Source organism: Nocardia sp. NPDC056952 (assembly GCF_042674185.1).
GTDB lineage: Bacteria > Actinomycetota > Actinomycetes > Mycobacteriales > Mycobacteriaceae > Nocardia.
This window is the reverse complement of sequence record NZ_JBHURA010000006.1, coordinates 111,514-335,298: the sequence shown is the minus strand read 5'-3', so window position 1 is coordinate 335,298 and position 223,785 is coordinate 111,514. Positions and strand designations below refer to the sequence as shown.

Annotated in this window: 232 protein-coding genes, 1 tRNA gene, 1 pseudogene and 1 riboswitch (1 of these 235 only partly in view); of the genes and pseudogenes, 95 read left to right on the top strand and 139 right to left on the bottom strand. The window is 67.9% G+C overall.

The annotated features are described in order from the left end of the window. Window positions 1-109: 109 nt before the first annotated feature. Window positions 110-192, bottom strand: a tRNA-Tyr gene (locus ACFTS5_RS22780). A gap of 176 nt (window positions 193-368) precedes the next feature. Between ACFTS5_RS22780 and ACFTS5_RS22775 the strand changes: the two genes are divergently transcribed. After that, complete coding sequence (locus tag ACFTS5_RS22775; protein ID WP_378634254.1) at window positions 369-860, top strand: YajQ family cyclic di-GMP-binding protein; 492 nt, start codon at window positions 369-371, stop codon at window positions 858-860. Between the two features lie 18 nt (window positions 861-878). On the opposite strand, the gene htpX is transcribed toward ACFTS5_RS22775, so the two are convergent. Together htpX and ACFTS5_RS22765 are read right to left on the bottom strand one after the other, a co-directional pair. Next, on the bottom strand, window positions 879-1,742 hold the full coding sequence (htpX, locus tag ACFTS5_RS22770; RefSeq protein WP_378634252.1) for a zinc metalloprotease HtpX: 864 nt from the start codon (window positions 1,740-1,742) through the stop codon (window positions 879-881). A gap of 173 nt (window positions 1,743-1,915) precedes the next feature. Continuing rightward, window positions 1,916-2,938 (bottom strand): polyprenyl synthetase family protein, encoded by a 1,023-nt coding sequence (locus ACFTS5_RS22765; RefSeq protein WP_378634250.1) that lies wholly within the window; start codon window positions 2,936-2,938, stop codon window positions 1,916-1,918. A gap of 145 nt (window positions 2,939-3,083) precedes the next feature. Between ACFTS5_RS22765 and ACFTS5_RS22760 the strand changes: the two genes are divergently transcribed. Beyond that, window positions 3,084-4,349 carry a geranylgeranyl reductase family protein gene (locus ACFTS5_RS22760; protein WP_378634248.1) on the top strand — a complete coding sequence of 422 codons (1,266 nt, stop codon included), beginning with the start codon at window positions 3,084-3,086 and terminating at the stop codon, window positions 4,347-4,349. Window positions 4,350-4,507: 158 nt separating this feature from the next. Continuing rightward, a pseudogene (locus tag ACFTS5_RS22755) lies at window positions 4,508-4,816 on the top strand (VOC family protein); the annotation flags it as partial. A 43-nt stretch (window positions 4,817-4,859) separates the two neighbouring features. On the opposite strand, the gene ACFTS5_RS22750 reads toward ACFTS5_RS22755, so the two are convergent. Continuing rightward, window positions 4,860-5,357: a DUF2505 domain-containing protein gene (locus tag ACFTS5_RS22750; protein WP_378634245.1), complete on the bottom strand. Its 498-nt coding sequence runs from the start codon at window positions 5,355-5,357 to the stop codon at window positions 4,860-4,862. A gap of 85 nt (window positions 5,358-5,442) precedes the next feature. Here ACFTS5_RS22750 and ACFTS5_RS22745 point away from each other — a divergent pair, with 85 nt between their 5' ends. The 4 genes from ACFTS5_RS22745 (at window position 5,443) to ACFTS5_RS22730 (ending at window position 12,315) form a co-directional block, all read left to right on the top strand. Next, window positions 5,443-5,883: a DUF3592 domain-containing protein gene (locus ACFTS5_RS22745; protein ID WP_378634244.1), complete on the top strand. Its 441-nt coding sequence runs from the start codon at window positions 5,443-5,445 to the stop codon at window positions 5,881-5,883. A 72-nt stretch (window positions 5,884-5,955) separates the two neighbouring features. After that, window positions 5,956-7,098, top strand: coding sequence for a glycosyltransferase family 4 protein (locus ACFTS5_RS22740; protein ID WP_378634241.1), 1,143 nt, complete (start codon window positions 5,956-5,958; stop codon window positions 7,096-7,098). A gap of 51 nt (window positions 7,099-7,149) precedes the next feature. Next, complete coding sequence (locus ACFTS5_RS22735; protein ID WP_378634239.1) at window positions 7,150-7,863, top strand: demethylmenaquinone methyltransferase; 714 nt, start codon at window positions 7,150-7,152, stop codon at window positions 7,861-7,863. Window positions 7,864-8,061: 198 nt separating this feature from the next. Continuing rightward, window positions 8,062-12,315, top strand: coding sequence for a molybdopterin-dependent oxidoreductase (locus ACFTS5_RS22730; protein WP_378634237.1), 4,254 nt, complete (start codon window positions 8,062-8,064; stop codon window positions 12,313-12,315). Between the two features lie 5 nt (window positions 12,316-12,320). Here ACFTS5_RS22730 and ACFTS5_RS22725 read toward each other — a convergent pair whose 3' ends face one another. Then, window positions 12,321-13,367, bottom strand: coding sequence for an aldo/keto reductase (locus tag ACFTS5_RS22725; protein WP_378634234.1), 1,047 nt, complete (start codon window positions 13,365-13,367; stop codon window positions 12,321-12,323). An 82-nt stretch (window positions 13,368-13,449) separates the two neighbouring features. On the opposite strand from ACFTS5_RS22725, the gene ACFTS5_RS22720 reads away from it, so the two are divergent. Beyond that, complete coding sequence (locus ACFTS5_RS22720; protein WP_378634232.1) at window positions 13,450-14,079, top strand: TetR/AcrR family transcriptional regulator C-terminal ligand-binding domain-containing protein; 630 nt, start codon at window positions 13,450-13,452, stop codon at window positions 14,077-14,079. 25 nt (window positions 14,080-14,104) lie between these two features. Here ACFTS5_RS22720 and ACFTS5_RS22715 read toward each other — a convergent pair whose 3' ends face one another. After that, entirely contained in the window at window positions 14,105-14,695 is a 591-nt protein-coding gene (locus tag ACFTS5_RS22715) for a TIGR03086 family metal-binding protein (protein ID WP_378634229.1), read from the bottom strand. Window positions 14,696-14,874: 179 nt separating this feature from the next. Here ACFTS5_RS22715 and ACFTS5_RS22710 point away from each other — a divergent pair, with 179 nt between their 5' ends. Further along, on the top strand, window positions 14,875-15,129 hold the full coding sequence (locus ACFTS5_RS22710) for a hypothetical protein (protein WP_378634227.1): 255 nt from the start codon (window positions 14,875-14,877) through the stop codon (window positions 15,127-15,129). Window positions 15,130-15,188: 59 nt separating this feature from the next. Here ACFTS5_RS22710 and menD read toward each other — a convergent pair whose 3' ends face one another. From menD to ACFTS5_RS22695, 3 genes are all read right to left on the bottom strand, one after another. Then, window positions 15,189-16,820, bottom strand: a complete 1,632-nt coding sequence (gene menD / locus ACFTS5_RS22705; protein ID WP_378634225.1) for a 2-succinyl-5-enolpyruvyl-6-hydroxy-3-cyclohexene-1-carboxylic-acid synthase — start codon at window positions 16,818-16,820, stop codon at window positions 15,189-15,191. A gap of 257 nt (window positions 16,821-17,077) precedes the next feature. Then, window positions 17,078-17,335: a hypothetical protein gene (locus ACFTS5_RS22700; RefSeq protein WP_378634224.1), complete on the bottom strand. Its 258-nt coding sequence runs from the start codon at window positions 17,333-17,335 to the stop codon at window positions 17,078-17,080. 364 nt (window positions 17,336-17,699) lie between these two features. Further along, complete coding sequence (locus ACFTS5_RS22695) at window positions 17,700-18,146, bottom strand: DUF6918 family protein (protein WP_056814402.1); 447 nt, start codon at window positions 18,144-18,146, stop codon at window positions 17,700-17,702. Between the two features lie 141 nt (window positions 18,147-18,287). On the opposite strand from ACFTS5_RS22695, the gene ACFTS5_RS22690 reads away from it, so the two are divergent. The 5 genes from ACFTS5_RS22690 to ACFTS5_RS22670 all read left to right on the top strand — a co-directional run bounded on the left by ACFTS5_RS22690 (window position 18,288) and on the right by ACFTS5_RS22670 (window position 22,935). After that, window positions 18,288-19,181 (top strand): 1,4-dihydroxy-2-naphthoyl-CoA synthase, encoded by an 894-nt coding sequence (locus tag ACFTS5_RS22690; protein WP_194826848.1) that lies wholly within the window; start codon window positions 18,288-18,290, stop codon window positions 19,179-19,181. A gap of 14 nt (window positions 19,182-19,195) precedes the next feature. After that, window positions 19,196-19,588, top strand: coding sequence for a VOC family protein (locus ACFTS5_RS22685; protein ID WP_378634221.1), 393 nt, complete (start codon window positions 19,196-19,198; stop codon window positions 19,586-19,588). Between the two features lie 355 nt (window positions 19,589-19,943). Next, a complete protein-coding gene (gene menE / locus ACFTS5_RS22680; protein ID WP_378634500.1) occupies window positions 19,944-21,068 on the top strand; it encodes an o-succinylbenzoate--CoA ligase in 1,125 nt (374 codons plus the stop codon). Window positions 21,069-21,127: 59 nt separating this feature from the next. After that, complete coding sequence (locus tag ACFTS5_RS22675) at window positions 21,128-22,114, top strand: ATP-binding cassette domain-containing protein (protein ID WP_378634218.1); 987 nt, start codon at window positions 21,128-21,130, stop codon at window positions 22,112-22,114. After that, window positions 22,111-22,935 (top strand): ABC transporter permease, encoded by an 825-nt coding sequence (locus ACFTS5_RS22670; protein ID WP_378634216.1) that lies wholly within the window; start codon window positions 22,111-22,113, stop codon window positions 22,933-22,935. Before ACFTS5_RS22675 ends, ACFTS5_RS22670 begins: the two co-directional genes overlap by 4 nt. A 54-nt stretch (window positions 22,936-22,989) precedes the next feature. On the opposite strand, the gene ACFTS5_RS22665 is transcribed toward ACFTS5_RS22670, so the two are convergent. Then, entirely contained in the window at window positions 22,990-26,577 is a 3,588-nt protein-coding gene (locus ACFTS5_RS22665) for a BTAD domain-containing putative transcriptional regulator (RefSeq protein ID WP_378634213.1), read from the bottom strand. 114 nt (window positions 26,578-26,691) lie between these two features. On the opposite strand from ACFTS5_RS22665, the gene ACFTS5_RS22660 reads away from it, so the two are divergent. Next, window positions 26,692-27,156, top strand: a complete 465-nt coding sequence (locus ACFTS5_RS22660) for an SRPBCC family protein (RefSeq protein WP_378634211.1) — start codon at window positions 26,692-26,694, stop codon at window positions 27,154-27,156. A gap of 78 nt (window positions 27,157-27,234) precedes the next feature. Beyond that, window positions 27,235-28,107, top strand: coding sequence for a 1,4-dihydroxy-2-naphthoate polyprenyltransferase (locus ACFTS5_RS22655; protein WP_378634208.1), 873 nt, complete (start codon window positions 27,235-27,237; stop codon window positions 28,105-28,107). Here the strand turns inward: ACFTS5_RS22655 and ACFTS5_RS22650 are convergent. The 5 genes from ACFTS5_RS22650 to ACFTS5_RS22630 form a co-directional block, all read right to left on the bottom strand. Beyond that, complete coding sequence (locus ACFTS5_RS22650; protein ID WP_378634206.1) at window positions 28,104-28,499, bottom strand: phage holin family protein; 396 nt, start codon at window positions 28,497-28,499, stop codon at window positions 28,104-28,106. The genes ACFTS5_RS22655 and ACFTS5_RS22650 overlap by 4 nt on opposite strands. Before the next feature lie 63 nt (window positions 28,500-28,562). Further along, entirely contained in the window at window positions 28,563-29,138 is a 576-nt protein-coding gene (locus ACFTS5_RS22645; RefSeq protein ID WP_378634204.1) for a Clp protease N-terminal domain-containing protein, read from the bottom strand. Beyond that, on the bottom strand, window positions 29,138-29,359 hold the full coding sequence (locus ACFTS5_RS22640) for a hypothetical protein (RefSeq protein ID WP_019049431.1): 222 nt from the start codon (window positions 29,357-29,359) through the stop codon (window positions 29,138-29,140). The genes ACFTS5_RS22645 and ACFTS5_RS22640 overlap by 1 nt, the downstream gene beginning before the upstream one ends. 92 nt (window positions 29,360-29,451) lie before the next feature. Then, entirely contained in the window at window positions 29,452-30,537 is a 1,086-nt protein-coding gene (locus ACFTS5_RS22635) for a PLP-dependent cysteine synthase family protein (RefSeq protein WP_378634202.1), read from the bottom strand. Further along, window positions 30,534-30,860 (bottom strand): DUF4229 domain-containing protein, encoded by a 327-nt coding sequence (locus tag ACFTS5_RS22630; protein ID WP_358061030.1) that lies wholly within the window; start codon window positions 30,858-30,860, stop codon window positions 30,534-30,536. The genes ACFTS5_RS22635 and ACFTS5_RS22630 overlap by 4 nt, the downstream gene beginning before the upstream one ends. Before the next feature lie 163 nt (window positions 30,861-31,023). Between ACFTS5_RS22630 and ACFTS5_RS22625 the strand changes: the two genes are divergently transcribed. The 3 genes from ACFTS5_RS22625 (at window position 31,024) to ACFTS5_RS22615 (ending at window position 32,270) form a co-directional block, all read left to right on the top strand. Further along, window positions 31,024-31,233 (top strand): BldC family transcriptional regulator, encoded by a 210-nt coding sequence (locus tag ACFTS5_RS22625; protein ID WP_056814442.1) that lies wholly within the window; start codon window positions 31,024-31,026, stop codon window positions 31,231-31,233. Between the two features lie 114 nt (window positions 31,234-31,347). Continuing rightward, the gene (locus ACFTS5_RS22620; protein ID WP_378634199.1) at window positions 31,348-31,539 is read left to right on the top strand and encodes a hypothetical protein; all 192 of its coding nucleotides are present in this window, start codon (window positions 31,348-31,350) and stop codon (window positions 31,537-31,539) included. Between the two features lie 80 nt (window positions 31,540-31,619). Next, window positions 31,620-32,270 (top strand): hypothetical protein, encoded by a 651-nt coding sequence (locus ACFTS5_RS22615; protein ID WP_378634197.1) that lies wholly within the window; start codon window positions 31,620-31,622, stop codon window positions 32,268-32,270. 9 nt (window positions 32,271-32,279) lie between these two features. Here the strand turns inward: ACFTS5_RS22615 and ACFTS5_RS22610 are convergent, their stop codons facing one another. From ACFTS5_RS22610 to hemL, 8 genes are all read right to left on the bottom strand, one after another. After that, on the bottom strand, window positions 32,280-33,083 hold the full coding sequence (locus tag ACFTS5_RS22610; protein WP_378634195.1) for a tetratricopeptide repeat protein: 804 nt from the start codon (window positions 33,081-33,083) through the stop codon (window positions 32,280-32,282). Window positions 33,084-33,142: 59 nt separating this feature from the next. After that, on the bottom strand, window positions 33,143-34,099 hold the full coding sequence (gene ccsB, locus ACFTS5_RS22605; protein WP_378634193.1) for a c-type cytochrome biogenesis protein CcsB: 957 nt from the start codon (window positions 34,097-34,099) through the stop codon (window positions 33,143-33,145). Window positions 34,100-34,130: 31 nt separating this feature from the next. Beyond that, complete coding sequence (locus tag ACFTS5_RS22600; protein WP_378634191.1) at window positions 34,131-35,759, bottom strand: cytochrome c biogenesis protein ResB; 1,629 nt, start codon at window positions 35,757-35,759, stop codon at window positions 34,131-34,133. Beyond that, entirely contained in the window at window positions 35,759-36,574 is an 816-nt protein-coding gene (locus ACFTS5_RS22595) for a cytochrome c biogenesis CcdA family protein (RefSeq protein ID WP_378634189.1), read from the bottom strand. Before ACFTS5_RS22595 ends, ACFTS5_RS22600 begins: the two co-directional genes overlap by 1 nt. Beyond that, window positions 36,571-36,807 carry a hypothetical protein gene (locus tag ACFTS5_RS22590; RefSeq protein WP_378634186.1) on the bottom strand — a complete coding sequence of 79 codons (237 nt, stop codon included), beginning with the start codon at window positions 36,805-36,807 and terminating at the stop codon, window positions 36,571-36,573. The genes ACFTS5_RS22595 and ACFTS5_RS22590 overlap by 4 nt, the downstream gene beginning before the upstream one ends. After that, window positions 36,804-37,445 carry a TlpA disulfide reductase family protein gene (locus tag ACFTS5_RS22585; RefSeq protein ID WP_378634185.1) on the bottom strand — a complete coding sequence of 214 codons (642 nt, stop codon included), beginning with the start codon at window positions 37,443-37,445 and terminating at the stop codon, window positions 36,804-36,806. Before ACFTS5_RS22585 ends, ACFTS5_RS22590 begins: the two co-directional genes overlap by 4 nt. Next, the gene (locus ACFTS5_RS22580; protein ID WP_378634497.1) at window positions 37,442-38,059 is read right to left on the bottom strand and encodes a histidine phosphatase family protein; all 618 of its coding nucleotides are present in this window, start codon (window positions 38,057-38,059) and stop codon (window positions 37,442-37,444) included. The genes ACFTS5_RS22585 and ACFTS5_RS22580 overlap by 4 nt, the downstream gene beginning before the upstream one ends. A gap of 119 nt (window positions 38,060-38,178) precedes the next feature. Further along, on the bottom strand, window positions 38,179-39,498 hold the full coding sequence (hemL, locus tag ACFTS5_RS22575) for a glutamate-1-semialdehyde 2,1-aminomutase (RefSeq protein ID WP_378634182.1): 1,320 nt from the start codon (window positions 39,496-39,498) through the stop codon (window positions 38,179-38,181). Between the two features lie 207 nt (window positions 39,499-39,705). Between hemL and ACFTS5_RS22570 the strand changes: the two genes are divergently transcribed. Continuing rightward, window positions 39,706-40,092 (top strand): hypothetical protein, encoded by a 387-nt coding sequence (locus ACFTS5_RS22570; RefSeq protein WP_378634181.1) that lies wholly within the window; start codon window positions 39,706-39,708, stop codon window positions 40,090-40,092. Here ACFTS5_RS22570 and ACFTS5_RS22565 read toward each other — a convergent pair whose 3' ends face one another. The 6 genes from ACFTS5_RS22565 to ACFTS5_RS22540 form a co-directional block, all read right to left on the bottom strand. Beyond that, window positions 40,093-40,317, bottom strand: a complete 225-nt coding sequence (locus ACFTS5_RS22565) for a hypothetical protein (protein WP_378634178.1) — start codon at window positions 40,315-40,317, stop codon at window positions 40,093-40,095. It lies immediately after the preceding gene. A 76-nt stretch (window positions 40,318-40,393) separates the two neighbouring features. Further along, window positions 40,394-40,657, bottom strand: coding sequence for a hypothetical protein (locus ACFTS5_RS22560; RefSeq protein WP_378634175.1), 264 nt, complete (start codon window positions 40,655-40,657; stop codon window positions 40,394-40,396). 30 nt (window positions 40,658-40,687) lie between these two features. Next, window positions 40,688-40,810 carry a hypothetical protein gene (locus ACFTS5_RS22555; protein ID WP_378634173.1) on the bottom strand — a complete coding sequence of 41 codons (123 nt, stop codon included), beginning with the start codon at window positions 40,808-40,810 and terminating at the stop codon, window positions 40,688-40,690. Between the two features lie 58 nt (window positions 40,811-40,868). Beyond that, entirely contained in the window at window positions 40,869-41,381 is a 513-nt protein-coding gene (locus ACFTS5_RS22550) for a hypothetical protein (protein ID WP_378634171.1), read from the bottom strand. Continuing rightward, window positions 41,378-42,355 (bottom strand): porphobilinogen synthase, encoded by a 978-nt coding sequence (hemB, locus tag ACFTS5_RS22545; RefSeq protein ID WP_378634168.1) that lies wholly within the window; start codon window positions 42,353-42,355, stop codon window positions 41,378-41,380. Before hemB ends, ACFTS5_RS22550 begins: the two co-directional genes overlap by 4 nt. Window positions 42,356-42,397: 42 nt before the next feature. Beyond that, entirely contained in the window at window positions 42,398-43,576 is a 1,179-nt protein-coding gene (locus ACFTS5_RS22540) for a serine hydrolase domain-containing protein (RefSeq protein ID WP_378634166.1), read from the bottom strand. Window positions 43,577-43,829: 253 nt separating this feature from the next. On the opposite strand from ACFTS5_RS22540, the gene ACFTS5_RS22535 reads away from it, so the two are divergent. Then, window positions 43,830-44,108, top strand: coding sequence for a hypothetical protein (locus tag ACFTS5_RS22535; protein WP_364403472.1), 279 nt, complete (start codon window positions 43,830-43,832; stop codon window positions 44,106-44,108). Between the two features lie 56 nt (window positions 44,109-44,164). Here the strand turns inward: ACFTS5_RS22535 and ACFTS5_RS22530 are convergent, their stop codons facing one another. The 5 genes from ACFTS5_RS22530 to ACFTS5_RS22510 form a co-directional block, all read right to left on the bottom strand. Then, entirely contained in the window at window positions 44,165-45,739 is a 1,575-nt protein-coding gene (locus ACFTS5_RS22530; RefSeq protein WP_378634163.1) for a uroporphyrinogen-III synthase, read from the bottom strand. Continuing rightward, complete coding sequence (hemC, locus tag ACFTS5_RS22525) at window positions 45,736-46,767, bottom strand: hydroxymethylbilane synthase (RefSeq protein WP_378634160.1); 1,032 nt, start codon at window positions 46,765-46,767, stop codon at window positions 45,736-45,738. Before hemC ends, ACFTS5_RS22530 begins: the two co-directional genes overlap by 4 nt. Further along, window positions 46,764-48,236, bottom strand: coding sequence for a glutamyl-tRNA reductase (locus ACFTS5_RS22520; RefSeq protein WP_378634157.1), 1,473 nt, complete (start codon window positions 48,234-48,236; stop codon window positions 46,764-46,766). Before ACFTS5_RS22520 ends, hemC begins: the two co-directional genes overlap by 4 nt. Before the next feature lie 76 nt (window positions 48,237-48,312). Next, window positions 48,313-49,176, bottom strand: a complete 864-nt coding sequence (locus ACFTS5_RS22515) for a redox-sensing transcriptional repressor Rex (protein WP_378634153.1) — start codon at window positions 49,174-49,176, stop codon at window positions 48,313-48,315. Window positions 49,177-49,382: 206 nt separating this feature from the next. After that, window positions 49,383-49,664, bottom strand: a complete 282-nt coding sequence (locus ACFTS5_RS22510; protein WP_378634150.1) for a glutaredoxin family protein — start codon at window positions 49,662-49,664, stop codon at window positions 49,383-49,385. An 88-nt stretch (window positions 49,665-49,752) separates the two neighbouring features. On the opposite strand from ACFTS5_RS22510, the gene ACFTS5_RS22505 reads away from it, so the two are divergent. After that, window positions 49,753-50,778, top strand: a complete 1,026-nt coding sequence (locus ACFTS5_RS22505) for an HAD family hydrolase (RefSeq protein WP_378634148.1) — start codon at window positions 49,753-49,755, stop codon at window positions 50,776-50,778. On the opposite strand, the gene ACFTS5_RS22500 is transcribed toward ACFTS5_RS22505, so the two are convergent. The 9 genes from ACFTS5_RS22500 to ACFTS5_RS22460 all read right to left on the bottom strand — a co-directional run bounded on the left by ACFTS5_RS22500 (window position 50,775) and on the right by ACFTS5_RS22460 (window position 59,659). Continuing rightward, window positions 50,775-51,791, bottom strand: a complete 1,017-nt coding sequence (locus ACFTS5_RS22500; RefSeq protein WP_378634145.1) for a lysophospholipid acyltransferase family protein — start codon at window positions 51,789-51,791, stop codon at window positions 50,775-50,777. The genes ACFTS5_RS22505 and ACFTS5_RS22500 overlap by 4 nt on opposite strands. Then, entirely contained in the window at window positions 51,788-52,822 is a 1,035-nt protein-coding gene (locus tag ACFTS5_RS22495) for an NAD-dependent epimerase/dehydratase family protein (RefSeq protein WP_378634143.1), read from the bottom strand. The genes ACFTS5_RS22500 and ACFTS5_RS22495 overlap by 4 nt, the downstream gene beginning before the upstream one ends. A gap of 234 nt (window positions 52,823-53,056) precedes the next feature. Further along, entirely contained in the window at window positions 53,057-53,158 is a 102-nt protein-coding gene (locus ACFTS5_RS22490) for a 30S ribosomal protein bS22 (RefSeq protein ID WP_003402602.1), read from the bottom strand. 188 nt (window positions 53,159-53,346) lie between these two features. Further along, on the bottom strand, window positions 53,347-53,628 hold the full coding sequence (locus ACFTS5_RS22485) for a helix-turn-helix domain-containing protein (protein WP_228537168.1): 282 nt from the start codon (window positions 53,626-53,628) through the stop codon (window positions 53,347-53,349). Between the two features lie 144 nt (window positions 53,629-53,772). Then, window positions 53,773-54,591 carry a pyrroline-5-carboxylate reductase gene (proC, locus tag ACFTS5_RS22480; protein WP_378634139.1) on the bottom strand — a complete coding sequence of 273 codons (819 nt, stop codon included), beginning with the start codon at window positions 54,589-54,591 and terminating at the stop codon, window positions 53,773-53,775. A 28-nt stretch (window positions 54,592-54,619) separates the two neighbouring features. Beyond that, window positions 54,620-55,486 carry a thioesterase family protein gene (locus tag ACFTS5_RS22475; protein WP_378634136.1) on the bottom strand — a complete coding sequence of 289 codons (867 nt, stop codon included), beginning with the start codon at window positions 55,484-55,486 and terminating at the stop codon, window positions 54,620-54,622. Window positions 55,487-55,678: 192 nt separating this feature from the next. Continuing rightward, the gene (locus tag ACFTS5_RS22470) at window positions 55,679-56,563 is read right to left on the bottom strand and encodes a sugar phosphate isomerase/epimerase family protein (RefSeq protein WP_378634133.1); all 885 of its coding nucleotides are present in this window, start codon (window positions 56,561-56,563) and stop codon (window positions 55,679-55,681) included. A gap of 16 nt (window positions 56,564-56,579) precedes the next feature. Beyond that, window positions 56,580-58,646: a hypothetical protein gene (locus ACFTS5_RS22465; RefSeq protein ID WP_378634130.1), complete on the bottom strand. Its 2,067-nt coding sequence runs from the start codon at window positions 58,644-58,646 to the stop codon at window positions 56,580-56,582. 26 nt (window positions 58,647-58,672) lie between these two features. Then, on the bottom strand, window positions 58,673-59,659 hold the full coding sequence (locus ACFTS5_RS22460; protein WP_378634128.1) for a hypothetical protein: 987 nt from the start codon (window positions 59,657-59,659) through the stop codon (window positions 58,673-58,675). A gap of 65 nt (window positions 59,660-59,724) precedes the next feature. On the opposite strand from ACFTS5_RS22460, the gene ACFTS5_RS22455 reads away from it, so the two are divergent. Continuing rightward, window positions 59,725-60,603: a hypothetical protein gene (locus ACFTS5_RS22455; protein WP_378634125.1), complete on the top strand. Its 879-nt coding sequence runs from the start codon at window positions 59,725-59,727 to the stop codon at window positions 60,601-60,603. 70 nt (window positions 60,604-60,673) lie between these two features. Further along, the gene (locus tag ACFTS5_RS22450; RefSeq protein WP_378634123.1) at window positions 60,674-61,003 is read left to right on the top strand and encodes a hypothetical protein; all 330 of its coding nucleotides are present in this window, start codon (window positions 60,674-60,676) and stop codon (window positions 61,001-61,003) included. 187 nt (window positions 61,004-61,190) lie between these two features. Here the strand turns inward: ACFTS5_RS22450 and ACFTS5_RS22445 are convergent, their stop codons facing one another. The 3 genes from ACFTS5_RS22445 to ACFTS5_RS22435 form a co-directional block, all read right to left on the bottom strand. After that, window positions 61,191-61,880 carry a response regulator transcription factor gene (locus ACFTS5_RS22445; protein ID WP_056814516.1) on the bottom strand — a complete coding sequence of 230 codons (690 nt, stop codon included), beginning with the start codon at window positions 61,878-61,880 and terminating at the stop codon, window positions 61,191-61,193. Continuing rightward, window positions 61,877-63,115, bottom strand: a complete 1,239-nt coding sequence (locus ACFTS5_RS22440) for a cell wall metabolism sensor histidine kinase WalK (RefSeq protein WP_056816211.1) — start codon at window positions 63,113-63,115, stop codon at window positions 61,877-61,879. Before ACFTS5_RS22440 ends, ACFTS5_RS22445 begins: the two co-directional genes overlap by 4 nt. A gap of 130 nt (window positions 63,116-63,245) precedes the next feature. Next, entirely contained in the window at window positions 63,246-63,626 is a 381-nt protein-coding gene (locus tag ACFTS5_RS22435) for a winged helix-turn-helix transcriptional regulator (RefSeq protein WP_378634119.1), read from the bottom strand. 110 nt (window positions 63,627-63,736) lie between these two features. Here ACFTS5_RS22435 and ACFTS5_RS22430 point away from each other — a divergent pair, with 110 nt between their 5' ends. Next, entirely contained in the window at window positions 63,737-64,453 is a 717-nt protein-coding gene (locus ACFTS5_RS22430; protein WP_378634116.1) for an NADPH-dependent F420 reductase, read from the top strand. 18 nt (window positions 64,454-64,471) lie between these two features. Here the strand turns inward: ACFTS5_RS22430 and ACFTS5_RS22425 are convergent, their stop codons facing one another. From ACFTS5_RS22425 to ACFTS5_RS22410, 4 genes are all read right to left on the bottom strand, one after another. Next, window positions 64,472-64,819 (bottom strand): DoxX family protein, encoded by a 348-nt coding sequence (locus ACFTS5_RS22425; RefSeq protein WP_378634114.1) that lies wholly within the window; start codon window positions 64,817-64,819, stop codon window positions 64,472-64,474. A gap of 136 nt (window positions 64,820-64,955) precedes the next feature. Continuing rightward, a complete protein-coding gene (locus tag ACFTS5_RS22420) occupies window positions 64,956-65,693 on the bottom strand; it encodes a phosphoglyceromutase (protein WP_378634111.1) in 738 nt (245 codons plus the stop codon). A gap of 27 nt (window positions 65,694-65,720) precedes the next feature. Further along, on the bottom strand, window positions 65,721-65,897 hold the full coding sequence (locus ACFTS5_RS22415; RefSeq protein WP_170112119.1) for a hypothetical protein: 177 nt from the start codon (window positions 65,895-65,897) through the stop codon (window positions 65,721-65,723). Window positions 65,898-65,973: 76 nt separating this feature from the next. Next, window positions 65,974-66,876 carry an ROK family protein gene (locus ACFTS5_RS22410; RefSeq protein WP_378634109.1) on the bottom strand — a complete coding sequence of 301 codons (903 nt, stop codon included), beginning with the start codon at window positions 66,874-66,876 and terminating at the stop codon, window positions 65,974-65,976. 187 nt (window positions 66,877-67,063) lie between these two features. Between ACFTS5_RS22410 and ACFTS5_RS22405 the strand changes: the two genes are divergently transcribed. Beyond that, entirely contained in the window at window positions 67,064-68,239 is a 1,176-nt protein-coding gene (locus ACFTS5_RS22405; RefSeq protein ID WP_378634106.1) for a lipase family protein, read from the top strand. A gap of 51 nt (window positions 68,240-68,290) precedes the next feature. Here ACFTS5_RS22405 and ACFTS5_RS22400 read toward each other — a convergent pair whose 3' ends face one another. The 5 genes from ACFTS5_RS22400 to ACFTS5_RS22380 form a co-directional block, all read right to left on the bottom strand. Then, window positions 68,291-68,785 (bottom strand): YbjN domain-containing protein, encoded by a 495-nt coding sequence (locus ACFTS5_RS22400; protein WP_378634103.1) that lies wholly within the window; start codon window positions 68,783-68,785, stop codon window positions 68,291-68,293. Continuing rightward, window positions 68,782-70,140, bottom strand: coding sequence for a D-inositol-3-phosphate glycosyltransferase (gene mshA, locus ACFTS5_RS22395; protein ID WP_378634495.1), 1,359 nt, complete (start codon window positions 70,138-70,140; stop codon window positions 68,782-68,784). The genes ACFTS5_RS22400 and mshA overlap by 4 nt, the downstream gene beginning before the upstream one ends. Before the next feature lie 152 nt (window positions 70,141-70,292). After that, a complete protein-coding gene (locus ACFTS5_RS22390; protein ID WP_378634100.1) occupies window positions 70,293-71,288 on the bottom strand; it encodes an alpha/beta hydrolase in 996 nt (331 codons plus the stop codon). A gap of 431 nt (window positions 71,289-71,719) precedes the next feature. Next, window positions 71,720-72,733: an alpha/beta hydrolase gene (locus tag ACFTS5_RS22385; RefSeq protein ID WP_378634097.1), complete on the bottom strand. Its 1,014-nt coding sequence runs from the start codon at window positions 72,731-72,733 to the stop codon at window positions 71,720-71,722. Window positions 72,734-72,852: 119 nt separating this feature from the next. Beyond that, window positions 72,853-73,671, bottom strand: a complete 819-nt coding sequence (locus tag ACFTS5_RS22380; protein WP_378634094.1) for an alpha/beta fold hydrolase — start codon at window positions 73,669-73,671, stop codon at window positions 72,853-72,855. Window positions 73,672-73,796: 125 nt separating this feature from the next. On the opposite strand from ACFTS5_RS22380, the gene ACFTS5_RS22375 reads away from it, so the two are divergent. Beyond that, on the top strand, window positions 73,797-74,531 hold the full coding sequence (locus tag ACFTS5_RS22375) for an SDR family NAD(P)-dependent oxidoreductase (RefSeq protein ID WP_378634091.1): 735 nt from the start codon (window positions 73,797-73,799) through the stop codon (window positions 74,529-74,531). 295 nt (window positions 74,532-74,826) lie between these two features. Further along, window positions 74,827-75,279, top strand: coding sequence for a large conductance mechanosensitive channel protein MscL (gene mscL, locus ACFTS5_RS22370; RefSeq protein ID WP_378634088.1), 453 nt, complete (start codon window positions 74,827-74,829; stop codon window positions 75,277-75,279). An 85-nt stretch (window positions 75,280-75,364) separates the two neighbouring features. On the opposite strand, the gene ACFTS5_RS22365 is transcribed toward mscL, so the two are convergent. Further along, on the bottom strand, window positions 75,365-76,723 hold the full coding sequence (locus tag ACFTS5_RS22365; RefSeq protein WP_378634085.1) for an MFS transporter: 1,359 nt from the start codon (window positions 76,721-76,723) through the stop codon (window positions 75,365-75,367). Between the two features lie 172 nt (window positions 76,724-76,895). On the opposite strand from ACFTS5_RS22365, the gene ACFTS5_RS22360 reads away from it, so the two are divergent. Then, window positions 76,896-77,498 carry an NADPH-dependent FMN reductase gene (locus ACFTS5_RS22360; protein WP_378634082.1) on the top strand — a complete coding sequence of 201 codons (603 nt, stop codon included), beginning with the start codon at window positions 76,896-76,898 and terminating at the stop codon, window positions 77,496-77,498. Further along, window positions 77,495-78,937, top strand: coding sequence for a DHA2 family efflux MFS transporter permease subunit (locus ACFTS5_RS22355; RefSeq protein ID WP_378634080.1), 1,443 nt, complete (start codon window positions 77,495-77,497; stop codon window positions 78,935-78,937). Before ACFTS5_RS22360 ends, ACFTS5_RS22355 begins: the two co-directional genes overlap by 4 nt. Window positions 78,938-78,957: 20 nt before the next feature. Here the strand turns inward: ACFTS5_RS22355 and ACFTS5_RS22350 are convergent, their stop codons facing one another. Together ACFTS5_RS22350 and ACFTS5_RS22345 are read right to left on the bottom strand one after the other, a co-directional pair. Next, complete coding sequence (locus ACFTS5_RS22350) at window positions 78,958-80,100, bottom strand: Ig-like domain-containing protein (RefSeq protein ID WP_378634492.1); 1,143 nt, start codon at window positions 80,098-80,100, stop codon at window positions 78,958-78,960. Between the two features lie 165 nt (window positions 80,101-80,265). Beyond that, window positions 80,266-80,751 carry a DUF2505 domain-containing protein gene (locus ACFTS5_RS22345; protein ID WP_378634077.1) on the bottom strand — a complete coding sequence of 162 codons (486 nt, stop codon included), beginning with the start codon at window positions 80,749-80,751 and terminating at the stop codon, window positions 80,266-80,268. Between ACFTS5_RS22345 and ACFTS5_RS22340 the strand changes: the two genes are divergently transcribed. The 3 genes from ACFTS5_RS22340 (at window position 80,750) to ACFTS5_RS22330 (ending at window position 83,299) form a co-directional block, all read left to right on the top strand. Continuing rightward, on the top strand, window positions 80,750-81,886 hold the full coding sequence (locus ACFTS5_RS22340; RefSeq protein WP_378634074.1) for a UDP-N-acetylmuramate dehydrogenase: 1,137 nt from the start codon (window positions 80,750-80,752) through the stop codon (window positions 81,884-81,886). The genes ACFTS5_RS22345 and ACFTS5_RS22340 overlap by 2 nt on opposite strands. 64 nt (window positions 81,887-81,950) lie before the next feature. Further along, a complete protein-coding gene (locus tag ACFTS5_RS22335) occupies window positions 81,951-82,478 on the top strand; it encodes a DUF2505 domain-containing protein (protein WP_378634071.1) in 528 nt (175 codons plus the stop codon). A gap of 23 nt (window positions 82,479-82,501) precedes the next feature. Further along, entirely contained in the window at window positions 82,502-83,299 is a 798-nt protein-coding gene (locus ACFTS5_RS22330) for a class I SAM-dependent methyltransferase (protein ID WP_378634068.1), read from the top strand. Here the strand turns inward: ACFTS5_RS22330 and ACFTS5_RS22325 are convergent. Further along, window positions 83,285-83,893: a hypothetical protein gene (locus ACFTS5_RS22325; RefSeq protein WP_358186434.1), complete on the bottom strand. Its 609-nt coding sequence runs from the start codon at window positions 83,891-83,893 to the stop codon at window positions 83,285-83,287. The genes ACFTS5_RS22330 and ACFTS5_RS22325 overlap by 15 nt on opposite strands. Before the next feature lie 105 nt (window positions 83,894-83,998). Between ACFTS5_RS22325 and ACFTS5_RS22320 the strand changes: the two genes are divergently transcribed. Then, on the top strand, window positions 83,999-84,733 hold the full coding sequence (locus ACFTS5_RS22320; RefSeq protein WP_378634064.1) for a DUF2993 domain-containing protein: 735 nt from the start codon (window positions 83,999-84,001) through the stop codon (window positions 84,731-84,733). A 35-nt stretch (window positions 84,734-84,768) separates the two neighbouring features. Here ACFTS5_RS22320 and deoC read toward each other — a convergent pair whose 3' ends face one another. Beyond that, window positions 84,769-85,434, bottom strand: coding sequence for a deoxyribose-phosphate aldolase (deoC, locus tag ACFTS5_RS22315; protein ID WP_378634061.1), 666 nt, complete (start codon window positions 85,432-85,434; stop codon window positions 84,769-84,771). A 92-nt stretch (window positions 85,435-85,526) separates the two neighbouring features. On the opposite strand from deoC, the gene ACFTS5_RS22310 reads away from it, so the two are divergent. Beyond that, window positions 85,527-86,054 carry a GNAT family N-acetyltransferase gene (locus ACFTS5_RS22310; RefSeq protein ID WP_378634058.1) on the top strand — a complete coding sequence of 176 codons (528 nt, stop codon included), beginning with the start codon at window positions 85,527-85,529 and terminating at the stop codon, window positions 86,052-86,054. Window position 86,055: 1 nt separating this feature from the next. Here the strand turns inward: ACFTS5_RS22310 and purU are convergent, their stop codons facing one another. The 6 genes from purU to ACFTS5_RS22280 form a co-directional block, all read right to left on the bottom strand. Next, entirely contained in the window at window positions 86,056-86,946 is an 891-nt protein-coding gene (gene purU, locus ACFTS5_RS22305; RefSeq protein ID WP_378634055.1) for a formyltetrahydrofolate deformylase, read from the bottom strand. 20 nt (window positions 86,947-86,966) lie between these two features. Further along, a complete protein-coding gene (locus ACFTS5_RS22300; protein ID WP_378634052.1) occupies window positions 86,967-88,019 on the bottom strand; it encodes an alpha/beta fold hydrolase in 1,053 nt (350 codons plus the stop codon). A 76-nt stretch (window positions 88,020-88,095) separates the two neighbouring features. Next, window positions 88,096-88,386, bottom strand: coding sequence for a DUF2516 family protein (locus ACFTS5_RS22295; protein WP_056814570.1), 291 nt, complete (start codon window positions 88,384-88,386; stop codon window positions 88,096-88,098). A 79-nt stretch (window positions 88,387-88,465) separates the two neighbouring features. Then, window positions 88,466-89,113 (bottom strand): heparin-binding hemagglutinin, encoded by a 648-nt coding sequence (locus tag ACFTS5_RS22290; protein WP_378634049.1) that lies wholly within the window; start codon window positions 89,111-89,113, stop codon window positions 88,466-88,468. Further along, entirely contained in the window at window positions 89,113-89,559 is a 447-nt protein-coding gene (locus ACFTS5_RS22285) for a helix-turn-helix domain-containing protein (protein ID WP_101465494.1), read from the bottom strand. The genes ACFTS5_RS22290 and ACFTS5_RS22285 overlap by 1 nt, the downstream gene beginning before the upstream one ends. A 113-nt stretch (window positions 89,560-89,672) precedes the next feature. Beyond that, window positions 89,673-91,004: a DUF445 domain-containing protein gene (locus ACFTS5_RS22280; RefSeq protein ID WP_358061769.1), complete on the bottom strand. Its 1,332-nt coding sequence runs from the start codon at window positions 91,002-91,004 to the stop codon at window positions 89,673-89,675. Window positions 91,005-91,266: 262 nt separating this feature from the next. Between ACFTS5_RS22280 and ACFTS5_RS22275 the strand changes: the two genes are divergently transcribed. From ACFTS5_RS22275 to ACFTS5_RS22260, 4 genes are all read left to right on the top strand, one after another. Further along, a complete protein-coding gene (locus ACFTS5_RS22275) occupies window positions 91,267-91,953 on the top strand; it encodes a TetR/AcrR family transcriptional regulator (protein WP_378634489.1) in 687 nt (228 codons plus the stop codon). A 126-nt stretch (window positions 91,954-92,079) separates the two neighbouring features. Then, complete coding sequence (locus ACFTS5_RS22270) at window positions 92,080-93,513, top strand: ABC1 kinase family protein (protein ID WP_378634044.1); 1,434 nt, start codon at window positions 92,080-92,082, stop codon at window positions 93,511-93,513. 22 nt (window positions 93,514-93,535) lie between these two features. After that, window positions 93,536-94,780, top strand: a complete 1,245-nt coding sequence (locus ACFTS5_RS22265) for a saccharopine dehydrogenase family protein (RefSeq protein ID WP_378634041.1) — start codon at window positions 93,536-93,538, stop codon at window positions 94,778-94,780. Between the two features lie 17 nt (window positions 94,781-94,797). Next, window positions 94,798-95,421: a class I SAM-dependent methyltransferase gene (locus ACFTS5_RS22260; protein WP_378634038.1), complete on the top strand. Its 624-nt coding sequence runs from the start codon at window positions 94,798-94,800 to the stop codon at window positions 95,419-95,421. On the opposite strand, the gene ACFTS5_RS22255 is transcribed toward ACFTS5_RS22260, so the two are convergent. The 7 genes from ACFTS5_RS22255 to ACFTS5_RS22225 all read right to left on the bottom strand — a co-directional run bounded on the left by ACFTS5_RS22255 (window position 95,407) and on the right by ACFTS5_RS22225 (window position 102,233). After that, entirely contained in the window at window positions 95,407-95,970 is a 564-nt protein-coding gene (locus ACFTS5_RS22255; RefSeq protein WP_378634487.1) for a vitamin K epoxide reductase family protein, read from the bottom strand. The genes ACFTS5_RS22260 and ACFTS5_RS22255 overlap by 15 nt on opposite strands. Beyond that, a complete protein-coding gene (locus ACFTS5_RS22250; RefSeq protein WP_378634035.1) occupies window positions 95,970-96,731 on the bottom strand; it encodes a DsbA family protein in 762 nt (253 codons plus the stop codon). The genes ACFTS5_RS22255 and ACFTS5_RS22250 overlap by 1 nt, the downstream gene beginning before the upstream one ends. A 92-nt stretch (window positions 96,732-96,823) precedes the next feature. Then, window positions 96,824-97,669 (bottom strand): polyphosphate kinase 2 family protein, encoded by an 846-nt coding sequence (locus ACFTS5_RS22245; RefSeq protein ID WP_378634032.1) that lies wholly within the window; start codon window positions 97,667-97,669, stop codon window positions 96,824-96,826. A gap of 15 nt (window positions 97,670-97,684) precedes the next feature. Then, entirely contained in the window at window positions 97,685-99,142 is a 1,458-nt protein-coding gene (locus ACFTS5_RS22240; RefSeq protein ID WP_378634029.1) for an alanine/glycine:cation symporter family protein, read from the bottom strand. Window positions 99,143-99,199: 57 nt separating this feature from the next. Next, complete coding sequence (locus tag ACFTS5_RS22235) at window positions 99,200-99,931, bottom strand: ZIP family metal transporter (protein ID WP_378634026.1); 732 nt, start codon at window positions 99,929-99,931, stop codon at window positions 99,200-99,202. Between the two features lie 7 nt (window positions 99,932-99,938). Then, window positions 99,939-101,129: an AI-2E family transporter gene (locus tag ACFTS5_RS22230; protein ID WP_378634022.1), complete on the bottom strand. Its 1,191-nt coding sequence runs from the start codon at window positions 101,127-101,129 to the stop codon at window positions 99,939-99,941. A 51-nt stretch (window positions 101,130-101,180) separates the two neighbouring features. Next, entirely contained in the window at window positions 101,181-102,233 is a 1,053-nt protein-coding gene (locus ACFTS5_RS22225) for an NAD(P)-dependent alcohol dehydrogenase (RefSeq protein ID WP_378634019.1), read from the bottom strand. A 118-nt stretch (window positions 102,234-102,351) separates the two neighbouring features. Between ACFTS5_RS22225 and ACFTS5_RS22220 the strand changes: the two genes are divergently transcribed. Next, window positions 102,352-103,422 carry a S1C family serine protease gene (locus tag ACFTS5_RS22220; protein WP_378634016.1) on the top strand — a complete coding sequence of 357 codons (1,071 nt, stop codon included), beginning with the start codon at window positions 102,352-102,354 and terminating at the stop codon, window positions 103,420-103,422. A gap of 22 nt (window positions 103,423-103,444) precedes the next feature. On the opposite strand, the gene ACFTS5_RS22215 is transcribed toward ACFTS5_RS22220, so the two are convergent. Continuing rightward, window positions 103,445-104,728 carry a hypothetical protein gene (locus tag ACFTS5_RS22215; RefSeq protein WP_378634013.1) on the bottom strand — a complete coding sequence of 428 codons (1,284 nt, stop codon included), beginning with the start codon at window positions 104,726-104,728 and terminating at the stop codon, window positions 103,445-103,447. Window positions 104,729-104,824: 96 nt separating this feature from the next. Here ACFTS5_RS22215 and ACFTS5_RS22210 point away from each other — a divergent pair, with 96 nt between their 5' ends. Beyond that, on the top strand, window positions 104,825-105,364 hold the full coding sequence (locus tag ACFTS5_RS22210; protein ID WP_378634010.1) for a TetR/AcrR family transcriptional regulator: 540 nt from the start codon (window positions 104,825-104,827) through the stop codon (window positions 105,362-105,364). 136 nt (window positions 105,365-105,500) lie between these two features. Then, window positions 105,501-106,835 (top strand): DUF1254 domain-containing protein, encoded by a 1,335-nt coding sequence (locus tag ACFTS5_RS22205; protein ID WP_378634007.1) that lies wholly within the window; start codon window positions 105,501-105,503, stop codon window positions 106,833-106,835. Between the two features lie 67 nt (window positions 106,836-106,902). Here the strand turns inward: ACFTS5_RS22205 and ACFTS5_RS22200 are convergent, their stop codons facing one another. The 5 genes from ACFTS5_RS22200 to aceA all read right to left on the bottom strand — a co-directional run bounded on the left by ACFTS5_RS22200 (window position 106,903) and on the right by aceA (window position 112,846). After that, the gene (locus ACFTS5_RS22200; protein ID WP_378634004.1) at window positions 106,903-107,478 is read right to left on the bottom strand and encodes a TetR/AcrR family transcriptional regulator; all 576 of its coding nucleotides are present in this window, start codon (window positions 107,476-107,478) and stop codon (window positions 106,903-106,905) included. Further along, window positions 107,478-107,897: a VOC family protein gene (locus ACFTS5_RS22195; RefSeq protein WP_378634001.1), complete on the bottom strand. Its 420-nt coding sequence runs from the start codon at window positions 107,895-107,897 to the stop codon at window positions 107,478-107,480. Before ACFTS5_RS22195 ends, ACFTS5_RS22200 begins: the two co-directional genes overlap by 1 nt. 109 nt (window positions 107,898-108,006) lie before the next feature. Continuing rightward, entirely contained in the window at window positions 108,007-110,331 is a 2,325-nt protein-coding gene (gene metE, locus ACFTS5_RS22190) for a 5-methyltetrahydropteroyltriglutamate--homocysteine S-methyltransferase (protein ID WP_378633998.1), read from the bottom strand. Between the two features lie 190 nt (window positions 110,332-110,521). Beyond that, a complete protein-coding gene (locus ACFTS5_RS22185; RefSeq protein ID WP_266293923.1) occupies window positions 110,522-111,394 on the bottom strand; it encodes a 3-hydroxybutyryl-CoA dehydrogenase in 873 nt (290 codons plus the stop codon). A 162-nt stretch (window positions 111,395-111,556) separates the two neighbouring features. Continuing rightward, a complete protein-coding gene (aceA, locus tag ACFTS5_RS22180; protein ID WP_067450000.1) occupies window positions 111,557-112,846 on the bottom strand; it encodes an isocitrate lyase in 1,290 nt (429 codons plus the stop codon). A 496-nt stretch (window positions 112,847-113,342) separates the two neighbouring features. Between aceA and ACFTS5_RS22175 the strand changes: the two genes are divergently transcribed. Both ACFTS5_RS22175 and ACFTS5_RS22170 read left to right on the top strand, forming a co-directional pair. Then, complete coding sequence (locus tag ACFTS5_RS22175) at window positions 113,343-114,485, top strand: alpha/beta hydrolase family protein (RefSeq protein WP_378633994.1); 1,143 nt, start codon at window positions 113,343-113,345, stop codon at window positions 114,483-114,485. Window positions 114,486-114,562: 77 nt separating this feature from the next. Beyond that, window positions 114,563-114,853, top strand: coding sequence for a hypothetical protein (locus ACFTS5_RS22170; protein ID WP_378633992.1), 291 nt, complete (start codon window positions 114,563-114,565; stop codon window positions 114,851-114,853). A gap of 43 nt (window positions 114,854-114,896) precedes the next feature. On the opposite strand, the gene puuE is transcribed toward ACFTS5_RS22170, so the two are convergent. The 5 genes from puuE to ACFTS5_RS22145 are packed head-to-tail and all read right to left on the bottom strand — an operon-like array spanning window position 114,897 to window position 122,200. Continuing rightward, window positions 114,897-115,811 carry an allantoinase PuuE gene (gene puuE / locus ACFTS5_RS22165; protein WP_378633989.1) on the bottom strand — a complete coding sequence of 305 codons (915 nt, stop codon included), beginning with the start codon at window positions 115,809-115,811 and terminating at the stop codon, window positions 114,897-114,899. Continuing rightward, window positions 115,808-116,785, bottom strand: a complete 978-nt coding sequence (alc, locus tag ACFTS5_RS22160) for an allantoicase (protein ID WP_378633986.1) — start codon at window positions 116,783-116,785, stop codon at window positions 115,808-115,810. Before alc ends, puuE begins: the two co-directional genes overlap by 4 nt. A 59-nt stretch (window positions 116,786-116,844) precedes the next feature. After that, window positions 116,845-118,068, bottom strand: coding sequence for a DUF6986 family protein (locus ACFTS5_RS22155; protein WP_378633983.1), 1,224 nt, complete (start codon window positions 118,066-118,068; stop codon window positions 116,845-116,847). Beyond that, complete coding sequence (locus ACFTS5_RS22150; protein WP_378633980.1) at window positions 118,065-121,256, bottom strand: molybdopterin-dependent oxidoreductase; 3,192 nt, start codon at window positions 121,254-121,256, stop codon at window positions 118,065-118,067. The genes ACFTS5_RS22155 and ACFTS5_RS22150 overlap by 4 nt, the downstream gene beginning before the upstream one ends. Beyond that, window positions 121,253-122,200, bottom strand: coding sequence for an NADP-dependent oxidoreductase (locus tag ACFTS5_RS22145; RefSeq protein WP_378633977.1), 948 nt, complete (start codon window positions 122,198-122,200; stop codon window positions 121,253-121,255). The genes ACFTS5_RS22150 and ACFTS5_RS22145 overlap by 4 nt, the downstream gene beginning before the upstream one ends. A gap of 101 nt (window positions 122,201-122,301) precedes the next feature. Here ACFTS5_RS22145 and ACFTS5_RS22140 point away from each other — a divergent pair, with 101 nt between their 5' ends. Then, window positions 122,302-122,700 (top strand): winged helix-turn-helix transcriptional regulator, encoded by a 399-nt coding sequence (locus ACFTS5_RS22140; protein ID WP_378633974.1) that lies wholly within the window; start codon window positions 122,302-122,304, stop codon window positions 122,698-122,700. A gap of 2 nt (window positions 122,701-122,702) precedes the next feature. On the opposite strand, the gene ACFTS5_RS22135 is transcribed toward ACFTS5_RS22140, so the two are convergent. From ACFTS5_RS22135 to uraD, 5 genes are all read right to left on the bottom strand, one after another. After that, window positions 122,703-123,548: an FAD binding domain-containing protein gene (locus ACFTS5_RS22135; RefSeq protein WP_378634484.1), complete on the bottom strand. Its 846-nt coding sequence runs from the start codon at window positions 123,546-123,548 to the stop codon at window positions 122,703-122,705. A 187-nt stretch (window positions 123,549-123,735) separates the two neighbouring features. Next, the gene (locus tag ACFTS5_RS22130) at window positions 123,736-125,106 is read right to left on the bottom strand and encodes an 8-oxoguanine deaminase (RefSeq protein ID WP_378633971.1); all 1,371 of its coding nucleotides are present in this window, start codon (window positions 125,104-125,106) and stop codon (window positions 123,736-123,738) included. Beyond that, entirely contained in the window at window positions 125,094-125,999 is a 906-nt protein-coding gene (gene pucL / locus ACFTS5_RS22125; protein ID WP_378633968.1) for a factor-independent urate hydroxylase, read from the bottom strand. Before pucL ends, ACFTS5_RS22130 begins: the two co-directional genes overlap by 13 nt. Before the next feature lies 1 nt (window position 126,000). Next, the gene (uraH, locus tag ACFTS5_RS22120; protein WP_378633965.1) at window positions 126,001-126,318 is read right to left on the bottom strand and encodes a hydroxyisourate hydrolase; all 318 of its coding nucleotides are present in this window, start codon (window positions 126,316-126,318) and stop codon (window positions 126,001-126,003) included. After that, window positions 126,315-126,932, bottom strand: coding sequence for a 2-oxo-4-hydroxy-4-carboxy-5-ureidoimidazoline decarboxylase (uraD, locus tag ACFTS5_RS22115; RefSeq protein WP_378633962.1), 618 nt, complete (start codon window positions 126,930-126,932; stop codon window positions 126,315-126,317). The genes uraH and uraD overlap by 4 nt, the downstream gene beginning before the upstream one ends. On the opposite strand from uraD, the gene ACFTS5_RS22110 reads away from it, so the two are divergent. Continuing rightward, complete coding sequence (locus tag ACFTS5_RS22110) at window positions 126,933-127,529, top strand: NTP transferase domain-containing protein (RefSeq protein WP_378633959.1); 597 nt, start codon at window positions 126,933-126,935, stop codon at window positions 127,527-127,529. A gap of 15 nt (window positions 127,530-127,544) precedes the next feature. Further along, entirely contained in the window at window positions 127,545-128,564 is a 1,020-nt protein-coding gene (locus tag ACFTS5_RS22105) for an XdhC family protein (RefSeq protein ID WP_378633956.1), read from the top strand. A gap of 42 nt (window positions 128,565-128,606) precedes the next feature. On the opposite strand, the gene ACFTS5_RS22100 is transcribed toward ACFTS5_RS22105, so the two are convergent. From ACFTS5_RS22100 to ACFTS5_RS22085, 4 genes are read right to left on the bottom strand one after another with little or no spacing between them, the layout of a single operon-like run. Next, window positions 128,607-129,671 (bottom strand): ABC transporter substrate-binding protein, encoded by a 1,065-nt coding sequence (locus ACFTS5_RS22100; RefSeq protein ID WP_378633953.1) that lies wholly within the window; start codon window positions 129,669-129,671, stop codon window positions 128,607-128,609. A 60-nt stretch (window positions 129,672-129,731) separates the two neighbouring features. Next, window positions 129,732-130,532: an ABC transporter permease gene (locus tag ACFTS5_RS22095; RefSeq protein ID WP_378633951.1), complete on the bottom strand. Its 801-nt coding sequence runs from the start codon at window positions 130,530-130,532 to the stop codon at window positions 129,732-129,734. Then, on the bottom strand, window positions 130,529-131,314 hold the full coding sequence (locus tag ACFTS5_RS22090) for an ABC transporter permease (protein ID WP_378633948.1): 786 nt from the start codon (window positions 131,312-131,314) through the stop codon (window positions 130,529-130,531). The genes ACFTS5_RS22095 and ACFTS5_RS22090 overlap by 4 nt, the downstream gene beginning before the upstream one ends. Beyond that, window positions 131,311-132,105: an ABC transporter ATP-binding protein gene (locus ACFTS5_RS22085; protein WP_378633946.1), complete on the bottom strand. Its 795-nt coding sequence runs from the start codon at window positions 132,103-132,105 to the stop codon at window positions 131,311-131,313. The genes ACFTS5_RS22090 and ACFTS5_RS22085 overlap by 4 nt, the downstream gene beginning before the upstream one ends. A 245-nt stretch (window positions 132,106-132,350) precedes the next feature. On the opposite strand from ACFTS5_RS22085, the gene ACFTS5_RS22080 reads away from it, so the two are divergent. After that, window positions 132,351-133,367, top strand: coding sequence for an alpha/beta hydrolase (locus ACFTS5_RS22080; RefSeq protein ID WP_378633943.1), 1,017 nt, complete (start codon window positions 132,351-132,353; stop codon window positions 133,365-133,367). A gap of 62 nt (window positions 133,368-133,429) precedes the next feature. On the opposite strand, the gene ACFTS5_RS22075 is transcribed toward ACFTS5_RS22080, so the two are convergent. The 5 genes from ACFTS5_RS22075 to ACFTS5_RS22055 all read right to left on the bottom strand — a co-directional run bounded on the left by ACFTS5_RS22075 (window position 133,430) and on the right by ACFTS5_RS22055 (window position 137,646). Continuing rightward, window positions 133,430-134,056, bottom strand: coding sequence for a TetR/AcrR family transcriptional regulator (locus tag ACFTS5_RS22075; RefSeq protein WP_358186529.1), 627 nt, complete (start codon window positions 134,054-134,056; stop codon window positions 133,430-133,432). 146 nt (window positions 134,057-134,202) lie between these two features. Beyond that, on the bottom strand, window positions 134,203-134,568 hold the full coding sequence (locus ACFTS5_RS22070; RefSeq protein WP_378633940.1) for a DUF3349 domain-containing protein: 366 nt from the start codon (window positions 134,566-134,568) through the stop codon (window positions 134,203-134,205). 11 nt (window positions 134,569-134,579) lie between these two features. After that, window positions 134,580-134,861, bottom strand: coding sequence for a hypothetical protein (locus ACFTS5_RS22065; RefSeq protein ID WP_378633938.1), 282 nt, complete (start codon window positions 134,859-134,861; stop codon window positions 134,580-134,582). Between the two features lie 12 nt (window positions 134,862-134,873). Next, on the bottom strand, window positions 134,874-136,058 hold the full coding sequence (locus tag ACFTS5_RS22060) for an anion permease (RefSeq protein ID WP_378633936.1): 1,185 nt from the start codon (window positions 136,056-136,058) through the stop codon (window positions 134,874-134,876). 73 nt (window positions 136,059-136,131) lie between these two features. Beyond that, window positions 136,132-137,646, bottom strand: coding sequence for an ATP-dependent DNA ligase (locus ACFTS5_RS22055; protein WP_378633934.1), 1,515 nt, complete (start codon window positions 137,644-137,646; stop codon window positions 136,132-136,134). Window positions 137,647-137,740: 94 nt separating this feature from the next. On the opposite strand from ACFTS5_RS22055, the gene ramB reads away from it, so the two are divergent. After that, window positions 137,741-139,147, top strand: a complete 1,407-nt coding sequence (ramB, locus tag ACFTS5_RS22050; protein ID WP_358108625.1) for an acetate metabolism transcriptional regulator RamB — start codon at window positions 137,741-137,743, stop codon at window positions 139,145-139,147. A gap of 4 nt (window positions 139,148-139,151) precedes the next feature. Here ramB and ACFTS5_RS22045 read toward each other — a convergent pair whose 3' ends face one another. After that, the gene (locus ACFTS5_RS22045; RefSeq protein WP_378633931.1) at window positions 139,152-140,981 is read right to left on the bottom strand and encodes an acyl-CoA dehydrogenase; all 1,830 of its coding nucleotides are present in this window, start codon (window positions 140,979-140,981) and stop codon (window positions 139,152-139,154) included. A 341-nt stretch (window positions 140,982-141,322) separates the two neighbouring features. Here ACFTS5_RS22045 and urtA point away from each other — a divergent pair, with 341 nt between their 5' ends. The 6 genes from urtA to ACFTS5_RS22015 all read left to right on the top strand — a co-directional run bounded on the left by urtA (window position 141,323) and on the right by ACFTS5_RS22015 (window position 146,910). After that, entirely contained in the window at window positions 141,323-142,573 is a 1,251-nt protein-coding gene (gene urtA / locus ACFTS5_RS22040) for an urea ABC transporter substrate-binding protein (RefSeq protein WP_056814694.1), read from the top strand. 76 nt (window positions 142,574-142,649) lie between these two features. Further along, window positions 142,650-143,534, top strand: coding sequence for an urea ABC transporter permease subunit UrtB (gene urtB / locus ACFTS5_RS22035; RefSeq protein WP_266293973.1), 885 nt, complete (start codon window positions 142,650-142,652; stop codon window positions 143,532-143,534). Then, the gene (urtC, locus tag ACFTS5_RS22030) at window positions 143,531-144,661 is read left to right on the top strand and encodes an urea ABC transporter permease subunit UrtC (RefSeq protein ID WP_378633927.1); all 1,131 of its coding nucleotides are present in this window, start codon (window positions 143,531-143,533) and stop codon (window positions 144,659-144,661) included. The genes urtB and urtC overlap by 4 nt, the downstream gene beginning before the upstream one ends. Continuing rightward, a complete protein-coding gene (gene urtD, locus ACFTS5_RS22025; protein WP_378633925.1) occupies window positions 144,658-145,461 on the top strand; it encodes an urea ABC transporter ATP-binding protein UrtD in 804 nt (267 codons plus the stop codon). The genes urtC and urtD overlap by 4 nt, the downstream gene beginning before the upstream one ends. Further along, window positions 145,454-146,146, top strand: coding sequence for an urea ABC transporter ATP-binding subunit UrtE (gene urtE, locus ACFTS5_RS22020; RefSeq protein WP_056814706.1), 693 nt, complete (start codon window positions 145,454-145,456; stop codon window positions 146,144-146,146). Before urtD ends, urtE begins: the two co-directional genes overlap by 8 nt. Before the next feature lie 14 nt (window positions 146,147-146,160). Further along, a complete protein-coding gene (locus tag ACFTS5_RS22015; RefSeq protein WP_378633921.1) occupies window positions 146,161-146,910 on the top strand; it encodes a GntR family transcriptional regulator in 750 nt (249 codons plus the stop codon). On the opposite strand, the gene ACFTS5_RS22010 is transcribed toward ACFTS5_RS22015, so the two are convergent. After that, window positions 146,911-147,792, bottom strand: coding sequence for an NERD domain-containing protein (locus tag ACFTS5_RS22010; RefSeq protein ID WP_378633918.1), 882 nt, complete (start codon window positions 147,790-147,792; stop codon window positions 146,911-146,913). A 202-nt stretch (window positions 147,793-147,994) separates the two neighbouring features. On the opposite strand from ACFTS5_RS22010, the gene ACFTS5_RS22005 reads away from it, so the two are divergent. Both ACFTS5_RS22005 and ACFTS5_RS22000 read left to right on the top strand, forming a co-directional pair. Further along, window positions 147,995-148,540, top strand: a complete 546-nt coding sequence (locus tag ACFTS5_RS22005; RefSeq protein ID WP_378633916.1) for a carboxymuconolactone decarboxylase family protein — start codon at window positions 147,995-147,997, stop codon at window positions 148,538-148,540. Between the two features lie 91 nt (window positions 148,541-148,631). Further along, window positions 148,632-149,009 (top strand): VOC family protein, encoded by a 378-nt coding sequence (locus ACFTS5_RS22000; protein WP_378633914.1) that lies wholly within the window; start codon window positions 148,632-148,634, stop codon window positions 149,007-149,009. Here the strand turns inward: ACFTS5_RS22000 and ACFTS5_RS21995 are convergent, their stop codons facing one another. Both ACFTS5_RS21995 and ACFTS5_RS21990 read right to left on the bottom strand, forming a co-directional pair. Then, on the bottom strand, window positions 149,010-149,333 hold the full coding sequence (locus ACFTS5_RS21995) for a hypothetical protein (protein WP_378634482.1): 324 nt from the start codon (window positions 149,331-149,333) through the stop codon (window positions 149,010-149,012). Between the two features lie 169 nt (window positions 149,334-149,502). Next, window positions 149,503-150,342, bottom strand: coding sequence for an NmrA family NAD(P)-binding protein (locus ACFTS5_RS21990; RefSeq protein ID WP_378633912.1), 840 nt, complete (start codon window positions 150,340-150,342; stop codon window positions 149,503-149,505). Between the two features lie 85 nt (window positions 150,343-150,427). Here ACFTS5_RS21990 and ACFTS5_RS21985 point away from each other — a divergent pair, with 85 nt between their 5' ends. Then, the gene (locus ACFTS5_RS21985; RefSeq protein WP_378633908.1) at window positions 150,428-150,832 is read left to right on the top strand and encodes a winged helix-turn-helix transcriptional regulator; all 405 of its coding nucleotides are present in this window, start codon (window positions 150,428-150,430) and stop codon (window positions 150,830-150,832) included. A 5-nt stretch (window positions 150,833-150,837) separates the two neighbouring features. Here ACFTS5_RS21985 and ACFTS5_RS21980 read toward each other — a convergent pair whose 3' ends face one another. The 4 genes from ACFTS5_RS21980 to ACFTS5_RS21965 all read right to left on the bottom strand — a co-directional run bounded on the left by ACFTS5_RS21980 (window position 150,838) and on the right by ACFTS5_RS21965 (window position 154,325). Next, window positions 150,838-151,533, bottom strand: coding sequence for a polysaccharide deacetylase family protein (locus tag ACFTS5_RS21980; RefSeq protein ID WP_378633906.1), 696 nt, complete (start codon window positions 151,531-151,533; stop codon window positions 150,838-150,840). A gap of 52 nt (window positions 151,534-151,585) precedes the next feature. After that, window positions 151,586-152,080, bottom strand: a complete 495-nt coding sequence (locus ACFTS5_RS21975) for a L,D-transpeptidase (RefSeq protein ID WP_378633903.1) — start codon at window positions 152,078-152,080, stop codon at window positions 151,586-151,588. 287 nt (window positions 152,081-152,367) lie between these two features. Next, a complete protein-coding gene (gene lpdA / locus ACFTS5_RS21970) occupies window positions 152,368-153,771 on the bottom strand; it encodes a dihydrolipoyl dehydrogenase (protein ID WP_378633901.1) in 1,404 nt (467 codons plus the stop codon). Window positions 153,772-153,851: 80 nt separating this feature from the next. Beyond that, window positions 153,852-154,325: a MarR family winged helix-turn-helix transcriptional regulator gene (locus ACFTS5_RS21965; protein WP_378633899.1), complete on the bottom strand. Its 474-nt coding sequence runs from the start codon at window positions 154,323-154,325 to the stop codon at window positions 153,852-153,854. Between the two features lie 90 nt (window positions 154,326-154,415). On the opposite strand from ACFTS5_RS21965, the gene ACFTS5_RS21960 reads away from it, so the two are divergent. Beyond that, a complete protein-coding gene (locus tag ACFTS5_RS21960) occupies window positions 154,416-154,745 on the top strand; it encodes a rhodanese-like domain-containing protein (RefSeq protein ID WP_378633897.1) in 330 nt (109 codons plus the stop codon). Window positions 154,746-154,797: 52 nt separating this feature from the next. Beyond that, entirely contained in the window at window positions 154,798-155,829 is a 1,032-nt protein-coding gene (locus tag ACFTS5_RS21955; RefSeq protein WP_378633895.1) for an AraC family transcriptional regulator ligand-binding domain-containing protein, read from the top strand. Here ACFTS5_RS21955 and ACFTS5_RS21950 read toward each other — a convergent pair. Next, on the bottom strand, window positions 155,826-156,728 hold the full coding sequence (locus ACFTS5_RS21950; RefSeq protein ID WP_378633893.1) for a LysR family transcriptional regulator: 903 nt from the start codon (window positions 156,726-156,728) through the stop codon (window positions 155,826-155,828). The genes ACFTS5_RS21955 and ACFTS5_RS21950 overlap by 4 nt on opposite strands. A gap of 121 nt (window positions 156,729-156,849) precedes the next feature. Here ACFTS5_RS21950 and ACFTS5_RS21945 point away from each other — a divergent pair, with 121 nt between their 5' ends. The 3 genes from ACFTS5_RS21945 (at window position 156,850) to ACFTS5_RS21935 (ending at window position 160,517) form a co-directional block, all read left to right on the top strand. Then, a complete protein-coding gene (locus ACFTS5_RS21945; protein WP_378633891.1) occupies window positions 156,850-158,616 on the top strand; it encodes an adenine deaminase C-terminal domain-containing protein in 1,767 nt (588 codons plus the stop codon). 31 nt (window positions 158,617-158,647) lie between these two features. Then, the gene (locus ACFTS5_RS21940) at window positions 158,648-159,352 is read left to right on the top strand and encodes a YitT family protein (protein WP_378633889.1); all 705 of its coding nucleotides are present in this window, start codon (window positions 158,648-158,650) and stop codon (window positions 159,350-159,352) included. 136 nt (window positions 159,353-159,488) lie between these two features. Next, window positions 159,489-160,517 (top strand): NADP-dependent oxidoreductase, encoded by a 1,029-nt coding sequence (locus ACFTS5_RS21935; protein ID WP_378633888.1) that lies wholly within the window; start codon window positions 159,489-159,491, stop codon window positions 160,515-160,517. Window positions 160,518-160,597: 80 nt separating this feature from the next. Here the strand turns inward: ACFTS5_RS21935 and ACFTS5_RS21930 are convergent, their stop codons facing one another. After that, complete coding sequence (locus ACFTS5_RS21930) at window positions 160,598-161,572, bottom strand: dipeptidase (protein ID WP_378633885.1); 975 nt, start codon at window positions 161,570-161,572, stop codon at window positions 160,598-160,600. 139 nt (window positions 161,573-161,711) lie between these two features. Here ACFTS5_RS21930 and ACFTS5_RS21925 point away from each other — a divergent pair, with 139 nt between their 5' ends. Beyond that, complete coding sequence (locus tag ACFTS5_RS21925) at window positions 161,712-162,242, top strand: hypothetical protein (protein ID WP_378633883.1); 531 nt, start codon at window positions 161,712-161,714, stop codon at window positions 162,240-162,242. Between the two features lie 74 nt (window positions 162,243-162,316). Then, a complete protein-coding gene (locus ACFTS5_RS21920) occupies window positions 162,317-164,377 on the top strand; it encodes a prolyl oligopeptidase family protein (protein WP_378633880.1) in 2,061 nt (686 codons plus the stop codon). Window positions 164,378-164,379: 2 nt separating this feature from the next. Here the strand turns inward: ACFTS5_RS21920 and ACFTS5_RS21915 are convergent, their stop codons facing one another. Beyond that, complete coding sequence (locus ACFTS5_RS21915) at window positions 164,380-165,249, bottom strand: alpha/beta fold hydrolase (protein WP_378633878.1); 870 nt, start codon at window positions 165,247-165,249, stop codon at window positions 164,380-164,382. Beyond that, on the bottom strand, window positions 165,249-165,881 hold the full coding sequence (locus tag ACFTS5_RS21910) for a TetR/AcrR family transcriptional regulator (RefSeq protein WP_378633875.1): 633 nt from the start codon (window positions 165,879-165,881) through the stop codon (window positions 165,249-165,251). Before ACFTS5_RS21910 ends, ACFTS5_RS21915 begins: the two co-directional genes overlap by 1 nt. A 1,177-nt stretch (window positions 165,882-167,058) precedes the next feature. Here ACFTS5_RS21910 and ACFTS5_RS21905 point away from each other — a divergent pair. After that, on the top strand, window positions 167,059-167,511 hold the full coding sequence (locus ACFTS5_RS21905) for an SRPBCC family protein (protein WP_378633872.1): 453 nt from the start codon (window positions 167,059-167,061) through the stop codon (window positions 167,509-167,511). A 49-nt stretch (window positions 167,512-167,560) separates the two neighbouring features. Here ACFTS5_RS21905 and ACFTS5_RS21900 read toward each other — a convergent pair whose 3' ends face one another. After that, window positions 167,561-168,010: a MarR family winged helix-turn-helix transcriptional regulator gene (locus ACFTS5_RS21900; protein WP_378633870.1), complete on the bottom strand. Its 450-nt coding sequence runs from the start codon at window positions 168,008-168,010 to the stop codon at window positions 167,561-167,563. A 114-nt stretch (window positions 168,011-168,124) separates the two neighbouring features. Between ACFTS5_RS21900 and ACFTS5_RS21895 the strand changes: the two genes are divergently transcribed. Beyond that, window positions 168,125-169,072, top strand: coding sequence for an SMP-30/gluconolactonase/LRE family protein (locus tag ACFTS5_RS21895; protein WP_378633867.1), 948 nt, complete (start codon window positions 168,125-168,127; stop codon window positions 169,070-169,072). On the opposite strand, the gene ACFTS5_RS21890 is transcribed toward ACFTS5_RS21895, so the two are convergent. Continuing rightward, window positions 169,059-169,835, bottom strand: coding sequence for an alpha/beta fold hydrolase (locus ACFTS5_RS21890; RefSeq protein ID WP_378633865.1), 777 nt, complete (start codon window positions 169,833-169,835; stop codon window positions 169,059-169,061). The genes ACFTS5_RS21895 and ACFTS5_RS21890 overlap by 14 nt on opposite strands. A gap of 42 nt (window positions 169,836-169,877) precedes the next feature. Between ACFTS5_RS21890 and ACFTS5_RS21885 the strand changes: the two genes are divergently transcribed. Both ACFTS5_RS21885 and ACFTS5_RS21880 read left to right on the top strand, forming a co-directional pair. Then, window positions 169,878-170,564, top strand: a complete 687-nt coding sequence (locus ACFTS5_RS21885) for a ZIP family metal transporter (protein ID WP_378633862.1) — start codon at window positions 169,878-169,880, stop codon at window positions 170,562-170,564. A gap of 106 nt (window positions 170,565-170,670) precedes the next feature. Further along, entirely contained in the window at window positions 170,671-171,471 is an 801-nt protein-coding gene (locus ACFTS5_RS21880) for a DUF6585 family protein (RefSeq protein ID WP_378633860.1), read from the top strand. 357 nt (window positions 171,472-171,828) lie between these two features. On the opposite strand, the gene ACFTS5_RS21875 is transcribed toward ACFTS5_RS21880, so the two are convergent. The 4 genes from ACFTS5_RS21875 to ACFTS5_RS21860 all read right to left on the bottom strand — a co-directional run bounded on the left by ACFTS5_RS21875 (window position 171,829) and on the right by ACFTS5_RS21860 (window position 175,254). Next, window positions 171,829-172,170, bottom strand: a complete 342-nt coding sequence (locus ACFTS5_RS21875; RefSeq protein WP_378633857.1) for a type II toxin-antitoxin system PemK/MazF family toxin — start codon at window positions 172,168-172,170, stop codon at window positions 171,829-171,831. Further along, a complete protein-coding gene (locus tag ACFTS5_RS21870; protein WP_378633855.1) occupies window positions 172,164-172,514 on the bottom strand; it encodes a hypothetical protein in 351 nt (116 codons plus the stop codon). The genes ACFTS5_RS21875 and ACFTS5_RS21870 overlap by 7 nt, the downstream gene beginning before the upstream one ends. A gap of 138 nt (window positions 172,515-172,652) precedes the next feature. Beyond that, on the bottom strand, window positions 172,653-174,281 hold the full coding sequence (gene groL, locus ACFTS5_RS21865) for a chaperonin GroEL (RefSeq protein WP_056816261.1): 1,629 nt from the start codon (window positions 174,279-174,281) through the stop codon (window positions 172,653-172,655). A gap of 241 nt (window positions 174,282-174,522) precedes the next feature. Then, window positions 174,523-175,254, bottom strand: coding sequence for a Clp protease N-terminal domain-containing protein (locus ACFTS5_RS21860; RefSeq protein ID WP_378633852.1), 732 nt, complete (start codon window positions 175,252-175,254; stop codon window positions 174,523-174,525). A 72-nt stretch (window positions 175,255-175,326) separates the two neighbouring features. Here ACFTS5_RS21860 and ACFTS5_RS21855 point away from each other — a divergent pair, with 72 nt between their 5' ends. Continuing rightward, window positions 175,327-176,586 carry a hypothetical protein gene (locus ACFTS5_RS21855; protein WP_378633849.1) on the top strand — a complete coding sequence of 420 codons (1,260 nt, stop codon included), beginning with the start codon at window positions 175,327-175,329 and terminating at the stop codon, window positions 176,584-176,586. Here ACFTS5_RS21855 and ACFTS5_RS21850 read toward each other — a convergent pair. From ACFTS5_RS21850 to ACFTS5_RS21830, 5 genes are all read right to left on the bottom strand, one after another. After that, window positions 176,567-177,649, bottom strand: a complete 1,083-nt coding sequence (locus ACFTS5_RS21850) for an NAD(P)/FAD-dependent oxidoreductase (protein WP_378633846.1) — start codon at window positions 177,647-177,649, stop codon at window positions 176,567-176,569. The two genes, ACFTS5_RS21855 and ACFTS5_RS21850, sit on opposite strands and share 20 nt — an antisense overlap. A gap of 84 nt (window positions 177,650-177,733) precedes the next feature. Further along, window positions 177,734-178,651 carry an RNA polymerase sigma-70 factor gene (locus ACFTS5_RS21845; RefSeq protein ID WP_378633844.1) on the bottom strand — a complete coding sequence of 306 codons (918 nt, stop codon included), beginning with the start codon at window positions 178,649-178,651 and terminating at the stop codon, window positions 177,734-177,736. Between the two features lie 35 nt (window positions 178,652-178,686). Continuing rightward, entirely contained in the window at window positions 178,687-179,568 is an 882-nt protein-coding gene (locus ACFTS5_RS21840; protein ID WP_378633841.1) for a CDP-alcohol phosphatidyltransferase family protein, read from the bottom strand. Continuing rightward, on the bottom strand, window positions 179,565-180,278 hold the full coding sequence (locus ACFTS5_RS21835; RefSeq protein ID WP_378633839.1) for a phosphatidylserine decarboxylase: 714 nt from the start codon (window positions 180,276-180,278) through the stop codon (window positions 179,565-179,567). Before ACFTS5_RS21835 ends, ACFTS5_RS21840 begins: the two co-directional genes overlap by 4 nt. A 70-nt stretch (window positions 180,279-180,348) precedes the next feature. Further along, window positions 180,349-180,621: a GlsB/YeaQ/YmgE family stress response membrane protein gene (locus ACFTS5_RS21830; protein WP_101465422.1), complete on the bottom strand. Its 273-nt coding sequence runs from the start codon at window positions 180,619-180,621 to the stop codon at window positions 180,349-180,351. 233 nt (window positions 180,622-180,854) lie between these two features. Between ACFTS5_RS21830 and ACFTS5_RS21825 the strand changes: the two genes are divergently transcribed. From ACFTS5_RS21825 to ACFTS5_RS21805, 5 genes are all read left to right on the top strand, one after another. Then, complete coding sequence (locus ACFTS5_RS21825) at window positions 180,855-181,880, top strand: beta-ketoacyl-ACP synthase III (protein WP_378633836.1); 1,026 nt, start codon at window positions 180,855-180,857, stop codon at window positions 181,878-181,880. Between the two features lie 189 nt (window positions 181,881-182,069). Continuing rightward, complete coding sequence (locus tag ACFTS5_RS21820; protein ID WP_378633833.1) at window positions 182,070-182,261, top strand: hypothetical protein; 192 nt, start codon at window positions 182,070-182,072, stop codon at window positions 182,259-182,261. A gap of 33 nt (window positions 182,262-182,294) precedes the next feature. Further along, window positions 182,295-183,962, top strand: coding sequence for an FAD-dependent oxidoreductase (locus ACFTS5_RS21815; RefSeq protein ID WP_378633831.1), 1,668 nt, complete (start codon window positions 182,295-182,297; stop codon window positions 183,960-183,962). Window positions 183,963-184,032: 70 nt separating this feature from the next. Beyond that, window positions 184,033-185,505 carry an ATP-binding protein gene (locus ACFTS5_RS21810; RefSeq protein WP_378633828.1) on the top strand — a complete coding sequence of 491 codons (1,473 nt, stop codon included), beginning with the start codon at window positions 184,033-184,035 and terminating at the stop codon, window positions 185,503-185,505. Beyond that, window positions 185,498-185,845, top strand: a complete 348-nt coding sequence (locus tag ACFTS5_RS21805; protein ID WP_378633825.1) for a UBP-type zinc finger domain-containing protein — start codon at window positions 185,498-185,500, stop codon at window positions 185,843-185,845. The genes ACFTS5_RS21810 and ACFTS5_RS21805 overlap by 8 nt, the downstream gene beginning before the upstream one ends. A gap of 7 nt (window positions 185,846-185,852) precedes the next feature. On the opposite strand, the gene ACFTS5_RS21800 is transcribed toward ACFTS5_RS21805, so the two are convergent. Next, entirely contained in the window at window positions 185,853-186,317 is a 465-nt protein-coding gene (locus ACFTS5_RS21800; RefSeq protein ID WP_378633823.1) for a hypothetical protein, read from the bottom strand. Window positions 186,318-186,393: 76 nt separating this feature from the next. Between ACFTS5_RS21800 and ACFTS5_RS21795 the strand changes: the two genes are divergently transcribed. The 8 genes from ACFTS5_RS21795 (at window position 186,394) to mnhG (ending at window position 195,973) form a co-directional block, all read left to right on the top strand. Continuing rightward, window positions 186,394-188,640, top strand: coding sequence for an AAA family ATPase (locus ACFTS5_RS21795; RefSeq protein ID WP_378633820.1), 2,247 nt, complete (start codon window positions 186,394-186,396; stop codon window positions 188,638-188,640). A gap of 72 nt (window positions 188,641-188,712) precedes the next feature. Next, window positions 188,713-189,990: a hypothetical protein gene (locus tag ACFTS5_RS21790; RefSeq protein WP_378633818.1), complete on the top strand. Its 1,278-nt coding sequence runs from the start codon at window positions 188,713-188,715 to the stop codon at window positions 189,988-189,990. Window positions 189,991-190,104: 114 nt separating this feature from the next. Further along, window positions 190,105-192,894, top strand: coding sequence for a Na+/H+ antiporter subunit A (locus ACFTS5_RS21785; RefSeq protein ID WP_378633815.1), 2,790 nt, complete (start codon window positions 190,105-190,107; stop codon window positions 192,892-192,894). Next, entirely contained in the window at window positions 192,891-193,274 is a 384-nt protein-coding gene (locus tag ACFTS5_RS21780; protein WP_378633812.1) for a Na(+)/H(+) antiporter subunit C, read from the top strand. Before ACFTS5_RS21785 ends, ACFTS5_RS21780 begins: the two co-directional genes overlap by 4 nt. Continuing rightward, complete coding sequence (locus tag ACFTS5_RS21775) at window positions 193,271-194,866, top strand: Na+/H+ antiporter subunit D (protein ID WP_378633810.1); 1,596 nt, start codon at window positions 193,271-193,273, stop codon at window positions 194,864-194,866. Before ACFTS5_RS21780 ends, ACFTS5_RS21775 begins: the two co-directional genes overlap by 4 nt. Window positions 194,867-194,874: 8 nt before the next feature. After that, window positions 194,875-195,417, top strand: coding sequence for a Na+/H+ antiporter subunit E (locus tag ACFTS5_RS21770; RefSeq protein ID WP_378633808.1), 543 nt, complete (start codon window positions 194,875-194,877; stop codon window positions 195,415-195,417). Beyond that, window positions 195,414-195,674 carry a monovalent cation/H+ antiporter complex subunit F gene (locus ACFTS5_RS21765; protein WP_101465412.1) on the top strand — a complete coding sequence of 87 codons (261 nt, stop codon included), beginning with the start codon at window positions 195,414-195,416 and terminating at the stop codon, window positions 195,672-195,674. Before ACFTS5_RS21770 ends, ACFTS5_RS21765 begins: the two co-directional genes overlap by 4 nt. Beyond that, entirely contained in the window at window positions 195,671-195,973 is a 303-nt protein-coding gene (gene mnhG / locus ACFTS5_RS21760) for a monovalent cation/H(+) antiporter subunit G (protein WP_378633804.1), read from the top strand. Before ACFTS5_RS21765 ends, mnhG begins: the two co-directional genes overlap by 4 nt. Here the strand turns inward: mnhG and ACFTS5_RS21755 are convergent. The 5 genes from ACFTS5_RS21755 to ACFTS5_RS21735 all read right to left on the bottom strand — a co-directional run bounded on the left by ACFTS5_RS21755 (window position 195,970) and on the right by ACFTS5_RS21735 (window position 200,242). Next, window positions 195,970-197,322, bottom strand: a complete 1,353-nt coding sequence (locus tag ACFTS5_RS21755; RefSeq protein WP_378633801.1) for a DUF5933 domain-containing protein — start codon at window positions 197,320-197,322, stop codon at window positions 195,970-195,972. The genes mnhG and ACFTS5_RS21755 overlap by 4 nt on opposite strands. Before the next feature lie 50 nt (window positions 197,323-197,372). Then, window positions 197,373-198,515, bottom strand: coding sequence for a glutamate--cysteine ligase (locus tag ACFTS5_RS21750; protein ID WP_378633799.1), 1,143 nt, complete (start codon window positions 198,513-198,515; stop codon window positions 197,373-197,375). Between the two features lie 12 nt (window positions 198,516-198,527). Next, entirely contained in the window at window positions 198,528-199,223 is a 696-nt protein-coding gene (locus tag ACFTS5_RS21745; protein WP_378633796.1) for a superoxide dismutase family protein, read from the bottom strand. A gap of 89 nt (window positions 199,224-199,312) precedes the next feature. Continuing rightward, window positions 199,313-199,873 carry a LytR C-terminal domain-containing protein gene (locus ACFTS5_RS21740; protein ID WP_378633793.1) on the bottom strand — a complete coding sequence of 187 codons (561 nt, stop codon included), beginning with the start codon at window positions 199,871-199,873 and terminating at the stop codon, window positions 199,313-199,315. Between the two features lie 42 nt (window positions 199,874-199,915). Beyond that, on the bottom strand, window positions 199,916-200,242 hold the full coding sequence (locus ACFTS5_RS21735) for a DUF3263 domain-containing protein (protein WP_378633791.1): 327 nt from the start codon (window positions 200,240-200,242) through the stop codon (window positions 199,916-199,918). 172 nt (window positions 200,243-200,414) lie between these two features. Here ACFTS5_RS21735 and ACFTS5_RS21730 point away from each other — a divergent pair, with 172 nt between their 5' ends. The 9 genes from ACFTS5_RS21730 (at window position 200,415) to ACFTS5_RS21690 (ending at window position 210,783) form a co-directional block, all read left to right on the top strand. Beyond that, window positions 200,415-201,005 (top strand): peptide deformylase, encoded by a 591-nt coding sequence (locus ACFTS5_RS21730; protein WP_378633788.1) that lies wholly within the window; start codon window positions 200,415-200,417, stop codon window positions 201,003-201,005. Then, window positions 200,995-201,954 (top strand): GNAT family N-acetyltransferase, encoded by a 960-nt coding sequence (locus ACFTS5_RS21725; RefSeq protein ID WP_378633786.1) that lies wholly within the window; start codon window positions 200,995-200,997, stop codon window positions 201,952-201,954. The genes ACFTS5_RS21730 and ACFTS5_RS21725 overlap by 11 nt, the downstream gene beginning before the upstream one ends. Window positions 201,955-201,976: 22 nt before the next feature. Further along, window positions 201,977-202,813, top strand: coding sequence for an exodeoxyribonuclease III (locus ACFTS5_RS21720; RefSeq protein ID WP_378633783.1), 837 nt, complete (start codon window positions 201,977-201,979; stop codon window positions 202,811-202,813). 122 nt (window positions 202,814-202,935) lie between these two features. Continuing rightward, window positions 202,936-204,138, top strand: coding sequence for a homogentisate 1,2-dioxygenase (locus ACFTS5_RS21715; RefSeq protein ID WP_378633780.1), 1,203 nt, complete (start codon window positions 202,936-202,938; stop codon window positions 204,136-204,138). 46 nt (window positions 204,139-204,184) lie between these two features. Then, a complete protein-coding gene (gene fahA / locus ACFTS5_RS21710) occupies window positions 204,185-205,360 on the top strand; it encodes a fumarylacetoacetase (protein ID WP_378634480.1) in 1,176 nt (391 codons plus the stop codon). Between the two features lie 149 nt (window positions 205,361-205,509). Further along, a complete protein-coding gene (locus ACFTS5_RS21705) occupies window positions 205,510-207,768 on the top strand; it encodes an MMPL family transporter (RefSeq protein ID WP_378633778.1) in 2,259 nt (752 codons plus the stop codon). A 74-nt stretch (window positions 207,769-207,842) separates the two neighbouring features. Further along, window positions 207,843-207,969, top strand: a riboswitch (TPP riboswitch). Beyond that, the gene (gene thiC / locus ACFTS5_RS21700) at window positions 207,962-209,605 is read left to right on the top strand and encodes a phosphomethylpyrimidine synthase ThiC (RefSeq protein ID WP_378633775.1); all 1,644 of its coding nucleotides are present in this window, start codon (window positions 207,962-207,964) and stop codon (window positions 209,603-209,605) included. It overlaps the preceding riboswitch by 8 nt. Window positions 209,606-209,761: 156 nt before the next feature. Then, a complete protein-coding gene (locus tag ACFTS5_RS21695) occupies window positions 209,762-209,956 on the top strand; it encodes a hypothetical protein (protein ID WP_378633773.1) in 195 nt (64 codons plus the stop codon). A gap of 32 nt (window positions 209,957-209,988) precedes the next feature. Continuing rightward, window positions 209,989-210,783 (top strand): thioesterase family protein, encoded by a 795-nt coding sequence (locus ACFTS5_RS21690; protein WP_378633771.1) that lies wholly within the window; start codon window positions 209,989-209,991, stop codon window positions 210,781-210,783. Here ACFTS5_RS21690 and ACFTS5_RS21685 read toward each other — a convergent pair whose 3' ends face one another. The 5 genes from ACFTS5_RS21685 to ACFTS5_RS21665 all read right to left on the bottom strand — a co-directional run bounded on the left by ACFTS5_RS21685 (window position 210,784) and on the right by ACFTS5_RS21665 (window position 214,364). Next, window positions 210,784-211,290, bottom strand: coding sequence for an SRPBCC domain-containing protein (locus ACFTS5_RS21685; RefSeq protein WP_378633768.1), 507 nt, complete (start codon window positions 211,288-211,290; stop codon window positions 210,784-210,786). It abuts the gene before it with no gap. A gap of 16 nt (window positions 211,291-211,306) precedes the next feature. Beyond that, the gene (locus tag ACFTS5_RS21680; RefSeq protein WP_378633765.1) at window positions 211,307-211,636 is read right to left on the bottom strand and encodes an ArsR/SmtB family transcription factor; all 330 of its coding nucleotides are present in this window, start codon (window positions 211,634-211,636) and stop codon (window positions 211,307-211,309) included. Further along, a complete protein-coding gene (locus ACFTS5_RS21675; protein WP_378633763.1) occupies window positions 211,626-212,057 on the bottom strand; it encodes an SRPBCC domain-containing protein in 432 nt (143 codons plus the stop codon). The genes ACFTS5_RS21680 and ACFTS5_RS21675 overlap by 11 nt, the downstream gene beginning before the upstream one ends. Before the next feature lie 78 nt (window positions 212,058-212,135). After that, on the bottom strand, window positions 212,136-213,656 hold the full coding sequence (locus ACFTS5_RS21670; RefSeq protein ID WP_378633760.1) for an MFS transporter: 1,521 nt from the start codon (window positions 213,654-213,656) through the stop codon (window positions 212,136-212,138). A gap of 147 nt (window positions 213,657-213,803) precedes the next feature. Next, on the bottom strand, window positions 213,804-214,364 hold the full coding sequence (locus tag ACFTS5_RS21665) for a TetR/AcrR family transcriptional regulator (protein WP_378633757.1): 561 nt from the start codon (window positions 214,362-214,364) through the stop codon (window positions 213,804-213,806). Between the two features lie 39 nt (window positions 214,365-214,403). Between ACFTS5_RS21665 and ACFTS5_RS21660 the strand changes: the two genes are divergently transcribed. Further along, window positions 214,404-215,648: a KasA/KasB family beta-ketoacyl-ACP synthase gene (locus ACFTS5_RS21660; RefSeq protein ID WP_378633755.1), complete on the top strand. Its 1,245-nt coding sequence runs from the start codon at window positions 214,404-214,406 to the stop codon at window positions 215,646-215,648. Between the two features lie 17 nt (window positions 215,649-215,665). Here ACFTS5_RS21660 and ACFTS5_RS21655 read toward each other — a convergent pair whose 3' ends face one another. The 5 genes from ACFTS5_RS21655 to ACFTS5_RS21635 form a co-directional block, all read right to left on the bottom strand. Further along, the gene (locus ACFTS5_RS21655; protein ID WP_378633752.1) at window positions 215,666-216,661 is read right to left on the bottom strand and encodes an aliphatic sulfonate ABC transporter substrate-binding protein; all 996 of its coding nucleotides are present in this window, start codon (window positions 216,659-216,661) and stop codon (window positions 215,666-215,668) included. A 32-nt stretch (window positions 216,662-216,693) separates the two neighbouring features. Then, window positions 216,694-217,449 (bottom strand): ABC transporter ATP-binding protein, encoded by a 756-nt coding sequence (locus ACFTS5_RS21650; protein ID WP_378633749.1) that lies wholly within the window; start codon window positions 217,447-217,449, stop codon window positions 216,694-216,696. Window positions 217,450-217,540: 91 nt separating this feature from the next. Beyond that, a complete protein-coding gene (locus tag ACFTS5_RS21645) occupies window positions 217,541-218,347 on the bottom strand; it encodes an ABC transporter permease (protein ID WP_378633747.1) in 807 nt (268 codons plus the stop codon). Between the two features lie 45 nt (window positions 218,348-218,392). Continuing rightward, on the bottom strand, window positions 218,393-218,815 hold the full coding sequence (locus ACFTS5_RS21640) for a VOC family protein (RefSeq protein WP_378633744.1): 423 nt from the start codon (window positions 218,813-218,815) through the stop codon (window positions 218,393-218,395). Between the two features lie 89 nt (window positions 218,816-218,904). Beyond that, window positions 218,905-219,552, bottom strand: coding sequence for a TetR/AcrR family transcriptional regulator (locus ACFTS5_RS21635; RefSeq protein WP_378633741.1), 648 nt, complete (start codon window positions 219,550-219,552; stop codon window positions 218,905-218,907). Window positions 219,553-219,641: 89 nt separating this feature from the next. On the opposite strand from ACFTS5_RS21635, the gene ACFTS5_RS21630 reads away from it, so the two are divergent. Further along, window positions 219,642-220,778 (top strand): epoxide hydrolase family protein, encoded by a 1,137-nt coding sequence (locus tag ACFTS5_RS21630; protein WP_378633739.1) that lies wholly within the window; start codon window positions 219,642-219,644, stop codon window positions 220,776-220,778. A 103-nt stretch (window positions 220,779-220,881) separates the two neighbouring features. Here the strand turns inward: ACFTS5_RS21630 and ACFTS5_RS21625 are convergent, their stop codons facing one another. Further along, window positions 220,882-222,012 (bottom strand): GTP-binding protein, encoded by a 1,131-nt coding sequence (locus ACFTS5_RS21625; RefSeq protein WP_378634478.1) that lies wholly within the window; start codon window positions 222,010-222,012, stop codon window positions 220,882-220,884. Between the two features lie 89 nt (window positions 222,013-222,101). Between ACFTS5_RS21625 and thiD the strand changes: the two genes are divergently transcribed. After that, entirely contained in the window at window positions 222,102-222,950 is an 849-nt protein-coding gene (gene thiD / locus ACFTS5_RS21620; protein WP_378633736.1) for a bifunctional hydroxymethylpyrimidine kinase/phosphomethylpyrimidine kinase, read from the top strand. Window positions 222,951-223,062: 112 nt separating this feature from the next. Here thiD and ACFTS5_RS21615 read toward each other — a convergent pair whose 3' ends face one another. Continuing rightward, a protein-coding gene (locus tag ACFTS5_RS21615; protein ID WP_378633734.1) for a TetR/AcrR family transcriptional regulator crosses the window boundary here: on the bottom strand, window positions 223,063-223,785 show its 3' portion. Its footprint extends 3 nt past the window's final position; only the last 723 of its 726 coding nucleotides appear in the window; its start codon lies off the right edge, out of view — the gene reads right to left on this strand; the stop codon is at window positions 223,063-223,065.

Sequence of the window (223,785 nt, the reverse complement as noted above, 5' to 3'; positions counted from 1 at the left end):
AGACCGCTGGTTCCGACCCGCTCACATCGAGGCTACCCGGATCCGCGCGGGAACGACCCGCAGAACCAAGGAACCCCCGCCGATCTTCATGATCGACGGGGGTTCGATGTGGCAGATGTAGGATTCGAACCTACGTAGGCATAAGCCGACGGATTTACAGTCCGCTCCCATTGGCCGCTCGGGCAATCTGCCGTGTGCGCCGTTTCCGGTGCGCTGAGCAGCTTACAACGTACCCACCCGGACTATCAAAACGCCTGCACAGACCCCCTGCGAGCACCGGTCGTCCCCCGATGCGGGTACAACTGTCTCGGTGGCCGGCACATCCCGGCCCCGGAGTTCGCCGGACCTTCACAGGACAGGAGCGCAGTGTGGCTGATTCGTCATTCGACGTCGTGAGCAAGGTCGATCGACAGGAGGTCGACAACGCTCTGCATCAGGCGGAGAAGGAACTGAACTCGCGCTACGACTTCAAGGGCACCGATGCGTCGATCGCATGGTCGGGCGAGGAGGCCATCGTGCTGACCGCCAATGCCGAGGAGCGGGTGCAGGCGGCGCTCGACGTCTTCAAGGAGAAGCTGATCCGTCGCGACATCTCGCTGAAGGCCTTCGACGCCGGCGAGGCGCAGCCGTCGGGCAAGATCTTCAAGATCACCGGCACGCTGGTGCAGGGTATCGACACCGAGAAGGCGAAGAAGATCTCGAAGAAGATCCGCGACGAGGGCCCCAAGGGCGTCAAGGCGCAGATCCAGGGTGAGGAGCTGCGGGTCAGCAGCAAGAAGCGTGATGACCTGCAGGAAGTGATCTCGCTGCTCAAGGGCGAGGACTTCGGAATCGCCCTGCAGTTCGTCAACTACCGATAGGTCCGGTGTGGGCGGCACTCAATGGTGATGGGTGCCGCCGGCCATCTCCTCCAGACGCTTGATGCGCTCGTCCATCGGGGGGTGGGTGGAGTACCAGCGGGCGACGCGGTCGCCCGCGCGGAACGGGTTGGCGATCATCAGATGCGATTCGCTCGTGATCTTGGGGTCCGGCGGAAGCGGGGCCGCCTGGACGCCGCGTTCGATCTTGCGCAGGGCCGAGGCAAGGGCCAGCGGGTCGCCGGTGAGCTCGGCGCCGGACTGATCGGCCTGGTACTCCCGCGATCGCGAGACCGCCATCTTGATCAAGCCCGCCGCGATCGGCCCGAGCAGTGAGACCAGCAGCACACCGATGATGTTCGGTCCGTTGCCGTCTCTGCTGCCGAACGAACTCGCGAAGAACGCCATGTTCGCCAGACCGGTGATGACCGAGGCCATCGCGCCCGCCACCGACGAGATCAGGATGTCGCGGTTGTAGACGTGGGACAGCTCGTGGCCGAGCACCGCGCGCAACTCGCGCTCATCGAGCAATTGCAGGATGCCGCTGGTACAGCAGACCGCGGCGTGGCGGGGATTGCGGCCGGTCGCGAACGCGTTGGGGGCGCTGGTGGGACTGATGTAGAGGCGCGGCATCGGCTGGCGCGCCGTGGTCGCGAGCTCGCGCACGATCCGGTACATGACCGGCGCCTCCAGTTCGCTCACCGGTTGCGCGTGCATCGCCTTCAAGGCCAGCTTGTCGCTGTTGAAGTAGGCGTAGGCGTTCATGCCGACGGCCAGCACGATCGAGATGATCAGGATCGTCGGGCTGCGGAACATCGCCCCGATGGCGACGATCAACGCCGACATGCCCACCATCAAACCGAACGTTTTGATCCCATTGGGCATTTCCGCCTCCCCGCGCCTTGTGCCGGTCGTCAGGCGCTGCGTTCGTCAGGCATCGGGCCTGCGGTGGACAACGGGAACGGTTCTGGGCGTACCCGGCGAGTTACCCATGTGCTGTCGAAATCTGTTGTTTCGTCGCGACAAGACAACGTGCGCCGGGTGGTGTTGGTTCCTGGTCAGCCGACGCGTTCGATCGTGTAGCGGACGAGGCGGGTGAGGGCGTCGTTGGCGGGGCCAGGGGGAAGCGCGGCGAGTTCGGTATCGGCGAGGTCGGCGTATTCGGCCAGCTTTTCCTTGGCCAGCGCCATGCCGGGCGAGCGGCGCAGCAGTTCCAGTGCCTCGTCGACCTCGGCGTCGGTTTCCAGCGGGCGCGCCAGCAGAGTACGCAGTCGGTCCCCGTCGGCGCCGGTCTCGCGCAGGGCGTAGAGCACCGGCAGGGTGTGCACGCCTTCGCGCAGGTCGGTGCCCGGCGTCTTGCCCGACTGCTCGGCCGAGGACGAGATGTCGATGATGTCGTCGGAGATCTGGAACGCCGTGCCGACCGCGTCGCCGAGGCGCGCCAGGCGTTCCACATGCTCGAGGCCCGCGCCGGAGAAGGTGCCGCCGAAACGGCCCGCGGCGGCGATGAGCGAGCCGGTCTTCTCCCACACCACGCGCAGGTAGTGCTCGACGGGGTCCTGGGTCTGCTTGGCGCCCATGGTTTCCCGCATCTGGCCCGTGACCAGCTCGGCGAAGGTCTCAGCGATGATGCGGACCGCGTCGGGGCCGAGGGTGGAGGTCAGGCGCGAGGCGTGGGCGAACAGGTAATCGCCCGCCAGGATCGCTATGTTGTTACCCCACCGCGAGTTGACACTCTCCGCGCCACGACGCTGCGTCGCCTCGTCCATGACGTCGTCGTGGTAGAGCGTCGCGAGGTGCACCAGTTCCACGACCGTGCCCGCGGTGATCAGCGCCGGGTCGGTCGGATTGGGTCCGAGCTGGCCGGTGAGCACGGTGAACAACGGCCGGAACCGCTTGCCGCCCGCCCTGGCCAGGTGCAGCGCCGCCTCCTGGAGGAATTCCTCACCGTCGGAGAGTTCGTCGACGAGCAGTTTCTCGACCGCGGCCAGTCCGTCGCGCACGGTGACGGCGAGTTCGGGATCGACGAGATCTACCCCGGCAACCACGGTGCTTTCGTCGCTCACAGCCGATGTGCTCATTATCTTCTCCCAGCGATGCGTCCGACCCCGACGGGTAGCAACCTAGCGTGTCCCGGCACTATGGCCGATGAACCCCGTCACACAGTGACAATTCCCGGTGTACCCGACACTCTCGCACAGCGGCCGACAGTGCCAGTATTGAGCCATGGGTTCACCGGATCTCACCCCTGCCGACCGTGCTCCGCTGCCTGCCACCGTCGAGGTGCTGGTCGTCGGGGCAGGGCCCGCCGGTTCCGCGTCGGCGGCGTGGGCCGCGCGCGCCGGACGCGATGTGCTCCTGCTCGATTCGGCGGTTTTCCCGCGCGACAAGACGTGTGGTGACGGGCTGACGCCCCGCGCCACCGCCGAGCTGGAACATCTGGGTCTCGGCGAATGGTTGCGCGCGCACACCGTGAACCACGGCCTGCGGATGGCGGGTTTCGGCAAGGAGGCGCTGCTGCCGTGGCCGGGTGGGTCGTTCCCGACGTACGGAAGTGCGGTTCCACGAACCGAACTCGACGACAAACTGCGCGAGACCGCGATCAAGTCCGGTGCGCGGATGGTCGACGGCGCGAAGGTCACCGAGGTGCTGCGCGAGGGCGAGCGGGTCACCGGGGTGACGGTGCGGATCGGCGCGTCCACCCACACGGTGCGCTGCCGGGTACTGGTGGTGGCCGACGGCGTGCGCTCCCCCGTCGGAAAACAGCTGGGTCGCACCTGGCATCGCCGCTACGCCTACGGAACCGCGGCCCGCGCCTACATCAAGTCCGGTCGCAGCGACGATCAGTGGATCTCCTCCCATCTGGAACTGCGCAATGCCGCCGACGAGCTGGTCCCCGGCTACGGCTGGATCTTCCCGCTCGGCAACGGCGAGGTGAACATCGGCGTCGGCTCGCTGGCCACCGAGGCGCGGCCCTCGCACGTCGCCCTCAAGCCGCTGCTCGAGCACTACACCCAGCTGCGTCGCGAGGAATGGGAACTCGAGGGCGAACTGCGCGCGGTGGCCTCGGCGCTGTTGCCGATGGGCGGCGCGGTCTCGAACGTGGCGGGCCCGAACTGGGTGCTGGTCGGTGACGCCGCGGGCTGCGTGAACCCGCTCAACGGCGAAGGCATCGACTACGGCCTGGAAGGCGGGCACATGCTCGCGGACCTGCTCGACGAACCCGATCTGAGCCGAGCGTGGCCGCAGTTGCTGCGTGACCACTACGGACGCACGTTCTCCGTGGCGCGCAGGCTGGCCGGCCTGGCCACCCAGCCGAGGATGGTCCCACTCGGGGGGCCGCCGGTGATGCGCTCGAAGTATCTGCAGCGCACGGCGGTTCGCGTGATGGGCAATCTGGTGACCGACGAGGACCTCGACCTCACGGCCCGCGCCTGGCGGGCCGCCGGGCGGGCCTCTCTGCGCGCCGACGAACTGCAGCCCTTCAGCTGATGACCGAACGCGGGCGGGCGGAACGGTCGCGAGCGAGGCGGCGCGTCGTCCGGTGCCGGCGCTGCTGCCGCAGCCAACTCAGCCGCCCTGGTTCCGCCGGCCGCCAACGGGAGCGAACCCGCACCTGAGTCCGGCCAAAATTCACGGGGAGGCGGGACAGCATGGGCGACAACGGCTTCCGCTGGGTGAGCATCGCCCACCCCGATCATCGCGAGCTCGAGGTGACCCTGATGATCCCGGGGCCGCCGCTCACCGACGACCTCGCCGACGCGATCCGGCGGGCACTGGCCGACGGCACCCACGGCGCCCTCGGGCTGCGCACCGCCGACTGCCAGAAGACCTACGAGGAACTCGCCGCGAAGGGAGTCGAGTTCATTCAGCCGCCGTCCGAACGTCCGTACGGCACCGAGGCGATCATTCGCGACAACTCGGGCAACTGGCTGGTGCTGGTCGAGAACCGCGGCTGACGCGCGGGTGCCGCTCGGTGGAGCGGCACCCCTCGCTGTCGGCTCAGAGCTTGGCGAACCAGTTCTCGATGAATTTGCGTTCGCTGTTCAGGACGCGCTGGTGCAACTGTTCGGCCAGCGGCTCGATCGCGCCGCCGACCAGCGGAACCTTCACCTTGACCGTGCCGACGACCTCGATCTCGCTGCCCTCGGCGGTGGGCCGCAGTTCATAGGTGCCCGACATCTCGGTGGTGATGCCGCTGGTGTTGCCGGTGAAACTGCCCTTGGCGACCTCGCCTGCCAGTGGCTGCCAGTTGTCGGTGCGGACCAGGACGAGATCGCTCTTGAGCACCTTGCGCACCAGAGCGGGAACCTTGTCCTTACCTGGGGTTTCGGTCATATGGATGGTGATCGAATCGGGGCCGTCGGGATGGGAGAGTTCGATGGTCGCGGTCTCGGCGCCGGCGAAACGCGCCTGCCAGACGGCGTCGTCGACAAGTGCCCGGTGAAGCTCTTCGACCGGGACGGTGTAGGGCGCGGTGAAGCTGAATTTGCGGGACATAGCGGGAATGTTAGGGGAGGGGCTCGTGGGGCGTCGGCGCGTGCAGGAACTTCCGGTCCCCGAGGTGACCGGTACTGTGTGGCGGGTGTCGGAAACCAGCCTGTCGGAGCGGCGGAACAAGCGCCTGCGCCGGGTTCGGGTGTGGGTGGTCGGGGCGGCGACCGTGGTCAGCGTGCTCATGGTGTTGCTGGTACTCGCGGCCTGGCGCAACGACTTCGAAATCGAGCGGCATCGTGGCGTGACCTCCGGCGAGGTGCTGTCCGCGGGCCGGTTGCGTTCGGCGGTGATCTATGTGACGCCCGACAGCGTGACCCACAATCCGAAGGTCGGCATCCTGTATCCGACGAATCTGACCGCTGGTCAGCGGATCAACGTCGAATACAGCACGCGCGACCCCGACCTGGTCCGGGTGGCCGGGCGCGACGCACGGGTGGCGATCATCCCGGCAGCGTCGGTGATCTTCGTGGCGTGGGCGCTCGCCCTGCCGGTGCTGTGGATCGTGCGCCGAAAGCAGCGCGAGGCGTAACTTCGTTTGCTGTTCGTCCCGGCTTCACGTCGGTGTGGGGGTGTCGCGCGGTGGGACGGTCACCCTGGAAGAGTGCGCGTAGCCATCGTCTCGGAGTCTTTCCTGCCGAACATGAACGGCGTCGTCAACTCCGTGCTGCGGGTGTTGGATCACCTGGACCAGCACGGTCACGACGCGATGATCGTGGCGCCCGATTCCCTGCGCGGCGCCCCACCCGCACCTCGTTTCCACGGCCGATTCCCGGTGCACCGCGTGCCCGCGATGATGGTGCCGAAGGTGAGTTCGCTGCCGGTGGGCCTGCCACAACCGGGCATCACCGCCGCCATCGCCGCATTCGATCCCGATGTGGTGCACCTGGCCTCGCCGTTCCTGCTCGGCGCGGGCGGGCTCGCCGCGGCGACGCGCTTGGACCTGCCGACCGTCGCGGTGTACCAGACCGATGTGGCCGGGTTCGCCAAGAGTTACGGGCTCGGGCTGGCCGCACGGGCCGCGTGGGCGTGGACTCGCCGGATCCACGAGGGTGCCACCCGCACGCTGGCACCGTCGTCGGCGGCCGCGCACGATCTCGCCGAGCACGGGATTCCCCGAGTGCACCGCTGGGGCCGTGGCGTGGACATCGCCCGGTTCAACCCGGCCGCGCGCAGTGCCGAGCTGCGGGCGAGCTGGCTCGGTTCCAATGACCGGCTCGTTGTCGGGTTCGTGGGCAGGCTCGCACCGGAGAAGCACGTGGAACGGCTGGCCGCACTGGCCGGTGACCCGTCGATCCAGCTCGTCGTGGTGGGCGACGGACCGGAACGGGCCCGGCTGCGCAGGTTGATGCCGGACGCGGTGTTCACCGGCGAACTGGGTGGCAGCGAGCTGGCCACGCACTACGCCAGCCTGGACGTGATGGTGCATCCCGGCGAACACGAGACGTTCTGTCAGGGCGTACAGGAAGCGCTGTCCTCGGGTGTGCCGGTGATCGGGCCCGATGCCGGTGGGCCACGGGATCTGATCTCGCACTGCCGCAACGGGTATCTGCTGCCGGTCGACCGGTTCGCGGAATTGCTGCCGAGCGCGGTGTCGGCCCTGCGTGACGCGGGCCAGCGCGGCCGGTTCGCGGCGGCGGCGCGCAAGTCGGTGCTGCACCGCACCTGGCCCGCGGTCTGCACCGAGCTGATGGGTCACTACGCCGACGTCACCGGGATGCGCGAGCGATTGCCGCGCACGGCCTGAGTGGCGCAACCCACCCGCGCTATCGCGGCGAAAAAACTCTAAGCTCGGTGCGTGGCGACAACAGAGCAGCGAGAACCGATTCGGGCTTCGCTGGACAAGCAACCCCACGAGGTCGCGTCGATGTTCGACGGTGTGGCGAAGCGCTACGACCTCACCAATACGGTCATCTCCGGTGGCCAGGATCGGTACTGGCGGTGGGCGACGCGACGTGCTCTCACGCTGCGTCCCGGCGAGCGGGTCCTGGATCTGGCCGCGGGTACCGGCGTCTCGACCGTGGAGCTCGGCAAGTCCGGCGCCTGGTGCGTGGCCGCCGACTTCTCCCAGGGGATGCTCGCGGCGGGCCGGTTCCGGCAGGTGCCGATGGTGGCCGGCGATGCGATGGCGCTGCCGTTCGCCGATGATTCGTTCGACGCGGTGACCATCTCGTTCGGGCTGCGCAATGTCGCCGACATCGATCTGGCACTGCGCGAGATGCTGCGGGTGACCAAACCGGGCGGCCGGGTCGTGGTCTGCGAGTTCTCCACACCGGTGTTCGGACCGTTCCGCACCGTGTACATGGAGTACCTGATGAAGGCGCTGCCCCGGGTGGCGCGCGCCGTGAGCTCCAACCCTGACGCGTACGTGTACCTGGCCGAGTCGATCCGTGCCTGGCCGAACCAGCGCAGGCTGGCCCGCCGGATCGCGGACGCCGGCTGGGACTCGGTGCAGTGGCGTGACCTCACCGGTGGTGTGGTGGCACTGCACCGCGGCTACAAACTGGGCTGAAACACCCTCGGCGGCGGGGGTGAGTCCGGTCACCCCGACTCGTCCGTGGTCGCGCGCCGACAGCCCGGAATGCGCCCTGATCAGGGGTGATATTCGGGCCGCATCCTCACCGTCGAGATTTCGTCTTGTGAGGTCGATTGTCACCTGGACATAACGTTCGGTAAATCGAGCGCAACGACCAATGCGGATGATCGAGTCATGACAGGGGAAGCGGGCAGCCGCGGCACGGACACTGTGCGTACACAGTGCTCGTACTGTGGCGTCGGCTGCGGCATAAACGTCCAGACAAAGACTGATCAGTCTGGTGCGCGAGTGATCGCGAAGGTCAGCGGCGACAAGCTGCATCCGGCGAACGCGGGCAGACTGTGCACCAAGGGCGCCACCCACGCGGAGATGATGGCCGCGCCCGGCCGGATGGACACCGCCTACCGGCGCCCCGAACGCGGGCAGGTCCCCGTTCCACTGCCGGTCGACGAGGCCGTTCACGAAACCGCCACCCGCCTGCGCGCGATCCTCGACGAGCACGGCCCCGACGCGATCGCCCTCTACGTCTCGGGGCAGATGTCGCTGGAAGCCCAGTACCTGGCCACCAAACTGGCCAAGGGCTACCTGCGGACCAAACACATCGAGGCCAACTCGCGCCTGTGCATGGCCAGCGCGGGCACCGGCTACAAGCAGTCGCTCGGCGCGGACGGGCCGCCCGGTTCCTACGACGACTTCGAACACGCCGACCTGTTCCTGGTCAGCGGCGCGAACATGGCCGACTGCCACCCGATCCTGTATCTGCGCATGGCCGACCGGCTCAAGGCGGGCGCCAAGCTGATCGTGGTCGATCCACGCCGCACCGATACCGCCGCGCGCGCCGACCTGTTCCTGCAGATCGCACCGGGTACCGACCTCGCCCTGCTCAACGGGCTGCTGCACCTGCTGGTCGCCGACGGTGCGATCGACACCGACTTCATCGCCGAGCACACCGAGGGCTGGGACGCGATGCCCGAGTTCCTCGCCGACTATCCCCCGGACCGTGTCGCGGAACTGACCGGCCTCGCCGAGGCCGATATCCGCACCGCGGCCAGGATGATCGCCGAAGCCGGCGAGTGGATGTCGCTGTGGACGATGGGGCTCAATCAGTCCACGCACGGCACCTGGAACACCAACGCCCTGGTGAACCTGCACCTGGCCACCGGCACCATCTGCCGGCCGGGCAGTGGGCCCTTCTCTCTCACCGGCCAGCCCAACGCCATGGGTGGCCGCGAGATGGGTTACATGGGCCCCGGCCTGCCCGGGCAACGCAGCCTGCTCTCCCCCGCCGACCGCACCTTCGTCGAGACCGCATGGGATCTGCCCGACGGCACCCTGCGCACCGAGTCGGGCCCCGGCACGATCGACATGTTCCGCGGGCTGGCCGACGGTGAGATCAAGGCCGCGTGGATCATCTGCACCAATCCCGTGGCCACCGTGGCCAATCGCAAAACGGTGATCGCGGGCCTCGAGGCGGCCGAGTTGGTCGTGGTGCAGGATGCCTACGCCGAGACCGCGACCAACGCCTACGCCGACCTGCTGCTGCCCGCCGCACTGTGGGCCGAAGCCGATGCGGTGATGGTGAATTCGGAGCGCAACGTCACCCTGCTGCAGCAGTCGGTCGACCCGATCGGCGACGCGCGACCGGACTGGCTGCTGATCGCCCAGGTCGCCACGGCGATGGGTTTCCCGGGCTTCGATTTCGCCTCCAGCGCGGAGGTGTTCGCCGAGCTGCGGCAATTCACCAACCCGGCCACCGGCTACGACCTCAGCGGCATGAGCTACGAGCGCCTGGCACAGGGGCCGATGCAGTGGCCGTGCAGTGACGCGGACACCCCGCGCAACCCGATCCGCTATATCAACGACGGCGCCCATCAGCCGCTGCACACGGCGGCCGACGGCACCACCCCGCGGCTCGCTTTCGCTACAGCGAGCAGGCGCGCGGTGTTCTTCCCCCGCCCGCATATGCCCGCCGCCGAACTGCCCGATGACGACTACCCTTTCCTGCTCAATACCGGTCGGCTGCAACATCAGTGGCACACGATGACCAAGACGGGCAAGGTCGCCAAGCTGACAAAGCTGAACGGCGAGCCGTTCGTCGAAGTTCATCCCACCGACGCCGAGAAGCTCGATCTGAAGCCGGGCGATCAGCTCGAGATCGCGTCGCGCCGGGGCCGTGCTGTGCTGCCGGTGCGGATCAGCGACCGGGTGCGACCTGGTGATTGTTTTGCTCCTTTCCACTGGAATGACGAACAGGGCGAATATCTGACGATCAACGCGGTCACCAACGACGCAGTGGATCCGGCCTCGTTGCAGCCGGAGTTCAAGGCGTGCGCGGTGGCGCTGCGCCGGGTCGGCCCGGCCGCCACACCCGAGCAAGCACCCCCGCACCCCGCGCAGCTGCCCGCACAACCGGCCGCGCATCCACTGGCCGGGATCCTCGGCCTCGACGCCGGCGTCTCCCCCACGCTCAGCGAGACCGAGCGCATCTATCTCGGCGGTTACCTCGCCGCTCTGCAGTCGCTACCGGTGACCGGGCAGCCGGTGCTTCCGGTGAGCGCACCGTTGTCGACACAGTCACGCCTGTGGGTCGACGGACTGCTGGCCGGCATGTACTCCCGCAACGCCGGCGCCGCCACCGACGCCGCCGACAGCCCCGACTCCCACCCGGTCACCGTCCTGTGGGCCTCCCAGACCGGCAACGCCGAAGAACTGGCCGCCACTGTCGCGGCTCGTCTCTCGGAGGCGGGCCTCACGCCGTCGTTGCTCGACATGGATTCGTGCGAGCTGACCTCGATCACCGGTGACGTCCTCATCGTCACCAGCACCTTCGGTGACGGTGGCCCGCCGGACAACGGTGCCGACTTCTGGACCAGGCTCGAAGACAGCATCATTCGCCTCAACGGTGTTCGGTACGCGGTGTTCGCGCTCGGCGATTCCTCCTACGACGACTTCTGTGGCCATGGCCGCAAGCTCGACACCCTGTTCGCCGAACGTGGTGCGAAGCGACTGCTGGCGCGGGTGGACAGCGAGCCCGATTTCGCCGACACCGCCGATCAGTGGCTCGACGATGTCCTGATCGCGATCACGAGCGGATCGCCCGACGACGGCGGTCCGACCGGTGGCGCTCCGCGCGGCCGCGATGCCTCGCTCGTCGGCGCGTCGAACGGCCGCGATTCGATCGGCACCAGCAACGTTGCCCGGCACGCCGATTCGGGCCGTACGATGCCGTCACCGGCCGGTCGCGGTGGAACGACCGTGCTCGACCGGCAACTCGCGCCCGCCCGAGCGAAGCGCGCCACCGCCGCTCCGTTCACCCGCCAGTCCCCGGTCCGCGCCACCCTGATGCGCAACGAGATCCTCAGTGCACCCGGCTCACCGAAAGAGGTGCGGCGCTTCGGTTTCGACCTGCACGACCTCGACGCCGGGTACGAAGTGGGCGATTCGCTGGGCGTACTGCCCGCCAACTGTCCGGATCTGGTCGACGAATGGCTCACCTGCACCGGACTCGACGGTCGGCGCGTGATCGAGGTCGACGACCGCGAACTCACGCTCACCGATGCCCTGCGCACCCACTACGACATCACCAAGGTGAGCCAGGACCTGCTCGGCTTCATCGGCGAGCGCAACCCACACCCACAGCTGGCCAAGCTGCTGCGCCGCGACAATCGCAATGAGCTCGCCTCCTACCTGTGGGACCGCCAGGCGGTCGACGTGCTGCGCGACTTCCCGGTACGCACCGATCTCGTCGACTGGCTGAGCGCACTGAAAAAGCTGCAACCACGCCAGTATTCGATCTCCTCGAGCCCGTTGACCACGCCCGACGAGGTGCAGCTGACGGTCGGTGTCGTCCGCTACGGCGACCCGGTGGGCACCTCGGCGCGTCGGGGTGGGGTGTGCTCGACGTTCCTGGCCGACCGGGGTACGACCGCAGTGCCGATCTTTCTGCAGCGGGCACCGCATTTCCGTCCGCCGTTGGACCCGAACGCCCCGATGATCATGGTGGGGCCGGGTACCGGTATCGCTCCCTTCCGCGGTTTCCTGCACGAGCGCCGGGCCATCGGCGCGACCGGTCGCAACTGGCTGTTCTTCGGCGACCAGCACGCCGCCCAGAACTTCTACTACCGCGCCGAACTCGAAGACATGTTCCGTTCCGGTTTCCTCACCCGGCTCGACCTTGCCTTCTCCCGCGATCAGCGCGAGCGGGTCTATGTCCAGCACCGAATGATCGAGCACGGCGCCGAGCTGTGGTCGTGGCTGCGCGACGGCGGCCACTTCTACGTCTGCGGTGATGCCGCCCGGATGGCCAAGGATGTCGACGACACCCTGCTGCGGATCGCCCAGATCCACGGAAAGCTGGACGAGGCCGGCGCGCTGGCCTTCAAGAAGCAGCTCGTCGCCGAGAAGCGGTACGTGCGCGACGTGTACTGATCCGATCAGGCCGCCGTGGGGATCGTCGGCGGGTTGAGCCGGGCGAAGTCGGGCAGCCGGTGGTACGGGTAGTAGGGGTACGGGGGTGTCGTCGCACTCGCCGCATCGAGCGCGGCCAGGTGTTCGGGGTCGAGCTGCCAACCGACCGCACCGAGGTTCTGGCGTAACTGCTCCTCGTTGCGGGCGCCGATCAACACCGTGGCGACCGTGGGCCGGGTGAGCAGCCAGTTCAGCGAGATCTGCGGGACGCTGCGGCCGGTTTCGGCGGCGATACGATCGAGCACCTCGACAACGTCGTAGAGCCGTTCATCGTCGACGGGCGGACCCGCCTGAGCCGTCTCGTGCAGCCTGCTTCCCGCCGGAAGCGGTTGTCCACGACGGATTTTGCCGGTGAGCCTGCCCCAGCCGAGCGGACTCCAGATGATAGAGCCGACGCCCTGGTCGGCACCGAGCGGCATCAGTTCCCATTCGTAGTCGCGACCGACCAGCGAGTAGTAGACCTGGTGCGCCACCGGCCTTTCCAGGCCGAGAGCCTCGGCGGTAGCGAGTGTTTTCATCAGTTCCCAGCCGGCGAAGTTGGAAACGCCGAGGTAGCGGATCTTGCCTGCCCGCACCAGATCGTCCAGGGCCGTGAGTGTTTCCGCCAGCGGTGTGCCCGCGTCGAAGGCGTGCAGCTGGAACAGGTCGAGGTAGTCGGTGCCGAGGCGGCGCAGCGAGGCATCGACGGCGCGGATCAGCCTGGCGCGGCTCGAGCCCGCCTCGTGAGGGCCGGGACCGGTGGGCAGCGCCGATTTGGTCGACAGCAGCACCTGCTCGCGCCTGCCCTTGATCGCCGCGCCGAGTACCTCCTCCGACGCGCCGTCGGAATAGACGTCGGCCGTGTCGAACAGGGTGACGCCGGCCTCCACGCTGATGTCGATCAAGCGCCTGGCCTGCGCGGCATCGGTATCACCCCATGCGCTGAACAGCGCACCACGACCACCGAAAGTACCCGCGCCGAAGCCGAGTGCCGGAACGAGAAGACCGGATGCGCCGAGCCGTCGGTACTCCATGAGAGCTCCTAAAGGGTCTATAGTTTCGTTAACACGATCGACCGTACACCCGATCCGCGCTAAATGAAACAGGAGTTCCGTTATGGACCACGACATCGCTTGGCCGGGCTCCGTCCGGCCTGGTGGACGCACCGCCCGGGTGCGCGAGTCCGTCCTGGAAGTGGCCGGTGATCTGCTGGCGGACCGCGGATTCGCGCACCTCGACCTGACCGAGGTCGCCACCGGCGCCGGGGTCGGCAAGACGACTGTCTACCGCCGCTGGCGCACCCCCGCGGGGTTGGTCGCCGATCTGCTCGTCGACATGGCCGAGCAGTCACTGCCCCGCGCCGACACCGGCTCGCTGCTCGACGATCTCACCGCGAACGCCCGCCTGGTGGCGAAGACTCTCGCCGACGGTCGCCAGAGCAACCTCTTTCGCGCGGTCATCGCCGCCGCCACCTGTGACGATGCCACCGCCGCCGCGCTGCACACGTTCTACGACACCCGGCTCAACGAATGGGCGCCGTGTGTCGAGGCCGCCGTCATCCGTGGCGAGGCGCCCGTCGGCACCGACCCGCGCGCCGTGCTGTCCGCCGTTTCCGCGCCGCTCTACTACCGATTACTGGCCAGCGGCGATCCCATCGACGACGACATCGCCGACCGATCGGCCCGGGCCGCCGCCATCGCCGCCGCCGCGGGAACATTCGTCATCGCCGAGAAGCTCGACGACTGAACGCAGTGGACGACTGAGCGCGGTGCTAGGCGACCGCCGGGGAACGCCAGGCCGGGTCGCGACCGGTGAGACCGAGCAGTCGGTCGAAGGCGGGAGCGTCGGCCGAGACCTCGACAACCGGGCCGAACAGGCCGGGAGTGCCGGCAGGATCGGTCTCGCGCAGGAACTCGTGCAGAATCGCGAGATCGGCAGGGGCGACGGTCACATGCTGTCCGGTGGCGACCGCGAGATCCCACGCGTGGATGGTGATCTCGTCGAGCGCGACGATCGCCATGACCGCGGCGGGCAGCTCCACTCCACCGGCCTCGGTGTCACCCTCCCATGCCTCGGGCACGCGCCACACCGACGTCAGCGTCTCGAGCTGCGCGGCGATGCGGGTGCGCCAGTCATCGGGCAGCGGGCTGTCGGAACCGGCGGGCGGTGGCACGGACCGGCCGATCGACTCCTTGGTCGCGGCCTGGCGGAACGCCTCGGTCAGCCCGACCACGTGGGCGAGCAGATCGCGCACCGTGGACTCGGCGCACGGCGTCGGGTCGGCGAGCTGGTCGTCGGTGATGCCGTCGACGACCAGGGCCAGCGATCGGGCGGCTGGTTCGAAATCGAACTGTGGTTCCATGAGCGCTCCTCAGCGATGGCAATGGCTGCACTGATGCAGACGACACCGTCGCCGGAAAGTCATCGGTGCGGGTTGCCGCGGGCACCGGATCGGCGCACCCTGGACAGCGCAGGACCCGATCGACGTCAATCACGTCCGAGGCTCAACCGATCGAGCAGGCCGACGAACGAGGAGCACCGATGATCGACTACGAAAGCTCTCGCCCACTGGACGAGGTCCCCGAGGCCGATCGCGTCGAACAGGAACAGTCCGCCTTCCGCGATGACGACCCCGACGATCCCGCCTACTCCGACGCCGCCGACTACACCGACGAGATGGCAGCCACCATCGCCCGTGAGGCCGAGACCGCGAATCCGGCGGACGTGATCGAACAGATCATCCCCGTCCCCTTCGACGACGGCGGCGAGGAGTTCACCGTCGCCGAGGAAGGCTGACGGGCGCGCCAGCGTTCGATCGCCGTTCGCGCACGGCCACGGCGAGGGCGGAGGTTCGCCTAACCGGCGATCTTCGTCCGCAGACCCGCGTGCAGTTCACGCAGGCTGGACCGCTCGGTCGCCACCTCGAGCACGCGCAGACCGTGCGCGTCGGCGGCCAGTTCCACGGCCAATTCGGCGGGATCGAGCTGACGGTGCGGGATACGGTAGGCGGCACACAGCGCGGCCAGATCCATGCCGTGCGGAGTGCCGAACACCCGCTCGAACACGCCCGCGTACTGCGGATCGCCCTGTTCGAGCAGCTCGAAGATGCCACCGCCGTCATCGTTGGCGACGACGATCGTGAGGTTGTCCGGACGTGGTTCGCCACGACCGATCAGCAGGCCGGACGCATCGTGCAGAAAGGTGAGGTCACCCATCAGCGCAACGGTGCGGCCCGGATGCGCCAGCGCGGCACCGACGGCACCGGAGACCGTGCCGTCGATCCCGGCGACGCCGCGATTGGACAGCACCCGGATACCCGGCCGTGGATGCGAGACCAGGGCGGCGTCGCGCACCGGGTTGGACGCACCGAGCAGCAGCTGATCGCCTTCTCGTAATCCGTCCATGACCACGGCCGCCACATGCAGGCCGGTCGCCTTGGGATGCGCGGCCAGCTCGGCCCGCACCACCGATTCGGCCTGCTGGTTCAGTTCGGCGCAGCGCGCCAGCCACGCGGGCGCGGGCACACCGGTGGTCACCGCGCGAGTGCCGGTGCCCACGACATTGCCGGAGACATCGGGCCAGCGCGGACCGGTGGTGAGCGCGAACACGGTGACATCCGGATCGGCCAGCACGCGCGAAACCTGCCGGTGCAGGGTCGGGCGACCGGTGATGATCGCCTGGGTGGGCTTCAGCAGCGACAGCGCGAGCGGATGCAGGGCGGGGCCGTGCATCGGCGCGGTCGGCTCGGCCACCGTCGGCAGTGCGGCGAGTTCGGGCAGCAGCCGGGCGCCGTGGCCGGAGATGACGACGGTGTCGGGCGTCAGATCGATATCGAGCGGCACGTCGAGCGTGGCGTACTGGGTTGCCGTCCACGGCCGGTCGCCCTCGCGGCCGACGGGCAGCGGGTCGTCGGACAGCTCCGGGACCAGCGGTTCCCGCAGCGGGATGTCGAACTGGACCGGGCCCGCGTTGCCGGAACGGGTTCCGCGCGCGGCGGCGAGTACACGGCACACCGACGAGCGCCACACACTGTTCTGTCGCGGGTAGGCCGACTCCCCCGCTTCGGCTTCGGCCAGCCCGAGGCTGATCGTGGCGCGCACCTGAGAGCCGAACAGCCCGAGCTGTTCCACCGTCTGATTGGCGCCGGTACCGAGCATCTCGTAGGGCCGGTTGGCACTGACGACGATCAGCGGCACCCGCGCGTAGTTGGCCTCCAGGACCGCCGGGCCCAGGTTCGCCACCGCGGTGCCGGAGGTCATCACGACCGGAACCGGCCGCCCGGACGACACCGCGAGACCGATCGCGAGAAATCCCGCGGTGCGCTCGTCGACGCGCATGTGCAGCCGCAGCTCGCCCGCCGCGTCCGCCGCCTGCAGCGCGAAGGCCAGTGGCGCGTTGCGCGATCCGGGGCACAGCACCACTTCGCGGACGCCGCCGCGGACGAGCTCGTCGACGACCACTCGAGCCTGCGCAGTAGACGGATTCACAATCACAGCCTGTCAGACGGGCGCGCACTCGTCTGCCCCCGGCCCGCGTTGCGTGCGTCACCGAGCCGGACGGCGTACCGATATACGAACGCCCCAACCAATTACCGAAGAGCCGGACAGCTATTCACATCCAGCGGCAACCGATATTCATGAAATCGCAAAGAGAACAACAAAAGAAAGAAATCCGGCGACGAGCAGGACGCCCGCCGCCGGATTTCCGCCAACCCGGTAAAAGGCCGGCCGAACGAAGAGTCAGCTCACTCCGCGGGGGCGGTGAGATCCTGGATGCCCGTGACGGACTCGATGATGTTGAGGACTGCGGAGGTGGCGCTGTCCACAGCGGCGCTGCCCGACTCGAGCACACCCGAACCCGCGGACGAGCCGGTCAGCACGTCAGCCGAGCCCGTGGAGGCCTCGGCGGAGCCGGTGTCGGCGCTCGCGACGGCGGGACCGAAGAACATGACAGCGGCGGCAGCGGCAGCACCGGTGGCGGCGAGGGTCTTGCGAGAGATCATGTGAGCAAATTTCCTTTCGACCTGTGCAATGCAGTCACTTGAAGCAATTCATATTCCGAATCGCTTGATTGGCAACGTAACCGATAAGGCAGGGTAGTTGTCAATCGCGAAGACGATGCACGCGCATATGACGAATTCGTGGCAACCCGCAATTATCCTGGCGTTCACCGGAGCGGTTACATTCCTCACACAGACAGACCCGGAATTTACCGCCGACCGGGAATCGATGTGTCCGCCACCACCGCGCACCCCTGTTGCGTGAGGGTGGTCACCCCCGAACGCGAAAAGGCCGGTGCGATTCGGTTACCCGAACTCGCACCGGCCCAATCGGACGATCGTGGCGAGGGCTACCTCGCCGTACCGCTCAGCCCGCGTGCTTCTGCACCAGGTCGCCTACGCGCGGCAGTGCCTCGATGACGTGCTTCTTGGCCGAACCACGCATCGACGAGTACACCTTCTTCAGCGCAGGCCGGGTGGACGACTCGGCGCGGGCGTCGGTGACGGCCAGCAGCGACTCGGCTACCTCATCGGACTTCGCGGCCAGCAGATCGGCGAAGGTGCCGGTGCCGGAGGTGGTGAATTCAGCCCAGTACGGCTGGAGCTGATCGAGCAGTTTCGGCGCCAGCGACGCGAGGCCGTCGGGAACGATGGTCGGGCTGATCTTCTTGACCGCCGCGTAGCCACCCTTCACGGCCAGGCCGGACGCACCACCTTTGTCCGAGACCTCGGCGTCGAGCACCTCGACGGCGTCAGCAAGGAAAGCCGGACGCTTGGCGTCGTCGAGCAGGGATTCAGACAGTGCTGCAACCACTTTCAGGTTCCTCCGGATCGGTTCGATGTACGAGCAGGCGCAACTATACGCACCGGGTGCTCAGAGTATGCGGCGACCGCTCGAGCTGCGGTGTTACGACCTCGTACCGCGGCGCCGGAAGGTAGGGCAATAATCGTGTTCGTGACTTTCGATCCGAAGCTGTGGCAGCCCGTCCCCGGGTTCGAGGACCTGACCGACATCACCTATCACCGCCATATCGAGCAGGGCACGGTGCGGGTCGCGTTCGACCGGCCCGAGGTCCGCAACGCGTTCCGTCCGCACACCGTCGACGAGCTGTACCGCGCGCTCGATCACGCGCGGATGAGCCCCGATGTGGGCGCGGTGCTGCTCACCGGCAACGGTCCGAGCGAGAAGGACGGTGGCTGGGCGTTCTGTTCCGGCGGTGACCAGCGCATCCGCGGCCGCAACGGCTACCGGTACGCCGACGGCGAGACCGCCGACACGGTCGACGCGGCGCGCGCGGGCCGGCTGCACATCCTCGAGGTGCAGCGGCTGATCCGTTTCATGCCCAAGGTGGTGATCGCGCTGGTCAACGGCTGGGCCGCGGGTGGCGGGCACAGCCTGCACGTGGTGTGCGATCTGACGCTCGCCTCGCGCGAGCACGCGCGGTTCAAGCAGACCGACGCCGACGTGGGTTCGTTCGACGGTGGTTACGGCAGCGCGTATCTGGCGAAGATGGTGGGCCAGAAGTTCGCCCGCGAGATCTTCTTCCTCGGCAGGCCGTACACGGCCGAGGAGATGCACCAGATGGGTGCGGTGAACAAGGTCGTCGATCACGACGAGCTGGAGAACGTCGCGCTCGAGTGGACCGCCGACATCAACGGCAAATCGCCGCAGGCGCAGCGCATGCTGAAGTACGCGTTCAACCTGCTCGATGATGGTCTGGTCGGTCAGCAGCTGTTCGCGGGCGAGGCGACCCGCCTGGCGTACATGACCGACGAAGCGGTCGAGGGCCGAGACTCGTTCCTGGAGAAGCGCAAGCCCGATTGGACGCCCTACCCCTGGTACTTCTGAGAACGGACACCCCCATGGAGATTCTCAACAGCCGGATCATCGTGCGTCCCAGCGATTACGGTCGCACGCTGGCGTTCTACCGCGACAGCCTCGGCTTGGCGATCGCACGGGAGTACCCGGGCGGCACGGTGTTCTTCGCCGGGCAGTCGCTGCTCGAGGTCGCCGCACACGGTGGCAGCGGGCAGGCAGGCAGCTTCGACGGCGCGATCTGGTTGCAGGTGCGCGATGTCGAGGACGCGGCAGCGGAGTTGGCGCTGAAGGGAATTCAGATCGAGCGCGCACCGGTGCTCGAGCCGTGGGGTCTGTGGGAGATGTGGGTGCGCGATCCGGACGGGGTCGCGATCGTGCTGGTCCAGGTGCCCGCCGAACATCCGATCCGGCGGGATCCGCGCTGGTCAGCGGAGTGAGTGAGCTGTGCACGCGGCCGAGCCGAGTTGCCGATGACGGCTCGGCCGCGCACGATAGCTGCGAGCAAGCGCCCGACCGACGCCGTCCGGACCGCCGTGCGAGTGGTGTCCATCTACTGAATCGCAGTCGCTATGCCTGGCTTTTCCGACCCGTTTCCCGACAAACCGACCCGTTGGCCGGGTCTTGTCGGTCGCATGACACGATCGAAGCCGTGAGGGCGCGCGGCAAGCTGTTTCCGGAGGTGGTGGGCATGAGGGAGCGCAGCGAGCGAATCAAGTGCCAGCGCGCAATGCGCACGGTGCGGCCGAGCGCCAGCGAGGCCGCGGCGTGAGCAGAACCCTGCGGACGCTGCAGATGCCGACCGGTGCAGGGGTCAGCGAAGTGATGCCCCACCTGCGCCAAGCCCTCGACGGCAGCGGCCCGGCGTGGCTACCGATCCCGACCACCGACCGCCGGGAGGCGCGCAGACTCTCCGACGCGCTCAAACCCGGCGATCCGATCGATGACGATGTCGCGCTGGTCGTGACGACCTCGGGCACCACCGGTATCCCCAAGGGCGCGTTGCTCGGCGCCGAGGCACTGCGTGCCAGTGGCAACGCCACCCACGACCGCCTCGGCGGTCCGGGTAGCTGGCTGCTGGCGCTGCCCACCCATCACATCGCCGGTATCCAGGTGCTGCTGCGCAGCATTCTCGCCGGCACCGAACCGACCGTGCTCGACGTGTCGGGTGGATTCCTGCCCGAGGCGCTGGCCGGCGCTGTCGGCGCGATGCGCGGACCGCGTCGCTACACCGCGCTGGTACCCACACAGCTGATCAAGTCGCTGGATTCGCCGATCGCGGCCAAGGCGCTGGCCGAACTCGACGGAGTCCTGGTCGGCGGTGCGGCCACGCCCGCGCCGGTGCTGGACCGGGCGCGCAACCTCGGTATCACGGTGGTTCGCACCTACGGGATGAGCGAGACCTGTGGCGGGTGCGTCTACGAGGGCGTGCCGCTCGACGGCACCGAGGTACGGATCGAGGACGGTCGCGTCATTCTGGGCGGTGCGATGATCGCGCGCGGTTACCGCAATCTGCCCGATCACCCGGCCTTCGCCGAGCCCGGCTGGTTCCGGACCGAGGACGCGGGCTCCTTCGACAACGGTGTGCTCTCGATTTCGGGCCGCCTCGACGAGGCGATCATGACCGGCGGGCTGCTGGTGATTCCGCAGGTGGTGGAGGCTGTGCTGGCCAACCACCCCGGTATCCGCGAATGCATCGTGCTCGGCCTGCCCGACGAACGGCTGGGTCAGCGGGTCGCGGTCGCGATCGTGCCGACACCCGGTGCCGCGCCGACGCTGGACGAGCTGCGCGCCCACGTGGTGGCCGAACTCGACTCGATCGCCGCACCGCGGGAACTGGCCGTCCTGTCCGAAATCCCGCTCCGCGGCCCCGGCAAGCCCGACCGCGCGGCCCTGCGCAAGCTCCTGCTGGCCGAGTAGCCGCCCGACGACAGCGCTGTGCAAGGGGCGTGCAAGTCGGGGTGGGCACGGTAGTGCTCATGACTTACACACCCACTTCATCCCTCGCCGTCGAGGCGGACGGGCTGGTCAAGGTGTTCGGGAAGCAGCGGGCGGTCGACGGGGTCAGCCTGACGGTGCCGCGCGGCGCCGTATACGGCGTGCTCGGACCGAACGGCGCGGGCAAGACCACGACCATCAAGATGCTGGCGACCCTGCTCCGCCCCGACGGCGGTAGCGCCCGGATCTTCGGCCGCGACGTCGTGGCCGAACCGAACGCGGTGCGCTCGCTGATCGGTGTCACCGGTCAGTACGCCTCGGTCGACGAGGAACTCACCGCCACCGAGAACCTGATCATCTTCGCCCGCCTGCTCGGCCTGAGCAGGGGCGATGCCCGGCGCAAAGCCGTCGAGCTGCTCGAGGAATTCGACCTCGTCGAGGCCGCGTCCAAGCCGTTGAAGAACTTCTCCGGCGGGATGCGCAGGCGCCTCGACCTCGCTGCCAGCCTCATCTCCACCCCGCCGCTACTGTTCCTCGACGAGCCGACCACCGGCCTCGATCCCCGCACCCGCGCGCAGATGTGGGACACCATCCGCAGGCTGGTCCGCGAGGGCGCGACGGTGCTGCTCACCACCCAGTACCTCGACGAGGCCGACCAGCTGGCCGACCGGATCGCGGTGATCGACCGCGGCAAGGTGATCGCCGACGGCACCGCCGACGAGCTCAAGGCCTCCATCGGCGGCGCATCGGTCCACCTGACCCTGGTCGATCCCGAGCAGCTCGACGAGGCCCGCCGCATCGTCGGCGACTTCCTCGGCGTGAGCGCGCAGATCAGCCCCGAAGCGGGCAGGCTCACCGCACCGCTGCCCGACCCGAATCTCACCGCCGACCTGCTGATCCGGTTGCGCGACTGGGAGGTCGGGGTCGAGGAGATCACCGTCAGCAAGCCGACGCTGGACGAAGTCTTCCTCACCATCACCGGCCACCCGGCCGACGAATCCGACGACACCGAACGGAGCGCGGCATGACCGCAGTTCTCACCGCTCCCCCGACCATCGACGACATTCCCCAGGCCAGCGACCGAATCAGCCTGCGCGACACGATCTCCACCTCGTTCACGATGGCCTATCGCGGCCTGCTCAAGATCAAACACAATCCCGAACAGCTCTTCGACGTGACGGTGCAGCCGATCCTGTTCACGGCACTGTTCACCTACATCTTCGGCGGCGCGATCTCGGGCAGCGTGTCCGGCTATCTGCCGGTGCTCATCCCGGGCATCCTCGTGCAAACCGTGGTGCTGACCTCGGTGGTCACCGGCACGCAGTTGCGCGAGGACATGGACAAGGGCGTGTTCGACCGCTTCAAATCCCTGCCCATCGCCCGGGTCTCGGCGCTGTCCGGTGCGCTACTGGCCGACATGGTGCGCTACGCCATCGCCTCGACGCTGACCGTGCTGGTCGGGCTGGCGCTCGGCTACCGGCCCGGCGGTGGTCTGGTCGGCGTGGTCGCGGCCTGCCTGGTGGTCGTGGTGTGCTCGTTCGCGGTCAGCTGGATCTGGGCGCTGGTCGGTGTCACCGGCAAGAGCGCCGCGTCGGTGCAGGGCATCTCGATGATGGTGATGTTCCCGCTGACGTTCATGTCCGGCGCCTTCGCCCCGGTGAGCACCATGCCGGGCTGGATGCAGGGGCTCAACCACGCCAACCCGGTGTACTACATGGTCAACACCTGCCGAGAACTGATGAACACCAACAGTTACGGCACCGACCTCGTCTGGTCGCTGGTCGGGTCGCTCGTGGTGATCGCGATCTTCGCGCCACTGGCGGTGCGGGCCTACATGCGCCGCGCCTGAACACCGCTCTTCCGCAACGGCATCCGATCCACCGGGTCGGGTGCCGTTGTCGTGTCAGCGCAGTCCGGAGATGATCTCGATGATGCGCGTCGCGGCGTCGAGACGACGCGTACCCGCCGCGCGATGCAGGGCCGCGTCCATCGCGGCGTCGCCGACGGCACCTCGGTGCAGAGCGATGTGGGCGGTCAGTTCCATCGACGGGCCGTCCTGCCTGGCCACCGATGTCCGCGCGAGGGTGAGCAGTTCGAGCCCCTCGGCGCTCATGGGGTCGGTGGCGAGCAGATAGGAACCGAGTCCACACGCGACCGCGCCGATCTGCGGCAGGTCGACGTACTGCGCCAGGCGTTGATCGGCGGTCTCGATCAGCTGCGCCACCAGGCCGGCGGCAGCGGATGCCCGGCCGTGCAGCACATGGGCACTGATGGTGGCCGCCGCCACCATCAGCGAACCGGGGCCCGGCGTCGGTTCGAAATCGGGCCAGCCGAGCAGTTCCAGCCCGCGACGGTAGTGGCCGAGCCCGGCGTCGATATCGCCCTCGGCGAGTTCGAGTTCGGCGATGGCCGTCGCGGCGTTGGCCAGGCGGTGGTTGCGGCGGACCGCGGGGTCGTCGACCGGGCTGACGCCCGAATCATTCGGTCGCACCGCGACGTCGAGTTCGGCACGCGCCTGCTCGAGTTGACCACCGCCCACCAGGGCCGCGGCCAGGTAGCAGCGGCTCTCCATGATCTCCTCGTGCACCCGGAGCCGGCCCATCAGCTCCAGTGCGCTGCGGTAGTACGTCACGGCCTCGTCATAGCGCGCGGACTGGCCGCACAGCTGAGCCAGGTGCTGGCACACCGTCGCCCGGCCCCAGACTTCCGCCGCGTCCATGTCGTCGAGTGCGCGCAAGGAGTCGAGGGTCGAGCCCGCGACGTTGCCGCCGTTCTCCCAGAAGTTGGATCGGGCCACCCACGCGGCGAGCCGGACTTGTCGATGACGTGATCGCGCGCCCCGCGCGAACAGCCTGCCCAACCGGAATCGCTTGGGCTGCACGGTGATCACCGTACCGAGGAAGGACAGGCCGGGATCGAGATCGGGGTTCGCCAGCAACCGCCTCGCGCGCATGCGCACGATCCCCGTCGCCCGGACGCCACCGTCCTTGAGGAACAGCATGTGCAGGCAGGTCAGCAGGTGCGTGATCATCTGGAGGTCGGCGGCCTCCCCCGAGCCCGGCGTCGGCGGCGCGACAACGACCAATCGCATGGCCCACCCGGTGAATTCCAGGTGCGCGCCACGCATCACCCACACCATCGCGACCACCGGAAAGACCGAGTACGCGGTGTGCGCGTCGGCGCGGTCGACGGCAGTGCGCAGCACCGCGACCAGGTTGTCCAGATCGGCGCTCACCGCCAGCACCGACGCCACTTGATCGCCGTCGCGGTAGCCGCGAAACGCGTCCAGCGCGAATTCCCTGGCCCAGCAGAACATCCGGTCGAGGACGAGCGCGGATTCGGCACCGGCGGTCACCGCGTCGACGGCGGCGATCTGTTCGGCGCCGAACTCACGGACCGTTTCGAGCATGCGGTAGCGGATGCCGGCGCCGTCGGGGTCGTCCAGGACGGTGAGCAGGGACTGCCCGACCAGCCCGTCGACCGCGGCGGCGACATCCGCTCCGGCGGCCACGATCTCGGCCGCGGACAGGGTGAATCCGGCCGCGAAACGACTCAGCCTGCGCAGGGTCACCTGCTGATCGGGGTCGAGGAGGTTCCAGCTCCAGGCGATCACCGCGTGCAGCGTGCGATGCCGATGCGGCGCGGACCGATCACCGCTGCGCAACAGGGCGAAACGATGTTCGAGCCTGGTCTCGATCTCGGCGACGCTCATCGTGCGCACCCGCGCGGCGGCGAGCTCGATCGCCAGCGGGAGGCCGTCCAGAGTGCGACACAGCCGGGCCACGGTGTCGGGATCGAGCCGCACGTCGGGACGTACCGCCCTGGCGCGTGCCGAGAACAGTTCCGTGGCAGGCGAACCGGCGGCGTCGATCGCCAAAGGAGCGAGGGGATACACGGATTCGGCGGTGATCGCCAGCGGCGAGCGGCTCGTGGTGAGCACCGTCAGCTGGGCGCAACTACCGACCAGATCGGCGACCACCTCCGCCGCGGCATCGATCACGTGCTCGCAATTGTCCAGAATCAGCACCATCGGCCGCGCCGCGAGCGCCTCACGCAGGCGGGTGCGCGCATCGATCTGCCTGCCCTGCCGGATGGCTCCCGGGTCACGGATCACCTCACCCAGGCCCATCACCTGCCCGATCACGACTTCGATGCCGGTGCGCGATTCGCCGTCCGTCTCCGATTCGGGCTGCACCGAAGCCAGTTCGACGAGCACCACCGGCACCGAACGAGCCAGCCGTTCGCCCACCGCGTTGGCGATTCTGGTCTTGCCGGTGCCACCGGGACCGAGGACGGTGGTCACTCTGGAGCGGTGCGCCAGATCGGTGATCGCGTCGAGATCTGCCGAGCGGCCGAGCAATTCATTGGGCGCCGCACGCAGCCCGACTGCCGTGCGGGTCATCGAGGTGCGGTTTGCCGTCCGTCGGTCAGGGGTGCTGCCGTTCGCCGCTTCGACCGACAGCGTGTTCGCTCGTTGTTCGCCCGACCCCAGGGTGGTCGACGCGCCGGTGCGGTGGGGGCCACCGTCGCTCGACGTCGTCGATGGGCCGACCGTTTCTGCCTCGGCTCCGCTGCCGTGTGTCCAGGTGCCAACAGGCGAGTGGTGCCCGTCGGTTTGCGCGGGTCCGTCGCCATCCCCAGTGTCGAAGCCTGCCCTACCAGCGGCGACCGGGGCGGCCTTGCTGTTACGGGTTCCGGGGAGCTCGATCGGTTCGCCGCGCAAAATGGCGGTGTTGAGGGCGAGCAGAGTGGGCCCTGGGTCGGCGCCGAGTTCTTCGATCAGGCGCAGCCGGTACGTGGCGAAGACTTCGAGGGCTTCGTTGGTTCGGTCCGCGGCAGCGAGAAGACGGATCAGGGTCGTGTGAGCGGATTCGTCCAAGGGGCTGGTCGCCGCGGCCGCGCGAGCCAGCGGGATGGCGGCGGTGAAGTCGCGCAAGCTGGTGCGAGCGGTGAGTTCGGTCTGATCGAGGTGGCGGCGGAGCTCGGTGGCGGCCGCGCGCAGGTCGTCGGCGGGGGCGGAATCAGGAAGATCGGCGCCCGGTTCGCCGCGCCACAGGGTGCGGGCCAGCGCGATCGTGGCGAGGCCGTCGGTGGTGTTTCCCGCGGTCAGATCGTCGTCGGCTCGACGGGCCAGCGCGGTGACCGCGGTGAGGTCGACGCTGTCGGCGGGCAATCTCAGCCGGTAACCGGCCGGGCCGATCTCCAGTGCGCCGTCGGGCAGCATCGCTCGCAGGCGCGAGACCTGCGTGTGCAGCGCGTTCATCGGTGCGCGTGGTGGTTGTTCGCCCCACACCTCGTCGATCAGCGTTTGCGCGCTGCGAGCCCGGCCCGGATGCACCGCGAGCGCGGCCAGCAGCAACCTGGCGCGGGCGCCGGGTAGCGCGATCATGGCGTCGTCGCGGCGGATCGCGATCACGCCGAGCACCCCCACGACAACGCGGGAGAGTGCCTCGGAGGGCGACCCCTCGGGGCCGCGATGCTGTACAGACATGCCGGATGTCATCGTAGGCGAGGGCGGTGACGGGTTCCCGGTTCGCGCCCCGGCGCGACACCGCCGACGTTGTGTCCCGCGATTTTGTCCCCACCTCGCTTTAGGCTCACGCACATGGGCAACTTCGAGGTGTCGCGGCGCACCGTCATCGCCGCTGAACCGGCACGGATCCACGCACTGATCGACAACTTCCGCCAGTGGCGGCTGTGGTCGCCGTGGGAAGACGCCGACCCGCAGCTCGCCCGTACCTACACCGGCCCGGAAGCCGGCGTCGGCGCCCGCTACGCCTGGCGGGGCAACCGCAAAGCCGGTGCGGGCGTGATGGAGATCAAGGCCGACGCCGAACGCGAGATCGGCGTGGAGCTCACCTTCGAGAAACCGTTCAAAGCCACCAATTTCGTCACCTTCACGCTCGCTCCGGTTGCCGGTGGCACCGAGGTGACCTGGCAGATGACCGGCACCCACTCCGGGCTGATGGGCGTGCTCGGCAAGGTGTTCCCGATCGACAACCTCATCGGCAAGGACTTCGACAAGGGACTGGCCCGGCTCAAGACGGTCGCCGAGTCCACCCCGGCCTGACCGCGATCAGGCGCCCTCCGGCCGAGCGCGAGGGGCTCCAGGAGCGGGGAGCGCCCGTGTCGGATTAGGCTTCGATCCATGGCTACAGCAGCGGAATGGATCGAGGGCGCCCGACCACGGACGCTGCCCAACGCGATCGCGCCGGTACTCGCGGGCACCGGCGCCGCCGCGTCGGTAGACGGGGCCGTCTGGTGGAAAGCGATTCTGGCGCTGCTGGTTTCACTGGCGCTGATCGTCGGGGTGAACTACGCCAACGACTACTCCGACGGCATTCGCGGCACCGACGACGTGCGGGTCGGCCCACTGCGCCTGGTCGGCTCGAAGCTGGCCTCCCCCGAAGCTGTTCGCACCGCCGCGGTGCTCAGTCTCGCGATCGGCGCGGTCGCCGGCCTCGTGCTGGCGGTGACCACCGCGTGGTGGCTGGTGCTGATCGGCGCGCTGTGCCTGGCGGGCGCATGGTTCTACACCGGCGGCAGCAAGCCGTACGGCTACAGCGGTTTCGGCGAGATCGCCGTGTTCGTGTTCTTCGGGCTGATCGCGGTGCTCGGCACCCAGTACGTGCAGGCGCTGCGGGTCGACTGGGTCGGCTTGCTGCTCGCGATCGGCGTCGGCGCGTTCTCCAGCGCGGTGCTGGTGGCCAACAACCTGCGTGACATCCCGACCGACACCGAGTCGGGCAAGGTCACGCTCGCGGTGAAACTCGGCGACGCGCGCACCCGCACCCTGCACCTGGTGTTGCTCGCGGCGCCGTTCGTGATCAGCCTCGCGCTGATCGCGCGCACGCCATGGGCGCTGGCCGGACTGCTCGCGTTGCCGCTGGCGATCCGGGCCAACGCCCCTGTGCGCACCGGTAAGGGCGGGCTGGAACTGATTCCCGCCCTCCGCGATTCGGGGCTCGCCCTGCTGGCTTGGTCGGCGCTGAGCGCGCTGGCCGTCGGGCTCGCGGGCTAGTCGCCGTCGGGCACCAGAATGCCGAGCACCCAGTTGACCAGCGTGATGATCAAGCCACCCCACAGCGCCGCCCAGAAGCCGTCGACGCGAAGGCCGTAGTCGGTGAGCTCGGTGATCTTGGCGGTGAGCCACAGCATCCCCGCGTTCACCACCAGCAGGAACAGGCCGAGGGTGAGGATCACGAACGGCAGCGACAGGAGTTTCACGATCGGCTTGATCACGGCATTGACCGCCGTGAACACGAGCGCGACGATGAGCAGGACCAGGGCCTTGCCCCAGTTTCCCCACTCCGCTGACCACTCGGGCGGCACGTAGATATCGATCTTGTCGATCCACGCGGCCGCAGCCCAGATGGCTATGGCGTTGATGACCAACCGGATTGCTAGTTGCATGCACGCAATGCTAGGCCGGGAAACGGACATTGCGGCGGGTCTGACACACACCCGATGTGGAATTCACGCGGCGCGGTCGAGCATCGCGTAGAGATCGGCGCGTAGGCCCGATACCGCGTCGCGGCCGCCGAGCAGGTCCGTGGTGGCCGGGTCGGCCCCGCGCAGGATGCCGAGCAGCAGGTAGGTCGAGGAGATCTCGCGATCCTTGCGGTGGATCGCCTCGCGCAGCGCGAGTTCGAGTGACTTCTTGGCCGTGCTCGTGAACGGGATGTGCCCGGAGCCGAGCAGTCGGCCGAACATGCCGCGTTTGGCCTCCGGTTCGGCCTGGTCCCAGGCCCGCGGGCCGAAGTTGTCGGCGATGCTGGCCTGCACGGCATCCAAATCGATGCCGATCGAGCGCAGGGCCTGCGCGTCGTCGGCGCCCAGCGGCGGCTCGCTCGTACGGGCGGCGAGGGCGGCGCGCACACCGCCGGCGGTGATGCCGCGCGCGTCTAGCACCGCACGCAGCTCCGGTTCGGCGTTCGACACGGTGCCGAGCAGCACATGCTCCGGCCCGATCCGCTTCGCGCCCAGCTCCTTGGCGTCGTCCTGGGCACCGACCACCGCGGTTCTGGCCTCGCGGCTGAATTTTTCGAACATCAGCGGGTTCCACCTTTCCGGTTGTGTTTCTGATGGACCGCTTGCTTACTCACCTCGAGCGCCTCGGCGATGGCCTGCCACGACCAGCCGTTGGCTCTGGCATTGGCGACCTGGATGGTTTCGAGTCGGTCGGCCAGCCTGCGCAGGGCGAGCACCGCGCGCAGCCCGACCGCGGGGTCGGGGTTGCCTGCCGCTGAGGCGAGGGTTGTTGCATCGGTCATGCCGTCAATTTTGATTGACGTCGGCCATGTTTGTCAACAAAAATTGACATCGCTGAGCGCGAACAGGCCCGGAAAGGGTGTGGCGGAGGTTGTCAGCCGTTCCAGCGGCCGGTGGTGGCGAATTCGGTGAGGATCTCGGTCGGGCCGGTCAGATCCATGTTCTGGGCGGCCACCCAGTCGTCGTCGAAATAGGTGCCCGCGTACCGGTCGCCGCCGTCGCACAGCAGCGTGACCACGCTTCCACTGCGCCCCGCCGCGACCAGCTCGGCTACCAGATGGAAAGCGCCCCACAGGTTCGTGCCGGTCGAACCGCCGACGCGGCGGCCCAGCGCGGCGCTCGCATGACGGGCGGTGGCGATCGAGGCCGCGTCGGGAACCACGATCATCCGATCGACCACCTGGCCCACGAACGACGGCTCCACCCGAGGACGGCCGATCCCCTCGATGCGCGACGGCATTCCGGTCTCGTAGCCCGCGTCGCCCGTCTCGTAGCCGCCGTAGAACGCCGAATGCTCCGGGTCCACCACGGCCAGACGCGTCGCGTGCCTGCGATACCGGATGTAGCGACCGATCGTCGCGCTGGTGCCGCCGGTGCCCGCACCGACCACGATCCACTCCGGCACCGGGTGCTTCTCCAGCGCCAGCTGTTCGAAGATGGACTCGGCGATGTTGTTGTTGCCACGCCAGTCGGTGGCTCGCTCGGCATGGGTGAACTGATCCATGAAATGTCCGCCGGATTCGGCGGCGAGACGCTTGGCCTCGGTGTACATGTCCGGTGGTCGATCGACGAAATGACATCGGCCGCCCTGCGCTTCGATGAGCGCGACCTTCTGCGGCGACGTACTCGCGGGCATCACCGCGACGAAGTCCAGACCGAGCAGCTTCGCGAAGTACGCCTCGCTCACCGCCGTCGAACCCGACGACGCCTCGACCACCGTCGTACCCTCGGTCACCCAGCCGTTGCAGATCGCGTACAGGAACAGCGACCGCGCCAGCCGGTGCTTGAGACTGCCGGTGATGTGGGTCGACTCGTCCTTGAGGTAGAGCTGCACCGGCCAGTCGGCGGGCAGCGGATACCGCAGCAGGTGGGTGTCGGCGGAGCGCTGCGTATCGGCGTCGATCAGCCGGACGGCATTGTCGACCCAGTCACGCGGGGCGCTGCGGTCGAGGTATTTCACGCCGACGCGCCGTCGTCGTCACCCCGCAAGCGGGCCCGCAGCTGCGCCTTGTCCTGGCGGCGGCGCGCGTCGACCACGGCGATGTCCTCGTTCACCTTCACCCGCAGTTTCTTGAACAACGTCAGCGACAGCGGCATCGCGACGATCAGCGCGAACAGTGCCGCGACGATGATCGGCACGTCGACACCGATCAGCTTGGCCACGCCTACGATCAACGCGGCGATCACCACGACCAGCCCGAGACGAGCCAGCGTGTAGAGCGCGAGATTGCGGACCAGCCGCTTCCCTGCGCCAGGACCCTGCTGACCTGTTGCTTCACTCACGACTACAGCGTAGCCCCGGCTGAATCGTCTCCGATGCGGCCCCGTTCGCGGCTTTTGTCTATTACTTCCCCTTTACCAACAGTAGGTGGTTCGACTACATGGGGGTCGCAGTGCGACGATGACGCCACTGATGAGGGAACTGTCGAGAACGGAGAGGTTAGCTATGACTGCGATCACCGTCGGCCTTCAGGACACTCTGCTGACACCAGGCCAAGTGGCCGCCATGTTCCACGTAGATCCCAAGACCGTCACCCGGTGGGCCCATGCGGGCAGACTCGGCTCACTGCGTACACCGGGCGGACATCGCCGTTTCCGCGAGTCCGAGGTCCTGCAGTTGCTCAGATCACTGACCACCGAGGCAGCACCCCGCTGACTCACCGGCCGACGCGAGCCCACCGCGGGCTCGCGTTCGCCAAAAATTTCCCTCCCGTTGCGGATGTGCACACGGCGCGGACACGGCTACCCTCGATAGCAGGAGGTGAGCGACGTGACGTACCTATTGGCACTCATCGCGATCGTGGCCATCGCGGTGTTGTGCTGGAAGGCGTTCGGCCCCGAAATGCAACGCCCGAATCCCGGCCCGCCCTCGCGCAGACCGGTTCTCGGCCCCGACGACGATCCGGAATTCCTCTGGCGCCTCGGCAAACAACCACGTGACGACTCCGGCCCCGCCGAGTAACCCTCACGAAGTGCGTCGCCGTGAGCTGACGCACATACCCCCGTTGCGCGTCGAAAGAGCTGGGTAGATAACGTATTCCGGTGATTGATGTGCAGCAGGGTTCTGTCCCGACCACCTGGCGCGCGGCCGACGGCAGCGCCGTGACGTTCACCGAGGCACGGTCGGAGTGGACTCGCGCCGCACACGAGGTGCTGGCCGACACCGCTACCCGGTTCAACAACTTCATCGTCAACACGGAGCTGGCCGAGCTGGTCCAGGAAGAATCCGGGATCCGCACCGCGGTGAAGTGGCAGCACTGGCTTCCGGTCGTGCTGGACAAGGTCGCCGAGCACTGTCACAAGAACAACGAGCCGCCGCTGAGCGCGCTGTGCGTGCGCAAGAACCAGACCGTCGGCACCGGCTACCGCTACATCCTCGAACTCGCGGGCCTGCCCATCCCCGACGATCTCGAAATGCACGCGGCCGCGGCCCGCTGGCAGTGCTATCAGCACTACGCCACCGACCTCCCCGCCGACGGCGGCCTGCCCACCCTCCCCCCGAAGGTCGCGGCCATCCGCCAGTCCACCTCCGCGGACCTGGCCACCGCCGAAGCAGCCGAGGCAGCCGTCAAACGCCCCTCCGCCGCCCGCCGGACCGTAGCCGCCATCCCCAAGCCCGAACCGGTCCGCAAGCCGGTCTGCCTCAACTGCCACGTAGAGCTTCCCGCCAACAAGATCTGCTACTACTGCTGATCAGGCGCCTCAGGGCTGCCACCGCGGGTTGTGCAAGATGGCCAGGTTCTGGCGTGCGGTGACCGCGAGGCTGTGCACATCACTGTCGGGATACATCCGATCGAGGATGCTCCAGTACGAGGCCGCAGCCCGTTGCCGAAACCCGGCCAGCGCCTGGGTCGCCGCCAAGTTGTTGCGACGCCCGAGAGTTTCGAGACTGTCGTCGCCGAGTTTCCGTTCGCTGTAATCGACGTTCAGGTCGAGTAGGTCGAGGGCCTGAAGATGCTCACCGGCAGCGGAATATCCCAATGCCAGATTGTTGCGGAGGGTGAGCGTCATTTCGTCGTCGACGCCGAGAACATGCTCGGCGATCGACACGATATCGTCGAGCACCTCCAGTCCTTCGGAGACGTAGCCCGCATCGCAGTACGACCGGCCGAGGGCATTGCGCACCTGCAACGTGATGCGCTGGTCGCCACCGAACTTCTCCGCGCACTGTTGAGCGAGCGGCTCCAACACCGCGATAGCTTCCTGATAGCGCCCGCTGTCGCGGTGGTTCTCCGCGACCGCCACCCGATTAGCCCCCGCCACATCCAGGCGAATCACCGAGCCGTCGGCCCACCCGACTCCGGCACCGATCACTTCGAGAAGATCCGGCGTGCGCACATCCACGCCCGTCACCTCACGCCAGCCGACCACGAACGCCGAGCGCACCGATCGTCGCCACCGGATTCCCGCACGCGAGAAACTCAACTTCCCCGCACGCCCAGCCGATCCCCCGGAGCGATCCCCCGCGCTGTAGGTCACACCGGACAGCCGAAGATCTTGCGCCACAAGACCTATGGTCTCATCTCGAAGCTATGCAGACACGCTATATCGGATGTAGCAGCCGCTCAGTTCAGACCCGCGTAGCTGTGCAGACCACTGATCACCATGTTGATGATGAAGAGGTTGAACAGCATCGCGACGAAGCCGGCGATGTTGATCCAGGCCGCCTTGGTGTCTCGCCAGCCCGAGGTGGCTCGGGCGTGCAGGTAGGCCGCGTAGAGGACCCAGGCGATGAAGGAGCAGGTTTCCTTGGGGTCCCAGCCCCAGAAGCGGCCCCAGGCGGCTTCGGCCCAGATGGCGCCGAGGATGACGCCCGCGCCGAAGAGTGGGAAGCCGATGATGGTGGTCTTGTAGGCGAGCTGGTCGAGGGTGCGGGCGTCGGGGAGGCGGCGGGCGATGGTGCCGAGGATGTTGGTGGATTCCTCGCCCGCGGGCTGACGCATGCGGAACAGGTAGAGCAGGCTGGCCACGCCCGAGACCAGGAAGACGCCGCTGCCGATGCTGACGATGGTGACGTGGATCGGCAGCCAGAACGAGCGAAGGGCGGGGACCACGGGGGCCGCGTCGGCGTAGAGGACCGTGCCTGCGAGGAACATCAAGATCAGCACGGGGACCAGCAGGAACGCCCACATGGCCCGGTAGCGCTGGTCGCGCAGGAAGATCAGGCCGATCACCACGGCGGCCGCGGTGGCCATGGTCGTGAACTCGTACATATTGCCCAGCGGGAAGCGGTGGGTGGCGAAGCCCCGCAGCACGATCGAGCCGATGTGCAGGGCCGCGCCGACCAGCAGCACCGAGAAGGCCATGTTGCCCAGCCGTTCGGCGAGCGGTTTGGCCTCCGGGGTCTCGATGCGGCCGGGCAACCCCGGATCGCCCGCGGGGACGAGTTCGCGCGCGGCGACCTGCTTGGCGCGCGCCGAGGCGTACTGCACGATCAGCAGGACCGTGGCCAGGGCGTAAATGGCCATGGCCGACATGAACGCGAAGTCGCTGTACCGTGCCAGCGTTTCGTCGATCTGCATCAGGATTCCGTCTCCATGTCGAGTGCGCGCATCACTTCTCCGCTCCCAGCAGCCGGGTCCGCAGTCGATCGAACTCGGCGCCCCAGCCCGCTTGGTCGCTCCTGGCCAGGCCGCCCATTTCTACTACGGTGCGTCGTTGACCCACGGTACCTGCCGCGGCCTCGACCGGGTACGTCCGGATCCAGATCCGCCGCCGTTTCAGCAACAGCGACACCAGCAGACCGGCCATCATCGTCAGCGCACTCACCAGCACCCACTGCTGGGCGGGGTCGTGCGAGACCTGCAGGTTCACGAATTCCTCGGCGCCGTCGAAGGTGACCTTCGCCCCGCTGGGCAACGTGGTCGACTCGCCGGGACGCAGGTTGACCCGCGCTTCCTTGGTCAACCGACCCTGCTTGATCATCTCCGGGTCCAGCGAGAACAGCGACTGCGAGCGGCCGGTGTCGAGGCCGGTATTGCCGCGATAGACGTCGACCGCGACCGCTGGGTCGTCCATCCGGGGGAACGACGAGGTGAGCAGGCTGCCGTGGAACAGCGCGGTCGGCGCGAACAGACCCTCGATGGCGATCTGGTTCTGCCGACGTTCCTCGTCGGTGGCGTACATGCCGCCGGGCGGGTCGATGCGCAGCACACCGCTGGACAGGAAGGTCTGCGCGTCGTCGGGCCGCCACTGGATGGTCTCGGTGCGGGTCTGCCCGTTGGGGAAGGTGACGGTGAACGTCGGCGCGAAGCCGTGCCCCTGCAGGTAGACGCGGTCACCAGCGACCCGCAGCGGATGGTTCACCTGGAGTTCGGTGCTGCGCCACGTGTCGGTACTCAGGTCCGCGCCCGCCTGGTACTCGATGTTCGAATGGAACATCTCGGCCTGGCCGGTGGGCAGGTAGTCGGCCTTGAAGTCCTTCACCTTGACGCACAGTGGCGTCATGCCGGTGCCGTCGTTGGTGTTGCCTGCGCGGAACGAGTCGAACACCGCGGGCGAGGTGGTGCAGAAGCCGGGCCCGTCGTTGGCGATCACGATGACATTGCCCTCGTATCCGAGCAGCTTGCCCAGCGCGATCGCGACCAGCAGCCCCACCAGCGACAGGTGGAACACCAAGTTGCCGAACTCGCGCAGATAGCCCTTCTCCGCGGACAGCGTCACCTCGCCCTCGCGCTGACCGGGACGAATCTCGGTCCGCCACCCGCGCAGGGATGCCTTGGCGGCCTCGATCACCTCATCGGGAGTGCGGTCGTCGGGCTCGCTGAAGTGGTGCGGCAACCGGCTGAGGTTGCGCGGCGCGGGCACCGGCGGGGTACGCAGTGCCCGGTAGTGATCCCAGCAGCGCGGCAGGATGCACCCGACCAGCGAGATGAACAGCAGCACGTAGATGGCGGTGAACCAGAAGCTGCCGAACACGTCGAACAGTTCGAACCGGTCCATCCACGGGCCGAGCGTCGGACGGTCGGCGATGTACTGGTCGACCTTCTGCGCGTTGAGGCTGCGTTGCGGCAGCAGGGCGCCGGGGATGGCGGCGAGGGCTAGCAGGAACAGCAGCACCAGTGCGGTGCGCATGCTCGTGAGGCCGCGCCAGGAATTACGGACCAGGGCCCAGGCCCGGCCCGGCAGCGACTGCCGGACGGGCGGGGTGGGGGTGGTCGGTGTGGTCAGCGTGTCAGTCATCAGATCGGAAGAGTCACCTCGGAGACGAACCCGTCACGCACCCAGCCGACGAACTGATCCCATGCCCCCGTGACCAGCGCGACGCCGACGGCGACGAGCAGAACACCCCCGATTACCTGAATGGTGCGCGAATTGCGCCGCAGCCAGCCCACGCCGCGCAACGCACCGGCCGACCCGAAGGCCAGCACGATGAACGGCAGCCCGAGACCGAGGCAGTAGGCGACGATCAACGTCACCCCGCGCACGGCGGTGGTGCCCTCGGTACCCGCGGACACCGCCATCACACCCGACAGCGTGGGCCCCAGACACGGCGTCCAGCCGAGCGCGAACACCCCGCCGAGCAGCGGCGCGCCGAGGATGCTGGTGAGCCTGCGCGGCTCCATCCGCGTGTCGCGCTGCAGGGCGGGGACCAGGCCGATGAACACCAGACCCATCAGGATCGTCACCACACCGCCGATGCGCTGCAGCAGTTCCCGATTCACATTGAGGGTCTGGATCACGCCGAAAACAGTGGCCGTGGCCAGCACGAACACCACCGTGAACCCGGCGACGAACAACCCGGCGGCACCGGCCACCCGCATCTTCGCGCTACGGCGCTGCGCGGTGAGCGTGCTCGCCTGCGCGTTGGTGGCAGGCGGCGCCTCGGCACCGACCAGCCCGGCCAGGTACGACAGATAGCCGGGGACGAGCGGCACGACACACGGTGAAGCGAACGACACCAGGCCCGCGAGCAGGCAGGCTCCCAGCGCCAGCAGAAGCGGACCCGATGCCGCCGTCTGCTGGAAGGAATCCCCGACTGCGGCGAGCGGAATCACTCGTCGGTGTCCGTATCCATGTCATGCTGCTCGTCGCGCGGCAACGCCAGGGTTCGCTCGGTCTCGGCCGGTTCAGCGGGGCCGAAATCGAACAGACCGGCGCCGGCGACACTGCGCGGCACGGTCGCGATGCCGGCCCAACGGTCATCGACCGTCCAGCCCGCACCCATTCGGCGGGCGCCCTGACGGGGACGACACGCGGTCAGATTTCCTGGACGACGACGGCTGCTCACTGCTTCTCCTCGGCGGCGATGCGCTCGACCACGGGCTGAAGGTCTTCGGCCAATAGCGAGCGAAGGAAGACCGCGGCGACCCGGTGCTGACGATCCAGGATCAACGTGGTCGGAATAACACTGGTGGGAAAGTTTCCGCCGAGAGCGAGCAAGGTCCGCATCGACGGGTCGTAGATGGACGGGTATTCGATCTTGTTGTCCACTACGAAGTCCTGGGCTTTGTCGCGCTGATGGTCACGGACATTGATTCCCAGGAACGCGACGCCTTGATCTCTGGTCGCCGCGAAGACTTTTTCGAGAGCGGGCGACTCGGCGCGGCACGGGCCACACCACTGTCCCCACAGGTTCACGACCACGATCTGGTTCGGGAAATCGTCGACCGAAACGGTCTTTCCCTCGTTCATCAGATCGGGCCCCGAGAGCGTGCCGATCGTCCCGCGCGTCGCGGGCGGATCGTAATAGATATCCGTTCTACCACCGGGTGAGACGAATTCGAAGGTCCCACCACCGGTGGCGACCGCATCGGTACCCGCCGAACAGCCCGCCGCGGCGATGATCACCAGCAGGGCGGACAGGACGGCGGTCAGCGCCCGCGGCCGACGGCCACGGGCGGTTCCCGACGAGGTGCAGCGTGTCATGCGCCGTGAACCGACGGATCCGACGCCCCGGCGGGCTCGGAATAGACGATGTCGACGAGCGTGTCGCCGTGGTAGACCAGCGAGGTCAGCGACGCCAGCGAGCACTGCCGGTTGCGCGGGTCGTGCCACAACCGCTGACCCTGCAGGAATCGGCGCAGCGTCCACACGGGCAGCTGATGCGAGACCAGCACCACCTCGTGACCGGCAGCCTCGACGCGGGCCTTGTTCACCGCGGCGAGCATGCGATGGGCGATCTGCAGGTACGGCTCGCCCCAGGACGGGGTGAACGGGTCGCGCAGCTTCCACCAGTGCCGCGGCTTGCGCAGCGCACCGTCACCGACGGAGACGCGCAGGCCCTCGAAGGTGTTGCCCGCTTCGATCAGGTTCTCGTCGGTGCGCACGATCACGTCGTGGGCGGCCGCGATCGGCGCCGCGGTCTCCTGGGCGCGCTGCAGCGGGGAGGCGATCACCATCGCGATGTCGTGATCGGCCAGCGAGCGCGCGACCGCACCGGCCTGCGAGCGACCGGCCACCGAGAGGCTGAAGCCGGGCAGGCGACCGTAGAGGATGCCGTTCGGGTTGTGTACCTCACCGTGGCGCAGGACGTGCACGATGGTTTCGACGCTCGACGGGTCGTCGTCGAGGGCGGGCGGTGCGGCGGCGGGGGCAGGATGGGGCGCCTCGTCGCTATCCGCCGGGACTGGGGCGAATTCTGCGTCGGGCTGGTCGGAGCTCACGCTGGGGATCCTTCGGGGGTTGCGGCCGCGGCCGCGAGGGCGGCGGCGGGCAGAGCGGCGGCGATACGGTCGAACGCGTCCTCGTCGAGTGCCGCGGAGACGAACCATGCCTCGAACGCGCTCGGCGGCGCGTACACGCCCGCGTCGAGCAGGGCGTGGAAGAAGGCAGGGTAACGCCAGGTCTGGCTCGCTTTGGCGGCGGCGTAATCGGTCACCGGACGCTCGGCGAAGAACACGCTCACCATATTGCCTGCGAACTGGACTTGATGCTCGACACCGGCCTCTGTCAGGGCTTTCGCGAACAACGCGCCCAGACGATCGGCATTGCGGTCCAGCGCCGCGTACACCTCGTCGTCGGCCGCACGCAGGGTCGCCAGGCCCGCGGCGACGGCGACGGGGTTACCGGACAGCGTGCCCGCCTGATACACCGGGCCGAGCGGGGCGAGGTTGTTCATGATCTCGGCGCGACCGCCGAACGCGGCGGCGGGCAGGCCACCGCTCATCACCTTGCCGAAGGTGTAGAGGTCACCGGCGACGCCTTCGCGGCCGTACCAACCCGACGCGCTGACCCGGAATCCGGTCATCACCTCGTCCATGATCAGCAGCGCGCCGTTGTCGTGGGCGAGGGTGCGCAGGCCTTCGTTGAAGCCGGGCAGCGGCGCGACCGCGCCCATGTTGCCCGCGGCGGCCTCGGTGATGACGCACGCGATCCGGCCGGGGTGCGCGTCGAAGGCGGCGGCGACGGCGGCGAGGTCGTTGTAGGGCAGCACGATGGTGTCGGCGGCCTGCGCTCCGGTGACGCCGGGCGAGGTCGGCAGGCCGAGGGTCGCGACACCGGAGCCCGCGTCGGCCAGCAACGCGTCGACGTGACCGTGGTAGCAGCCGGAGAATTTGATGATCTTGGATCGGCCGGTGAAACCGCGGGCCAAGCGGACCGCGCTCATCGTGGCCTCGGTACCGGAGTTCACCAGGCGGACCCGCTCGACGGGATCGACGCGGGCGGCGATGGCCTCGGCCAGCTCGATCTCGGCCTCGGTCGGCGCACCGAACGACAGTCCGCTCGTCGCGGCCTTCTGCACGGCCTCGACGACGGCGGGGTGGGCGTGACCGAGGATCATCGGCCCCCATGAGCACACCAGGTCGACGTAGTCGTTGCCGTCGGCGTCGATGAGCGTGTAGCCGCTCGCGGAGGTGATGAACCGCGGCGTGCCGCCGACCGAGTTGAACGCACGAACCGGGGAATTGACGCCACCCGGAATCACGGCGGCCGCCCGCTCGAAGAGCTGGGCCGAAACCGGTACCTGCGTAAGACTCACGGATTCCAGTGTCTCAGTTCGCCTCGGCACGCCGGACGACAGGGTGGAGCACAGTGACCCAGACCGCAGCGACCCACCGACGACACGCCCGACACGCCGCCCCGATCCCGGAAAGAATTCGATCTAGGCCCATTGGCCTGCGACTACGCTCCGGGCGGCTCAGCACCTGAGCCATAGGGAAATCAGGTATCAGCGAGAGGGTATTTCATGCGTTTCGGCGTCACCAGCACTGCCCTTGGCACAGGGTTCGTCGCGGCGGGAGTGCTATTGGGCGCGGGTTCTGCCACCGCGTTCGCACCGCAGGCCCAGCCCGATCGGATCGGTGCCCAACTCAGCCACGAGGAGACCGCGGCCCTCGGGTCGGGGCCCATTCCGGCGATCACCGCGATGCTCGTACCCGCCAATCGGATCGGCGCGGGTCTGCACACCGACAGCGATCTGTACCGCGACGCCGACGGCGGCATCCGCGCCACCCTGCGTCAGGTGGTGACGGAAGCGGCGGCCCATCCCGACGGCACCGTCTCCATCTTCCTGAACGCGCCCGGCACGCGCGGCGGCCGCATCGTCGACGTCTACCAGCAGTGGACCAGCTGATCAGGTGTACATGCAGGGCACTTCGGCCGAGATCGTGTGCAGCTGGCACATGATGCCGTTGTAGATGCCGCTCGAGCCGGTCTCCGGGGCGAAACCGTCGGCGGCCGGCTCGGCGGTCATCGGGGTGAGCGGCAGCCCGGGGGCCGCCTGGGCGGGCGCCGCGGCCAGCGCGATGGTCGCCACAGCGGCGGCGACGGTACAGATTCCTGCGGTCAGTCTGGTCATCGATTCCTCCTCGAGGGAGCCCGCGGTGCGAGCTCGCGTCCCGAACCCCCACGCACACATCGGAATTCGGCTTCCTCTAGATCATCGGTTCGACGCCGCGCGGTGCTACAGATCCGCGGTAGATCCTGGTGACGACATCGATCACCAGCACCCCGCTCACGATCACCAGCGCACAGGCGAGCAACAACAACGGCGGCACGTAGCGCACCGCCACGAACCCGGGGTGCTCATCGGTGCCGACGAATTCGGTCGTGCGCCGTGCGGCACGCCAGCTGACGACCGCGCAGGCAAGGAAGAGCACGGCGAAGCCGAGTTCGAACAGCGCGATCCAGCGTCTCATTCCTGCGATCCTGCCAGGGGCGGGATCGAATCAGCCGACCAGGCTCGGTACCAGAATCAGCGCGATGACGGCGAGGGTGAGCACAACCATCAGCCCGATCACCAACAGGTCGCGTCGCAGGCTGTGTGGTTGCTCGATCACCACGCGCATCATTGCCTCCGCTCCCCGGCGCTCAGCCGGTGTGATAATCCTCACCATACACTGCGCAGTGTCACTTGCGGCGGGACTGGAAGTACTTCGTCGACTCCGGCCGGTAGCTGAGGAACGCGGCCCCCGCGGCGAGCACGCCCTGCACGATCGCCGAGCCACCGGCCACGATCGTCGCGGGATTGGCGACCGCGGAGAAGCTGAACATGGTGGCGACGGCGCCGAGTCCGAGCCAGATCGCGACAACCGTGAGCACCGTGCGCGCCCAGCTCTTGCCACGGCCGAGCTGATGCGCGATGGCCACGGTGACACCGGCCAGCAGCACCCCGACCAGCGCGGTCAGCGCGAAAGCCACCAGCACCATCACGTCGACAGTCGATGCCGGGAAGTTCGGATCCGACTTGTGCATCTCGTCGAGGAACTGCTTGCTGAGCTTGTCGCGCTCCCCGGCCATCGTGATGACGCTGGCGAAGGTGTAGACGACACCGAGGCCTGCGATTCCCCACCACAGTTGACGGGCGGTGCCGACGTCCTCCGGCATGGGAAGGGTTTCGGGTTTGTTCGGCGGAACGATCACGACAGCCAGTGTGCTGCCTCGGTCGCCCAGTAGGTGAGCACGATGTCCGCGCCTGCCCGCCGGATGCCGATCAGCGACTCCAGGATCGAGGCCCGGCGATCGATCCAGCCACGCTCGGCGGCGGCGGTGATCATCGCGTACTCGCCGGAGATCTGATAGGCCGCGACGGGGACGGTCGACCGGTCGGCGACGTCGCGCAGGATGTCGAGGTAGGACATCGCGGGCTTCACCATCACGATGTCGGCGCCCTCGGCGAGGTCGAGGTCGAGTTCGCGCAGCGATTCGCGGCGGTTGGCCGGATCCTGCTGGTAGGTGCGGCGATCGCCTTCCAGCGACGAGCCGACGGCCTCACGGAAGGGGCCGTAGAAGGCCGAGGCGTACTTGGCCGCGTAGGCGAGGATGGCGGTGTCGGTGCGCCCGACGGCGTCGAGCCCACGCCGGATCGCGCCGACCTGTCCGTCCATCATGCCGCTGGTTCCGAGCAGATCGGCACCGGCCTCGGCCTGCGACAGCGCCATCTCCACGTAGCGGTGCAGGGTGGCGTCGTTGTCGACCGCGCCATCGGTGCCGATGACCCCGCAGTGGCCGTGATCGGTGAATTCGTCGAGGCAGGTGTCGGCCATGATGACTGTCGCGTCCCCGACCTCTTCGGCCAGCGCGCGCAGACCGCGGTTCAGGATCCCGTTCGGATCACTGGCCTGGCTGCCGGTGGCGTCCTTGTCCTCGGGCAGCGGCACCCCGAACAGCATCAGCCCGCCCACCCCGGCGGCCACCGATTCCACGGCGGCCTTGCGCAGCGAGTCCAGCGTGTGCTGATAGACCCCCGGCATCGAGCTGATCTCCCGCGGCTCGTCGAGTCCGTCGGCCACGAACATCGGCAGCACCAGCTGACGCGGCTGCAGCGTGGTCTCGGCGACAAGTCGACGCAATGCGGGTGTCCTGCGCAACCGCCGCGGGCGGTCGAAAGCGGTCATAGCCCGCAGAATACGCCTGACCCCCGATGGTCGCCGCAGCGCCTACGACGGGTCGCGACGGCGGGCGGTTTCGCCCAGAATCTGCTCGAAAGTTGCGAAGACCGGGGACGGGCCCGCCGAACTCCAGGTTTCGTTGGTGAGCAGGATCGCCGTCACCGCGCCGTCGTTGGACCAGGTCGAGCCGAGACCGCCTGCCCAGCCGTAGGCACCTGCACGTGGGCCGTCGGGTTGATCGCGTAGCTGGACGCCGACGCCGTAACCCCACCCCGCGCTGTCGCCGGGGCCGGGTCCGCCGCGGGCCAGTTGCTCGGCGGTGAGGTGGTTGGTGGTCATGGCCGCGACGGCTTGTTCGGACAGCACGCGGGTGCCGTCGAGTTCGCCGCCGGCGCGCAGCATGCGGGCGAAGCGGTAGTAGTCGGCGAGGGTGGAGACCAAGCCGTCACCACCCCCTTCGAAGGCCGGTGGAGTGCTCCATTGGCCGTCGGCGGGGTCGAAGACGGTGCGGGCGCCCTCTGTTTCCGAATAATGCGGGCCGAATCGGGCCAGCTTGCCGGGCGGGACGGAGAAACCGGTGTCGGTCATGCCGAGCGGGCGCAGGACGCGCTCGGCCAGGAATTCCGAGAGCGGTTTGTTCGCTGCCCTGGCGACCAGGAAGCCGAGGATCGGCGCGCCGACGTGGTAGAGCCAGCGTTCGCCGGGCTGGTACTGCAGCGGCAGGGTGCCGAGTCGTCGCAGCCAGGTGTCCGGAGGCAACATCCGGGCGGGCGTCGGCGGGCCCCAGCCGAGGTCGAGGGCACTCCAGGCGGCGTCGAACGGCTTGGGCGAGAAGTCGGCGAAATCCATGCCCCAGCCGAGGCGGAAGGTGAGCAGGTCGTCGACGGTGATCGGGCGGTTCGCCGCGACAGTGTCGGTGACTTCGGCGGTGGGGTGCGCGAGCACACGTAAGCCGGCGAGTTCCGGGAGCAGCCGGTCGACCGGTTCGGCCGGATCGAGCAGGCCGTCGTCGATCAGAATCGAGGCCGCCGCCGCGGTGAGCGGTTTGGTCATCGAGGAGATCCGGAAGATCGTGTCGGTGCGCATCGGGGTGGCGCGGGTGGCGTCGAGATGGCCGATCGCGCCGGTGGTGATGTCGTCTCCGGTCGCCACGAGCCATGCCAGGCCGAGCAGTTCGTCCGCGGCGACGTGCGCGCCGAGCCGCTTGTCGATCTCGTCCACCGTCATCGCCTCTCCCGGGTTGCCTTGCGCTACTAGACCACAGCGGTCCGACAGCTACCCGCGAATCACCACGCGCGGCGCTTCGCCGAGGTCGGCGACCGGTCGCGGCGAACCTGTGGATAACATCGAAACCCACTGGAGCTCAATGGCTTCCGCGAGAGATCGCCGAAACCTGTCGGTGCCCCTCGGTATAATCGAAAGCGTGTTCGAGGGTTCCGACGATCGGGGGCGGGACCCTAACGCAACGGGAGGACGCCGAATGAATGCCATTGCCGCTCAGACCACTTTCATCACCGCGCCGTACGTGCCGCTCGAGAAGAAGCGACTGCCCGCGGGCCGTCCGCGCCGTTGGTACGTGGCGCACAACCGTCGGCTCAAGGCCATGCGGTTGACGATCGCGCTGCTGGATTCCGGTGTGTACCTACCCAATCAGGCCACCAACGACACGATCCGGCGCACCGCCGAGAAGATCGACATCCGCCCGCCGTCCGATGCCACCTGCCGGCTCGTGCGCACACTGCTGCGCTACAGCCGGTGACCCTGATACGCCGAAAGCCCGCCGTCGCGGGCGGGCTTTCGGGGTATCTGCTGAGATCAGCGGCTGCTGCTGCGGCGGCTCTTCTTGCGCGGCGGCGGCAGCAGGCCCTCGGCGCGCAGGCGCGACGCGTGCTCGGCCAGTGCCTCCACCAGTGGGCCCACCTGAGCGGTCTCGGGCTGCACGTCCACACGCAGACCGAACTCGATCGCGGTCTCCGCGGTCTTCGGGCCGATGCAGGCCACGATGGTGCGAGCGTGCGGCTTGCCCGCGATACCGACCAGGTTGCGCACCGTGGAGGACGAGGTGAACAGGACCGCGTCGAAACCGCCGGTCTTGATCATCTCGCGGGTCTCCGCGGGCGGCGGCGAGGCGCGCACCGTGCGGTAGGCGGTGACGTCGTCGATCTCCCAGCCGCGCTCACGCAGGCCCTCGGCCAGGGTCTCGGTGGCGATGTCGGCGCGGGGCAGCAGCACCCGGTTCACCGGATCGAACACGTCGTCGTAGGGCGGGAAGTCGGCGAGCAGGCCCTCGGAGGACTGTTCGCCGCTGGGCACCAGTTCGGGGTTGATACCGAAGGAGCGCACCCGCTCCGCGGTGGCCTCACCGACACAGGCGATCTTCACACCGGAGAACGCGCGAGCGTCCAGACCGAACTCGGCGAACTTCTCCCACACCGCGCGCACCGCGTTGGTGGAGGTGAACACCACCCACTGGTAGCGCCCGTCGACCAGACCCTTCACGGCCCGTTCCATCTGGGCGGGGCTGCGCGGCGGCTCCACCGCGATGGTCGGCACCTCGATCGGGATCGCGCCGTGAGTGACGAGCCGCTCGCTCATCTCCCCCGCCTGATCCTTGGTGCGCGGGACGAGCACGGTCCAGCCGTAGAGGGCACGCGACTCCCACCACGACATCTTGGCGCGCTTGTCGACTTCCTTGCCGACCGTCACGACCAGCGGGCCGACGAGCTCGGACGCGGCGTTGTTCAGCGAGGCCAGCGTGGCCTCGATGGTGCGCTGCTGCCGAGTGGTGCCACGCACGGTGACCGCGACCGGCGTCTGCGGCGCCATACCGTGTTCCACCAGCGCGCTGGCGGTCTCGGCCAGGTGACCGGAGGTGGCGTGCAGCACCAGCGGGCCGGGGGCGGCGGCCAGCGCCGACCAGTCGACCTCGCCGCGCACATCGGCCTCGGTGTGCCCGGAGCCCAGCGCGATGCCCGCGTAGCTGGGCACGGCCGAGCCGTTGGGCAGGCCCGGCAGCACCTCGAACACCATGTGCGAGCGGGTGACGGCGTTGACCTCGTTGATCACCGAATCGGTGGTCAACGGGTCGCCGGTGACGATGCGGACCACGTCGTGACCGTTGCGCGCCTCGGCGATCAGCGTCTTGGCCACCTCGGCGGGTTCGCCGAGGGCGGGGCGCACGTCGACCGGGCTCTCGCCGTCCTCGCCCACCTCGACCGCGCTACCGATCAGGGCGAGCACGCCCTTGTCGACATCGGGGTCGGTGAACGCCAGCATCGCCCGCTCGAGCACCTCACGGGCACGTACGGTCAGCAGGGCCGGGTCGCCGGGGCCGGATCCGACGAAAAGGATCCGCCCTGGTTGCTTCTTGGTAGCTCGGCTGCTGCTCATCGGTTGTTCTCCATCGGGCTGGAATTAGTGAAGTCGGTGGGCGCCGGTTCGTCTGTGACGCTCAGCAATGCGCGAGCACCCAGGTCCAGCAGTTCGCGCGCCAGCGTGCGACCGAGTTCGGCCGCGTCTTTCGGCGCGCCGACGATCGAGGCGCGTAGGACATCGGAGCCGTCGATCGCGGCGGCACAGGCGCGCAGCGAGAGTTCGTCGAAGATCCGGCCGTCCTCGTCGATCGACTCGACGATCTCGGCGAGCGCTCCGATCGGTGCGGTGCAGCCTGCCTCGAGCTCACCGAGCAGCGAACGCTCGGCGAGCACCGCGGCTCTGGTCGCGGCATCGTCCAGACCGGCGAGTACCTCGATCAATTGCGGGTCGTCACTGCGGCATTCGACCGCGAGCGCGCCCTGCGAGGGGGCGGGCAGCATCTGCACCGGTTCGAGCGATTCGGTGATCTCGTCGGTGCGCCCGATCCGGCACAGGCCGGCGCGGGCGATGACGATCGCGTCGAGTTCGCCCTCGCTCACCTTGCGCAGGCGGGAGTCGATATTGCCGCGCAGCGGAAGGATGTCGAGGCCGAGGCCGAGTGCGCGCAGCTGCGCTGCGCGGCGCGGGGCCGAGGTCCCGACGCGAGCGCCGGCGGGCAGTTCGCCGAGCACCATGCCGTCACGAGCCACCAGCGCGTCGCGCGGGTCCTCGCGCGGCGGGATCGCGGCGATGGTGAAGCGCGGGTCCTGCGCGGTGGGGAGGTCCTTATAGGAATGCACCGCGATGTCGATGCCGCCCGCGGCGAGCTCGTCGCGCAGCGCGGAGGTGAACACCCCGACACCGATCTTCTGCACCGGATCCGAGGACAGATCGCCCGGTGTCTTGATGACCACCAGTTCGGCGGGCTGCCCCGCCGCGATCAGCGCATCACGGATGGTGCCCGCCTGTGTCAGCGCGAGCAGACTGCCGCGCGTGCCGATCCGCCACGGCGCACTGGGGCTGCCTGCGGTCACGGTGTCCTCTTCCTGCACTGTCGTGGTCATGCGGTTTCCTCCTGCGCATGCCCGAGCGGCGCTGCGTGGTTTCGCATGCTGCCTGTGTCGGGTCTTGACTCGGTCAAGCGTGACGGCCCATCGCCGAGGTGGCCTGCGGTGAAGTCGTCGGCCAGCGCGGACTCCGCCGCGGCGACCTCCATCGGCGCGGCAACCGCTTGTACCGCACCAGGTTTCAGTTCGAACAGCTCACGCAACGCTTCGGCGTAGCTGTCGCCGCCCGGAGTCGATGCCAGCTGCTTCACCCGCACGGTCGGCGCGTGCAGCAACTTGTCGACGACGCGGCGCACCGTGCGCGCCACCTCGTCGCGGGCCGGGTCGGCCAGGTCGGGCAGCCGTGAATCGAGGCGGAGCAGTTCGGCCTCCACCACATCGGCGGCACGCTGACGCAGCGCGGCCACCGTAGGGGTGACCTCCGCCATGCGCTGCCCGGCAAGGTATTTGGCGAGTTCGTCGGCGACGATGACGCGCGCGGCGGCGGTGTCGTCGGCCGCGGCTCCCGCGGCCGGATCGCGCTGCAGCGATTCGATGTCGATGACGGCGACGCCGGGCAGGCCTGCCACGGCGTGCTCCACATCGCGGGGCAGGCCCAGATCGCAGAAGACCAGGGGACGCTCGGCGGCGTCGGTGCGCGCCCGGCCCGCGAGCGCGCGATGGGTATCGGCCAGAGTCACCACGGACCCGACCGCGCCCGTACAGGTGATCACGACATCGGTACCCGCCATGGCCTCGGTGAGCCGCGACATCTCGACCGCCTCGGCCTCGACACCGTGCATGGTGCGCCCGGTTTCGGCGAGACGCTGTGCGCGTTCGAGGGTCCGGTTGACGACGATGATGCGCCCGATCCCGGCCCGCGACAGATGCGCGACGGCCAGCCCGCCCATCGCGCCCGCACCGACCACCACGGCGGTCCGTCCGGCGAGATCGCCCACGACGCCGCGCGCCCGATCCAGCGCCACCGACACCACCGAGGCACCGGCCCGGTCGATCCCGGTCTCCGAGTGCACCCGCTTGCCGACCCGCAACCCGTGCTGAGCCAGCTCGTGCAGGGTGCGCCCGACCGCCTGCTGACCGTCGGCGCTGGCGTAGGCGCTGCGAATCTGGCTGAGCACCTGCTGCTCGCCGACGACCATCGAGTCCAAGCCGCTGGCGACCGCGAACAGATGCTCGGCCGCGGCCTCGCTGTAGCGCACGTAGGCGTGCTTGGTGAGATCGCCCAGCGGCAGTCCGGAATGCTTGGTGAGCAGTTCGCTCACCTCGCCGAGTCCGCCGTGGAAGGCGTCGACGACCGCGTAGACCTCGACCCGGTTGCAGGTGGAGACGATCATCGCCTCCGACACGTGGCTGGAGGCGAGCAGCCGATCCACCAGCTTCGGCCGATCGGCCTCACTGATGGCCACCTTCTCCAGCACCGACACGGGGGCGCTCCGGTGCGAAATCCCGACCAGCAGAACACTCATGACCGCACCTCGCCGGCGCTCTGTCCCGCCATGCGTGTCCGCACGCCGTGTCGCAGTTTAGCTCGCTGGCGCTCGCTCATGGCGTGATCACCGATCCCTTGGTGCTTGGCTCCGTTGCCGAGTGGGGCGTGGCCGAATGCGGCGCGGTACGCCGCGTCGGCCTGCCGCGGGCCGGTTCGACCGGTGCGGCATGGGTGAGGTGGTTCGGCGGCGGTACCCGGCGCGCGACGCGGCCGGAGCCGACCTCGGCGATCTCGGGCAGCGCGGGCGCGTCGTTGCGCGCGGCATCGAAGGACAGCATCTGCAGTTCCATCGCCAGGTCGACGCGGCGGACCTGGACATGGGCGGGCGCGCGCAGTTCCAGCGGCGCGAAACTCAGAATCGACGGCAGTCCGGCGTCGACGAGCCGGTCACACACGTCCTGGGCGGCTTCGTCGGGCACGGCCACCACCGCGATCGTCGGCGTCAGCGCCGGGATCTGCGCGGTCAGCTGCTCGACATCGCGCACGACGAGACCGGCGTACGACTGGCCGATCACCGACGGGTCGTTGTCGAAGATCCCGACCACGGTGAAGCCTCGTACCCCGAATCCGCCGTAACCGACCAGCGCGCGGCCCAGATTGCCCGCGCCGATCAGCACTACCCGATGTCCCTGCGACAGTCCGAGCACATCTTCGATCCTGGTGCGCAACTTGGCTACGTCATAGCCGACACCCCGCACACCGTTGGGTCCGAGGAAGGAAAGATCCTTGCGCAGCTTCGCCGAATTGACACCCGCCGCGACAGCGAGTTCCTCACTCGATACGATGACTACACCCTCGTCGGCCAACCCGGCGAGAACCCGGAGATAGGTAGCAAGACGAGTCACCGTGGCCTGCGGAATGTCCCGCACAAGAGCCTTGCCGGAGACGCCACTCGGCGTCTCGTGCTGCTCTGTCACGTCGTCGGCTCCTCGTTCCGGGCCTGATCGCGGTCCGGTTCCTCTGTTTCGTTCACCGGTGTGGGTCGCTGCAATTACGAGAGCGCGACCGGTGCCATAGGGGCGGTACAAACCCGGCCACCGCCGCCGCGTGGAGCGGCGGTGCGGATTGCGTGTCACCACCGTAACCGCTTGTGCAGGCGTTCACAAAGTCGGTGAATTCGGCCTCATTTTCCGTCGCGACCAGCGATCCGGCTCAGGTCCGCCCGCAAACGGGGCTCATCGACGTCGAAATAGCTGTGTTCACGGCCGTTCAACAGGACCACCGGCAGGCGATCACCGTATTCGGCACGCAGTTCCGGCTCGCTGACCGCGGCTTCGTCGACGTCTACAGTGGCGACCGGGAGACCGAAATCACCACAGATCATCCGCAATTGCTCCAGTGCCGCGCTGCACATGCCGCAACCAGCGCGGGTCAACAGGGTCACCGTCGGTGTGGGATTAGTCATGAGCCCTATTTAATCCCCGAGCCCGCAGCGGGTTGTCGGTGCAGCCGGTTACTGTGGACATGGTTCGCGCGACTAGCGGAGGGTACTGGTGCCGGAACGTTCGAAGGTGACTAGGGCCGGATTCGTCGCAGGACGATTCGGGGAGTTCCCTGCGCGGTGGCAGCCCAGCCGCCTCGGTCAGGAACTGCAGGAACAGTTCGCACGGCTGCCACGCAGCCCGTTCGGACCGAGCGAAGAAGAGCTACGCGCCAACCTGGCCGGCGAGGCCAGTGCCGACGCCGCGCTCGAGCTGCACGATGCCGAGCTCGCCGAGCAGGGCGGCGACGCGGGCCCCGAGGTCCCGCGCGACCTCACCGCCGCGGCGTTCTTCGACGTCGACAACACCCTCGTGCAGGGTGCCTCGATCGTCCACTTCGCCCGTGGGTTGGCCGCGCGCAAGTACTTCAAGACCTCCGACCTGGTCGACGTCGCCTGGAAGCAGGTGAAGTTCCGGGTCACCGGCAAGGAGAATTCCTCCGACATGGTCTCGGGCCGGGAGAAGGCGCTCAGCTTCATCGCGGGCCGCCCCACGGCCGAACTCGCGGCACTCGGCGAGGAGATCTACGACGAGATCATCGCCGACAAGATCTGGCCCGGCACCCGCGCACTGGCCCAGATGCACCTCGATGCCGGTCAGCAGGTCTGGCTGGTGACGGCCACCCCGGTCGAGCTGGCCAATGTGATCGCCAAACGCCTCGGCCTGACCGGCGCCCTCGGCACGGTCGCCGAGAGTGTCGACGGCAAGTTCACCGGGCGCCTGGTCGGCGACATCCTGCACGGCCTCGGCAAGGCGCACGCGGTGCGCACCCTCGCCATCCGCGAAGGGCTCAACCTCAAGCGCTGCACCGCCTACTCCGACAGCCACAACGATGTCCCCATGCTGTCGCTGGTCGGCACCGCTGTCGCGATCAACCCCGACTCCGATCTGCGCGAGGTCGCGAAGAACCGCGGCTGGGAAATCCGCGATTTTCGCACCGGCCGCAAGGCAGCCAAGATCGGCGTCCCCACCGCACTGGCACTCGGCGCGGCGGGTGGAGCGGTAGCGGCTGTCGTAGCCCGCCACCGCGACAACTAGCCCAGAACCACGTTCCGGCGCTTGGCCAGCAGCTTGTAGAGGGTTTGCTGGATGGTCTCGCGGACCTGGTCGGTGACCTCGAACATCGTCATCGGGTCATCGGCCTCTTCCGGCTCGAACGCCGTGGTCGCGATCGGCTCACCGAATTCGATGTACCACTTGGACGGCATCGGCACCGCGCCCAACAGCCCCAGATGCGGGAACAACGGCGTCACCGGGAAGTACGGCAGCCCGAGCAGTCGGGCCAGCGGCTTGATATCGGCGAGTTTGGGGTAGATCTCCTCGGAACCGACGATCGAGACCGGAATGATCGGCACCCCGGCCCGCACCGCCGCCGACACGAATCCGCCGCGCCCGAACCGCTGCAGCTTGTACCGGTCGGCGTAGTTCTTTCCGACGCCCTTGAACCCTTCCGGGAACACGCCGGCGATGTGCCCGGCGCGCAGCAGCCGCTCGGCATCGGGATGGCAGGCCAGCGTGTGCCCGGCCTTGCGTGCCAGCGCGCCGAGCAGCGGCATCTCGAAGATGAGGTCGGCGGCCAGCAGCCGCAGCGCCCGCTGATGCGGATGCTTGTCGTGCACGGCCAGTTGCAGCATCAGCCCGTCGATCGGCACGGTGCCCGCGTGATTGGCGACCAGCAGCGCGCCACCCACGGCGGGGATGTTCTCGATCCCCGCGACCTCGACTCGGAACCAGTAGTCCGACAGCGGCCGGAGCGCGGGCAGGATCACCGATTCGAGCAGGTGCCGGTCGTAGCCGAACTCGTCGACCTGATAGTCGCCGGTGAGCCTGCGGCGCGCGAACTCGGCGGTCCGTTCGATCTGCTCGCCGACGGCATCGCGCACGATGTCGGTCAGCGACTTCGGCGGGCGGGCGGGCATTCCCGGTCGACGCTCGCTGAGGGAGGTGACCGGCATCGCCTGCGTCGGCTGGTCCGGCCATCGCCGGGTCTGCGGTCGCTGCCGGGTCTCGACATTCACGTCGAGACGAATGACTTTCGCTCCCTCGTTCATGTACGCGCTCCTGTACCGGCCCCGATGAGGCCGAGCAGTTTGTGTTCCGCGGCGTCGATCCAAGCCGGATCGAAGACGGGCCGCAACGCTGCGCCCGCGATGAAGTCATCGAACGCCTGGACCGTGGTCCAGCGTGGGGTGAAGCCGAGTTCGGTTCGCATACGGGTGGTGTCGAGCCCGCAGCCGAAGTAGAAATAGTCGGGTTGTTCGCCACTGAATCCGCGCATGATCGGGCCCATCAGCGAGCGACCGACCGTGCGGAAGACGAAAAACGGAACCGGCGCGACGATGCGCCCGGCACGGCGGATCGCCTGCGACATGGCCAGCGCGCCGTCACCGGCGATATTGACCGTGCCACCGTGTGCACGCTGCGCCGCGTGCACCAGCACCGCGACCGCGTCTTCCTCGTGCAGCAATTGCAGTCGGGCTTCGCGACCGAGAACGGTCGGGGTGATCGGCGAACGCAGATATTGCACGCCCCGGTCGGCCAGGCGCGGACCGACAATCGGCGCGAAACGCAGAATCGACGCGGAAATATCGGGCCTGCGCCGCGCCATTCCCCGCACCAGCGCCTCGATATCGATCATGTCGCGCGCGAACCACCCAGCGGGCGGAGTGCGCGCGCCCATTTCCTCGGTGAATTTCGCCGGATCCTTGGCACTGCAGCCGTACACCGCCGACGACGATCGCACGACGACACGGCGCACCGACGGCGCTTTCTGACAGACGGCGAGCAATTGCATCGCACCGAGGACATTGAGATCCTTCATCACCGCGCGACCGCCACCGGCGGGCGGACGGGTGAGCACAGCCGCGTGCACGACGGTGTCGACGTCGTTGCCCTCGACGACTTTGCGAATCAGTGGGTTCCGGATATCAGCGCGCACGAACTCGGCACTACCCATTTTTCGCCGGAGCTCACGGCTGGGCGTCACGGTATCCACCGCGATGACACGTTCGACGCCGGGTTCGGCAGCCAGACGTGCCGCGACATTGCCACCGAAGAAGCGGCTGGCACCCGTGACCAGCACAACTCTCGGTGCGTGTCGTTCCCGTGTATCGGAACTCGAACCTGACCCCACTCAAAGCCCCCTGCTCATCGTGTTTCGCGTACCAGAGTAGCCGCATTCGCGCCACTCGCCGTCACGATCTACAAGCTTTTAACACCGCCGACCCGTCCTCGACCAGTGAGCTTCACAAACCCGGGTATTTCACAGCGCGAGCCCGCCACCTCGAAGGTGACGGGCTCGTCGCGGTACGCAGGCTTACTTGCCGAGTTTGCGCCGCTGAACACGCGTGCGGCGAAGCAGCTTACGGTGCTTCTTCTTCGACATACGCTTGCGGCGCTTCTTGATCACAGAACCCATAGGGTTTCCTCGCGTTCTCTCTACTCGGCATACACACGCGGTGTTCACGTGCGTCGTTTGGCGTCCGCGCCGCCGGGGCAACCGGACACCACGAACGGTGCCACCGGCAGGCGGACACGAACCAGTTGTCCATGCTACCGGGGCACCCGAGCAGCAACGAAACCGCCCTTGTACCTGGCCGGACTACCTCATCCGGCGTCGAAGTACGACGTCTCCAGGTAGTCGTGCACCGCCTTCGCGTGCACTCGGAACGAGCGTCCGACACGCACCGCGGGCAGTTCACCCGAGTGCACGAGCCGGTACACCGTCATTTTCGACACCCGCATGAGATCGGCGACTTCGGCGACGGTGAGAAACTGCGTGCCACCGCCGATCACCGTTTGCGGGGTGGCGCCGACCCGCGGCGCGGGCGAACCCGAACCACCGCCCGACGCCGATGGATTACTTGACATTCTGTTCGCAGACATCATGGCACCATTGACCTCCGGCACGCCCGCGCCGCCGGCTTCCCCACCAGCGGAACAGACACGCACGTGCTTCTACGAGCTTAGCGGGACCAGTGGGATTACTGCGACGGGTGTGAGAAATCGGTTTTCAAACCGGGTACCCGTTTGTCACTCGTTCGTTGCGCCCTGTTCGGCGGACCGCTGCTTGGCCGCGTGCAGGGCCTCGGTGAACGTCGAGCGCAGCGCGCCACGTTCGAGTTCGCGCAGTGCCGCGGCGGTGGTACCACCGGGCGAGGTGACCGCGGCGCGGAGCTCGGCCGCGCTCTGCCCGGTTTCGTCCAGCAGCGCCGCCGAACCGATCATGGTCTGCACGACCAGTTCGCTGGCCACCTCGCGGGTGAGGCCGAGACCGACGCCCGCATCGATCATCGCCTCGACGACCAGGAAGAAATACGCCGGTCCCGAACCGGATACCGCGGTGACCGCGTCCATCTGCGCCTCGGGCACCGTCACCACTTTGCCGACGGCTTCGAGCATCTCACCGACCTGCTCGAGCTGCTCCGGCTTGGCGTAGCGACCGGGCGATTGCACACTCATACCCTGTCCGACCAGCATCGGCGTGTTCGGCATCACCCGCACCACCGGGAAACCGGCGGGCAGTTTCGACTCCAGCCGGGCGGTGGAGACACCGGCGGCCAACGAGACGAGCACCTGATCGCGACCGTTGTCGAGGTCCGCCTTGGACAGATCGGTGAGCACCGAGTCGACCACCCCGGGCTTCACCGCGATCACCACGATGTCGGCGCCCTCGACGGCGTCGGCGACCGAACCGCTCACCCGCACCTTGAAGCGCTCGGCCAGCTGCGCGGCGCGCGCGGCGATCGGCTCGACCACGACCAGATCTTTGGTCGCCCGACCGGATTCGAGCAATCCGGCCACCAGCGCCTCACCGATCCGACCGCCACCGACCACCGCAATTCTCGTCATGAGGACAAGGTTAGTTGGCCCGGTGGCTTCAGCGTGCCGCCGGGATCAGGGCCAGCTGGCGACTCTGGGCGACGACTGCACCGGTCGAGTCGATGACCAGGTGGTCCTCGTCGAACATCCGCTCACCGACCTCACGGGCGGTCGCGATGACGCGCAGCCAGCCGGGCGCGGGGACGCGGCGCAGATACGTGGTCATCTGCACGGTCGGCGACCACCCGAAGTGGCCGAGGTTCATCGGCACCGGCGGGCTGATGTCGGCGGCCATCATCGCGAAGGCGGCGCGCGCCCGCGGATCGGCTTCGTCGCCGTCGAACGGGCGGATCCACAGCCGCAGCCGGGGCGGGCCGGTCTCGCCGCGCAGGAATTCACCCCAGGTCGGGTCGATCACCATGTGGGCGCCCTGGCTGACGTGCACGATCTTGCCCATCGGCGAATCGGCGGAGTAGCGGAACGCCTCGTCGACCGGCTCGGCGGGCATGTCGGTGTCGGGGCCGCTCCAGCGCGTCTCGGTGGAGTCGAGATGGCCGAAGGTGAACGCGGTCCGGACGAGGGTGCGGCCGTTCTGGATCAGGTCCACGTCGGCCAGGCAGATCTGGCGGCCCTTCTTGCGGATGTGCACCGCGTATTCGACCTCACCGGGGTCGGGGGCGCCGAGGAAGTCGGTGCTGGCCGCGATGGGCGCCATCCGGGCGAGCGATTCGTCGGCCTCGGTGAGCCAGCGGGTCGCCGCGGCGGCGGTGGCCGCGACCATGGTGCCGCCGTGGACTTTGGGGCCGATGGTCCAGGTGGGCGCGATGACGCCGGCGTAGCGGCCGGTCTCGGCATCGGTGGTGGTGAGCTCGGTCAGGTCGAGGACCTGGCTGAACGGCGCGTCGGTCGCGACTTCTCGCGTCATCGTCACTCCTGGTCGAGGGGCACACAGCAATTCGTACAGCGTACAAGCATGGCGGGGTTCGAAGTATTCCGCGCTGGGCCGGGGGCGGGATGCGAGCGGTGGTGACGCATCAGGGTGACCGAGTCCGGATAGCTGAGAGCTGTGCGTGTGGGGAGCGCCGGCGCGCTCGAGCGGGGCCCCGGGCGCCTTCCGTTACGGCAGATCGGCGTGGCGAGGTTGGGGGTCAGGGGTCGCGCCGGTGAGGTGGCGGCGGGCGAAATCGAGGGTGCGCGCCAGCTGGGTGGAACGTTCGGCGGTGGTTCGCGCGTTCTGGGTATTGATCTCGGCGACCGCGTGGCCACGAAAACCGGTGTGTATCAGGTGTTCACACAGTTGCGCACAGGGCTGGGTGCCGTCGCCGGGCACCAGGTGCTCGTCGTGCGCGGCGCCGCGACCGTCGGCCAGGTGCAGGTGGACCAGGCCCTCGCCCATCCGGCGCGCCAGCTCGAGCGCGTCGGCGCCCGCGGTCGCGGTGTGCGAGAGGTCGAGGGTGTAGTGGTCGAAGCCGGTGTCGGTCGGATCGAAGGAAGGGCTGAACGCGCTCACCGCGCGGCCGGGACCCGCGCGCCGTTCCAGCCTGCGCACCGCGCCGTCGCGGAACAGGGTGTCGGCCCGCATCGGGAACATGTTCTCCACGGCCACCTTGACCGGGTGATGCGCCTCGAGCTCACCGACCTGATCGGCGAAACCCCGCGCGTAGCGGCGCTGCCAGCGAAACGGCGGGTGCACCACCACGGTGTCGGCGCCGAGCGCCTCCGCGGTCCGCACGCTGCGTTCCAGCTTGGCCACCGGGTCGGCGCCCCAGACCCGTTGGGAGATCAGCAGACACGGCGCGTGCACAGCCAGCACCGGGACGCCGTAGCGCTTCGCGTAGGACTGCACCGTCGCGATGTCCTGGCTGGCCGGCTCGGCCCAGACCATCAATTCCACACCGTCGTAACCCAATTCGGCGGCATAACGGAACGCCGCCTGCGTGTTCTCCGGATACACCGAGGCCGTCGACAGCCCGATCGCGATGTCCGCCCGTGCGTTCCCCACAGCCCACTCCCTGTATTCAGCTGGTACTGAGGAGAAAGGCTAGCGGTCCCAGCGTCACGAAGACGCCTACGACGACGGCGATCACGGTGCTGAAGATGTCGTCGGTGCGGCGCAGGATGCGAACCAGCGCCACCAGACCGAGGATCACGACCGTCGCCAGCGCCAGCGCCACCAACGCCATCGACTCCCACAAGGTCTCGAAACCCTTGAACAGCAACATTCCGGCGACCGCCGCGCCCGCGCTCTGCGCGCCCAGGATCATCCACTGGCGGCGGTTGGCGTTGTCGCCGTCGCCGCGCGCCATGCTCGATACGCGCGCGGCACGGCTGGCCACCGACCCGCCCGCCCGGTTACCCGACAACCTGCTCGCGGCCCGCGACTCGGCGACGCTGCCGGTCCTCGACTTGGCCCGGCTCGCCACCTTCGCCCTCGCCCGGTCGGCCAGGGTCACGGCGGCCGCCTTGGTCGCGGCGCGCCTGCTCGCCCTGGTCGGCTTGGGTTCGTAGTCGTCGTCGTAGTCGTCATCGTCGAAGGCCGCGTCGTCGTACTCGGATTCGGCGTAGTCGGCGTCGGAGTAGTCGTTGTCGACGTAATCGCGGTCGACGTAATCGGACTCGGCGTAGTCGTCGGTGTCCTCGTCGTCGACCTGATCGGCGCCGACCCGGTAGACCTCGGTGTGCGCGTCGGCGTCGGGACCCCGATCGGCGCGCTGGCGCAGCAGGTCCCCGGCCACCGACTGCCCGGACACCAGCGGCTGCTCCTGGCTGACCGGCGACCACGCGGCCGTCGGGAAACCACCGCTCTCCGGCGCGGGCGCGTTCTTGTCCGGACGATGCCTGCGCGCCGACCACGACGGCAACCCGCCGGACTTCGGCTCGCCCCGTCGGCGATCCAGCGAGGGGCGCTGATCCGCGCCACGGGCCGGCGGGGCGTCGGTGCCCGGCGCGAGGTTGTAGGCCTGGGTGGCATCGGCGCCCGGCGGCGGATATCCGTTGAAGGCTTGCGCCGCGTCGACACGACCCGGCGCGGGCTGCCCGTTCAGCCCGGGGGCGCCGTTACGCCCCGCCCCGTTGAAACCTCGCGCGGGCTCGGCGCCCGGCCGCCCGTTGACCGGCTGACCGTCGAAAGACTCGCCCGGCCGCCCGTTGAAGCCCGACGCGGGCCTGCCGTCGAAAGACTCGCCCGGTCGGCCGTTGAAGCCCGGCCCTGGCCGGCTGTCGAAGGACCCGGTGCCCCGATGCTCGTCGAAGCCCGATCCGGCCTGATTGTCGAAACCGGGCCCGATGTCGGGGAGCGCGTCCAATCCACGCGACTGCCCCGGCCTGCCCATGAATGCCTGTGGCGCGTCGATGCCCGCCTCGTAGAGCGGCGCGTCGAACGACGGGCGGCCGGGCGCGGGGCTCGCCTCGATGGCCTCTTCCGCGGCTTCGGCGGCTCGCCTGCGCGCGGCCCGGCCACCGGTGACCGGCGGCGGTTTCGGCGGCTCGGCGTACGGGGCGGCCTCGGGCTCATCCGGTCGATGCCGTCTGCCCCCGCCGACCGCGGGCAGCGCACCGGAACCGAACATCTCGGCGATACCGGGATCGACCGGCTGCGTGGGACCGCCGGGAACACCGAGGCGACCCGGACCGCGGCCTCCCCCACGAGAACCGGCATCGCGCGCTTCTGCACGGAACGGCCCGAACGGGTCGGACGACGGTCGCGGTTCGGCGAGTCCGAGTGGATCGCGCGGATCGGGCGCGGAGTACCCCGCATCGGGGTCGAATCGGGTGATCGGGCCCGACATCGGCGAGAAGGCCGGTTCGGCCGGACCGGGCGGCGGGTAGGGCGCGGGCTGGTAACTCGCGGGCGGTTCGTAGCTCGGCGCGGGCTCGGGGGCGTAGGTCGGCGCCGGGACATAAGCGGGCGGGGGTTCCGGCGCGGGCGGCGCGGGCGCGGCGTGCGAGTTCGGCTTGACCGCCGCGTTCTCGCCGGTCAGATCGTTGACCGAGAGTCCGCGCCCGCTGCGCCGTCGTCGTCCACCGCCACCGGAGGAAGCGGGCGCGGCCCCCTGCGCGGCGTTGCGCGCCAGCAGCTCAGCCACCGATAGCTGTTTAGAATCCTCGCTACTCATGCCGACTCCACTTCCGCGACCGGCGTGACCGGCGGCACCGCGGCCGGTCCACCTCCGTTGGGCTCGGAGTCCAGTTTGCGCAAGATGAGGCCTTCGCGCAGCGCCCATGGGCAGATTTCGATGCTGTCGAGCGATAACGCCCGCATACTCGCCTCCGCGACCAATGCGCCGGCCACCAATTGCTGGGACCGATCCGAACTCACGCCTTCCAGTTCCGCGCGGTCCGACGCGGTCATCCGGGAGATGAACGCGATCAGCTGGCGCAGACCGGAGCTGGTCAGTGTACGTCGCACCCGCGGACCGGCCGCCGAGGGTGCCGCGCCGGTCAGCCGAGCCAGCGAACGGAATGTCTTCGAGGTGCCCACGGCCAGGTCGGGCCTGCCCGCGTCGATCATCGTCTTGGACGGGACGACCAGTTCGGCGTCGAGCCAGTCGCGCAGGACCGCGATCTTGCGCTTGCCCGGCGGGTCGTCGCGCAGCCACTCCCTGGTGAGCCTGCCCGCGCCGAGTTGCAGCGACAGCGCCACATCCGGTTCCTCGTCGCCGCCGTTGGACAGCTCCAGCGAACCGCCGCCGATATCGAGATTGATGATCCGGCCCGCGCTCCAGCCGAACCAGCGGCGCACCGCGAGGAACGTCAGCCTGGCCTCGTCGTCGCCGGAGAGCACCTGCAGATCGACACCGGTCATCGCCCGGACGCGGGCGAGCACTTCCTCGGAATTGGTCGCCTCGCGCAGGGCCGAGGTGGCGAACGGCATCAGCTCCACGCACTTGGAATTGCGTGCCAGATCAGCGAATTCGAGGATGGTCGCGATCAGCCGCGCCTCGCCCTCCTCGGTGATCCGGCCCACCGAATCCATGCTCTCGGACAGGCGCAACGCCGACTTCGTCGAGCTCATCGGCATCGGGTGGCCACCACGATGGGCGTCCACCACGAGCAGGTGGACGGTATTGCTTCCGACATCGAGAACACCAAGCCGCACACGAATACGGTACTTGGTGATCCGGTACAGCAGGCCAGGCGACTGAACTGTTAGCGTCACGAGTTGTGACCGAAGGCGCATCTGGCACCGCGGAGACCGGGCTCCGACCTGGGCGAAAGATCGACCCGACCCCGGAAGTCGAGCTCGATTTCCCACGGGAGTGGATCGAGTTCACCGATCCAGCAAACGACGAGCACCAGATCGTCGCCGATCTGACGTGGCTGCTGTCGCGCTGGACGTGCGTGTTCGGCACGCCTGCCTGCCAGGGCATCATCGCCGAACGCCCCGACGACGGCTGCTGCTCCCACGGCGCTTTCCTGGCCGACAAGGACGACCGCAAGCGCCTCAACGGTGCTGTGAAGATGCTCACACCCGACGACTGGCAGCTGATGGGCGAGGCCACCGAGAACGGCAAGGTCGTCAAGAAGGGTTACCTCGAACTCGACGAACTCGAGGACGAACCGGCCCTGCGCACCCGTCGCTTCGACGGCGCCTGCATCTTCCTCAACCGTCCCGGATTCGCGGCGGGTCCCGGCTGCGCGCTGCACATCATGGCCGTGCGCAAGGGCATCGAACCCCTGGAAGTGAAGCCGGACGTGTGCTGGCAGCTGCCGATCCGGCGCACCCAGGACTGGGTGGAACGCCCGGACGGCGAGCAGATCCTGCGCACCGTGGTCACCGAATACGACCGGCGCGGCTGGGGACCCGGCGGCCTGGATCTGGATTGGTACTGCAGCGGCTCCCCCGACGCCCACGTCGGCGCGAAGCCGGTCTGGCAGTCCTATGGCCCGGAACTGCGTGAGCTGCTCGGTGCGCCCGCCTACGACGAACTCGCCAAGCACTGCCGTCGGCGCGAGGGCCTCGGCCTGGTCGCGGTGCATCCGGCGACGGTCGAAGCCGAGCGGATGAACCCCGAACCTCACAGATCGAATCACGCGGAGTGAAAGCCTCGTAACCATTCGGTTCATCTGTAGGTCGTGCATCCGTCACCGAACTCGGGTTGGATAGCTGTTCATGTCCAAGAAAGCGATCTACGCAGCGACCCTCGCGATCGGCGCGACCCTCTCCATGACCGGCCTGGCCAATGCCGAACCGAACGGTGATCCGGCCGCGTACGCGGACTTCACGGCCGACTTCGTGAACTACAACGACCCGGCCGCGATCGACGCCGCCAAGAACGGCAAATACATCATCATCAGCACGAAGGGCACCTCCTCGCCCATCGGCTGCCGCGGCAACGGCGCCGACGTGCCGATCTACGACTGCAAGCAGTTCGACGGCGTGGAAGTGGTCGCCCTGAAGAAGATCGACACCCCCCTCGGCACCGCATGGAGCGTGCTGTAAAAGTCCTCCCGCTCGTCAACGAACGAAAGGTCCCGTCGGAAATCCGACGGGACCTTTTCATGGAGCCCTGGTCTGGCGAGTACATGGGTAACTCACCGGGTACGAGCGAACGCGGCGAGCACCCTTACCGCAGCCGCACACACGTGTCTCCCCGCGCCTGGATCTGGCTAGAGTCGCGGGGAGGCGGTCAAGCTTCGAGCTTGTAGCCGAGTCCTCGCACAGTCACCAGGTGTTCCGGCTTGGCCGGGTCTGCCTCGATCTTCGAGCGCAGTCGCTTGACGTGCACGTCGAGGGTCTTGGTGTCGCCCACATAGTCGGCGCCCCAAACCCGGTCGATCAGCTGGCCGCGGGTCAGTACGCGGCCGGAGTTGCGGAGCAGGTACTCGAGGAGGTCGAACTCCTTGAGCGGCAGGGTGACCTGGCCACCGTTGACGTGCACGGTGTGGCGGTCCACGTCCATCCGCACCGGTCCGGCCTCGAGGACGCCGTTCTCGCTACCGGAGTCGAGCTCGTCACCCGCGCCGCGGCGCAGCACGGCCCGGATCCGGGCGATCAGCTCGCGCGCCGAGTACGGCTTGGTGACGTAGTCGTCGGCGCCGAGTTCCAGCCCGACGACCTTGTCGATCTCGCTGTCGCGGGCGGTCACCATGATCACCGGCACGCCGCTGCGCGTGCGCAGCTGCTTGCACACGTCGGTGCCGCTCATGCCGGGCAGCATCAGGTCCAGTAGCACGATATCGGCGCCGGAGCGGTCGAATTCGGCCAGCGCGGACGGGCCGTCGCCGACGACGGTGACGTCGAAGCCTTCCTTGCGAAGCAGGAACGCCAGCGGCTCGGCCAGCGAATCCTCGTCTTCGACGATCAACACACTCGTCATCTGCGTGCCTCCACACCGTTCGTTCGTCCCGCGAGAGTGCGCGGGACGGTGGTTTCTCTCGTGGTGGACTCCGGCGTCTGTTCCGCGTCCTCGTCCCCATCGGTTTCCAGATGGGCGGGGATGCGCAGCGTGAACGTCGAGCCGGTGCCCAGTTTGCTCCACAGGGTGATTTCGCCGTTGTGGTTGGCCGCCACGTGTTTCACGATGGCCAAGCCGAGCCCGGTGCCGCCGGTCGAGCGGGAGCGGGCCTTGTCGGAGCGGAAGAACCGCTCGAACACCCGTTCCTGGTCTTCCTTGGCGATCCCGATGCCTCGATCGGTGACCGCCATCGCGACATGATCGCCGCGCAGCGACCGGCTCACCGACACATGCGAACCCTGTGGCGAATACGCGATCGCATTCTCCACCAGATTCGACAGCGCGGTCACCAGCAACGTTTCGTCGCCGAGCACTTCCAGCCCGCTGGGCCGGTCGGTGCTGACGGTGATGCCCGCGGCCTCGGCGGCGGTGCGCGAGCGGTCGACCGCCTGCTGCACCACCGTGTCGACGTCGACCACGGCCAGATCGGGCAGTTTCTCGGCGCCCTGCAATCGCGACAGCGCGATCAGCTCGGTCACCATCTTGCCCAGGCGCCGGGATTCGCCCAGTACGCGGGAGCCGAAGTGCCGCACGGCCTCGGGATCGTCGGCCGATTCCAGCATGGCCTCGGCCAGCAAGCTCATCGCACCGACGGGGGTCTTGAGTTCATGGCTGACGTTGGCGACGAAATCGCGCCGCGTCGCCTCCATGCGGGCCTGCTCGGAATCGTCGTCGGCGAACAGCACGACGAAGCTGGTTTCCTCGCGGGAGAGTTTGCGGGCCACACCACGCACGGCGATCCGGCCGCGGCCGGGTAGCGGGTTCTTGGCGGTGAGGTCGTATTCGGCGGATTCGCCGGTCGCGAGGACCTTCTCCACCGCGGCCCACGCGCGTTCGTCGAGCAACCGGTTGCGGACCAGCCCGAGTTCCTCGGCGCGCGGATTCACCAGCACCACATCGCGGTATTCGTCCACCACGGCGATGCCGGACTCGGAGGCGAGCACGATCAGGTCGAGCACCTGCGACATCGTCAGCCCGGTGTCTTCCTGGGTACGGGCGGCCTGCCTGGCATTGACGAACGGGATCAGCAGGCCACCGACTGCCAGCCCGACGACAGCCGCGAGGACTGCCAACAGCACGGCCTGCGGAACACTCACAAGATTGATCGTACGAGTGCGGACCGACATAACGTCGGCGGGTCGACGAAGTTTCGCGCAGGTCACAGGCACTTGGCATGGCGTTCTTTTGCCGTTCACCCAGCAGGCACCTGGACCTTCGCCGGGCGTGTCAGCCGGGCGGTTCGCCGTACATCGCGGTGGTCACCGTGGGCCCGTGCCGGTCGACCCATGCGCCGAGCGCATAAATCGGAACGAGCAGATCGTGGCCCGCTTCGGTGAGTTCGTACTCCACTCGCGGTGGCGCTTCGGCATACCGCCGCCTGCGTACGAGCGTCATCCGCTCCATCCGCCGCAACGTCTGAGTCAACATCTTCTGGCTGATCCCGCCGGCCCCCGTCAGAAGTTCGCTGTGACGTTGCGGACCATCGCGCAACAGGTACACCACCACCGGCAGCCACGAGTTCGCGAACAGGTCCACCGCCATTCGCGCGGGACAGTCGGCCTCGTAGTCACCGTAGGGCGGGTATTGCACCGGTTCGGCGGCGGTCATGGGTACCAGCGTGCCACCGCCGATAGGCACCCGCAGGTGCCTATCGCCCTTTCTAGCGTCGGTGTGGTCGATGCCACCGGGCTCGACACCGGCGAATCACGGGAGTTCTCATGCGTATTGGAATCATCGGCGCGGGCGCGATAGCGTCCGCGTTGGGCGGCGGCTGGGCCACGGCGGGCCACGAGGTGCGGATCGGGGCGCGCTCGGCCGACTCGGCGCGGGCACTCGCGTCCGAGCTCGACGCGATCGGTGGCGCGGGATCGGATGCCGACCGGGCGAGCAAGCCTGTGGTCGACGTGCGACCGGCGACGATCAGCGCGGCGATCGCCTTCGCCGAGGTAGTGCTGTTCGCGGTACCCGTGAGCGCGCTCACCGAACTGCTCACCACACACGGCGCCGAGCTGGCCGGAAAGATCGTCATCGACTGCACCAACGCGTTCCTGCCCGACGAATCGGCGCCCGACGGCGTCACCGCGTTTGTCCTGAGCGAGGACGCGGTAGCCGAACGCATCGCCGCGGCAGCGCCGAAAGCCCACGTGGTCAAGGCCTTCAACCTCCTCGCCGCCGAGGTGTGGGCGGGCGCCGACCGAGTCTTCGACGGTGTGCGGTTGGCCGTCCCGATCTGCGGCGACGACGCGGCGGCGGTACAGACAGTGGCCCGGCTCGCCGAAGACCTTGCTCTGCGACCGTTCACCGCGGGCGGCCTGCACCGCGCCAGGTATCTGGAGGCGACCTCGGTCTTCACCGTCGGCCTCTGGTTCGCCGGCCTCGATGCCCGCGCGATGTTGCCTCCACTGTCGGCGGCCTTCGCGGTCGCCGACGCCTGACACGGGTCGCCGGGACGTTCAGGCGGCGATCCCCAGCCCCAGCGCAACGGCGACCGGCGCCAGGTACAGCACCGGGAACGCGACCGTCTTGTACGACCGCGCCCGCAGCACCGTCACCACCGCACCCGCGAAGTACAGGATCAGCCCGATCGCGGCGAGAACCCCGATCACCGGAACGAACAGGCCGATCAGCAGCCCGATCGATCCGAGGGCCTTGGCGATGCCCAGCGGTGTCCACCAGGTCTGCGGCACGCCGTATTCCACCAGCGGCTCCACCACGAAGGGGGCCCGGCGCAGCAGTGAGAACGCCGAGAACCCCACCCACAGTGCGGCGACGACAGTAACGATGACGTAGGCGGTGAACATGGGCGCAACTCCTTCGGCAACCGCGTGTTTCGCGGTATCTACCGAGGTGACGACACAGCCAGGTACGAGTGTGACATCACCAGAAAGAACCGGCCCCACACCTTTCGAAGGTGCGGGGCCGGTTTCCGGCAAGGAGTTACTTACCGCCCTGATTGGCGACGGCGGCGGCGCCGGCAGCGGCGGCGGCCGGGTCGAGGTACTCGGCGGCCTTCACCGGACGCATGTTCTCGTCCAGTTCGTAGACCAGCGGAATGCCGGTGGGGATGTTCAAGCCGGAGATGTCCTCATCGGAGATGCCGTCGAGGTGCTTGACCAGCGCGCGCAGCGAGTTGCCGTGTGCGGCGACCAGCACGGTCTTGCCGGTCAGCAGCTCCTTGGAGATGGTGTCCTCCCAGTACGGGACCATCCGCTTGACGACATCGAGCAGGCACTCGGTCTCGGGGACCTCGATGCCCGCGTAGCGCGGGTCGCCTTCCTGGCTGTACTCGTTGTCGGGCTGGATCGGCGGCGGCGGGGTGTCGTAGCTGCGGCGCCACAGCATGAACTGCTCCTGGCCGTACTGCTCGCGGACCTGTTCCTTGTTCTTGCCCTGCAGATCGCCGTAGTGGCGCTCGTTGAGGCGCCAGTCGCGCACGACCGGGATCCACAGCCGGTCGGCGGTGCCGAGCGCGTTGTCAGCGGTGCTGATCGCGCGGCGCAGCAGCGAGGTGTAGACGACATCGGGCAGGATGCCTGCTTCTTTGAGCAGCTCCCCGGCCCGCTTGCCCTCGGCGATGCCCTTGTCGGTGAGTTGGACGTCCACCCAACCGGTGAAGAGGTTGAGGGCATTCCATTCGCTCTCGCCGTGGCGCAGCAGCACGAGGGTGTAGGTCATAGGGGTCATTCTGACATTGCGGTGATGTCAGGCCCACTCCACCTCGTCGAAGCCGATGACGATCTCGTACGGCCCGCCCTTGACCAGCGCGTCGACCTGTAATCGTGACGCCACCGAGTCGACTTCGCGCACTACGGCGCACACTCCTTGGAACGGACCCTCCGGAATATGGACGACATCGCCCGGCACGTAGTCGGCAGCCACCTCATGGAGGCTACGCCCGCCGGTGACCAGGCCGAACGAACGCGCCGAGCGCACTGCCGGCCGGACCGAAGAGTCCTCACATCGCCTCAATCCGCGCGGCCTCGACCGCTAGCACCCCCGCACCGACCAGCGTGGCTCCTTCGCTCAACGTCGACAGTTCCACCGACAGTTCCTCGACGAACTCGAGCCGCGCGTGCCGGGCGACGGCAGCGCGCAACGGTCCCCACAGCGGCTCCCCCGAATGCGCGAAACCGCCGCTGATCACCACCCGATCCACATCCAGTAGCGCGGCAGCCGACGAGATCGCCTGACCGAGGGCGGTTCCCGCACGCGCCATGGCGGTGAGCGCGATCGGGTCACCGCGATGCGCGGCCTCGGCGAGCTCCATCCCGCTCTCCCCTGCCCAGCCACGCTCCCGCGCCCAGCGCACCGACGACGGCCCGCTCGCCACCGCCTCGACGCACCCGAATCCCCCACAGGGACAGGCGGTGTCATCCCCGGCCACCACGATGTGCCCGATGTGACCCGCGTTTCCCGTGCGCCCCACCACAACCCGGCCGTCGGCGATGATCCCCCCACCGACACCCGAGGACACCGTCATGGCCAGGCCGTTGTCCACCCCGCGCAACCCGCCCACCCGATGCTCGGCCAGCACCAGACAGGCGCCGTCGATGGCCAACCGCACCACCGCGTTCGGGAACAGCGCGCGCACGTGGTCGACGATCGCGAACCCGCCGCGCCACGCCGCAAGGTTCAACGGCCTGATCATTCCCGCGGGCACATCGACCGGCCCCGCCGCTCCGATCCCGACCGCGCTCACCTCGTTGTCACCTGCCACAGCGACCAGAAGGTCTCGACACGCCGCCCACGGATCGTCGGAGGCAGCGGGGGCCTGACGCACCCCGTGTAGCCGGTAGTGCGGGTCCACAACTCCCGCAGCGAATTTCGTCGCCCCGATATCGAGCGCAAGCACCGCCATCACCACTCCTACCTCCCGGGCCGGGCCGCGTCGCCGCACACCTCGCCCGCACCTGATGTGAGTCATCACAACATGTGGCACGCGACACTTTGACTACTGGTCGGTACAAATCACAGGTTTTCGTTAGATACTTCGACACGGGTCGGGTCGTCTCGTTGGGCAGCACTACTGTTGATGAAGGAAAGCTGTGTCGAAAATCGCTGTATTGGTGTTGAGTCTGCTATCGGTAGGCTTGTTCGCCGCACCCGCGGGGGCGAACCCGCTGTATCCGACGCCTGATCCGGATCCGTTCTTCACCGCACCTGCCGACATCGCCGCGCTGGCACCCGGCGACGTCGTGCGCACGCGCCACATCGACACCTGGATGTACCCCGGCACCGAGGGCCACCAGGTCGCGTTCCGCTCCACCAATTCGGCGGGCAACGCGATCATGGGCATCACCACCGTGCTCATGCCGGTCGGCGTGAAGAACCCGCCGCTGGTGTCGTACCAGGCGCTGATCAACTCGATCGGCACCCGCTGCAACCCGTCGCAGTCGCTGTTCAACGGCGAGCTGCAGGACGCGCCCGGCGCCATGCTGCCGTTGGCGCGTGGCTGGGCGATCTCGGTGCCCGACTACCTCGGCCCGACGGTGGCCTACGGTGCGGCCAAGCTCAGCGGCATGGTCACCCTCGACAGTGTGCGCGCGGTGCAGAAGGTCGCCGAGCTGGGCGTCGGTAACTCGCCGGTCGCGATCGCCGGCTACTCGGGCGGCGGCATGGCCACCGCGTGGGCGGGCGCGTTGCAGCCCACGTACGCACCGGAGCTGAAGCTCGCGGCCGTGGTGTCCGGCGGTATCCCCGCCGATCTCGAACTGATGGCCGACGCACTGGGTTTCCAGCCGCACCCCGGCTTCGGTCTCGCCTTCGCCGCCGCGATGGGCATCGAGCGCGAGTACCCCGAGCAGGTGCCGGTGTCGGACCAGCTCAACGAAAACGGCCTGTGGTTCCGTGAATTCACCAAGGACGCGTGCCGTCGCTTCCTGCTGTTCCACGGCGCCCTGCGCAACGCCGAGCAGATGGCGGCGTCCAAGGAGCTGATGGGCAGCCAGGTGGCCCGTGGGGTGCTGCGCGAGAACAGCCTCGTGCACTTCCAGGGCGCGCCGACCGCACCCACCTACATCTGGCAGGGCAAGTACGACATCCTCACCCCGTACGCCCCGGTCGCCGAGACCATCGCCCGCTGGTGTGGTCAGGGTGCCCCGGTCCAGCTGAACACGGTCGAGATCTCCGAGCACATGACCGCCGCCGTGGCGGGTTTCCCCGACGCGTGGAACTACGTCGAGGCCCGCTTCCGCAACGAACCGGTCCCGACGAACTGCTGAGCTGAAACACGATGCCGGACAGGAACTTTCCTGTCCGGCATCGCTGTGTTCTCAGACCTTGTCGGCGTCGTCGATGATGTGCTCGAAGGCGCGCAGGTTCTTCAGCGACTCACCGCGCGAGACCCGCCACTTCCATTCCTTGCGAATGGATTCGGCGAACCCGAGCTCGAGCAGGATGTTGAAGTCGTTGTCGACCGCTTCGAGGATCTGACCGAAGATCCGGTCGAGTTCGTCGGCGGTGACCGACTCGGCGGACATGCGGCCCACCAGGTAGATGTCGCCGACATTGTCGAGGGTGTAGGCCACGCCGTAGAGGCGGCGGTTGCGGCGCAGCAGGTATTTGTAGACGCCTTCGAAGTTCTCGTCGGGTTTGCGGCACACGAACGATTCGATGCGGACACCGTGCTTGCCGACGGTCAGCATCACCGTGGTCTTCAGCTTGCGCTCGCCGGGCAGCACCACGATGAAGGTGTCGTCACCGTGGCGGGTGTACTCGATCTCGCGATCGCGCAGCGTGTCGTCGATAACCTGCGAAACGGCGCTCACCTGCGCACTCCCGTCCGGCGCCGCAACAGCGCCCGCGATCTAGCCTGCCTGGTCTCGCCCGCGTGCAGGGCGATGGGACCGCGTTCGGTGCGGAATCCGGCCATCGCGGCAGCGTAGCTGTCGAGCAGGCCATCGGCGGTGTGCGCCCAGGAGAACCTGCCGGCGTGCTCCACGGCGGTGGCGCCCATGCGGGTGAGCCGGTCGGGATCGTCGAGCAGGGCGGCCAGCGCGTCGGCCCAGTCGGGGGTGCGATGCCCCGGCACGAGCAAGCCGGATTCGTGGTTGCGGACCGCGGTGCCGAGGCCGCCGACGTCGGCGGCGAGGACGGGGGTACCGCTGGCCTGCGCCTCGATGGCGACCAAGCCGAAGGATTCGTTGTAGCTGGGCACGGCCACCACATCGGCCGCGCGATACACCTGCACGAGCTTGTCGGCGGGCTGCGGCGGCAGGAACGTGACCCGTTCGGCGATGCCGAGGTCGGCGGCCAGTTCGATCAGCGCGTCGGGCCTGGCCAGTCCGGTGCCGGACGGTCCGCCCACGATCAGCACGCGCAACTTGCGGCTCGGATCTCGGCTCAGGAGTTCGGCGGCCGCGCGCACGAGGACATCGGGGGCCTTGAGCGGCTGGATCCGGCCGATGAACGCGACGATCTGCTCGTCGGCGCGCAACCCGAGCTCGGTGCGCGCGGCGAGCTTGTCACCGGGCCGGTAGCGGGTCAGGTCGGCGCCGGGCGGCACCACGTCGATGCGGTCGGGCGAGGCGCCGTAGAGCTCGACGAGCTGCCGGGCTTCGTCACCGGTGTTGGCCACCAGCCGGTCGGACTCGGCGATCACCTGCTTCTCACCGATCACCCTGGTCTCGGGTTCGGGAGTATCGCCCTCGGCCAGCGCGGCGTTCTTCACCGCGGCCAGGGTGTGCGCGGTGTGCACCAGCGGCACCCGCCAGCGGTCGCGCGCCAGCCACCCCACCTGGCCGGACAGCCAGTAGTGCGAATGCACCAGGTCGTAGTGGCCCGGCAGATGCCGCGCTTCCTGGCGCAGTACCTCGGCGGTGAACGGACACAGCTGGGTGGGCAGCTCGTGTTTGTCGAGTCCCTCGAACGGGCCCGCGACCACGTGGCGCACGATCACGCCGGGTGCGGCTTCGGCCACCGGCGGCAGCTCCGAGGAGGTCGCCCGGGTGAAGATCTCCACCTCGGTGCCCCGTTTGGCCAGCTCGAGCGCGGTTTGCAGCACGTAGACATTCATCCCGCCCGCGTCCCCCGTACCGGGCTGCGCCAGCGGCGAGGTATGCACCGACAGCACCGCGATGCGATGGGGCAAAAGATCGGGACGACGCTGGCTCACACCCTCCAGTGTGCACGCCGCGACGCCGCCACCGTTGCCCCTACCGGGTTCGGTGACGGCTGTCACAGCGTGTTCGTGAGTGAGTTCACGTCCTCGTCGTGGTCGAGCCTGCCCGATCCGCGGTCCGCGCGCGAGCGGATTTCGGCCCTCGCGTTCGGCCGTCACGCGCGGTGCAGCGCCGCCTCGAACACGGGCCACGATTTGTGCATGTCCTGCTCCCAGTAGCCCCACGAGTGAGTGCCGTTGGGGCGCATGTCCACCGTCGCGGGGATGCCGAGTGTCTGCAGTCGATCGCGCAGCTGCTGGGTGCACAGATTCGTGACGGCTTCGAGCCCGGCGCCGAACAGCAACTGCATGGTCAGCTGCGCCGGGTCGCCCTGGGCGGCGGTGATGGTGTCGTACGGCCCGGGAATGCCGGTGCCGGAGGAGATGTAGACGTCGGTGCCGCGCAACGCTTCCGCGTGCAGGTAGGGGTCGTTTGCCGACCACGCGGGATCGGTGGGTGGGCCCCACATATTCGCCGCGTTGCCGAGCCTGCTGCCCACCACCGTCCGCACGATCGCCTGTCCGCGTGGATCACTCGTGCGCACGCACCCGCTGTAGGACCCGATCGCCCGGTACAGGCCGGGTTCGGCGAGCGCGAGCTGGAACACCGAGGTGCCCGCCATCGACAGTCCCGCGATGGCGTTGGCGCCGGTGCCGCCGAACTCCGCGTCGATCACGGGCGGTAGTTCCCTGGTGAGGAAGGTGGTCCAGCGCTGCTTGCCGAGCACCGGGTCGTCGGTTCGCCAGTCGGCGAAATAGCTTCCGGCCCCGCCGAACGGGATCACCACATTGACCTGTTTGTCCTTGAAGAACTCGACGACATCGGTGCGATCGAGCCAGTTGCCGTCGGCACCTCCGCCGACCCCGTTGAGTAGATACAGCGTCGGCGCGGGCGCTTTCGGATCCGCGGCCCGCAACACCCGCACCCGGGTGACGATGTCCATCGCCGGTGAGTACACGCCCACATCGATGGTGCGATCGGGTTCGACCCGCTGATCCTCGATACGTGCCGCCCCCGGTTCGGCGCCCGCGGGCACCCCGGCCACGACACCGGCCAACAAGCCCAGCACGGCCACTGCGACCCGTACGCCCACTGCCCGACCAAACATCATCGAACTCCGATCTCGACGCCGAATCCTCTTCTCCACATACGATCCAACGACATTCCAGAACGCTACACACGAATTCAGCGGAAGTCTGTGACGATTCCCAGAAGATTTTCCTGAATTCTGGACGTTCGATCCGATTGGTTAGCGAGAACAATCACAGGCCGATCACATCAGCGCGGCAGACCAATCACGCCGATCACTCTACCTGCGCAGGAGCCCGACTCGCCCGGCACGACCGGCGCTCCCGCCGACAGATATCGCCTGCGCGAATAGACCGACCGGACCTTTTCATTCGAGGCCGCGAATTGCGAAACATGACGCAACATGTCTGCAAACTTATTCGCATCACCGGAATCGGCGGTGAAGTCCGCACCGAAAACCGCAGGCAGGTCACGTCGGTACCGGCCGCCGCCGCGACCGGCGCGCGGGAACGTTCAGCCGACGCGCAGGGCCGCGGCGAACAGCGGCCAGGAGTGACGAAGATCCTCGCGCCAGTAGCCCCAGGAGTGAGTTCCGTTGGGGCGCAGGTCGACTGTGGCGGGGATGGCCAGGTCGTGGAAGCGGGTGGCGAGCTGCTGGGTGCACAGCGCGGTGACCGCGTCGAGCGCGCCGCCGATGATCAGCTGGTCGACGAGCTTCATCGAATCACCGTGTAGCCCCGGCCCGTCGACAGTGTCGAGCACACCGGGAAGACCGGTACCGGAGGAGACGTAGATCGCCAGGCCGCGCAGGCGCTCGGCGTGCAGGAAGGGGTCGTTGGCGGCCCAGAGCGGGTCGCCGGGTTGTCCCCACATGTTCACAGGGTCACCGTTCTGGCCGGAGACGACGGTGTTGACGATGGCATGACCCTGCGGACCGCTGGTGGAGACGCAGCCGCTGTAGGAACCGACCGCCTTGTACAGCGCGGGCGCGGCGAGCGCCAGCTGGAAGGCGGCGGTGCCCGCCATCGACACGCCCGCAACGGCATTGGCCCCGGTGCCGTGGAACTCACGGTCGATGACGCGGGGCAGCTCGCGAGTGAGGAAGGTGGTCCAGCGCTGACGGCCGAGGACGGGGTCGTCGGCCTGCCAGTCGGCGTAGTAGCTGCCCGCGCCGCCGATCGGCATCACGATGGTGACCTGCTTGCCGGCGAAGAAGGTGTCGGCGTCGGTGCGGGTGAGCCAGTTGCCGCCGTCGCGCCAGTCACCGGACGGGCCGACGCCGCCGTCGACGCCGTTGAGCAGATACAGGACGGGCGCGGTCGCCGAACGGTCGGCCGCGGGCAGCACCGCGACGGTCACCGGTTTCGCCATGGCGGCGGAGTGCACCACCAGCTCGACGACGCGGCCGGGACCGGGCTCGACGGAAATCAGCCGCGCGGCGTCGGTGGCCGGACTCGCTCCGGCGACCGGGGCGGCGCACACCATGACTGCCACGAGAGCCGGCACACATCGCGTCAAGACGCTCATGCGCCACCTCCATGCCCGGCCGTGGGACATGGCCGTCGAGCTCAGAGTAGGTCGCCCTCACCTGCCCCGGACATGTTTCTGAAACATTGTCGATTCAGAGCAGGCGTGGCCCGCCGAGCTCACTCCAGCGCGTCGACAAACGCGCTGACCTCGGCGAGGAAGCGTGGCCGGTCCTCGATGAACAGCCCGTGCAGAGCGCCTTCCCAGAAGGAACCGCGAGCGTCAGGGGCATTGTCGAGGATGTACTGACCATTGGCCGCCGGGACCACCGGGTCATCGGTGCCGTGCAGCACCAGAACCGGAACATCCAGGGCGCGCAGGGTTTCGGTGTTGTCGATCGTGCGGTAGAACAGCGCCTTGCGCACCGAGGGCGGGGTCGCCAGACTGCCGCCGAACAACCGCTGCGCGTCGACGCCCTTGTCCGCGCCGGGCCCGGTATTGGCATTGCCGAACACCGAGAACGCCCGCACCGCCCGCCCGGCGGCCTCGTCGAACACGCCCGGAATCGCCTTCTCCATCGACGGCCCCGGTGCCGCACCGGGCACATCGCGCCCGATATGGGCGGGCGCGCCGCAGTAGACGACACCGGCGACAGCCGAGGTGCCGTAGGTAGCGAGGTAGTCGGTGGCGACGATCCCGCCATAGGACCAGCCCAGCAGCACCGCACCGGCGTCGACACCCTCGGCGGCCAGCACCGCGGCCACATCGCCCGCCCACGCCTTGGGGTCGTCGTAACCGGCGCCGGGGTCGTCGGAGTACCCGTGTCCGCGCAGATCGACCGCGATCACCCGATAGCGCTCGGCCAGCTCGTCCGCGGCCGCCCCCCAGCACCGCAGATTCCCGGCCCACCCGTGCAGCAGCACCAGCGGCCTACCGGTACCGATCACCCGGTAGACGATCCTCGTTCCATCGGCACTGACAGCATCGCGAATAGCCATACCGACAGGTTAATCGGCGCGGTCACGAACGATTCCCCAGCCGCGCACGGCCGCGGCGAACGCCTGACATCACCGTGATCGGAGCCATGGCGGCCGGGAATCCTGGGCGAATAAGATCGGCAAACATGAGCATTCGCACCGCTGTCGTCACCGGGGCCAGCTCGGGAATCGGTGAAGCCACCGCCCGGGAACTGGCGAAGCAGGGTTATCACGTCTACGTCGGTGCCCGCCGGTTCGACCGCGTGCAGCGCCTCGCCGAGGAGATCGGCGGCACCGCCATCGAACTCGACGTCACCTCCGAGGAATCGGTGCGCGCGTTCACCGACGCCATCGACCACGTCGACGTGCTGGTCAACAACGCCGGCGGCGCGAAGGGCATGGCCGCGGTCATCGACGCCGACCTCGACGACTGGCGCTGGATGTGGGAGACCAACGTCGTGGGCACCCTGCGCGTCACCAAGGCGCTGCTCCCCAAGCTCATCGCGTCCGGCGACGGCCTGATCGTCACCATCACCTCCATCGCCGCCCTGCACACCTACGACAACGGCTCCGGTTACACCTCCGCCAAGCACGCCCAGGCTGTCGCCCACCGCACCCTGCGCGGTGAGCTGCTCGGCAAGCCGGTCCGTCTCACCGAGATCGCCCCCGGCGCCGTGGAAACCGAGTTCTCCCTGGTCCGCTTCGACGGCGACGCCGACCGCGCCGCCAAGGTCTACGAGGGCATCGATCCCCTGCACGCCCAGGACATCGCCGAAATCGTCGGCTTCGTGGCCACCCGCCCTCCCCACGTCAACCTCGACACCATCGTCGTCAAACCCCGAGACCAAGCGGGCCCCGGCTCCTTCGCCCGCCGCTCCTGAGTACGTTTCCCCAGTTCGGCACCACCTACTCCCCTCAAACGTGAGACTCGACACCTGCACTCGCCGGGTTCGCCGCCCAGCCCGTCGCACGACGCGACGAGCCGGGCGGTCAATCCGCGCGCGGGACAGGCGAATCCGGCGCGACAGCCGTTCGAGTGGCGAGAGTGGGCGTGGGAATTGATACTGGGAGCGGGCGGTTCGATCGTTGCTGCGAATTCGCCGCGATACTCGAACTGGCATTAACATCGCCGTTTGCCGTTAGCCAGCCCCTAGGAGTAGAAGTTCGATGCTCGGTATGAAGTCTGTTTTCAGTGGGTTCAAAGATTTCCTGATGCGCGGGAACGTCATCGACCTCGCGGTCGCGGTCGTGATGGGTACCGCGTTCACCGCGGTGGTCACCTCGTTCAGCAAGGGACTCATCAATCCGCTGCTCGCGGTGTTCGGCTCGACCAACGAACTGGGCCTCGGCGTCCAGCTGATCGCCGACAAGCCGGCAACGTTCATCGCGCTCGGCCCGATCATCACCGCGTTCATCGACTTCTTCATGGTCGCCGCGGTGCTGTACTTCGTGCTGATGCTCCCGATGAAGTCGCTGAAGAACAAGTTCGGCACCACCAAGGACGCCGAGCCCACCGAGACCGAACTGCTCATCGAGATCCGCGACCTGCTGGCCAAGCAGCAGGGTCTGAGCACCGACCAGGCCGTCGCGCTGAGCAAGGAACGCGCCAGCGAGTCCGTCGAGGCCTAGTCGCCTCCGATTCCCCCGTCCGGCCCACCGGACGCGAACGACCCCCCGACCGTCGAGTCGGGGGGTCGTTCGTTTCCGGTCGCGTTCAGGCGTAAGCCAGGGTCTTGGCAGGCCAGCGCGGGTGGTCGGGGTCGATCACGTAGGGGTGGGTGTGCTGGAAGTGCCGGGGGCCGACCTGAATCGCGTCGGCCAGGATCGCCGGGTCGACCGAGCCGAGTTCGTGGATATGGGTGATCTCGGCCGGGTCGCGGCGGGGCCACAGCCGGATCGCCGCGACGGTGCCGACGCCGGCGATGACGGCCAGGGTCGCCCAGGTAGCCGTGAAGCCGGCGGTGGTGGCCAGCCAGCCGGTGATCGGGTAGGTGATCAGCCAGGCGAGGTGGGACAGGGAGAACTGGCCGGCGAAGAGGGCCGGACGGTCTTCCGGTCGGGCGGAGCGGCGCAGGACGCGGCCCGTGGGGGTGAGGATCAGGGCGGTGCCGGCGCCGATGGTGGCCCAGGTGGTGAGGGCGGCGGGCCAGTGCCACTCACCCGTCGGCAGGGTCGAGAGAACGAGCGCAGCGGTCAGGCCGGTGAGCAGCACCGCCGCCCCGGTGAGCATGACCGGGCGTTCACCGCGGCGGTCCAGGATCTTGGGCAGGGTGAGCGCGATGAACATCGTGCCGAGACCGTTCGCCGCGAGCAGCAGCGCGACGCCGGACTGGTCGCCGCCCAGCACATCCCGCGCGTAGTTCACGGTGTTGACCATCACCACGGAGCCCGCCGCGGCGACCACCAGGTTCAATCCGAGCAGTCCACGCAGTCGCGGCGTCGCCGCGAACAGCCGCAGCCCGGCGGCGAGCCGCTCGGCGATCGCGCCGTCACCGACCGCCGCGTTCGGGATGCGCGCGGCCGTTACCAGGGCGACCGACACCGCGAAGCCGAGGCCGGTGCCGACGAACAGCCAGTGGAAGCTGATCAGGCTCAGGGCCAGCGCCGCCAGCATCGGGCTGAGCAGCGTTTCCATCGTCGCCGCGAGCTGGGCGGCCGACAGCGCCTTCGTGTAGTCGCGTTCGTCGGGCAGGATGTCGGGCAGAACCGCCTGGTAGGTGGGGGTGTAGGCGGCCGAGGCGATCTGCAGCAGCGTGATGAGCACGTAGATCTGCCAGATCTGGTCGACGAAGGGCAGGGCGAGCACGATCGCGCCGCGCACACCGTTGAGCGCCATCAGGAATTGCCTGCGCGGCAGCCGGCCGGCGTAGGCGCCCGCGATCGGCGCGACGGTGACGTAGGCGACCATCTTCAGCGTCAGCGCGGTGCTGAGCACGATGGCCGCGTTGCCGCCTGCCAGTTCGTAGGCGAGCAGGCCGAGGGCGACGGTGGTGAGTCCGGTGCCGAACAGGGCCGCGACCTGGGCGGTGAACAGCAATCGGTAGTCGCGGTGCGCGAACAGTGAGGTGCTCATGATGCCTGCCCTTTCAAGGCTGCTTATCTGCGTATGAACGCAATAAGCAGCATAAGCCGAAAAGTATTCCCGGACCACCGAAATCTTTTCCGGCTTGACCTCAACGACCGTTGAGGTAGGACGGTAGAGCGCAGCGGCGGCCGAGGGGCCGTCACCGACGAAGAGGAACGTCATGAGCGCCACGGTTGACCACGCCCGAACCGCAATCAGCCCGCTGCGGCTCGCGGTCGTCATCGGCAGTACCAGGGAGGGGCGCTTCGGTCCGACGATCGCGAGCTGGTTCGTCCGGCAAGCGGCCCTGCGCGACGCCGTCACCGTCGACATCGTCGACACCGCCGGCATCGAACTGCCACACGCGTTCGGCGCCGCCACCGACCACCCTTCCGTCGCCGAAGCCACCGAGAAGCTCTCGCGCGCCGACGCGTTCGTCGTGGTGACACCCGAGTACAACCACAGCTACCCCGGCACGCTGAAGAACCTGATCGACATCCACCACGCCGAATGGCAGGCCAAGCCGGTCGGCTTCGTCTCCTACGGCGGCATTTCCGGCGGACTACGCGCCGTGGAACACCTGCGCCCGGTCTTCGCCGAACTCCACGCCGTCACCGTGCGCGACTCGGTCTGCTTCCCGAATCCGTGGGGCCGATTCGACGACGCGGGCGAGCTGTCCGCGCCGAACGATGCCGACGCCGCCGCGGCGACCATGCTCGACCAGCTCACCTGGTGGGGCGAAGCCCTGCGCACCGCCCGCCTCGCCCAGCCGTACGGGAAGTGAGCGCCGTGATCACCACCGCCGAACCGGCCACCAGCCGGGCTCCGATGCGGATCGCCCTGGTCCTGGTGGTCGGCATGATCATGGCCACGCTCGATCAGACCATCGTGAACGTCGCCATCAACAAGTTGTCGATGGAGTTCCACGCGGGCCTGAGCACGATCCAGTGGGTCGCCACGGGCTACTCGCTCGCCCTCGGCGCCGTGGTGCCGACCTCGGCGTGGCTGGTCGGCCGATTCGGCGCCAAGCGGCTGTATCTGACGGCGATCAGCGCGTTCGTGGTCGGCTCGGTGCTGGCCGGGCTGTCGTGGAACATCGAGTCGCTCATCGCTTTCCGATTGATTCAGGGCGCCAGCGGCGGGCTGTTGATGCCGGTGGCCATGACGATCCTGCTGCGCGCGGCCGGGCCCGACCGCCTCGGGCAGTTGATGAGCACGCTCGGTCTGGCCATTCTGGTCGGCCCCCTGCTGGGCCCGGTGATCGGCGGATATCTGATCGACGAGGTGTCGTGGCGGTGGATGTTCTTCATCAATCTGCCGCTGGGCGCGCTGGTGTTACTGCTGGCGGTGCGGGTGGTGCCCGACGACGCCCCGGAACCGCCGCGGGCGCTCGACATCCGTGGGCTGCTGCTGATGTCGCCCGGGTTGGCGCTGGTCATCTATGGCGTCACCGCCGCGGGCGAGAGTGCCGGATTCGCCACGCCCGCGGTGCTGGTGCCGCTGCTGGTGGGGGTCGGCCTGATCGCCGCGTTCGTGCGCCGTTCGCTGACCACCTCGGTGCCACTGCTGGATCTGCGCGTGCTCGGCAACCGGATCACCGGCACCTCCGCGGTGCTGCTGGCGGTGTTCGCCGGCGGCTACTTCGGTTCGATGCTGCTGCTGCCGTTGTACTTCCAGGTGGTGCGCGGTGAGTCAGCACTGGTGGCAGGCGCTTTGGGGATTCCGTTCGCCCTGGCATCGGGTGCGACCATGCAGGTGGCGGGCAGGCTGATCGACCGGATTCCGCCCGGCCGGTACCTGCCCGCGTCGATCACGGTGGCGCTCACCGGTTTCGTGCTGTTCGTGATCCAGCTCGACGCGGACGCGCCGTACTGGGCGCTGTGCCTGACGATGGTGCTGATGGGCGCGGGCGGCGGCGGGACCCTGATGCCGGTGATGACCACGGCGACCCGGCCGCTGAGCCGCGAGCAGCAGCCCGCCGGTTCGACGGTGCTGAACATGATCAGCACCACGTCGATGGCGATCGGGACCGCGGTGGCCTCGGTGACGTTGGGCGCGCTGCTCCCGGTGACGGGTGGCCTCCAGGCGCTCCACGCCATGACGGCGGACCAGCGGGCCGAACTCGCTCCCGCCCTGGCCGACGCGTTCCAGCACACCTATCTGATCGCGCCCGTCATGATCGCGCTGGCGCTCGTCCCAGCGCTGCTCCTGCCCCGACGCTAGGGGACGGCGCAGGTGCGGGATTATTCGGCGGGCAAGGCGGACATGGACTTCCATGTCGGCCAATCGAGGGCCCAGTCGTAGACGTCGCCGTCGGCCTGGGACAGCTCGATCGAGGTGCCGGTCACCTCCACCGGGTCGCCGTAGAGGGCGGTCGGGAAGTAGGCCTGGGCGTCACCGGGTGAGAGGTTGATGCAGCCGTTGGTGACGTTCGAGGAACCCTGCGCCGAGAGGGATTCGGGGTTGGCGTGGATGAATTCGCCGTTGTTGGAGATACGGACGGCCCAGCGTTCACGAACGTTGGTGTAGTACGGCGGATTCGACATCATGAAGTCCTCGTACTTCTCGGTGACGATGTGCACGCCCGAGCGGGTCACGTTGCGCGGCTCGTTGCCTTCGCCGTAGGACACCGCGAAGTCGAAGATCGTGGCGCCGTCGCGCACCACCTGCATGCGGTGACTCGGCGCGTTCGCGATGACGATCTGACTGCGGCCGATGGTGAAGTCGGAGGTGACATCGGAGTCGCCGTAGGCGCCGCCGCCGAGGTCGACGCCGTAGAGCTTCGCGGCGACGTGCACGGTGGTACCGGGGGTCCAGTAGTCCTTCGGACGCCAGTGCACCCGCGAGCCGCCGTCGTCGGGTAGCCAGGCCCATGATCCTTCGGTGCCCTGGTCGGTGGTGACGGTGAGGGCCTTCTCCACGGCCGCCTTGTTCGTGACCGGCCCCGCGAACTTCAGGATGATCGGCGCCGCGATCCCGACCTCCTGGCCGTCGCCGATGTTGATCGTGGCCGGGATGGTCGACTGGGGGCTGATCGTGGTGAAGGTGGCGTCGATCGGGATCGGTTTCGCGTCGGCGCCGATGGCCGTACCGGCCCACGTGTAGGTGGCGCCGTAGCCGAGCGGTTCGGAGACCTTGTAGGTGGTGCGGTCGGGGCTGAGCTGACCGGTGATCTGCTTGCCGCCGGCATTGGTGAGGGCGATCTGGTCGATCGTGCCGTGCGCGACCGTCACCGACACGGGCGCGACCGGATCCACATCGGTGGCTCCGGGGGTGGGCGCGATGGTGACCTGCGCCACCGGAGCCGCCTCGGCGGCCTCGCCCTGCCGGTCGACGGTGCACCCGGTGAGCACGACGAGCACCGCCAGCACGATCACCGCAACCACGGATCGCCCGCCCCGAACGCCCACTTCACGCCTGTGCGCCGACGAATTACGCCGCGCGGTGACCCGCGCGCGCAACAGATCGGTTACCGAATGTTTGCTCACGCATCGAATGTACGCCGAGCTACCGACCCACACCCCGTGAGCGCGGTCTCACCGAGACCGCTACTACCGGTTGAGCCATTCCTCGGTGAAGGTGGCCTCGTTGCCGAGGAGTTCGATCAGGCGCTCGGAGATGGCCGCCTCGATCTTGCCGCCGAACAGCGGGATCTTCACCTCGATGGTGCCGTTGATGGCGGTGGTGGAGCCGGTGCCGCCGTCGGGTGCCATGGTCACCGTGCCGCGGACCACGGCGGGGGCGCCGTCGACGTGGGCCTCGAAGATGCCGCCGGTGCCGGTGTAGGTCTCGGTGCGCGGAATGATCAGGTCGCCGGGGCGCACAGCGGTGATGGCGGGCGGGAGCTGGTCGGCGGGGATGGACTGCACCATCTGGACGCGGACCTGGTCGCCGTCCACGGCGAAGGCGTCGAGCCGGGCACCGGGCCCGCCGACCTCGGCGATCCGGGCCTTCCAGTACTGCTCGTCGGAGTACGCGGCGCGCACCGCATCGACGGAATGCGTGTAGCCGGCAGTGAACGCCAGAGGTGTAGCCATGCTCGACACGGTACCGTCTGCGGACGTGCGTACAACACGGGTGGTGTCCTCCGATCAGCTGCGTGACCTGCTTGCCGATACCGGCGCGAAGGTCCGCGATTCGGTGCGTTTGTCCGAATTGACGACCTTGCGGGTCGGCGGGCCCGCGCTGCTCGCCGAATGCGCGAGCACCGAGGCCCTGGTGGCCACGGTGAAGGCCCTGGACGCGGCCGGTATCGCGGTGCTGCTGGTGGCGGGCGGGTCGAACCTGCTCATCGACGACGCGGGCTTCGACGGCGTGGTCGTGCTGGTCGGCACGACCGGCGTCGAGCTGGGAACCGACAATGTGGTGGCGGAGGCGGGCGCGAACTGGGACGAGGTCGTCGCGGCGACCGTCGCGGCCGGGCTGGGCGGGCTGGAGTGCCTGTCCGGGATTCCGGGTTCGGCCGGTGCGACACCGGTGCAGAACGTCGGCGCGTACGGCGTCGAGGTGGCGTCGCTGCTGCGCCGGGTGCGCCTGCTCGATCGCACGACAGGGGACGTGCGCTGGGCCGAACCCGCCGAACTGGGCTTCGGCTACCGGACCAGCGTGCTCAAGCACAGCGACGACGCGGTGGTGCTCGCGGTGGAATTCGCCCTGGATCCGAGCGGGATGAGCGCGCCGCTGCGCTACGGCGAGCTGGCGAAGGTGCTCGGCGCGGGCGACGGCGAGACCCGCCCGGTCGAGCAGGTGCGCGCCGAAGTGCTGCGCCTGCGGGCGGGCAAGGGCATGGTCCTCGACCCGGCCGACCACGACACCTGGAGCGCCGGTTCGTTCTTCACCAACCCGGTCGTCACCGAGGAGCAGCTGCCGCGGGTACTGGCCGCGATCGCCGCGCACGTCGGCGACGACGTCAAGGTGCCCACCTATCCCGCACCCGACGGCACCAAGCTCTCGGCGGGCTGGCTCATCGAACGCGCCGGTTTCGCGAAGGGCTTCCCCGGCGACAGCGCCGCCGCGCGCCTGTCGACCAAGCACACCCTGGCCCTGACCAACCGTGGCACCGCGACCGCGTCCGACATCGTCGCCCTGGCCCGCACCGTGCGCGCGGGCGTCCAGGAAAGGTTCGGCGTGACGCTGGAGCCGGAACCGGTAACCGTCGGCATCGATTTATAGGACCGAGCACAGACAACCCACCTCTTCCCTCCGCCCGCACCCCAACCACGTAACGTGTTCTGCCATGGCACGCAGACTGGACTACTCGGCTCGCTACCCCCTGCACACCACCGAAGAGCTGTACGCAGCCCTCCAGAGCAGGGACTACTGGGAAGCCCGCGTCGCCGAAATGCGCAAGTACGCGCCCAACAACGAAGTGGTGAGCCTCGACGTCACCGACGACGGCATCGACGTGGTCCTGCACCACACCCTGCCCCGCGAGATGCTTCCCGAGATCGCCCAGACCGTGATGCGCAAGGACATGGTGATCACCCGCAAGGAGAGCTGGGGCCCGTTCGCCCACGACGAGACCGAGGGCAAGTTCTCCGCCTCGATTCCGGCCGGCCCCGGCAGCCTGACCGGCACCATCCGCCTGTTCCCCACCGACACCGGCGCCACCATGCGCTTCTCCCCCACCGCCAAGGTCTTCATCCCCATGGTCGGCCCGCGCCTGGAGCAGTTGATGCTGGTGAACCTGGTGGACCTGTTCCGCGCCGAGCAGGAAGAGACCCTGCGCTACCTGGACAATCAGACCGCCGACAAGTCGGTCTGACGCACCGGAGAGCCTCGACGCCCGTGGCCCCCAGCCGCAAGGCCCTCCCGCCGGTCGGCACCATCACCCGCGGCACCACCGGCGTCAACCGTTTGCGCCGCAGTGACCGCTGGCTCGTCAACGACGAACTCGTCAGCACGACACTGCGTGAATCCTCCAACCCCTTGGTCGTCGACCTCGGCTACGGCGCCGCACCGTGGACCACCTTCGAACTGGCCGCCCGGCTGCGCACCGTCCGCCCCGACCTCGAGGTGGTCGGCCTGGAGATCGACCCGGCCCGCGTCGTGGCACCCCGCGACGGCGTCCGGTTCGCCCGAGGCGGCTTCGAACTGGCGGGCCTGCGACCGACCCTGGTCCGCGCGTTCAACGTCCTGCGCCAATATCCCGAGGACGCCGTGCCCGACGCGTGGTCGCGCATCCAGTCCAACCTGGCACCCGACGGCCTGCTCGTCGACGGCACCTGCGACGAACTCGGCCGCCGCTGCGCCTGGGTCCTGCTCGACCGACACCGCCCCCTCTCCCTGACGCTGGCCTGGGATCCGTTCACCGTGGACCAGCCCTCCGACATCGCCGAGCGCCTGCCGAAAGCGTTGATCCACCGCAACATTCCCGGCGAACGCGTGCACACGCTCCTCACCGCCGCCGACCGGGCCTGGGAGCGTGCCGCGGCCATGGCGCCGTACGGCCCTCGCATCCGCTGGCGTGCAGCGGCGGAGATGCTGCGCGCCAACGGTTTCCCGGTCCACACCTACAAACGGCGAATGCGCGATTGCGTGCTGTCGGTGCCCTGGGACGTGGTCGCCCCGTCAGACCCGGCTTAACGCCCGTCGCACCCGCGCCGACGCCCGCGGCGCCAATTGCTGCCCACCCCACCAGATCTCGTCGGTATCGCACCGGTGGATCGCCACCGCGTCGGCCACCACCTCGTCCAGCGCCGACTGCGAGATCTCGGTCTCGGCCAGATCCAGGACCGTGCGCACCGGCGTGGTCACCAGAAACGGCCCCGCCGACTCGACGTCCGCCGCGCAGAGCTTGCGCCGGGTCAGCACCAACCGTGGGGTCACCGGCGGGCGACCCGCCGACACCGACAGGTGCAGAAACCGGGGCTGTAACCTGCCGATCCCGTGCAGTTCCGCCGCACTCTGGTACGACACCGCCGCCGCGCCGTCGAACCACGCCGCCCACATCGCGTACTCGTCGAGCGGCCCCACCCGCCACTGGCCCAGCCGCATCATCCCGACCCCGGCCCTGGTCACCGACCCGTCCCCCAGGGCCGCCCTGACCTGCGATTCGCAGCCGGTACGCAACACCTGACGCGTGGTGAAGAAGCCCGCGTGCCGCCCGGCGAGGCGCCGCAGCACCCGCCATCGATGATCCGCTGTCCCCGCCACCCGGCGCGCGCCCTCGCCAGTCATGCAACCCAGATTACGCCCGGTTGCGTGCGCCAGGTCACATTTTGTGTGAAGGCTTTCACTACGTCCTCAGAGCGGACACAGAAAGATCGGGAAGAATCCGATGCCATGACCACACAAAAGCCCCCTCGCCCCAGGATCGGTCGGCGCTCGCTGGTGATCGCGTTGGCCGTGGTCGCCGTTCTGCTCGTCGCGGCCATCGGCGGAACCGAAGCCTATGCCCGGCACAAGATCTCGAGCTGTATCAGCGGCGCGTTCGAGCAACAGATGGGCTCGAGCATCGACGTGGGCTTCGGCCCGCGCCCGATCCTGCTGTCGTACGTGGACGGCAAGGTCGGCACGATCACCGTCGACAGCGAGGACAACCAGTTCGGCCCCGCTGTCGGGATGGTGGTACACGCGAAATTCAACGACATCGAGCTCGTCGACCGCGGCCGAGGCGGCGGCACCATCGACAGCTCGACCGCCGACGTGACCTGGAACAACGACGGCATCCGCGAGACCCTCGGCACCATGGTCAGCGGCGTGAGCTCCTCGGCGAGCACCGGAGTGCTCACTCTCGATGTGCTCGGCGGCCTCGCCCAGCTGGAAGTGCAGCCGATGGTCCGCGACGGCAACGTCACGGTGGAGACGAAGTCGGCGCAGATACTCGGCATCGGCCTGCCCACCGACCTCGTGCAGGACATCGTCGAGACCTTCACCCAGAGCTTGCAGAGCTACCCGCTCGGCCTGCGCGCGCAGGAGGTCAAGGTCACCGACGACGGTGTGAGCGTGCACCTTTCGGGCGGCAAGACCGCACTCGAGAGTGACCCGTCCGCTCAGCAGTCCGGGTTCACCTGCTGATCGTGCGCGGCGGTGACGACTCGGGACAGCCTCGTCTAGTCGGGAAAACCGTCGAGGACCGCGGCCGATTTCGACAACCCGAGACGCGTAGCACCGGCCTCGATCATCGCGGCGGCGTCCGCGGCGGTGCGGATTCCGCCGCTGGCCTTCACCCCGAGTCGTCCGCCGACGGTCTCGGCCATCAACCGCACCGCGTGCACGCTGGCACCGCCCGCGGGATGAAAACCGGTGGAGGTCTTCACGAAATCGGCGCCCGCCTGCTCGGCCGCCCGGCACGCGCCCACGATCGCCGCATCGGTGAGCGCCGCCGACTCGATGATCACCTTGAGCACGGCCCGATCCCTGGTCGCCTCGCGCACGGTGATGATGTCGGCGAGCACGGCGTTGAAGTCACCGGCCAGCGCGGCGCCCACGTCGATCACCATGTCCACCTCGGCGGCGCCCTGATCCACCGCCAGCCGCGCCTCGGCACCCTTCACCAGCGAATGGTGTTTGCCGGACGGGAAACCCGCCACTGTGGCCACCACCAGCCCCGGCGCACGCACCGGCAGCATCGAGGGCGACAGGCAGATCGCGTACACCCCCAGCTTGCGCGCCTCGACGACCAGCGAGTCGACCTCGGCCGGAGTGGCTTCCGGCGCGAGCAGGGTGTGGTCGATCATGTCGGCCACGGCGGCCCGGGTCAGCGGCGCGGAAGTCATTTCCCGAGCATCGCACACGCGCGGCCGAGTCCGGAACATCGGGCACGGCACATCATTGCGCTCCCGTACCCAAATCCTGGAGACTTAAGCCTGTGCTGATCCGTCGCGAGACCCCAGCGGACGCCCCGGCGATCGCCGCGATCCACCGCGCCGCGTTCGCCCCGCATTACGCGGGCGATCCGGCCGTCACCGAACCACCCGAACCCGCCCTCGTCGAGACGCTACGCACCGACGAGTCGTGGATGCCCACGCTGTCGCTGGTCGCCCTCGAATACGACACCGTCGTAGGGCACATCTGTCTCACCAGAGCCGGAATCGGCCCGTTCCCGGTGCTCGCGCTGGGTCCGCTCGGCGTCGATCCGGAGCATCAGAAGTCCGGCATCGGCTCGGCATTGGTCCACGCCGCCCTCGGCGCCGCCGACGCCCTCGACGAATCGGTCGTCGGCCTGGTCGGCGATCCCGACTACTACGCCCGCTTCGGCTTCGTCCCCGGCGCGCGGCTCGGCGTCGTGCCCGACGAAGCCGAGTGGGCGCCGTACTTCCAGGTCCGCCCGCTCACGGCCTACGATTCCGCCGTGACCGGTGAATTCCGTTATCCGGCACCGTTTTACGACCTATAGGTCATTCGAAGACGACCGTGCGACGACCGTGCACGAGCACCCGGCCCTCCAGGTGCCAGCGCAGTCCACGCGCGAGCACGACCCGCTCGATGTCACGTCCCTGTCTGACCATGTCGCGTACGTCGTCGGCGTGATCGACGCGGATCACGTCCTGCTCGATGATGGGCCCCGCGTCCAGCTCGGCGGTGACGTAGTGGCAGGTCGCCCCGATCAGCTTCACCCCGCGCGCATACGCCTGGTGATAGGGCCGGGCGCCGACGAACGAGGGCAGGAAGCTGTGGTGGATGTTGAGGGCGCGCCCGGCCCAGTGCTCGCACAGTTCGGCGGGTAGCACCTGCATGAAACGGGCGAGCACCACGGCGTGCGGGTCGTGGGAGTCGACGAGGTCGCGCACCTGCTCGAAGGCCGGACCGCGCTCGGCCGGGTCCTTCGGGAACGGCACGTAATGGAACTTCACCCCGTGCGCCTCGGTCATGCCCGCGAGGTCGGGGTGGTTGCCGATCACGGCCTCGATGGTCGCGGGCAGCTCACCGGCCTGTGCGCGGCCGAGCAGGTCGTGCAGGCAGTGCCCGTCCTTGCTGACCAGCAGCACCGCGCGCCGCGGGGCACCGGAATCGTGCAGCTGCCATTCGGTCTCGGGACCGAACTCGGCGGCCACCTCGGCGAAGCGCACCCGCAGCTCGTCGATGGAGAACGGCACCGTCGAGGCCTTCACAGCCTGGCGGGTGAAGAACCAGCCGATGTCACCGTCGGAGTGATACCCGGCCTCCACGATCGAGCCGCCGAAGCCGGCGATGAACGAGGAGATCCGGGCGATGACGCCCGGCCGGTCCGGGCACCCGAGGGTCAGCACGAACCGACGGTCGTCCGAGGTCACAGCGGTAGAACTCATCCGCCGATTCTCGCAGGCGGTCAGGCCAGGGCGCGCACGGGCTCGTTGACGGCGGCCAGCACTCGGGCCACCTCGGCGTTGAACAGGTCGAAGCGTTCGACATTGCCGAGGTGTCCGGTCGGCAGCACCTTGAACCCGGCGAGCGTGCCTGCTTCCTGGAGCAGCGCGGCCAGGCGCTCGGCGTGGATCGCCGGGGTCATGTCGTCGCGATCGCCCGCGAGCACGGTGGTCGGGACCGAGAAATTCTTCGCGTCATCGCCGAGGTGCAGCTCGGTGAGCAGGAACCCGTAGCGCGAACGCGTCATCATCGGACAGCCGCGCACCACCGACAGCGCGTAATTCAGCTTCTCGCGCGAGGTATCGAGGGTCATCACCTGCCGGGCGAAGATCCAGCGCACCGGCTTGATCGGCGGGAACACGACCGGGGTGCCGAGAATGAGCTTGCCGAGCCAGTCCGGCGTCGGCATCGAACGGCCACCGAGAATCCGCAGCGGGATGTTCAGACCGGGAACCATGGTCGATACCTCGACCAGCGAGTGCGCGCCGGTGTTGGTGAGGATCACCGCGGCGGCCTGTTCGGCGACCCGCTCCGGGTAACGGCCCGCCCAGGCGATGAGCGTCATCCCGCCCATGCTGTGCCCGGCCAGTACCGCGCGCTGACCCGGCAGCAGCACGGCGTCGAGCACGTCGCACAGGTCGTCGGCGAGCAGATTCGTGCTCGGGCGGGCGTAGCCGTTGGTGCTCTCGCCGTGGCCGCGCTGGTCGTAGGCGACCACGCGGTACTCGCCGGCGAAGGCGTTGATCTGGGCGTTCCAGTACTCGATCGAACACGTCCAGCCGTGGGCGAACACGATGACGGGCGCGTCGACCGGGCCGTAGGCGTGCACCCGCAGGCGGGCGCCGTCGGCGGTGACCACGGGGATCACGTCGTGCGGTACCCGCGGCGGATCGAAGGCCGCGATCCCGTGCGTCCGCGTCCGCAGATCCGCCCGGTGGGCCGCGAGGGTGGTCTCGACCACGGTGGACACCCGGTCGACCAGGTTCACCAGAGCCGTCGGCATCTTTGCGCGCATCGGCACACTCCTTTGTGTTACTGATAGATACAGTAACACCGCGTACCACTCACCCGCGAGCCCTTCTGAGGGCTATTTACCAGCGCGGGCCGCGCTGCACCTCGTCCACCTTCGGGCGCACATCGGCCAGATACACCCCGGTCGCGATGATCGCGATGAACGACAGCATCCCCAGCCCGCCGATGCCGATCAGCAGAAACACCAGCGCACCACCGAGAATGGCCAGCCAGATCGGTTTGGTCATCTTGTCGACGGCGGTGAAGGCATCCGAACGCTGGCGCACAGCGTGAATGAGCGCGAACACCGTCGCGCCGAAGGCGCCGATCCACAGGATCAGCAGAATCAGCGAGGTCATCCCATTCACCATGTTCACACCCCCATCATACGAACAGCGGCCCCGCACACACCTGGTGTACGGGGCCGCTGTCAGCGGTACTGCGCGAAGGTTAGACCTTCTTGGGCGCGGCAGCCTTCTTGGCCGGAGCGGCCTTCTTGGCCGGAGCCTTCTTGGCGGCGGGAGCCTTGGCCGGAGCCGGCTCGGTGGTGACGGCGACGACCTCGGCCTCGACCACGGCGTCGACCTTGTCGGCCACCGCTTCGGCCTCAGCCTTGGTGCGGCCCAGCAGGTCGTTGACCTTGGTCAGGGCATCCTCGGCGCGAGCGGAGGCATCCTTGTAGAGGTTCTCGACGCGGCCGATCTGCTCGTCGACGGCCTGGTTGGCACGCAGCCGGTCGACGGTCTCCTCGCCGCGAACGGCGAGATCGGCGTAGATGTCGAGCGCCTGGCGGTAGTACTGCTCGGCCAGCTTGCGCAGCTCTTCGGGGGTGAACTTCTCGCGCAGCTCGGCGAGGTCCTCCGGCAGCTCCGACGGCAGGCCGGAGATGCGGTCACGCAGGGTGTCGAACTGGGCCTGCACGTCGGCGGGCACGTTCGCGATGCGCTCGCGGGCCTCTTCGACGCGGGCCTTCGGGTCGGCGGTGGCAACGCGGCCACGCACGTCGGCGACGACGTCGTTCACGGCGGCGTAGATGGCGTCACCGGCGCCGACGGTGGCGAACAGCGGCTTGGTCACAGTGGCGGTCTTCTCGGTCATCAGTCTTCAGTCTCCTGGTGTGGCGGAGTGTCAGTTGTCGTGAACGAAACGTCAGTGTCTCGTTCGTTCCCCCCTGAGCCGGCTTCTTCCCCGTTTTCCCGGCGAAACGACTCATAGATTTCCAGCAACACCTGTTTCTGCCGCTCGGACACCGAAGTGTCGGCGAGCAGGGCGTCACGGACCGGGCTGTGCGGACGCTGCTCCAGAAATCCTGCCCGCACATACAACACCTCCGAGGAAACCCGCAGTGCCTTGGCGATCTGCGCGAGTACTTCGGCGGAGGGATTACGTAATCCGCGTTCGATTTGGCTCAGGTACGGATTACTTACCCCCGCCAGAGCGGCGAGCTGACGCAGGGACACCTGCGCACCTTCGCGCTGTGCCCTGATGAAACCTCCGATATCTTGAGCCGCGTGCGCTACACGACTCTCGGGTTGGTCTGTCATCGCTCACCTTCTGGCGTTGTAAGGCCAATAGTAGAACAGGGTGCTAGCTATTGCAAGCACTACAGTTAGCACCCGGTCGGCTAACGCGTACGCAGCCCCGGTTACCAGGTCGTTCAGTGGAACAGCAGCTGCGAGATCGTGTAGATGGCCAGGCCGGCGAGCGAGCCGACGACCGTGCCGTTGATCCTGATGAATTGCAGATCCCGACCGACCTGCAATTCGATCTTCCTGCTCGCCTCGTCGGCATCCCAGCGCGCGACCGTGTCGGTCACCAATGTCGTGATCTCCGCGGAGTAGTTACCGACCAGATAGCGAGCACCGCGATCGATCCACCCGTCCACTTTGCCACGCATCTCCGGGTCGTCGCGGAGGCGCTCGCCGAGCTGCTGCACATTCTCGGCCACCTTGCGCCGAAGGGTGGAATCGGGATCTTCGGCCGATTCCAAGATCAACCGCTTCGCCGCCCGCCAGGTGGCCTCGGCCATTCCGGTGATCTGCTCGCGGCCCATGATCTCGGCTTTGACCTTCTCCGCCTTCGCGATCATCGCGTCGTCGTGTTGCAGGTCCTCGGCGAAATCCTGGAGAAAGCGATCGGCGGCCCGGCGCAATTCGTGATCAGGATCGGAGCGCACCTTCCAGGTGAACTCGACGAGTTCCCGATAAATTCGCTCCGACAGCAATGTATTGACAAATTTCGGTGCCCATTGCGGCGCATCGCGCACCACGATCCGGTCGATCGTGTCCTGGGAACCCAGCGCCCACTGATGGGCGCGCTCGGCCAGCAGGTCGATCAGCGGCCGCTGCCGGTTGTCGGCGATCATCTCCGAGAGCACCCGGCCCAGCGGCGGCCCCCACAGCGGTTCGGCGATCCGCTTGACGATGGTGTTGTCGATGATCTGCTCGACGTCCTCGTCGCGCAGGGTGTTGACCACCGCGGTCAGGATCGTCGCGCTCTCCTGCGCCACCCGGGCCGCGTGCGCCGGATCGGCCATCCACCGGCCCACGCGCAGCGAGATCTGCGCCGAGTCCAAGCGCGCCGAGACCACGTCGGGGGCGAGGAAGTTGGTGCCCACGAAGGCGCCCAGGCTCTCGCCGAGCTGGTCCTTCTTCTTACGGATGATCGCGGTGTGCGGGATCGGCAGACCCAGCGGGTGCTTGAACAGCGCGGTGACCGCGAACCAGTCGGCCAGTGCGCCGACCATGCCCGCCTCCGAGGCCGCGCGGACATAGCCCACCCACTCGCCACCGCCGCCGCGCGATTCGAGCCAGCGGCACAGCAGGTAGATCACACTGGCCACCAGCAGGAAACTGGTCGCCAGCGCCTTCATCTTGAACAGGTCACGTTTTTTGCCCGCCTCGTCGGTCATCACCGCGAAGCCGGCGGGCTGTGCGGCGGGCTCGGTGCGCGGCGTGAGAACCGCCGTGTTGCCGGGAGATTTCTCCATAGCCCCCATTCTGCTGTGCGCACGGCGAGTGCGCCGCCGCCAACCCCGCGTGGCGTCGCCCACGACACGGCGAACCGCGCGGTTTGTCGTACGCGCGCGTAAGCACTCGAGTGTGGTAAATGCCGCAACGTGGGCCAAAGGAGCGCCACCCCACACCGGCGCGCCTAAGCTGTTGACTAAAGACGCCAACATCGATCACGAGGGGGCTGTTCTGTCCACCGAAGACCTTGTCGAGATCGGCGAGCAGTCGAGCCGAGCCAGTGTGCGCGGCGGCGGCCAGGCCGACGGCCGCAAACGTCGGTGGCGACAGCACAAGATCGACCGCCGCGAGGAGCTGGTCGACGGCACGCTCAACGCCATCCGCGCGCGGGGCAGCCAGGCGGGCATGGACGAGATCGCCACCGAGATCGGCGTGTCCAAGACCGTGCTGTACCGCTACTTCGCGGACAAGAACGACCTGGTCCACGCCACCATGCAGCGGTTCATCGAAACCACGCTGCTGCCCCGGGTGTACGGCGCGATCAGTCTCGACGCCGACGAATACCAACTCGTGCGCGCCGCGATGACCGAATACGTCGGCACCGTCGACGACGACCCCGAGGTCTACCGGTTCATCATGAGCAATGCCGCGGGCGACAAGTCCTCGCTCGCGGAGTTCGAGCGCCTCTTCGCCGAGGTGGTCACCACGGTGCTGGTCGACCGGGCCGGCGCCAAGGGCATCCGCACCGAGGGCGCGATGCTGTGGTCGTACGTGCTGGTCGGCGGCATTCAGCTGGCCACCCACTGGTGGACCACCACCGACAAGGCCATGCCGCGTCAGGACGTCATCGACTACCTCACGATGATGGCCTGGAGTGCGATCGAGGGCATGGCCCGCGCGGGCGGTTCACCCGAGATCTTCACCGCGCAGCCGCATCCGCTCCCCGAAATGCCGCAACAGTCGCCCTGACCCGGGATTTCCCGCGTTCGAGGGAGCCGGGCTCGACAACGGCGCGCGGTTGGCTACGCTGAACCCGGGCGGGACGCTGTGGCTTGTGTCACCGCCGTGCGCGTCGGCACCAACGGAGGTATCTCGATGGCGAAGAACGTGCCGACTTCCCGGCTTGCCCGCGGGACGAAGCTGGGGGCAGTCGCGGCGGGGTCGGTCATCCGCTCGAAGAAGACCAGATTATCGATGCGCGGCCGCTCGGAGGCCGTGCGCGCGCGGATGGCCGAGGAGTCGATGATCCGCACCACCGAACAGGTGGTCATGGTGCTGGGCACCATGAAGGGCGTCGCGATGAAGCTGGGCCAGATGATGTCGGTGCTCGACCTGGATCTGGTGCCGGAGAACCATCGCGAGCGGTTCCAGCAGCGCCTGGCCGTGCTGCGCAACGCGGCGCCGACGGTGTCGTTCGAGTCCATGCGCACGGTGATCGAGCAGGATTTCGGTGCCCCGCTGGCGGAGATCTTCGCCGAATTCGATCCGGAGCCGATCGCCGCCGCCTCGATCGGCCAGGTGTACCGGGCCACGCTGAACGACGGCCGTGCTGTCGCGGTGAAGGTCCAGTACCCCGGGGTCGACGCGGCCGTGCGCGCGGATCTGAAGAACCTCACCATGTTCCGCCGGGTGCTGGCCTCGGCGATGCCGTGGATCACCCCCGCGGTACTCGACGAGCTGAAACTGAACATGGAGAGCGAGCTCGACTACCAGGCCGAAGCCGCCACCCAGGCCGAGATCGCGCACCTGTACCGCGACCACCCGTTCATCGTGGTGCCGTCCTCGGTACCCGAGCTGTCGACCACCCGCGTGCTGGTCAGCGAGTTCATCGACGGCGACGGCTTCGACGAGGTGCGGAAAATGCCCGCCGCGGTGCGTGACCGGGTCGGCGAGATCATCTACCGCTTCTACGTCGGCTCGCTGTTCAGCTTCAACGAGTTCTGTGGCGACCCGCACCCGGGCAATGTGCTGCTCGCCCGTGACGGCCGGGTCGCCTTCCTCGATTTCGGGCTGTTCAACCGGATGGATCCCAAGCTGGTCGGATTCGAGATCCAGTGCCTGCGCGCGGCCGCCGAGGATCGCGCGGAAGACCTGCGGCAGCTGATGATCGATCGCGGCGTGATCGATTCGCCCGAGGAGATCGGCGCCGAGGAATGCCTCGAATACGTGCTCGCCGCCTCGGAATGGTGTCTGGTGGACGAGGAACTCACCATCACCCCGGAACTGGCCAGCGGCGCGTTCCTGCTCGCCGTCGACCCGAGGGCCAGCGAGTTCACCGGCATGAAGCAGCAGAATCTGCCGCCCGAACACCTGTTCTCGCGCCGCGCCGACTTCCTCACCTTCGGCATGCTCGGCCAGCTCGACAGCACCAACAACTGGCATGTGATCGCCAGGGAATGGCTCTACGGCGATCCGCCGGTCACCGAACTCGGTCTGGCCCACCGTGATTGGCTCGCCACTCATCCACCGAAACCGGTGAAGAAGACTCGCGCCCCCCGCAAGGCCGGCGCACCGGCCACCAAGCCCTGAATCATCTTTCGAAAGGCGCGTCATGCCGCAGCACCGTGAGTTCGACCTGATCCTGTTCGGCGCAACAGGTTTCGTCGGCAAACTCACCGCCGAATACCTGCTCACCGCGGCCCCGGCCGACGCCAGGATCGCCCTGGCGGGCCGTTCGGCGAGCAAGCTCGCCGCCACCCGCGACGAGCTCGGGCCCGCCGCCGCGACATGGGAACTCGTCGTCGCCGATTCCAGCGACCCCGCGTCGCTGGCCTCGATGGCCGAGCGCACCAAGGTCGTGGTCACCACTGTCGGGCCGTACCTGCGCTACGGCATGCCGCTGCTGGGCGCGTGCGCCGCGGCGGGCACCCACTACGCCGACCTCACCGGTGAGCCGCTGTTCATCCACGACGCCATCGAGAAGTACGAGCAGACCGCGGTCGACTCGGGCGCCAAGATCGTGAATTCCTGTGGCTACGACTCGATTCCGTCGGATCTGAGTGTGTACGAGATCTATCGCGCCACGATTGCCGACAACACCGGCGAGCTCGAGGACACCACCCTGGTCGCCTATCTCAAGGGCGGCGTGAGCGGCGGCACCATCGATTCCGGGCGCGCCATGATGGAGGACGTCGCGGCCGATTCCGCGCGCGGCAAGATCCTGGCCCACCCGTACTCGCTGAGCCCGGATCGCAGCATGGAACCCGATGTCGGCCGTCAGTCCGATCAGGCGCTGGCCCGCGCCGACAGCATCGACCCCAGCCTGAACGGCTGGGTCACCACGTTCGTGATGGCCTCGCACAACACCAAGGTCGTGCGCCGCACCAACGGCCTGCTCGGCTGGGTCTACGGCAAGCAGTTCCGCTATCGCGAGGTGATGAACGCGGGTACCTCGGCCGCCGCGCCGCTGGTCGCCGCGGGTATCGCGGGCGGCATGGTGGCCGCGATGGCGTCGCAGGCGGCACTGTCGCGGGTGTCGCTCGGCCGCAAGCTGCTCGACCGGATTCTGCCCAAGCCCGGCACCGGCCCCAGCGAAAAGGCCCGCCGCAGTGGGTGGTTCACCATGAAGACCTTCGCCCGCACCAGCTCCGGCGCCAGATACCAGGCCACCTTCTCCGGCACGGGCGATCCCGGCTACCAGGCCACCGCCGTCCTGCTCGGCCAGAGCGGCCTGAGCCTGGCCTTCGACACCCTGCCCGAGCGCGCGGGCGTGCTCACCCCCGCATCGGCGATGGGCGAGGCGCTCACCGCGCGGCTGCGCGAGGCCGGGATGACCATCGAGGTCGCGCGCCAGTGAATCTCGCCCGCAGGACGATGAACGCCCCGGCGCTGGCCGCGGTGTACGAGCACGCGTGGCGACCCACGTTGTTCTACCTCGCCAGCGGCCGGACCACCGGCACCGACCGCCGCGACGCGGTCGGCGCCCTGCGTCTGAGCGGCCCCATGAAGGTGCTCGATGTGGCGTGCGGCCCAGGCAATTTCACCGGCTACCTCAGCGAGTACCTGACCAAGGGCGGTTTCGTCACCGGCCTGGACTACTCGGCGCCGATGCTGGCCAAGGCCGCCACCGACAACGCGAGCCCGCGCGTCGGTTATGTCCGCGGCGACGCGCGCATGCTGCCGTTCGCCGACGGAACCTTCGACGCCGTCTGCTGTTTCGGCGCCCTCTACCTGATCCCCGATCCGCTGGTCGCCACCCGCGAGATGATCCGTGTCCTCGCCCCGGGCGGGCGCATCGCGATCAGCACCAGCTATGCCGAGGACAACCTCTTCGGCTCGGCGAGCAGCCTGGCCGCGAGCCTGAGTGGCCTGCGCCTGTTCGACCGCGATACCTTCCCGAAGCTGTTCGCCCGCGCGGGCCTGACCGAAATCGACCAGCGCGTCCACCGTTTCATGCAATACGTGGACGCCACCAAGCCCGTGTCAGACCAGGCTTAGCCAGTAGTCCTGGAACTTCAGGAACACCAGCAGCAGCACCACCGCGTAGAACACCACGACCAGGGTCCAGCGCCATTCGGCGAGGATTCCCATAGCCCCACGCGACCGGCTCCACAGTTCCTGTGTGGTCACCGCGAACAGGACCGGCACCGCCACCCACACCACCATGCAGTACGGGCACAGCGCGTTGATCCGGTACAGGCTCTGGAAGATCAGCCAGCACAGTCCGGCGATGCCGAGCACGGTGCCGAGCCACAGCCCGCCCCAGATCCAGCGCGGGAAGCCCACACCGACCACCGACAGCACGGCGAGGGTCACCACCACCGAGAATCCGACGACGCCGATGAGCGGGTTGGGGAAACCGAAGACCGCGGCCTGGTCGGTCTTCATGATCGACCCGCACGACAGCACCGAGTTGATGCTGCACGAGGTCACGTAGTTCGGGTCGACGAACAGCTTGAACCGTTCGACGGTGAGCGTGAACGACGCCAGCCAGCCCGCCAGCCCGGCGATCAGCAGCAGCCAGGCCGAGCGGGCGGGGGCGGTGATCACTTCGCCGCGTCAGCGATCACGGGGGCCAGGCCGTTCTCGGTGAAGATCGCGTCGGTCTGGTTCAGCTGGCCGTTGATGTACACCGACGGCGTCGACTTCACGCCACTCTGCAGCGTGGTCTGGGTGACCTGCTGGATGTAGTCGTTGTACGGCTTGTCGTTGATGCAGGTCGCCACGGCCGGATCGGTGTACCCCGCGTCGGTGGCGATCTCGATGAGCTCGTCGTTGCTCAGACCCGCACCGCCCTCGGCGGGCTGCTTCTCGAACATGGTCTGCAACCAGGACTGGTACTTGGTGGTATCGGACTTCGCCACGCAGAACGAGGCGTTGGCCGCGCGCGAGGAGTACTGGTTGGTCGAGGCCTTGTCGAGGAACGAGATGATCTGGTACTCGACGGAAGCAGTGCCGTCGGCGGCGGCCTTGGCGAGCGTCGCACCGTTGGCTGCCTCGAACTGCTTGCAGGCCGGGCACTGGAGGTCGGCGACCACGCGCACCTTGACCTTGGCATCAGGATTGCCGATCACGACCGTGCCGGTCTCGGTGACCGCCCCGCCCGTCGCGGGCAGCTGCGCCGCCGAGGTCGTCGACGATTCCTTGTCGGAATCGGACTTGTTCACCGCGATGCCGATGCCGATGGCCGCGACCAGCGCGACCAGGACGGCGGCGACGCCGACCTGGATCGCGATCTTGCGCTTCTTGTCGGCCGCCTCGGCCGCCGCCAGCGGATTCCTGCCCGAGGGGCTCTTGCCCGTGCTCACCGTCGTCACACGCCTTTCGCTCGTTGGCTCCCCACCGGGAACATCATGCGGGCCGAACCTGAGAGTTTCCGCAATGCTCGTCCTGCCCGTATTCAGGACTCGTCGAGTCGACGCAACTGCTCGGCGATATCGAAGTCGGCGGGCGGCCAGTCGAGTTCCATCTGCGCCAGCGCGGCGATCAGCAATTCGGTGACCGCGAGGCGCGCGTACCACTTGTGGTCCGACGGCAGCACGTACCAGGGCGCGTAATCGGTGTTGGTGCGGTCGAGAACGGCCTGGTACGCCTTCTGATATTCGGGCCAGTAAGCGCGTTCGGTGATGTCGGAGGGGTTGAACTTCCAGTACTTGTCCGGGCGTTCCAGCCGTTCGCGCAGCCTGCTCTTCTGCTCGTCGAGGGAGACGAACATGGCGACCTTCACGATGGTGGTGCCCGCGTCGGCGATCTCCTTCTCGAACGCGTTGATCTGGTCGTAGCGCTGCTCCCACTCCGCCTGCGGCACGAGGTCGTGCACCCGCACCACCAGCACGTCCTCGTACTGGGAGCGGTCGAAGACGCCGATCTGACCGTGGGCGGGCAGCTTGTTGCGGATGCGCCACAGGAAATCGTGCTGCTTCTCCAGCTCGGTGGGCACGCCGAACGACGCGTGATCGACGCCCTGCGGGTCGACCGACCCGATGACGTGGCGCACGATGCCGCCCTTGCCCGCGGTGTCCATGCCCTGCAAGATCAGCAGCACGCTGCGCTGTCCACCGGTGCGGCCGTGCGCGAACAGCTTCTCCTGCAAGACCGAGAGCACCGTCGCCCGTTCGGCGAGCAGTTCCTTGCCCAGGCGCTTGCCGCCGCTGAAGCCCGGCGTGCTCGAGGTGTCCAGATCAGCGACGCGCTGACCGTCGGCGCGCAGCGCGATATCGGCCGTTTCGGTCCACTGTTTCGCCATTTCCCATGCCTACCACTAATGGGCGGGTTTACCGGGCAAGCTCGACGCAATCGTTGCCTGCCAGCACTGCACGCCCGCCGGGTCGGCGATGTCGGCACTGTGCACATATACCGGGTCTTCACCCGCACTGCGTTGAGCGCGGTAGTCGGCGAGCAGGCGGAACGCGACGACGCCGAGCGGGATGATCGCGGCCAGGTTGACCAGCGCCATCACGCCCATGAACACGTCGGCCAGGTTCCAGATCAGGCTCACCGAGCCCAACGCGCCGCCGAAGACGGCCACCAGCACCAGGATTCGGAACGCGGTGAGCACCTGGGGACGGGTGGTGATGAATTCGATATTGGCGCGACCGTAGTAGAAATTGCCGATCATCGAGCTGAACGCGAGCAGGAACACCACCGCGGTGAGCACGTGGCCCGCCCCGCTGCCCAGCGACGCCTGGAGTGCGCTCTGGGTCAGGTCGGCGCTGCGCCGCTCGGACAGATCAGGGTCGGTGGTCAGGATGATGAACGCGGTGATCGAGCAGATCAGCAGGGTGTCGAAGTAGACGCCGAGCGACTGGACCAGGCCCTGCTTCACCGGATGCGAGACATCCGCCGCCGCAGCGGCATTGGGTGAGGACCCGAGCCCCGCCTCATTGGAGAACATGCCGCGCCGGATGCCTTGCGCGAGCGCGGTCCCGATTCCGCCGCCGACCACCTCGCGCAGCCCGAACGCCCCGCCGACGATATCGGCGAGCACCCGCGGCAGGTCGGTGATGTTCAGCGCCACCACCGCGATGCCGAGCAGCAGGTACACCACCGCCATCACCGGAACCAGCACCTCGGTGATGTGGCTGATCCGGCGCACCCCGCCGAAGATCACCACCCCGAGCAACGTGATCAGGCAGAGCCCGACCAGCGGCGCGAACCAGTCACCGTCCAGCGCCGACAGCGACGCCCGCCCGGTGGCCACGATGGTGTTGGACTGCACCGCGTTGAACACGAATCCGAAGGTCACGGTGATGATCACCGCGAAGGCCAGTCCCTGCCACCGACGGCGCAGCCCATACTCCATGTAGTACGCCGGACCGCCGCGGAAGGTGCCCGGTTCGCTCTCCCGCCGCTTGTAGAGCTGGGCGAGCGTCGATTCCACGAACGCCGACGCGGCCCCGACCGTAGCCATCGCCCACATCCAGAACACCGCCCCCGGCCCACCGACACTGATCGCGGTCGCGACCCCCGCGATATTGCCCGTGCCCACCCGAGCCGCCGCCGAGATACTGAACGCCCCGAAGGCCGACACCGCCTTCTTCCCGTCCGCCGCCGTCGGCCCCTTCTCGGCCACCACCTTGAACATCTCCGGCAACATCCGCACCTGCACCACCCCACTGCGCACGGTGAAGTACAGCCCCGCCGCTATGACCAGCGGAATCAGCAGCCAGTTCCAGAACACATCATTGACATCGACGATCACCGAGTTCAGCGTGTCCATCCGCCGAACGCTACCGCCGCCACACCGCACGACCGGTCAGGCTGTGTCTGATGTTGCTCAATGGCTGACGGCGGCGAGGGCGAACATGGCGGCTACGCCGAACAGGGTGCACAGGAGGGTCAGGCGGGAGGGGTGGCCCGCGTGGGCCTCGGGGAGGATGTCGGCGGTGGCGAGGTAGAGCAGGAAGCCGGCGAAGTAGCCCATGTAGAGGCCGATCCAGTTCTCGGGGACGTGGATCAGGGTGCCGAGGATGGCGCCTATCACGGGCGCGATGGCGTCGAGGGCCAGCAGGGTGAGGGCGCGTTTGCGGGCGTTGCCGTAGACGGTGGGGATGGTGAAAGTGTTGAAACCGTCGGCGAAGTCGTGGCAGATGACAGCGATCGCCACGGACAGGCCGACCGCCGCGCCCGCCTGGTAGCCGAGGCCGATGCCGAAACCGTCCAGGGTGCTGTGGAAGATCAGGCCGCCCGCCGCGAGCAGGCCGACCGACTCGAGACCGTGCTTGTGCGTACCGAATTCCTGCTCGTGGCCGCGGTGGACGGCGACCGCGCGCTCGATCACGTGCAGGCTGAGGAAGCCGAGCACCGCGGCGATCAACACGTACGGGATGCCCCGGAACATGCCGTCGGACTGTTCCAGCGCCTCGGGGATCAGGTCGAACGCGACCACACCGAACATCACCCCGGCGGCCAGCCCGAGAACCAGGTGCTTGCGGTCGCCGATCCGCATCGCTACGAAACCGCCGAACAGCGTCGACAACATCGACACCAGGGACAACAGGATCGCCATGAGCTGCCTATTCGTCGGTGGATGCGGCTTCGGGCTCGGTCTTCTTGCGCTTCTTCTTCTTGGCCGGTGGCGCCTCGGCCTCTTCGGTGACTTCGTAGCGCCGCACGTAGGCACCCGCGAATCCTTGCAGCGTGGCGGTGACGGGGATAGCGAGCAGGGCGCCGGTCGGACCGAGTAGCGCGGCGCCCGCGATCACCGCCCCGAAGGCCACCGCCGGATGCATGTCCAGGGTGGTCGCGGTGATGCGCGGCTGCAGAACATAGTTCTCGAACTGCTGATAGGCGATGATGAACAACAGAATCCACAGCGCCGAGATCGGGTCGTGCACCAGCGCCACGAGTACCGGAAGCGCGCCGGCCATATAGGTGCCGACAGTCGGGATGAACTGGGAGACAACGCCGACCCACAACGCCAGGGCGAACGCCGACGGCACATCGAGCACCCGCAACGCGACGTAGTGCGCGATCGCCGAGCACAGGGCCAGCAGTGCGCGCGAATAGATGTAGCCGCCGGTCTTCTCGACCGCGATGTCCCAGGCCCGCAACACATGCTTCTGCTGTTTCGGCGGCAGCAGCGAACACACCCAGGTGCGGAAACGCGGTCCGTCGGCCGCGAAGTAGAACGTGAACAGCAGCACCCCGAGCAGCTGGAACAGCGCGCCGATCGCGACAGTGCCGATGCCCCAGACGTTTCCGGCCAGACCGACCAGATACTTCTCGATCGTGGAACTCCACTCCGAGGCGTACTTGGTCAGGTCGTCACCCGAAATATCCTGATGGAAGGTCGAATTGACCCAGTCGACCAGATCCTGGACGTAGTCCGGGGCGTTCGTCACCAGCATGGTCACCTGGTTCACCAGCAGCGCGCCCAGCGTCCACACGAACGCGACGATCACCACCAGCACCACCAGGAACACCGCGCCGGTGCCCGCGCCGCGCCGAACACCGCGCGCGGCAAGCCAATTCACCGCGGGTTCGATCGCGAACGCCAGGAAGATCGACACCAGCAGCACCGTCAGCAGACCCTGCATCTTGCCGAGCACCCAGAACGCCGCGATCAACGCGGCAACCGCGAGCACCGCGTACAGCAGTGCCCGCGGCAGCCAGCGCGGCGGTGTACGCACCGACCAGAAGGCGGGCAGGGCGCTCATGTCGACGGACTGTGCGGCGGGTTCAGCGGATTCGTCCTGGGCAACCACGGATGTCACGCTACCCAGGACGTGCGCCGACAGCCTGTCGGCGCGCGCGCCTTACACGGTGGCCGTGTCGATCACGAACCGGTATTGCACATCGCTGGCGACCACGCGGTCGTACGCGGAGTCGATCTCGTCGGCGGAGATCAGTTCGATCTCCGCGCCGATGCCGTGCGAGGCACAGAAGTTCAGCATCTCCTGGGTCTGCGCGACGCCACCGATCATCGAACCGGCCAGCGACCGGCGGAAACCGGCGAGGTTGCGCCCGGTGACACTCATCGGGTGCTCCGGCAGGCCGAGGATCACGAGCGTGCCGTCGAGGGCGAGCAGGCGCAGGTAGCTGTCGATGGGCAGGTCGGCCGACACCGTGTTGATGATCAGGTCGAACTGGCCGCGCAGCTGACGGAAGGTTTCCTTGTCGCTGGTGGCGTAGTAGTGGTGCGCGCCCATGCGCAGGCCGTCGTCACGCTTGCGCAGCGACTGGCTGAGCACCGTCACCTCCGCGCCCAGCGCCGCGGCGATCTTCACGCCGACGTGCCCGAGCCCGCCCATCCCGATGATCGCGACCTTCTTACCCGGTCCCGCGTTCCAGTGCTTCAGCGGTGAGAACAGCGTGATGCCCGCGCACAGCAGCGGCGCGGCGACATCGAGTCCGATGCCCTCGGGAATCGAGACGACGAAGCTCTCGTCGACCACGATCTGCGTGGAGTAGCCGCCCATCGTGTAGCCGCCGGGCTGCGCGGACTCGGGCACCCTCGAGTTGTAGGTCCAGGTGGGGCCGTTGGTGCAGTACTGCTCCTCACCCGCCAGACACGGCACGCACTTGCCACACGAGTTCACCAGGCAGCCGACGCCGACCCGGTCACCCACCTGGTACTTGTGCACCGACGAGCCGACGGCGGCGACGATGCCCGCGATCTCGTGACCGGGCACGCACGGATACTGCGCGCCACCCCACTCGTCACGCGCGGTGTGGATATCGGAATGGCAGATACCGGCGTATTTGATATCGATCAGCACATCGTCGGGACCGACTTCGCGGCGTTCGATCGTGACCTTCTCGAAGGCCCCGTCGGGAGAGGGCTTGGCGTAGGCGGCAGCGGTGCTCATGGCTACATGCCTACAGCCGCATGCGTGTCTTTGCCAACCACCGCGTCCGTATCGAGACCGGCGGACGCCGAAAACGGGTCACAATGGATTGGTCGGCTCGCGAGAGAGGACATGTGCTGTGAAGCGTGTCGGACGAGTGCTGGTGACGATGATGGCGGCGCTGCTCGGGGTGTGCGCGTTCCTCGGGTATCGCGGGGAGATCGCCGTGGTCGAGCCGGAGTTCGTGGCGCAGGCACAGGCGCCCGTGCTGGTGCCGCTGGATCCCGCGCTGGTCGCCGGGCAGGTGGGAGCGGCGCTGGTCAATATCGATGTCGACGCGGCCGGTTTCGGGATCGGCGCGGCCGGGTCGGGGATCGTGCTCACCCCCGACGGGCAGATCCTCACCAGCCATCACGTGATCAAGGGCGCCGAGGCGCTGACCGTCACCGATATCGCCAACGGTCTCGTCTACGAGGCCACCGTCCTGGGCTACGACTCCGGCGCCGATATCGCGCTGCTGTCGCTGGGCGGGGCCACGGACCTGCCGACCGCGCGCCTGGGCACCTCGGCTGATCTGCGGATCAGCCAGGACGTGCTCGCGATCGGTGACGCGGGTGGCGACGGCGGCGAGCCGACCTCGGTCGCCGGTCCGATCACCGATCTGGACGCCACGATCGTCGCCATGAACTCCGCCGACCTCACCCGCAAGGCGTTGAACGGGATGGTGGAGATCGCCGCACCGGTGATGGGCGGGCAGTCCGGCGGCGCGCTGGCCGACGCGTCCGGTGCGGTGGTCGGGGTGATCACGGCGGCGTCGGGCGAGGATTCCCGAGCCCAGGGAAAACCGCCCAACGGCTACGCGGTCCCCATCGACACCGCCATGCGGATCGTGGCGCAGATCCGCTCGGGGACGCCCACCGACACCGTCCACATCGGCCCGACCGCCACCCTCGGCGTGCAGGTCATCGATGCCAGACCGGCAGGTGCCCAGGTGAGCTGGGCCTTCTACGGCCAGCCCGCTCGCGAAGCCGGGATCAACATCGGCGACGTGATCACCGCGGTCGACGGCACCTCGATCACCACCGCCAAGGCGCTGAGCGCGGCCATCAACACCCGCAAGCCCGCTGATCCCATCCGGCTCGAGGTGACCTCCCCCAACGGCACCACCCGAATCGTCGACGTAGTACTGGCCTACGGAACACCCAACTGACCCGTGGCCGCTGAGAACGACGTCACTCGAGAGCGTGCAGAAGTTCGATGAGGGTGAGGCGGAGCTTTTCCATCTGGGGGCGGCCGTAGAGGGTGGTGTCGTATTCGAGTTGGAGGGTGAGTCGGCCCGCGATGGTGAAGGCGGTGAGTTTCGGGGGCATGGCGGGGCCCATGGCGTAGATGTCGTCGCGGACGAACGCGATGTGGTCGGGGATCGAATGGGGTCGGACGCGGCCGATGTTGGAGAGCGCGAAGGTCGGCGGCGCGGTGAGCAGGGCGGCGGTGACGTCGTCGTTCACGAGCTGGGTGGCGAGGGGGAAGAGCGCGGGTTCGCGACGGTCCAGGCCGGCGCGCAGGCCGGTGTCGACCGAACGAGCGAGTTCGAGCTGAGTGGTCTGGCCGGTCGCCAGGACCAGCGTGCCCCCGCCCGAGGCGTAGTTGACGATCGTGTCGACGGGCACCGGCGGGTCGAATTCCGCGCGGACGTCGGCCGCGTAGCCGCAGAACAGCGGCACGCTGCCCGATTCGGGGAACCGGGTTCGGACGGCCGCCAGCACCGTACCGGTGAGCACGCTGTTCACCGAGAGACCGTGGGAGCGCGCCGCCGCCACCAGTTCGGCGGTCTCCTCGGCGGTCAGTTCGATGCGCTGCATCGCGAATCGGCCGAGCCGATCGGTGTCGGTACCGTCGCGGGGCAGTGTTCGAGGCGCGTCCTCGGGGCTCATCATCGCCGCGCCCGCCCTGACCTCGGCCAGCCACGCTTGTGCCGCCTCGACCGAAACCACCTCGGCCAACCGGGTATCCATGGCCTCGGGCATCGACTGATCCGATTCCGCTTCCGGCACAGCCTTATCCGTCACGTGCGCCGTGTAGTGCCGCCACAGCTGGCCGAGCAACGCGAATCCTGATCTGCCATCGGAGATTCCGTGATGGATGACCAACACGATCTGCTGACGCAGGCCCGCCCGCAGCAGGTACGCGCGAAACAGTCCGTCGCTCCAGTCCCGCGGCCCGTTGACCAGCGCCAGATATTCGGCCTCCCCACCTTCGACGAGGTCCAGCCGAGGCCGGAACGCGTCGTCGCGGACGAAATAGCCCGCACCGTCCTCGGTCACCACCCGGCTGCGCAGCAGCGGATGCGCCGCGGCGAGCTCGTCGAGCACCGTCCGCAGGATCGCGGGGTCGAGCTCGCCGTGCACGGTGGTGCCGAGGAACAGCGGCATCCCTCCGGTCGGGACGCTGCCGATGGTCGTGCCGATGCCGAAGTAGCTGGATTCGAACGGGGAGATACGTCGCCGAGAGGTCATAGTCGAAACATACATCTGTTTCATACACTTGTCACTGACGCTTGTTTGAAACCGATGTCACAAACAGATGTATGCGCGACTTGCTATCGTGCGCGAGTGGGAACGCGAGAAGATCTCCTGGAAGCCGCCAAGCAATGCCTGGCCGAACGCGGCTACGCCCGCACCACCGTGCGCGACATCGTCGCCGCCTCCGGCACGAACCTCGCGGCCATCAACTACCACTTCGGCACCCGCGACAAGCTGCTCCAACAGGCGATGCTGGAATCCAGCGCGAGCGCGGTGACGCAGATCCTCGACGCACTGCCCGCCGACGACCCGACCGATCCCACCGCCCGCCTCGAAGCGTTCTGGCACAGCCTGATCACCTCGTTCGTCGAGAACGCGCCGCTGTGGCACGCCAACGCCGAATGCCTGAACCAGGCACTGCACTCGCCCGAGCTGCGCGCCGAACTCGCCGACGCGCAGGGACGTGCCCGCCGCGGCCTGACCGAGGCCTTCGGCGACGGCGACAGCAATGTCGGCGCGATCCTGCAGACGATGATCGGCGGCCTGCTCCTGCAATGGCTGATCGACCCGGACAACGCCCCCTCCGCGGCCGAGCTCACCGCGGGCGCCCGGGCAATGATCCGCGCCTGACACGCTCCACCACCGAACCGGCACGCGGCGATCTCACCCGGTCCGGGCGATGTGCGCCGGTCGCGCATCGGCGGATGCTGGTGTCGCGCGGTCCGACGACGGTCGCGCGACGTGGACGCCAGGACGAGGAGCGCACATGCCGGATCAGAACGTCCCCGACTTGACCGCACAGGCCTATCTGTACGGATTCCCCCTGGTCTTCAACCTCGATTCGATCGAGCGATTGCTCCACGAGGGCATCGGCGATATCCCCGCGACACCGTTCAACGACTTCTCCCATGCCCGCACCCTCGCCGGCGCCACAGCGACCTTCGTGTCGGTCAACAACGACACCGTGTACTCGATCGCCCTGATCGACCTCTCAGTCGGTCCGATTACCTTCCACGTGCCTGATGCCGGCCATCGGTACTACGTCATGCAGTTCATCGACGCCTGGACCGACAACTTCGCCTACGTCGGCACCCGGGCCACCGGAAACCGCGCGGGCGACTACCTCCTCGTACCGCCGGGATGGACCGGCACCGCCCCCGACGACACGACGGTCATCCATTTCCCCACCGTTGTCGGCGTGATCGCCGGTCGATGGGCCTGCGCAGGCACGGACGACCTCCCCGCCGTGCACGCCTTGCAGGACGCGCTGACCTTGACACCCGCCGACCGAGGCGCACAGCCGACGGGACTTCCGTCACCGGATCCGGCGGTCGCCCCCGACCTGATGTTCCTCGAGAAGGTCCGCGTCTGGTCGCAAGCTTTTCCTCCCGCGAAGCGCGATCTCGCGCTCCAGGAATCGTTCGCGCCGATCGGCCTGACGACAGCGGGCACCTCGCCCTACCCGTCCCTCGACCCTGATCGAGCATCCGCGCTGCGCGCCGGATTGGGTGAGGGCCAGGAAGAACTGAGCAACGCGACGAAGAGCGGGGCGGGCGCCGCGGAGAACGGCTGGCAGCTGACGCTGCACCTCTTCGACTACAACATCGACTTCTTCGAGGTCGGCACGCTCGACGACGAGAACTTCAAGATCACCGACCCCGACCAGCGCATCATCGCGCGCGCCGTAGCCGCCAAGGCCGGACTCTGGGGCAACCACGCCTACGAGGCCGCCTACGCGATGATCTACACCGACAGCACCGGCCAGCAGTTGACCGGCACGAACACCTACACCCTGCGCCTTGACCCCACCCCGCCGGTGAGCGCCTTCTGGTCGGTCACCATGTACTCGACCCCCGACTTCTACCTCTGCGCCAACCCGATCGACCGCTACTCGATCGGCGACCGCACCCCCGGCCTCGTCTACGACGACAACGGCGCCCTCACCATCACCATCAGCCACGCCGAACCCACCGACCCCAAAGCCCGCGCCAACTGGCTCCCCGCCCCCGAAGGCGACTTCCGCCCCTGCATGCGCATGTACGAGCCCCAACCATCAGTCCTCGACCAGACCTACATCCTTCCCCCGATCACCAGAACCTGACCCCAGGCACCAGCCCGCAGCCCGACCTCATCGAACGGTTCGAGTATCAGTCAAGGTGCTGGCGCCCTCAGCTATCGAGCGGGCGCACCAGTCGCAGGACGGCGTTCACCGAGGCATCGACAAGTGCGTCGTCCAACGGCAGATGACCGAAGAGTGCGCGGAAGTAGATCGTCGCCGCGACTGTGTCGAGGACGAAGTCGAGATCTATGCCCGGATCGACCTCGCCGCGCCTCATCGCCGAGCGTAGGGCGTTCGCGGTGGTTTTCCTGCGCGGCTCGAAGACCGTGGACAGGAAGTGCGCGCGCAGTTCCGGGTCGTTCGTCAGATCTGCCACCAGCGCGGGCAGCACCCGATCGAGCGGGGTGTCGCGCAGTGCGGCGACGAGCCCGCGCAGGGCCGCGGTGAGATCCGCGCGCAGATTGCCGGTGTCGTCCGTCGGCCGGACACCGAGCAGATCGGCGACCACCGCGACGACTAGATGCCGCTTGGAGGGCCAGCGCCGGTAGATCGCCGGGCGATGGATGCCCGACCTGGTCGCCACCGCACCGATCGACAGTTCGGCGTAGCCGTTGTCGTCGAGCAGCTGCCGGGTGGCGGCCAGCACGGCGACATCGATCCGGTCCTCGCGCGCGCGTCCAGGCATCAGAAGACCGGCCGTGGCACGAGCATGACGATCCACCCATCCGGATCGGGAAATGCCATACCGCCGTTGGCCGCCCAGTACGGATTCTCCGCGGGCACCGGTTCGACCCCGAATTCACCGAGCCGCTCCACCACGTCGAACATCGGCGCCGCACCGTCGAAATAGAGCACCAGCAGGTTCTCCGCGCTGGGCGCCGCACCCGGGCTGCCGTCGACATGACTGGTGAACTCGAGGTGGTAATCGGCGCCGGGCAAACCGACCATTACCCCGTCGTATCCGGCATGGTTCTCGAACCGGTACAGCTCGCGCAGCCCGAGCCCGTCGACATAGAAGCGCACTACCTCGTCGAGCCGATCCGTCGGGCGCGCGATCCGAACCTGCGCGACACGTAGGGAATCCGGCCAGGCCATCACTGTCATACCAAAACAGTACAGTACGTACTGTAATGTAACCCCGTGCTGGGCGTAGGGACCATCCGGCAACAAAAAGGGCGCACCGGAATCCGGTGCGCCCTTTTGGTTTGTTCGCTTACTCCTCGGTCGCGGCGGCCGCCTGCGCGGCCAATGCGCGGCGGCGGACCCGGCGGGCCGCGGCCACCATGTTGCGCAACGACGGCTCCAGCTGCCAGTAGTGGCGGGTCTTGAGGCCGCCGTCGGGGTTGGCCCACAACCGTTGCGGGGTCACGGCATTCGCGGCCTGGGTGAGCAGTTCGTCGAACTCGTCGATATCGGGGATGCGGGCCGAGCGGCTCTCGTACACGCCGGGGCCGACACCGTGGGTGAGGCCGTGGCCGGAGGAGAGATCCTCGGTGAGCGCCTCGATGACCCATTCGATCGAGCGGGTCGCCACGATCGCGGTGACGTCGGCGTCGAGCTGGTCGATCGCGTCGACCACCTCGGTGCGGCCGGAATAGCCGATGTGCGTGTGGATCTGGGTGTCGGGGCGCACGCCGGAGGTGGCCAGCTTGAACGCGCCGACCGCCCAGCGCAGGTACTCCTCACGGCCGTGCGGGCGGGCGGGGAGCAGCTCACGGATGGCGGGTTCGTCGACCTGGATGATCGCGATCCCGGCCTTCTCCAGGTCGACCACTTCGTCGCGGATGGCGAGCGCCACCTGGTCGGCCGTCTCGTAGAGCGGCTGATCCTGGCGGACGAACGAACGTGCCAGCATCGTGACCGGCCCGGTCACCATGCCCTTCACCGGCTTGTCGGTCAGCGACTGCGCGTAGGTGGTCCACTCCACCGACATCGGTGCGGGCCGTGCCACATCGCCGTAGACGATCGGCGGTCGCACACAGCGCGAGCCGTACACCTGCACCCAGCCGAAGCGGGTGGTGGCGAAACCGTCGAGCTGCTCGGCGAAGAACTGGATCATGTCGTTGCGTTCGTGCTCACCGTGCACGAACACGTCGAGGCCGATGTCTTCCTGGAGCCGGATCGTGGCCTCGATCTCGGCCTCGACCTGCTTGCGGTAGTCGTCGTCGGACAGCCGGCCCGAGGCCACCTCGTGGCGGGCCTGGCGCAGCTTGCCGCTCTGCGGGAACGAACCGAGCGTGGTGGCGGGCACCAGCGGCAGGTTCAGCCGCTCCTGCTGCGCGGCCGCGCGCACGTCGTAGGGCGCGCGTTCGCGCATCTCGGGCGTCACCGCGTACACCCGCTGGCGCACCGCGTGCTTCTGCTTGAAGTGCACCTCGGTGGGCCGCTTGCGCCAGTTCTCCGACGGGCCCTCGGTGAGCGCCTTGGCGAGCGAGACGACCTCGCCCACCTTCTGTTTCGCGAAGGCGAGCCGGTCGGCGACGTTGCCTTCGATGTCGTACTCGGCGAGCACGTCGTAGGGCACGTGCAGCAGCGTGGTGCCGGTCGACACCACCAGGTCCGGGCACACCTCGGCGATCGCGTTGAGGTAGCTCAGCGTGACGAAACGGTCGGCCCGCCACACGTTCTGGCCACTGATGACACCCGCGTAGATCCGCTTGCGCCTGATCCCCGGGATCGCCGCCAGTTCCTCCGGCTGCATCCGGTAGGAGGCCAGGTCCAGTCCGATGGCCTCGACATTGCTCGCGGCCAGAATCCGCAGCGCCTCACCGAAGTCGCCGTACTGCCCGGTGACCAGGATGCGCGGACGCAGCGGCGCCTTCGCCAGCTGGTTGTAGGCCTTCTCGAACACGGCGAGCTCGGCGGGAGTGCGCTCGCCGGTGAAGCAGGGCTCGTCGAGCTGCACGCAGGTCGACCCGCGCTTGGCGAGGATCTCGAACAGCTCTTCGTAGAACGGCAGCAGCTGATCGAGCAGACTCAACGTGTCGAACTCGGCCTCGCCCGGCACATGCCCGGCCTTCGACAGCAGCAGCAACGACACCGGTCCGAGGACCACCGGGCGCAGCTCGATCCCGCGTTCGGCCGCCCGGTCCCACTCGTCGAGCAGGGCCTCGGGATGCAGCGAGAACGTGGTGTCGGCGTCGAGTTCGGGCTGACGGTAGTGGTAGTTGGTGCCGAAGAAACGCACCAGCTCGAGCGGCGGGGTGTCCGGGTTGCCGCGCGCCATCAGGAAGTAGAAGTCGAGCGGGTCGAGCCCGTCGGCGAACTCCTTGAAGCGCGAGGGCACCGCACCGAACAGCAGCGCGTTGTCGAGGATGTGATCGTAGAAGGAGAAGGTGTTGCCCGGCACCTGCGTGAGTCCGGTCGCGGCCAGTTCGTTGAACTGACGCTCCTGGATATCGCGACCTACCTGGCGCAGTTCCTCGCGCTCCATCGATCCGCGCCAGTACGACTCGAGCGCACGCTTGAGCTCTCGGTGCGGACCGATCCTCGGGTATCCGAGAACGCTCGACCCGAATCCATCGGTGACGTTGACCATGACCGCCGATACTCCCTTTCGATCACACGCTGCGCTCGACATAGCTCCGGATGCGCGAGCGCGTCCGGCAACAGCAGCTTAGGCCGCGAGAGCGACCCTTCGCCGTTCCCCCTGCAAACACCCCGGAAAAGGCCGAAGGCCACCGGCATCGCGTCTCAGCTGATGTCGGTGGCCTCCGGCGAGCAAACTTCTACTTGCCGTACTGGTAGAACCCGGCTCCGGTCTTCTTACCGAGCAGCCCGGCTTCGACCATGCGCATCAGCAGCGGCGGGGCGGAGTACAGCGGCTCCTTGAACTCGGAGTACATCGAGTCCGCGATGGACTTCACGGTGTCGAGGCCGACGAGGTCGGTCAGCGCCAGCGGGCCCATCGGGTGGGCACAGCCGAGCACCATCGCCTTGTCGACGTCGTCCTTGGTGGCGAAGCCCGACTCGACCATCCGGATGGCCGAGAGCAGGTACGGCACCAGCAGCGCGTTGACGACGAAACCGGAGCGGTCCGCCGAGCGCACGATCTGCTTGCCCAGGATCTCGGCGGCGAACTGCTCGGCGCGCTTGGCGACCGGCTCGCTGGTCTTGAGCGTGGTGACCAGCTCGACCAGCGGCAGCACCGGCACCGGGTTGAAGAAGTGCAGACCGACCACGCGCTCGGGGTTCGCGGTGGCGACGGCGATCTTCATGATCGGGATCGAGGAGGTGTTGGAGGCGAGCACGGCGTTGGGGTCGGTGACGACCTTGTCCAGCTCGCTGAAGATGGCCGTCTTGACCTCTTCGTTCTCGACAACGGCCTCGACCACCAGCTGACGGTCGGCGAAGTCGCTGAGATCGGAGGTGAAGCGCAGCCGCCAGGCCGCCTGCTCCCGCTCGCGCTCGGTGATCTTGCCGCTGCTCACGCCACGGTCCAGCGAACGCAGGATCCGGGCGCGGCCCGCGGCGGCGAGTTCACGGGTCGTCTCGTAGACGAGGACGTCGACGTGCGCGCGTGCGCACACCTCCGCGATGCCGGCGCCCATCTGTCCGGCGCCGATGATGCCAACGCGCTGAATCTTCTCGCTGCTGCTCACGTCCCGCTCCTGCTGTGTGTCTGGCTGTGGGGTGGCTGGGGAGGTCATAGCGACCAAAGTATAGGGATGCCCTCCCACGCCAGGGCTGTATGGCGTGGGAGGGCGTACACCCCTACCGGAGTAGAGGAAAGGTGTTGCCGGTCAAAGCAACCCCGAGGGGGATCAGTGGAACTGACCCTCTTCGGTGGAGCCCTTCAGGGCGGCGGTCGACGTGTTGGGGTCGACGGTGGTGGCGATGGTGTCGAAGTAGCCGGCACCGACCTCACGCTGGTGCTTGATGGCGGTGAAGCCACGCTCGGCAGCGGCCTTGAACTCGCGCTCCTGCAGGTCGACGAACGCGGTCATGCCCTCGCGAGCGTAGCCGTGCGCCAGGTCGAACATGCCGTAGTTGAGCGAGTGGAAGCCCGCCAGGGTGATGAACTGGAACTTGAAGCCCATCGCGCCGAGCTCACGCTGGAACTTCGCGATGGTCGCGTCGTCCAGGTGCGCCTTCCAGTTGAACGAAGGCGAGCAGTTGTAGGCCAGCAGCTGGTCCGGGAACTCGCTGCGAACCGACTCGGCGAACTTGCGCGCGACCTCGAGATCCGGGATACCGGTCTCCATCCAGATGAGGTCGGCGAAGGGGGCGTAGGCCTTGGCACGCGCGATGCAGGGCTCGATGCCGTTCTTCACACCGAAGAAGCCCTCGGCGGTACGGGTGCCGTCCAGGAACTCACGGTCGCGCTCGTCCACATCGGAGGTGATGAGGGTGGCGGCCTCGGCGTCGGTGCGGGCGATGATCACCGAAGGCACGTCGGCGACATCAGCAGCGAGCCGGGCAGACGTCAGAGTGCGGATGTGCTGCTGGGTGGGGATCAGCACCTTGCCACCGAGGTGGCCGCACTTCTTCTCCGAAGCCAGCTGGTCTTCCCAGTGCACACCGGCGGCGCCGGCCACGATCATGGCCTTCTGCAGCTCGTAGGCGTTCAGGGCGCCACCGAAGCCGGCCTCGGCGTCGGCCACGATCGGGGCCAGCCAGTTCTTGACCGACTCGTCACCCTCGACCTTGGAGATCTCGTCGGCGCGCGACAGGGCGTTGTTGATGCGACGCACGACCGCGGGAACCGAGTTCGCCGGGTACAGCGACTGGTCCGGGTAGGTGTGGCCGGACAGGTTGGCGTCACCGGCGACCTGCCAACCGGACAGGTAGATGGCCTTCAGGCCGGCGCGAACCTGCTGCACGGCCTGGTTGCCGGTGAGGGCGCCCAGCGAGTTGATGTAGTCCTCGTTGTTCACGAGGTCCCACAGGATCTCCGAACCGCGACGGGCGAGGGTGTGCTCCTCGACGACGTTGCCCTGCAGCTTGGAAACCTGCTCGGCGGAGTAGGTGCGGGTCAGGCCCTTCCAACGCGGGTTGGTGTCCCAATCCTGCTGGATTTCCGCTGCGGTCTTCGGGGTGCCGGGGAGAGACATCTCTTGACTCCACTTCCTCGTGTGGTCGGTGCTCCACGCAGTCGGCGTGCGAATCAACCGGTGGCTGAACGCTTTCGGTTGCACATCTCGTACTGCTGGAGCAATTTGCAGGCTTGCTAGGACTTACTAGGGCCCAAGGGGTGTACTTCCAAACAATGGCACACCCAGAAATGGCCGTCTACCTGTTGGTTGTGTGAATCTCAGCTAGTTTTGCCGACGCGTTTGCTAACTTTGCGAAATTAGCGGGCTGATTGCAAGGACTCCGCCTACCAGCGAGTAGCGCTGACCTGGAGTTTTAGCATAACGCTTGTACTGTTAGCGATCATCAGGTGGGCGCACGCCGACACTCCCGAGCCTGGCAGTCTGTGAGTCGTTTCACACACCACGCCGGACACGAATGATGTGCGTGTCGTCACTCGATTCGGTCACGACGCGGGTATCGATCCGCATCGCCCCGGAAGTGGACACTCATCCACCGAGGCGAAAGAGTGGGCCCATGAGGATTCCGAGGATCACGGCGGCAACGCTGACCGTGTTGGCGGCGGCGCTGAGCCTGGCGCCGGTGGCGAGCGCGCAACCGACCGAGGCGGCAGGCACCGTCGTCGGCGTCGAGTCACTGTCCCCCGCGGCCACCCTGCCCGGATCGGCCCGCGCCGAACGCCTGCTCTACCGCTCGACCACCGCGGGCGACCAGCCGACCACCACCAGCGCGGCCGTGTACTTCCCCGCGGGCGAAGCGCCGCAGGGCGGCTGGCCGGTGATCGCGTGGGCACACGGCACCGTCGGACTCGGCGACGACTGCGCCTACAGCGTGGCCGGGCCCGCCGCGGTCGAGCGGGACTGGGCCTACCTCGGCACCTGGTTGCAGCAGGGCTACGCGATCGTGGCCGCCGACTACGCGGGCCTCGGCGGACCCGGCGAACATCCCTATCTGAACGGCATCGCCGAAGCGCACAACGTGGTCGACGGTGTCAAGGCCGCGACCGAGCAGTACGCGTCGTTGTCGAACAAGTGGGCCGTGGTCGGCCAGTCCCAGGGCGGCGGCGCCGCGGTGTTCACCGCTCGCTACGCCACCGAATTCGGCGGCCCCGACCTGGACTACCGCGGCGCGGTGGGCACCGGCGTGCCCGCTTACATCGAGGACGTCATCGGGCTCATCGGCCCCGGCGTGCCCCCGATCGCCCTCAGCTCGCACCTCACCGCGTACGTCCTGTACATCCTCAGCGGCCTGCGCACCACCTACCCCGACCTGAACATCGACGGCCTGCTCACCGACACCGGCCGTTCCTGGCTCGCCCGCGCCCAAACCGGCTGCATCGGCCCACTGGGCGACGAGCTGGCCGCCGCGAAGCCCTCGGTCGGCAGCATGTTCGCCCGCCCACTGTCGTCGATCCCCGACGTCCACGGCCTGCTCGCGCGCTATATGGGCCTGCCCGAATCCGGCTTCGACCGCCCGCTCTTCCTGGGCCAGGGCCTGCGGGACACCGACGTGGTCACCCCCGAAACCCTCCGCTACGCCGCGGTCCTCCAGGCCAACGGCCAGCCCGTCACCTTCCACACCTATCCCACCGACCACGACGGCACCGTCAACGCCTCCCTGGTCGATTCCCTCCCCTTCGTCAGCGCGATGTTCGCCTGACCCCGAGCACGACAACGGCCCCGCGCTACGCCGAGTAGCTTGGGGCCGTTGCGGTTTCGATACGTAGAGTCGCCGGAGTGAGAATTATTCGATCCGCCGCCCTGGCCGCTTTCGTGCTGCTGCTCGCACCGGCTTTCGCGCACGCCGACCCGCCGCCGCCGATCTTCACCCCGGAAGAGCAGTGCGAGACCACGCGCACCCTGGTCGACAACGTCCGCGCCGCGAAACCGGATGCGACACCGGAGGAGATCGCGGACACGTTCGTCGACTACATGGACTCCATGGGCGCCTACAACCGCGTTCCGCAGGCCAAGGAATCCGATCGCCAGATCACGCTGAGCAATATCGAACGCTGCGGTCTGGCCTAGCCACCGAGCCGACGTCGGCCCCGTACGGGGTCGACGTCTCGCGTCAGTCGCCCAGCAGGCGGACGCCCGCCGGATGCACCTTGCGCCAGTGTTCGGCGATGTCGATGCGGCGGGTTATCCACACCCGATCGTGGGATTGAACGTGGTCGAGGAACCGTTCCAGTGCCGCGGTGCGGGCGGGACGGCCCGCGATCCGGCAGTGCAGGCCCACGGAAAGCATTTTCGGGGTGTCCTCGGCCCCTTCGCGGTAGAGGACGTCGAAGGCGTCGCGCAGGTGGGCGTAGAACTCCTCGCCGTTGGCGAAGCCCGCCGCGGAGGCGAAGCGCATGTCGTTGGTGTCGAGGGTGTAGGGAACCACCAGGTGGTTCTGGCCGCGCACCTCGGTCCAGTAGGGCAAATCGTCGGCGTAGGAGTCGGAGTCGTAGACGAAACCGCCGTGTTCGACGACCAATTCGCGGGTGTTCGGGGAGTCGCGGCCGGTGTACCAGCCGAGTGGAGCGGAGCCGGTGAGCTCGGTGAGGATGCGGATCGCCTCGGCCATATCGGCACGTTCGATATCGCGATCGATCAGCTGGTAGGACTTCCATTGCAAGCCGTGGCAGGCGATTTCGTGGCCCAGTTCGGAAAAGGCCGCCACCGCTTCGGGATTGCGCTGCATGGCGCGCGCCACCGCGAAGACGGTGAGCGGCAGGTCACGCCGCTCGAAGGCGCGCAGCACCCGCCACAACCCGGCGCGCGAACCGTATTCGTAGAGCGATTCCATGCTCATGTGCCGGTTCGGGAAGGCATCGGCGGGCGTCATCTCGGACAGGAAGGTCTCCGAATGCGGCGAACCGTCGAGGACGTTGTTCTCGCCGCCCTCTTCATAATTCAGCACGAACTGCACGGCGATCTGCGCGTCGTCGGGCCATTGCGGGTCTGGCGGATTCGGCCCGTACCCGACGAAATCACGACTCATGCGGAGAGCTCCCCGTAGAGGCGCAGCCGCGCGAGCCCGCCGTCGGGATAGATGTCGAGGCGCACCTCCACGACGGAGGCGGCCGCGGGCTGTAGCACGAACCGGTGGCGGGTATCGGGCAGCAGGTCGGTGCGCGGCAGGAGCTCGACTTCGGTTCCGTCACTGGTGAATCCGGTGAGCGATGCCGCGCCGGGGCTGTTGCCGAGGAAGCAGGAGGTGTCGATCTCGGCCAGCCGGATCGCCCCTGGTCCGGCGAGTTGGATTCGTACCCAGTCGTTTCCGTCGTCGCGGCGGCGCGCCGTCTCCCAACCGTCGCCCATTTCCCTGGCCAGGCCGGGGTAGAGCAGCTGGTTGGGCGAGCTGTAGAACCGGTTGGAGCAGTCGAGCACGAGGGCGCCGTTCTCCAGCGCGGCGAGATCGAGTGGGCCGAGGCCGAGCAGCGCGGGATCGGGGCGGCCTTCGCCGTGCACGCGCAGGCGGGCGACGCCGCCGTCCGGATGCATGGTGAGTTTCACATGGGTCCAGCGGTTCTCGTCGTCGATGGCGAACGGATTGCGGCTGTCACCACCGACCTTCACGCGGTCGAGCAGGGTCACCCAGTCGGTGCGGGCGGCGATCTCCTCGGCAGGCGGGTAGCCCTCGATCGCCAGCGCCGACAGCGATACCTCGGGCGGGAAGTTGCCCTTGAACCAGGCCGTGTCGACCACGACGCCACGGATCACGCCGGGCACGCCGAGGCGCACGACGGCCGAATCGTCGCCGGGCTTGCCGCGGTGCCTGCGGGTCTCCCAGCCGTCGTAGACCTGGCCCTTGTGGCCGAATGTCGCCGGCTGGTACTCCGACGGAGCCGGGCTGACCAGGTTCTCCTTCTCCGCGAAGAATTCGTCGTTCGCCCAGATCACGGAACCGCCGAGGGTGCGGACGGCCAGATCAGGGAGCAGGGTGAAATCGTCGCTGCCGGTGAATCGGCTCACGGGTGCCTCCTGGGGTCGGGTGCCATATTACTGGTATACCGCTATTCGTGGGGGTTTCGTCACGTCGAGCGCACCCGTCGAGCGGCGAGATCGAGCAGAACCTCGCCGGTCAGGCCCGGCGCGTCGGCGAGCAGTTCGGCCTCGGTGAACGCACCGGCACGCAGGCCGCGCAGCACCGTGCTCGCCAGGGCTTCGGCGGTCGCGGGCTCGTCCATGACACCCCCGCCACGCCGGTCCAGGTAGGCGATCAGGCGCGGCACCGCCACCTCGCACGCGGCGCGGAAGAAGTCGTAGGTGGCGAGCCAGCGGGTGACCAGGTGACCGGGGTGCATGTCCCAGCCCTGGTAGTAGCCGCGGCGCAGGGCCCGATCGACCAGGCGGTGGTGGTTGGCCAAGGCGGCTTCGGGATCGGCGTCGGGGACGATCTGGGTGGAGCCGTCGCAGATCCACACCCCCGTCTGCGCGGCGGCGACCTGCATCACCGATTTGGCGTAGTCGGCGGCGGGATGGTCGAGGGCCTGATCGGTGGCCGCGATGCCGCAGGCGGCGGTGTAGTCGTAGGTACCGAAATGCAGTGCGCTACAGCGTCCGTCGGCCAGGTGGATCATTTTGACGATGGGCGCGGTGCCATCGGGCGCGATGATCGCCTGCGGGCTCTCGATCTGGAGCTCGAAACGCAGCGACCGTTCGGGCAGGCCGTGGCCGCGCTCGAGTCCGGTGCACAGGTCGACGATCGCCGACACCTGTTCCGCGGCGCGGATCTTGGGCACCGTGAACACGAATCCGGGCAGTGCGCCACCCGCCCCGTCGAGGACGAGTTCGAGAGTGCGCAATGCGCGCCGGCGTTCGTTCGCGGCCAGACCTTTCGTCCGCACACCGAACGAGACCGGTGCGCCGGGCTTGTCGGCCCACGCCGCCAGCGCCTCGCCCGCCGCCTTCGCCGCCGCGTCCTCTTCGTCATCGGCCCGGAACCCGTAACCGTCCTCGAAGTCGATGCGCATGTCCTGCACCGGCCGGTCCGTGAGTTGACGGCGCACGGCCGGGAGCGAACCGGTGACATCGAGACCGACGAGGAAGTCGGCGTGGCGATGCAGCAGCTCCAAGGCGGTGGCGCCCCACTCGGCCGGCGTCTGCGCGGTGGCGCGGTCGGCCGGCACGTAGGCGGTGTGCACGGGCTGGACCCGGTCACCGGCTCCTGGGTAGCGCACGCGCAGTTCGGCGTCGACGGAGTCGAGCACCGAGTCGATGCGGGCTCGAATATGTTCGGGCAGGCGAGTATTCACCCGGCGGTTCCTTCCTTGACGGCCCGCCACACACGATCGGCGGTCATCGGTAGTCGGTAAGGGCGGACACCGACGGCGTCGCGGATCGCGTTCGCCAGGGCGGGGGCCACCGGGTTGTAGGGGGACTCACTCATCGATTTGGCACCCAGCGGGCCCAGTTCGTCACTGGTTTCGGCGAAATACACCTCGGTGCGGGGCAGATCGGCGAACTGCGGAATGTGATAGTGGCGCAGCGTCCGGGTGGTCACCACGCCGGCCTCGGATCGCATGTCCTCGTAGAGCGCGGTCCCGATCGCCTGGGCGACGCCGCCTTCCACCTGTCCACGCAGCTGCACGGGGTTCACCACCGTGCCCGCGTCGGCGACCTGGACCGACTGCAATATCCGTACCGCACCGGTCGAGGGCCGGACCGCCACCCGGAACGCGTGGACATTGAAGCTCACCGAGCGCGGGGTGCCCGCGTGGGTGCCGTGGGCGACGAGCTCGCCGTCGGCGAGCAGTCGCGCCGCGGTGATCAGTTCGTCGCCGCAGCGCACGCCGCCCGCTTCGAGCAGACAGTCGCGTTCGGGGTGACCGCTCACCTTCGCCGCCCTGGCCAGCAGCATCGCGTGCAGTTCGAGCGCCGCCGCGTAGGAGGCTTTGCCCGCGACCATGGTGCCGGTGGAGCCGAACGCGCCGGTGTCGTGGCCGACCACGTCGGTGTCGGACTGGCGGATCACGATTCGCTCGGCGGCGGTGGCCAGTGCCGTCGCCGCGAGCTGGGCATGAACGGTTGTGGTGCCGTTGCCGAATTCCGCGGTGCCGACACCGATTTCGTAGCGGCCGTCGGGCAGCAGGGTCGCCGTGGCATCGGCATGATGTCCGCGCGGGGGCACGGTCGCGATCATCGCCACCGCCATGCCCTCCCCCACCTGCCAATCCGGTCCGGGCGCGGCGACACCGTTGCCGCGAAGGAGCGCCCGCTGGGCGGTGTCGAGGCACTCGTCGAGGCCGTAACTGCCGAAAGTCAGGTCGGACTCGTCGATTTCGGCGGCGGTGAACCGGTCGCCCGGGATCACCACATTGCGGCGGCGGAATTCGAAGGGGTCGACGCCGAGCGCGCGGGCCAGTTCGTCGATCGCCGATTCGACGCCGAAGATCACCTGGCCGAGTCCGTAGCCCCGGAACGCGCCGGAGGGAACGTTGTTGGTGTACACCGCTTGTGCGTCGACCCGCTTGTTCGGGCAGCGGTAGACGGCTACCGATTCGCCGACGGAATGGAACATCACGCCCGCGCTGTGGTTGCCGTAGGCGCCCGCGTCGGCGAGGACGTCCACCGAGAGCGCGGTCAGGATGCCCGCCGCGTCGGCGGCCGCGGTGACCGCGACCCGCATCGGATGACGGCACGTGGCCGAGGTGAATTCGTCGGTGCGGGTGAACTCGTACTGCACGGCATGCCCGGTGCGGAGCACGGCCAGGGCGATCAGGTCCTCGGCCAGCATTTCCTGCTTCGCCCCGAAGCCGCCACCGACGCGAGTCGCGAACACCCGCACACGGTCTCGATCCAGCCCGAACAGGTGGCACAGTTCGTCGCGTACCAGGAACGGCACCTGGGTGCTCGAGCGAACGACGAGCCTGCCCGCGTCGTCGAGCCAGCCGATCCCACCATGGGTCTCCAGGTGCACGTGCTGCACGCGCGGCGAATTCCACACGCCGCTGACCACTTTCGCGGCCTGCTCGATACCGGCCTCGACATCACCGACACCACCGTGGATCTCGGCGATCAGATTGCGTCGCGCATCGGCGATCCGTGCCGAGTCCGGCTTGTCGGCATGCAGTAACGGCGCGCCATCGGCCATCGCTGCCTCGGGCTCGAATACCGCGGGCAGCACCTCGTATTCCACGTGCAGCGCTCGCACCCCCGCACGTGCGGCGTCCAGGGTCTCCCCCACCACCGCGGCTACCCGCTGCCCCGCGAACCGGACCGTGCTGTCGAGCACGAAGGTGTCGTCCGGATCGTCCTCGCGCAGCTCGTGACGAGCCGTGGAGAACGCGGTCCGCGGTCCATCCACATGTGTCAACACCGTGTGCACACCCGGCACCGCCCGCGCCGCGGCCACGTCGATGGAGACGATCCGCGCATGCGCGTGTGGACTGGCCAGCACAGCCAGATGCCACGGAGCCACCGGCGGCATCTGCTCCCCGGCCCCCGGCACCACGTCCATCGTGAACGCCTCCCCACCCTGGACGATCCGCGCTCCCGCCGGCGCCCCCACCCCGTCCCCGATCTGCCCCGGCCGATACTTTCGCCGCATCACCCCACCGACCCGCGCCGCCACGACCGATACGGCAGACGCCCCGACGTCCGGCCCCTGCGCCGCCGATACCGTGGTGACCTCGTCGGCCGACCGGCCGCCTGTCACGTAGGACTCGACACCGGGTCCCTCCGCGACGACCGACCCCGTCAGGTCGTCACCGGGGCGCGCGCCCTCTGATCTGGCCGCCCTCGCCGTGTCATCGAACGGTCGCTGCTTCGCGCGTTCGGCCGGGCCCTCGGTCACCGACTCGCCATCGGCCGATTCATCCGCATTCGGGTCCGTGTCAGCGCCCGTGGTGGTTGTTGTCGAGAGGTCGTCGATAATCAGCCTGCCATCGCTTGCCGCGTCTGCGTCGATCACGTAATCCGCATCGCCACGCGACTGCCCCGCGCGGGGCGCCTCGGAAGTTGTGCACAGTGATGCACAGGGTGTGGCCAGCGCATCGGCGATGGCTCGGTAACCCGTGCAGCGGCACAGGTTTCCCTTCAGCAGTTCGGCGTGTTCCGCGTCGGTGGTTGCCTGCACAGCCGAGTTGTCCACAGCTGTGCCGGGACGAGCGGCGGCCAGACCCGATGCCGTGACCACCATTCCGGCGGTGCAGAAACCACATTGGAACCCGGCGTGCTCGACGAAGCTGCGCTGCACCGGGTTCGGTCCGTCCGCGTCGCCGAGTCCGGCGGCGGTCGTCACCGCGCGGTCGGCGGCGCGGTGTGCCGGGATCAGGCAGGAGTGGACGGGTTCGCCGTCGAGCAACACCGAGCAGGCGCCGCAGTCGCCGGAGTCACAGCCCTTCTTGACCGCGAGCTCGCCGTGTTCGCGGAGCAGCGTGCGCAGGCACTGGCCGGGCCGCGCGGTCACTTCGACCGCGCGGCCGTCGATATCGAGCCTCATGAACCACCTCCGTGTTCCGTGGTCAGCACGATGCGGCCGCGCAGGCCGCCTCGGGCCAGTCGGGTGTGCGCATCGGCGGCTTGCTCGAGCGGCAGGGTGGCGGCCACGCGCAGGGCGAGGTCGTAGCCGGCGAGCGTGGCGAGGGCCGCGCCGTCGGCACTGATCCAGGCGTGGTGGACGCGAATGCCGCGCAACGGAGTCGGGTCGGCGCCACCGACGACGGTGACGAACGACCCCCGGTTGCGCACTGCGGCAAGCGCTCTGGCGCTCAGGCCCGCCGTGTCCAGGACGGCATCCACACCACCGGGCACCAGCGCACGGACCGCCTCGGCCAGGTCTGGCTTCTCACGCGGCACTACCCACTCCGCACCGAGCCCGTGCACGAAGCCGGCGTCCTCGGGGCCGACCTGCGCGATCACCCTGAGCCCACGCCACCGCGCGGCGATCTCGACCGCGAAACCGCCGACCGCGCCTGCCGCGCCGGTCACCAGCACACTGTCGCCTTCGTCGAGATCGAGCAGATCGAGCGCCTGAAAGGCGGTGAGCCCGTTCAGCGGGAGCGTCGCGGCCTCCGCCGCCGAGCGGCCGACGGGAGCCGCTGCCACCGCCGACGCGTCGAGCACGAGGTAGTCCGCGTAGCTGCCCAGCGACCGGTCGAGCAGATCACGAAGCCCGATCACGGGCTGCCCCACCGCGAAACCGGGCACCCCGGCGCCGACCTCGTCGATCTCGCCCGCCACGTCCCAGCCGATCCCGGTCACCGGTCGGGGCGCCATCAGACCGGCGTCGACCAGCGCACCCGCCCTGGTCACCGCGTCGACCGGGTTCACCGCGGCCGCCGACACCCGGATCCGTACCTGACCTGGCCCCGGCGCGGGCACCGGCACCTCGACGAGTTCGAGTGCTTCCGGTCCGCCGAAGGTATGGACGACAACTGCGCGCATGATGATCTCTCTCTTCCGTAGGTACTGACCGAACCTAGGGAGAGCTACTCTCTATCGGGAAGTACGCACTGCGAAGTGCGTACCGCACGCGAGGGAGAGCGATGAGTACGCGGACCGCCGCCGAGCGCCGCGCCGAGGCGGGCGCGGCCTACAACGCCTACGTGGCCGAATGCCCGGCGCGCCAGCTGCTGGACCGGATCGGCGACAAGTGGGTGAGTCTGGCGATCAACGCGCTGGCCGACGGTTCGCTGCGCTACAGCGAACTGAACCAGCGGCTGGCGGGGGTGAGCCAGAAGATGCTCACCCAGACCCTGCGCAATCTCGAACGCGACGGCCTGGTCACCCGCACCGTACTGCCCGAGGTGCCGGTCCGCGTCGAGTACCGGCTGACTCCGCTCGGCGAGGACCTGCTGCCGGTGATGCGCACCATCAAGGGCTGGGCCGAGCAGCACATGGATCGGGTGCTCGCCGCCCGCGCCGCCTACGACGCCACGCGCTGAACTCACGACGCCTCCCGGAGTTCGGCGGCCACCTCTGCGGCGAGCAACCCGGTCACGTGCTCACGCCAGTCCGGCGCACCGTGTGGATCGTCGAACCACACGTCGGGATCGATGTCGGCCAGCGCGTCGTTCAGCTCGGATGGCGAAGGGACGGAATCGAAGTCGAGAACGATCGGGCGAACGGTCGCCGCGGTGACGGTGATCGCGCACCGGCCGTCGGCCGCACGCCTGCCCATCACCACCGACCCGGAACGCCCGAGCGGAGCCAAGGCCACCTTGCGAAAGCTGGTGCGCGCCAGCAGGCTCGCGGTGGGAACGACGAACGAGCGCACGACCGCACCCGCTCCCAGCAGGTTCTCCCCCGGCCCGGTGACGAAGTCGCGCAGAGGGATTCGTCGCTCGCCACCGCCGCGCGGCCAGATCACCACGGTCGCGTCCAACGCGACGAGCGCGCCGAGAACCGCGCCGGCGGGCAGTGACAGACATACGTTCCCGCCGACCGTCGCTGTGCGCCAGATCTTGTGCGAGGCCAGCAGCGCCCGGCAGGACTGCGCGAACAGCGCCGTGCCCGGCCACTCCGGTCGCATGATCGAGGTGCCGAGTTCCCGGCCGGGACGGGCACCGGCGAACTCCGCCAGTGTGCAGGTCGCGGCGATCTCCAGCCCCGGTGCGGTTTCGGTCAGCGGCGCCCAGCCGAGGGTGGTGATGTCGACGAGCGTGTCGAGGTGATCGTGCGGTTCGGAGAACAGGAAAGTACCGCCCGCCAGTACCGCGCTGCCCGCTCCGATCTGCGCCAGATCGGCGCGTTCGCGGGCGAGAACAATCTCGGAAACAGTGTCCAGATCCACGTTCACCTCGCTAACCTCACCGGCCACAGTAGGGGCCGGGAGTTGCCACGATGTTGCACGAAACCCGCGCCAGATTGCGCCGCGGTTAACCCGGTGTACGCCATCCAGTGTGCGCCGATCCGGGCAAAACCGCAGATCAGCACGCCGACGCGCGCGCGGCATCAACGCACGCCCCGGCCGGGCCGCATCACGCACCGGCGAGCAGCGTCGCCTGAGCCCGGGCCACGTCGGCCCCGACCGCCGCCTCGTCCACCGTCAGTACGACATCGTCGCGGACAACCTCGCGCCCGTTCACCAGCAACGCGGCCAGCGGCGGCGCCGAGCCGAGGATCAGCGCGACGACCGGGTCCTCGATACCGGCGTGCGCGGGCATATCCAGCCGCCACAGCGCCAGATCCGCCAGCTTGCCCGGCTCGATGGACCCGATCTCGTCCGCCCGCCCGAGTACCCGCGCACCGCCCATGGTCGCCAGCTCCAGCGCCGTGCGCACTGTCATCGCCCGCGGACCGCCGACCGCCCGCGCGTACAGCAGCGCGTTGCGCGGTTCCTCGATCATCGAACTGGACTCGTTGCTGGCCGCACCGTCGACCCCGAGGCCGACGGGCACACCGGCCGCCACCAGGTCGGCGGTCCGTGCGATCCCCGCACCCAACCGGCCGTTGGAGGTCGGGCAGTGCGCGATCCCGGTCCCGGTGCGAGCCATCGCCGCGATCGCCGGATCGTCGAGGTGCACGGCGTGGGCGTACCACACGTCGTCGCCGAGCCAGCCCAGCCGCTCCATGTACTCGGCGGGTGTGCACCCGAACTTCTCCTGGCAGAAGTCCTGCTCGTCGAGGGTTTCGGCGAGGTGCGTGTGCAGCCGGACGCCCGCGGAACGGGCCAGCGCCGCGGACTCGCGCATGAGATCGGCGGTCACCGAGAACGGCGAGCAGGGGGCCAGCGCTATCCGCACCATCGCGTCGAAGGACGGGTCGTGCCAGTCCTCGATGGCCGCCGCACTCGCGGCGAGGATGTCGTCGATCGACTCCACCACGGTGTCGGGCGGCAGCCCGCCCTTGCTCTGGCCGAGGTCCATCGACCCGCGCGCCGGGTGGAAGCGCAGCCCCACCTCGCCCGCCGCGCCGATCTCGGCGGCGAGCAGGTCACCGCCGCCGCGCGGGAACACGTAGTGGTGATCCGACGACGTCGTGCACCCGCTGCGCGCCAGTGAGACCAGCGCGCCGGTGGCCGCCGTCCGCACCGACTTCTCATCGATCCGCGCCCACACCGGATACAGCGTGGTCAGCCACTCGAACAGCGTGTTGTCGGCGGCCAGCCCACGGGTGATCCATTGGTACAGGTGGTGGTGGGTGTTGACCAGACCGGGCGTGAGCACGCAGCCACGCCCGTCGATCCGCGCGACCTCCGGGCCGAACTCGGGCGGTACACCCGCGCCCACAGCGTCGATCTTGTTGCCGCGCACGGTGACCCACCCGTCGCGATACTCGGTTCCCGCCGCGTCGACGGTCACCACCGCACAGCCGTGGATCAGCAGATCGGGCGCGCTCACGGCTGCCACGCGATCCCCGCATCGGGCGCGTCCGCACGCGCCAGGGTGGCGTGGATCGAGCCGTACGGCCGGTCGGCCGCCCAGAAGACCTCACCCTTGTTCTCGATCTCGAACCGCGCGAGGTCGTAGTCGAAGTGGTGCTTGTTCGGCGCCGACAACCGGATCTCGGCCAGCACCGGAAAGCGTTCCAGCGCGGCCGTTCCCATCGCGTACAGCGTCTGCTGCAACGCCTTGGAGTACGTGGTGGCGAAGAGCTCGAGCAGCGTGGCGCGGATCCCGGCGTACACCTCGTCCCAGTCGAATCCGCTGGTCTCGGCGAACCGCCACTGGACCACCAGCGAACTGGCGAGCACGCGATCGTGGGTCGGCGCGAGTGTCGTGTACTCGTCGGTGAGGAAGTCGGCGAACTCCGATCCGGTCGACTTGAGCAGCACCAGGTCCTTGATCCCGCCGATCACCCACCGCTGCTGCTCGGCGCCCTTGCCCGCCACGGTCACCGCGGCCGTCCGCACCTCGGGGCCCTGGCGCACCCAGGTGTGATCGTGTTCGGCACCGTCGACCGAAACCCGCTGCCAGCCATAGGAGTCCACGTCGATACGCGCGCTCGACACCGGATCGACCGAGTCGGCGAAATGCTTCCCCAGCGCGATCGCGTAGTCCTCGATGGTGTCGAGACCGGGCTTCTTCGAATACACGAAGGCCATGTGCTTCTGGGTGTCGGTGGGCAGGACGTGACGCTGGTCACCATCGGTGTACGCCGCCTCGAAATCACCGCGCAGGGTGGTCGAGACGTTCACGTCGCGAATCTCGTGGCGCGCGTTCTCTTTGTAGAAACGCACAACCCGATTCTCGGCCTTGCCATATCGATTGTCGGTCAACACGATCGGACCGGACAGTGCCATCTCAGCTCCCTCGGTAGGTGGAAAAGGCGAACGGCGACAGCAGCAGCGGCACATGCAGATGCGGCTGCTCACCCACCGTGAACGCGACGCAGACTTCCGGATAGAAGGTCTCGGTGCCCTGCGCCGCGAAGTAGCTGCCGGTATCGAAGAACAGCCGGTAGTCACCCGGATTGAGTCCGGCCGCCAGCTCCTTCACCCGGCCGTCGGCGTCGGTGAGCGCCTCGGTGAGCCGCTGCTCCCCGCGCATCAGCAACACCGCGACACCCGCGGCGGGGACCCCGCGCACGGCGTCGAGCACGTGGGTACTCACGCTCGTCATGCCGTCACCAGCCCCGCCAGGCGCAGCCGGTTGATCTTCGTCAGTTCTGTTCGCATGACCTGCCTTTCAGTAGACGGATCGTTGTCCAACCGCGCGCGCAAGATCGCCAGCAACTCCTCGCCGCTGCGACCTGCCGCGCAGACCAGGTAGATATGGCCGAACTTCGCCTCGTAGGCGCGATTGCCCTCGGCCAGGGCCACGCGCACGTCCTCACCCGCCACCCCGGACTGCTCGCGCGCGGATGCCGCCGAGGTCGGGCGATCGCCGATCCGCGGGTGGCCGGCCAGTGCCTCGTCGATCTCGGCGTCGTCGAGTGCGGCCGTTCCCGCATCGGCCGCCGCCAACAGCGCTTCGGTGGTGGCATAGGGACGCGCGGCCGCGATCGCCCGCGCCCAGCGTGGCGCCGAGCAACAGGCAAGCAGTGCTTCTTCGGCAGTCTTCGCAGGTAGATCGTTGAAACCCGCGAGGCTCAGCCCTTCGCTCGTCATCGATCCAGCATCGCGCGATCCCCGGCCCGCCGCCACCGATGTGCAGTCCATCACGTCGGCGTGTCGTCGTCGGTGCGCTCCCCTGCTGTAATCGACCGGCAACATTGCGTCATTACCTTCGCTCACATGCCTCCACTCGACCGTTCCGCGCACGCCTCGTGCACGGGCATCGTCCTCGCGGCGGGTGCGGGCACGCGATACGGCAAACCCAAGGCACTCGCCGAGAACGGCGCCTGGTTGCGTTCGGCGATCACCGCCCTGCGCGACGGCGGCTGCGATCCGGTGGTCGTCCTGCTCGGCGCGACCGGACCCGATCCGGCCGCCCTCGGACTGCCCGACGGCACCCGATGCCGGTGGGTCGCCGACTGGGCGACCGGACTCTCCGCGACGGTGCGCGAGGGCCTGCGCGCCGCCACCGAAACGGACACCCGTTACGTGGCGTTTCTGCCCGTCGATATCCTCGATATCGGGGGCGAGGTGGTCGCCAGAGTGCTCGCCGCGGCACGCGCGAGCAAGAGCGGACTTGCCCGTGCTGTGTTTCACAACACACCTGGACACCCCGTTGTGATCGAGAACAAGCACTGGGAAGCCATTTCCGAAGTAGCCGCAGGCGATATCGGGGCCGGTTCCTATTTGGGCGGTCGACAGGATATGGTGTGCGTCACGTGCGACGACTTGGCGACAGGGACCGATCGCGATTTCCCGGAAGTCGGCGCACGGTGATCGGAGTTGTGAGATATGCGCGATATCGTCGATGACCTTCTGCGAGTGTGGCATTCGGGCCGTACGGGCGGCCTTGCCACCGTGGTCCGTACCATCGGCACCAATTCCCTGCCCATCGGCTCTTCGATGCTCGTCACCCCCAACGGTGGCGTCTTCGGATCGATCGCCTCCGGACGGCTGGAAGAGACCGTCTACGAAGCGGCATTGGAAGCGGGTCGCACCGGCATCCGGCAACTGCGTCGCTACAGCATGCTCACCGGTCTGGAATCGAGCGCCGACGACGGAACACTCGTCGACATCTTCGTAGAACCGTTCTCCTGCCGCGATTTTCCCGAATTCCCCACTATCGCCGCCGATATCCAAGCCCATCGCCGGGTCACCGTGTTCACCGTGGTGTGGAATCAGGATCCCGATGTCATCGGCCAGCATCTGGTCACCGATCGCAAGCACGCGACCGAACTCGTCGCGCTGCCCGAGTCGGATCTGTTCGTCGCCTCGTACTGCCCGCCGCCGCGCCTGATCATCTTCGGCGCCAACGCCTATGCCGCCACCCTCGTCGCGCAGGCGCGGATGATCGGCTACCGGGTGACGATCTGTGACTCGCGTCCCGAGTTCGCCGATCCGGCCTCGTTCCCCGGCGCCGAAGTAGTCGTCGACTGGCCGCACCGCTACCTCAACACCCTCTCGGCCGCGGGCGAGGTCGACAACAGCACCGCCATCGTCGTGCTGGCCAACGAGCCGCGCTTCGAGATCCCGCTGCTCACCGTCGCGTTACGACTACCCGAGCTCGGCTACCTAGCCGCCCTCGGCACCCCCGCCGACCAGGCACGTCGCCTCGACGACCTGCGCGCGGGCGGCTTCGACGAGCCGACCCTGGCCCGCGTGCACGTACCCGCGGGCCTGGAAACGGGCCCGCGCACTCCCGCCGAGACCGCCGTCTTCATCACCGCCGACTTCCTCGCCTCCCGCGCGGGCCTTCGCCTCGCGGCTCAGCGCGACTACGGGTCGACAGCCGCTGTGGGTATGGCCATTTGATGTACCGGTCGGCGCCACGGCTTCGCGGCGCCGACCGGGTTCTTATTTCAGGCCCGGGTTCTCGGCGTACACCTCGCGCAGCACGGACAGATCGAAGAGCTGGCCGGCCTTGATATCGATCTTGGCAGTACGCAGCGCGGCGATGTTCTGCTCGATCAGCGCGTCCGACATCGTCAGCAGGCCGTCGGTCTTGGTCGACGCCGAGACGACCAGGTCGTTTTGCGCGGTGGCCTCCGCGGTCTGCTCGGCCAGGTCGAGTTTCAGGTCCTTGCCGTAGACCTCGACGGCCAGGCGCGCGGACTCGGCGGGGTTGGCGACAGCGTCCTTCCAGCCCTTGATCTGGGCGGTCAGGAAGGCCTTGAGCTTGTCGCGCTCGTTGTCGATGGTGTGCTGGCTCACCGTCAGTGTCTCCGCGACCAGCGGCAGCCCGAAGTCGGCGAACAGGAAGTGGTCGTTGGCGAAGCCCTTGGCGGCCAGGGTGATCGGCTCGTTGGTCACATAACTCACCCAGCCGTCGACCTCGCCGTTGGCCAGCGGGGTCGGATCGAACTGCGCGGGCACGACGGTGACATCGCCGGGACTGATGCCATTGGCCGCCAGCAGGGCGCTGAAGATGAGCTGATTGGTGTCCTGCACACCGATCTTGCGGCCCTTCATCTCCGCGGGAGATGTGATCGGTTTGCCCGCCGAGCTCACGATCGCGAACGGGTTCTTCTGATAGGTCGCGCCGACGATCTTGGCGGGTAGTCCTTCCAGTACGGCGGGTGCGGTCGTCTGTGGCGCGGAAAGGCCGAGCCAGATCTTGCCGGTATCGAGACCGGCTTCCACCGACGTCGACGCCGCGCCACCCGCGACGAGATCTACCGCACCGAATCCCGCATCCTTGAAATAGCCCTTCGAATCGGCGAAATACTCACCCGCGAATTCGATGTTCTTGATCCAGGACAACTGGACAGCGACCTTGCCGAATTTCGAGCCGTCGTCGGTCGAGCCGTTCGAGGAAGTGGCCGAACTACCGCCGCAGGCGGCGAGCAGCCCGGCGCCGCCGAGCGCCGCGCCGGTCAATGCGGAAAAGCGGAGAAAGGAACGACGGTCGATACTGTTCATACGCAGAATGTAGGTTCGGTGCGTTTCGTTCTCTTTGCGGCCACGTTCCGCCGCTATTCCTTACTTTCCCGCGCTCGGGCCGAAGCGGGCGAGCACCACGTTCTCGATCACGCCGACGATCGCGTACAGCAGCACCGATACCACCGTGACCACCACGATCGACGCCCACAGCCGGTTGTACTGGAACATCGGGATGGCCCGTACCAGGCTCGCGCCCAATCCTGTTCCACTGCCGAGCCATTCACCCAGCAGGGCGCCGATCAACGCGCCGGGCACCGAGACCCTGGCCGCGGCGAACACCGACGGCAGCGCCGCGGGCACCGCGACCATCCGTAGTCGGGTCCACCGCGTGCCGCCGTAGGCCGTCACCAATTCCATTGCCTGCCGGGGCGCTTCGCGCAGGCCCGTCATGATCATCACCAGGGCGGGGAAGAACACGACGATCGCCGTCAGCACCGTCACCCCCGCCGTGCCACGGCCGAATATCAGCACCACGATCGGACTCAGGGCGACCAGCGGCACCGACCGCAACAGCATCGCGACCGGCATGAACGTCTGCCGCACAGCCGAATACAGCACGAACAGCGCGGCGACGCCGATCGCGCCGAGCATCCCGACGACGAACCCCGATGCCGCGTCACCGAGGGTGATCGCGAGGTCGTCGAAGATCGCCTGCCGGGCCGCAGGCGCACCCGCCGAAGTGACCAGGTAGGCCCAGACATCCGACGGCGTCTTGCCCACTCGCGGCCCGATCTGGGGGAACAGGCGAAGAAACAGCGTCCAGATGACGAGCAACAGAATCAGCGACGTCGCCAGCGGCAGCAGGAAGCGGCCGATCCGGCGCGCGACGGTGGTGGTCATCGCCCCTCCTCCACCGTCGTCCACGGCGTGATCAGGCGGGCCGCGCCCGCCACCAGCAGGTACCCGAGCCCGGCCAGCGCGGCCGCGGCGATCGCCATGCCCCAGGTGCGTGGCACGTTGTAGGCGGTCTGGGCCGCCGTGAGCGCGACCCCGATGCCGCTGTCGACGCCACCCAGATACTCACCGATGATCGCGCCGAGCACCGCCGACGGCGCGGCGATCTTCAAGGCGGCGAACGTATTCGGCAGCGCGGCGATGGCTTGCACCCGATACAGCTGCTGCCAGCGGCCACCGCCGTAGGCGCGCACCAGATCCAGGCTCGCCGGATCGGCCGAGCGCAATCCGCTCACCGCGCCGACCATGGTGGTGAAGAAGCAGTACATCGCGGCCAGGAACACCGTGGGCGTGCGTCCGCCGAACACCACCAGGATGATCGGGCCCAGCGCCACCAGCGGCGTGCAGTAGCTCAGGATGGCCAGCTGGGTCGCGAGGGGTTCGATCCGCGGCACCAGCATGATCAGCGCCGCGATCCCGATCGCCAGCACGTTCCCCCAGAGGAAGCCCTGCAACGTCCCGATCGCAGTGACCTGGAAGTTGGGTCCGTAGAGGCCCCACCCGTCCGACCACATGGTCGAAAGGACCCGCCACGGTGAGGGAATCGTCCCGCCCGCGGTTCCGGCGGCGGCCAGCGCCCACCACAGGGCGATCAGCACCACCACGCCCAGAGCCCCGGCCACCCGCCCCATGTCGGCCGGGATCCGCCGGGCTGTCGCCACGCTCATGCCACCCCACCCCGCCCGAACAGCAGCTCGGACAGGTAGTCACAGAGCTTGTGGAATTCGGGCGTGCGCATCATCTCGGGTGTGCGTGGACGCGGCAGGTCGATCTCGACCAGCTCCAGCACCCGGCCCGGTCGCGGACTCATCACCGCCACCACGTCGGACAGGAACACCGCCTCGCCGATGCCGTGGGTGACCATCAGTGTGGTCGCGGGCTTCTCGGTCCAGATGCGCAGCAGTTCCAGGTTCAATCGCTGCCGGGTCATGTCGTCGAGCGCGCCGAACGGTTCGTCGAGCAGCAGCACCGACGGCTGCACGACCAGCGCTCGCGCGATCGAAACCCGCTGGCGCATACCGCCGGACAGCTGCGCGGGCTTGGCCTTCTCGAACCCCTCCAGCCCGACCAGCGCGATCAGTTCGGCGATCCGGTCCGGTTCGGCGGGCAGCCCGGCCACCTGCAACGGCAGCCGGATGTTCGATTCCACACTGCGCCACGGCAGCAACGCCGAATCCTGGAACGCGATACCGAGCTCGGCTCCACCGCGCAATTGTTCCGGGGACATGCCGTTGATCCGCGCGGTGCCCGCACTCGGTTCGTCCAGGCCGGCCAGAATCCGCAACACCGTCGATTTGCCGCAGCCCGAAGGCCCGAGCAATGACAGGAATGCGCCGTGAGAAGTCCGCAAATCGACCGAGTCCAGCGCGTTGACAGTGTTGCGGCCCACTGTGAAGGTCTTGCTCAACCCACTGATCTCGATCCCGGTGGTCGCGCTACCGGGGATTTCCTTACCCATGCTCGTCACCATAAGAGCGCCTGGTTGCGGCGGCATTTCCGAATCACAGCTCAGATTGCGCCCCCGTAAACCGTGCTCGAGGTCACCATAAAAGTGAACCGGTAACGATTCGGTCCTGTGAGAGGACATAGAGTGTCGGAGGATCTGACAGCCCTGCAGGCGTCGAGCGCATATGCTCTCGGCGACCGGGGGAAGCACTGCGATGACGTGCCCGACAGGGCCCGTGGACTGGAACCGACTGTTCGATGAAGCTCTCTGCACTACGTACCGTGGCCGCGCTGCGCACCACCGCCGTGGCTCTGACCGCCGCATTGTCGGTGGCCGTTGTCGCCGGTGGCGCCGCGACCGCCGAGCCCGAGAAGCCCTCAGCCGTGTCGTCCATCGTCAAAGACGGACGCGTGTGGCATCTGAAGGTGTACTCGGCGGCGATGAAGAAGGACATCACGATCGACGTGCAGCGTCCCGTCGACGAGTCCAAGCCGGCCCCCAACTTCTACATGCTCAACGGCCTCGACGGCGGTGAGGGCACCGCCAGCTGGGCTGCGCAGACCCAGGCGCTCAGCTTCCTGGCCGACAAGCAGGTCAATGTGATCCAGCCGATCGGCGGCCGCGGCAGCTACTACACCGACTGGAAAGCCGAAGACCCGAAGCTGGGCCTGAACAAGTGGAGCACCTTCTTCACCCAGGAGCTGCCCCCGCTGATCGACGCCGCACTCGGCTCGACCGGTCTGAACTCGCTGGCCGGCCTGTCCACCTCCGGCACCTCGGTGCTGCAGCTGGCCGAGGCCAACCCGGGTCTGTTCAAGTCCGTCGCCGCCTACAGTGGCTGCGCGCAGATCGCCGACCCGATGGGCAAGCAGGCCGTCAAGTTCTCCGTGGAGACCTGGGCCGGTGGCAAGACCGCGAACATGTACGGCCCGGACAACGATCCCGCGTGGGTCGAGAACGACCCGGTCATCAACGCGGAGAAGCTGCGCGGCACCAACCTCTACATCTCCAGCGGTAGCGGCATGCCGACCAACGCCGATGTGGCCTACTACCTCAACGGTTCGCCCGGCCCGATGGGCGTGATCAACCTCGGTCTCGGTATCGGCATCGAAGCGGCGACCAACGCTTGCAGCCAGAACCTGAAGACCAAGCTGGACTCGCTGGGTATCCCGGCGACCTACCAGTTCACCCCGATGGGCACCCACTACTGGCCGTACTGGGAGCAGGCGCTGCACGAGTCGTGGCCGCTGCTCGCTCAGGGCATGGGTATCTGATTTCCCACTGAAAGCGGGAGGCATCCGGATTCGGATGCCTCCCGCTTTTGCGTTGTCGCCGGCTACGTGGTGGGCGCGACCGCGGTGCGCACCGTGAGCCCGGAGCGGATGAAATAGGCGATCTCCTCGCAGATCTCGTCGACCGAGATCGCGTCGCCGGGAACGGTGGCGTGCACCATCTCCTGGGCGAGGGAATTCACGGCGCCGATTACCGCGAGGCCGAACAGGTGCAGGCTGCGCGATTCCGCTTCGCCACGTTCGGCGGCGCGCTGCGCTTCCCGGGTGAGCAGTGCCGAAATCGACCGCCGCTGCGCGCGCCGCCATTCCTCCACCACCGGACTCACCCCGACGACCTCGACATAGAACACCCGCGCCGCCCGGCGATCACGGCAGGTCACCGCCAGGAACGCACGGAAACTCTCCACCACGCGCACCACCAGCGGCTGTTCGCTGGTGTGTTCCAATGCCTCGTCGAGGCGGCGTAGCGCGGCCGCGTTCAACCGGTCGACGAGTGCGATCAGTAATGCCTCGCGGCTACCGATGTCTTCGTAGAAACTGCGGGTCGACACATTCGCGGTCGAACAGAGCCGCTCGATCGAGGTCGACGAATATCCCTGGGTACCGAATAGTTCCAGCGCCGCGTCGGTCAACCTGTTGCGGCGTAGCGCGACTCGCTGCTGGCGCGACAATCCACCGTAACTACGACCACTATCGGTTACATCCGCACGCCGAACCACGGATGCATGCTAGCGCGCGATCGCCGGACAGCCGGGCGATTCGTCATTGTCGCCGCGAGCGAATTCCGCTGGCGTATCGGAATTGTCGAAGTGGATGATCAATTCTGTTCGGTAGTGGGTTCGCCGTCGTCGAGTGGTTCGGCCAACGGCCAGCCACCGGCGGCCAGATGCGAAGCCACCCGCGAGACGTCGTCGGGCGCGGGCTGCTGCTTCGCGAAATCGGCGATGGCGGCCGCGATTTCGGCCTCGCTGATCGATTCCCGATTCGGATTCGCCTCCACCAGTTTCTCCCCGATCACCGTCACCTCGTAGTCGGTGAGGTGGCGGTGCAGCACCGCGAACAAGGCGACATAGTCGGACTGGGGAATGCCCTGTGGATAGCCCGCGCGCAGCCACCCGAGCACCCGCGAGAGCAGGTTGCCACGGACCGGCGGGGTCGCGGGGGTGGGGTTCGGATCGGTCATGGCTTCCTCACTCATGATTGGCCGAACAGGTGGATGCCGAACTGGTGGGCGATGAACGCCTTGGCGGTGAACAGGATTCCGGTGATCACCACGACGACGATGAGGACCAGACAGGCCACCGCACCCGCCAGCGCCGGATAGTTGCGCCGGACTCGACCCTCGGCGTCGACGGTCTCGGCATGGCCCCACCACCGCACCGCGAAGGCGAAGACCGCGGGTACACCCGCGCCGAAGATCAGCGCGGCGAGCACCACTTCCCACAGTGAACTCAGATTGGTGATCACGGTGTGCATGATCGCTCCCCTCTACCCGGCATGGTTCTGGTCGATCGGCGCCTGTGCCGAGGTGGGTGGCCGGCCATCGGGCCAGTCGTTCACATTGTGAGTGCCGACCGGGTCACGGCGCGACCGGAGATAGATTCCGAGCGCCCCGGCGATCAGGAGGCCGAACACCACGAGCACACCGGGGAGTCCACCGATGACATTGGCGATCGCCCAGCAGATCGCGCCGACGATGCCCGCCATCGGCAGAGTCAGCATCCAGGCCACGGCCATCCGGCCCATCACCCGCCAGCGCACCTCGGCGCCCTTGCCGATGCCGGTACCGAGGATCGCGCCGGTCGCGGTCTGCGTGGTCGACAGCGGCAGGCCGAAGTGCGCCGAGGTGAGAATGATCGCCGCCGAGGTCGACTCGGCGGCCAGGCCCTGCGGTGACTCGATCTCGACCAGGCCCTTGCCGAGGGTCCTGATGATCCGCCAGCCGCCGAGATAGGTGCCGAGGGCGATCGCGACGGCACAGGCGGCCATCACCCACAGCGGCATGTGGTCGTCCTTGTCCAGCGAGCCGTAGGCGACCAGCGCGAGGAAGATGACACCCATCGTCTTCTGCGCGTCGTTGGTGCCGTGCGCCAGCGAGACCAGGGAGGCCGAGCCGATCTGGCCCCAGCGGAAACCCTCTTCGGACTTCTCCTGGTCGACGCCACGGGTGATCCGGTACACCACGAACGTGCCGATGGCCGCCACCATCGCCGCGATCACGGGCGCGAGCAGCGCGGGCAGCACGATCTTGATCAGCACGCCGTCCGACCCCGATGCCCAGATCACGCCGTTCCAGCCGAGTGCGGCGATCGTCGAGCCGATCAGGCCGCCGAACAGGGCGTGCGAGGAACTCGACGGCAGGCCGAGCAGCCAGGTCAGCAGGTTCCACAGGATGCCGCCGACGAGGCCCGCGAAGACGATTACCAGCAGGTCCTGCCCGCCCACATCGTCCAATTTCACGATCCCCTTGGCCACCGTCGCCGCGACCGCCACCGACAGAAACGCCCCGATCAGGTTCAGCACGCCCGAGAGCGCGACCGCCGTCTTCGGCTTCAGCGCACCGGTGGCGATCGAGGTCGCCATGGCGTTGGCCGTGTCGTGGAATCCGTTGGTGAAGTCGAACGCGAGAGCTGTGACGATGACGATCAACAGGACCATTAGTTCGGCGCTCACCGGAACAGTGTGTCGTATGCTGCCGCCGGATTGCCAAACTGTTGCGGGTAAGTCGCACGACCAGCGGCGGAGCTCAGCCGGCGGCCACGCCGAGCGCGCGCACGGCCTCGATGGTGTCGGCCTCCCCCGGTTCCTTGTCCGGCCGGTACCGCACCACCCGGGCGAAGCGCAGCGCGACGCCGCCCGGATATCGGGTACTGGTCTGGACGCCGTCGAGCGCGATCTCGACGACGAGTTCGGAGCGCAGGTACACGGCCTGACCGTCGCGGTGGGTTTCGTGGCGCGGGAATTCCTCGGTCTGCCAGCGCAGCAGTTCGTCGGTGAGGCCCTTGAACGTCTTGCCGACCATCACCGGCTCACCGGTCTCCGGATCGCGGGCCGCCAGATGCAGGTTGGACAGGAACCCGGTGCGGCGGCCATAACCCCATTCGGCGCCGATCACCAGTAGGTCGAGGGTGTGCGCGGGCTTGATCTTCTGCCAGGCCTTGCCACGGCGGCCCGCGGCGTACGGGGCATCGAGCGCCTTGACCATCACACCCTCGTTGCCGACCGCGAGCGCGTCGTCATAGCAGTCGGCGGCAGCCTCCGGAGTGGGTGCGATCAGCGCGGGGATGCTGTGTTCGCCCGCGACCTGTTCCAAAGCGGTGCGGCGGACACGCAGCGGTTCGTCGATGAGGTCGGTGCCGTCGAGATGCAGGCAGTCGAAGAAGTACGGGTGTAACCGGCGTGGATCGCCGAGGGTGGCGAACCTGCTCATCGTCTCCTGGAACGGGCGTGGGCGGCCCGCGTCGGTCAGGGCGAGGGTTTCGCCGTCCAGGACCACGGTGGCGCAGTCGAGGGACTTGACCAGATCGACGAGTTCGGGGACGCCCTCGGTGATGTCGCGCAGGGTTCTGGTGAAGACCCAGACCTGGTCGCCGTCGCGGTGCACCTGGATGCGGGCGCCGTCGAGCTTGTGTTCGACACTGATGTCGGAACCCAGCTCGGCGAGGGCCTCGTCCAGCGAACCGCCGGGTGAGGCGAGCATCGGCGCAACCGGACGTCCTACTTCGAGACCGAACGCGGCCAGGGCCTGCTCGCCCCCGGCGAGCGCGGCGATCGCGGTGACGGGGAGCCGGCCCGAGAGCATATGGGCCCGGCGCACCACGTCGACGGGGATGCCGGTGGACTGTGCGAGCGCCTCGACCACGATCGCGGTGAGCGCGCCCTGCCGGAGTTCGCCGGTGAGCAGGCGGACCAGGAAGGACTGTTCCTCCTCGGTCGCGGCGGTGAAGAGCGCGGTCAGCAATTCGCGGCGCCGGTTGGTCGAGCCCTTGCCGTTCAGGCCGGTGAGCTGGGAGAAGACGTCGTCCACCGCGCCGACGGTGAGGCTCGCGTCGCCGCTGGGCGGTGTGTCGAGCCCGGCCACCGTGCGCCACCCGGCCCCGATCCGGCCTTGCACCAGCTCGCCGGACAACCACGCCACCACGGTCCCGATCTCGGACGGGTCCGCGGCACCGAAGAGCTCGGCCAGCGCGGCGGTTTTCGCCTTGCGCGACCTGGTCGCCCGCACGGCCGCGGAGGCCGTGACGACATCGCTGAACAGCACCCCACGACAGTATCGCGAGGGTGTGACACAGAGCTCGAGCCCGGTTGTTAAGAATCCATTGGCAAGCCTGCGAAACCGCCCCTAAACTGGACATATGGCCAAGACCTATGTCGGAGCGCGGCTACGCCAGCTGCGGACCGAGCGTGGGCTGAGCCAGGTCGCGCTCGCGCAGAAGCTGGAGATCTCGGCCAGCTATCTGAACCAGATCGAACACGACGTGCGACCGCTCACCGTGCCGGTGCTGACGCGCATCAACGAGGTCTTCGGCGTCGACCCCACCTTCTTCTCCGCCCAGGACGACACCCGGCTCATCGCCGAGCTGTCCGAAGTGGTGATGGACGCCGAGCTCGGCATCGAGGCCGACACCCAGCAGATCGCCGACATGGTCTCCGCCCATCCGTCGATGGCGCGCGCCCTGGTGGCCATGCACAACCGCTACCGCAACACCAGCGCGCAGCTGGCCGCCGCCACCGAGGACCGGTTCGCCGACGGTTCCGGCAGCGCCGCGATCAGCAAGCCGCACGAGGAAGTGCGCGACTACTTCTATCAGCGCCAGAACTACATCCACGAATTGGATACCGCCGCAGAGGATCTCACCGCGCGCATCCGGTTCCACGGTGGCGAGGTGAGCACCGAGATCGTGCGCCTGCTGCGTGCGCACGGCGTGCGGATCAGCGAGCGCATCGACCTCGGCGAGGGCGTGCTGCACCATTTCGATCCCGAGACCAAACAGCTCGAGATCTCCCCACACCTGTCCGGTGGGCAGCGCACTTTCAAGCTCGCCGCCGAACTCGCCTACCTGGAATGCGGCCCGCTCCTCGAAAAACTGGTCGACGAGGGCAATTTCGCCTCCGACGCCTCGCACAAACTCGCGATGCTCGGCCTGGCGAACTACTTCGCGGCCGCGATGGTCTTGCCCTACACGCACTTTCACGAAGTAGCCGAGAGTTTCCGCTACGACATCGAACGCCTGTCGGCGCATTTCTCGCAGAGTTTCGAAACCATCTGCCACCGCCTGTCGACCCTGCAACGGCCGACCCTGCGCGGCGTCCCGTTCTCCTTCGTACGCGTCGACCGCGCGGGCAATATGTCGAAGCGCCAGTCCGCCACGGGTTTCCACTTCTCGGCCAGCGGTGGTACCTGCCCGCTCTGGAACGTCTACGAGACCTTCGCCTACCCCGGCAAGATCATGACCCAGATCGCCCAGATGCCCGACGGCCGCAAATACCTCTGGATCGCGCGCACCGTGGAACGTCGCGCCACCCGCTACGGCCAACCCGGCAAGACCTTCGCGATCGGCCTCGGCTGCGAGCTGCGCCACGCGGGCCGCGTCGTCTACGCCGACGGCATCGACCTGGGCGAAGCCAACGCCACCCCCATCGGCGCGGGCTGCCGAGTGTGCGTGCGCTCCAACTGCCCCCAGCGCGCCTTCCCGCCGCTGGGCAAGGCCCTCGACATCAGCGAACACCGCAGCTCGGTCTCGCCGTACCTCATCAAATAGCCGCTCAGAAGGCTTCTTCCGGGACGGCCATGATGTCGTTGTCGATGGCGGCGAGGATGTTCTTGGTAGCGGTGAGTTCGGGGAGCACGTTCTTGGCGAAGAAGCTCGCCGCGGCGACTTTGCCCTGGTAGTAGGGGCGGTCCCGCGGTGCGGCGTCGGAGGCCAGGGCGGCGGCGGCGATGTCGGCCTGGACCAGCAGGCGCCAGGCGATGAGGAGATCGCCGACCGCCATCAGGAAGCGAACCGAGCCGAGGCCGACCTTGTAGAGCTCGGTGGGCTCGGTCCGGCCCGCCATGGCGTAGCCGGTGAGGGTGGCGGCCATCGCGCCGACATCGGCTTGGGCGGTGCGCAGCAGGGCGCGCTCGGTGGCGAAACGGCCGGTGTCATTGTCCAGGTAGACGCCGATCTGAGCATTCACGTGGGCGAGGGCGACGCCACCATCGCGAATGATCTTGCGGAAGAAGAAGTCCTGGGCCTGGATCGCCGTGGTGCCCTCGTAGAGCGAGTCGATCTTGGCGTCACGGATGTACTGCTCGATCGGATAGTCCTGCAGATAGCCGGAGCCGCCGAAGGTCTGCAGCGACTCGGCGAGCAGCTGGTAGGCGCGCTCGGATCCCACGCCCTTGACGATCGGCAGCAGCAGATCGTTCACGCGGTGCGCGGTCTCCGGATCGGCACCGGACACCAGCTGCGCCACATCCGCGTTCTGGTGCGCGGCGGTATACAGATACACCGCTCGCAACCCCTCCGCGTAGGCCTTCTGCATGGCCAGCGACCGGCGCACATCAGGGTGATGGGTGATGGTGACGCGCGGCGCCGCCTTGTCGGCGACCTGCGTCAGATCCGCGCCCTGCACCCGCGTCTTGGCGTACTCGAGCGCGTTCAGGTACCCGGTCGACAACGTCCCGGACGACTTCACGCCTACCGTCATCCGCGCGTTCTCGATCACCTTGAACATCTGCGCGATGCCGTTGTGCACGTCGCCGACCAGCCAGCCCTTGGCGGGCACCGCGGTGCCGCCGAAGGTCACTTCGCAGGTCGGCGAGGACTTGATCCCCATCTTGTGCTCGACCCCGGTCACGTACACACCGTTGCGGTCGCCCGGTTCCAGCGTCTCGGGATCGAAGAGGAACTTCGGCACGTAGAACAGCGAAAGCCCCTTGGTGCCGGGGCCGGCGCCCTCCGGCCGGGCGAGCACCAGGTGGAAGATGTTCTCGGCCGTATCGCCCACGTCACCGCCGGAAATGAACCGTTTCACCCCGTCGATGTGCCATGACCCGTCGGGCTGCGGCACAGCCCTGGTGCGACCGGCGCCGACATCGGATCCGGCATCCGGTTCGGTGAGCACCATGGTCGCCTGCCACCCGCGATCGAACCCGCCCCGTGCCCAGCGCTTCTGTTCGTCGTTGCCGATCTCGTAGAGCACCGAGCCCATCATCGGGCCCATGTTGAAGAAGCTGGCCGCCGGATTGGCACAGATGATGAGCTCGTTGATCGCCCACATCAGCGCGTTCGGGGCGGCGGTGCCGTCCATACCCGCCGGCATGGCGAGGCGGTACCAGCCCGCTTCGTGCACCAGGTCCACCGTCTTGCGCAGCGGATCGGGCACGGTGATGTCGTGGGTATCGGGGTGGAACACCACCGGGTGCCGGTCGGCCTCGGCGAACGAGTCCGCGATCGGCCCCTCGGCCAGGTGTTTCACCTCGTCGAGGAGCTGGCGCACCGTATCGGAGTCCAGGTCGCCGTAGGCGCCGGTGTCCAGAACCTTGTCCAGGTTCAGGACCTCGAACAGATTGAACTCGATGTCACGCACGTTCGCCTTGTAGTGCCCCATTGGGCCCTCCTCGACTGACCGCACACGGCCGATTGCCGTGTGACTCGGCGGCTCGACGTTGTACAAATCGAAGCGTGCCGCACCTGTGCGGCCCTACGCAACCGTAGGCAAGGCGACCCTTCGGCAGCTGCCGCGGACGAACAATTCACACGGACGAAACAGACGAAACGGGCACGTGACCGAGAGACATTCGGGTGCAACAAGTTCCCTCTACTGTCTCGAATCACGAATACAGCTTCTGTATACAACTCGGTGTACATCCAGTCTCCGGGGCAGACAGCGGCGGTATTCGTTGTGGCGCGTGTGGCGCCGCCGTTACACCTGATGAGGAGAACCGCCCCATGTCTGAATCCCGTTTGGTCAAGGCACTTGTCGTGCCTGCCGCGGTGGCCGTCGCCGGCCTGCTGCTCACCGGCTGTGGTGCGCGCGACGACGCGTCGACCGGCTCGACCGCCGCCTCCTGCGTCGACACCAGCAAGGACACCATCAAGGTGGGCTCGCTACACTCGCTGTCGGGCACGATGGCCATTTCCGAAGTCACCGTGGCCAATTCGACCAAGCTGGCGATCGACCAGATCAACGCGGCGGGCGGCGTGCTCGGCAAGAAGATCGAGATCGTCCTCGAAGACGGCGCCTCCGACCCCAAGACCTTCGCCGAGAAGGCGGAGAAGCTGATCAGCTCCGACTGTGTCGCTTCGGTATTCGGCGGCTGGACCTCGTCGAGCCGCAAGGCCATGAAGCCCAAGTTCGAGAGCCTGAACTCGCTGCTCTACTACCCCGTGCAGTACGAGGGCCTGGAAGATTCCAAGAACATCTTCTACACCGGCGCCACCACCAACCAGCAGATCATCCCCGCGCTGGACTACCTGAAGCAGAAGGGCATCAAGTCCCTCTACCTGGTCGGCTCCGACTACGTCTTCCCGCAGACCGCCAACCGCGAGATCAAGGCCTACGCCGCGGCCAACGGTATCGAGATCAAGGGCGAGGACTACACCCCGCTGGGCTCCACCGACTTCTCCACCATCGTCAACAAGGTGCGGGCCGCCAAGGCGGGCGCGGTGTTCAACACCCTCAACGGTGACTCCAACGTGGCCTTCTTCCGCGAGTACACCAACGCCGGCCTGAAAGCCGCTGAGATGCCGGTGGTTTCGGTGTCGATCGCCGAGGAAGAGGTCGCGGGCATCGGCGCGCAGAACATCGCGGGCCAGCTCACCGCCTGGAACTACTACCAGACCGTCGACTCCCCGGCGAACAAGAAGTTCGTCGCCGACTACAAGGCCGCCTTCGGCGCCGACAAGCCGACTTCGGACCCGATGGAAGCCGCGTACGCCTCGGTCTACCTGTGGAAGAACACCGTCGAGAAGGCCAAGTCGTTCGCGGTGGCCGACATTCAGGCCGCGGCCGACGGCGTGAGCTTCGACGCCCCGGAGGGCACCGTCACCATCGACGGCTCCAACCACCACATCACCAAGACCGCCCGGATCGGCGAGATCCGCCCCGACGGCCTGATCTACACCGTCTGGGATTCCGGCAAGGCCATCACCCCGGACCCGTACCTGAAGTCCTACGAGTGGGCCAAGGGCCTCAAGTAAGTAGCCCGACCGAGGTGGGACGCGCTCTGAGTCAGGGCGCGTCCCACACCGCCCCCTTTCCAAGGAGTCCACTGCAATGGACGTGCTGATCAGTCAGCTCTTCACCGGGCTGAGTCTGGGATCCATTCTTCTGCTCGCCGCGCTCGGCCTGTCACTGACCTTCGGTCAGATGGGCGTCATCAACATGGCGCACGGCGAATTCATCATGGCCGGTTGTTACACGACCTACGTTGTGCAACAAGTCTTCTCATCGGCCGGAGTGTCGCTGGTCGTGTCCTTGCTGATGGGCTTCCTCATCGGCGGCCTGCTCGGCGCCGCCCTGGAAATGGGGCTGATCCGCTACATGTACGACCGGCCGCTGGACACGCTGCTCGTCACCTTCGGTGTCGGACTCGTGCTGCAGCAGGCCGCGCGTGACATCTTCGGCGCACCCGCCAAGAACGTGCTGGTGCCCGAATGGCTCAGTGGCGGCATCACTATCGCGGGCGCGGTCGTGCCGAAGACCCGCATCTTCATCCTGGTGCTGGCGATCGTCGCGGTGACCACCCTGGCCGCCGTGCTCAAGACCACCCCCATGGGTCGACGGATTCGCGCCGTCGTGCAGAACCGCGGACTGGCCGAAACCAGCGGCATCTCCAGCAGATTCACCGATATCAGCACGTTCTTCATCGGTTCCGGACTGGCCGGCGTCGCCGGTGTGGCGCTCACCCTGATCGGTTCGACGAGCCCCACCATCGGCCAGAGCTATCTGATCGACGCGTTCCTGGTGGTCGTGATCGGCGGCCTCGGCCAGATCAAGGGCACGGTGATCGCGGCGTTCGCGCTCGGCCTGCTCAACTCGTTCATCGAATACTCCACCACCGCGTCCATCGCGAAGGTGATCGTGTTCGTGCTGATCGTCATCTTCCTGCAGGTCCGCCCGCAGGGCCTGTTCACCGTGCGGACGAGGAGTCTGGCATGACCGCACTCACCGAACGTCTCCGCGAATACCCGCGGCTCACCCCACTACTCGGCTTCGGAGTGGCGGCGATCCTGCTGTTCGCCGTCGCCCCTGCGGTGCTGAGCGATTTCCGCCTGAACCTGCTGGCCAAGTTCCTCTGCTTCGCCATCGTGGCCGCCGGCATCGGATTGGCCTGGGGCCGTGGCGGAATGCTCACCCTCGGCCAGGGCGTGTTCTTCGGCATCGGCGCCTACATCATGGCCATGCACATGCAGCTCGCCGACGCCGCCCGCCTCGGCAACGATGTCCCGGAGTTCATGGAGATCTCCGGCATCAGCGAACTCCCCGGTTTCTGGCAGCCGTTCAGTTCCGCGCCGGTCGCCATCCTCGGCATCCTGGTGCTGCCCGCGCTGGTCGCCGCCGTGCTCGGGTACGGCGTGTTCAAGCGCCGGGTGCGCGGCGCCTACTTCGCCATCCTCAGCCAGGCACTGGCCGCGGCGCTGGCGATCCTGCTCACCGGTCAGCAGGCCATCGGCGGCTTCACCGGGCTGTCGGACTTCCGCTCCTTCTTCGGATTCCGGCTCTCGGACCCGGCCAACCGGCAGATGCTGTTCTTCATCGCCGCGGGCACGCTGCTCGTGGTGGTGGCCCTGATCCGCCAGCTCAACCGCAGCCGCTACGGCGAACTGCTCGTCGCGGTGCGTGACGCGGAGGAGCGGGTGCGCTTCCTCGGCTACGACCCCGCCAACATCAAGATCGTCGCGTACGTCGTGGCGGCATTCCTCGCCGGGATCGCGGGTGCGTTGTTCACCCCGATCGTCGGCATCATCTCCCCCGCCGACATCGGCGTGATCCCGTCGATCGCTTTCCTCATCGGTGTCGCCATCGGTGGCCGCACCACCCTGCTCGGACCGATCCTCGGTGCGATCGGCGTCGCCTGGGCGCAGACCTCGCTGTCGGAGTCGTTCCCGTCGGGCTGGACCTACATGCAGGGCATCCTGTTCATCGTGGTCGTCGGCTTCATCCCCGCCGGGCTGGCCGGGCTGTGGCCGATGTTCAAGGGCTGGCTCGACAGCCGTAAGAAGCTGCCACCCGCACCGGAAGAACCCGCCGCCGTCGTCACCGAGGAGAAGGTGCAAGCGCGATGACACTCGAACCCAAAGCCGGCGGTAACGCGGGCATGGACAGCGACTACCTCGAAATTCGTGGTCTTTCCGTCAGTTTCGACGGTTTCAAGGCCGTCACCGATGTCGATCTCACGGTGCTGCAGGGCGACCTGCGGTTTCTGATCGGCCCGAACGGCGCGGGCAAGACCACGCTGATCGATGCCATCACCGGCCTCGTCCCGGCGACCGGTTCGGCGCAGAAGTCGGGCACCGAACTCCTCGGCAAGAAAGTGCACCAGATCGCGCGCCTCGGCATCGGGCGCACCTTCCAGACGGCCAGTGTGTTCGAGCAGCTCACCGTGTTGCAGAACCTGGATATCGCGGCGGGCGCCGGGCGTTCGGCACTGTCGCTGCTGCGTATGCGCAAGTCCGTGCTGCCGAGTATCGAAGAGGCGTTGGAGACAACGGGTCTCACCGCACTGCGGGACAAGCCCGCCGGGGTGCTCGCGCACGGGCAGAAGCAGTGGCTCGAGATCGGCATGCTGCTGGTGCAGAACGCGTCGGTGCTGCTACTCGATGAGCCCGTCGCGGGCATGAGCGCCGAGGAGCGCGAGGAGACCGGAAACCTGTTGCGCCGCATCGGCAGTGACCGCGTGGTGATCGTCGTCGAGCACGACATGGACTTCATGCGGTCCTTCGCCACCTCGGTCACCGTGCTCGCGGGCGGCAAGGTCCTCAGCGAGGGCAGCGTCGAACAGGTGCAGGCCGATCCCAAGGTGCAAGAGGTCTATCTCGGCACCGCGACCCTGGTCGCGACAGACAAGGAGTCGGCCGATGCTTGAGCTACACGACATCCGTTCCGGATACGGGCGCACCGAGGTCATCCACGGTGTCAGCATGACCGTGCCCGACGACAGCGTCGTCGCGATCATGGGCCACAACGGCGCGGGCAAGACCACGCTGCTGCGCGCGGCGGTGGGGCTGCTGCCCACCAAGTCGGGCACCATCACCTTCGACGGCGAGAAGATCACCAAACTCTCTCCCTCGCAACGGGTCAAGCGCGGAATCGGTTATGTGCCGCAGGGCCAGCAGAGCTTCGGACAGCTCACCACCGCCGAGAACCTGCAGGTGGTCGCGGACGGACGCAAGCGCGGCAAGGCGCTGATCGACGAATCCCTCGATCTGTTCCCCGCGCTGAAGGACCTGCTCACCCGCAAGGCGGGCCTGCTCTCGGGCGGGCAACGTCAGCAGCTGGCCATCGCCAGGGCGCTGATCACCGAGCCGAAACTGCTCATCCTCGACGAACCCACCGAGGGCATCCAGCCGTCGGTCGTCGCCGAAATCGAGCGCACCATCATCGAATTGACGCAGCGCGGCGGTTTGAGCGTGCTGCTGGTGGAGCAGCACATCGGCTTCGCACTGCAGGCCGCGCAGCAGTACTACGTGCTGCACTCGGGGCATCTCGGCTCGACCGGGGCAGGCGGGGCAGGCGCGGAATCCGCGGTCCGCGCGGCGATGGCGATCTGATCGCAGCGGCGCAGATGGCCGGGAGGGGATCGGGCGAGGACGCGCGTCCCGCCGGCGGCCGGCGGCGGGTGCCGCTGGCCGCCCGCGTCTACGACGAACTCCGCCACGACCTCGCCACCGGGGAACTGGCGCCGACCGAACGGCTGCGCGCCGAACGGCTGGCCCAGCGCTACGGCGTCTCGCGCACCCCGGTGCGCGAGGCGCTGGCCCGGCTCCAGGCCGACGGGCTCGTGCAGCGACATCCCGACGGTCTCTACCTGTACCGGCCACGCCTGAACGAACTCGACGAGCTCTACGAACTACGAATCGTGCTGGAATCCCGTGGTTTTCAGCGTATCGCCGCGGGTGGTTCCGTCCAGGTGCACATCCCGGCCGAGCACGACCTGCCCACCGTGCGCGCCGAGCTGGCTCGCTGGCTCGAATACCGCGACACCCCACCGGAACCCGGGCCCGACCTGGTCGCCGCCGACGAGCGGTTCCACACCGAACTGCTCAGGGCGGCGGGCAATTCCGCCCTCGCCGAGGCACTGGCCGCCGTCTACCTGCGGGTTCGCCCGGTACGCACGATGGATGTGCCGACCGCCGAGCGGGTGGCGGCCATGACAGCCGATCACATCACCATCGCCGAGCAGGTGCTCGCCGGGGACGACGAACAGGCCCTGCACACGCTCACCACCCACATCGACTCCTCCCGCGCGCACGTCCGGGTGCGCGCCGAGCAGGCGATCGCCTTCACCAAACTCGGTCGCGCCGTGCGGGATTGATCAGCACTCCGGCTGGAACGGCCAGCACTCGGTCTTGCGCGGAGTCGCCGACGTGGGCGCACGGGTGGTCGAGCTCTGCGAGGTGTCCGACATCGGACGCGGATGCGGCGAATCCTGGATCAGCGCCACGCCGACGACCACGAAGACGACGAAGATGCCGAGCACCGCGGCGGCGAACAGTCCGATGCCGACGAGCTTTCCCCGGCGCGACGGATCAGGCGGCGGGGCGGGCTCGCTGAATTTACGCACCTGCGGCGCCACCGGAGTCGGCGCGCGTCGATGGGTGTCGAAGCCCTCCTCGACCAGCTCGGCGCGTGACGGCGCTTCGACCACACCGAGCGCCGTGCAGGTGGTGAGCACGCGCTCGACCGTCCATTCGCGCGGCCCCGCCGAGAACCCTTCCAGGTATACCCGCAGTTCATGCGCATCGACGCTGTTCGCGACCAGCACGTCCAGACCCGGCCGCAGCGCGGTGCGCGCCGGCCGTACCACCACGCCCCGGTACGGCACGAGCACCACCGCGCCGGAGACATGTCTGCTGTCCTGCAACGCCCGCTCCAGCGCGACCCGCACCGCGTGCACCCCGTGTTCGACCCGGTCGGTGAGACCGTTCGACGCGTCGGCTTCTAAATCCAGCGGACTGTCGCTGATCATCCAGGTGCCGTCGGCGGCGGCGGTGAGCAGCCCGCTCTGCCGTCGCCGGAAACCCTTCACCTCGAGCACCGTGATCCCGCGCGGCGTCACGATCACCGCGCCGAGCCGCCGGTCACCCACCCGGCAGTCGACCAGCGCGAGCCCCGTACTCGGATAGGCGCGCAGGCAGTCCACGAGCTCACGCTCGGCGCCGGTGAGCTCGGCACCCGGTCTGATCCGAACCAGCATGTGCGATGTTCCCCTACCAGTGCTGCGACCTCACACCGCCGCTGCGCGCTGCGGTACCCACCGATCATGACGCGCAACTGTTCCGAAAACCACTGGAAACCAAAGAAAACCGGCACGAATACAGGAGTGGCCCCTGGAGCGGATACCGGCGAGTACGCTCCGATCCTGGCCGACGATGTTCGAGAAGACAGGTGGACCAGAGATGGAATCAGCGCCCCTACCACGCGTTTCGCCGGGCCGGTTCGGTGAACTCGGGCCGATCAACTGGGTTGTCTGGCAAGTACTTTCCCGTGCGTCGGGCACCGAGGACGCGCATCTGTTCAGCACCCTCGGTCGCACCGGCGGGCTCTTTCGCGGCTGGCTGCATTTCTCCGGCAAGCTCATGCCGGGTGGCAGGTTGCCGCGCGCCGAGGCCGAGCTGGTGATCCTGCGCGTCGCTCAGCTGCGCGAATGCGACTACGAGGCCGACCATCATCGTCGATTGGGCCGCAAGGCGGGGCTGTCGGCAGTCGAGATCGAGCGGGTTGCCGCAGGTCCCGAGGCCGAGGGCTGGACTCCTCGGCAGCGGGCACTGCTGAATGTCGCCGATCAGCTGGTGAGCACCCGCAACGTGGACGACGCGGCGTGGAACGCGCTGGCCGAGCACTACGACGAGCGGACGCTGATCGAGATCGTGCTGCTGATCAACCAGTACGAGGGTCTGGCGTCGACCATCACGACCTTGCGGATCGAGCGCGACACGTTCTGACTGTGTGACCCACGTCATATAGCGAGTCGCCGTAGAGTCTCCCACAGTAAAGGCGTACAACGTACGGAGTTCACTGCCACCGAGGAGACCCATGCAGATCAGCGCTTCCGCCCTCTCGCTCAATGTCGCCGACCCCCAGGCCTCGGCCCAGTTCCTGATCGACCACCTCGGCTTCACCGAGAAGATGGCCGCCGACGGGTTCGTCAATGTGACGCGGGCCGACGCGGGCATGGACGTGATCTACCTGCGCACCGGCCTCGGCTCGTTCAAGCCGGCCCGCATCGCGGGCAGCGCGGGCGAGGGGCTGCTCGTCGTGTTCGTCGTCGACGACATCGACCGCGAATACGACCGCTTGCGGGCCGAGGGCGTCCCGATCGAGACGCCCATCGAAACCGAGGAGTGGGGCGAGCGGTACTTCCAGATGACCGACCCCAACGGGATCGTCATCCAGCTCGTGCAATGGGTGTGATCAGCGGCGGGCGACGCGCAGCGCGGCCACGATCATCGGGATCTGCAACGGCAGCCGCGCCAGCACACCTGCCTTGAAAGCCTTGGGCGCCTTCGGATTACCGACCACATCCACCGTCATCTGGATATTGGCCGGGAAGACACCGACGAACAGCGCCGCGGCCAGCCAGCCACCCAGCCGACGGGTGCGCGGCACCGCCAGCGCGGTCGCCACGCCCAGCTCGGCAACCCCGGACCCGTACGTATAGGTCCGCGGGTTGCCGGGCAGCTGCGGCGGCACGATCTTGTCGAACGGCTTCGGCGCGAGGAAGTGCAGGATGCCCATGAAGAACAACAGCCCACTCAACCAGGAGTGCGCCGTTGCGCCCCTCCGGGTATTCGAGCCAGACCGCGGCGCGGGGCTAGGTGACGTTGGCGGGCGGAGGTCGCTCATCTGGCCAGGTTAGCCCGTGCCCGGTGAGTTACCCATGTGCTGCCGTCAACGACGGCGGCGACTACTGCGCGAAGACCGTGGCGGCGGAGGTGGCCGGGCGGCCGAGGAGCTTGGCCAGATCGCCGGTGGTTACCTCCAGCAGGCCCTCGCCGATGCCGGCATCGGCGTCGGCGAGGACGGCGGCGTACTGCTCCTCGAGACCCGCCGCGCGCAGGGCTGCCGCGTAATCGTCCTTGGCGAGGTCGGCGTAACGGACCGGGGAGCCCTTCGCCTCGGTGGCCGCGGCCGCGAGGTCGGCGCCGGTCAGCGCCTCGTCACCGCCCAGTTCGTAGACGCGGCCCTCATGTCCCTCGCCGGTCAGCACGCGCGCGGCCGCCTCGGCGTAGTCGGCGCGTGCGGCGCCGGAGACACGACCCTGGGCCATCGCGCCGTGGAGGACGCCGGACTGGGCCGCGTTCGCGACGGCGCCGGCGTAATTCTCCCAGTACCAGCTGTTGCGCAGCAGCACCGTCGGCACGGCGGCGCTCGCCAGCACCTCTTCGGTGCCGCGATGCTCGGCGGCCAGCAGCATCGGATTGCTGTCGGCGCGCGGAATGCTGGTGTAGGCCAGCAGTTCGACCCCGGCGCGCTCGGCGGCGCGAAGCACGTTGGTGTGCTGGGCTACTCGCTTGCCGAACTCGTTGCCCGAGATCAGCAGCACCCGGTCCACACCGGCCAGGGCGGCGTCGAGGGCCGCCGGATCGTCGTAGGACGCCTGCCGCACTTGCGCGCCGCGCGCGGCGAGGTCGGCCACCTTGGCCGGATCGCGCACGATCGCGACCGGTCGCTCCCCTGCGGCGAGCAGAGCCTCCACGACCAACCGGCCGAGCTTTCCGCCTGCTGCTGTCACTGCCACGGTCATTTCTGCCTCCATCGGTGCAAGTACTAACTATTAGTAAGCACTATGCCTTCAGTGGGCACTTGCGTCAAGTAGGTACGATGGATCCATGCCCGAGACGACCCCCGCGGATCACGACCCCACGCTGGAAGCCGACGTCTTCGCGCGCAATTGCCATTCCCGCCCCGTCCTGCAGAACATCACCGGACGGTGGGGTGTGCTCGCTCTGGTCGCGCTGCTCGACGGGCCGGTCCGGTTCAGCGCCCTGCGCCGCCGGGTCGACGGCGTGAGCGAGCGCATGCTCTCGCAAACCCTGCAGGCGCTGGAACGCGACGGCATGGTCCATCGCGAGGTGCTCGAAGCGATCCCACCCCGCGTCGAATACACCCTCACGGAACTGGGCACGACGGTCGCGAACCAGCTGAAGTCGCTGATCGTCGTCGTGGAATCCAATATGGACACCGTCCGCGCGGCGCAGGACACCTACCACCGCACAGGTGGCATCGACCAATGATCGGCTCAGCGCGCGAGTAGCTCCGAGACAGTGACGAATCGGTAGCCCTGCGCGCGCAATCCGTGCACGATCTCCGGCACCGCGGCAAGAGATTCGGGCCCGTACATGACGTGCAGCAGAATGATCGATCCCGGTCGGGTCTCGGCGAGGGTGTCGCTCACGATGGCCTCCCGTGACGCGCCCCCCGCGGAATCGGGCTCCACATCCCAGGTCACCGAGGTGCGATCGTGGTCGGCGAGGTAGTGCGGCAGCGTCCACAGTTTCTTGCCGTACGGCGGGCGGAAACTGATCGGCCCCGGATAGCCGGCGCGACGGATCTCGGCGTCGGTCCGCTCGATCTCCTCGCGCACGGTGTCGCCGGAAACCAGCACCATGCGCCGGTGCGAATAGGAGTGATTCCCGATCTCGTGGCCCGCGCCCACGATCGCCGCACCGTATTCGGGATGCGCGGCCAGGTCCTCGCCGACCAGGTAGAAGGTCGCGGGAACCTGTAATTCCCCCAGCGTCCGCAACACGTCCGGCGTCCGCGCGGTGGGTCCGTCGTCGAAGGTCAACGCGACGACCTTCTCGTCGGTCTCGACCCGATCGACCAGCCGACCCGCCACCTGATAGGTCCGCGAATTCGTCAACACATACAGACCGGCCAGCACCGCCGAAACCACGACGATGCCGACAACCCCGCCCACCAACCACCGACGCATGGACAGACGGTAACTCACCGGGCCGGATCAGCCCGGTGAGTTGTCCGGGTACCTACGCGATGACCTGGGTGATGTCGCCTGGGTTCAGGTAGTCGAAGAAACGGTGGGCGCCGTCTTCGGTCATGCGCACACAACCGTGTGATTTCGAATCGACCGGACCCACGTGGAATGCCATGTCGCCGTTGAAGAACGTGGCCCAGCGCATCGGCGCATTGTGCATCGTGCTCCAGTGGAATTCCCGCTTGAAGGAAATCTTGGTCACCGCGGGCGGCGTTTCGAAGCCGGCCATGCCGTGCGAGATCGGCGTGGGTCCGAAGATCACCCGGCCGTTGTCGACCAGCCACGCCTCGTTGGTCGACAACCGCATGCAGGCCCTGGCCTCGACGACCGGGCACGGCGATGCGGTGGGAACGATGGCGGGAACACCGGGAACGTCCGGCCCACCGGGGAAAAGAGGTTCAGCGACGGCCGGCGTCACCGTACCGAGTCCGGCCACAGCGACCGCGGCTATTGCCGCCATCCGTGCTGTCCAACCGAAAATGCTCATCGAGTTTCGACCCTCTCTGTCCGCCTCTCCGCGCCTTGTGCCGGTCGTTAGGTACGACGACAGCGCGGTGCCGGGCTGGCGGTCACGATGGAGTCAGCTTGTGGGCGTGCCCGGCGAGTTACCCATGTACTCACAAGATCAGGTGTTGCGACTAACAAGCGAACGAAAGAGCTACAGAGATCATCGGTTACGGGCTTCGATTCACCAAATCAACGCCCGGAAAAATACCGAATAGAAACCAAAAGACCGGGCACGCGATCGCGCACCCGGCCTTTTCGACTGACAGGTCAGAAGTTGATCATGTGCCCCGCGAGGCCGTGGATCGCTTCCTGCACCGCTTCGCTCAGCGTCGGATGGGTGTGCACATTGCGGGCCACCTCGTTGACGGTGAGGTCCCACTTCTGGGCGAGGGTGAGTTCCGGCAGCAGCTCGGACACGTCGGGGCCGATCAGGTGGCCGCCGAGGAGCTCGCCGTGCGTGCCGTCGGCGATCAGCTTCACGAAGCCGGTCGGGTCGCCGAGGCCGTGTGCCTTGCCGTTGGCCTGGAACGGGAAGTTCGCGACCTTCACGTCGTAACCCTCGTCGCGGGCCTGCTGCTCGGTGAGACCGAAGCTGGCGACCTGCGGCTGACAGAAGGTGGCGCGCGGCATCATCCGGTAGTCGCCCAGGGTCATCGTCTCGGCGCCGCCGATGGTCTCGGCCGCGACCACGCCCTGCGCCTCCGCCACGTGGGCGAGCTGCAGCTTGGCGGTGACGTCACCGATCGCGTAGATGTGCCCCACGTTGGTGCGCATGTAGTCGTCGATCTCGATGGCGCCACGGTCGGTGAGCGCGACGCCGGTGGTCTCCAGGCCGTAGCCCTCCACCCGCGGCGCGAAGCCGACGGCCTGCAGCACCTTGTCGACCGTGACGGTCTCGATCGCGCCGGACTTGTTGTCCTTGATCTGGACGGTGACCTTGGAGCCGTCGTCGTCGATCGACTGCACGGCCGCACCGGTGCTGATGGTGATGCCGAGCTTCTTGTACTGCTTGGTGATCTCTTTGGAGACGTCGGCGTCCTCGTTGGGCAGCGCGCGGTCGAGGAACTCCACGATCCGCACGTCGACGCCGTAGTTCTTGAGGACGTAGGCGAACTCCATGCCGATCGCGCCGGCGCCGACGATCAGAATCGAGCCGGGTAGGTCACGGGTGAGGATCTGCTCCTCGTAGGTGACCACGTTCTCGGAGAGCTGGGTGCCCGGCAGCAGCTTGGTGGTGGTGCCGGTGGCGATGATGACGTTGTCGAACGTGAGCGTCTCGGCGCCGCCCTTGGTGAGGGCCACGTCGATCGAGTTCGGGCCGGTGAAGGTACCGAGGCCGTCGAACTCGTCGATCTTGTTCTTCTTCATCAGGAAGTGCACGCCCTTGACCCGGCCGTCGGCCACCTTGCGGCTGCGGTCGAAGGCGGCACCGAAGTCGAAGCTGACCTCACCGGAGATGCCGAAGGTCTTGGCTTCCTTCTGGAAGATATGGGCCAGCTCGGCGTTGCGCAGCAGTGCCTTGGACGGGATGCAGCCCACGTTCAGGCACACGCCACCCCAGTATTTCTGCTCGACAATCGCTGTTCGCAGGCCGAGTTGAGCGGCACGGATCGCGGCGACATATCCGCCGGGACCAGCGCCGAGAACGACGACATCGTAGTGGGAAGTCACGTCACCGAGCCTAACTCTGTTTCGAGGAGTTCACCCACCCGTCCCCCACATAGGTGAGATGTGCCCCGACCGGCCGCCGGTCACCGTCGACGCGGACGCGGCGAGGCCAGATCGGTAGCGCCGAGCACTTTGCGCAAGGTGGCGGCGACGGCCTCGAGTTCGGCGGGGTCAGCATGGGCGCCGAGCCGGCGTTCGATGCCGTCGAGGTAGTGCGGTGCGGCCGCACGGAACCGCTGCCTGCCGAGCTCGGTGACGGCGACGATCGCGGATCGGCCGTCGTCGGGGTTGTGTTCGCGGCGCAGGAGGCCGTTCGACTCCAGCTCCGCGACAAGGCGGCTCACCCTGGTGCGGCTGAGGACGACCTTCTCGCCGAGGTCGCTCATCCGCATCGGTCCGGCGGCGTCCAGTTCGAGCAGGACGTCGTACCAGGTCAGCGGGAGTCCGGCGGCTTTGCGCAGTTCGGCGTCGAGCTCGGGAACGAGGGCGGCGTGCACCTGCAGCAGCGCGGCCCACGCGGCTACCGCGGGACGACGGGACGACTGTTCGTTCGGCACCACCCCACCCTAACCACTTGCGTGCGTGCGCACACAACTAGTAGCGTGTGCACGCACACAAAATTCTTTCGAACGACATGAGGTGAACCCATGACCGCACTCATCACCCGCGACGAACTGGTCGCGGAAATCGCGGCGAACAGCGTGATCGTGCTCGACGCCCTCGGCCCCGAGTACTACGCGAAAGCCCACCTGCCCGGTGCGCTCAACCTGACCGGGGACGAGGTCGCCGACCGCGCCGCCGACCTGCTCCCCGACCGCGACGCCGCCATCGTGACCTACTGCTCGAACGCGGCGTGTGGCAACAGCGAGGCCGTCGCGATGAAGCTGGAAGCACTGGGCTACACCAACATTCGCAAGTACCGCGAGGGCATCCAGGACTGGTCCGACGCGGGCCTGACCATCGAAACCTCGGCCTGAGCACAACCTCGGCCCGCCACCGCTCACCACCGCGCCCAGTACTGTCGGTCCGGTGAGCGGTGGCGCGTCGGCGGAGGGAATCGGTAGCCGGCTCGATGGCACCGCGTCCACCCACCTCGTCCGTCTGCTCGTTCGGGCGGCCAGGGAGGCGGAGGTGGCCGAGGACCAGCTGGCCCGCGTGACCGGCATCGACGAGGCGACTCTGCGCGGCGAGCTCAATCGGATCCCGATGGGTTCGCTGCTGCGACTGTGGGAATTGATCGCGCAGGCCCGGCCCGGCGCCGGATCAGGGGCCGCGATCGCCGCCGCCGCACCACTGGGCTCGCTGAACACCTGGGACTATCTGGTGACAACCGGTGCGACACTCGCCGATTCGCTGCGCGCGGCGCAGCCGTACCACCGCCTGGTCACCGCGGCCACCGAAGGTTTCGACCTGTCCGGCGACGGGGATCTCACCATCGGCTACCGGACTTCGGCCAGCGATCCGGCGGTGGCCTCGGTGGTCAACGAGTACGTGCTCGCCTACTACTTGCGCCGCGCGCGCGAAGCGACCGGCCGACCGCTCGTGCCGACCCGGGTGAGCTTCGGTCACGCCGCCCCGGCCGAACACTCCGGGCTGGTGGCCGTATTCGGTACCGCCGATATCGCCTTCGACGCCGAATCGGACGCGATCACCTTCCACGCCGACGACGCCAACGCACCGCTCACCCGCGCGGATCCGATGCTGGCCGACTTGATGCGCAGCCACGCCGACCTGGTCCTGGCCTCCGCCCGCCCGATCTCCGATCCGCTCGACGCCTTTCGTATCGCCCTCGGCGCGGCACTGGACGCGGGCGACCCAGCCCTGCCCCGAGTCGCGAAAAGCCTTGCCATGAGCCAGCGCACCCTGCAACGCCACCTCGCCGAACACGGCACGTCCTGGCGCGACGAACTCGACCTGCTCCGTCACGAACGGGCGAAAACCCTGCTGGACCAGGGACACAGCACCGCCACCGTCGCCGCCCGCCTCGCGTTCACCGACGACCGAGCACTGCGCAAGGCCTTCCACCGCTGGACCGGCACCTCGCCCACCGCGACCCGCTAGTCGCGCTCACCGGGCCGCAGCGCTCCCACGATCTCGTCGGCGAGCAGCAGACTGGCCAGGCCGTGACCGTGTTTCTCCCGCCGCACGAGGGAGATGACGTTGTCGCTGAAGGCGTCGCGGACCGGCCGGAAGACCAGACGGCCGTCGCGCATTTCCTCGGCGATGTCGAATTCGCTGAGGAAGGCGATGGCCTCGCCGGACGTCGCGAGCCGTTTCATGGTCTCGATCGAGTTGGTGTGAAACGCGGGCTGGATATCGAGATCGGCTTTCGCGAAAGCCTCGGCGACGATGCCGTGGATCACCATCGAGCGATCGGCGAAGATCAGCGGAAAGGGCGTGCACTGCGCGAGCGGGACCGTGTCCATGGCCGCCAGCGGATGATGCGGGGAGACAACGACTCCGAGCCGGGTGTTGATCCGCCAATAGGTCTCCAGCCGCGTGGACGACGGAATATTGAAACCGAGACCGAGGTCGGCCTCGCTGTTCTCGACCGCCTGCACGATATCGAGGGTCGACATGGTGCGGATCGATATCCTGACCTGCGGATGACGGGTACGAAACGTCGCCGCGGCGGTGGCGACGACGCTGCTGGCCAGGCCGGTCATCGTGGCGATCACGACCTCACCGCTGCCGAGGGCACGCAGGTCGCGGATATCGGCCACCGTTTCCCGGTATTGCCGCAGCGTCTGCCGGATGTGCGCGAGCAGCGCCTCACCCGCCGGGGTCAGGCGCATGCCACGGGGCAGGCGCTCGAACAGCGGCTGGTCGAGTTCGGCCTCGAACAGCAGGATCTGGCGGTTGATCGCCGAGGGCGCCACGTGCAGGCGCGCACCGGCCGCGCGGATGGACCCGAGACGGGCCACCTCGTCGATGTACTGCAGCAATCGCGAATGGAGCACCGCGCACCTCCTCTTCGGAACTGTACGAAAATTTAGTACACCTCGTGCGAAAACGCATGCTTGTGGGCAACGGTGTTTGTCGCGTCCAATCAATACAGGCAAGCGACAGTGAATTTTCGAAGTGAGGACCACCATGGCCCAGCAGAATTCGACGACCGACGACATCACCGAGGTCGCCACCCACGATGACCACGTACGAATGATCTTCGGCATCTTGGAAGGGGAGCGAGAAGCCGACCTGCTGCTGCGCAATCTGCATATCGTCGATGTGCACACCGAATCCGTTTACCCCGGTTCGCTACTGGTCCACGGTGAGCGCATCATCGCGCTGAATCCCGACGAATCGATCGTGCGATACCGCGAATCCTTCGACGGCGAGGGTCTTTACGCGATTCCGGGCCTGATCGACGCGCATCTGCACTTCGAATCCCAGCTCGCGCATCCGGCGGCATTCGGCGAGGCGATCGTGCCGAGCGGAACGACCACCGTTTTCGGGGAAACGCTCGATTTCGCCAGTGCCGCTGGCGAAGACGCGATCGACGCCGCCCGCGCGCTGTTCGCCGACCACGAGAAGCTGCCGTACCGGCTCTATGCCTTCGCACCGGGAAAGAAGACCTCACCCGAGATCACCGAGGCGATGCTGGCGATGGATCCGGTGATCGGCCTCGGCGAACTGGCCCACCTGTCCTATATGACCGGCAACGCCGACGATTTCCGCAAGTCCGCGCTCGGACGCGCGAACGCGGGAGTCGTGAACTGCCACTGGGGCGTCACCTCGCTGTCGGACATGCTGCTGAATTACATGCCCGCCATCGGCGTCGACAACAACCACGACGTCTGGAACGAAGACGATATCGAGAAGAGCATCCGCTACGGGCTCAATACCCAGATCAAATTCGGCGTCGGCAGTCCCGAGGTGATTCGAACGATGCTGCGCGCCATCGTGAAACGCCGTTGGCCCGCCGAGAACTTCCAGCTGTGCGCCGACAACATCTCGGTGGATCGGGTGCTGCGGCAAGGCCATATCGACTGGGTCATCTCGCTGGCCGTCGAGATGGGCATGCCGCCGATCCAGGCGATCAAGATGGGCACGCTGTACACCGCGCGCTCCTTCCACAAGGACCGCGACCTGGGTTCGCTGAGCCCGGGACGATTCGCCGACATCGTGCTGACCGACAGCCTCTCCAAGATCAACCCCCGCTATGTGTTCAAGGGCGGCAAGCTCGTCGCCGAGGACCGTCGCCTGCTCGAGCCGGTCGGCATCGACTACTCGGTCCTGGCCAAGCAGCCCCGGCCCGGCCTCGCCGACCTGCGCGCCGAGCAGCTCGAGCTCACCCCGATCGAGGTCTCCGAGGACGGCACCCGGGCGAAAGTACTGCTTTTCGACGTGTACGGGCGCGGGCATCTCAAGTTCGCGCAGGAGGTCTGGGTCCCGGTGCGCGACGGCGTCGTCGTCCCCGAGCTCGAAGGCGTTCGCCTCAACCGGATCTCGGTCGTGCAGCGCTACGCCGACGGGCCGCGCCACATAGTCAACGCGCTGTTCAAAGGCGTTTCGCTCGATCGCGGCGCGGTCTCGACCTTTTGGCCGGCTCCGGCGGCCTACTTCGTGGCCGTCGGCAGCGACAGTACCGAGATGCGCGAGAACCTCCGGCACTTGGACGGTCTGGTCGGCGGCTGCGTCGTGACCGAGGACGCGCAGGTGAAAGCGGTTCTGCCGCTGGACTTCTACGGAGTGATGGCCGATATGGACCTCGCCGAACTCGTCGAGGCGACCCGCTCGATCGACGACGCACTGGCGAAGCTCGGCAACCACAACGAAGGTGAGCCGGTCGTCAACAAGCTACTCACACTGTTCATCTCGCTCGACCGCTTCGGCTTCATGAAATAGCCTCGGCTACCAGAGCAAGGGATCCACCGCTATGCAACACGACAACGACGCGGCAGTCATCGACAACGGAAACAAGGTCCGCCGCTGGATCACCTACGTCGCCGGCATCTATATCCTCACTCTCGGCCTCAGCCTCGCCATCAGGGCCGGGATCGGCATCTCCCCGCAGAGCAGCCTCACCCGCACGATGACGCTGGTGTTCACGCCGCTGAGCCAGGGCAACTACAACCTCATCCTCGAGGTCATCATGCTCGGCCTGACCTTCCTGGTCAGACCGAAGGCTTTCAAGGCCGGCTACCTGCTCTCGATGATTCCGGCGCTGGTCCTGGCGGTGCTGCTCGATGTGAACCTGTGGCTCACCGAGTGGATCCAGCTCGAGCCGTACGCGGCCAACGTCGTTCTGCTGGTCTTCGCCGACGCGATGCTGGCCTTGGGCCTGTTCATGATGATCCGGGCGAACCTGATCCTGATGCCGATCGATCTGTTCGTGAACACGATCCAGCAGAAGACCGGCCGGAAGTGGGGCAACATCAAGACGGTGTTCGACTGCACGCTGCTGGCGCTGTCGGCGGGCATCGGCCTGCTGTTCCTCGGCGCACCGCATTTCATTCGCGAGGGCACGATCGTCAACGCGATCCTCGTCGGGCAATACGTGAAGGGGTACTTCTTCCTCTACGAGAAGTTCGTGGCGCGCAAGCGCTCGGCCGCGCTGGTGCCGACGCCCGTCGCCGACTAGGAGTAACCACCACCGCCCGGTCTGTCGTGAACGGACCGGGCGGTGGCGTGCGCGGACCTGGGAAGGTGCACCCGGCCGCCATAACGTAGTCATCACCGGCGAGAAACACCGGCTGACCTCGAAAGAAGGCTCGATCATGTCGAACACGGCCACCCGCGCACTGCCCACCTTCACCCGCGAGATCCACCTCGCCGCCCGCCCGAACGGCGCACCGGTCGCCGGAGACTTCGCTCTCGTCGAACGGGAACTGCCGGAGCTGGGCGAAGGCCAGATCCTGGTCCGCAACACCTGGATGTCGGTCGACCCGTACATGCGCGGCCGGATGGACGACAAGGCTTCCTACATCCCGCCGTTCGAACTCGGCGCGGCCCTCGACGGTTCCGCCGTCGGCGAGGTGATCGCCTCCCGCTCGGCCGATATCGCGGTCGGCGCGACGGTCTCGCACTTCGCGGGCTGGCGCGAACACGCCGTCGTCGACGCCGCGACCGCCACCCCGATCGACCCGGAACTCGCCGCGCCGCAGCACTTCCTGAGCGTGCTCGGCACCACGGGCCTGACCGCCTACGCCGCACTCACCGATGTCGCTCGGGTCGAGCCGGGCGACACGGTGTTCATCTCCGCCGCAGCGGGAGCGGTGGGCAGCGTGGCGGGCCGGATCGCCAAGGCGCTCGGCGCGAAGCGGGTGATCGGCTCGGCAGGCGGTCCCGTCAAGACCCGGAAGTTGCTCGAGGAGTTCGGTTTCGACGCGGCGATCGACTACCGCGCCGGCGATCTCGGCGGTCAGCTCACCGCCGCCGCACCCGAAGGCGTCGACGTCTACCTCGACAGCGTCGGCGGCGAACACCTGAAGGTCGCCATCGAGGCGCTCAACCAGCACGGCCGGGTCGCCCTGGTCGGCGCGATCAGCGGCTACAACGGCGCCACCGCCCAGCAGACCCCTGACCTCTACCTCGCGGCGACGAAGGAGATCACTCTGCGCGGCATGCTGGTGACCAGCTACTTCCCGATCTTCGGCGAGTACATCGCCAAGGCCGCGGGCTGGCTCGCCGACGGCACCCTGACCACCACCGAAACCGTCTACGAGGGCCTCGACCAGGCCCCCGCCGCGTTCCTCGGCGTCCTCACCGGCGCCAACACCGGCAAGATGCTCGTCCGCCTCGCCTGAGCGGCACCCGGAACGCCCCGCCGCGCACCGAACCCGGTCCGGCGGGGTGAACCCCGTCGATCAACCCGCTTCGGCACAGGTCATGCCCGCCAGACGTGGCTCGCGGCGCGGGCGAAGTTGCCGCCGAAGATCGCCGCGCGCTCGGCGGGCGTGAACCCACGGTCCGCGAGGAGCTCGGCCAGACCCGGCACATCGGATTCACCGAGCAGGTCCTCGGGCGGGGTCCACTGGAGTGGGCCCCATTTCGTGTAGGACTCGGAGAACGCACCGGGATTGTCGCGGATCTCGTCGTTGAACTCCTGACCGTCGAACGAATAGTCCGACCCGATCCCGATGTGGTCGATGCCGACCAGATCGACCCCGTACCTGATGTGGTCGGCGATCGCCGTGACCCGCTCGGCGCGGGCGGCGGGCTCGTTGCGGCCGAGGAAGATACCGACGCCGTTCACGCCGATCACCCCGCCCGTGGCGGCACACGCGCGGGCCTGTTCGTCGGTGATGTTGCGCGGATGCTCCCACAGCGCGGCGAAATTGGAGTGGCTGTAGATCATCGGGACCGAGGTGTGCGTGGCGATGTCGAGCCCGGTGCGGCGCGAGCAGTGCGAGCCGTCGGCGAACATCCCGACCTCGTTGAGCTTGCGCACCAAGTCTTTTCCGTACCCGGTGAGCCCGGTGTCCTCGGTGTCGAGGCAACCGCAACCCGCCGCGTTCGCATGGTTGTAGGTGGGCAGCAGCGAACGCACGCCTAGGTCGTAGAACAGTTCCACATTGTCGAGATCGCCGTCGAGCGGCCCGGAATCCTCCAGATCGAAGGCCAGCGAGATCACTTCCGGCGCACCGATATCGCCGACCCGATCCACCAGCCGGAAGCGCGGATCCGCCCCCGCGTCGTCCCGGAACCGGTGCAGCAGAGCCAGCGAATCGTCCTTGGTCTGCGCCGAATACCCGACGTTCACCGACAGATACGACCCCAACGGATACCGAGCCAGTTCGGCGATCCGCGCCGTGTGCCGCAACGGCAGACAGCAGTGCTGCTCCCACAGGAACACATCCACCTCCGGTTGACTCGTGACCTGCGATCCTACGTTTCGCGGCGCATTCGACACCGGACCGACGCTAACGCGATGTCTGATCCGTTCGATAAATCGGTACTGCTCCGCTAGCCCGAAGGCCCCAGATCAAAGGCGGTGCGACATGCGTCGCTTCCTCGTCCTCCTCGCCACACTCGCCGCCTGCGTCGGTCTCTCGACGCTGCCCGCGGCCGCCACTCCGTCCTACTGCGGCCTCGACTGGGGTTCACAGGACAAGACGTCTTCGAACAACTCCACCGCCACCGTCGCCGATGTTCGCGCGGGCCGCCACGAGTGCTTCGACCGACTCGTCATCGACCTGTCCGGGCCCGTCGCCGGTTACCTCGTCGGGTACGTCGGCACCGTCACCCAGGACGGCTCCGGCGCGACCGTCCCCCTCCGGGGCGGCGGGTTCCTCCAGATCGCGGTCCTCGCCCCCGCCTACGACAACGCGGGCAACAGCACCTACAACCCGTCGAACCGCACCGACCTCCTCTCGACGAGCGGCTATCCGACCTTCCGCCAGGTCGCGTTCGCCGGCTCCTTCGAAGGCCGGACCACCTTCGGCCTCGGCGTTCGCGCCCGCCTCCCCTTCCGCGTGAGCACCCTGGACAACCCCGCCCGCGTCGTCATCGATGTCGCCCACTACTGGTGACCGCACGCGCCTGACATCGGCGCGGGTCGCAGCGCGCCCGACATGCGAATCCTCACATCGGCAACAATGTGGGGATGAGCGGCGTTGAAGAGAACGTGACCGATCCCCATCTCTGGCTCGAGGACGTGACCGACGAGGGCGCGTTGGACTGGGCGCGCGCCCGCAACGACGTGGTGGGGCGGCGGTTCGCGGCAACCGACCGATTCGCCGAGATGGAGCGTCGCGTCCTGGCGATGCTCGACGACGACACCAAGATCGCCTATCCCGGCAGACGGGGGCCGTGGCTGTACAACTTCTGGCGTGATGCCGAGCACCAGCGCGGGTTGTGGCGGCGGACCACATTCGAGTCCTACGCCACCGACGCCCCCGAGTGGGATGTGCTGATCGACGTCGACGCGCTGGCCGAGGCCGACGGGGAGAACTGGGTATGGGCGGGCGCCGCGGTGCTGCGGCCGTCACAGGAGCGCGCCATCATCCACCTGTCCCGTGGCGGTGCCGACGCGACCGTCGAGCGCGAATTCGACCTGACCACCAGGCAATTCATCGCGCCCGAGGACGGCGGGTTCTTCGTGGCGGAGGCGAAGTCGCGGATCGGCTGGATCGATGCCGACACGGTCTACATCGGCACCGATTTCGGGCCGGGATCCCTCACCGATTCCGGATACCCGCGCATCGCCAAGCGCTGGCGGCGTGGCACCGAATTGTCCGCTGCCGAAACGGTGTTCGAGGGCAAGTCGAGCGATGTCTCGATCGGCGCCGGATACGACCGTCACCCCGGCTACGAGCGGCACTACCTGCACCGGTCGACGGACTTCTTCAACAGCGAGGTGTCACTGCTCGACGGCGGGGAGTGGCGGCTGATCGAGACCCCCACCGACGCGGACGTGGACTGGTACCGCGACTGGCTGCTGGTGCGCTTGAAGACCGAGTGGACACCGGGCGACACCACCTTCGCTCCCGGCAGCCTGCTGGTCACCGATCTGAACGAATTCCTCTCGGGGGAAAGGGAATTCGAGGTCCTCTTCGCCCCGGATCCGCACACCTCACTGGAATCGTGGGGCTGGACCGAGAACCACCTGATCCTCACCACCCTGCACGATGTGCAGACCGGATTCCGCGTGCTCACCCCCGGCCCGGACGGCTGGGCGAGCAGCGAGCTCGCCGACTCCCCCGCCATGTCGTCCACCTCGGTGGCCAACCTCGACCCGCTCGAGGGCGGTGACGAGTTCATGCTCACCACAACCGGTTTCACCACGCCGACCACGTTGCTCAGCAGCGCGATCGGCGATACCGCCGTGACGCTGAAGCAGGCCCCTGGCTACTTCGACGCCACCGGCATCGAGACCGAACAGTTCTTCGCGACCTCCGACGACGGAACCGCGGTGCCCTACTTCGTGATCCGCCATCGCGACCGGCGCGGCACACCGGGTCCGACGATCATGAACGGGTACGGCGGCTTCGAAATCTCCAAGACTCCGGCCTATCTCGGCTCGGCGGGCATGAACTGGCTCGAACGCGGCGGCACCTACGTGATGACCAACATCCGTGGCGGTGGCGAGTACGGCCCCGAATGGCATACGGCCGCACTGAAGGAGCACCGCCACCGCGCCTACGAGGACTTCGCCGCGGTGGCCCGCGACCTGGTCACCCGCGGGGTCACCACCCCCGATCGGCTCGGCGCGATCGGCGGCAGCAACGGCGGCCTGCTGATGGGCGTGATGCTCACCCGCTACCCGGAACTGTTCGGCGCCATCGTCTGCCAGGTGCCGCTGCTGGACATGAAGCGCTATCACCTGCTGCTGGCAGGCGCGTCGTGGGTGGCCGAATACGGCGACCCCGACAAGCCGGAGGAGTGGGCCTACATCAGCGAGTACTCGCCGTATCAGAACACCGACACCGGCAAGCAGTACCCACCGATCCTGCTCGCCACCTCCACCCGCGACGACCGGGTCCATCCCGGGCACGCGCGAAAGATGGCCGCGCTCCTGGAGTCCCAGAATCGCACCGTCTGGTACTACGAGAACATCGAGGGTGGTCACGGCGGCGCCGCCGACAACAAGCAGTCGGCGTACCTGTCCGCGCTGGTCTACGAGTTCTTCATCCAGATGCTGATCGAGGGGCGCCGCTCGGCCTGAGGTCAGCGGTCGCGCAACCACTTCTCCACCGCGTCGACGGTGGAGTCCGGATTGGTGATCCAGCCGTTGTGCCCGAGGGCCTCCGGCTGGAACCACCGGGTGATCTGCGTGCCGGGCAGCTTGCCCAGCAGGTGATCCGCGGAGGTCTGCGGGGCCATGTCGTCACCGGCGACGGTGATCGACAGCACCGGGAACTTCAGCCGCGACATCCGCTCGTCGTAGTCGATATCGGCGCCGACGGGCACGAAGCGCCCGGTACGCGCCAGCCTGGCCCAGTCCGACATGAGAACTTTGGACTGCCTGCCGTAGGCGCGCTTGCCGAGCAGGTCCCCCGGCCAGAACCCGGCCAGGTTCGATGCCACCGCCACCGCCGCGGTGCCCACCAGCACGCCCGGACCGAACACCCCGCGATACCCACGGAAATACGGTGTGCCGGACGCGATCAGGATCAGGCCACCGAGCCTGCCGCGCACCCGCGCCGCGTACATCGCCGCGAGTTGCCCGCCCATGCTGTGGCCGAGCAGGTACGGCGTGCTGGCGGGGAACCGGTTGCGCACCGCGGCCAGCATCGCCGGGAAGTCCACCGAGACCAATTCGTGGTAGCCGTAGGTGCTCTCGCCATCGGGACGGTGGGTGCTCTCGCCCTGACCGCGCAATTCACCGATGGCGACATCGAATCCACACGCGGCCAGCCGGTGTCCGAAGTACTCGTAGAACTCACCCGGCACAGCCAGACCGGGGACGATGACCACGACCGCGCGTGGAGCGTCCGGGGTGACCGGATGCCGGTGCGCGCCGGTGGCCGGAATGAGACGCACCGGCAAGGTGCTGCCGTCGGGTACCTGGATCGGGACGATCTCGACCCGCGCCATCAAGCCCCGACCGCGCCCAGGATCACCCGGCTCAGCACCTTGATCACCTCGTCGAGCGGCGGGCGTGGGTCGCTGCCGCTCCAGCCGTCGACCACGTAGTTCACCGCGCCGATGACGGCGAGCACTCGGAGTTCGTAGTCGCCGGGCGGGATTTCGCCGTGCATGGCCGCGTCCTCGGCGGCGCTGGCCAGCAGCGAACCCCACACGCGGCGCAGTTCCAGACGGAACTTCTCGACTTTGGGGCCTGCTCCGACCACCTCGACCAACGCGACCCGCGCCTTGCGGGGATCGCTGCCGATCGACTCGACGTAGGCCCGCACGGCCGCATCGATCTGCTCGAGGACGGTCGCCTCGGATTTGTCCTCGAGCGCGGTAGCCACCGCCTCGCGCGAATGCCGGTCGATCTGCTCGTACAGCTCCAGCAGCAGAGATTCGCGACCGGTGAACTCCTCGTAGAACTGTCGAGACGATAGTCCCGCGTCCTTACAGATCGCACCGACCGAACTGTTGGCATACCCGTCGCGCGCGAAGACCGTCAGGCCTGACTCCAGAAAACGCGCACGCCGCTGGCGTTGCCGGTCCTCTACGGGTTGCCCGGCATACATTCGTCCCGTATTCGCATCCTGTGACATTGTCGCTGACAATACCGAAGGGCCTGATCCCCTCGTCATGGATCAGGCCCTTCGGCTGCCCAATCGGCCAACCGCGCGTTAGCCGAAAGATGGCTACAGACGGCTCAGTTGCCCGAGCCCTGCACCGAACCGGTGCTCAGCGAGCTGGTGAGCAGGCCGAGCAGCAGGGTCAGGATGTTGCCGTCGCTGCTGTCATCAGTGATGTTGTAAAGCATGTGTCACTCCAAGTCGATGTTTTGTGACTTCGTTGTCACTGGCCATTTGCCGTCTCGGACGATACCCAGTGACAATGTGAAGCGGGAGTGTTTTAAAGGAATTTTCTAGAATTTTTTGTCGTGGGACACAAGACCAAGGAACTCGGGGCGCACGCGGGCCCGACATGAGCCGATTCACTCACGAGAACGAAGCCGTCGACAGCACGAGATCGTGAATATCGGCATCGCCGACACGTCATCGACGCGCTGGGGCAACCGCGATGTGAAACGTGAGTGTACCGAAGCGCGGTACCCGCATCCGCCGAACCGTCGCGGTGAGCCCGGCCCGACGGATCCGAGAGCGACCGATGTGACTGCCGGACAGTCGAATACGGCGTACTGGGATCAGCGCACGATGCGACAAACCATTGCCGGCGAGCGCTGGGCACGGTACTCCTGTTCCCATGACCACTCCGCTGAGCGGCGGGCTCGGGCCCGTCGGCGACTACTGAGACGACGGGCCGGGGGTGAGCGCCGACAGGCAGAACAGCCGCGACAATCTGTGCCGTAGGGATTCTCGTCGCCGGACCGCTCTCCGTGACGCTGCCGATACTCGGCGACCCGACCGAGGCACAGGACACCGGCCGCGGCGCGGCGACCCGGACAATCCCTGCTTTCGGGCTCGCCTACCGCGTCGGCCCTCCGGTCACCGGCCCGCCGTGGAACCGAGGGAGCCCGGTGATCGCCGGGAGTCCGACGGCCTGGTCCACCCCTGCGGTGATCGCGGAGCGGAATTCGAGCTCGGGTCCGGCCGTGCGGGGTTCGCCTCCGTGTTGCGCACCCCGCGGCTGGTTCTGCGCTACCTCAGCCGCCGCGCCCGGGTTGCGGCCGGCCTGCCGAAATCCGCCTACAGGCGGAGGCCGGTCCCCCCGGGGGTGCCTATGCTGAGCGTGACAGCCCGTCACGCATACCCGGAGGCACCGTTGCCGAACACTCTCGAAGCCAGCATCGACATCGTCGCACCGCCGGAGAAGGTCTGGTCGGTACTCGCCGATCTGCGCCGCATGTCCGAGCTCAGTCCGACAACCCTGAAGATGGTCGCGCTCGGTGGCGTTCGCGACGGCGCCTTCACCGTCAACGTCAACAAGGTGGGCTGGAAGGTCTACCCGACCACCTCGCGGATCGTGCGCTTCGAGCCGAACAAGGCACTGGCGTTCCGGATGAACGAGAACCGCACGGTCTGGGCCTACGAGCTCGAGCCGACCGCCACCGGCACCCGCGTCGTCGAGACGCGCACCGTCGATGCCAAGGGCCTGCCGGGCTGGCTGCGGGGAACGATCAAGGTCGCCATGGGCGGCGAGGAGAAGTTCGAGGCCGACCTGGTCTCGGGAATGCACGAGACGCTGAGCAAGGTGAAGGTCGCCGCCGAGCGCTGACCCGATCTACGCCTGAGCCCGCCGGAACTTTCCGGCGGGCTCTTTTTCGTCACGGCAGGTTGTCGCGGATCTCGTCGAGTGCCTGCGCGCTGCGCGTGAGCAGTTCCTGCACCGCCGCCAGTTCCGCCGCGGTGAATCGATCGGCCAATGTGCGCTCCACCGCGATCGCGCGGGTGTCGGCATCGGCCATCACCGACCGTCCCGCCTCGGTCAGGCGGGTCTCCAGCACGTTCTTGTGCCACTCGTGCGGGGTCCGGTCCACCAGGCCGCGCTCCTGGAGGTTGGTCAGGACGGTGTTCATCGTCGGCGGGGTAACGCCGGCCAGCCGGGCCAGGGCGGCGGCCGAGATGCCGGGGTTCTCCGCGAGGTGCAACAGCGCGCTGTACTGCGCGACGGTCAGCCCGGCCGGTTTCAGCGCGGCAGTCTTGGTCGCGATCAGGGCTTGCTCGGCGCGCTTGATATACGAGCCGAGCCTCTCGGCGGCGGGCATGGACGTCATGGGTGCATGATATCCGCCCATCACTTCATAACTCTGTTGACGATCATAAAGACTCTAATTTACATTACTGCCTATTGCTTGATGTTCAGCATTACATCACCGAGAGGCTTCATCATGTTGCGAACCATCGCCGTCGCCACCGCGTGCCTGGCCCTGACCGCGTGCGGGACCTCCCCTGCCACACCCACGCTGAGCACGGCCTACGAACTGCCGGGCAACGCCGTATATCCCGAGGGCATCGGCTTGGACGCGCGCAACGGTGACACCTATGTCGGGTCGTTCGCGGACGGAACCGTCTACCGGGCGACGGCCGACGCCGCGCGCGCGGAGGTGTTCCTGCCCGCGGGTGCCGACGGCAGGAAGACGGCGAACGGCGTGAAGGTCGATCGGAGCGGTCGGCTGTGGGTGATCGATTCCGGTGTGGGCGTGAGTGTGTACGACACCGGGTCACGCGCCCTGCTCGCGAAGTTCGGCGTACCCGGTGACGCACCACGTTTCGTCAACGATCTGGATTTCGGGGCGGATGGGTCCGCCTACCTGACCGACAGCGTGCGCAATGTCGTCTACCGAGCGGTCGTCGGCTCCGGCCGTGACGAATTGACCGTGGCCTACGACCTGACCGCCACACTCGGACCGCGAGAGCCGAAGGTGTTCGAGCTCAACGGAATTGTCGCCGACCCGGCCGGGACGTATCTGATCGTCGTCGCCATGTCAGCGGCCGAGCTGTACCGCATCGACCTCACCGGCGGCCCGGAATCCATCCGCAAGGTAGCGCTGACCGGTGGCGACGCGCGCCACGGCGACGGCTTGGACCTGCGCGGGGACGCCCTGTGGATAGTTCACAACCTCGACAACACCATCAGCCGCTGGACCCTCGCCGACAACGGCGCCACCGCTACCCGCACCGGCGAATTCCACGATCCCGCGCTGAATGTTCCTACCACGATGGTGCATTCGGGCGAGAAGGCGCTGATCGTCTCCTCACAGTTCGACAAGGGCGGACCGCTGGGGGCGCAGGGCACACCGGGGACGTTCGTCGTCTCCGCCGTCAGTGGGATCTGATGAATTCGCCCAGCACGGAGACGAACTCGTCCGGTTGCTCGACCTGGGGCGAATGGCCCGCGTGCTCGACGAGGTGGGTGTCGGCGCCCGCCGCGGCGAAGCGGGCGAGGGTCTCGGTGCTGTCGTAGAGGTTGTCGTGACGACCGTGGACGGCGAGGACGGGCTGGTCGAGGGCTTGCGCGCGAATGTCGAGCGGGGCGGCCGCGAAGTCGGCGGCACGGCCGCCCACCGCGTAGGCGAGGCCGCCGGGAAGAGCGGTGCGGAAGTCGCGGACCAGCGCTTCGGCCAGACCGGGCGCCGAGTCGTAGCGGAATCGGGGCGCGAAGACCGAACGGTTCGCCAGGCGGATCACCGGTCCGGGTGTCCACCGTTGCGCCAAGCGCACCGACCACGGACGGACTACCCATCTCGCGGCGGTCGGGATGCTCGCGGCCCGGTAGTCCGGGGCCTGGCCGACGACCACCACACGAGCCACCCGGTGCGACGCGGCGGCGAGTTCCAGCGCGATCTCGGCGCCGAACGAGTGACCCACCACCGTCACGTCGGTGAGGTCGAGGTCGTTCATGAGTGCGATGAGCGGAGCCGTGCGGGCCGCGGCGCTGAAGTCACCGTCGGCGCCCACATCGTGCATGTCCACGCGGATCACCCGGAAGGTCGCGACCATCCGCTCGGCGACCGCGGCGAACCAGTCGACCGAGCCGGGGATGCCGTGCAGGAACACGATCACCGGTGCCGTGGGTTCGCCTTCGTCCACAACCAACACGTCAACCACCCTAGTCGCCGCACGGCCGAATAGGCTCTGGGCATGTCTACCGCCCTGCTGTACGGCCTCGGTACTGCGGTCCCGCTGCTGATCGGGGTGGCGGTGGGGCTGCGGTGGTCACTGCCGAAAGCCGTGCTCGCCGCGATGATGGCGTTCGGTGCGGGCACGATGATCGCGGCGATATCGGAGGAGCTCTTCGCGCCCGCCTTCCACCGCGACGGTGCGCTGCTCGCCGGCACCGCGCTGTTCGCCGGTGCGGGGGTGTACGTGGTCGCCAACCATCTCATCGAGAACAAACTCGGGCCCGCCGCGATCGGCTGGGCGTTGCTGCTCGGGACGGTGCTCGACGGCGTGCCGGAGAACCTCGCACTGGGTGTATCCCTCAGTGGCGGAGGAGGATTGGTGTTGGTGGTCGCGATCGCGGCGGGCAATGTGCCCGAAGCGGTCAGCGGGGCGGTCCTCATGCGCGAGCAGCACGGGTTCGAGGCGGGCCGGACCTTCGCGCTCTGGGCGGTGACGGCCTCGGTGCTCGTCGCGGTGACCGTGCTGGGAAACGCTTACGCCGACTCGGTTTCGACGACCGCGATCAGCGCGGTCCAAGCGTTCGCGGGCGGCGCCACGATCGCGGTGCTGGCCGACTCGCTCGTCCCCGAGGCCTATCGCGAAGGCGGCTGGTGGGTCGGAATGGCAACCGCGGCAGGATTCTTCGTCGCTTTCGCCATCGGCTGAGCCATTCCGCCCGGTCGCGGCCAGAATTTCATCTCCGTACCGGTGGCAATATTCCGCCGGTTCGCATACGCTTCGCCGCGGATGAAAACGCCTCTTGGAGGGACGAGTGATCACTCCGAACAGGCCGGAGGACGTAGCCGATGCTCGGCACGCGGTGCCGTTGACCCAACTGATACACCTGATGGCGGAGTATCAGCATCTCGGCGCGCACCGTGACACCTTTCTCGCCACCCCCGCCGACGACACCTTCGTGCGCGGCTGCGGCATCGTCGCGGGCTGTATCGCCACCATCGGCATCATCGTCGCGGCCGTCGGCGGATGGCAGGGCGGCGTGGCACTGCTCGTGATCGCCGGCGCGCCCGTCCTGCTCGCACTGCACCGCGGGGTGGTCAACCGGCAGAACCGCGCCGCCCGCATCGACCTGTTCGACCAGGGCGTCACCGTCTACCGCTCGGGTCAGCGCGTGGCCGGATTCCGGTGGGACAGCACCGAAGTGCGTCAGCACGCGATTCCCTTCCACGACACCACCCCCGTCACCTACCTGCTGGAACTGTCGGGCCCCGGCGGTGTCGAAGCGACCATCGACGAAGAGGGTTTCGCCCGCGCCCGCGAATGGGCCCGCGCCATCCAATCCGCGGTCACCGCAACCCAGCTCCCCGCCGCGGTGGCCGCCATCGACAACGGCGAAACCGTCCCCTTCGGCGACCTCTCCCTCTCCCTCGACGCCCTCACCTTCCGCGGCGACGCCCTGTCCTGGGAAGACATCCAGCTCATCGACGCCCGCAGCGGCCACATCCGCATCAAACTCTCCGGCGTCTGGATGTCCCTCGCCCCCGTCAGCACCATCCCCAACTTCTACATCTTCAACGAACTGGCCGAACGCCTGCGATTGACTCCGGTCGTCTGAAGCCCATATGCGCTGGCCTGTCCGTCACCTACCATTCCCACATGCCTCGTAGCGCTGCCGCATCAGGCGATAGCTTCCCGTACCGAAGCCAGACAGTCTGCTACATCGAAGTCCACAATGACGGGACAGTGGCCCAGGGCGTAGATCCCGATGCGTGGCGTCGAGCCAAAGCCGGTCATTCGCGGTTTGGCCGGGCGAGTGGCGAAGCGACCTGTTCGAAGTTGACATAGTGAGCGTGCGCTACTTCCGGAGGCTGGGGAAGTAGCCGCGGAGTAGATCCTGAATCCGCTGTCTACTCGATGAGAACTCGGCGCAAGAGCCTTACTTGACGCACGCCTGTAATGGAAAGTAGAGCACTCAGGGTTGCAGCCCGAGAATCAGGCGGATCGAAACCTCTACTCTCCGCAGCTCCCCCGGCGCGAGCACGCCGAGTTTGCGCCGCAGCCTCGGCTTCGCGACGGTGTGCAGGTCTGCGCAATTGACGTACGACTCTTTATATTTGGTCAATCCAGAGTCCGGGCCCACCGGAACATGGGTCGCGTCAGGACCGGATGTGCCAGTGATGACGGCGACGGTCACCGCAGACAGTGGTGCCGCGATCCGGTTGATGGTCAGTACGACCACCGGATGGGGGCCGATCGGCGATGCCAATGCACACGACCAGACCTCACCCCTTAGCGCACTACCGGCGATCACCACTGCATCTCGTCGGCAGCGGCGAGCTCGGATTCATTCGGCTCGATGACGCCGTCCGGCAGCGGAGCCTGTCCGTCCCCATAGAACGTGCGGATCTCCTCGGCTGCACTGACCTCCGTGGCTTCCCGTACCAAGAGCCGCAGCCCTTCCCGCAGCGCATCAGATGTCGACTCGAGATGCAGAGTCCGCATGACCTCCTCCAAGGCCTGCACTTCATCACCTCGAAGCCTGACCTGCGCCAGGCGACCGGCAGAGGGTGCCGCGTCACGGCTGGTCTTCTTCCTGGCGACCTTCCGTTTACGAGTTGCCGCGACGTTTCCATCGCCAGCCTGTCGTACAAATGTCATACACCCAGTGTGGGCCGCCTTGGTGCGCTGGTCAAGCTCGCTTGCGAATCGGAGCAGCCGCCCCGGAACACGCCGAAGGCCGGCCCACCGTGGTGGACCGGCCTTCGTGACTTGCGTTGGAACCAGCTGATCAGGAGATCAGAAGTCCATGCCGCCCATGCCGCCGGTGGGGTCGCCACCTGCGGGGGCGGACTTCTCCGGCTTGTCGGCGACTACTGCCTCGGTGGTGAGGAAGAGCGCGGCGATGGAGGCCGCGTTCTGCAGGGCCGAGCGGGTGACCTTGACCGGGTCGGCAACGCCGGCGGCCAGCAGGTTCTCGTAGACACCGGTGTCGGCGTTCAGGCCTTCGCCCTCGGGGAGGTTGGAGACCTTCTCGGCCACGACGCCGGGCTCGAGGCCCGCGTTGAAGGCGATCTGCTTGAGCGGAGCCGACAGCGCGACGCGCACGATGTTGACACCGGTCGCCTCGTCAGCGGTCAGGCCGCTGAAGCCGTCGAGCGCGGGGGCGGCCTGCAGCAGCGCGACGCCACCACCGGCAACGATGCCCTCTTCGACGGCGGCCTTGGCGTTGCGCACGGCATCTTCGATGCGGTGCTTGCGCTCCTTGAGCTCGACCTCGGTGGCGGCACCGGCCTTGATCACCGCGACGCCGCCGGCCAGCTTGGCCAGACGTTCCTGCAGCTTCTCACGGTCGTAGTCCGAATCCGAGGACTCGATCTCGGCGCGGATCTGCGCCACGCGGCCCTTGATGGCCTCCGCGTCGCCGGCACCCTCGACGATGGTGGTCTCGTCCTTGGTGATGACGACCTTGCGCGCGGTGCCGAGCAGCTCGATGCCGGCGGTCTCCAGGGAGAGGCCGACCTCTTCGCTGATGACCTCGCCACCGGTGAGGATGGCGATATCGGCCAGCTGGGCCTTGCGACGGTCACCGAAGCCCGGCGCCTTGACGGCGACAGACTTGAAGGTGCCACGGATCTTGTTCACGACCAAGGTCGACAGGGCTTCGCCCTCGACGTCCTCGGCGATGATCAGCAGCGGCTTGCCGGCCTGGATGACCTTCTCCAGCAGCGGCAGCAGGTCCTTGACCGTCGAGATCTTGGACGAGACGAGCAGGATGTACGGATCCTCGAGGACCGCTTCCTGACGCTCGGGGTCGGTCACGAAGTAACCGGAGATGTAGCCCTTGTCGAAGCGCATGCCCTCGGTGAGCTCCAGCTGGAGCCCGAAGGTGTTGCTCTCCTCGACGGTGATGACACCTTCCTTGCCGACCTTGTCCATCGCCTCGGCGATGAGCTGGCCGATGGCCGGGTCGCCCGCGGAGATACCAGCGGTAGCAGCGATCTGCTCCTTGGTGTCGATCTCCTTGGCGGTGTCGAGCAGCTTGGCGGTGACGGCCTCGACGGCCTTCTCGATGCCACGCTTCAGGCCGAGCGGGTTCGCGCCGGCCGCGACGTTGCGCAGACCTTCACGCACGAGCGCCTGGGCGAGCACGGTGGCGGTGGTCGTACCGTCGCCCGCGACGTCGTCCGTCTTCTTGGCGACTTCCTTGACCAGCTCGGCGCCGATCTTCTCGTACGGGTCCTCGAGGTCGATCTCCTTGGCGATGGACACACCATCGTTGGTGATCGTGGGGGCGCCCCACTTCTTCTCGAGTACGACGTTGCGACCCTTCGGGCCCAGCGTCACCTTGACAGCGTCGGCGAGGGCGTTCAGACCCCGCTCGAGACCGCGACGGGCCTCTTCGTCGTACGCAATTGTCTTGGCCATTGCGTTGAGATCCTCCACATGTCTATGGCTGACACACGAGACGACCACAGGTTGGATCGCCCCAAAGTACGCTGGCCAGGAGGTGCCCGCGACGGACGACCGAGGGTGTCGATGGAACCCGATCTCACCGTCCCGACCTGGCACTCAACAGTCACGAGTGCCAAGCCATTTTTAGCACTCAGGTGGTGAGAGTGCAAGGTCGCGCCCAGCGCGGTGGACACACCGGGCGCGCCCCGCGTTCTCAGGTCTCGTCCTGCACCGAAGCCAGGAACTGATTCAGCAGCTCGACGAGCTCGGCCTCTACGACGGCCTTGTCAAGGCCCAGACCGCTGAGTACGCCCGCACCGTTCTCCTGTTCCAGCAGGGCCAGCAGGATGTGCTCGGTGCCGATGTAGTTGTGACCGAGCCGCAGCGCCTCGCGAAAGGTGAGCTCGAGGACCTTCTTCGTGTCGCCGTCGAACGGGATGAGCGCGGGCACGTCACCGTCGGCGGCGGGCAGCGAGGCGGTCGCGGCATCGCGCACGGCGTCCAGCGAGACACCCCTGGCGACGATCTCCTTGGCGGCCAGACCTTCCGACTGGCCGATCAGGCCGAGGATCAGATGCCCGAGCGCGATCTGGCCGCTCCCCGAGGCGCGGGCCGCCTCCTGCGAGCCGACGACCACCTGCCGGGCCCGGTCGGTGAACTTGGCGAAGCCTGCCTGCGGGTCCATGGCGGCTGTGTCGCTCGGCCCCTTGGGCACGAATCGTTTCTGCACAGCCTGCTTGCTGACGCCCATGCTGGCGCCGATGTCGGTCCAGGAGGCGCCGGAACGGCGGGCCTGGTCGACGAAGTGGCCGATCAGGTGGTCGGCGGTCTCGCCGAGGTGATTGGCGGCGACCACCGCGTCGGAGAGTTGGTCGAGGACGTTGTCGGGGCGGGCCTTCTTGATGCCGTCGATGAGGTCGTCGAGGCGAAAGTTCGGAGTGCTCATGCGTCAACCATAGGTTGACGATGCTGGGTCGTCAACGATTGGTTGACGGCAAATTCCTGGCAGAGTGTCGCCATGGGGAGAATTCGGCGCTGGGCGCCGCGCGTGGTGGGGATCATCGTGACGGCGGCGTGCCTGATCGGGGCCGGGCGACTGCTGTGGCCACAGCCGGGGCTGGACGAGCAACCCGGATCGACCGCACGCCAGTTGGCCTTCGTACGTGATGCGCTCGACGGCGGCTCGGATACCGCTGCGCAGCAACTGTTTCCGGAGGGATACGTCTTCTCGAACGTGCTCTACGGTCTCGCCTGGGTACAGGCCGCGCACACCGATCCGGGACTGCGCGAGGACGCGCTACGCGAAGCACGATGGGCGCTGGCCAGAACGGAATCCGACGAGGGCCGTGCGGTTTTCAGTCCCGGGTTGCAGCCCGCGTACGGAGTGTTCTGGGCCGGGTGGACCAACTGGTTGCGAGGCGCGATCCTGTCGCTCGATCACTCCGATACTGCTGCGGTGCAGCAGTTCTCCACACACAGCGCCGAGATCGCACAGGCGTTCTCCGCGGCCGGCACACCGTTTCTCCAGGCTTATCGAGGTCAGGCGTGGCCGGTCGATTCGACCGTCGCGGTGGCTTCACTTCGCCTGCACGACACGCTGTTCGGGGCGCAGTACACCGGGGTGATCGATCGCTGGCTCGAGCAGGCCGAGACCCGCCTCGACCCCGCCACCGGGCTACTGCCGCATCAGGTTTCACCGACCGACGGATCGATGCTGACCGGCGCCCGAGCAACCTCACAGACGGTGATGCATCGGTTCCTGCCGGAGATCGACCCGACTTTCGCGCGAAGCCAGTACGCGCGCTATCGCGACCGATTCGTCGCGCACCCCGGCGGTTTCGGTCCCGCCGTTCGCGAATACCCGAAGGGCGTCGACGGCAGCGGTGATGTCGACTCGGGACCGCTGGTAGCCGGGATCAGCCTGTCCGCCACCGTCGTCGCCGTCGGAGCGGCCAGGATGAACGGTGACGGCGCGCTGGCCGCCGCGATCGGATCGGAAGGCGAGCTGATCGGGTTGCCGGTCGATCTGCCCTGGTCCAAACGCTATGCGTTCGGGCTGCTGCCGATCGGGGACGCGTTCGTGGTGTGGTCGTCGACAGCGCGACCGCTCACGGCCGCACCGGCGATGGCCGAATACGACCTGCGCTGGTGGTGGCGGCTGCCATGGCTGGCCCTGCTCGGCCTGATCGCTCTCGCGCCATGGGCATGGACGTCGGCCCGCCTCCTGCGAGGGCGGGCCGAGCGCCATGCGATCGGACTTACCGCAACCCCACGGTGAAGGCGGTTCCGCGCACGATCAGTTCCTTCATCACCACACCGATGCGACCGGTGAACACCGTGTTCGTGGGGGTGTCGTCGGCCTTGACCAGTTGCAGCACCGCGTCACGGCGGCCGAGGCTGATGCACTGCGCCACGTAGCGGCCCTCCATCGGCTCCGGTTCGCGACCCCGCGCCCGCGCTGTGATCGCCCCGACCACGTACTGCCCGGCGGGAATCGCTGTCGCGCAGGCCATCCGCAGTGGGCGCCCGTCCACCCCCGTCATCAGCGCGGCGTCGCCGACGGCGTAGATGTCGGGGTGCGACACCGAGCGCAGCGTGTTGTCGGTGCGGATGCGACCGTCGGCCGCGACCTCGAGACCCGCGCGCCGAGCGAGATCGGGAACGGTGAACCCGGTGGTCCACACGGTGGTGGCGGCGGGCACCAGGGTGCCGTCGGCGAGCCGGACGGCATCGGGCAGCACCTCGACCACCTTGACGCCGGAACGGATTTCGACGCCGAGACGGGTGAGCGCGGCACGGATCGCCTCGTGCGCGCGCGGCGAGAGCCACGCACCCGGATCCTCGGTACCGAGCAGGCTGATCCGCGAATCCGGCTGCGACTCAGCGAGTTCAGTGGCCAGTTCGATGCCGGTCGGGCCCGAGCCGACGATGACGATCTGACCCGACAGTTCCGTCAGGTCCTCGGCGGTGGCGACGAACTTCGCGTGCTCGGCCGCCCCGGGCACGGCGTCGCGGTCGGCCTGGCTGCCGAGCGCGTAGACGAGGGTGTCGTAGTGCAACGTCCACTCGCCGTCCAGGGCGACGATCTTGCGATCCGGGTCCAGGTCGGTGACCCGCGCCTGAAGGAATTCGATACCCTTGCGTCCCAGCGACTTCCGCAGGTCGAGCCGCTTGACCGGCTGACCGGCGGCGGCCTGGTGCAGACGCACCCGCTGCACGAATTCGGCGCGGCCGTCCACGACGGTGATCTGGGTGTCGCGAGTCTTCTTCGCGAGGGCGCGGGCCGCGGTGAGTCCCGCGTACCCGGCGCCGAGGACGACGATCCGATGCTGACCGGTCATGGTGTGGCTCCTTCTCTCGAAATGCCTACACACACCAGACCGATCAGCCCCCGAGTTCCTGACAGGTTCTTGAAGTGATCTGGATCACACGGTTACGGCGCCCAGTTTAATCGGGTTCACGACCGTGCGGACCGCTGCGATCGAGCCCGCTTCGTCGAAGTCGAATACGAGTACACCGGCCGGAATCTCGTCCTGGATCAGGATCAGGCCCACGTCGCCGTTGATCTCGGTGAATTCGAACCGCGACGTGGGGCTGAGGAAACGCCGCAGGTTGGACAGGTAGCGCGCGACCACATCGCCACCGACCACCGGGATCTTGGCCGCGACCACCCGGCCGCCGCCATCGGCGACCGACACGACGTCGTCGGCGAGCAGTTCGCGCAGACCGTCCACATCGCCGGTAGAGGCCGCTTGCAAGAACTTCTCGATCATCGTGCGCGCGTGCTCGGCCGACACCACGAAGCGCTGCTTACCGGTGCGCACCCGCTGACCGGCCCGATGGAATATCTGCTGGGTGTTGGCCACGGTGAGATCGAGCATCTCCGCGATCTCGGCATGGGAGTAGCCGAACGCCTCGCGCAGCACGAACACGGCGCGTTCGATCGGGCTGAGCCGTTCCATCGCGGTGAGCACCGCCAGCGATACCGATTCGCGTTCCTCGACGGTCCTCAGCGGGCCGAGCGCGCCGCCGCCGGTCGGTACCGGCTCCGGCAGCCACTGCCCGACATAGGTCTCGCGCCGGGCCCGAGCCGAAACGAGCTGGGTGCGACACAGATTCACGGTGACGGTCGTCAACCACGCTTCGATATTGGCGATCTCGGCGCGGTCGGCCAGCGCCCACCGCAGATAGACCTCCTGCACGACGTCCTCGGCCTCACTCGCCGCACCGAACATGCGATATGCCAGCGAGAACAGCCGCGGCCGATGCTCCATGAACTCGGTGATATCGGCGGCCGGCGCCGCGGAGTCCTCGGGCGGAAGAGGTGGTGTTGATGGCTCCATGTCGAAACGTCCAGTCGCGAGGGTCGTATGCCTGGTCAGTCGTCGTTGCGCGGGCGACGCAGGCGCAGGCGCGCCGATCCACGGATCGCCGGTCGGCGGATCGCGGGCATCCGTCGCTGCGCCCGCCGTTGTGCCCGCCGCTCAGCCGGCTTGTGCTGCCAGGTCTCCGGACGGGCGGCCACCCAGCGGGCCGACCGCCAGGCGAACGGAATGTGCGCGAGATAGAGCGCGACCAAGATCAGCAGCAGCACGATCGGGTACGTGACCAGCAGCGCGGCAGCCAGCGCGGTGAGCACCAGCAGCCCGGCCGCGGCCTGCGGAGCGACCGACACCGACTTCATCGCCAGGGTGGGGATGGTGCTCACGCACAGCAGCGCGGCGAAGACCGTCCAGGCGGCGACGAAGGCGAACCCGTCCCACCAGCCGTCGCCGAACTGCACCTTCAGGGCGATCGGCACCAGCGCGATCAGCGCTCCGGCGGGCGCGGGGACACCGACGAAGTACTCACGCGCCCAATTGGGCCGGGAATCGTCGTCGAGCAGGGTGTTGAAGCGGGCAAGGCGCAAGACCAGGCTCACCGCGAACAGCAGCGCGACGATCCAGCCCGCACTGTTGCCGTCGAGCAGGGTCACGTAGATGACCAGCGCGGGCGCGACGCCGAACGAGATCGCGTCCGAGAGCGAATCGAGTTCGGCGCCCATCTTGCTGGTGGCGTCGAGCATGCGCGCGAGCCGCCCGTCGAGCGTGTCGAGCACGGCGGCGGCACCGACCATCGCCAGCGCGATCCCGAGTTCACCGTCGAGCCCGAACTTCACTGCCGACAGGCCGGCGCACAGCGCGAGAATGGTGACGACGCTCGGCAGCAATCGCACCGAGCGGGGCCGTTTGCGCGGTGCTGTGCGAGCCTGTTCGATCATCCCAGCACAGCCAGGACTGTTTCGGCCCCGATCGTGCGCTGCCCGGGGGCCACCAGCAGTTCGGTGCCGACCGGGAAGTACGTGTCGACGCGAGACCCGAACCGGATCAGGCCGTAGGTGTCACCGATGGTGAGCAGGTCACCGACGCGCGCATCGCAGACGATGCGCCGAGCCAGCAGTCCGGCGATCTGCACCACGACGACCTGCTTACCGTCGGCGGTGTCGATGACCATGCTGTTGCGCTCGTTGGCGTCGGAGGCCTCCGGCAGATCGGCCGAGAGGAACTTGCCCGGCTGATGCAGGACCTCGCGCACGGTGCCGGACACCGGAACGCGCTGCACGTGCACATCGAGCACCGACAGGAAGATGCTCACGCGCGGCAACGGCTGATCGCCGAGTCCGAGCTCGACGGGCGGCACCGCGGTGTCGACCAGCGCCACTTCACCGTCGGCGGGCGCGACCACGATGCCCGCCCGGTTCGGCGGCACGCGATGCGGGTGCCGGAAGAAGGCGGCGCAGGCGGCGGCCGAGGCCAGACCGGCCCGGCGCACCCATTTGTTGCGTCCGCCGATCACCGCCACCGCCAACGGCACCGCTACGAACGGCAGTCCGACGGGATGTAGTGGGGGTACAGCGGCCCGCACCAAGTCGACGACATGTCCGACGCCGGTGGTATCGGGCGTGCCGGGCGGGGTGGGGCGGCGTGCCACGGGCTCCCTCTTTCGTGTGATGACTACAAGCGATCACACCTTACGGGAAGCCCGGGGCAAGCACCTGTGGTCAGTGGACCGATTTACGCCCGGTGAACAGCTTCACCAGGTACAGCAAAACGCAGGCGCCCACCAGACAGGTGATGAAGCTGAAGATCCAGCCCGCGCCTTCGACATCGACGCCGAACAGACTCAGCACGAAGCCGCCGAGCAGCCCGCCGATGATTCCGACGACGATATTGAGCAGGATGCCCTGCTGTGCGTCGGTCTTCATGAACTTGCTCGCGATCCAACCGGCCAGACCGCCGATGATGATCCAACTGATGATGCCGAGTCCGAGCATGCTGTCCTCGATCCCTCGAAGGGTCGGCGAGCAATCGCCTTGTCACCAAGATACCCCCGGCTGCGCTGTGACAATCGACACTCTGATCATGAGGCGCTAATATGAGGAAGCCTCATGTCTGAGCGTTCACATGGTGTCCACGTACGGGTCACGGGCGATGAGGGACAGATTTCGATGCTTCGGGTACACCCAGCGGTGCTGCCGCAGGTTGACAGGTACATAGGAGACGCACAATGGCTCGAATCGCCCAGACGACGGGTACTGAGCACACCGCGATCCTCGGATTGGGCGTCTACCGCCCGGCTCGGGTGGTCACCAACGACGAGGTAGCGGGGCCGATCGACTCCAGCGACGAGTGGATCCGCACCCGGTCGGGAATCAACACCAGACGCTTCGCCTCGGATGAGGAAACCATCCAGTCCATGAGCGTCGCCGCCGCGCGCGACGCGATCGCCGCCGCCGGGGTGCAGGTCGACCAGATCGACTGCGTCATCGTGGCGACGTCGACGCATCTGGTGCTCACCCCGGCAATCGGCCCGCGCATCGCCACCGAGCTCGGCATGACCGGCTCGGCCGCCTTCGACATCTCGGCGGGCTGCGCCGGGTTCTGTCACGCGCTGGGCATGGCATCCGACTTCGTCCGCACGGGGACCTCGAAACACGTGCTGGTGATCGGCGTCGAAAAACTCAGCGTGACCATCGACTTCACCGACCGCGCGACGGCCTTCCTGTTCGCCGACGGCGCGGGCGCGGTCATCGTCGGCCCGTCCGCCGAACAGGGCATCGGCCCGACCGTCTGGGGATCGGACGGCACTCAGCACCATGCCATCGGCCAGACCAAGGACTGGGTGGAGTTCTTCGACGAGATCGAGGAGAAGGGCACCGACGCGGTGCGCCCCTACCTCACGATGGAGGGCACCGCGGTGTTCCGCTGGGCCGCGCACTCGCTGGAGAAGGTGTGCCGCGACGCGATCGACCGCGCGGGCCTGACCACCGGCGACCTCGACGCGATGATCCCGCACCAGGCCAACGGCCGGATCATCGAGATCATGGCCAGGGTGCTCGAGCTACCGGAGCACTGCGCGCTCGCCAACGACATCGAGGATTCCGGCAACACCTCGGCAGCATCGGTCCCCCTCGCGATGGAGGCGCTGTTGCGCAAGGGCGAATCGAAGCCGGGCGACACCGCGCTGCTGATCGCCTTCGGCGCCGGGCTGTCCTATGCGGCACAGGTTGTCACCATGCCCGCCTGGAAATAGCTGATCAGCAAATCCCACAAAACCGGGGTGGCCTGCGCCGCAGCAGGCCACCGACCGGTTGGCTCGCCGTGTCCACCTTGTCCCGCTTGCACCAACTCGGACATGCTGGCAAACTTTTCGCTACCGACGTTTGCTGATCGACGAAGCTCAGCCTCCAGCGTTCCCGTCGTCAACCCGAGGTGATCGGCCGTGAAACTGCGCTCACTCCTGCCACGCAGGCACATCAACGAGGTCCCGCTCCTGCCGAGCATCGGACCGGACGACGCCTTCGCGCTCCCCAGCGCGTTCGTGCCCCGCGGCACCCGTCTCAAACGCGAGGAACGCCTCGAACGCCTCCTCACTCCTACCGAACTCGACCTGGTCCTCCACCACCAGCTCTGACCGCTACCTCGCAGCAGGGGGATACTCGATCGGGTGAGCACTCCCTCGGTAACCAAACCGGCCATTCTGAGCGTTGACGACGATCCCGGCGTATCGCGCGCCGTGGTGCGGGACCTGCGCCGCCGCTACGGCGCCGATTACCGGATTCTGCGGGCCGAATCGGGACCGCAGGCACTCGAGGCGCTGCGGGAGATGAAACTGCGCGGGCAGCCCGTGGCGGTGCTGATCGCCGATTACCGGATGCCCGGCATGGACGGGATCGAATTCCTCGAGCAGGCGATGGATCTGCACCCTTACGCACGCCGGGTGCTGCTCACCGCCTACGCCGACACCGATGCCGCGATCGACGCGATCAATGTCATCGATCTCGACCACTATCTGCTCAAGCCGTGGGACCCGCCGGAGGAGAAGCTGTACCCGGTGATCGACGGGTTGCTCGAGGTGTGGCGCAGCGCCGAGCAGCGGCCCGTGTACGAGACCAAGGTCGTCGGCGATCGATGGTCGCCGCGGTCGTCGCAGGTGCGAGAGTTCTTGGCGCGCAATCAGTTGCCGTATCGGTGGTACCCGGTCGACGAGCCGGAGGGCACCCGGTTGCTGGAGGCGGCAGGCGCCGATCCGGCGGCCTGTCCGGTGGTGATCACGGCCGCGGGCACCGCGCTGATCCAGCCGACCGACAGCGAGCTCGCCGAAAACGTCGGGCTCACCGTCGAACCCAGCGGGGACTTCTACGATCTGATCGTGGTCGGCGGCGGACCCGCCGGACTCGGCGCGGCGGTCTACGGTGCGTCGGAGGGCTTGCGCACGGTGCTGGTCGAGCGCACGGCCACCGGCGGACAGGCGGGGCAGAGCTCGCGGATCGAGAACTATCTCGGATTTCCCGACGGGGTCTCGGGGTCACAGCTGGCGGATCGGGCGCGGCGGCAGGCGGCGAAATTCGGCGCGGAGATCATCACCACTCGCGATGTGGTCGCGCTCGAGATCAACGGGTCGGCGCGCACCGTGCGATTCGCCGATGGCGGAAAGCTGTGCGCGCATACGGTTCTGATCGCTACGGGCGTGGACTATCGACGTCATCCGGCACCGGGTGTGGACGAATTCACCGGGCGCGGTGTGTATTACGGTTCGGCGATGACCGAGGCGGCCGAGTGTGCCGAGCAGGAGGTCTACATCGTCGGCGGGGCCAATTCCGCCGGACAGGCGGCGGTGTTCCTGTCCCGCAACGCCCGTCGCGTGCACCTGGTCGTCCGGGGCGACTCGCTGGACAAGTCGATGTCGCACTATCTCGTCCGGCAGATCGCGGCCATCCCCAACATCGTCGTACACACCGAGACCGAGGTGGTCGGCGTCGACGGCGACACCCACCTGGAACGCATCGTTCTGCGCGACAACAGCACCGGCACCGAAGACAAGGTCGACGCGCAACGGCTGTTCCTGTTCATCGGCGCCGCGCCGCAGACCGGCTGGCTCGACGGCGTCGTCACCCGTGACGCCGCCGGATACGTGCTGGCCGGGCCAGACCTGATGGTCGACGGCGCGCGACCACCCGGCTGGGAACTGCCGCGCCCACCGCAACACCTCGAGACCAGCGTCCCCGGCGTGTTCGTGGCGGGCGATGTGCACGCCGAATCCGCCAAGCGGGTCGCCTCGGCGGTCGGCGAGGGCGCGATGGCGGTCATGCTCGTCCACCGGTACCTGGCATGAGAGGTCAGCGGCCGGAGGCGGTAGCGGAGCGTAACCACGCAGGCCGCCCGATCGTGTCCACGGAGACAGCATGAGTGAGGACCTGATGATCTGCGATCCGGAAGAACTGCGCACTCTGTTCCTGTTCGAGAAGCTCGACGACTCCCAGCTCGCCGAACTGTGCGCTATCGGGCGCATCGAGTACGTCGAACCGGGCCCGGTGTTCCGCGAGGGCGAACCCGCCACCTGCTTCTACGTGCTGATCGACGGCGAGGTCCGGCTGACCAAGCTGTCCGGCGGTGTGGAGATCGAGATCAACCGCACCGACCATCGCGGGGTGTACGCGGGCGCCTGGATGGCCTACCTGGGTGATCGGACGAACCAGGACTACAACGGCTCGATGTACGTGCTGCGCCGCTCCCGGTTCCTGGTCATGGACGCGGCCGATTTCTCCCGGATCATGCACGAGTGGTTCCCGATGGCCGTGCACCTGCTCGAGGGCGCGTTCTTCGGCGGGCAGAAGTCGAACCAGCGGATCGCCGAACGCGAACGGCTGCTCGCCCTGGGATCGCTGTCGGCCGGGCTCACCCACGAACTCAACAATCCCGCCGCCGCCGCGGTGCGCGCCACCTCCGGCCTGCGCGAACGCGTCGCCGGGATGCGGCACAAGCTGAAGATGATGGCCGAGGGCAAGTTCCCGGCCGACGCGCTGGTCAAGCTCGTCGAGATGCAGGAGCAGGCCGCCGATCAGGTCGCGAAGGCGCCCGATCTCAGCCCACTGGAAGCGGCCGACCGGGAGGACGCGCTCGCCGACTGGTTCGAAGAGCGCGGCATCGCCGACGGCTGGAATCTGGCGCCGACCTTCGTGCAGGCGGGCCTGGACACCGACTGGCTGGAGGGCGTGCACGCGACCCTGGAAGCCTGCCAGGCGCCGGTGTTCGAAGGGGCCGTGCGCTGGCTGAACTACACCATCGAGACCGAGTTGCTGATGAACGAGATCTTCGACTCGACCACCCGCATCTCCACTCTCGTCGGGGCGGCCAAACAGTACTCACAGATGGATCGCGCGCCCTATCAGGTCGTCGACCTGCACGAACTGCTCGATTCCACCCTGGTGATGCTCAACCGCAAACTCGGTGACGGCATCCGCGTGGTGAAGGACTACGACCGCGCGCTGCCGCCGATCCCCTGCTTCGCCGCCGAACTCAACCAGGTGTGGACCAACCTGATCGACAACGCGGTCTACGCGATGGGCGGCGAGGGCACCCTGACGATCCGCACCTTCAAGGAGAACGACTGCGCCGCCATCGAGATCGGGGACACCGGGCCTGGCATTCCCCCCGAGGCGCGGGGCCGGATCTTCGAGCCGTTCTTCACCACCAAACCGGTCGGCGACGGTACCGGTCTCGGCCTCGACATCTCGTTCCGGATCGTGGCGAACAAGCACAACGGTGACATCCGGGTGGAATCGGAACCCGGCAACACGCGGTTCATCGTCCGCCTGCCGCTGCACCCGGCGGCGGAGGATGTCAGCACACCTACTATAGGAGGTCAGGATGGCTGAAGCGGGGATCGATCCGAGCGTGCCGCCCAGTGGCGCCGGTTGCGTCGAATGCGACGCGAGCGGCGGCTGGTGGGTACATCTGCGCCGCTGTGCCGAATGCGGGCACGTCGGCTGCTGCGACAGCTCTCCCAGCAAGCACGCGACGAAGCATTTCGAGGCCACCGCGCACCCGTTCATGCAGAGCTACGAGCCGGGCGAGGACTGGTTCTACAACTTCGCCAGCGGCGAGATGTACAGCGATGGTCCCGAGCTCGCCGCGCCGACCAGTCATCCCACTGATCAATCCGTCCCCGGACCGGCCGCGCGGGTGCCCGCGAACTGGCAATCGCTGCTGGGCTGAGCCAGGACTAGGGCTTCATCCCGGCGGCGTCGGCTACCGGCTTGTCGGCATTGGCCGGCACGAGGCAGACCAGCTTCACGGTGCTGAGCGCCACGTTGGGGCTGCCCTCGAACGGCCCGCCGGGGTGTGCCGCGAGGACCTGATCGATCGCCTTCTTCTCGCCGTCGGAATCGAGTGAGGTGAACTGCGCGCAGGTGATGTCGGCGCCCGCCGCGGCCGGTGTCGGCGCCGCGCTCGACGTGGGCGCCTTGGTGGTGGCGGCGGGCGCGCTGGAGCTCGGCGTGCCCTTGCGCAGCCCGCTCGCATCAGCGGAGTCGTCGGACCCGCACCCGACCAAGGTCAGGGTCAGAGCCCCGGCGGCCAGAACGGCGAGGGAGATTCGGTTCATCTGCTGCTTTCCCCGGTAGATCGCGGCGCCGGCACCTCCGGCGCGTCCGGTGCAGCGTACCGACTGGCGGCGATAGTTCGTCATGTCCGCCAGAATGGCCCGCTGACCTTGCGGTCGGCCTATCGATTCCTGATCGCGCCGCGAAGGGCAGAATGGGGCGGTGGCTGAACTTTCGCTCACCGCCCGGCTCAATCCCTCCGCAGCCGACGCTCGTCGCGGGGTGGTGCGCCTGCACCCCGAGACGCTCACCGCGCTCGGCCTGCGCGAATGGGACGGCATCGCGCTGATCGGCGCGCGCAGGACCGCGGCGGTGGTGGCGAAGGCGCCCGCGGACAGTCCGCCGGGGGTGGCGCTGCTCGATGACGTGACGCTGTCGAATGTGGGATTGCGGGAGAACGCGGCGGTGACTGTCGCCCCGGTGACGGTCTTCGGCGCCAGGCAGATCTCGCTGAGCGGCTCGGCGCACGCTGTGGCCAGCATCCCGGCGGCCACCCTGCGGCAGGCGCTGCTCGGCAAGGTGGTGACCGTCGGTGACACGGTATCGCTGCTGCCGCGCGATCTCGGACCCGATATCAGTTCCGCGGCGGCCACCCAGGCGCTCTCGCGTGCCTTCGGGATCGCCTGGACCACCGAACTGCTCACCGTGACGGCGATCGAGCCCATGCCGGGACCGGTGAGCGTGCAACCGAATTCGGCCGTCGGCTGGGGTGCGGGTGCGGGTGCGGCAGCGATCCAGCACACGGTGGAACGTGACGGCGATGTGCGGCCTTCGAGCAAGGCGGGCCGACAATGGTTTTCGGAGCCGGATCAGCCGGGAACCGCCGCGGTGAAGGTGAGTTCGGGCAGCACGCCGGTCCAGATCGAGGATCTGGCGGGTGTGCAGAGCCAGGCGGCCAAGCTGGCCGAATGGCTGAGCCTGGCGCTCGATGAGCCGGAGTTGCTGAAGACGCTCGGCGCACCGGCGCACCTCGGTGTCCTCATCACCGGGCCCGCCGGGGTCGGCAAGGCCACCTTCGCCAAAGCTGTTGTCGCACCGCGTCGTATCGTCGAGCTCGACGGGCCGAGCGTCGGCGCGACCGAGAGTGGCACCCGGCTGCGTGAGGTCGCCGAGGCGGTGGCCGATGTCGCCACCGGGCAGGGCGGCGTGCTGCTGATCACCGATATCGACGCGCTGCTGCCCGCCGAGGCCGAGCCCGTCGCCACCCTCGTTCTCGACCAGCTGCGGGCCGCGGTGCGCGCACCGTGCGTCGCCCTGCTGGCCACCACCGCCCATCCGACACAGGTGGATTCGCGGCTGCGCGCTCCGGATCTGTGCGATCGCGAACTGGCATTGCCGCTGCCCACCGCGGCGATCCGGCGGGCGCTGCTGGAACAGCTGCTGCGCAAGGTGCCGGCGGGAAAACTGGACCTCGATGTGATCGCCTCGCGCACACCGGGTTTCGTGGTGGCCGACCTGACCGCGCTGTGCCGGGAAGCGGCCGTGCGCGCGGCGGGCCGGGCCAGCCGCGAGCACACCGACCCCGAACTCGTCCAAGACGATCTGATCGGCGCGCTCGACGTGATCCGGCCGCTGTCCCGTTCCGGCACAGAGGAATTGGCGATCGGCTCGCTCGACCTCGACGACGTCGGCGACATGATCGAAACCAAACAGGCACTCACCGAAACAGTGCTGTGGCCGCTGCGCCACCCCGACTCCTTCGCCCGCCTCGGCATCGAACCGCCGCGCGGGGTCCTGCTCTACGGGCCACCCGGCTGCGGCAAGACCTTCCTGGTGCGGGCGCTGGCCGGGACCGGCCAGCTCAGCGTGCACGCGGTGAAAGGCGCTGAGCTGATGGACAAGTGGGTCGGCTCCTCCGAACGCGCGGTGCGCGAGTTGTTCCAGCGGGCCCGCGACTCCGCACCCTCGCTGATCTTCCTCGACGAGGTCGACGCGCTCGCCCCCCGACGCGGCCAGAGCAGCGACTCCGGGGTGTCGGACCGGGTGGTCGCCGCGCTGCTCACCGAGCTCGACGGCGTCGAACCCCTGCGTGATGTGGTGGTGGTCGGCGCGACCAACCGCCCCGAACTGATCGATCCCGCGCTGCTGCGGCCGGGCCGGCTCGACCGGCTCGTCTTCGTCCCGCCACCGGACGGCCCGGCCCGGCTCGAGATCCTGCGCACGGCGGGCCGCTCGGTACCGCTGGCCCGGGATGTCGACCTGGCCGCGCTGGCAGAGGATCTCGACGGCTACTCGGCTGCCGACTGCGCCGCCCTGCTGCGCGAGGCCGCGCTCTCGGCCCTGCGCCGCGATATGGCCGCCGCCGACGTCACGGCCGAGGACGTGGCCACCGCCCGCGCGAGCGTGCGGCCGTCCCTGGACCCCGAGCAGGTCGAATCGCTGCGTCGCTATGCCGAGAGCAGGGCTTGAGGCCGAAATCGCCACCCTGATCCGGCCGCGACATCCCCGGTGGAGGTGTGTGTCGCCGGTAACGTCGGCACGGTGCCCAAGATCGGTGATGGTCTGGACGTGGTCACGGCGTTCGCCGGCGCCGCGGCCGCGGGGATGTCGCTGTTCCTGCCGTTCAGCTTCGGCGACGGTTCGTCGATCGATTCGCCGTACCGCGTCACCAGTCTGATCAACAGCGTTCCCCGCGCGGCCGCACTCGGTCTCATCGTCGCTGTCGTCGTCGCCGTGCTGGCCAGGCCGATCACCCGGCCGGGGCTGATCTGGCTCACCGCGACGGGCGGGGCGGCGGCGCTGGCGATCAACTACTTCATCGGCGAGGCGATGACCTCCGCCGACGTACTCACCACCCAGAACTACATCGACTCGCTGTGCGGCGGTGTGCTGTTCGGGGCACTGTGCATCTGCGCGTGGCGGATGCGCTGGTCCGCGGTCGGTTTCGGGCTCGGGGTCCTGGTCGTGTTCGTCTACGGCGAAGTCGTGGCGGTGTTCACCTCGAACGCCGCGGCGACGGCGGACAAGGCCGTGCACACCCCGTTCTGGCTGGTCGGCTCCGCGGTCGTGCTGCTGGCGGTGAACACCGCGCGCCATCGGCACGGCATCATGCTGCCCGCGGTGCCGCGGATGGCGGCGGATCTGCCGATCGCCCCGATCATCGCCACCACGGTGCTGTCGCTGTCGCTGCTGATCGCCACCGAGTGGCTGGGCCGCGAGTTCGACGCCCGCCGCGGGACCTCCTGGCAGGTCGCGCTCGCCGTGATCGTCACGATCGTGGCGGCGTTCGTGGCCGCCGCGCTGCTGCCCGGCCGCGACGGCACCGGTGTGCTGATCGCCGTGAGCGTCGCCGCCGCGGCCGATTCACTCAGTGACGCACCCCGCCTCGGCTGGCATCTCGTCCTCGTCCTTGTGGTCGGTGCGGTCGCCATCCTGGCGGGCCTGCGGTGGGCGACACCGTGGGGCGTGCTGCTCGGCGCCGCCGTGATCTGCGGTTTCGCCATTGTGGCCGAACGTCTTCCGTGGGCGTTCGTGTGGACGGCCGGGGTGGTGCTGCTGACCTGTGTCACCGGTTTCGCCATCGGCTCGATCCGGGTCAGCTACCTGCCGAGCGCGATGCTGGGGCTCGGCGCGCTGTACCTGCCGTCGATCCTGTGGTCGATTCCCACCGGGCAGCGGCACTGGCCGACGGGCAGCACCGCCGTCGCCGATCGAGTGCCGGGGCAGGTGGCATTGGCCATCACCGTCGGCGCAGCGGCCGGACTCGCGGTGCTCTATCAGATCCGGCCACCCGCGCAGCCACGGGCGGCGCAACCATAGCCGGACCGCTCGCGACATGGCCGACGCGACAACCTCGGTGCCGCCGAACATCCCGTCCGCGCCCGTAGGATCGGGACGCGCTACTCGACCGCTACCTACCCGACGGAGGGGGAGTTGCTAGCCGTACTGCTCGTTCACGCACTGGCCGCCCTCCTGGCCCCGCTGTGTGTACGAGTGCTCGGCCGCAACGCTTTCTACCTGCTCGCCCTGGTACCGCTGGGCAGCCTGGGGTGGGTGATCGCGCACTGGGGAACCACTGTGCGCACCCATGTGCAATGGGCGCCGCAGATCTCGATGGACATCGATCTGCGTTTCGATGCCCTGTCCGCGGTGATGTGCACGCTGGTGCTCGGCGTCGGCGCGCTGATCCTGGCGTACTGCGGGCGGTACTTCGAGCGTGACGAGGCCAGGCTCGGGGTGTTCGCGGCCGAGCTCACCGGCTTCGCCGGCGCCATGTTCGGGCTCGTCACCAGCGATAACATGCTGCTGCTGTACGTGTTCTGGGAAATCACGACGGTGCTGTCGTTCCTGCTCGTCGGCCACTACGCCGAACGCGCGGTCAGTCGACGGGCCGCGATCCAGGCGCTGCTGGTGACCGGCGCGGGCGGGCTGGCGATGCTGGTCGGCATCGTGGTCCTCGGGTTGCGCTACGACAGTTTCCTGCTCTCGGACCTGCTCGCGGCGAGCTCGGTCCCGGACGGGAGCGCGGTGTCGGTCGCGATCGGCTTGGTGCTGATCGGGGCGATCAGTAAATCGGCGATCGTGCCGCTGCACTTCTGGTTGCCCGGCGCGATGGCGGCGCCGACACCGGTGAGCGCGTATCTGCACGCCGCCGCGATGGTGAAAGCCGGTATCTACCTGGTGGCCCGGCTGGCGCCCGCGCTCGCGCAGACCCCGCCATGGCATCTGATGCTGCTGCCGCTCGGCATCGCCACCATGCTGCTGGCCGGGTGGCGGGCGATCCAGGTACACGATCTCAAGCTGGTGCTGGCGTTCGGCACCGTCAGCCAGCTGGGTCTGATGATCACGATGATGGGCATCGGCACGCCCGACGCGGCGCTGGCCGGGCTCGCTCTCCTGGTGGCGCACGGGCTGTTCAAGGCGTGCCTGTTCATGGTGGTCGGCATCATCGATCACGGCGCGGGGACCAGGGATCTGCGCAGGCTGTCCGGGCTCGGCCGGCGTGCGCCGGTGCTGTGCGCGATCGCGGTACTCGCCACGCTCAGCATGGCAGGGCTGCCGCCGCTGCTCGGTTTCGTCGGCAAGGAGTCGGCGCTCGGCGCGCTGTGGTCGGCCGGGATACTGAGTCCGCCGGTGCGGTTCGCGCTGCTGGCCGGTGTCACCGTCGGGTCGGCGTTCACCGTGGCCTACAGCATCCGATTCGTCTGGGGCGCCTTCGGAGTCACCGCGAATCCCGAGCGCGCGGTCACCTGGCACGCACCCGGCCCGCTGCTGCTCGGTCCGCCCGCGGTGCTCGCGGTGGCCGGGCTGGCCGGGGGTCTCGACACCAAGGCGGTCGATCGATGGTTGAGCCCGTACGCCGAGTCGCTGCCGGGCGTGCTCGACACCCATCTCGCCCTCTGGCACAGCTTCACCGGACCGCTCGCGCTGACGGTGGTCATCGTCGCGGCCGGTATCGCCCTGTTCCTGATCCGCGGCCGGATCGGCGAACCCGCGCACCCGCGTCTCGGCAACGCCGATCGCAACTACGACGCGGCCCTGCGCGCGATGGACCGACTGTCGTTGCGTATCACCGGAACTGTGCAGTCGGGTTCGCTGCCCGCCAGCCAGGCCACCATCCTCGGCACGCTCATCGTGTTGCCGACGGTGATGCTCGCGATCGGCACGCGGACCGGAGTGCAACTGCGACTGTGGGATTCACCGTTGCAGGCGGCGATCGGAGCGATCATGATCGCGATGGCGCTGGCCGCCACCGTCTTGCGCAACAGGTTGGCCAGCGTGCTCGTGGTCGGGGTGACGGGCTACGGCTGCGGCGTGATCTTCGCGCTGCACGGCGCCCCCGATCTCGCACTGACCCAATTCCTGGTCGAGACACTGACTCTGGTCGTCTTCGTGCTCGTGCTGCGCGCGTTCCCGGCGGAGATCGCCGAAAGCCAGGGCACGGCGTTCAAGTTCCGCCGGGCACTGCTGGCCATCGGCGTCGGCATCACCGTCCCCGTACTCGCCGCGTTCGCCATCGCCGCCAGGCACGGCAACCCGATCTGGCATGCCATCCCCGATGCGGCCTATCGGATCGGCGGGGGCAAGAACGCGGTCAACGTCCTGCTGGTCGACATCCGCGCCTGGGACACCCTCGGTGAGATCTCGGTGCTCGTGGTCGCCGCGACCGGCGTCGCGTCGCTGGTCTTCCGCAGCCGCCGCTTCGGCAGCGCACCCCGCGCCGCCGATTCCCCGAACTACGACCCCGACGCGGTGAGCTGGCTGCCCGCCGCCCGCCTCCTCGATCGCCGCGATCGCTCGATGGTCCTGCAGATCACCACCCGCCTGGTCTTCCCCACCATCATGGTGCTGTCGGTGTACTTCTTCTTCTCCGGCCACAACGCGCCCGGCGGCGGCTTCGCGGGTGGCCTGGTCGCCGGATTGGCGCTGACCCTGCGCTACCTGGCGGGTGGCCGATACGAACTGGGCGAAGCGCTCCCGGTCGACGCCGGGCACCTGCTCGGCGCCGGCCTCACCCTCGCGGCGGGCACCGCGACCGCGTCGCTCCTGCTGGGCGCACCGCCCCTGTCCTCGGCGATCATCGAGGTGACGCTGCCGCTGCTCGGCCACCTCAAACTGGTCACCGCCATGTTCTTCGACCTCGGCGTCTACCTGGTGATCGTCGGGCTGGTGCTGGACGTCCTGCGCAGCCTCGGCGCCCGCCTGGACAAGGAAATCCCATGAGTGCCGACCTCGTTCTCCTGATCACCATCGGCGTGCTCACCGCGTGCGGTGTCTACCTGCTGCTCGAGCGGGTGGTGTCGAAGATGCTGCTGGGGATGATCCTGCTCGGCAACGCGGTGAACCTGCTGATCCTCACGATGGGCGGCCAGGACGGGAAGCCACCGATCCTCGGCAGCGCCGACACCTCCCCCGACGGCATGGCCGATCCCCTCGCGCAGGCGATGGTGCTCACCGCGATCGTGATCACCATGGGCCTGGCGGCTTTCGTGCTCGCGCTGGCCTATCGCTCCTACATGCTGACCACCACCGAAGACGTGACCAACGACCCCGAGGACGCCCAGGTCGCCGCCCGCCGCGAACGGGAGGATCCCGAACAGTGACCCTGTCCCCGGAACTGCTGCCCGCCATCGCCGCACTGCCCGTGCTGGTTCCGCTGCTCGCCGCCGCGGCGACCCTGGTGTTCGGCCGCCGCCCACGGCTCCAGGCGATGATCACGCTCACGGCGCTGTCGGTGGTGCTGCTGATCAGCGCCCTGCTGCTGTATCTCGCCGACCGCGACGGCACCACCGCGGTGCAGGTGGGCGGCTGGCCGACCCCGATCGGGATCACGCTGGTGGTCGATCGGCTCAGTGCCGCCATGCTGCTGGTCTCGGCCTTCGTCCTGCTCGTGGTGTCGATCTACGGTGCGGGACAGAACATCTCCGACGGTGGCGAACACCAGCCGACCTCGATCTACCGGCCGACCTATCTGATCCTGACCGCGGGCGTGTCGACCGCGTTCCTGGCCGGTGACCTGTTCAACCTGTTCGTCGGCTTCGAGGTCCTGCTCGTCGCCTCGTTCGTCCTGCTCACCGTGGGCGCCACCGAGGAACGGATCCGCACCGGCATCGCCTATGTGATGGTGTCGATGGTGTCGTCGCTGATCTTCCTGATCGGCATCGGCCTCACCTACGCGGCGACGGGCACGCTGAATCTCGCGCAACTGGCCGTGCGCCTGGAAGCGACGCCCAGTGGCGTACGCACCGCCTGCTACGCGGTACTGCTGGTCGCGTTCGGGATCAAGGCGGCGGTGTTCCCGCTGTCGAGCTGGCTGCCCGACTCCTACCCCACCGCGCCCGCGCCGGTCACCGCGGTGTTCGCGGGTCTGCTCACCAAAGTCGGTGTGTACGCGATCATCCGCACGCACACGCTCTGGTTCCCCGACGGCGCGTTCGACGACATCCTGCTGGTGTGCGGACTGGCGACGATGATCGTCGGCGTCCTCGGCGCCATCGCGCAGACCGATATCCGGCGACTGCTCTCGTTCACACTGGTCAGCCATATCGGGTACATGGTGTTCGGTATCGGCCTCGCCACCACCGCGGGCCTCACCGGCGCGGTGTTCTACGTGGCCCACCACATCCTGGTGCAGACCGCGCTGTTCCTCGCCGTCGGACTGATCGAACGCCAGGCCGGCTCGGTGTCGTTGCGCCGGATCGGCGGACTGGCGACAGCCAGTCCACTGCTGGGCGTGCTGTTCCTTGTCCCGGCCCTGAATCTCGGTGGTATCCCGCCCTTCTCGGGATTCATCGGCAAGGTCGCACTCCTGGAAGCCGGTGCCGCCGAGGGCAGCGTCCTGGCGTGGGTGCTGGTCGCGGGTTCGGTGATCACCAGCCTGCTCACGCTGTACGCGGTGGCGCGGGTCTGGAGCAAGGCGTTCTGGCGACCACGCGAAGAGGCGCCGGAAGGTCATCTCACCGCGGCGAATCTACCGACACTGGTGGAGGATTCGACCGATGTGTACTACGAGGACCGCACCGATCCCGGCCGGATGCCGGTGCTGATGGTGCTGGCCACCATCGGGCTCGTCTCCGCGGGACTCGCGCTCACGGTGTTCGCCGGACCGGTCCTCGGCATCGCCGAGCGCGCCGCCGACGACCTGAACGACCCGTCGGTCTACATCGACTCGGTCCTCGGCCCGGTGCTGCGATGAGCCGGCTCGTGAACCGCGACAATATCCTTCGCGTCGCCGTGCTGATCTGGCTCACCGCCGTCTGGGTCGCGCTCTGGGGCGATCTGAGCCTGGCCAACGTCCTCGCCGGGGCCGTCGTCGCACTGATCGTGGTCTTCGCGCTGCCACTCCCGTTGGTCCCGGTGGCCGGGCGCTTCCATCCGCTGTCGTTTCTCGAATTGATCGCTGTCGGTACCTATTACGCGCTCGAATCGAGCTTGCAGGTGGCCTGGTTCGCGATTCGGCCCAGCGGCCCGCCGGTCTCGGGCGTGCTGCGCGTGCATCTGGCCATCCAGTCCGATCTGGTGCTGGTGATGTGCACCGACCTGCTCAACCTGATCCCCGGCACCATGGTCCTCGAACTCGACCGCGCGCGCTGCGTGGTCTATGTCCACGTGCTCGATGTGGGCAGCGACGAGGCGGTGGTGAAGTTCTACCGCACCACCCGGCGCCTGGAACACCTGATGATCAATGCCTTCGAACGACCGAGCGAACGCCGCCGCGTCGAAACACCACCGGAGGTGCAACCATGACTGTCGTCGCCGTCATCGCCGCCGTCCTGCTCACGGCCGCCGCGGTGATCACCAGCTACCGCGTCCTCGCGGGTCCGAGCACCCTCGATCGCGTCGTCGGCATCGATTCACTGATGGCCATCGCCGCGTCCGGGCTGGCGGTGTGGGCCGCCTACAGCGACGACACCACGGTGATCCCGGCGATCGTGGCGCTCGCGCTGGTCGGTTTCCTCGGCTCGGCCGCGGTCACCCGATTCCGGGTCAGGGACGACCGATGAGCGTATGGGAATGGGTGTCGGCGGTGCTGATCCTCACCGGCTGCGCACTCGCGTTCACGGCGTCGATCGGCATCGTCCGTTTCCCCGACACCCTCACGCGCATGCACGCGGCCACCAAACCACAGGTGGTCGGCCTCATGCTGGTTCTCGTCGGCACCGGCATCGACATCCGCGACGACGTCAATGTCTGGATGCTCGTGCTCACCGGCCTGTTCACGATCATCACCGCGCCGGTCGTCGCCCATCTCATCGGCCGCACCGCCTACCGCGAACAGCGCCACCGCGACGGGTTGTTCTAGGTGGCGGGCGTCGCGATTCGCTCGAGGGCCGGTGCGGGCGCGGTGGCGAACCAGGTGTTGTGGAAGGCGATCGCGACCGCGGCCAACAGCCCGATGACGATCGCGCCCGCGGCCACCGGATACTCCGCCATCGGCACCGCCAGGTACCGGTAGGACAGCAGCAGCCCCGCGAACACCGCCACACCGAAGCCGACCAGCCGGATCCGGAAGCCGCCCCAACCACGCTCGGGCGCACGCAGCGCCGACTCGACGGTCAGGCACAGCACCGCGCCCGCCACGAGGTCGACGCCGTAGTGATACCCGAAACCCAGTGTCGCGGTGACCGTGGCGGCCAGCCAGAACGCCCCGCCCCAGCGCATCCAGACCGGGGCTCGCGACCCGTCGACATCGCGGCGGGTGTGGATGAACAGCGACAGCGCCCACGCGGTGTGCATCGAGGGCATGCAGTTGCGCGGAGTGAACTCGTCGAAGGTGAGCGCGGCCGGGTTCGCATCGAGCGGCGGCATCGCGGCGGGCCAGAAATTGCCCACCTGGAAACCGTGCCCGTCGGCACCGAACGCGAACATCGGCCCGACCACCGGGAACAGCACGTAGAACAGCGGCCCGACCAGACCGAGCACCAGGAAGGTGCGCACCAGGTAGTGGGTCGGCCACTGCCCGGTCGTGACCACTGCGCGCAACTGCCATACCGCTACCGCGATCGCGGCCACCGGCAATTCGATGTAGACCCAGTGCAGCACCGCGTACACCTCGGGCCCGAGCACATCCAGCACGCGCCCGACGACCCACGACGGATCACCGAGCGCGTGATCGGCGAGCAGCACGTATTCGTCGAGCACGGTGGGCCGCACCGCCGAAGTCAGGTGCAGCCACACATCGCCGACCTTGGTGGCCAGCACCAGCAGCGCACCGAGCGCGACCGCCTTCAACGCGTCGCGACGTTCACGACCCCGCCATCGCACTGCCGCGACGACAGCCAGCACGGCCAGCACGATCGTCGGCCCGTTGCCGACGGTGAACGGCTTGCCGTCGATGAGTCGCAGCGCGACCCACACCGCGTCGATCCCGATCGCGGCGGCCAGCGCGAACACCCGGCGGCGCGTGGAGATCCCGACGAGCGCGAGCACCAGTCCCGCCCACGGCACCGACATCGACTTGGGCGTACCGACGAAGTCGCGAGCCAGGCTGGCCAGCGGTCCGTCGAAGCCGCTGAGCGACGCGACGATCTGCAATCCGACCAGCAGCGCGAGCACTGCGGCCACCCCGGCGACGGCGAGTGTGCGTGGTTCACGCAGACGCGAACCGAGGGTGGCACCCCCCGCAACGTCGCGCGGATGTTCGACAAGCATCCGACCATCGTAAACGGCGGGTGAACGCGATCTCCCCGCGCAGCTGAACGCTACTGATCCAGCTCGCGCACCAGCGCGTCGACGACCGCGACCATATCGCCCTGTGTCTGCGCGGCGACCCGGCGTTGCCGCTGGTAGGAGGCACCGTGACGGGGAATGTCAGCCACCGCCGCCAGTTCGTCGGCGCAGCCGAGACGCTTCGCGGTCGGCTCGAGCCGGGTGAGCAGATCCATCAGATCGTCGGTGACCAAACGCTCATTGCTGGCGTCGTCGACGATCACGATCGCGTCGAGCCCGTAGCGCGCGGCGCGCCATTTGTTCTCCTGCACATGCCATGGCGGCAGCGTCGGCAGTTGCTCGCCGTTCTCGAGGCGCTGATCCAGGTCGACGATCAGGCAGTGGATCAGCGCGGCCACCGAGGCCAGTTCGGCGCGGCTGGACAGCCCGTCGCACACGCGCACCTCGATGGTGCCCCACTTGGGCGCGGGCCGGATATCCCAGTGCATCCCACCGAGCTGTTCGAACACACCGGTTTTCATCTGGTCGTGCACGAAACCTTCGAACTGGCGCCAGTTCTCGAACTGGAACGGCAGCCCGGCGGTCGGCAACTGCTGGAACATCAGCGCCCGGTTGCTGGCGTAACCGGTGTCGTCGCCGGACCACATCGGCGACGACGCCGACAGCGCGAGCAGATGCGGATACGACAGCAGCAGCGAGTTCAGGATCGGAAAGACCTTGTCCCGGTGCGACACTCCCACATGCACGTGGACGCCCCAGATGAGCATCTGACGGCCCCACCACTGGGTGCGTTCGATCAGTTCGTCGTAATGCGGTGAGCGCGTGAGCTGCTGGGCCGACCACGCCGCGAACGGGTGGGTGCCCGCGCAGAACAGGTCGACACCGAGCGGATCGGCCGCGCGCCGCACCGCGTTCATGGTGCCGTGCAGGTCTTCGACCGCGCCGCCGACCGTGTCGTGCACGCCGGTCACCAATTCGACCGTGTTGCGCAGCAGTTCCTTGGTGACCTGCTGGGTGCCGTCGTGGGCGCGCAGGTCACCGACCGCGTCGAAGACCGCCGAGGCGGTGTTGGACAGATCACGCGTCACCTTGTCGACGAGCGCGATCTCCCATTCGATGCCGATGGTCGGCCGGGGCGAACCGCGAAACGAAACCGACTCGAATGCCCCGGCCATGGGAGTGTCTCGCTAACCGACGACGCCGCACGCCACCCGGGCGCCCGCATCACCGGTGGTCAGCGTGGTTTCGTCCGGTCCGGTGCCACCCTCGCGGGTGTAGCGCGGCGGGATGTTGCCGAAGTTGTCGGCGCCGCCGTGGATGATCAGCGCCTTGCCCTTGACGTTGTCGAGGGTGACCGAGTCGGTCCGGGTGACCAGCTTCGCGGAGCCGTCGGCGCCGACCTGCAGCGAGGTGAGGTCACCGCTGGCCGGGTGCGCGGTGGCACCGCCGACCTGCAGATGCCCACCGGCCGAGGCGAAGTCGCCCTCACAGGTGCCGTTCTGGTGGAAGTGCAGGCCGTGGAAGCCGGGGGTCAGACCGCGCGCCTCGACGGTGACGACCAGGTGGCCACCCTCTTGGACGATGGTCGCGGTGCCGACCTCGGCGCCCGCACCGTTCTTGAGCGAGGTCTTCAGGCCGCCCGCCACGCCACCGTGGTCGTCGCCGTGGCCGGGAGCCGCGGTCTCCGACGGTGCGGCGTGACCGCCACCGTGGCCGCCGCTTTCGCCCGCGGGTGCCGCCGAGCTGGTCCACACCGGCGGCGTGGTGCCCTTGACGTCACTCGACTCCTGGCTGTTGGTGCAGGCTGCGAGCCCGAACGCGGCGACCGCGAGCACCGGGGTCACAATGCGCCAGGACGGGCGACGAGTTGTCGACGTGGCCATCAGGGGACTCCTTATCGGACTGGGGCTATACCGCTCAAGATGATGCCACAGCGGCGACACGGCCTACGGCACCGCGTGCCGCGCCTGGTTCAGCGACCGGTCAGTACGACGACGACACCCGGCGAGGTGTCCCCCGACTTGGGCGCGACCGTCCCGCCGACCTGCTCGGCGATCTCGGTGGCCGCGGCCTTGTCGCGCGCGCCGCCGCCGTAGTACACGGTGGTGGTGGTCAGGTTCTCGCCGCTGTAGTTGCCGGTGCTCACGTTGGTCCAGCCCGCGGTGGTGAGTTCGCTCGCGGTGCGCGCGGCCAGGCCGGCGACCAGGCTGTTGTTCAGCACCCGCACCGACACCGTCTGATCCGTGGCGCCCGTCGCGGGTGCCGTGGTGGTGGTCGTCGGCGCGACGGAAGTCGTCGTGGTGGTGGTCGGGGCAGCGGCCGCGCTGGTGGTCTTCGGCGCGGGCGTGGTGGCAGGCGCCTGCGCGACCGCGCTGGAGGTGGTGGTCTCGGTCTGCTCGGTATCCGATGCCACGGCATCGGAGTTCGACAGCGACATCGCACCCAGACCGGCGAAGACAATGGCCAGCGCGATCAACACCATCGCCAGCGCGCGCAACGGCGGGCCGCCGGGGGTGGGGTTCGGGTTGCTCACCCGCCCAACCCTAGTCGCAACGAACGGTGTGTGGCCGTCATGTCAGACCTGGAAACCGAGTTTGCGGGCGGCACGCGATTTCTGCCTGCTCGCTCGCAGCCGGCGTAGCCGCTTGACCAGCATCGGGTCGGCGGCCAGCGCCGCGTCGGAGTCGACGACAGCGTTGAGGACCTGGTAGTACCGGGTGGCCGACATGGCGAACAGCTCGCGGATCGCGTCTTCCTTGGCGCCCGCGTATTTCCACCATTTGCGCTCGAAGTCCAGAATGTCGAGCTCACGACGACTCAGACCGGTGCTCTCGTCGGCGGCCGAATCCTGTTCGCCCGCAGAGTGGCCCTCCGCGATGTGCCGAGCTGCTGCGCCGTCCATCTTGCTCCCTCGCCGAGTATCACGAGATGGGTAGATACCGTCGTCATTCAACCACGGGTTCCCCTGATCCTTCGACCCATGTCACGGCGTGTTGACTGAAGGCCAGTAGGGGTGGCGCGGCCCACAGGGGTCCGCCGATCCTCCGCCCGCGCCAGCGGCGATAATGGCGACCATGGCAATTCTCCCGATCGTGATCGTCGGTGACCCCGTTCTCCACAACCCCACCGCGAAGGTGACGGAGACCCCCGCGGAGCTGGCCGAGCTCATCGCGGATATGTACGACACTCTCGAAGAGTCCAAGGGTGTCGGCCTGGCGGCCAATCAGGTCGGCGTCGGCAAGCGCCTGTTCGTCTACGACTGCCCCGACTTCGACGCCACCGGCAATCCCGTCCGCCGCAAGGGCGTGGTGGTGAACCCGGTGCTGGAGACCTCGGCGATCCCCGAGACCATGCCCGACCCCGATGACGACGAGGAAGGCTGCCTGTCGGTGCCCGGCGAGCAGTTCCCGACCGGTCGCGCGGACTGGGCGAAGGTCACCGGGACCGACGAGAACGGCGAGCCGGTGGAGCTCGAGGGCACCGGCTTCTTCGCGCGCATGCTCCAGCACGAGGTCGGCCACCTCGACGGTTTCCTCTACGTCGACGTGCTGATCGGCCGCAATGCCCGCGCCGCCAAGAAGGCGATCAAGCGAAACGGCTGGGGTACACCGGGTTTGAGCTGGATCCCCGGCACCGTCCCCGACCCCTTCGGTCATGACGACTGATATCCCCCTCGGCCGCCGGGTGGTGATGCGGTACCAGCTGCCCGCGGGTTATCCCCAGCCACTCACCGACGTGATCGGCGAACTGGTGTCGCTCACGCCGCCGTCGGTGCGGACCGCCGAGGGCGAGCTGGTCTCGGTGTCCGCCGATCGCGTTGTGGCGTTGAAGGCGCTGGGGCCAAGGCCCATTCGGACCAAGGAGATCCGGTCGCTGGAGACCGCGGCTGCTATGGCCTGGCCGGGCAGCGCGCACCTGTGGATCGACGGCTGGCTGGTACGAGCGGGCAACGGCTACACCGGGCGCGCGAATTCAGCTGTGCCGCTGGGCGAGTCGGGTGTGCCCGCGGTGTTGTCGATCGACACCATGCACAAGATCGCGGACTGGTACACGAGTCAGGGGTTGCCGCTGCTGCTGCAACTACCCGACCGGCTCGCTCCCGTCCCGCCGACCTGGAACACCTGGAGCGAGACCGTGGTCCTCGGTCTCGACATCGCGAATTTCGTACTGCCGCAAGGACCGTCGATGGTCCGTATCTCCGACGAACCCGAGGACGGCTGGCTGCGGACGCACCGCTACCGCGGCGAGATCCCGCTCGATCCGACCGTGCGTGAACCAGACCGCGCCGTGCTCACCTCGGTGCTGGACGGCACTCTCGGCTTCGCCTCGCTCGGCCTGCCCGAACCCCTGTCCATCGGCCGCGGCGCGGTGACCACCGCCCCCGACGGCCGGCGCTGGGTCGGGCTCACCTGTGTGGCCGTAGCGACCGCGCACCGCCGCAACGGACTCGGCGCGCTGCTGTGCGCCGAACTGATCCGGTGGGGTGCCGAGCTGGGCGCGAGCCACGCCTACGTCCAGGTGGAGGTGGGCAATTCCGGCGCCCTCGCCCTCTACCGCGAACTCGGCTTCATGGAACATCACGCCTACCGCTACGCCGCCCCCCAGAGTCATTAGTCCCGAAAGGACCATCGCCGTCGTGCGTCTCGCCACCTGGAACGTCAACTCGATCCGCTCCCGCGTCGATCGGGCGATCGCCTTTCTGGACCGCCACGACATCGATGTGCTGGCGTTGCAGGAGACCAAGTGCCGTGACGATCAGTTCCCGTTCGAGCAGTTCGAGGCCGCGGGGTACGAGGTGGCGCACGTGGGGCTCAATCAGTGGAACGGTGTCGCGATCGTGTCGCGGGTCGGGCTCACCGATGTCGAGCTCGCGTTCCCCGATCAGCCCGGCTTCGACAAGAACGCCGGCGATTCGCTGATCGAATCGCCGGTGGTGGAGTCGCGCGCGATCGGTGCGACCTGCGGCGGGGTGCGGGTGTGGAGCCTCTACGTCCCCAACGGGCGCACGCTCGCCGACCCGCACTACACCTACAAACTGGACTGGCTCTCGACCCTGCGCGCGAAGGCGGCAGGCTGGCTGGCCGACGACCCGCAGGCGAAGATCGCGCTGGTCGGCGACTGGAACATCGCCCCCACCGACGACGATGTCTGGGCGCCGGAACTGTTCGTCGGCAAGACCCACACGTCCGCGCCCGAACGCGAGGCGTTCCAGTCCATGCTCGACATCGGCTTCCGCGATGTGATGCGCCCGTTCGCCCCCGGCCCCGGTGTCTACACCTACTGGGACTACACCCAACTGCGTTTCCCCCGCAAAGAGGGCATGCGCATCGACTTCATCCTCGCCTCCCCCGCCCTCGCCGACCAGATCAAGGACGCTTCGGTGGACCGGGAGGAACGCAAAGGCAAGGGCGCCAGCGACCACGCACCCGTCATCGCCGAATTCTCGACCTCGATTCCGGACACCGAGGCGTAGCAAGTACATGGGTAACTCACCGGGTACGGGCTAAGCTGAAAACCGCCTACCGGCGGCCGCGTCGCCGCCGGTAACGCTCCTCAGTCTGGCCAGAAGACGCGGAGAGGCGGTCAGCGCGCTTTATGTCGTTTTATCGCAGGGCCGGGACGGTGCCGCCGAAGCGGCATACGCAGCATCGGGATGCGCGCGGCAACCTCTACTACGAAGAGCTGATGGGCGAGGAGGGGTTCTCCGGGGACTCCTCGCTGCTGTATCACCGCGCACTGCCGCCCGCGATCGTCGACGCTACGGTCTGGGAGCTGCCCGATCAGACCTTGACGCCGAATCATCCACTGCACCACCGGCATCTGCGGCTGCCACTGCTGTTTCCCGGCGATACGGCGACGACGACCGACCCGGTGACCGGGCGCAGGTTGCTGCTGGCCAATGCCGATGTGCGGATCTCGTACGTGGTCGCCAAGGGCGCGTCCCCGCTGTACCGCAATGCCATCGGCGACGAGCTGGTGTACGTGGAATCCGGTGCGGCCGTGGTGGAGAGCGTGTTCGGGATCGTGCCGGTCCGCCAGGGCGATCAGGTGCTCATGCCGCGCGCGACGACCCACCGCTGGCTGCCGATGGGCGAGGAACCGTTGCGCGCGTACGTGATCGAGGCGTCGAGCCACATCACCCCGCCCAAGCGCTATCTCTCGAAATTCGGTCAGCTACTGGAGAGTTCGCCGTATTGCGAGCGGGATCTGCACGGGCCACTCGAATTGCTGCTCGTCGAGGACACCGATGTGGAGGTGCTGGTGAAGCACCGGGCGGGCACCGAGGTGATCGGCACCAGGATGACCTACGCGACGCATCCGTTCGATGTGGTCGGCTGGGACGGCTGCCTGTATCCGTACACGTTCAATATCGCCGATTTCGAACCGTTGACCGGCCGCGTTCATCAGCCACCGCCGGTGCATCAGGCCTTCGAGGCCACCAATTTCGTTATCTGCAATTTCGTGCCGCGCAAGGTCGACTATCACCCCCTGTCGATTCCGGTGCCGTACTACCACTCGAATGTGGATTCCGACGAGATCATGTTCTATTGCGGCGGGAACTATGAGGCGCGCAAGGGTTCCGGTATCGCCCAGGGTTCGGTGTCGGTGCATCCCGGTGGTTACGCGCACGGCCCACAGCCCGGTGCCTATGAACGCAGTATCGGGGCGGAGTTCTTCGACGAACTGGCGGTGATGGTGGACACGTTCCGCCCGCTGCAACTCGGCGAAGGGGCGCTGGCCTGCGAAGATCCCACTTACGCGTGGACGTGGTCCGGTCGTGGGCCGGGGCAGGCATGAGTGAGCGCGGTGGCGTGAACGGCGGCTTTCGATGACCGGCGCGCAGGTGCTGCGCGTCGAAGTACCGGCCGACTCGCTGTTCGGGCCGGAGAATATGCCCTACGGCGTCTTCGCACCCCACGACGGTGCTTTCCGGGTCGGTTGCCGGTTGGGCGATATGGTGCTCGATCTGGCTGTGCTGCTGGATGATCCGGTGTTCGCCCGCCCCGAGATGAACGCGTTTCTCGCGCAAGGCTCCGGGCGCTGGCGCGAGGTCCGCGCGAGGTTGCGCGCGCTCGCGGATACGGCGCTGCCGATCGATGCCGTGTATCCCTTGTCCGCTGTGCGGATGGCACTGCCCGTGCGGATCGGCGACTACGTCGATTTCTACGCCAGCATCGACCACGCCACCAACCTCGGCAGGCTGTTCCGTCCGGACAGTGAACCGCTGCTGCCGAATTGGCGGCACCTGCCGGTGGGTTACCACGGCCGGGCGGGCACCGTCGTCGTCTCGGACACCCCGGTCATCAGGCCGCGAGGACAACGCCGGACCGCCGCGGGCACACCGGATTTCGGACCGTCGCAGCGGCTGGACATCGAGGCCGAACTGGGCTTCGTCGTCGGCTCCGGATCCACGCTCGGCGTACCGGTCACCGTCGACGAGTTCACCGAGCATGTGTTCGGCGTCGCCCTGGTCAACGACTGGTCGGCCCGCGATATCCAGGCCTGGGAGTACCAGCCGCTCGGCCCCTTCCTCGGCAAGTCGTTCACCACGTCGCTCTCGGCCTGGATCACCCCGCTGGCCGCGCTGACTCAGGCGCGGGTGCCGCTACCCGCACAGAACCCAGAACCTCTCCCCTACCTGCGCGGCACCGGCGACTTCGGCCTCGACATCGACCTGACCGTCGCCTGGAACGGCGAGGTCGTCGCGCATCCGCCCTACTCACGCATGTACTGGTCACCCGCCCAGATGCTTGCCCACCTCACCGCGAACGGCGCCTCGATCCGGCCCGGCGACCTCTACGCCTCCGGCACCATCTCCGGGCCGGAGCCGTCCCAACGTGGGTCGTTCATCGAATTGTCCTGGGGTGGAACACAACCCATCACAGTGAACGATCAGACCCGCACATTCCTGGCCGACGGCGACGAGGTGACGATCACCGCCACCGCGCCGGGCACCGAGGGCAGGCGAATCGGCCTCGGCGAGGTCGGCGGCCGAATCCTGCGGGCACGCGATATCTGAGACACCACTAGCGGTTGTGGGCAGTCCTCCGCGTCCACCCAGGGGCGGAGATGGTACTCGACCGACCTCCACCCCGAGGCGGTATCGGAGATAATTCGACGCGGGATACGGTGACGGTTCGAACGTTTCCGAGCAGAGGGCACCCGACGATGTTGACGAGAATCGCCCGCACCGCCGTTGCCCGACCACGATGGGTGGTCGCGGTCGCGCTGGTGCTGATGGTGTTGTGCGGCGCGATCGGTGCCACGGTGCACTCGCACATGAAGTCGGGTGGATTTGTCACCGACGATCTCGATTCGGTCCAGGCCAGCCAGTATCTGAGCGACCACTTCCCCGGCAGTGAGCCCAACTACGTCCTGACGATCACCACCGAGGGCGTAGCCGATTCCGCCGCCGCGCGGGCGGCCGCCGACCGCGCGCTGGCGGTCCTCGCCGCGCATCCGGAGATCGTCAGCGGCGTCCAGTCGTACTGGACCGCGCGCCCCGATCTCAAACAGGCGATGCTCAGCAAGGACCGCACCCACGCGCTCATCCTGGCCAGCATCGAGGGCGACGACGCCGAACTGCCCGTCCGGGCGGCCCAGCTGAGCGAAGAACTTCAGGTCGAGAACGGCCCCGTCACGGTCAAGGCCGGTGGGCTCGCCGCCTCCTTCGCCGATATCAACACCCAGATCAGCAAGGACCTGATCATCGCCGAGGCGATCGCGATCCCGATCACCGGCCTGCTGCTGGCGCTGGTGTTCGGCAGCCTCATGGCCGCCGCGCTGCCGGTCGCGATCGGGCTGTTCGCCATCGCGGCGTCGCTGGGCATTCTGCGCGTGCTGACCGCGCTCACCGATGTATCGATCTTCGCGCTGAACATGACCACGGCACTCGGACTGGCGCTGGCGATCGACTACAGCCTGTTCATCGTCAGCCGATATCGCGAAGAGCTGACGGCGGGCTCCACCCCGGCGGCGGCGGTGACCCGTGCGATCCAGACCGCCGGTCGTACGGTCGTGTACTCGGCGCTGGTCGTCGCGCTCTCGCTGTCGGCGCTGCTGGTGTTCCCGCAGTACTTCTTCAAGTCGTTCGCCTACGCGGGCATCGCCGTGGTCGCCGCGGCCGCCGCGGCCGCGGTGATCGTGCTGCCCGCCCTGCTCGTTCTGGTGGGTGACCGCATCGATGCGGGCGACCTGCGCGCACCGATGCGCCGGCTGTTCCGGCTGACCCCGAGGACGGAGAAGGAACCGCGTCAGACCTTCTGGTACCACCTGGTCACCGCGGTGATGAAGCGTCCGTTGCCGATCGCGCTGGCCACCACCGCGTTCCTGCTGCTGCTCGGCTCGCCGTTCCTGGGTGTCCAGTTCGGCTACCCCGACGACCGGTCGCTGCCCACCGATGTCGCCAGTCGCGAAGTGGGCGACATCCTGCGTACCGAATTCGATGCCGACCTGGCCTCGAGCGCGACCATCGTGCTACCCGAATTCCGGGGCAGCACCGCCGAACTCGATACCTACGCCCGTGACCTGTCCAAGGTGCCCGACGTCCCGGCCGTGCTCAGCAGCGCGGCGGTGTACCGCAACGGGCTGCGGGTGGCCCCTGGCGTGCCCGAGATGACGGACCCGCAGCACGGCGCCTACCTGTCGGTCGCCACCACGGTCGACCCCTACTCCGACGCGGGTGGCAACCAGCTCGACACCCTGCGCGCCGTTCCCGCACCGTCGAAAGCCCTGATCACCGGCCCGGCCGCGCTGAACCAGGACTCGGTCAACGCGATCACCGGCAAACTGCCGCTGGCGGGCGCGCTGATCGCGCTCACCACGCTGGTGCTGCTGTTCCTGTTCACCGGCAGCGTGGTGCTGCCGGTGAAGGCGCTGATCCTCAACATCCTGTCGCTGGCGGCGACGTTCGGCGCGATGGTGTGGATCTTCCAGGAAGGCCATCTGTCGGGGCTGCTCGGCTTCACCGCGACCGGCACCCTCAACCTGGCCATGCCCATCCTCATGTTCAGCCTGGCGTTCGGCGCGTCCATGGACTACGAGGTCTTCCTGCTGTCGCGGATCCGCGAGGAATGGCTGGCCGGGCCCAAGACCACCGAGGGCAATACCGAGGCGGTCGCGATGGGCGTGGCCCGCACGGGACGCATCTTCACCGCCGCCGCGCTGCTGATGAGCATCGTGTTCCTCGGCGTCGCCAGCTCCGGCGTGTCGATGATGAAACTGTTCGGCCTCGGCTGCGCGCTGGCGGTGATCAGCGACGCGACCGTGATCCGCGGCCTGCTCGCCCCCGCGCTCATGCGAATGATGGGCACCTGGAACTGGTGGGCGCCGAAGCCACTGATGGTGCTGCACAGCAAGTTCGGGCTCGATGAAGCCGAGAACGACGCGCACGACGCGCCGAAACAGCTCGACTCGGCAGCGGTGTAGCGAGCCTCGCGCGCGATCCGTCCGGTCCATCCCCGGGCGGGTCGCGATCCGGGGCGGGTATCGTCGGCGGCGCACTTCACACCAACGGGGGCTCGCACCAGCGGGCTGAGAGGACGGCTAGCCCATATCGGGCGTTCAGGGCCGTCGACCGTATGAACCTGACCGGGTAATGCCGGCGTAGGGAGGAACAATCGTGGGCTCGAACACGTCTTCTGACAGGACGGTCGACACCGTCACCACCGGTCCGATCCAGGGCAGCGTCAAGCACTACCAGGAGGTAGACGGCCTGCGCATCCCGGTTCGCCGGATCAACCTCACCAACGGCGACCACTTCGATGTCTTCGACACCTCGGGGCCGTACACCGACGGCAACGCGGTGATCGACCTCGAAGCCGGGCTGCCGAAACTGCGCGACGAATGGGACTCCCCGACCGTCGACGGCCCGCCGACCCAGCTCGCCTGGGCTCGTCAGGGCATCATCACCCCCGAGATGCGGTTCATCGCCGCCCGCGAGGGGGTCTCGCCCGAACTGGTGCGCGAGGAGGTCGCGCTCGGTCGCGCGGTGATTCCGGCCAACCACAACCACCCGGAGCTGGAGCCGACCATCATCGGCAAGAAGTTCCTGGTCAAGATCAATGCCAATATCGGCAACTCGGCGGTGTCGTCGTCGATCGCCGAAGAGGTGGAGAAGATGGTGTGGGCCGCGCGCTGGGGCGCCGACACCATCATGGACCTGTCCACCGGCAAGAACATCCACGAGACCCGCGAGTGGATTCTGCGTAACTCCCCCGTCCCGATCGGCACCGTGCCGATCTATCAGGCGCTGGAGAAGGTGAACGGTGATCCCACCAAGCTCACCTGGGAGATGTACCGCGACACCGTGATCGAGCAGTGCGAGCAGGGCGTCGACTACATGACCGTGCACGCGGGCGTGCTGTTGCGCTACATCCCGCTCACCGCCAAGCGGGTCACCGGCATCGTCTCGCGCGGTGGCTCCATCATGGCCGCGTGGTGTCTGGCACATCACCAGGAATCGTTCCTGTACACGCACTTCCGTGAACTCTGCGAGATCCTGGCGCGCTACGACGTGACCTTCTCCCTCGGTGACGGCCTGCGTCCCGGCTCCATCGCCGACGCCAACGACGAGGCCCAGTTCGCCGAGCTGCGCACCCTCGGCGAACTCACCAAGATCGCGAAATCCTATGGCGTGCAGGTGATGATCGAAGGCCCCGGCCACGTGCCGATGCACAAGATCGTCGAGAACGTGAAGCTCGAGGAAGAGCTGTGCGAAGAGGCGCCGTTCTACACCCTCGGCCCGCTGGCCACCGATATCGCGCCCGCCTACGACCACATCACCTCGGCCATCGGCGCCGCGATCATCGCCCAGGCCGGCACCGCGATGCTCTGCTACGTCACCCCCAAGGAACATCTGGGCCTGCCCAACCGCGACGACGTCAAGGTCGGCGTGATCACCTACAAGATCGCCGCCCACGCCGCCGACCTCGCCAAGGGTCACCCGCACGCCCAGGACCGGGACAACGAATTGTCCAAGGCCCGTTTCGAATTCCGCTGGCACGACCAGTTCGCGCTCTCGCTGGATCCCGACACCGCCCGCGAGTACCACGACGAGACCATGCCCGCCGAGCCCGCCAAGACCGCCCACTTCTGCTCGATGTGCGGTCCGAAATTCTGCTCGATGCGCATCTCCGCCGACGTGCGCGAATACGCGGAGAAGCAGGGGCTCACCGATGTGGCCGCCATCGAGGCGGGCATGGCCGAGAAGTCCGCCGAGTTCGCCGACCACGGCAGCAAGGTGTACCTCCCGGTCGTCTCCTGACCCCGCTCCACCCTCGCCGACGCCCGTCCGATCTCCGCGATCGGGCGGGCGTCGTACGCGTGCACCCTGGATTTCGGGGCTTTCGCGCACCGTGGCGATCGGTAACGATTGGCAATCGTGTCGACCTACCGGCACGCCGAGCACTGGAGTGAATCAATGAAGCGCATCGTCGCCGGGGCCCTCGTGGCCGCCGCCCTGTCCCTCGCCGCCCCGCTCGGCACCGCCCAGGCCGCGTCCCTCCCGGTCGCCGACTCCGGTTCGTCGTCCATCGGCTGCACCTCCGACACGAGCCCGTGTGCCCTGCGCCCGCTGTTCGACCTGTTCACCGCCCTCTTGACGGGCAGCGCCTAGGCCACGAGGGCGCGCGGGGTAACGTCGGCCGGGTGGCCGATGCCTTCTACCGCCAAGACCCCGCGGACCCGAACCGGTACCTCTCGACCGAGCTGACCCGGGGCCCGTGGTCGCCGGACGCCCAGCACGCCGGACCGCCCTCCGCTCTGCTCGGGCATGTGATCGAGCGCTGCGAACCCCGGCCGGGATTCCAGGTCGGACGAGTCGCCGTCGAGATTCTCGGGCCGGTGCCGCTGGCTCCGCTCACCGCGCAGGCGAAGGTGGTGCGGTCGGGGCGCAGTGTCGAACTGATCGAGGCGACTTTGTCGTCGGAGCGCGGACCGGTGATGCAGGCCAACGCGTGGCGGCTCAAGCTCGCCGAGCCCGCCCTCGATCTGCCCGCCCAGTTCCTGCCGACCGGCACCAGGGCGCTGCCCGCGGAAACCGAGCCGGAGCAGTTTCCCTCCGATCAGGAGATCGGTTTCCACACCGGCATCGAATACCGATTCACCGCAGGCTCTTTCGCCGCACCTGGGCCCGCGATCTGCTGGATCCGGTTGAAGTATCCGATCGTCGCGGGGACCACCCCGAGCCCGCTGGAGCGCGCACTGGCCGCCGCCGATTCGGGAAACGGGGTCAGCGCGGTCCTCGACTGGTCGAAGTACCTGTTCATCAACACCGACCTCACCGTGACCCTGCATCGTCAGCCGGTCGGTGAGTGGGTGTGCCTGGACGCGGTGACCCATCCTCAGCCGCACGGCATCGGCCTCGCCGAATCCGCGCTGTTCGACGAGACCGGGCCGATCGGGCGCAGCACCCAGACGCTGCTCATCGCGCCCCGGGGCTGATCAGGGGCGCGGCTTCACCAAGTCGGCGTTGCCGTGCTTGAGCAGTTCCGACTCGCCGGTGCTCGTGCGCCGGAACGGGTCGCCTTCACCGGTGGTGAGCAGACCGCGCAGGCTGGTGGTGATGTAGGCGCCCCAGGCGTTGGAGCACACCTCGTAGCATTCCCCGGCCGGCACCAAACCCACATGGGTGAAACGGATTTCGGTTCCGTCGGCGTTCTCGGTGATGTCGAAGACGACGTCGGTGTCCTCCCATTCGCTGGTGTCGGCGATGAAGGACAGGTGCGAGTCGGTGACGTGCCAGACCAGGCGCTCGCCCGGAATCGACGTGGTGGTCGTCATGGTGCAGCGGTGCAGGCCGGGGACCTCGAAGAGGTAGCTGTCACCGACCGTGCCGGTGCTGCCCTCGATGGTCTCCGACCACCAGGCCCACACGTTGTTGATGGCCGCGAAGGCCTCGTCGGGAGTCTTGTCGACGGTGATGGTGGCGGTGAAGTCGTTGTCGCTCATTGCGTTTCCTTCCGGCTCAGCCGTCGAGATGCCGGCGGAGCGCGTCGAGTGGGCCGTCCCAGTCACGCGACAGGGCGGCCAGAAATTGTTGTGCCACGTGCATCGGGGCGGAATCGAGGCGGTAGCGCACGCGCCGCCGCTCCCCCGGTTCCGCGATCACCAGGCCCGCATCCGCGAGCAGGGCAAGGTGTTTGGCGATCGCCTGCCGGGTGATGGGCAGCCGATCGGCGAGGTCGGTCGCGGTGGCCGGACCGTGCGCGGCGAGTGCGGCGAGTACCGACCGCCTGCTCGGATCGGCCAGCGCGACGAAGACCCGTTCGGCGGTGGCCTCCAGCTCAGGCCGCATCGAGGTACTCGACGAGCTCGCCCAGCTCGCTCTTCCAGCCGCCGACATTGCCCTCGAACGCCTCCTTGTGCGCCTCGTCGGGCAGCTGGGCGAAGCCGGTCTCGGTGACTGTCAGCCGGGTGCCGTCGCCGACGGGCTCGAGGCTGAATTCGACGTAGGTGCGGCGCGGGTCGTCGTCGGGCAGTCCGTTGATCGGCCAGGTGTAGCCGAACACCGAGGGCTCCTCGACCCGCTCCACCCGCATGTCGGCGGCGAACCCTTCCTTCCAGGTCATTCGCATGTCCCCGCCCGGCCGCAGGTCGATCTCGGCGGTATTGCCGAACCAGCTCCCCAGCCCTTCCGCGGTGGTGATGGCCGCCCATACCTTGGCCGGCGGATGCGCGAGCTCGACAGTCCGGACGATCTGATCAGGGAATCCCATGATGCCTCCTCATATATTGCAACCGACTGGTTGCAACTCAGAGTATTGCAACCCTTAGGTTGCGTCAAGGGTGTGTCCTCAGTGGTCGCCGGCGACGCGGAAGCCTTTCGGGACCAGCCAGACCGTGCCGACAGCCACCACCGCGACGACGGCAGCCGAGATGTAGGACGTGGTGGTGAGGGCGACGTCGAAGGCATGACCGGCGGCATGGGCGAGTTCGTCGCGGGCGGGTTCGGGTAGGTCGGTGGCCACCTCGGCCGCACCGCCGATCGAACCGCTCGCCTGGTCCAGTTTGTCGGCGGGGACGGAAAGGCCCGTCATGTGCTGACTGAAGATCCTGGCGTGCAGGCTGCCGAGCAGGGCGACGCCGAAACCGACGCCGACCTCGTAGTTGGTCTCCTCCACCGCACCCGCCTGGCCCGCCCGGTCCGCGGGCACGGCGCCGACCAGCACCGCGGCCGCCGCGGTCACGGCCATACCGTCGCCGAGACCGAACGACACCAGCACCAGCGCGACCACCGGATAGGTGGTGGGTTCCGGACTCACCGCCAACAGCAGGAAGCCGAGGGCGACAGCGCCGAGGCCGAAACCGAGCACCGCGCGGACACCGAACTTCTCCATCAGAAACGGCGTGAGCAGGGAGGCGGTGAGCAGCGTGAGCGCGGCGGGCAACATCCGGATGCCCGCCTGCGACGGGCTGTAGCCGTGGACGTATTGCAGCCACAGTGAGATCAGGAACATGGCCGCGCCGATCGCCATCATGGCCAGCAGCGTCGCGACCGCCGCCGCGGTGAACGCGCCGTTGCGGAACAGCCGCACATCCAGCAGCGGGTCGGTGGCGGTGAGCTGACGTCGGGTGAACCAGGCCAGCGCGGCGATGCCGATCAGCAGAATCGCCCAGTCCACCTCGCTCGCTCCGCCTTTCGCGAGATGCTTGACACCCCACGCCAGACAGACGATGCCGGCCACCGACAGCGCGGCGGCGAACCAGTCCAGGCTCCCCGCCTGCGGCGCACGATATTCCGGCAACACCCACAGCCCCACCACCACCGTCACAACCACCACCGGCACGTTGAGCCAGAACGCCGACGACCACCCGAAGTGCTCGACGAGGAACCCACCGACGATGGGCCCCACCGTGGCGCCGACGCCGGCGACCGCCGCCCAGATCCCGATGGCCATGGTGCGTTCGCGCACGTCGGTGAAGATGTTGCGGATCAGCGACAGCGTCGACGGCATCACCATCGCACCGCCGACCCCGAGCAACACCCGGCCGCCGATCAACTGCGCCGCGCTCCCGGCGGTGGCCGCGACCACCGACGCGATGCCGAACAGCACGAACCCGCTGATGAACAACAACTTTCGCCCCACCCGATCACCGAGCGCGCCGGTGGTGATCAGCAACCCGCCGAGCACGAGCCCGTAGATGTCGATGATCCACAGCTGTTCCAGCGGCCCGACCTGCAAATCCTCGATCAGCGACGGCAGCGCCACGTTGAGAATCGTGGCATCCATCGCCACCAGCAACAGGCTGGCGCACAGCACCCCGAGCATCACCCAGCGCACCGACCCGTAGGACTCGTCCCGCGCTTCGCTCACCCTGGCCACCTCCCCGGCCGCTCGGCCCTCGACGTCCGTTGACGACAAGCTACCCACAACAGTGGCGCCCGCCCGGCAACGCTCGCGGCAGGTCCGGCCGCGATCCGAGCACGCGAAGGCCGACGCGGGCCGATCACCGACGGGTGCTCAGCCGGGCAGGACCGCCTCGATGAGGGCGCGCGCGGCGCGGCCCGTGCGTTCCCGGTCGCCCGTGATCACACGGTCCTGGATGATGCCGCGCAGTCCGGAGACCAGCAGCGTGGACACCACCTCGGGATCCTCGGCCAGTCCGGTCCGGCGCAGCGCGGCGGCGAGTTCGGTGACAAAGGTGGCGATCGCGGCGTTGGCGTAGTCCTGGTACGGCGAGCCTGGGGCACACGCGGCACCGAGCACCTGCAGCAGCACCCGCACGCTGTCGGCTTCGGCGCCCTCGGAATTCACGTCGAAGAAGCCGATCAGCCGCTCGGGTAGCTGCGCGGGCTCCACGATGTCGGCGAAGAGCGCGGCGAGGTCGGGTCGCTGGGTCGCCAATGCCTGGACCAGCAGTTCTTCCTTGGTTCCGAAGTAGTAGATCAGCATGCGCGAGCTGGTTCCGAGCGCCGCGGCCAGCGGTCGCAGCGAGAGCTCGGCCAAGCCGTGCGACGCGATGTAGGTGACGACGCCGGCCAGCATCTCGGCGCGCTTGCGGTGGTCGAGGGGACGGGCCATGGGTTGACTGTAGCGAGTGCTACAGGTATTCATGTCAGCGTGACTGTACCGATCGCTTCAGAAACTCGAGACGGCGTGGTGGTGACCGCGTACGCGGCGACCACCGCACTGGCCGACACCATGGACGAGACCTGGTCGCGTCTGCTGCGCGGCGAGAGCGGAATCCGGGCGCTACCCACCCAGTTCCTCGCCGAGCACGATCTGCCGGTGCGGATCGGCGGACCACTGGTCACCTCGCCCGACGCCGAGCTGACGCGGATCGAGCAGCGCAGGCATTCCTATGTCGAACGCATGGCTCTGGTCCTCGGCAGGCAGGTCTGGCAGGCGGCGGGCGCGCCGGACGTCGACCGTGAGCGGCTCGCCGTGGCCATCGGTACCGGTCTCGGCGGCGGTGACGCACTGATCGATGCCGTCGACGCGATGCGGGCGGGCGGCTACCGCAAGGTCTCACCGCTGGCCGTGCCGATGGTGATGCCCAATGGACCCGCCGCGACCGTCGGGCTCGAAATCGGCGCGCAGGGTGGGGTTTTCGCGCCGGTGTCGGCCTGCTCGTCGGGGTCGGAGGCGATCGCGCACGCGTGGCGGCTGATCAGCACCGGCGAGGCCGATGTGGTGGTCACCGGTGGCGTCGAAGGGCATATCGACCCGGTCCCCATCGCGGGCTTCGCGATGATGCGGGCGATGAGTACCCGCAACGACGAGCCCGAACGCGCCTCCCGGCCGTTCGACCGCGACCGCGACGGCTTCGTCTTCGGCGAGGCGGGCGCGCTGCTCGTGCTCGAATCCGAGCGGCACGCGAAGGCGCGTGGTGCGCGCATCCACGCCAGGGTGCTCGGTGCGGGCATCACCTCCGACGCCTTCCACATCGTGGCCTCCGACCCGGCGGGTACCGGTGCGGCGCGGGCGATGCGCAAGGCGATTCACACTGCGGGGCTGCGGGTTCGCGACGTCGATCACGTGAACGCGCACGCGACGTCGACATCGATCGGCGATGCTTCCGAAGCGGCGGCGATCACCGCGGTCGCTCCCGATGCCTCGGTGTACGCGCCGAAGTCAGCGCTCGGTCATTCGATCGGCGCGGTGGGCGCTCTCGAAGCGGTCCTCACGATCCTGAGCCTGCGTGAGCAGATCGTGCCGCCCACACTGAATTTCGACAACGCGGACCCGGCGATCGATCTCGATATCGTCGCCGGGGCCGCACGGCCACACAGGATCGACTACGCCCTCAGCAACTCGTTCGGCTTCGGCGGCCACAATGTCGCACTCGCGTTCGGAAAAGCGTAGCGGCAGCTCAGCGAGACTTACGCCTTGTCGAAGCGGGTATCGACGTAGGACTTGAAGTCGACCTTGCCGGGGATGGCCTTGGCCTTGGTGAAGGCGTCGGCGATTTCCTGTTCGGAGGCGATGACCTGGTCGGTGAGTTTGATCGGCTCCTTGATCGAACGGGTCCAGGTGGTGCGGGAGGCGTCGACGCTGATCTGGGTCAGTTCGGCGTATTTGGTCGACCAGGTGTCGAGGTTGTCCGAGGACCACTTGGTGGCGGCGGCGTAGCGCTGGAAGAAGTCGGCGAGAGCGGCGGACTTGCCCGCGTCGGCGACGGTCTTGTTGCCCGCCACCCAGAAGTTGTAGCCGTTGGCGGCCTGGTCGGCGGTGGCGATCGACTTGGCGCCGATCTCCTTTTCGGCGATGGCGGTGTAGGGGTCCCAGGTGGCCCAGGCGTCGACGTCGCCGCGGGTGAGCGCGGTGTAGCCGTCGCCGGGAGCGAGGTAGACCGGCTCGACATCGCTCAGCGACAGGCCGGCCTTCTGCAGTTGCAGAAGCAGGTTCGCGTTGGCCGAACTGCCCTTGTAGACGGCGACCTTCTTGCCTTTGAGGGCCGCGACCGAACCGATCGTGGAGTCCTTGCCGACCAGGATCGCGTCACCCTTGCCGGTGGCCGAGAGCGCCCCGACGATCTTGATGTCGGCGTCGGCGGCCGCGCCGAAGATCACCGGGGTATTGCCGGTTTGGGCGATGTCGATACCGCCCGCACTCGCCGCCTCGACCAGCGGCAGACCGGCGGTGAAGGTGGAGAATTCGATCTTGTAGGGCAGGTTCTCCAGCTGTCCCGATGCCTTCAGCAGCACCTCGATCGAAATCGCCTTCTGGTCCCCGACTTTCAGTGTGACGGTGCTCAGGTCGACCGGGCCCGAGGGGGCGGCCTCGGTCGCCGTGTCGTCGCCGCAGGCGCTCAGTGCGAGCGTTGCGACGACGGCGAGGGCAAGGCCCGCCAGACGGGACATCGAAGTGCGTTTCACAGGAACAACTTTCGTGCGATGGTGCGGAGGATTCAGTGCACGCCGAGCAGTGCGAGCAGCTGCGTCGCGTACTCGGCGACTTCCGGCGCGGCGGCGGTGCGGGGGCGCGGCAGCTCGATGGGCACGTCGGCGGCGATGCGGCCGTCGTCGAGAACGAGAACGCGGTCGGCCAGGGTGATCGCCTCCAGCACATCGTGGGTCACCAGCAGGACGCCGAATTCGCGCTGCGCGTGCAGGCCGAGGAGCAGCTCGTGCATCGTCAGCCGGGTCAGGGCGTCGAGAGCGCCGAAGGGCTCGTCGAGCAGCAACAGCGTCGGCTCGGCCACCAATGCCCTTGCCAGCGCGGCACGTTGGGCCTCACCACCGGACAGGGTGAGCGGCCACGCGTCGGCGCGACCGGCGAGGCCGACCTCGGCGAGCAGGTCACGGGCGGCTTGCTCGTCGGCACGTCGGTTGCGCGGCTTCGGCCTGCCGAGGGCCACATTGCGCACCACCGGCTGCCACGGGATCAGTCGGGGTTCCTGGAAGACGATCGTCGGCCTGCCTTCGACGGAAACCCCACCGCGAGTGGCGGTATCGAGGCCGCCGAGGATCCGCAACAGCGTGGACTTGCCCGATCCACTGCGCCCGACCAGTGCGACGATCTCGCCCGCGCCGATCTCGAGATCGATCCCGTCGAGCACGGTTCGCTCACCGAATCGCTTGCCGAGAGCGGTGATTCGCGCGGCGGGAACGCGAGCCGATCGCGACGAGATCGGGGTGACGGTCGTGGCGGCGGCAGCGGTCATGGGGTGAACCTCGCGATCGAACGGCGGCGGGTAGCGGGCCTGCCTGCTCTCGGGACGGGGTGGGTCCTCGAGCCGGCGGAAGAAGCGGACATCAGCGGTGCACCGCCGGGCGCCAGCGCAGTGCGCGGCGTTCGAGCAGCCGTACGATCGAGTCGGTGAGCAGGCCGAGCAGGCTGTAGACCACCAGGCCGAACACCACGATGTCGGTACGCAGGAATTCGCGGGCATTGTTGACGACGAAACCGAGTCCGGCACTGGCATTGATCTGTTCGGCCACGATGAGCGAGAGCCAGGCGATGCCGAGACTCTGCCGCGCGCCGACCAGGATCTGCGGCAGGGCGCCGGGCAGCACGAGCAGGCGCAGTCGCTCGGCGAGTCCGAGGTGCAGGGCGCTGCCGAGCTCGAGCAGTTTCGGGTCGAGCTGGCGGATGCCCGAGAAGGTGTTGAGGTACAGCGGGAAGAACACGCCGAGGGCGATCAGGTAGACCTTGGGTTCCTCGCCGATGCCGAACCAGATGATGAACAGCGGGATCAGGCCGAACAGCGGGATGGTGCGGATCATCTGCAGCGGCGGGTCGACCGCGTACTCACCGATCTTGCTCAGGCCGGCGAGCACGCCGAGCACCAGCGCGAGAACCGCGCCGAGCGCGAAGCCGTACAGCGCGCGCTGGCCGGAGACCAGCAGGGCCTCGGTGAGCTGCCCGGATCGGTAGGTTTCCAGACCCGCGTCCAGCACCGCGGACGGCGCGGGCAGCTTCTTGGCCGGGATCGAGCCGCTGGCACTGGCGAGCTGCCAGATGACCAACACCGCGATCGGCGAGAGCGCACGCAGGAACCCCGGGCGACGGTACAGCGGGATCCGTCGCTCGCCGGTTTCGGTGGGCCTCTCCAACAGCATGCGAGCATGGTGCCCGCCCGAAGCGGTATACCGACAGGGTTCGAATCAGCTCGAGGAATTGTCGGCTCGGCTGGAGATCTGCTGCACCGCCCAGCCGTTCCCGTCGGGATCGCTGAAGAAGACGAAGCCGACATTGTCGAGCGGATGCGGGACGGGCCGCGGATTCTTGCCGAGCTCCTGCACCTCACTGACCTCGACTCCCCGCGCCACCAGCTCCGCGTGCGCCTGCCCGATATCGGGAACCACGAGTTGCAGGCCCTTCAGCGAGCCCGGCGGCATCTCCGGCACGGCCCCTTTGCCGATGACGATCGAGCAGCCCGAGCCGGGCGGGGTGAGTTGCACGATGCGCACGTCGTCGGAGATCACCGTGTCGTGGTCGACGGCGAAGCCGAGCTGACGCGCGTAGAAATCCTTGGCCCGGTCGATATCGGAAACCGGGACGATCACAACTTCCAGAGTCCAGTTCACTACGCGCCTCCGCGTTGCAGTCCGGGGTGATGCGCCAAGTGTGCCAGTTCCGCGCTCCGGAGCGGCGCGTATCGCCTCCCTCGCCGCGGTCAGGGCTTGCGTTCCCATCGCCAGGCGAATTCGCCGGTCGCCGGGGGTGGGCCCGGCAACTCGCCCTCGGTGGTGAGCCCGTCCACGATCAGCGCGAGGACGCGGTGGCGCAGTTCGGCGGTGCGCACCGGGTCGGGCATCGTGATGGCCGAGCAGGCCTCGAAGATCAGGCCGAGGTCGAGGGCATCGACATCGGGCCGAAGGCGACCGCTGGCGTGCGCGCGGCGGACCAGCTCCTCGCCGGCCTCGCCCGAGTGCACGACGTCGGGCAGCATCGACTCGTCGGGTGTGAAGGTGCCCGCCAGACGCACGGTGAGCGAGTGCACGTCGGCCTCGACGACCCGTTCCAGGAATCCGACGAACCCGCGCCAGCCGTCCGAATCCTCCAACGCCGCATCGGCTTCCGCGTTGAATCGCCGTAGCCCCTCGTGGCAGAGGGTGCGCAGCAGTACCTCCTTGCTCGGATAGCGCCGGTAGAGCGCGCTGATTCCGACGCCCGCCCGTTCGGCGACGGCGGCGATCGGCGCGTTCGGATCGTCGAGGAACACCGCGCGGGCGGCGTCGAGGATCAGTCCGTCGTTGCGCGCGGCCTGCGCCTTGCGACCGGGCAAGCGGGGCTGATCTGCGGTTTCGGTCTGCTTCGCCATGAATATCAGCCTACCACTTGAAACAGAATGTTCCGTTCTGCTATGTTTGAAACAGAACGAAACATTCCGTTTCAATAGGAGGAGTCGACATGACCGCCATCACCCCGTTCCGGATCGACGTTCCGCAGGCCCGCCTCGACGATCTCGCCGACCGGCTGCGCGGCGCCCTGTACCCCGACGAACTGCCCGGCGTCGGCGATTCCTACGGCGTCCCGGCCGGTCGCCTCCGCGCCCTGGCCGAGTACTGGCTCGAAGAGTTCGATTGGCGCGCACTGGAATCAGAGCTCAACGCCTACCCGCAGTTCACCACCGAGATCGACGGTGAGGACATCCACTTCCTGCACATCCGCTCCTCACGCGCCGATGCGACGCCGGTGATCCTCACCCATGGCTGGCCCGGTTCGATCCTCGAATACGTCGACGTGATCGCGCCACTCACCGAGCCGGAATCGGCCGACACGCCCGCCTTCCACCTCGTGATCCCCTCGCTGCCCGGTTTCGGTTTCTCCGGTCCCACCCGCAGCACCGGCTGGAACCGCTACCGCACCGCCCGCGCCTGGGCCGAGCTGATGTCGCGCCTGGGCTACCAGCGCTACGGCGCCATCGGCAACGACGGCGGCTCGATGGTCTCCCCGGAGATCGGCCGGATCGCGCCCGACAATGTGATCGGTGTGCATGTCACCCAGCTGTTCTCGTTCCCGTCCGGCGACCCGGCCGAGTTCGAGGGTCTCTCCGAGGCGGATATGGCCGCGCTGCAACATCTCCAGTGGTTCCACGAGAACAAGATGGCCTTCAACACCCTGCACAGCCAGCAGCCGCAGACCCTGGCCTACGCGCTCGCCGATTCCCCGGTGGGCCTGCTCGGCTGGAACGCGCAGCTGTTCGGTGAGTCGCTCGACGCGCAGTTCGTGATCGCGAATGTGGCGCTGTACTGGCTCACCGGGACGGCGGGTTCGTCGCTGCGCTTCTACTACGAGGACGCACACGCCACCGAGCAGCCGACCGAGCCGACCACGGTCCCGACCGGGCTGGCCATGTTCGCCGGCGATTTCCAGTCGATCCGCCGGTTCGCCGAGCGCGACCACAGCAAGATCGTCAGCTGGAATTCCTACGACACCAGCACGGGTGTGGGCGGCGCGAACGACGCGGCCGGGCACTACGCCGCACACGAGGCGCCCGCGGTGCTGGTCGGCGACATCCGCGAGTTCTTCGCCGGGCTCGCCTGATTCGTCCAGGTGCCGCGGCCCACGCTCCCCTCATCGGTGCGTGGGTCGCGACCCATTCGAATCATGCACCAGCGCAGTGTGATACGCGCACCAAAGATGCCAATCAGTGATGCTCGTGCAGGTCGGCCCAGGCCGGGAACGGATCGGCGTAGCCGGTCCACGCGCTCGGGCCCGCCGCGAACTCCGCGTCGGTGAGCAGCGCGGCGTCGAGTTCGCGCCGTACAGCGGGGGCGTCGATGCGCACCCCGATGAACACCAGCTCCTGCCCGGCGGGCACTTCCAGTTCCGACCACCACGCGCCGGGTTCGAAGGTCAGGTTCGGGCCCGCCTGCGACCAGATCGCCGCCAGCTCGGGACGGCTCGCGATCCAGCAGAATCCCTTGCTGCGCAACATCCCCCGCAATCGCTCCAGCGCGGCGGCGAGGCGTTGCGGATGGAAGGGCCGGTCGGCGAGGAAGGTGAAGCTGCTGATCCCGTATTCCTCGGTCTCGGGAGCGTGTCCCCCCGCCAATTCCTCTGCCCAGCCTTCGGATTCGGCCGCGACCACCGGGTTGTAGCGCCCGGTGGCGAGCACTTCATCCAGGTTCACGATGCCCTTCTCGGTTCGCAGCACGTGTGCTCGCGGGTTGAGCCTTCGTACGGTCGCCTCCACCGTGGCCGCGGCGTTCGCGCTGACCAGGTCGGTCTTGTTGATCAACAGCACGTCGGCGAACTCCACCTGATCGACCAGCAGATCCGCGATCGAGCGGGCATCACCCTCGCCGGCTTCGAGGTCGCGTTCGGTGAGCGCCTGTCCGCGGACGAGTTCGGCCAGGAAGGTCGAGGCGTCGACGACGGTGACCGTGGTGTCGAGGCGGGCGATATCGCCGAGGCGGAACCCGTCGTCGAACTCCCAGTCGAACGTGGCGGCCACCGGCATGGGTTCGGAGATGCCGGTGGACTCGATCACCAGCTGGTCGAAGCGGCCCTCGCGCGCCAGACGCGCGACCGCCTCGATCAGGTCCTCGCGCAGGGTGCAGCAGATGCAGCCGTTGGTGAGTTCGACCAGCTTCTCCTCTGTGCGGTCGAGGTGTCCCTGGCCCGCGACCAGCGCCGCGTCGATGTTGACCTCGCTCATGTCGTTGACGATCACCGCGACCCGGCGGCCGTCGCGGTTGGCGAGGATGTGATTGAGCAGCGTGGTCTTGCCTGCGCCGAGGAAGCCGGACAGGACGGTGACGGGCAGGGGTGTCAGGGTGTTGGTCACGAGTTAATGATAATGGTTTTCATTTGCAGTGCCCAGGTGGGGTCTCGCGACGGCGAGTGCGGTCGTAGGGTTGGGGCGTGAAGATGTTGCCGCTGACCCCCGATGGCCAGACCCCCGTTCGCGCGCTCACCATCGCGGGCACCGACTCCGGTGGCGGCGCGGGCATCCAGGCCGATTCGCGCACCATGGCGCTGTGCGGCGTGCACGCGTGCGTGGCGGTGGCCGCCGTGACCGTGCAGAACACGGTGGGCGTCAGCGGTTTTCACGAGATTCCGCCGCAGGTCGTGGCCGATCAGGTACGGGCGGTCGTGCGCGATATCGGCATCGGCGCGGCCAAGACCGGCATGCTCGCCTCCACCGCGATCATCGAGGCCGTCGCCGGGGTGTGCCGCGAGCTCGGAATCGGGCGCGAGGGCACCATCCCGCTGGTGGTCGATCCCGTCGCGGCTTCCATGCACGGTGATCCGCTGCTGCACGCCGAAGCCCTGGAGGCAGTGCGCAATACGCTGATTCCGCTGGCGACCGTCGTTACCCCCAACCTCGACGAGGTGCGTCTGATCACCGGCATCGAGGTGGTCGACGACGCAACCGCGCGCAAGGCCGCCGAGGCATTGCACGCACTGGGCGCGCAGTGGGCGATCGTGAAGGGCGGGCACCTGCGCGCCTCGGAATTCAGCACCGACCTGCTCTACGACGGCGACACCTTCCGCGAGTTCAGCGCACCGCGCATCGCCACCGGCAACGATCACGGCGGCGGCGACACCCTGGCCGCGGCGATCGCCAGCGCGCTCGCCAACGGCTACCCGGTTCCCGACGCGGTGGAGTTCGCCAAGGAGTGGACCTACCGATGCCTCGCCGCCTCCTACGATCTCGGCGCAGGTCACGGCCCCGTCTCACCACTCTGGAGACTCCACGTCGAGGCCTAGCGTGGCGTCCCGAACTTGTCGGTGCCCAGGTTCATACTGAATCCATCGCACCCCCGTCGACCCCAATGACGTGATCGGCGAGAACAACGGAGTTCGTGCCGGGCGCGAGATCTCAGTCGAGACCGAAAGCCGAGCGCAGCGGTTCCGACGGGTCGATCTTGACCCCGTTGAAGCGAGCGTGCGCCTGCGCCAGCGCCGAGATGCTCTCGGCCAGATAGTCGACGAAGCGCTCGACCGGCATCGCCGATACTTCGCGCTGGTTCGCGCCGAGCCACCAGTCCGTGGCCGAGGCGACCGCGCCGAAAATCGAATAGTTCACCAATTCGATCCCGGTCACGTCGATCGATTCCGTCGGCAGCAGGCCAGCGAAGAATTCCGCCGCCCGCCTCGCCGATTGGCGGGCCGCGACCAGCGCGCGTTCGGTTTCCTTGGCCTGCTGGCTGAAATGGCTGTGCAGCATGAACCGGAAGACATTCGGATGCGCCGACACGACCGCCACATATTCGGTGGCCGCGGTATGGACGAGTTCGCTGATCGAATCGTCGGTGAGATTCACGCTGGTGAGCACGCGCTCCCAGAGCATGTCGCGCACCCGGTCGACGATCGCGTTGTAGAGGTCGGTCTTGTCCTCGAAGTGGCGATACAGCTTCGGCTTGGCCGCACCGGCTTCCTTGGCGATATCGCCCATGCTCACATCGGGCCCGACTTGATCGAGCGCCCGGAACGCCGCGTCGACGAATTCGATACGCACCTGCACGCGATGCTCACGCCAGCGTTCGGTCCGCGCGTCGACACGACGCCGCGGCGCCTCGTCCGTCTTGGGGTAACCGCGCGT

Excerpts from the sequence above, each read along its gene's own strand:
- htpX (WP_378634252.1), bottom strand. The coding sequence starts at position 1,742 with ATGCCCAATGGGATCAAAACGTTCGGTTTGATGGTGGGCATGTCGGCG.
- ACFTS5_RS22765 (WP_378634250.1), bottom strand. The coding sequence starts at position 2,938 with ATGAGCACATCGGCTGTGAGCGACGAAAGCACCGTGGTTGCCGGGGTA.
- ACFTS5_RS22760 (WP_378634248.1), top strand. The coding sequence starts at position 3,084 with ATGGGTTCACCGGATCTCACCCCTGCCGACCGTGCTCCGCTGCCTGCC.
- ACFTS5_RS22750 (WP_378634245.1), bottom strand. The coding sequence starts at position 5,357 with ATGTCCCGCAAATTCAGCTTCACCGCGCCCTACACCGTCCCGGTCGAA.
- ACFTS5_RS22730 (WP_378634237.1), top strand. The coding sequence starts at position 8,062 with ATGACAGGGGAAGCGGGCAGCCGCGGCACGGACACTGTGCGTACACAG.
- ACFTS5_RS22725 (WP_378634234.1), bottom strand. The coding sequence starts at position 13,367 with ATGGAGTACCGACGGCTCGGCGCATCCGGTCTTCTCGTTCCGGCACTC.
- ACFTS5_RS22720 (WP_378634232.1), top strand. The coding sequence starts at position 13,450 with ATGGACCACGACATCGCTTGGCCGGGCTCCGTCCGGCCTGGTGGACGC.
- ACFTS5_RS22715 (WP_378634229.1), bottom strand. The coding sequence starts at position 14,695 with ATGGAACCACAGTTCGATTTCGAACCAGCCGCCCGATCGCTGGCCCTG.
- ACFTS5_RS22710 (WP_378634227.1), top strand. The coding sequence starts at position 14,875 with ATGATCGACTACGAAAGCTCTCGCCCACTGGACGAGGTCCCCGAGGCC.
- ACFTS5_RS22700 (WP_378634224.1), bottom strand. The coding sequence starts at position 17,335 with ATGATCTCTCGCAAGACCCTCGCCGCCACCGGTGCTGCCGCTGCCGCC.
- ACFTS5_RS22685 (WP_378634221.1), top strand. The coding sequence starts at position 19,196 with ATGGAGATTCTCAACAGCCGGATCATCGTGCGTCCCAGCGATTACGGT.
- menE (WP_378634500.1), top strand. The coding sequence starts at position 19,944 with ATGCCGACCGGTGCAGGGGTCAGCGAAGTGATGCCCCACCTGCGCCAA.
- ACFTS5_RS22675 (WP_378634218.1), top strand. The coding sequence starts at position 21,128 with ATGACTTACACACCCACTTCATCCCTCGCCGTCGAGGCGGACGGGCTG.
- ACFTS5_RS22670 (WP_378634216.1), top strand. The coding sequence starts at position 22,111 with ATGACCGCAGTTCTCACCGCTCCCCCGACCATCGACGACATTCCCCAG.
- ACFTS5_RS22665 (WP_378634213.1), bottom strand. The coding sequence starts at position 26,577 with ATGTCTGTACAGCATCGCGGCCCCGAGGGGTCGCCCTCCGAGGCACTC.
- ACFTS5_RS22660 (WP_378634211.1), top strand. The coding sequence starts at position 26,692 with ATGGGCAACTTCGAGGTGTCGCGGCGCACCGTCATCGCCGCTGAACCG.
- ACFTS5_RS22655 (WP_378634208.1), top strand. The coding sequence starts at position 27,235 with ATGGCTACAGCAGCGGAATGGATCGAGGGCGCCCGACCACGGACGCTG.
- ACFTS5_RS22650 (WP_378634206.1), bottom strand. The coding sequence starts at position 28,499 with ATGCAACTAGCAATCCGGTTGGTCATCAACGCCATAGCCATCTGGGCT.
- ACFTS5_RS22645 (WP_378634204.1), bottom strand. The coding sequence starts at position 29,138 with ATGTTCGAAAAATTCAGCCGCGAGGCCAGAACCGCGGTGGTCGGTGCC.
- ACFTS5_RS22640 (WP_019049431.1), bottom strand. The coding sequence starts at position 29,359 with ATGACCGATGCAACAACCCTCGCCTCAGCGGCAGGCAACCCCGACCCC.
- ACFTS5_RS22625 (WP_056814442.1), top strand. The coding sequence starts at position 31,024 with ATGACTGCGATCACCGTCGGCCTTCAGGACACTCTGCTGACACCAGGC.
- ccsB (WP_378634193.1), bottom strand. The coding sequence starts at position 34,099 with ATGCAGATCGACGAAACGCTGGCACGGTACAGCGACTTCGCGTTCATG.
- ACFTS5_RS22600 (WP_378634191.1), bottom strand. The coding sequence starts at position 35,759 with ATGACTGACACGCTGACCACACCGACCACCCCCACCCCGCCCGTCCGG.
- ACFTS5_RS22585 (WP_378634185.1), bottom strand. The coding sequence starts at position 37,445 with ATGACACGCTGCACCTCGTCGGGAACCGCCCGTGGCCGTCGGCCGCGG.
- ACFTS5_RS22570 (WP_378634181.1), top strand. The coding sequence starts at position 39,706 with ATGCGTTTCGGCGTCACCAGCACTGCCCTTGGCACAGGGTTCGTCGCG.
- ACFTS5_RS22565 (WP_378634178.1), bottom strand. The coding sequence starts at position 40,317 with ATGACCAGACTGACCGCAGGAATCTGTACCGTCGCCGCCGCTGTGGCG.
- ACFTS5_RS22560 (WP_378634175.1), bottom strand. The coding sequence starts at position 40,657 with ATGAGACGCTGGATCGCGCTGTTCGAACTCGGCTTCGCCGTGCTCTTC.
- ACFTS5_RS22555 (WP_378634173.1), bottom strand. The coding sequence starts at position 40,810 with ATGATGCGCGTGGTGATCGAGCAACCACACAGCCTGCGACGCGACCTG.
- hemB (WP_378634168.1), bottom strand. The coding sequence starts at position 42,355 with ATGACCGCTTTCGACCGCCCGCGGCGGTTGCGCAGGACACCCGCATTG.
- ACFTS5_RS22540 (WP_378634166.1), bottom strand. The coding sequence starts at position 43,576 with ATGACGGTGGACGAGATCGACAAGCGGCTCGGCGCGCACGTCGCCGCG.
- ACFTS5_RS22535 (WP_364403472.1), top strand. The coding sequence starts at position 43,830 with ATGAATGCCATTGCCGCTCAGACCACTTTCATCACCGCGCCGTACGTG.
- ACFTS5_RS22530 (WP_378634163.1), bottom strand. The coding sequence starts at position 45,739 with ATGAGCAGCAGCCGAGCTACCAAGAAGCAACCAGGGCGGATCCTTTTC.
- hemC (WP_378634160.1), bottom strand. The coding sequence starts at position 46,767 with ATGACCACGACAGTGCAGGAAGAGGACACCGTGACCGCAGGCAGCCCC.
- ACFTS5_RS22520 (WP_378634157.1), bottom strand. The coding sequence starts at position 48,236 with ATGAGTGTTCTGCTGGTCGGGATTTCGCACCGGAGCGCCCCCGTGTCG.
- ACFTS5_RS22510 (WP_378634150.1), bottom strand. The coding sequence starts at position 49,664 with ATGACTAATCCCACACCGACGGTGACCCTGTTGACCCGCGCTGGTTGC.
- ACFTS5_RS22500 (WP_378634145.1), bottom strand. The coding sequence starts at position 51,791 with ATGAACGAGGGAGCGAAAGTCATTCGTCTCGACGTGAATGTCGAGACC.
- ACFTS5_RS22490 (WP_003402602.1), bottom strand. The coding sequence starts at position 53,158 with ATGGGTTCTGTGATCAAGAAGCGCCGCAAGCGTATGTCGAAGAAGAAG.
- ACFTS5_RS22485 (WP_228537168.1), bottom strand. The coding sequence starts at position 53,628 with ATGATGTCTGCGAACAGAATGTCAAGTAATCCATCGGCGTCGGGCGGT.
- proC (WP_378634139.1), bottom strand. The coding sequence starts at position 54,591 with ATGACGAGAATTGCGGTGGTCGGTGGCGGTCGGATCGGTGAGGCGCTG.
- ACFTS5_RS22475 (WP_378634136.1), bottom strand. The coding sequence starts at position 55,486 with ATGACGCGAGAAGTCGCGACCGACGCGCCGTTCAGCCAGGTCCTCGAC.
- ACFTS5_RS22450 (WP_378634123.1), top strand. The coding sequence starts at position 60,674 with ATGTCCAAGAAAGCGATCTACGCAGCGACCCTCGCGATCGGCGCGACC.
- ACFTS5_RS22445 (WP_056814516.1), bottom strand. The coding sequence starts at position 61,880 with ATGACGAGTGTGTTGATCGTCGAAGACGAGGATTCGCTGGCCGAGCCG.
- ACFTS5_RS22435 (WP_378634119.1), bottom strand. The coding sequence starts at position 63,626 with ATGACCGCCGCCGAACCGGTGCAATACCCGCCCTACGGTGACTACGAG.
- ACFTS5_RS22430 (WP_378634116.1), top strand. The coding sequence starts at position 63,737 with ATGCGTATTGGAATCATCGGCGCGGGCGCGATAGCGTCCGCGTTGGGC.
- ACFTS5_RS22425 (WP_378634114.1), bottom strand. The coding sequence starts at position 64,819 with ATGTTCACCGCCTACGTCATCGTTACTGTCGTCGCCGCACTGTGGGTG.
- ACFTS5_RS22420 (WP_378634111.1), bottom strand. The coding sequence starts at position 65,693 with ATGACCTACACCCTCGTGCTGCTGCGCCACGGCGAGAGCGAATGGAAT.
- ACFTS5_RS22410 (WP_378634109.1), bottom strand. The coding sequence starts at position 66,876 with ATGGCGGTGCTTGCGCTCGATATCGGGGCGACGAAATTCGCTGCGGGA.
- ACFTS5_RS22390 (WP_378634100.1), bottom strand. The coding sequence starts at position 71,288 with ATGATGTTTGGTCGGGCAGTGGGCGTACGGGTCGCAGTGGCCGTGCTG.
- ACFTS5_RS22385 (WP_378634097.1), bottom strand. The coding sequence starts at position 72,733 with ATGAGCGTCTTGACGCGATGTGTGCCGGCTCTCGTGGCAGTCATGGTG.
- ACFTS5_RS22380 (WP_378634094.1), bottom strand. The coding sequence starts at position 73,671 with ATGGCTATTCGCGATGCTGTCAGTGCCGATGGAACGAGGATCGTCTAC.
- ACFTS5_RS22375 (WP_378634091.1), top strand. The coding sequence starts at position 73,797 with ATGAGCATTCGCACCGCTGTCGTCACCGGGGCCAGCTCGGGAATCGGT.
- mscL (WP_378634088.1), top strand. The coding sequence starts at position 74,827 with ATGAAGTCTGTTTTCAGTGGGTTCAAAGATTTCCTGATGCGCGGGAAC.
- ACFTS5_RS22365 (WP_378634085.1), bottom strand. The coding sequence starts at position 76,723 with ATGAGCACCTCACTGTTCGCGCACCGCGACTACCGATTGCTGTTCACC.
- ACFTS5_RS22360 (WP_378634082.1), top strand. The coding sequence starts at position 76,896 with ATGAGCGCCACGGTTGACCACGCCCGAACCGCAATCAGCCCGCTGCGG.
- ACFTS5_RS22340 (WP_378634074.1), top strand. The coding sequence starts at position 80,750 with ATGCTCGACACGGTACCGTCTGCGGACGTGCGTACAACACGGGTGGTG.
- ACFTS5_RS22345 (WP_378634077.1), bottom strand. The coding sequence starts at position 80,751 with ATGGCTACACCTCTGGCGTTCACTGCCGGCTACACGCATTCCGTCGAT.
- ACFTS5_RS22335 (WP_378634071.1), top strand. The coding sequence starts at position 81,951 with ATGGCACGCAGACTGGACTACTCGGCTCGCTACCCCCTGCACACCACC.
- ACFTS5_RS22325 (WP_358186434.1), bottom strand. The coding sequence starts at position 83,893 with ATGACTGGCGAGGGCGCGCGCCGGGTGGCGGGGACAGCGGATCATCGA.
- ACFTS5_RS22320 (WP_378634064.1), top strand. The coding sequence starts at position 83,999 with ATGACCACACAAAAGCCCCCTCGCCCCAGGATCGGTCGGCGCTCGCTG.
- deoC (WP_378634061.1), bottom strand. The coding sequence starts at position 85,434 with ATGACTTCCGCGCCGCTGACCCGGGCCGCCGTGGCCGACATGATCGAC.
- purU (WP_378634055.1), bottom strand. The coding sequence starts at position 86,946 with ATGAGTTCTACCGCTGTGACCTCGGACGACCGTCGGTTCGTGCTGACC.
- ACFTS5_RS22300 (WP_378634052.1), bottom strand. The coding sequence starts at position 88,019 with ATGCGCGCAAAGATGCCGACGGCTCTGGTGAACCTGGTCGACCGGGTG.
- ACFTS5_RS22295 (WP_056814570.1), bottom strand. The coding sequence starts at position 88,386 with ATGGTGAATGGGATGACCTCGCTGATTCTGCTGATCCTGTGGATCGGC.
- ACFTS5_RS22290 (WP_378634049.1), bottom strand. The coding sequence starts at position 89,113 with ATGACCGAGAAGACCGCCACTGTGACCAAGCCGCTGTTCGCCACCGTC.
- ACFTS5_RS22285 (WP_101465494.1), bottom strand. The coding sequence starts at position 89,559 with ATGACAGACCAACCCGAGAGTCGTGTAGCGCACGCGGCTCAAGATATC.
- ACFTS5_RS22280 (WP_358061769.1), bottom strand. The coding sequence starts at position 91,004 with ATGGAGAAATCTCCCGGCAACACGGCGGTTCTCACGCCGCGCACCGAG.
- ACFTS5_RS22270 (WP_378634044.1), top strand. The coding sequence starts at position 92,080 with ATGGCGAAGAACGTGCCGACTTCCCGGCTTGCCCGCGGGACGAAGCTG.
- ACFTS5_RS22265 (WP_378634041.1), top strand. The coding sequence starts at position 93,536 with ATGCCGCAGCACCGTGAGTTCGACCTGATCCTGTTCGGCGCAACAGGT.
- ACFTS5_RS22260 (WP_378634038.1), top strand. The coding sequence starts at position 94,798 with ATGAACGCCCCGGCGCTGGCCGCGGTGTACGAGCACGCGTGGCGACCC.
- ACFTS5_RS22245 (WP_378634032.1), bottom strand. The coding sequence starts at position 97,669 with ATGGCGAAACAGTGGACCGAAACGGCCGATATCGCGCTGCGCGCCGAC.
- ACFTS5_RS22240 (WP_378634029.1), bottom strand. The coding sequence starts at position 99,142 with ATGGACACGCTGAACTCGGTGATCGTCGATGTCAATGATGTGTTCTGG.
- ACFTS5_RS22235 (WP_378634026.1), bottom strand. The coding sequence starts at position 99,931 with ATGGCGATCCTGTTGTCCCTGGTGTCGATGTTGTCGACGCTGTTCGGC.
- ACFTS5_RS22225 (WP_378634019.1), bottom strand. The coding sequence starts at position 102,233 with ATGAGCACCGCTGCCGCCTACGCCAAGCCCTCTCCCGACGGGGCCTTC.
- ACFTS5_RS22215 (WP_378634013.1), bottom strand. The coding sequence starts at position 104,728 with ATGACCTCTCGGCGACGTATCTCCCCGTTCGAATCCAGCTACTTCGGC.
- ACFTS5_RS22205 (WP_378634007.1), top strand. The coding sequence starts at position 105,501 with ATGCCGGATCAGAACGTCCCCGACTTGACCGCACAGGCCTATCTGTAC.
- ACFTS5_RS22200 (WP_378634004.1), bottom strand. The coding sequence starts at position 107,478 with ATGCCTGGACGCGCGCGCGAGGACCGGATCGATGTCGCCGTGCTGGCC.
- ACFTS5_RS22195 (WP_378634001.1), bottom strand. The coding sequence starts at position 107,897 with ATGACAGTGATGGCCTGGCCGGATTCCCTACGTGTCGCGCAGGTTCGG.
- metE (WP_378633998.1), bottom strand. The coding sequence starts at position 110,331 with ATGGTCAACGTCACCGATGGATTCGGGTCGAGCGTTCTCGGATACCCG.
- aceA (WP_067450000.1), bottom strand. The coding sequence starts at position 112,846 with ATGTCTCTCCCCGGCACCCCGAAGACCGCAGCGGAAATCCAGCAGGAT.
- ACFTS5_RS22175 (WP_378633994.1), top strand. The coding sequence starts at position 113,343 with ATGAGGATTCCGAGGATCACGGCGGCAACGCTGACCGTGTTGGCGGCG.
- puuE (WP_378633989.1), bottom strand. The coding sequence starts at position 115,811 with ATGAGTCGTGATTTCGTCGGGTACGGGCCGAATCCGCCAGACCCGCAA.
- ACFTS5_RS22150 (WP_378633980.1), bottom strand. The coding sequence starts at position 121,256 with ATGAGGCTCGATATCGACGGCCGCGCGGTCGAAGTGACCGCGCGGCCC.
- ACFTS5_RS22145 (WP_378633977.1), bottom strand. The coding sequence starts at position 122,200 with ATGCGCGCAGTTGTCGTCCATACCTTCGGCGGACCGGAAGCACTCGAA.
- ACFTS5_RS22140 (WP_378633974.1), top strand. The coding sequence starts at position 122,302 with ATGAGTACGCGGACCGCCGCCGAGCGCCGCGCCGAGGCGGGCGCGGCC.
- pucL (WP_378633968.1), bottom strand. The coding sequence starts at position 125,999 with ATGGCACTGTCCGGTCCGATCGTGTTGACCGACAATCGATATGGCAAG.
- uraH (WP_378633965.1), bottom strand. The coding sequence starts at position 126,318 with ATGACGAGCGTGAGTACCCACGTGCTCGACGCCGTGCGCGGGGTCCCC.
- ACFTS5_RS22110 (WP_378633959.1), top strand. The coding sequence starts at position 126,933 with ATGCCTCCACTCGACCGTTCCGCGCACGCCTCGTGCACGGGCATCGTC.
- ACFTS5_RS22105 (WP_378633956.1), top strand. The coding sequence starts at position 127,545 with ATGCGCGATATCGTCGATGACCTTCTGCGAGTGTGGCATTCGGGCCGT.
- ACFTS5_RS22100 (WP_378633953.1), bottom strand. The coding sequence starts at position 129,671 with ATGAACAGTATCGACCGTCGTTCCTTTCTCCGCTTTTCCGCATTGACC.
- ACFTS5_RS22095 (WP_378633951.1), bottom strand. The coding sequence starts at position 130,532 with ATGACCACCACCGTCGCGCGCCGGATCGGCCGCTTCCTGCTGCCGCTG.
- ACFTS5_RS22090 (WP_378633948.1), bottom strand. The coding sequence starts at position 131,314 with ATGAGCGTGGCGACAGCCCGGCGGATCCCGGCCGACATGGGGCGGGTG.
- ACFTS5_RS22085 (WP_378633946.1), bottom strand. The coding sequence starts at position 132,105 with ATGGGTAAGGAAATCCCCGGTAGCGCGACCACCGGGATCGAGATCAGT.
- ACFTS5_RS22080 (WP_378633943.1), top strand. The coding sequence starts at position 132,351 with ATGAAGCTCTCTGCACTACGTACCGTGGCCGCGCTGCGCACCACCGCC.
- ACFTS5_RS22070 (WP_378633940.1), bottom strand. The coding sequence starts at position 134,568 with ATGACCGATCCGAACCCCACCCCCGCGACCCCGCCGGTCCGTGGCAAC.
- ACFTS5_RS22065 (WP_378633938.1), bottom strand. The coding sequence starts at position 134,861 with ATGCACACCGTGATCACCAATCTGAGTTCACTGTGGGAAGTGGTGCTC.
- ramB (WP_358108625.1), top strand. The coding sequence starts at position 137,741 with ATGGCCAAGACCTATGTCGGAGCGCGGCTACGCCAGCTGCGGACCGAG.
- ACFTS5_RS22045 (WP_378633931.1), bottom strand. The coding sequence starts at position 140,981 with ATGGGGCACTACAAGGCGAACGTGCGTGACATCGAGTTCAATCTGTTC.
- urtA (WP_056814694.1), top strand. The coding sequence starts at position 141,323 with ATGTCTGAATCCCGTTTGGTCAAGGCACTTGTCGTGCCTGCCGCGGTG.
- urtB (WP_266293973.1), top strand. The coding sequence starts at position 142,650 with ATGGACGTGCTGATCAGTCAGCTCTTCACCGGGCTGAGTCTGGGATCC.
- urtC (WP_378633927.1), top strand. The coding sequence starts at position 143,531 with ATGACCGCACTCACCGAACGTCTCCGCGAATACCCGCGGCTCACCCCA.
- urtD (WP_378633925.1), top strand. The coding sequence starts at position 144,658 with ATGACACTCGAACCCAAAGCCGGCGGTAACGCGGGCATGGACAGCGAC.
- urtE (WP_056814706.1), top strand. The coding sequence starts at position 145,454 with ATGCTTGAGCTACACGACATCCGTTCCGGATACGGGCGCACCGAGGTC.
- ACFTS5_RS22015 (WP_378633921.1), top strand. The coding sequence starts at position 146,161 with ATGGCCGGGAGGGGATCGGGCGAGGACGCGCGTCCCGCCGGCGGCCGG.
- ACFTS5_RS22010 (WP_378633918.1), bottom strand. The coding sequence starts at position 147,792 with ATGCTGGTTCGGATCAGACCGGGTGCCGAGCTCACCGGCGCCGAGCGT.
- ACFTS5_RS22005 (WP_378633916.1), top strand. The coding sequence starts at position 147,995 with ATGGAATCAGCGCCCCTACCACGCGTTTCGCCGGGCCGGTTCGGTGAA.
- ACFTS5_RS22000 (WP_378633914.1), top strand. The coding sequence starts at position 148,632 with ATGCAGATCAGCGCTTCCGCCCTCTCGCTCAATGTCGCCGACCCCCAG.
- ACFTS5_RS21995 (WP_378634482.1), bottom strand. The coding sequence starts at position 149,333 with ATGGGCATCCTGCACTTCCTCGCGCCGAAGCCGTTCGACAAGATCGTG.
- ACFTS5_RS21990 (WP_378633912.1), bottom strand. The coding sequence starts at position 150,342 with ATGACCGTGGCAGTGACAGCAGCAGGCGGAAAGCTCGGCCGGTTGGTC.
- ACFTS5_RS21985 (WP_378633908.1), top strand. The coding sequence starts at position 150,428 with ATGCCCGAGACGACCCCCGCGGATCACGACCCCACGCTGGAAGCCGAC.
- ACFTS5_RS21980 (WP_378633906.1), bottom strand. The coding sequence starts at position 151,533 with ATGCGTCGGTGGTTGGTGGGCGGGGTTGTCGGCATCGTCGTGGTTTCG.
- ACFTS5_RS21975 (WP_378633903.1), bottom strand. The coding sequence starts at position 152,080 with ATGAGCATTTTCGGTTGGACAGCACGGATGGCGGCAATAGCCGCGGTC.
- ACFTS5_RS21960 (WP_378633897.1), top strand. The coding sequence starts at position 154,416 with ATGACCGCACTCATCACCCGCGACGAACTGGTCGCGGAAATCGCGGCG.
- ACFTS5_RS21940 (WP_378633889.1), top strand. The coding sequence starts at position 158,648 with ATGCAACACGACAACGACGCGGCAGTCATCGACAACGGAAACAAGGTC.
- ACFTS5_RS21935 (WP_378633888.1), top strand. The coding sequence starts at position 159,489 with ATGTCGAACACGGCCACCCGCGCACTGCCCACCTTCACCCGCGAGATC.
- ACFTS5_RS21925 (WP_378633883.1), top strand. The coding sequence starts at position 161,712 with ATGCGTCGCTTCCTCGTCCTCCTCGCCACACTCGCCGCCTGCGTCGGT.
- ACFTS5_RS21920 (WP_378633880.1), top strand. The coding sequence starts at position 162,317 with ATGAGCGGCGTTGAAGAGAACGTGACCGATCCCCATCTCTGGCTCGAG.
- ACFTS5_RS21915 (WP_378633878.1), bottom strand. The coding sequence starts at position 165,249 with ATGGCGCGGGTCGAGATCGTCCCGATCCAGGTACCCGACGGCAGCACC.
- ACFTS5_RS21910 (WP_378633875.1), bottom strand. The coding sequence starts at position 165,881 with ATGTCACAGGATGCGAATACGGGACGAATGTATGCCGGGCAACCCGTA.
- ACFTS5_RS21900 (WP_378633870.1), bottom strand. The coding sequence starts at position 168,010 with ATGACGTCCATGCCCGCCGCCGAGAGGCTCGGCTCGTATATCAAGCGC.
- ACFTS5_RS21895 (WP_378633867.1), top strand. The coding sequence starts at position 168,125 with ATGTTGCGAACCATCGCCGTCGCCACCGCGTGCCTGGCCCTGACCGCG.
- ACFTS5_RS21885 (WP_378633862.1), top strand. The coding sequence starts at position 169,878 with ATGTCTACCGCCCTGCTGTACGGCCTCGGTACTGCGGTCCCGCTGCTG.
- ACFTS5_RS21870 (WP_378633855.1), bottom strand. The coding sequence starts at position 172,514 with ATGACATTTGTACGACAGGCTGGCGATGGAAACGTCGCGGCAACTCGT.
- groL (WP_056816261.1), bottom strand. The coding sequence starts at position 174,281 with ATGGCCAAGACAATTGCGTACGACGAAGAGGCCCGTCGCGGTCTCGAG.
- ACFTS5_RS21860 (WP_378633852.1), bottom strand. The coding sequence starts at position 175,254 with ATGAGCACTCCGAACTTTCGCCTCGACGACCTCATCGACGGCATCAAG.
- ACFTS5_RS21855 (WP_378633849.1), top strand. The coding sequence starts at position 175,327 with ATGGGGAGAATTCGGCGCTGGGCGCCGCGCGTGGTGGGGATCATCGTG.
- ACFTS5_RS21850 (WP_378633846.1), bottom strand. The coding sequence starts at position 177,649 with ATGACCGGTCAGCATCGGATCGTCGTCCTCGGCGCCGGGTACGCGGGA.
- ACFTS5_RS21845 (WP_378633844.1), bottom strand. The coding sequence starts at position 178,651 with ATGGAGCCATCAACACCACCTCTTCCGCCCGAGGACTCCGCGGCGCCG.
- ACFTS5_RS21840 (WP_378633841.1), bottom strand. The coding sequence starts at position 179,568 with ATGATCGAACAGGCTCGCACAGCACCGCGCAAACGGCCCCGCTCGGTG.
- ACFTS5_RS21830 (WP_101465422.1), bottom strand. The coding sequence starts at position 180,621 with ATGCTCGGACTCGGCATCATCAGTTGGATCATCATCGGCGGTCTGGCC.
- ACFTS5_RS21825 (WP_378633836.1), top strand. The coding sequence starts at position 180,855 with ATGGCTCGAATCGCCCAGACGACGGGTACTGAGCACACCGCGATCCTC.
- ACFTS5_RS21810 (WP_378633828.1), top strand. The coding sequence starts at position 184,033 with ATGAGTGAGGACCTGATGATCTGCGATCCGGAAGAACTGCGCACTCTG.
- ACFTS5_RS21805 (WP_378633825.1), top strand. The coding sequence starts at position 185,498 with ATGGCTGAAGCGGGGATCGATCCGAGCGTGCCGCCCAGTGGCGCCGGT.
- ACFTS5_RS21800 (WP_378633823.1), bottom strand. The coding sequence starts at position 186,317 with ATGACGAACTATCGCCGCCAGTCGGTACGCTGCACCGGACGCGCCGGA.
- ACFTS5_RS21780 (WP_378633812.1), top strand. The coding sequence starts at position 192,891 with ATGAGTGCCGACCTCGTTCTCCTGATCACCATCGGCGTGCTCACCGCG.
- ACFTS5_RS21765 (WP_101465412.1), top strand. The coding sequence starts at position 195,414 with ATGACTGTCGTCGCCGTCATCGCCGCCGTCCTGCTCACGGCCGCCGCG.
- mnhG (WP_378633804.1), top strand. The coding sequence starts at position 195,671 with ATGAGCGTATGGGAATGGGTGTCGGCGGTGCTGATCCTCACCGGCTGC.
- ACFTS5_RS21755 (WP_378633801.1), bottom strand. The coding sequence starts at position 197,322 with ATGCTTGTCGAACATCCGCGCGACGTTGCGGGGGGTGCCACCCTCGGT.
- ACFTS5_RS21750 (WP_378633799.1), bottom strand. The coding sequence starts at position 198,515 with ATGGCCGGGGCATTCGAGTCGGTTTCGTTTCGCGGTTCGCCCCGGCCG.
- ACFTS5_RS21745 (WP_378633796.1), bottom strand. The coding sequence starts at position 199,223 with ATGGCCACGTCGACAACTCGTCGCCCGTCCTGGCGCATTGTGACCCCG.
- ACFTS5_RS21735 (WP_378633791.1), bottom strand. The coding sequence starts at position 200,242 with ATGGACGGCGCAGCAGCTCGGCACATCGCGGAGGGCCACTCTGCGGGC.
- ACFTS5_RS21730 (WP_378633788.1), top strand. The coding sequence starts at position 200,415 with ATGGCAATTCTCCCGATCGTGATCGTCGGTGACCCCGTTCTCCACAAC.
- ACFTS5_RS21725 (WP_378633786.1), top strand. The coding sequence starts at position 200,995 with ATGACGACTGATATCCCCCTCGGCCGCCGGGTGGTGATGCGGTACCAG.
- ACFTS5_RS21715 (WP_378633780.1), top strand. The coding sequence starts at position 202,936 with ATGTCGTTTTATCGCAGGGCCGGGACGGTGCCGCCGAAGCGGCATACG.
- ACFTS5_RS21705 (WP_378633778.1), top strand. The coding sequence starts at position 205,510 with ATGTTGACGAGAATCGCCCGCACCGCCGTTGCCCGACCACGATGGGTG.
- ACFTS5_RS21695 (WP_378633773.1), top strand. The coding sequence starts at position 209,762 with ATGAAGCGCATCGTCGCCGGGGCCCTCGTGGCCGCCGCCCTGTCCCTC.
- ACFTS5_RS21685 (WP_378633768.1), bottom strand. The coding sequence starts at position 211,290 with ATGAGCGACAACGACTTCACCGCCACCATCACCGTCGACAAGACTCCC.
- ACFTS5_RS21680 (WP_378633765.1), bottom strand. The coding sequence starts at position 211,636 with ATGCGGCCTGAGCTGGAGGCCACCGCCGAACGGGTCTTCGTCGCGCTG.
- ACFTS5_RS21675 (WP_378633763.1), bottom strand. The coding sequence starts at position 212,057 with ATGGGATTCCCTGATCAGATCGTCCGGACTGTCGAGCTCGCGCATCCG.
- ACFTS5_RS21665 (WP_378633757.1), bottom strand. The coding sequence starts at position 214,364 with ATGGCCCGTCCCCTCGACCACCGCAAGCGCGCCGAGATGCTGGCCGGC.
- ACFTS5_RS21650 (WP_378633749.1), bottom strand. The coding sequence starts at position 217,449 with ATGACCGCTGCCGCCGCCACGACCGTCACCCCGATCTCGTCGCGATCG.
- ACFTS5_RS21645 (WP_378633747.1), bottom strand. The coding sequence starts at position 218,347 with ATGCTGTTGGAGAGGCCCACCGAAACCGGCGAGCGACGGATCCCGCTG.
- ACFTS5_RS21635 (WP_378633741.1), bottom strand. The coding sequence starts at position 219,552 with ATGGCGAAGCAGACCGAAACCGCAGATCAGCCCCGCTTGCCCGGTCGC.
- ACFTS5_RS21630 (WP_378633739.1), top strand. The coding sequence starts at position 219,642 with ATGACCGCCATCACCCCGTTCCGGATCGACGTTCCGCAGGCCCGCCTC.